A 230,686-nucleotide genomic window follows, 5' to 3' on the forward strand; every position below is an offset into this window, starting at 1 on the left:
GCTCATCGAGCACGGTTTCAGGTTATCCAGGCGGCCGGAATGCCAGGTTTACCAGTACGGGCCCTGTTTACGAACTTTTATCACATACCCATAAACGAATATGAATTCCGATATTGAAAAACTGCCGAAACTGCTGATTGAACGCGCCCTGATCTCCGTTTCCGATAAAACCGGAGTGGTGGAGTTCGCCCGCAAGCTCCACGGACTGGGCATTGAACTCATATCGACGGGAGGCACGGCCGCCGCCATGCGGGAGGCGGGGCTGCCGGTCACGGATGTGTCGGAGATCACCGGATTTCCCGAGTGCCTGGACGGGCGGGTCAAAACCCTGCATCCGATGATTCATGGCGGGATTCTGGCACGGCCCGGCATCAGCGAACACGCCGAAACGATCGCCGCTTTGGGTATCCGTCCGATCCAGCTTGTGGTTGTGAATTTATATCCGTTTCAGCAGGCGGTCGCCGCGCAGCCCGGTGATCTGGAGCACGCCGTCGAGAACATCGACATCGGTGGGCCGGCGATGGTCAGGGCCGCAGCCAAAAACTTCGAAAATGTCTGTATTGTGACCAACCCGGACCAGTACGGAAGTTTTGTCCAGCGGCTCGAATCCGGTTCCGGCCGGATCGACGGACCGCTTCGCGCTTCTCTTGCCCGCGACGCGTTCCGCATGACCGCCGAATATGACACCTTCATTGCCGCTCATCTGTCGGCTGCAACATCCCCTTCCGACTCCCTGTCGTCTGACACTTCGCACCCCGGCACTTCGCCCTCCGGCACGCCATCTTCAGAAACGACGGCCTCCGCCTCAGTCCCATCCGCAACGGCATCCACCGGCAAGGCACACTCCGATGCCGATGATTTGTCGCTTCACGAGCCCCTCCACCAGTCACTTCGCTACGGAGAAAACCCGCATCAGTCCGCCGGAGTTTATGGCACCCTGTCGGAATACATCGACTGTTTCCACGGCAAGGAACTGAGCTACAACAACTACCTGGACATTGACGCCGCGCTTCAGCTGGGCACCGATTTTCAGGACACCTCCGATTCCCTGTGCGCCATTTTCAAGCACAACCTGCCCTGCGGGGTCGCGCTGGCTTCCACCAGCCGTGAAGCGTGGGATAAGGCCTTCGCTACCGACACCGTCTCTCCGTTCGGCGGCATCGTGCTTTTCAACAAGTCCCTGGATCTCGACGCGGCCCAGGCCGTCGACGAAATCTTCACCGAGATCATCCTGGCTCCGGATTTTGATGATGATGCGCTGGCGTTGCTCACAAAAAAAGCCAATAGGAGGCTGATACGCGTCAAGCGCTGGGCCGACACATCCGCGGCGGTGATCCGCTCCATTACGGGGGGCTACCTCCGCCAGCAGTCCGATTTCGGCTTCGCGTCGGAAAAGCGGGACGTGGTAACCCGAAAGAAGCCGGATGAAGAGCAGCTCCAAACCCTGGAATTTGCCTGGCGCATCGTGAAACATGTAAAATCAAACGCCATCGTCTTCGCCAAAAACCGGCAGACCATCGGCATCGGAACCGGGCAGCCCAACCGGGTCACGTCTTCTCGGATTGCCGTTCAGAACGCGGAGCGATTCGGTCATTCGGTGGATGGCTCCGTGCTGGCTTCCGACGCCTTCTTCCCGTTCGCCGACGGTGTTGAGGAGGCCGGCAAAGCCGGAGCGTCGGCCATCATCCAGCCAGGCGGCAGTGTGCGGGATGAAGAGGTTATCCAGAAAGCGGACGAATACGGCATGGCGATGATCCTTACCGGAAGCCGGCATTTCCGTCACTGAAACGGCTCCGGCGCGGTACCAAAGCCGTGTCCGCACCATGTGATATCGACCTCCGAATACTTCCATCCACAGGTCAAATAGTTGGGCGGTACCACAGCCATTTCGGCACCATGTGCCATCGATCGGTGTTGTCCGGCGCACTCGGGTCCGCCGCCGGAACGGCATCCGTTGCTGTGGCCATGAAACGGGTACGAACTGCCCGCTTTTCACAGCCGCCGACATCCCCCGGCAAAGCCCGGAGCCGACCTCAAAAATAAATCAAAGAAATTCGCATTATGCGTCTCATTATCGTAACTTTGGACGTTAAAATGAATGTTCTTCACCCGCTAATATTCCTCGCCCATGCCGCAGACGTCCGAAGTGTCCGATATCAAAACTGCCTCTCGCCAAAACCACAAGGCCGGAATGTTCGACTGGCTCTACACCGACATCGCAATTGATCTTGGCACGGCCAATACGCTCATACATTCGAAATACAAGGGAATCGTTTTAAACGAACCCTCCATCGTAGCGCTCAATATGGAAGGGCAACCCGTAGCCATCGGACATGAGGCCCGGCTGATGCACGAAAAAACGCATAAAAAAATCCGGACAGTACGGCCGCTGCGCGACGGCGTTATCGCCGATTTCGAGGTTGCGGAGCACATGATCCGCGGGATGATCAAGAAGGTGAAAGTAAGCTGGTACTCCACCACGCGCAAGATGGTCGTTTGCGTACCGAGCGGCATCACCGAGGTGGAAAAACGTGCGGTGCGCGACAGCGCCGAGCATGCCGGTGCCAAGGAGGTCTTTCTTGTGGATGAACCCATGGCCGCGGCTATCGGCATCGGGCTGGATGTGCACGAACCGGTGGGTAACATGATTGTGGATATCGGCGGCGGCACTACGGAGATCGCGGTAATCGCCCTTTCCGGGATTGTGTACTCGCAGTCGGTCCGATTGGGCGGTGATGAGCTGAACGAGGACATCATCAACTACTTCCGCAGAAATCACAACCTGCTCATTGGTGAGCGTACGGCCGAGCAGGTGAAATGTGATATCGGCTCCGCCACCCCGCTGGATGAGGAGCTTGAGCTTACCGTAAAGGGCCGCGACCTCGTAAACGGCGTACCCCGTACGCGGGTGGTCACCTCCAACGATATTCGCGAAGCCATCTCCGAATCGGTTAACACCATCGTGGAATCGGTCACCAAGTCGCTTGAGCAGACCCCGCCCGAACTGTCCGCCGATATTCTGGATCGCGGAATCTTCCTTACCGGCGGTGGGGGCCTGCTGAAAAACCTGGACAAGCTGATTATTGAAACCACCGACCTGCCTGTTCATATTGCCGAAGACCCGCTGACGGCAGTCGTTCGCGGTACCGGAAAGATTCTGGAGGATCTGGATTACTACCGGGCTATTCTAACCTGATAGAATGACACGTGAATGCAATTTTCGCTTCGAAAGACCGAAGACATCCAGGATCATATTCTCACGGTAGCTTTTATCTTCCTGGCTTTTGTATTAATGGTGTTACGCCATGACGGCGGACTCCAGTCCGTTCGAAAGGTATCGGTTGTAGCCATCAGCTATATGGAACAGCCTCTGGCCCAGTTCCGTGTCTACCGTACCGCCCTCCAGACCAACGAAGAGCTGGGAAAGCAGAATATCATCCTGCAGGATGAATTGAGCAGGCTTCGCTCCGTTAGCGAAGAAAACCGGGCACTGCGCGCTATGATCGGCCTACAGGACACCCTGGAGCTGGATCTGCTTCCTGCCAAGATCGTTGCAAAGACACTGACCGGCATCAACAATTCGGTGACCGTAAACAAGGGCAGCAACGACGGCGTTTCCGAGGGGATGGCGCTCATTAATTTCGAAGGGCTGGTCGGGCAGGTCATCATTACCACTCCGGGCCATGCGCTGGTGATGCCTTTTTCCAATGCGCTTTTCCGGGCCAGTGCCCGAATTCAGGGTAACCGTGCGCACGGTATCGTTTCATGGAGCGCCGATCAGTCCGGAGAACTGGTCATGAACTACGTGCCTCAGACCATCGACGTTGTGCCGGGCGCGGTGGTCGAAACCTCCGGGTTCAGCAATCGCTTCCCTTCCGGGATTCCCATCGGAAGAGTGACGCGAACCCGGTCAGAGGACGGCCTTGACACGCAGCAGGTATTTGTGCGGCCTTTCGTTTCGCTGCATCAGATTGCCGAGGCCTTTGTGGTACGGTACGAACCGGAGCCGGAAGTGGAGGAACTGTTACTGCAATTCGAGGGGCTTTTCCAATGAAATCGGATGTGCTGAAATTCGGGCTCATCGGCCTTGCCGCCATTGTGCTTCAGGTCCTGGTCTTCAACCACCTGAGCTATCGCGCAATCCGGCCGGACATAACGCTGGTCGTCCTGATTTGGGTTATCGCCACCCAGAACCGAACCCTGTCCCTAATTTTCGCTGGATATATCGGACTGATGAACGATTTGTTTCACGATCTCTGGGGGCTTCATCTGCTATCGAAGACGCTTACGACCCTGCTGGTGTACCGGTTTGTGCCGCGCATTGAAGAGACAAAACTTTTTTTTACACAAGTTTTTCTTCTGTTGTTCGTGATAACCTTTGTGCACAATCTTTTCTTTCTGTTATCAGCACTCTTTACCCAGACCTACGCGACAGAACACATCATTATTGAACTCCTGATCGGCAGCAGCCTGCTTACCACCGCTGTGGGAAGTATCATCCATCTGCTCAGGGAAAATTAGTCATCCTGCCATGCTTCGTTCAAAGCAGCAAAAGCGAACCGCCGTATCGATCCGGATACTGCAGGTCACCATCCTGACGATCCTGCTTGTCATGGGGGGGCGGCTTTTTCAGCTTCAGATCATCGAGTTCGAAACCTACGGACCGTTAAGTCTGGCCAACAGCATCCGCCAGGAGAGCGTCAACCCGGCCAGGGGGCTCATCTTCGACCGATCCGGCCGGCTGCTGGTGGACAATCAGCCGATTTACACCATCACGGTAACCCCTGCCAGCTTTGAAAACGAAACCATACCGATGCTGGCCGAATTTCTGGATGTATCCCCCGAAATGGTTGAAAGCAGGGTTCAGGCCGCGCGCAGGTACTCCTGGCACCGGCCCTCCCGCCTGTTTACGGATATCAGCTTCCACAGCTTCTCACAGATCCAGGAGAACATCTGGCAGCTCCCTGGCATCGGCCATTTTGTTGAGTCCAAGCGGCACTATCCTGCAGAAGCAAAAGCTTCGCATATTCTGGGGTATCTGAGTGAGGTCACCCGAGAGGAATATAATCGCTCCAGGCGTTACAACATGGGAGATAAAGCCGGAAGAAGCGGCCTGGAATTTGTTTACGAGGAAGACCTCAGAGGCGAACTGGGAGCGCGCTACATGCGGGTCAACGCGCTCGGACAGACGCTTGGCCCCTATGAAGAGGGGCAGATGGGACGGAGTCCCGTCAAAGGCTCCGATATCTACACCCACATCGATCAGGACCTCCAGCTGCTCGCCGAAACCCTCATGGCCGGCAAGATCGGCGGCCTGGTGGCGATGGATCCCAATACCGGGGCCATCCTGGCCATGGTAAGCTCACCCCTGTTTGATGTCGACCGCCTTTCCGGAAGAATCGACATGGACTACTGGATTTCGCTGCAATCCGACACCACCAACCCGCTGTTCAACCGGGCCATATCGACCATGCAGCCTCCGGGTTCCACCGTCAAACCGTTGATGGGACTCATCGGCCTTGATTTCGGCATGATCACTCCCGAAACCGAAATCACCTGCCGCGGCAGCTTCATCCGCGGACGCGAATACAAGTGCACCCGTGCCCACGGACGCCAAAATTTGGTGCAGGCCATCAAAAACTCCTGCAACACCTATTTCTTCTCACTGATGGCCCGGACCATGGAGCAGCACGGACTCAACGCGTGGCACCGGCACGCGGCCTCCTTCGGACTGGGCCAGATTAGCGGAATCGACCTCCCCAATGAACGGCCGGGGATCTTGCCCGACAGCGCCTACTACAACCGCCATTTCGGCGGGCCACGCGACTGGGGTATCGGAGACCTCATCAGCGTCGGTGTCGGCCAGGGTACTTTTTCGACATCCCCGCTGCATATGGCTACACTCACCTCCGAACTGGCTAACGGAGGATACCGGATCCGGCCGCACGTCGTCGACCGGATCGTCAAACCCGATGGTACGATTTTGGCCACCCAACCGGAAAGAGAACGTATCCCGTGGATTCGCGAAGATCATCTCGCAATCGTTCATGAGGGCATGCGAAGAGCCGTAAGCGAAGGCTCCGGGCGCTTTTATGCGGACATCCGCGGTGTGGAGGTGGCCGGGAAGACCGGAACCGCGCAGAATCCTCACGGTAATAACCACGGGTGGTTCATCTCCTATGCCCCGTATGATGAACCGGAAATCGCCATAGCCGTACTCGTTGAAAATGCCGGATTCGGCTCCGTTTCGGCCGCACCCATCGCCGGACTGATGATGGAGCAGTATTTCCATGGACGGATTCTGCGAAACTGGGTATACGATTATGTGATCAATTTTGAGCCGGAACCGTACGACGAAGACGAGGAAGAGGTGTTGTGATGAGCTGGTACAGAGAATTAGACTGGTTGCTGATCCTCTGCTGGGTTCTGCTGTTTTCGGCAGGCCTGGTTGCCATTTACAGCGCCACACTCGGTCCGGTTTCGCAGTTTCTGCCCTCCTACATCCAGAATAATTTCTTCAATCAGATTGTCTGGATCGGCATATCGGTAGCCGCGCTGGTCACCATCCAGTTCATGACCCCGCGATCGTTTCAGCAGATCTCCTATATCCTGTACGGCGTGTGCCTGATTCTGGCCGTCGCCACAATCTTCTGGGGAGTCGAGGCCGGCGGAGCGAAACGCTGGCTGGTTATCGGAGGCGTTCGGTTTCAGATCAGTGAGATGCTGAAACTGGCGACCATCCTGGTTGTGGCCAACTACCTGACCAGCAGAAGGGATATCACCACAGAACATATCGGCTCGGCCCTTATCGCGGTAGTACTCATGCTGATACCGAGTGTCATCATCATCCTGCAAAACGATACGGGAACCGCCCTGGTGCTGCTTTCAATTATCCCGGTGATGCTGTTCTGGTCGGGGCTGCCTTACGGAATTTCGCTGTTCCTGATTTCGCCGGCCATCATCGCCTATTTCTCGGTGATCGACTGGAGGCTTGGGGTGGTTGTCACTATTCTTCTCACCATCGCCATTTTCTTCATCCAAAAAAGAGTCTGGCTTACCAGTTCTGCGGTGATCACCGGACTGTTGACGGTTACCGGCGTTCAGGTGGCGCTGTACCATGTGCTCAGGCCCCACCAGCAGGCCCGTATCGAGGCGTTTATCAACCCCGCTCTCGATCCTCAGGGGGCCGGGTGGAACGTGCTTCAAGCGAAAACAGCAATCGGCTCCGGGGGTTTGTGGGGCAAGGGATTTCTTGAAGGCACCCAGACACAGCTCCGTTTCCTTCCGGAGCAGTGGACCGACTTTATCTTCCCGGTAATCGCCGAGGAGTTCGGGTTCATCGGGGCCGGCTCGCTGCTGATTGTTTTCGGAATCCTGCTGCTTAGGCTGCTGATCATCGCCGGCGAACACAAACATCCGTTTGCCCAGCTCGTGATTGTCGGTGTCACCACCATCTTTTTTGTGCACCTGGTGATCAACCTGGGGAGCGCCATGGGGCTGCTGCCGGTGATTGGTCTGCCTCTGCCTTTTGTCAGTTATGGAGGCTCCGCGTTCCTCTCCTATACCATCATGCTGGCCATCTGTCTGAATTTCCACCTGTATAAACGAGAGTTCAGTATTTACTCGTGACGATGGCTTTTTCCGTGCGAAGACGAAACGAACGCCGGTGATAGCGGGTGTAGCCGAACTCCTGCAGCGCTTTGTAGTGATGTGCCGTGGGATATCCGACATTGCGGTCCCATCCAAACTGCGGATACTCTTCGTGAAGCCCGGCCATGAGTCTGTCGCGATGTACTTTGGCGACGATAGATGCGGCTCCGATACTGGCGCTTCGGCCGTCTCCCTTTACGATGGTTTGGGAACGGATCAACAGGCTGTCGATCCCTTTGTTGCCATCAATAAGCAGAAAATCGGGTGGGGGGTTCGACCGCTCGGCACACTGTGCCATGGCCAGCAGGGAAGCCTTCAGGATATTGATTCTGTCGATCTCTTCCGGGCCGCACACCGCTACCGTGCAGCTGATGGCGTGTTTCCGGATCTGTTCGGCGACGAACTCCCTTTTGTCGGCTTTCAGCAGTTTGCTGTCGGCTATGCCGGTAATCAGATGGGCTGTTGAGGGGTCGAGAATAACTCCTGCGGCGACAACGGGTCCGGCCAGGCAACCGCGCCCGACCTCGTCCAGACCCATGATATGGCGAAACCCCTCTTGCCAGAGCCCGGACTCGAATTCGTAGAGATCAGTTTTGGGAGGAGCAGATGGCATCTGAAAATGCCGGTAATGGTATTTCGAGCCTGCACCGAAAACAGATGCGGAGTCCCGGAATCCGGAGCAGGCAGTGAGACGAGTTCATGGATCGTTTTGCGGATCCGGAAAAAACAGGCAGAGCCGGCTGCACAGAAACCGGTAATTACATCAAGTCCAGCTGCTGCATTACGGCATCGGTGATATCGTAATTCTGCCGGGCTTCTTCGGAAGCATACAGGATGATGAAATCACCGTCGTTGGTCATGGTGTTGAGCACAAAGGTCAGATTGCGCTCACTGGCTACCGCATCGATGGCATTCTGGATTTTGTCCAACAGAGGCTCAAGCAAGGTCATTTGCCGTTCCTGGATTTCCTGCTGGAAGTTCTGCTGGAACTCCTGAAGCTCGAGGTTCAGTTCGGCGAGGCGCTCTTCCTCCTGCCGCATCGCCTCCTCGGAAATGACTGCCATTTTCTGCTGATACTCTTCCACTTCCCGGCGGAAGGTGGCTTCTTTTTCGGCAAACTCCTGACGCTTGCGCTCCACGAAGTTCTGCAGCCTGCGCTCAATGGCTGCCATTTCGGGCATACTTCTCATAATCGTCTGTGGATCTACATAGCCGATCCTGAGATCGTCTTGCGCCTGAACCTTTTGCGCTGGAAGTGCGCCGAATGCCAGCAGGAAAACAAATCCGAATACGATAAATGCTTTTTTCATTTTTTTATTCTGTTGATTTAGTAAGATCACAAATTGGAGGGGCGTTGCGGGCTTTCCGGCAAATCCGGTATTCTGACTTTCCGGCCTCGCACGCCACCGTTAACGATTGAAACTCAGTTTGTCATTCTGGCAATGACCTGCTGGGTGAGGTCAAGTTCATCTTTGCCCTGCTGGGATACATACAAAAGAAGCAGTTCACCCTGGCTCGTTGCTTCGTTGATCACATAATCGAGCTGCTTTTCCGTTGCCAGCTGCTCAATAATCCGGTTCATTTCCTGCAGAACGGGGCTGAGCAGTTCCGACTGCCGCTGTTCGAGTTCACGCTGTATCCGCTGCTGAAATTCACTAAGCTCCTGGTCCAGTACCTGAAGCTCCTGCTGGCGCCGGCGGGTTTCCGCTTCCGACAGATCCGGTGCTTCCTGCTGAAAACGGGCCAGCATATTTTGAAATTCAATCGCCCGCTCTTCAAACTCCTGTTCCCTTTGGTCGATGAATCGATTAAGCTGCCTCTCAATGGCGTTTCTTTCCGGCAGGTTGTCCAGAACCTCCTGGGGATTCATATATCCGATTCTTGGTTGCGCGACAAGCGATCCCGCTATCAGGAGCGTCGCAAATACGGTCAATAGAAATGGCTTCATAGAAATACTGTAGATCAGTTGATCTGAAAATTTTTGGAAGATAAGACTTTTCGTGCAGCGATTGCAAAAGATCATATGGAAATACGTGCGGGCGTACTCAATAATTGTGTGAATGCTTAGAAATTATCCTCGATAAAGATACCCATTTCATTCAGCACGTCACGGCTAAGGTCATGGCGCTGTCGGGAATAAAGAAACAGGTAGTCACCGGCCCGGTCGTAGACGTGATCATATCCGTCCCTTTCGGCAACGGTGACCACCGCATCCAGGATGCGTTGTTGGAGGGGTTCGAGCAGTTCCTGCTGCTGCCGGAAGTAGTCGCCGTCCGGACCGAACCGCCGCTCGATCAGCTGTTCCCTTTCACGAATTTTCTGGTCGATTTCCTGTTGCCGTTGTCGTCTCACATCCGGCGTAAACAGAATTTCCCGCGCTTCAAACTCCTGCTGCAGCTGTTCGATCTCCACCTGCTGATCGTTTATCTCCTCCCGCCAGTTGGAAGCGAGTGTTTCCAGGCGTTGCTGGATACCGGTGTATTCGGGAATATGCTCCATCATGAAATCGGTATCCACATAACCGATTCTCTGCTGCGCGGTGGCCTGGACGGCAAGCCCAGCCAGAATTATGCCCGCAAACAAGACTGATAACCAGAGTTTGTTCGTCATCAAAACGGTGCTCCGATATTAAACAGGAATTGCCATTCGCCGGCATTCACACCGGGCGCTTCGAGTCCGTCGAACCGGTAACCGTAACTCAGATCCACCAGGCCAAGGATGGGCATGAAAATGCGCGCACCGAATCCGGCGGCCCGTTTGACATTAAACGGGTCGAACTCCTTATAACCGAGAAACGAATTTCCGGCCTCCACAAAGGTATAGGGGATGAATTGAATCTGTTCGCTGCTTATGAGCGGGTATCGCATTTCGGCAAAATACTTGTTATAGACGGTACCGCCGATCTCCTGTCCATCCCGGTACGGGGAGATGGAACCTTCAAACCCTCCCGGGTATCCTCTCATGTCGATGTTGTCCCGGGTGAATACCTGCTGCTGCTGCAGTGCCGTTCCACCGAGATAAAAACGTTGGAACTGGCTTCGGTCGGAACTGCTGAACCAGCTCATATAGCCGTACTCGGCCCCGTAAGAGGAGACCAGTTTGCCCACGATGGGAATATGGTACTGCCAGGAGAGGCCGGTCTTGAAATACTGCGAAAAGCCGGGCATGGGCGGGGCTGCTTCGAAACTGAGCCGGAGCCTGGACCCTGCGCTGGGCGAAAGCGGGTTATCGATGGAGTTTCGCTCAATAATCTGTTCCAGTGAAAGGATGTTGGCCTGTCCGCCGAGCAGAGCCACATAGCTGTCGACATCAAAATACTGATATCGGAGACGGGTAATATGGCGGAAGTAGTCATCCGGCCAGCTGAGGCGGCGTCCATAGGAGACCGATCCCATGAACATCTCCTGCCGGGCCGAGCTCTGTGTGAATCCGGTGCTGCTGCGGCCGCTGAACAGGCTGTAGGACAGGTTGATTCCGAACGAGTTCGGCCGCCCGAGGAACCAGGGCTCCTGAAAACCGAAGCTGAAGTTTTGATAGCCGCTTCCGGTCACCTGAACGCCGAGCGAGAGTCTTTGACCGTCGCCGCTGGGCAGTGGCCGCCAGGCGGATGAATTAAACAGGTTTCTGGCGGAGAAATTGTTGAAGTTAACCCGTGCCGAGAGAATGAGCCCGAACTGGCGCCCGCCATATCCGCCAGAAAACTCGAAGTTATCCGTTCCCTGGGTTTCATCCAGCATGTAAATGATATCCACTTCCTTGGCCTCATAATCGACATCGAGATCGGGCTGGATCGATTCGGGGTTGAAATAGCCAAGCTGGGACAATTCGCGGATGGAGCGCATGATAGCCGACCGGCTGTAGCGCGCTCCGGGGATGTTCCTGAGATTTCGGCGGACGACGTTGTCGTGGGTCTTGGTGTTACCGGAAAACTCAACCCTGCGAATGGTTGCGATTTCATCTTCAATAATGAACAGGGAGATGTCCAGTGAGTCGCCCTCCACCCTGTTGAATTCAGGCTGCACCTGGAAAAAGAGATAGCCGACATCGTTGTACATGCTGGTAACATCGGTGTTGTCGCGGTTCATCCTCAGGTTCTCTTCGAACCGCTGTTCGTTGAACACATCCCCGCTGCTCATGTCAAGCGCGTCGGTCAGCTGTTGATCTGTATAGACGGTATTGCCGTCCCAATCGATATTTCTGACATGGTACTGCGGACCTTCAACCACCCTCAGGAAGATTCCGATCGCTTCCTTGTCCCTTCTTCGGGAATAGACATAGACCGAATCCTCAATGATGCGGGCATCCATAAAGCCGTTCCGGCGGTAGTACTGGAGCATCTCTTCCTTGCCCTCATCGAACTCGTCCCTGCTGAAGGTTTGCCTGGTGAAAATCCGCCACCAGCGGTCCCGTTTCACATCACCCAGATTTCTTCGGAGCCTGCGGTCGGAAAACGCATCGTTTCCTTCAAAAGTGATGGACCGGATCTGAATACGCTCGCCCCGGTCGATATCGAAGAGCAGCGACACCCGGTTGCGCAGCGTATCGGTATCGGTCACAATTACATCAACAGCGGTATTGCGGTATCCCTGTTCTTCGTAGTACCGTTTGATGGTATTGACCGACTGGGCTTTGGCGGATTCTGTAACGGCAAAACCGGTGGACAGAGGCAGCTTTTCACGCAGGTCGCGCCGATGCGAACGGCGGGCTCCCTCGAAGCTGAAATCCTCGAGGCGGGGCTGTTCCTGCACAACAATCTCAATATTTATCGCACCCGGCTCAACCTCCTCCTTGAAGATCCTGACATCGGAAAAGAGTCCGGTGTTGTGGAGCCTCCGAATAGCCTGCGGTATATCCTCCCCCGGAATACGGATGTTGGAACCGACCCGGAGATTGGATGTGGATACGATAAATGTTTCGCTGTAAAACTGGCTTCCCGTAGCGGTAATTTCGAGAATCTCGTAGAGACGCGGCTGCTCGTCGAAAGGGTTTGTCGGGCGGAATTCGGCCTCGCCCGCAGTTGTACCGGTGACATTTTGTGCCGTTGATGGCATTGCGGCAAGAAGCCCTGAAATAATGACCGCCGCTGGAATTAATATTTTCTTCAAACTATAAAACACGGTTATGGAACGCCCTGGAAATTTGAATTAGTATAAAAAAGTTCGCTGTTGGTTATCGAAAAGCTGCTGTGGATTCCTGCACCTCTGCCCCGTGAAGAACTTTACCAAACCGGCGTTCGCGTTTCTGAAAGGATGCAATGGCTTTGTACAGCTCGTTACGCCGGAAGTCGGGCCAGAATGTGTCGGTTACATAGAGCTCGGAGTAAGCCGATTGCCAGAGTAAAAAGTTGCTGAGCCTGAGCTCTCCGCTGGTACGGATGATGAGCTCCGGATCGGGCATTCGGGCCGTCGCGAGATGGTCGCTGATCATTTCGTCGGAAACATCGGCGGCATCAAGCAGTCCATCCCTCACTTTTTCTGAAATAGCCGCCATTGCCTGTCGGATGTCCCAACGGCCGGAATAACTCAACGCGAGGCAGAGCTCCATGCGGCTGTTGTTCTCGGTAAGGGCCATGGCGTCTTCGAGTTCACGGCGGCACGACGGCGGCAGCCGGTCGGTTTCCCCGATGGTGGTGAGCCGTATGTCGTTATCATCCAGTTTGCGGGTTTCGTTCCGGAGCGACTGAACCAGCAGTTTCATGAGGGCACTCACTTCGCTTTTGGGCCGGTCCCAGTTTTCGGTGGAAAACGCGTACAGTGTAAGATGTTTAACCCCGACCTGGGCACACGCTTCCGTTGTGTCTCTGACCGACTCGACCCCTGCTTTATGGCCGAAAATACGCATACTGCCCCTGCTTTTGGCCCATCGGCCGTTTCCATCCATAATCACGGCAATATGCCGGGGGATGGGCCCCTGTTCCTGAAGCAGTGTCTGTTTTTCCCGATCTTCTGCCGATATGTCGTTATTTGAAAATCCTGCGGTATTCAATAATTTCTGCTTTTAGTGTTCATCATTTAGCATCCCAAAACCATACATGCCCTTACAGGCTGTCGATTTTGCCGTAAAGCGAAATCATTTCGAGGACGGTCATCGCCGCTTCACCACCTTTGTTGCCGGCTTTTGTTCCGGCCCTTTCTATGGCCTGTTCAATTGAATCGGTTGTGAGTACTCCAAACCCAACGGGTATTTTGTATTGCAGCATGACGTCCGATATTCCCCGGGTGGCCGAACCCGCAACAAAATCGAAATGTGGTGTTGAACCACGAATGACCACACCCAGACAAATGAGTGCATCGTACTTGCCGCTTTCCGCCAGCCTGGCCGTGACCAGCGGTATTTCAAATGAACCGGGGCAATATACCGCATCAATACGGGATTCTTCAACCCCGTGCCGTTTGAGCGTATCGACAGCCCCTTCGAGCAATCGCTCGGTGATGAAGCTGTTCCATCGGGATACCACAATACCGATTCTGGCATTGGTAACGTTGAACGATCCTTCTATCTTGTTCACTTGCATATAATTTCCGGATAAGTTTGAGTTGTTTCGGATTGCCTGGCCTCCTGCCCGTTAAGCAGGGGGCTGTCCGGTTCGAGCGTGCAATATACGACCCCGAGGTGGTAATAGTCTGCAACGGAGCCGTGAAAGTCCGATCCGCCGGTGGCCATAAGTCCGGTGGTGTTGCAATACTCCAGATATCGCCGCTGGTGGGCGCTGTTATGGGACGGATGATAGCATTCGATGCCATCCATTCCGTACTCCTTGAGTTGCTTGAGCTGCAAAAAGTTGTAATGGTTTCCAGGATGGGCCAATACGGCCAGGCCGCCGCTTTGGTGTACCATTTCGATGGCGTCCACAATTTCGGGATAATCAATTTTGTGGTATGCGGAGGCCTGATTTCCCAAATAACGGAAGAACGCTTCCTGGGTGTTCGCGGCATATCCCTTGCTGATCATGACGCGGGCAATATGCGGCCTGCCGATGGATGCCCGGCCCGCCTCACCCAGCACTTCGTCAAATGAGATATCAAATCCGAGCCGGTTGAGCTTTTCAATGATTCGCCTGGCACGGGAAATCCGGCGTTTTTTCTGATCCGCAAAAAGCTGCTGCATAACAGATTCATCCTCAAAGGCATAGGCGAGCAAATGGCACTCGCTGTCCTCAAAGAGCGTACTCACCTCGGCTCCCCGAACCACGCACAACTCTTCCTCCCGGGCCGCCTGCCGGGCCTCTTTCACACCGGAGTCGGTATCGTGATCGGTGATGGCGATCACGTCCAGCTTACGCTCTACGGCCTGGGCAACAATCTGCGCGGGTGTCAGCTTGCCGTCGGAACGGATGGTATGGATATGCAGATCGGCTCTTGGCAAAATCAGGGTTTCAGAATGGTTGCGTACCCGACGGAGTCCTGCAGCAGCTCAACGGCGCCGAGGGCGACAGGGTCGGTTTTCAGTGACTCTCTGATACGGCCGCTGTGGCCCTCAAAACGGGATAGCAGTTCCAGGTAGAGTTCACGGCGGATGGTTTCGGCGTCCTGTTCGAGCTGATGTTCCTTCTTCAGCGCGATCAGCTCCTCCATGTCGGCGATGCGGCCGGAAACATCCTCCCCGAGCGCTTCTTCAAGCGATTCCAGAACATGTTTCAGGTGTCTTTCGGCCCTGGTGGTATAGCTGAAATCCTGCTCGTCGAGATACGTCAAAAAGTCGGAATACACCTCGTTAAGATCAAGGCCGGGAGGCAGCGAGTCGTGGTCGGCGGTATATTCGCTGGCGAAAAAGAAGTAGTGGCTGTTTTGAAGCAGGGCGATCTCGAGCATGCTCTGGCGGGGCATGGAAATCGACACATCGGGTTCGATTCCGATGCCCTCGTACACGGTACGCCCCGAACGCGTGGTAAAGGGTGTTCGCAGCGAATCCGGAACTACATCCATCCCGGCAAGCTCCTCTTCGGTGACAAACGGGGACGACTGGATCGACCGGCCGCTCGGCATATAATATTTTGAGGTGGTGATTTTAAGCGAGGTGTTGTAGGACAGCTCCCGAACAATCTGCACCAGGCCTTTGCCGAAGCTCCGCTCTCCGACAACTACGGCGCGGTCCAGGTCCTGAAGCGCCCCGCTGACGATCTCCGAAGCGCTGGCGCTGCCGTTGTTCTGAAGGACGATCAGGGGTCTGTCGGGAAACACCGGAGTTTCGGATGTTTCATAGGTCTGGTTGGCCCGCGGAAGGCGCCCTTCGGTCCAGACTACCCGTTCGCCGGCGGGCACAAATTTGTCGATGATCCTCACCGACTCCTCCAGCAATCCGCCCGGGTTATTTCGCAGATCAAGTACCAGAGCCTCCAGCGGCTCCTCTTCTTGCAGCTCCAGGATGGCATCCCTGACCTCTTCGGCGGCGTTTTGCGCGAAACGGCTCAGATGGATGTAGCCGATACGCGGCTCGGTATCGAGCAGGCCGGCGTAGGAGACATTGCGAACCTCAATAATCTCGCGAGTCAGTTCAAAATCGAGTAGTTCCTCGATGCCTGTGCGCCGGATGGTCAGGATCACGGTGGTGCCGGGGTCGCCGCGCAGCAGACTCTGTAAATCTTCGGGACTCATCCGCTCAACATCAATTCCATCGGCTTTTACGATCACATCGCCGGCGCGGACGCCCCTTCGCTCGGCCGAGTAGCCTTCGGTCGGGGCAATTACCACCAACCGGCCGCCCCTGGCGCCGACCTCGAGGCCCACTCCGGCATATTGACCTGTGGTGACCATGTCCATGCGTCGGCTTTCACTTTCATCAATTAGCACCGTATAGGGATCCAGCTCTTCGAGCATGGCATCGATTCCCCGTCGTATGAGACGGTCCGGGTCCACTTCATCCACATAAATATTGGCCACGCTTTCATAGACCTCACTGAAGATGGTGAAGTTTTTCTTGATGAGGAAATAGGAGTCGGAAGACCGCAGGATGAAGCCGGCACTCGTCAGGCCAAGTATCAGCACAAAAACCAGTAAAAAACGAGGTGAATTTCGCATATGCGATGGGTTAGGGAGACGATCACTCCGAAGTGAAGCGGTAACTCAGTTGGGAATGCGTAACGTCTGACCCGGATAAATTCGTGTTGTCTGCAGGTTGTTGGCGCTCTGAATCGCTCCCACTGTGGTATTGAACGAGCGCGCGATATTGGAGAGGTTGTCGTTGCGCTGAACGGTATACACCCGATGACCGCCTTCGTCACTTGCCAGGCGGGTGGTGGCTGACCCTACGGAGAAATTATCGCGTTGCGCTCTGGTCATATCGTTCAGCTGCGCGTACTGGTCGCGAAGGTTTGCCGGCACATAGAGCGTCAGACGCTGACCGGGGCGAATCAGGTTTCCGATATTATTCCAGGAACGGACCCGCCACGCCTGTGTGTCGAACCACTCCGCTATGTGTCCGACGGTATCGCCGGATTTGACCACGTAGGTAACCGCAGCCGAATTGGCCGGCCGGTTCGGACTCGGAGCCTGGGACGCGGTACGCTGCCGTGCCGTCTGCGCCCGTGACGGTTCTTCGGCGCGAATGGCAACATTGCCTCCATCCGGTACGGGAATCACCAGATCCTGGCCGGGGTGGATGATGCTGGACAACCCCTCATTGGCCTGATAGAGCGACCGGACGGTGGTTCCGTACCGGTTGGCGATCAGCCCGAGGGTCTCGCCCCGCTTTACGGTGTGGATGACCAGATTGTTGATTCGCTTCTCTTCCGGTATCTCACGGTACGCCTCCATGAACGCATCGGTGGTTCCGGCTGGTATTTTAAGCGGATAAGGGTTATCGCCGGGCGGTGTCGCCCACCGCAGCAGCTCGGGATTGAGGTTGCGCAGCTCCTGGGTGGTAATTCCGGCGGCTTCCGCCAGTACACTTAACTCTACCGAACCCTCGATATCCACGACATCAAAGGAGTAGGGGACAACATCATCGTGGGATGCATCAAAACCAAAATCCTCGGGATTCATGGCGATGAGGGTTGCGGCTATGTAACCCGGCACATATCCGCGTGTTTCGCGCGGCAGAAACGGGTAGATCTCCCAGTAATTCCGCTCTCCCCCCGCGAGGCGCACCGAACTGAGCATGCGCCGGGTGCTCACGTTATAATTGGCCAGAGCCAGATGCCAGTCGCCGTTCCAGTACTCGTGCAAATCGCGCAGATGGCGCGCCGCGGCACGGGTCGATTTCACCGGGTCACGCCGCTCGTCAATCCACCAGTTTCTCTCGAGGCCGTAAACCGAGCCCGTGGCGTAGATAAACTGCCAGAGGCCCACGGCGCGGGCGCTTGAACTGGCCGTGGGAACCAGGCCGCTCTCGATCATGGAGAGGTGTATCAGCTCTTCGGGAACTCCCTCATCCTGGAAAATTTCTCGCATCATCGGAAAATAGTAGGCGGATCGTTCGAGCCACCGTTCCATGATCTCCGGCCTGCGCACGGTCAGATACGCGATGTGGTTGTTGACCTGTTGGTTTCGGATGAGCGGAACCTGTGTCTGGTTGGTCTCCAGATCTTCGGGCAGCAAAAAGCGCTGATGGCTGAACCAGTCGTCTTCCTCGGCCTGCATCATATCCCGATGTACCTGAAAGATTTCCCCCTTTTCACTGACGATGGTGTCGGTGATACCGTAGAACTCCTGGTACTCGGTCATGACCGTCCGGTACAATTCGGCAAACTGCCGGCTGTTCTGAATTTCGGGATGCTCATCCATCAGGGTCTGCAGCGCAAGCAGTCCGTCGGTGATATACTCCTCGGCGCTGACCAGGTCGTCGCTGACCTGCGCCTCGAGTGAGAGCAGGTGTACGCGATAGATATACGCCAGTCGCTGCAGCATCTCCCGGTCCAGCGTCCGTGACGGCTCTTCAGGTGTTTTGACGGTTTCCTCACGATAGCCGTAACCGCCGAGCCGGTCGATATCCGGCAGCTCCAGAAGACGCGCCCGGTTGACATGCAGGGTGCGAGGCTCAATGGTCTGGTAGCCTACGCCGCGATCCCGGTCAAGGGCCGGAAGCCCGGCCGGGATAAAGAACAGGACACAAACCGACATCAGAAAAAACTTCTTCATAACTGCAACCTGCAAACTCTAAAAAATGGGGAGGGTTGATCTCAATATATTACACTATTCCGCGTGTGTAATAACTCAGGAAATTACGTTAAAAGTGCGAGAAATAAAAAGCTGGCACGGCTTAATCCTGTTTCATTTCGGTCCATCGCTGGACGATCGGCAGCCGTCGGCCTGATCCGAAGGCCTTGGAGCTAACACGCAGCCCCGGGGCGGCCTGTCTGCGCTTGTATTCGTTACGGTCTACCAGCCGGATCACTTCTCTGACCACTTCGGGAGGATGTCCGGCAGCAACAATCTCTTCCGCAGGCAACTGCTGCTCGATATAGGCCTTGAGAACGGCGTCCAGCACATCGTATCCGGGCAGCGAATCGGTGTCCTTTTGGTCGGGCCGGAGTTCCGCACTCGGCGGTTTTTCGATGGTGGAACCGGGGATGACTTCCCGCCCGTAAAAACTCCGGTTGAGCCAGCGCGAAATGGCATAGACTTCGGTCTTGTAGACATCCGAAAGGACCGAAAGCCCCCCGGCCATATCGCCGTAGAGCGTGCAATAACCGACGGCCAGCTCCGACTTGTTGCCGGTATTGAGTAGCATATGTCCAAATTTATTGGATATTCCCATGAGGATGGCACCTCGTGACCGGCTCTGCAGATTCTCTTCCGCCACCCCGAACGGGGTATCTCCAAACACCGGGGCCAGAGTCTTCAGAAACTGGTCGTAAATGTCACGGATCGGGAGTTCGTGCAGTGTAATACCCAGGTTTTCAGCGAGCAGTTCGGAGTCGCTCACGCTCCCTGTGGACGAATACCGGGAGGGCATGGTCACACCCAGTACATTTTCGGCACCGAGAGCCTCCGCGGCGATGGCGGCCGTCAGGGCGGAGTCGATCCCACCGCTTAAACCGAGCACGACCCGACCGGGCATGCCGCTTTTACCGACATAGTCGCGCAGGCCCAGAACCAGCGCCTGGAAAAGCCGTTCTTCGGGGCCGGGCACCGGCTTGACCGTGATTCCAGCGCCGGGAACGCTGACCGGATTCCTTTCCTCCCATCGCACATCGGCGTAGTCCTCCTGCAGTGTTGCCAGTTTGGCGATCCGGTTTCCGCTGGAATCGATCACCGAGCCGGCACCGTCGAATATCAGCTCGGTGTTGGCGCCGACCTGATTGCAGTAGATCAGAGGCATGTCCAGACGGGATGCATGGCGGGACAGCATGGCGTCCCGCAGTTCTGGCTTGCTCCGGGTAAACGGTGACGCCGAGATATTGACAAGTATTTCGGCACCGGCCGCTTTCAGTTCGGCTGCCGGCTCTTTGTCGTAACTGTGATAGTTGTACTCGTTCTGGTTGTTCCAGATATCTTCACAAATCGTGACCCCCCACTTCCTTCCGGCCCATTCGGTTACATGTACCGACCGGTTGGGCTCAAAATACCGGAACTCATCGAATACATCGTAGGTGGGGAGCAATGTCTTATGGATTTCATCCACCAGATTGCCCTGATGCGCCAGCAGTGCGGCGTTAAAAACGGGGCGGCCGGAAGATGTGGTATTGGGGCGGATGGTCCCGAAAAGGAGTGCGGTTTTGCCGGTTGCCCGGATGATGCGTTCATTGCAGTCGAATACCGCCTTCAGAAACGCCCGGCGCTCAACGAGATCCATAGGCGGGTATCCGCAGACCACCAGCTCGGGCAACACAAGCAGATCAACTCCGCCTGCTTCGGCCTCCCGCAGCGCCTTCAGGATGGCATCGGTGTTTCCGCCGATATCACCGACGATCACATTGAGTTGCTGAATTCGAATTTGCATACGGATGAGCCGATGTTTAAAAATTTCGATTAAATGCCGGATATGTTACATTGGACGAAGTTTCGCCGGCTTCAGCTGTCGGTTCGGTAATTTCTTGTATCAGCTCGCCTCCGGCACAGGAAAAAACCGTCCCGCCGACACCGGTAGCCGGTTGCCCGCCGAAAACCTGGCCGGCATGAGGGAAACCGCCCGGCTGTCCTTTTCATTAAAAGATACCGCTGTAAGCAAAAGCGTCAAAATCGTTGCTGGAAAAACCCGCTGACCATATTGTAATTGAACGGGGTGGACTGAAGTACCTGGACGAAGTGCGGAATCTGAACCGCTTCGTTTTCGGGGAAAACCGGCTGATTAACCGCCTGGATCACGACCCGTTGATCTTCCTGACCGCCCATATTCAGGGACAGTTTGCCGGTTTCAAGATAGGCTACGCCCTTGACCAGCTCTGTTTCTATTCAGCCAAAAGCGCGACTCACCCCCTTTTCCGGAGAAATGGTGTCGCCGAAAAGCTTCTGTTTGCCATGATGGCGGATGCCGCAGAGCTTGGATTCAGGGAGCTTTGTTTCGACACCTTCCCCAAACACTTTCCCGGAATGATGCTCATCGGACTAAAGCACAGCTTTCGTTTGGAGCACCTCGAATGGAATGATGATTACCGGGACTTCAAGACCCGAATGGCCCGGCCGATCCGGATTAAACCGAAATAAACCGGGGAAGTACGGCGCTTTCATTTTCGAAGTCTCCGGCAAAACCACTGCGCAGGTATTCCGGATGGATGTCGGGGCGGACGAGTTCATCGATGGGGATAAATGCGGCATCGCGGATTATCTGCTGATCTGTGCCGTATTCGGGATCCCTGCCGGTCTCAAGCGATCCGCCGCGGAGGCTGCACCGAAAATAGAACTCCACCGCATGGATTCCGGGCGAGTGAATTTCATTGAGATACCAGAGCGGCCCCACATCCACAACCAGGTTGGTCTCTTCGAGGATTTCCCGTTTTGCGGCGGCCTGCAACGTCTCCCCGAACTTCACGCCTCCGCCCGGCGGCATCCAGATAAGCCGGTTGGCCACCGGTGACATTAATTGCACCATCAATAGCGCCCGATCCAATACAACCAGACCGTTCACACGAATTCGAACATCCTCTGAATGATCTGTCTGCCGATGCTCGTCTGCGGCCCTGCCTGCCATTATTCCGACTGAGCTTTGTCTACCGTCCCGACCGCTTCCACCGCGCCATTGTTGCCGGCGTATTCGAGTGCCGCTTCAACAAAACTGACAAACAGCCGGTGCGGCCTGGCAACGGTGCTTTTCAGTTCCGGATGAAACTGCACACCCACAAACCAGGGATGTCCGGGGATTTCGATGATTTCAACAAGGTTTCGCTCCGGGTTGATACCCGCAACGGAGAGTCCGTGATTCTTGAACTCCTTCAGATACGCATTGTTCAGCTCGTATCGATGGCGATGGCGTTCCCGGATGGACGGTTCCCCGTATGCCTCACGTGAGCGGGATCCCTTTTCCAGGGCACAGTCGTACGCACCCAGCCTCATGGTGCCCCCCTTGTCGTCGATACTTTTCTGCTCCAGCATCAAATCCACAACCGGGTGTGTGGTATCCTGATCAAATTCGGTGCTGTTGGCATCCTCCCAGCCGCATACATTGCGGGAATACTCAATAAGTGCACACTGCATCCCCAGGCAGATTCCGAAAAACGGGATGTTCTTTTCCCGCGCGTACCGGATGGCGACCAGCTTTCCATCGATGCCCCTTCCACCGAAACCGGGGGCAACGAGAATGCCTGAGACCCCGTCAAAATGTGACTCCAGGTCACGTTCCTTCAGGTGATCAGATGAGACCCAGACGATTTCAACTTCGCAGTTATTCACTGCGCCGGCATGTTTAAAAGCCTCCACTATGGAGAGATAGGCGTCCTGATGGTCCACATACTTGCCGACCAGCGCGACGCGAATAGCCCGTTCAGGATTGGATACCGCTTTTACAAAACGGCACCAGCTGCCGAGGTCCGGTTCTCCCGTCTCGAGCTTCAGCTTTCGGATGACGCGGCGGTCCAGCCCCTCCTCTTTCATCAACAGGGGGACCTCGTAGATCGATTTGGCATCCAGGGAGGCGATGACATCCTCATTCTCCACATTGCAAAACTGCGCGATTTTGCGGCGGATGGAGTGGTCGAGCGGCACTTCGGCCCGGCACACCAGGATATCCGGCTGCATGCCGAGTTCGTAGATGGTTTTGACCGAATGCTGGGTGGGCTTGGTCTTGAGCTCTCCCGCCGCCTTGAGATAGGGAACCAGTGTAAGGTGGATGGAGGTGGTGTTCTCCTTGCCGACATCGTACCGCAGCTGCCGCATGGCCTCGATGTAGGGCAGCCCTTCGATATCGCCGACGGTACCGCCGATTTCCACAATGATTATGTCGTATTTGCCGGATTCGCCGATGGCTTTGACGCGCGACTTGATTTCGTCGGTGATGTGCGGAATGACCTGCACGGTCTGCCCGAGGTATTCGCCCTTGCGTTCCTTGTTGATGACGTCGTAGTAAATGCGCCCGGTTGTGACATTATTTTCCTGGGAGGTAGGTACTCCCAAAAAGCGCTCGTAATGCCCGAGATCCAGGTCTGTTTCTGCTCCGTCGTCGGTTACGTACACCTCCCCGTGTTCATAGGGGTTCATGGTTCCGGGATCGACGTTAATATAGGGATCGAGTTTCTGGATGGTGACTTTGAGGCCCCGGGTGGCGAGAAGGAGTCCGAGGGATGAACAAATTATCCCCTTGCCGAGAGAAGACGTAACTCCCCCGGTCACAAAAATATATTTCGGTTCCATTGGATGCGAACGGATCAGGTGAAAGGTTGCAGAAAAATAGCGGTATTCACTGCAGGGTTCAAATCGGATTTCCACTTTTTCGAACCGGAACGGAAAACGGCGGGGTGCAACGGCAATACGGCGTGTTACCCGGGCTGAAACAAGCCGGCGTCCGTGCCTGTAAGCGGAGCGTAAAGTCAACTGCCGGACGAGACCGGCCTCCTTGGCGGGGGGGGATGCTTCATTTACTCAAACGGTTCCTGATTGTCCCTTGGGCTCTTCCGCAGGATGGTTATCTTGTCGGGTGTCTTGGTAAGAAATCAACCACAATCGACGGGAGCAGAATGAGTACCGAAAACTACATATACGGCCGGAATGCAGTGATGGAGTTTCTTGACAGCCGGCCGGAGCATGTCACCAAACTCTACATCAAGCAACAGATGCAGGGGAGGACGGCACGCGAGCTGGAGCAGCTCGCTTCGGCAGGAAGGGTTCCCGTGCAGCGTGTTCCGGGCAAAAAGCTTTTTGAGCTGGTGGGGGCCGTGAACGATCAGGGGGTCGTTGCCGCAATCAGCGAAGCGGGTTATGTGGAACTGGACGATTGGCTGGCTTCGGTGGAGCCGGGCACCAACCCGGTGCTGCTGGCGCTGGATGAAATCGACGATCCGCATAATTTCGGAGCCATCATCCGAAGTGCGGCCGCGGCAGGTGCCGCCGGGGTGATGGTGCCGAAGCATCGCCAGGCGCCCCTGACCGGCGCGGTGATGAAGGCTTCTGCCGGTGCGGTTCTGCGCCTGCCCGTGATACGGGTGGGCAATACCAATCAGGCCCTTGAAAAGCTGAAGGATGCCGGTTTCTGGGTATGCGGAACCGCCATGGACGCTCCCGCGACTCTTTGGGAGCAGCGGTATGACATGCCTCTGGTGGTCATGATCGGCAGCGAAGACAAGGGCATTCGAAAGAAAACACGTGAGCACTGCGACATGCTGGTGCGCATTCCCATGGCCTCCGGCATTGAGTCGCTCAACGCCTCGGTGAGCGCATCGCTGCTCTGCTATGAAATATTACGTCAGAGGCAGCCGAAACCAGAATGATCGGGGCCGGGTCTCCTCATCATCCACACCGGTGGCGCCCCCGATATACCGGAGTGCCAGATTGACGAATATCAGATTGTAGCCACCCGGTTTCAGCACTCCCTGTTCCGGGGCCATGCGGTCCCGGATGCGAATGTCCGATGAAAAGACATCTACAAGTTTCGGATGAAAGGCGGCGTCCGGAGCCAGAAACCGAAAAAGGATTCCATTTTCATCATCAGTAACATCCACATGGATGGCCGCACCATTACGGCCCATGGTGATGAACAGGGTCAGCAGATTATCAAAGACCAGCTTGATCAGCTCCTGATCGGTGTGGTAGACTTCTGTTGCAGATGCGTAGTCGAAACTCACCTGAAGCGACTTGCCCTTGATAAACAGCTGGTTTGCTTTGATTGCACCCTCCAGCATATCCTTCAGGTTGACAGCCGTCTCATCGATCTGAAACACGTTATCCTCGATCTGGAACGAATAGCCCCAGCTCTGGATAGCGTTGATCAGCTTGGATGAAGATAGATGGATGTTTTTGCAGTAGTGCTCGAGAGGCAGAAGATGGTCGCCGAGTTCCGGATGTTCCTCTAAAAGCGTACGGATATCTTCGGCCATCAGTTCGGCATACATCATGGCGTTGCCGACCGGAGTTTTGAGGTCGTGTGACATTTTGGCCACAAAATCAGCTGGAATTCGTTCCATATGATCGCATTTTCCCTGGAGGTGGACAGTTACAGAACATTCCAGATTACAAAATAATCCGGTTAACTGCAGGGACAATTATCCCGTCTTTTGTCACACAACACCATGCCCCTCATCAGACTGCTGAAGCTGCCGGCCAGTTGCCGCTGAAACAGCCAGTTACGGAACCTGCTTCGCACTTCCTCACACCTCATAAACTGCCGGAAAAGCCGGCCCTTTCGCCACTTTGATTCCCGTTTCGGAATTAGCTTCACCTCAGTACGCAATTCAAACGAACCCGGATTAATGCTACTTTGCCGGAGAGTTCACCGGTTTCGGCGGAATGCGGGCCGGCGGGAAGACACCGGACGACCTGCCGCTATTGCTGGTTGGATACAACTTCCTGTTCGGTAAAGAAAAAGGCTCCTTCCCTTTTCCCGTTCTCCACGGAATCCGAACCATGAACAACGTTTACTTTCGTACTTTCTGCGAATGCCTTACGGATGGTACCCTCCTCGGCTTCCTCCGGATTGGTCGCGCCAATCAAAGCTCTGAAATCGGAAACGGCGTTCTCTTTCTCAAGCAGCAGAGGAACGCATGGGCCGCTGGTCATGAATTCGACAAGCATGTCAAAAAATGGACGCCCTTCGTGAACGGCATAAAATATGCTTGCTGTTTCTTTGGTGAACCGTGTCATCTTCATCGCCTTTATGGTAAATCCGGCATCCTGAATACGTTTTATCACTTCACCGGTCAGGTTTTTCTTCACACAATCCGGTTTCAGGATCGCAAGAGTTTGTTCTTTCGCCATTCTAATCTGTTTAACTGTTAGCTGTTGTTTTCATATGTTTTTCTGTTTCAAAGGCCTGGTGCCAAAGTGCACCAAATATAAAGTGTTTAATGCAGAACAACATTTTTTCTTTCACTAAAATTCATATTATTTTTATATGGAAAATGGATCCCGTTCCAAAAGCTCTGAACCCGAAATCCGGATTGTTACCGGAGAGGAACTTCGTCCCCATCTGGAAACCCTGGCGCACCTGAGGATTTCGGTATTCCGGGCTTTCCCCTATCTGTATGACGGGGATATGGCCTACGAGCAGAAGTACCTCTCCACTTACATGGACAATCCCGCCGCGATTACGGTGCTGGTGCTCGATAACGGCCATGCGGTCGGAGCCTCCACCGCCCTGCCGCTGAGTGACGAAACCGATGAGGTAAAAGCTCCCTTCCTGGAAAAGGGATTGAATCCGGACGAGTACTTCTATTTCGGGGAATCCGTGCTGGAACCCTCCTGGCGTGGCCGCGGACTCGGAGTCCGGTTCTTTCTGGAAAGAGAGGCTTTCGCACGCAAGAATCCACAGTTTCGGTATTTGACCTTCTGCGCGGTTGACAGGCCGGAAAACCATCCGCTCCGCCCCGAAAACTACGTGCCGCTTGACCGTTTCTGGGAAAAACGCGGATTCCGCAAAATACCGGAGATGAAGACCACCTTCCACTGGAAAGACGTCGGTCACACCAAAGAAACCGGCAAGAGCATGACGTTCTGGATCAAAGAGCTCTAGCCGCGAACGGCGCCTCAAAAAGAAAACGGCCCGCCGCTTTGTTGCGACAGGCCGCTGTTCCCAGATCGGAGCGCCTTACTTGTCGGTCAGGCTGCTGATGCCCGGGAGCACCTTTCCTTCCAGATACTCCAGGCTGGCGCCGCCGCCGGTCGAGACGTGCGAGACCTTCTCCTCCAGCCCCGCTTTTTTAATCGCGGATGCCGAATCGCCCCCGCCGATGATGGTGATGCCGCCGTTTTCGGTTGCCGTACTCATAGCCCCGGCCACCGCGAACGTGCCCTTGGCAAACGCCTCCATCTCAAAAACGCCCATCGGACCGTTCCAGATCACTGTTTTGGCTTTCTTGATTTCATCGCCAAACAGTTCGGCAGATTTCGGCCCGATATCCAGAGCCAGCCAGCCCTCTTCGATACCGTCTTCGGCCACGGTTTTGGTTTCGGTATCCTCCTTGAATTCCCGGCCCACGACCGAATCAATCGGCAGCAGGATTTCCACGTTATTGGCTTTCGCCTTCTCCAAAAGGGATCCCGCAAGTTCGACTTTATCCTCTTCCAGCAGGGAATTGCCGATGGGCAGGCCTTTGGCCTTGTAGAAGGTATAGGTCATACCGCCGCCAATAATAATGGTATCCACTTTGGTGATCAGGTTTTCAATGACACCGATTTTGTCGGATACTTTGGCGCCGCCCAGTACTGCCACAAAAGGACGCTTCGGGTTTTCAACACTGTTCTGGAGGTACTCGATCTCCTTCATCAGCAGATAGCCGGAAGCGGCCGGCTGCAGATGCTCGGTAATACCCGCGACGGAACTGTGTGCACGGTGGCTGCTGCCGAAAGCATCATTCACAAACACATCGCCGTGTGCGGCCAGCTTTTTGGAGAATTCAGGATCGTTTTTGGTCTCTTCCGGATGGAAGCGCACGTTTTCCAGCAGTACAATGTCGCCGGCCGATGCCTGATCCACTGCGGCTTTCGCCTTGTCACCGATACAGTCCTCCCCGAAAAACACCTCCCCCGGGACCAGCGTTTTCAGATGCTCCGCAACCGGCTTGAGGCTGAATTCCGGTTTGGGCTCGCCCTTCGGGCGCCCGAGATGGCTCAGGAGCACCAGCCTGGCACCGCCTTCAATAACATGGGTAATACTCGGCAGGGCCTGACGAATCCGGTTGTCGTCCCCGATGACACCATCTTTCAACGGAACGTTGAAGTCTACTCGCATCACAACCGTTTTGCCTTTCAGATCCAGATCTTTCAGTGATAGTTTTGCCATTGGTAATGATTCCTTTTGAATTAAGCGTTATTTTATGTGGATGCGCTTCAAACTGCGCACTCCTTCTTTTTTAAAAATCGTTTATCTCGTGGCCAAAGATACGATTTTCGGAAACCAAAATTAAGCAGATGCCCACAGTTTACTTCGACCATGCCGCAACAACACCACTGGATCCCAGGGTTCTGGACGCCATGCTTCCATTCTTGAAGGACGATTACGGCAACCCCTCCTCGATTCATCACATGGGTAGAAAACCCAACGTTTATGTGGAAACCTTCCGGGGCAGGATAGCGCGCGCCATTGGAGCGGAGCCTGCCGAAATCATTTTTACCAGTGGTGGAACGGAAGGGAACAACGCCGCCATTTTCGGCACATTGAAGAACCGGAACGGAAAGCATATCGTCACTGCCCGTACCGAACACAACGCAGTGCTTCACCCGGTCGAAGAAGCGGTTACGATCGGGTATACAGTCACTTATGCCGGGCTGGACGAAACAGGGATGGTGACTCCCGAGGCGCTGGAAGAAGCGATTACGCCGGAAACCGCCCTGGTGAGCCTGATGCATGTCAATAACGAGACCGGCACCGTGAATCCGGTTGCCGACCTGGCGGCAGTCTGCAGCCGGCACGGCATACCGTTTCACTGCGACACGGTCCAGTCGATCGGAAAGATTCCCGTGAACGTCGACCGGCTCGGTGTCGACATGCTAACGATGAGCGCTCACAAATTCAACGGCCCGAACGGCGCAGGTGCACTGTACGTCCGCGGGGGAACCCCCTGGTCAACCTGGATGCACGGCGGATCACAGGAGCGCGCACGGCGGGGAGGAACACTCAATGCCCCAGGAATCGCGGGCATGGGCCGTGCCCTGGAGCTCGCCCTGGAGGAAATGGAGGAGAATACCCGACACATCGCCAGGTTAAAACGGCGCATGGTCGACGGACTCCGGGCCGCGTTCGGTGATACCATCCGGTTCAACGGTGATCCGGATAACGGGATGCATCATATTGTAAGCGTCACTGTGACCGACAACCGGGGGGAGCCTCTCGACGGAGAAATGCTGCTGCTGAACCTTGATATGGAGGGGATTTGCTGCTCGAACGGCTCGGCTTGCACTTCCGGAACCGTCAAACCGTCGCATGTCATGCTGGCGCTTGGCTATAATGAGGCCCTGGCCAAATCCACACTGCGCTTCAGTATCGGGAAAACCAACACCGCTGCGGAAGTGGATCAGCTTGTGGATGCGCTGAAACGTATCGTGGACCGCCACTCCGTGCCCGCCTGACCGGCCCACGCAGTGCCTCTTTATCCGGGTTATCGCGCCCCCGGTTACCCATACCGGAGATCTATTCTGAAGAGCCGGATTCGACCGTGCGCGCCTCTTCCTCGTATCGCTCATGACAATCGCGGATAATCTCCCTGGCCTTGTCGAGTCCGTACCAGCCGTCGGTGCCGGTTTTCTTGTCCTCAAGATCCTTGTAAACCTGGAAAAAATGCTCGATCTCGTGAAGCATGTGAGGGGCCAGTTCATCCAGCGATGTGATATGGTTCCAAAGGGGGTCTCTGACCGGAACACACAGAATTTTTTCATCCGGGCCCTTCTCATCCCACATCTTGAACAGCCCAATGGGTTTGGCCTCAATGAGGCAGCCGGGGAAGGTCGGTTCCGTGACCAGCACCAGCGCATCCAGCGCGTCTCCGTCCAGTGCCAGAGTATTGGGGATGAAACCGTAATCACTCGGATAGTGGACTGCAGAAAAAAGCATTCTGTCAAACCTGATCTGGCCGGTGTCTTTGTCGAATTCGTATTTATTTCTGCTCCCTTTCGGTATCTCGATGATGACTGTCAGGCTGTCCATGGATTCTGTCATGCGGTTACTTTTTTTTGATGATGAATTACGGTTTCACAGGCATTTATTCTTAACAAAATGTACCTTATACAATTTAAGGAATGATTATCGTTATATCATAATTCCAATTTTTTCAACCGCATCCCCACAATTATGGCAACCCCGGCAGGCGAGGAGTTAATCAGCGAAGTCAAGGAAATTTTCCGTAACTATCTGATGGAGAAGAAGCACCGTCAGACCCCGGAGCGCTTTATGGTTCTGGAGGAGATTTACCGGGCGGACGGGCACTTCGATGCCGACGACATGTATTTCCGGATGAAGAATATCGGGTATCGCGTATCGCGAGCAACCGTGTACAATACGCTGGATCTGCTTCTTGAATCCGGGCTGGTTCAGCGCCACCAGTTCGGGAAAAACCAGTCGATCTACGAAAGGGCGTACGCCTTTCGGCAACACGATCACATGATCTGCAAGAACTGCGGAAAGGTGATTGAGTTTTGCGACCCCCGGCTTCAGGAAATAAAAAGCATGCTGGAAAAAATTCATGACTTTTCGATTGACGGCCATTCGCTTCATTTTTACGGAACCTGCAGCGATCCGGAGAATTGCACCAACGAACCGGAAAAAAAACCGAGAGAGAAGGCTTCGAAAACCGACTGACAGGTTTCGCCGCACACATCATCCCGACTTATCCTGCGGAAGCAGCCCCGCAAAAGGCAAATCGTCACATCCCGGGGCTGCCTGTTCCTTCCCGTTTGCACGTACACCGCAAGACGCAGCAGAGAGCAGAACCTGTTGCCCCACGCTCAAACGCACCCGTTTGCCAATCCGTGCCGCTGACCGGCACTGTCACCCCGCGTCCTGACTCAGCCGATGGCGGTCTTGCTGATGAATTTGCGGGTCGCCCACCTGCTGCCCCAAAGTCCCATGACCAGCGAGAGGGCCAGCATACCTCCGGTGAGGTAGTACCACCGGTCAAGTGGCCAGGCAAGCACACCGAATTGGGGGATGTAGTAGGGTATAATCAGCTGAAACAGCAGCCAGTGCAGTCCGATGGCTATGGCCGCTCCCAGAACGCCCTGTATCAGGCCCTCAAGCAGAAAGGGCCGGCGGATGAATCCGTTGGTAGCACCTACCAGTTTCATGGTCCGGATGATATCGCGCTTGGCATAGATGGTTAGCCGTATGGTATTGAAAACCAGTACTACAGCGGTGAACAGTATAAACAGGCCGATTCCCGCTCCGGCCAGGGCAAGCATTTCCAGCCGTTCTTCCAGGGTTTCGAGAAGCTGCTGGTTGAAGACGACCTCATCCACCCCCTGAAACCTTTCAATTTCCTCGACCATGCTGAGGATTTCGCCGGATGTGGCATCGGGCGCCAGGGAGAGTTTGAAGGAGGCCGGCAAGAAATTGAGGTCGGCCAGCAGGTCTCCTTCGGTACCGAATTCGCGCCTGAAAATCTCTTCCGCGTCCTCTTTGCTGATATAATCAACACCGATAACCTGGGGATATTCTACGAGTTCGGAGGCGATGCGGTTGGTTCGCTGCTCGTTGATATCAAGCAGAAACACCTCCACATCGATCGACTGCTTCATGGTCTGAACCACCTGGAATCCGTTGTAGCCGAAACGGACCAGCAGCCCGATGAGCAGGGTGGCGATAACCAGGGCGATAACAGAGGTTGTACTGGCAAGCCGGGTGCGGCGGAATCCTGAAAATCCCTCTTTTATCACATAGGAGACACTCATAACCGGCTATATATTATTCTGTTTCGGGACGGTTTGTTCCGTTGCGTTTCTTTCCGCCGGGAACATGGTTCAGTTGCGCAGCACCCATCGCACGCCGAATCTCAGGCGACGGGCCGGCATGGGCTGGTAGGCCGTCTCAAAATAGCCTTGCTGCAGCCAATTATCCAGAGCGTTTTCCATCCGCAATAAAAAAATTGCCGAACGCACGCGAGCGGTGAGTTCAAGATCCAGCCTTGCAAATTCCGGAATGGCCTGCGACTCGATTCTGCCGGCGCCCGGATTTGGGTGCAGGGAGTTGGGATCCCAGTAGTCGATCTCCGGGTAGTAGCGCGCCGACCGGTAGGCGATTGGCGAAACTTGCAGATAGAAACCGGTTTTCATGAAGGCAGCGCTGTTGTAGATATAATTTTTATAGTAGAAGGAGAAACGGGTCCATGCGCGTTGCCCGCTTTGGTCAAGCAGACGGTTCTCTGTGCGGGAATCGTCCGACAGATACTGGTGAAATGTGCCGGATAGCGAGAACTCAAATCGGGTACCGTCGTAGGAGATCCAACCGGCGGCGCCTGCGGAGGTGTAGGAACCGGCCTGGGTGAAGGTCGAATCCAGGCCCGCAAGCACCGGATTGTCGATTCGCGAGGCAAACGCTTCGGCACCCAGCTGCCAGGAACGGCTGTTAATCTGCGCTCCCGTTTCGGCACGCTGGATGATCTCGTTGCGCAGATCCGGATTGCCGCGCATGGGTCCGCCCCGCCAGTAAAGCTGTCCGGGCTGCGGCATCTGCTCTCCCCTGGCATAGGATGCATACACCATCAGGCCGCGAGCAAGCCGCCACTCCGCACGCGTTCCCAGTTCATAATCGGTGAACCCGTCGGTTCGCCAGGCTGTTTGCAGCCAGGAATGCAGGGCGGAGCGGTTGGGCAGCGGCAGCCGTACAACGCCCTTTGCCCGATTGTATGCCCAGGAGTCCTTGTCCATGGTCTGGTGACGGTCCCGGTCGATGGCCGACCACTCCGACTCCAGCTCCGCCTGAAGCTCCAGCGGACCAACATCACGGATATGCCTGCCGGAGAATCCGGTGGTGAACGTTCGTACGGATGAGCTGTCGACACTTCCGTAGTGCAACCGGCGGTAGCGGTCGTGATATACCGTGAGGCGGGTGGTCGCCGGCAGGTCGGGCTGCTCGCGGTGGTAGGCGGTTAGCCGGTAAACCGAATTGCGCATGGATGACCGGGCCTGTGACTCGATCGGAAACACATTGAACCGATTGAACGCGAAACCGGCCATATCCGCAATATCGTATCCGTGCGGCTCACCGAACTGCAGACCGCTGAACCGGTAGCCGCCCTCGAGAATCCAGGATTCGGTCAGATAGTGATAGGCGGTGACGGATGCGTTCCGGCCGCCCATGAAGTTATTACGGTATCCCTCATCTTCGTTCTTGCCCCAGTAGGCGATAGAGAGATTGGTTCCGGGCCGGATGTTTCGGGTAAGATAGCCTTCGGTACTACGGTAGTTGAATGCCGTTTGCTCATAGTTGATGAGGGTAAGCGGACGCGCCACATGGTATCGTACGGTCGTAACATCGGTGCGATGGCGGATCGGAGCCGAAAACGTGTGCACCGACGCGATCCGGCCGTAATGCGGCAGGCGTTTGTGGTTGGCGGATCCGAATATCCGCTCGTTCACGCGAACACCGTCACTGTACAGAAGCTGATGCCGGTTTTCGTGGGCACGAAACAGAAACCCGTCGTTGCGCCCCTGTCCGTCGAGCTGCGAAGAGATCACTCCCGGCCTGCGGCTCACCCACTCCCCGAGATCCGACCACAACTGCCAGCGCAAAAGGCTGTCGGTAGTCTCCTCACGAAATTGCGAGGGAGTGCGAACTTCGAGCAATTCTACGGGCTCAAGCTCCACGGGTTCCGTGGGATCGGGGATGGTATCGGCAGGTACATCAGAAATGCGATCAGGGTCTGAGTCGATATCACCAGGAATACGGGTGGTGTCGGCAGGCGCTTCAGATGGTTGATCGGAACCCGGGGTGATTTCGCCGGGAACTCGGGCGGTGTCGGCAGGTACCTCGGATGGTTGACCGGAGCCCGGGAGGATTGCGCCAGGCATGCGAATGGTGTCGGCGGGAATCGCGTCATTAACCGTACTGCCGAAGGCGAGATCCTCGGCCGGCAAACCGGTGATCGCGGATTCTGAGAAAACGCGGCCGGTTGAATCGGGCGGATCGACAAAGGAATGGCCGGGCGGGGTCAGATCCCATGTCCACAAAACCGCTATGATCACTAACCTGATCATGGGCGCACGACTTCGGGGTTATGGGCAAAATCGGGGATACCGCACAGATGGCGGCGCAGCAGGTCCATGGCCACGGCAAAACTTCGCTCCTTGTTGACCAGCCGCTCCGGCGTGAGCTGGTAGCGGCAGGCAAAATGGGTGCCGGAGCGGGCCCAGAAGCCTACCCAGACGGTACCGACGGGTTTCTGCGCGGTACCACCGCCGGGCCCGGCCACTCCGGTGGTGGCGATGCCGAAATCGGCATTCATCCGTTCACCTACGCCTGCGGCCATCTCGAGCGCTACAGGAGCACTGACGGCGCCATGTTTGTCAAGCAGCCGCTCCCTGACTCCCAGATAGACTACCTTGATACGGTTTTCATAAGCCACTACCCCACCCCGAAAACAGGCGCTGCTGCCGGGAACATCGGTAAGCGCATCCGCCAGATACCCTCCGGTGCAGCTCTCCGCCACGGCGAGGGTCTTTTTTTCCTGCGACAGCAGCCGGATGATATGGTGCGCCAGGGAGTCACCGTAATTCTCCGAAAACAGGTACTCTCCGGTTGCGTTCCGGATCCATCCGGTCAGTTCGTCGAACACCGTACCGGAACTGCCGTTTATCTCGGTTACCCGGATATCAACGCCCTGAGGGTGCGGAAGAAAGGCCACATCCACGGATGCCGGAATGCGAGAATCCAGTCCGTAGAGCACCTTTTCGCCCAATTCGCTCTCTCCGATACCCGTCGTGCGAAAATAGCACTGACGCACAAGCCGCTCCGACTCATGCCATCGTTTCTCCAGCTCCGGTATCAGGCGTTTGCTTAGCAGGTACTCCATTTCGTATGGGACGCCGGGCAGCACGGCCAGCAGTTTTTCACTCTCGTCATACAAAAACCCCGGAGCGGTGCCCAGGTCATTGAAGAGCACAGACGCCCGGGAGGGCACATCCGCCTGGCCGCGGTTCTGGTCGCTGATCGTCCTGCCTTTTTGTCTGAAATAATCGGTCACGTGGGTCAGCACGTGTTCATCCCTGACCAGCGTGTCGTCAAAAAAGGTGAGCAGGGCGTTTTTGGTGACATCATCACGAGTGGGACCGAGTCCGCCGGTGACAATCACCAGGTCGTGGCGGTTCCACCCAAAGCGCAGGGCATTGAGGATATCATCCTGCCGGTCGGCCACCGAAAGCATGGTTCGGCAGGGTACGCCGATTCGCCGCAGGGCGTGCGCGATCCGGGATGCATTCGTGTTGATCACATCCCCGTTCAGAAGTTCATCGCCAATCGTCAGCACACAGGCCGAATGAGTTATCATAGTACACCGGATTATTAACAGCAGCAGGATTCGGCATGGTTAAAATATCAGCCCGCCGGCAGGAGAGCAAGACAGGGTGGAGCCGGCGCGTAGAACTACAGAGCCGGAACCCCGCAGGCCGGAATGCCGACACAGGAGAATACCTGACGGTCCAAGATAGTGAAAAAGTGTGAACCGGACTGTTTTCTGCCGCCAGGCCGGGCACCGCATCCGGAAGCACAATTCTGCTTTTAGAGTGGCGCAACTTTTTTATCTTTGACATGTGAAACGAATCCCCAATATATTGAGTCTGCTGCGGATCCTGCTGGCCCCGCTTTTTGTTTACCTCTATCTGCAAGATGCCTTCTTCTGGGCCGCCCTTGGCATGGTGGTGTTCATTGTCGCTGCGATCACCGACTACCTGGACGGCTACCTGGCCCGCCGCCTCAAGGTCAGTTCCAGCCTGGGCATGTTTCTGGATCCGCTTGCCGACAAGATACTCACCTTTGCAGGCTTTATCTGCCTGCCGCTGATTGATCCGGCGCAGTTTCCCTGGTGGATAATCGCTGTGATCGTTGTTCGGGATATCGCCATAACCTCGCTGCGGGTCTGGGCCGATTACCGGGGTGTGGTTATGGAGACCCGAAGCCTGGCAAAAGCCAAAACGATGGTTCAGATGATCTTTCTCTACACCGCCCTGCTCACCGCCCTGCTTGCCAAGGCCGGCGGATTTGTCGGAGATACGGCAACATATTTTCTTAATTTGGGATTATTGGGATGGTTGTTCATCTTTGTGATGGTTTTCACGGTATACACCGCTTTGGAATACCTCTACATCAACCGCAAACTTTTCCGTCGTGCAACCACAAAAATTTAGCTGGTCCATCCTTGCGGGAACAGCAGGATATATCGGATACCTGCCGAAGTTTCCCGGTACCTGGGGAAGCATTGCGGCACTGCCGCTGATCTACTTCGCGTCGGTCTATATCCATCCGCTGCTTGGCCCTCTGCTGGTTGCCGCCGTTTTTTCCGGGCTCACCCTGCTGGCCGCGAACGGCATGGAAAAAGCGTACGGTCCTGATCCGGCCGAATGCGTTACGGATGAAATCGCCGGCCAGGCGGTGGTATTCCTGTTCATCCCCATCTACACCAGTTGGGAATACAACCTGCTGGTATTTCTGTTCGGGTTTATCCTGTTCCGCATATTCGATATCCTGAAGCCGCTGGGCATCGGCGCGCTGCAGAATACGGATGGCGGCTGGGGTATTCTTCTGGATGATATCGTCGCCGGCATGTATGCACAAATGTGCCTGTTATTTGTTATATTTGTGGTTATATAATTTTTTCCGTCCTGGCACTCCGGCAAGGCTCATACAGCCCCTGACGAATTCGGTCGGGGCGGATCGCAGATTCGAATTTATGAGCTATGATTTACGATAAAACTTTTGCCCGAGAACTTGCGGGTACCCTTCTGGATATCAATGCGGTACTGTTGCGTCCTGACAACCCGTTCGTCTGGTCGTCGGGATGGAATTCTCCGATATACTGCGACAATCGCCTGACCATCCTCTACCCCGATATACGCAGCCGAATCGCCGACACTTTTACCGAGCTGATCAAAGAGAAATTCGCCGGCATTGATGTCGTTACCGGTACCGCCACCGCCGGTATCCCCCATGCCGCCTGGGTGGCGGAGCGACTCAATCTGCCGATGGCCTATGTAAGAGCCAAAGCCAAGGCCTACGGCATGGGCAACCAGATCGAGGGCGGGGTCCGCAAGGGGGAATCGACCGTGGTTATTGAGGATTTGATCTCCACCGGAGCCTCCGCGCTATCGGTACTTGAGGCGCTTCAGTTCATCGGTGCCCGGGTAAACGGACTGGCCACCATATTCACCTACGGCTTTGATGTCTCCAACAATTTGATTTCGGAGCAGAACATCCCGTTCTATTCACTGACCGACTACGAAACGCTTGTGGATGTGGCTCTGGAGAAGGGCAAAATCCGCCACAGTGATGTCGATTTTCTGAATGAGTGGCGCCGGCATCCGGAAACCTGGCCGGTTGCACCATAATCGTCACCTTGATACGTTTGCCCTCTTTTATCACCAAACTGCGCCTGTTTTGACCCAGCAAAAATTTTATATCGAGACCTACGGATGCCAGATGAATTTTGCCGATTCCGAAATCGTCAATTCCATTATGGTAGAGCGGGGCATGAGTCCGTGCGACACCCCCGAGGAGGCGTCCGTCGTCTTTATCAACACCTGCTCCATCCGGGACAATGCCGAGCAGAAAGTCTGGAACCGCCTGAACGACTTCCGCAAAATGAAGCGACAGCGCAACGGCGACATGGTCGTGGGCATTCTGGGCTGTATGGCCGAGCGGTTGCGTGAGAAATTTCTGGAACGGGAGAAACTGGTGGACCTGGTCGTGGGCCCGGACGCCTACCGCGATCTTCCGCATCTGCTTTCGGAGGTGGAAGACGGCCGGAAGGCGGTTAACGTTATCCTCTCGCAGGAGGAAACGTATGCAGACATTACGCCGGTACGCACCACGGGCAACGGCGTCTCGGCCTTCGTGTCGGTGATGCGCGGGTGCGATAACATGTGCTCGTTCTGCGTGGTGCCGTTTACCCGCGGACGCGAGCGGAGCCGGGCGGTCGAAAGCGTGCTCAACGAAATCCGCATGCTCAGTGACCAGGGGTACCGGGAAGTCACCCTGCTCGGACAAAATGTCAATTCCTACAACCACCAGGGCCGCAACTTCGCGGAGCTGATGTACCAGTGCAGCCTGATCGACCCGGAGATGCGCATCCGGTTCTCAACCTCCCATCCCAAGGATTTTCCCGACGAATTTCTCCATGTGATCAGGGAGCGGCACAATGTATGCAACTATATTCACATACCCGTGCAATCCGGCAACAGCGAGGTGCTGGAGCGCATGCGCCGGACCTACACCCGTGAGGAGTACCTGGCGCTGATCGACAAGATGCGCGCCATGATCCCCGGAGTCTCGCTTTCGACCGACATCATCGCCGGCTTCTGCGGCGAGACCGAGCAGCAGCACCGGGACACCCTCGACCTGATGAAACAGGTGCAGTACGACCTGGCCTACATGTTTGCCTATTCGGAGCGGGAACGGACCCTGGCCCACCGCAAGTTTACCGATGACGTGCCGGAAGAGGTCAAAAAACGGCGGCTGTCCGAAATTATTCAGCTTCAGCAGGAAATCGCCTCCGGGCGGAACCGCCTTGAAATCGGCAAACGCCATGTTGTTCTGGTGGAAGGCCGGAGCAAACGGTCGGAGGATCAGCTTTCCGGCCGTACCGATACCAACAAAATGACCATTTTCGACAAGGGGGCCCTGCAGCCCGGAGACTATGCCGAGGTGGAGATACACGATGCCACATCCGCTACGTTAAAGGGGAGTGTAGTGAGAAAAGTATCCCTGTCGGAAACGGCAGAAGAACCCGTCACCGCATAAATCATACCAGCGTCCGGTGGACAGAACCCAGCTTCAAAACAAATACGGTATCATTGGGGAGTCGCAGGCACTGAAACATGCTCTCGACAAGGTGCTTCAGGTGGCTCCGACCGAGATCACTGTATTGGTCAACGGCGAGACCGGGGTCGGCAAGGATGTAACCGCCCGGGCAATCCACGATTTGAGTCCGCGCAGCTCCGGCAATCTGGTCATTGTCAACTGCGGCGCTATCCCCGAAGGTATCATTGAAAGCGAACTGTTCGGTCATGAGAAAGGTGCGTACACCGGGGCTCATGAATCACGCATGGGCTACTTCGAGCAGGCCGACGGCGGGACGATCTTTCTGGACGAAGTGGTCGACACCCCGAAGAACGTGCAGGTCAAGTTGCTGCGCATACTCGAATCGGGAGAGTTTTTCCGGGTCGGATCCAGCAAGCTGCGTTCCGTGAATGTCAGGGTGATCGCCGCCTCCAACAAGGATATGTGGAAAAGCGTTGAAAAGGGGGATTTCCGCGAGGACTTATACTACCGGCTGAGCACCATCAACATCAACATCCCCCCTCTTCGGGAGCGCAACGGCGACATCCTGCTCATCTTCCACAAGTTTGTCACCGAATTCGCCCGGAAGTACGATTCGGTGTTCCGGGGCATGTCGGACGAAGCCCGGAAGCTGCTGCTATCCTACCGCTGGCCCGGCAATATCAGGGAACTGCGTAACGTGGCGGAGCAGCTCGTAATCCTGGAAAAGTCACAGTATGTGGATGAAGAGGTATTGCGCAAATATCTTGGAGGGCGGCAGAAAATGGGATCAGCCGACAATCTGCCCATGCTGTTCGGGCACGATGAAGGCCATCACGAACCTCAGGACAGCGCCCGTACCCGGGAGCTGCAGTTGATTTACCGCGCCATGCTCGACATGAGAAACGACATGAGCGACATGAAGCGGATGTTGGGCACCCTGTTCTATAACTCGTTCCGGGACGGAAATTTCCCGAAGTCTCTTCCCCCCTCTTCCCGATATGACTTCAAAAACCCGCCCGATACCGACAAAACAGGGCTTCACGACCCGGATATGACGGTGGGGATGGCGCCTTATTCCGATGTGGAGTTTGACGATGACCAGACCGAGGAAGCCGGTGATTCGCCATCAGGCTTCGCCGCACACGGGTTTGAAGGCGGCCGGAGCACGGGCGCCCACCCGAATTCCGGGCATACACATGGGAGTCAGGCAGAACCCGCCTCCGGCTCTCCCGACCGTGCCGGATCCGCCCGCGGGCACGACGCCGCTCACAGGCCCGGTGCCGGAGCAAGTGCCGGAAACCGCCAGCATCTGTCCGAAGAGCAGCAAAAGGTTCTCGATCTGTTTGATACCGATGAACTGCCTTCGCTCGAAGAGGTTGAGCGGTTCATGATTACACAGGCACTGGAAAAATATGGCGGCAACCGGCGCAAGGCGGCCAGGGTGCTGGGCATGAGCGAACGGACACTTTATCGAAAAATCGACCAGTATGAACTCCTGTAGTTCCAGAGCAGATCGCCGGCCTGCGCCCTCACTTCCCGCCGGACAGTTTCAGCCTGCGCAGCAGTATTTTACGGCCGGGAAGCCTGTAGTGAATGCGCAAGATCGGGACCTGGGAAACAGCGGGAATGCCCGTCGGCGGGCAAACCGGATAGCGTGCCTGCAGTCGGGGCCCTTTGCAGCGCTGTTACTGGTGCTGTTTCTGGCGGGCAGCCTTGGCGGTTGCCTGCGATACAGCTTTACGGGAGTGAGCATCCCCTCGGATGTCCGGACCATCTACATCCCCTTCTTCCCGGATGAATCCGGCAGCGGCCTGGGTGACCTGAGCGACCTGCTCAATGACGCGCTCATCAACCGGTTTGTCAACGAAACCCGCCTTACGCTCACAAGCTCACAGGAGGATGCGGATGTGGTGCTCCAGGGGCGGATCACCTCCTACTCCAACCGTCCGTTCAGTGTGGCCGGTGACCAGCGCGCTTCTCTCAACCGGGTTCAGATCGGCGTCCGTGCTTCCTACACCTACAGCCGGGATGACGAACCCAAATGGGATAAGAACTTTTCCGGCACCTTCGAATTCGACCCGAGCGGTGACGCCATCGACGGGGAGAACGAAGCCGCGTTCGAGGCGCTTACCCGAATCGCCGATAACATGTTCAACGACGCGATGGGCGATTGGTGACCATCCACCAGACACTTCGCTTTTTTAAATGAAGCCAGGTTTCTATATTGGTGGCACAACTTAGAACCATGTCCGGCCATGCAAGGATTACCATTCGACATTCCCCGGAGCCTTAGCTCCTACCTGACACAGTTTGAAAGCGACCCGGAGAAGGGAATCGCCAATCTGGAATCCCACCTGAAAAAGCGGGGAATGGATGCGGTAGGCTATTTTCTGCTGTCGTGGCTGTATCACAACAATCAGCAGCAGAAAGAGGCGATCCATTACGCCCTGAAGGCGAAATGCTGCGCGCCGGGCAGTCCGCTTTTTGAGCATCTCCACTATTTTCTGGTGCATCCCCAGCGGTTTGACGCCTGGAAACCGTTTCAGGAGACGGATCCCGTGCATGACGGAAGGGAGCCGGGAGATGCGCCATCCGGACACACCCTGGACCTGGACCGGCTGATCGAGCAGCTCTCCTTTGCCGAGAACAAGAAAATCACCATTTCTCCGGACATTACAGATGACCGGAACCTGTCGGTAAAATCGGAGAAGGTCGGTGATATCGCCTCCGAAACGCTGGCCAAGATCTATGAAAAACAGGGCCGCTACAGCGAAGCCGTGAATACGCTGAAAATGCTGCGCGTGGTAAAGCCGGCAAAAGCCTCCGTGTACGACGACAAGATCAGCCAGATTGAGCGTCTCATGGAGAGCGGAAAATAGCGGCCGAGCAGCCGCTCACGGCCTATCCCTGGCGAATGAATGCGTTGTTCGCCTTTTCGTAGCCGATGGTGGTGTGGGTTCCGTGGCCGGGCCAGACCACCGTCTCGTCGGGCAGTGTATAGAGCTCTTCGCGAATACTTTTCTCGAGCAGGTCGTAGTCACCGCCATACAGGTCGGTGCGGCCGATGCTTCCGGCGAACAGGGCATCGCCGACGATCACCCATCCCTCCTGCTTGCGGTGAAACGCGAGGTGCCCGGGTGAGTGGCCGGGGGTAAAGCGCACGTCATAGGTCAGCGATTGAATGGTCAGGGCGGGCGATGCGTCAATGAACTCGGGCCGGACGGTTATGGGCTCGGCCTCCAGCCCGAACATCATGGCCTGTTCGGGATACTTTTCGATAAACACAAAACTGTCGCGATGCATGTAAACGGGCACATTGAACAACTGAAGCGCCTTTTGCAGGCCCATGATGTGATCGACATGAGCATGAGTGAGGACAATCGCCTCAACGTTCAGCTTCTGATCCTTGAGTTTTCGCAGCAGTATCTCCCACTCCTGACTGTTGGAAAAGCCGGGATCAAACAGATGGGCAATTTTGTTATCATGAACCAGAAAGGCATTTTCCTGAAAGGGATTGAGCCCTTCAAAGGCTTCGAGTTGTACTTGCATGGTCATTCCCCGTCGTTTATTTCGATGGTTCCAAATCCGCCGGCGGCAGTTGATGTTTGGTGCGATGGTTTCGCGGCCACGGGCAGATAGCCGTACGCGCGCAGTGGAGTGATCGGCTCTGGCGCCGCAGCTCTGAACCGACATATACGCCCATCGCGTGCCGCTAGCGGCGACCCGTTTTCCGACAACAAGATAACGAATTCCCTTTAAGATGTGTACGATAACCTACCTTCCCACCGGACCCGGCTCTTTTCTGCTTGCTTCCAACCGGGATGAGCAAAAAACCAGGGAAGGCGCGCTTCCTCCCAAAAAAAATGGCTCCGGGAAGGTCAGGGCGCTTTGGCCGGTGGACGGCAAAGCCGGGGGAACCTGGATCGGTTTGGCCGAAACCGGCTGCGCATTTGCCCTGATGAACGACTACCAGAGCAACCGGGAAGCCTCTGCGCCGGTAAGCCGTGGTATTATCATCCCGGAAGTCATTGACTGCCGGTCGGCGATGGAGGTCACACAACGGCTTGAGAAGTTGCATGAGCGGTCGTTTTCTCCGTATCGGCTGGTGATGGCCACCCCGAACGGAGTTCATCTGTGGCATTTCGACGGGAAGGAGCTGAGGGATGCTGCACAGGGCCGGGGTGCGGGCCTCTGGGTTTCCGCCGGAAAGGAGGAGGAGCGGGTCCGACAGGCGCGAAGTCGGGTGTTTGAAGCGTATCTGAAAGGGGGGTACAGCGATGATCTGAAGCGCATCCAAAACCTGCATACCCACCGGGATCAGGGGCCGGGGGCCTTTGCGTTTGAGATCAGCCGGGGCGGTATCGCCATTCAAACGGTATCGGCCACAGTCGCGGAATTTCGGGAGGATGGGCCGATCCGGATGCATTACATGGCAGGCCTTCCCGACCGGCAAAAAAAATGGCAGACCCACACGCTGGAAAGCATATGAACCTGCCACTAAAACCGGTGATCAAGCCGGGATCCGCTAAACGATCAGGACAAATGGTTACTTCTTGCCGTAACGACGCTTGAACTGATCTACCCGTCCGGCAGCGGACATCATCTTCTGGCTGCCGATATAAAACGGATGGTTTTTGGAATCCACTTCCGCCTTGTACACGCCTTCTTTGGTCTTCATCGTGCTTCGTGTAACGATTTCCGACCCGTCGCTCATTACGACTGTAATTTCCTTGTATTCGGGATGAATGCCTTTTTTCATCTGTAGCTCAAATTTTAAATTTGCTAATTAGAACCGTTAAGATATCACTTTTACACGGCTCGTTCAAGCAGGGGCAATCTTTTTTTAATGAACGGTCACTGTGTGCGCCGGGCGGCATCGGTAGCGGTCACCGCGCGTTTTGATTGGCAGCGGCATCGGTCACCGCGTGTTTTTACCGGCATCGGTCAACGCTCTGGACTTGAGCCATGACTCTTCCCACTCCTCGGCGGGATCCGAATCGGCGGTAATGGCTCCGCCGACGGAATAGAACAGCCGGCCGTTCTTAATGATGGCGGTTCGGATAACCACATTGAAGTCGAATTCGCCTTTGGGGGTGATGTAGCCGATCGCCCCGGAGTAGAGCCCTCTGCGATAGGATTCGAGCTCTTCAATGATCTGCATGGTACGGATTTTCGGAGCGCCGGTCATGGAACCCATCGGAAAACAGGCCCTGATCATATCCACCGGAGAAAGACCCTTTTTCGGGACGGCGGATATGGTGGATACAAGCTGATGGACGGTCGCGAAGGTCTGCACTTCCAGCAGCGCGTCGGTACGTACGGTTCCCGTTTTTGCGATACGTCCGAGGTCGTGCCTGACCAGGTCCACAATCATTACATTTTCGGCACGGTTTTTCTCCCTGTGCAATATTTCGGAGACGATCCGCTCATCGTCGCTTCGGGTTTCGCCACGTGGCGAGGTTCCCTTGATCGGCTGAGACCGGATCACTCCGTCTTTGAGCTGGAGGAAACGTTCCGGCGAGGCGCAGCATATTTCGGTATCCTCATCGCAGTGGATCCAGGCGCCAAAGGGCACCGGACCCGATTCCCTCATGGCGTCGAACAGGTCGAGCGAATCGCCGTGAAAGTCAGATTGCAGCTGGTGCGTGAGGTTGACTTCGTAGGTGTCCCCCCTGGCGATGTATGCAATGACGCGGCTCACTTTATCCCGGTAGGCTTCCCATCCGTCGCCGGATTTCAGCGGCCCAGTTACAAAGGGTCCACCGGTGTTGCCGGTTGGCGATGCTTCATGAAAGCGGGATTCGTGCTGCGGGACCGGATCGCGGCGGCCGGCCGGGTCCTGGAAAACGGCGGAGTTCTGGTACCCGGTCGCATTCTGGCGGCTGTTTTCGTCCTGGCGAACGGCCGGATCATCGACACAGAACAACTCACTCCGGCCGCCCTTGAGAACCGTCACGGTGAGCTGGGCCCGATTCACCGCGATAACAACCGCCGGTACAAAAAAGAACAGATCGGGCAGGCCGATGGGGTCCGGGTTGGACGATCGGAGCTCTTCAAGATCGTTTTTCAAATCATACCCAAGCCAGCCGAACAGCCAGTCGCGCTGATCCTGCCGGTACGCCTCCAGCTCATCCCAGAGGTTCCGGCTCGTTGACTCATCGGTACGGCCGCGGATGACACTTTGCGGATCGGAGGCGATGTATCCGATTTCGGAGGCGGCATGCCCCTCGAGCTGGGAATCCAGAAAAACCACAGGCCCCTTCCTTCGCTTCCTTTGCAGATAGGCGCGTATCCATTGGTTCATGGCCGTTTTGTCCGGAAACCGGCGGTTCATCTCCGCAGCCTCCCGGCCGGTACCCGCCCCCCCATCCTGATTCACATCAACACACATGGACCAGCTCTTCGGTTTTTTGCTTTTCAAACAATGCATGGCAGGAGTCCCAGGCGGTTTCATCAAATCCCAGCGGTTCACCGTCCAGTTCTCGCACAGGGTACCACTCCCTCACCGAATTGCAGGCCCAAACCACATCGGCCTCCCTCAGGTGATGCGGCAGGAAGTTTCCGGTGCACACTTTCCAGCCGGCCTGTTTCATGGCGGAAATCAGCAGGCCGCGTGTAATACCCGGCAGCAGGTCGCAGCATCTGGCCGGTGTAAACACCGTATCCCCCCGTTTCCAGAAGATGTTCGCGATGGTGGTTTCGCTGAGGTGGCCGTCCTGTGTTAGCATCAGGGCGTCGTCGGCGCCGGCTTGTTCCGCCTCGCGTGCGGCGAGTATATAGTTGATGCCATTGGACCATTTCACATCGGGAGGCAGTGAGGCAGCGGGAATCCTGCGGACCCTGCTGGTGATAAGCGATACAAAAGGTGACGTGGGTGCAGAAACCGAACTCCCGGTGATTATGTATCGGCAGGTGCGGTTACCCGGCCGGTATCCCGTGGTATGGTCATCCGCCCAAACCTGGATTCGAAGCCTCACATCCATTCGAAGCGCATCGTTGACTTCCAGAAAGCGGTGCAGCAGTTTCCGGAACGATTCGGCGGATTGCAGGGCGGGTGGCAGTGCAAGGCCAAGATGAGTCATTCCCGACTTCAGGCGATGCAAATGTTCATTCGGTCGCAGCGCGTAGCCGCTGTACAGGCGCACGGTATCGAAGCAGCCCTCCCCGTAGGCGGCAAGCCGGGAGAACGGGCTCAGCACAGCCTCATCCGCTGGATGCACATCTCCATCCAAAATGATATTGCGGAGGTTATTATGTGATTGCATAAGCTGATTCTCGGACGGTATTCGGGCGGTCACAAGGCGGTTTCGGAAGAGTGCAGCTGGTCGCGAGTCGAAAGTTTCTGCCATATCGGCACACTGGAGGAACCGACTTCGGTCGCCACGACCCGGCCCTGACTGTCCAGGATGATGGCCGATGGCACCCCGGGCACCCGCAGGTCCTGATAGGCAGGTGTCCCGTTTACCAGCATGAACCGCTCTTTGCTTTCCCGGTTATGTGCCAGCGCGAACTCCGGGGCGTCCTTCACAAATGCGGCGATTACTTCGAACTGTGGATAGGAGTCGTGCCATTGATACAGTTCATACAGGCTTTCCAGCGAGCGCCCCGACCAGGTAGCCCAGAACAGGATAACGGTGGTTCGCTCCGGGTCGAGTTGAAGCGTGTCACCGTCCATCGTCAGGAAATGGAGCTCCGATGCCGGTGTTTGCTCCATCCTGTCCATGAAACGCTGTTCCTGCCTGTCGACATAGCGGTAGCTGGCCAGGGCAATAGCGGCGATACAAAATACCGCCACCACCACCATAAACTGGTTGAAATATTTGGGGTCAATGCGCATGCCGGAAAGATACGAACAAGGGTTGCGGGAAACCACCGGCCTGTGCCATGAAGCTTTGAAACGGCCGGGCTCCACTGCCGTGACATTTCCTCCGTCCCCTTAAAAAACGGCATCCGGGAATTACAGCCGCAGAGCAATTTTCACTCCCCCGATATCACTCCTCCCTGGTCAGCGGAATCAGTACGGCGCCGCTTTCCGGCGGAAGCGACAATTCCAGGCGGTTGTCATGCAGCCGGTATTCGGTTGTCGTGATGCGGTCCACAAACCGCCGGCCTTCATGATCCGGCAGAGTAGCAGTCGCCAGGCCAGAGGATTTCAGATCCAGTTCCAGATGATGCGGTTCATCGCTGCGATTCAGGACGACGAGCGCCAGGTCATCGGCCGTATGACGCGCAAAGGCCAGGAGGCCGGAATCGTCGTCGGCAAGCAGCAGAGTGAAGGCCCCGGAGCGGAGCGCCTCGCTTTCAGTTCGGATTCGTGCCAGCAATCGGTACCGTGCATGCAGATCATGGTCGAAGGCAACGGCATCGCGCGGACGCCGGCGGGAGTAGGGATGGTTGATTTCATCGTCGAAATCGAGATCGGGCCAGACCATCGGCTTGCGGTCGTCGGGGTCGTCGGCACCCCACATCCCGGCCTCAGTCCCGTAGTAAACCATCGGGGCACCGGGTCCGGTGAACTGAAACAGCGCAACGAGTTCATGGATCCTGCGCTCCTGTTCATCCGGAGCGCGGACATCGTATGTATTGTCGATATCCCGGATCTTGCTCTGTTCTTCGTCATCCATCCCACCTTTGTAGCCGTACTCGTTATTGACGATCATGGATGCAAGACGCTCGGTATCGTGGCCATCCAGCAGGTTCATCATGGCCAGGTTGGTGCGCTCGGGAAAATCGCCGAGCAGATCCGCCAGGCGGCCGGCGAATTCGGAGGGGGATTTGGATTGCCGGACCAGAAACGCGTGGGTGGCGAAGGCCCACCGGTAGTTCATCACTACGCCAAACAGGTCGTCGGCGACATAATCGCGGGCGCGATCGTCCCAGATTTCGGCGACAGTCAGCGCTTCGGGATTGAGCTCGTACACCAGGTTGTGCCATTCGCGCCAGAATCCGTGTCCGACCTCCTCAACCATATCGAGCCGCCATCCGGCGATGCCGCGGGCGGTGTCGCCATCCGGCGCCATCCAGCGCTCGGTAACCGCGAGGATGTGGTCCCGGACCTCCGGATGCAGATTGTCATCGTCTTCGGTAAACTCGGGCAGGCCTTTATATCCCCACCATCCCTGGTAGTCGAACCCGTCCTCGTATTCATCGCTGAATTCGGTGATTTTAAACCAATCGGCATAGCGGGATGCCGCTCCGTGCTCAAGCACATCCCGAAACGCCCAGAAATCGCGGCCCACATGGTTCCATACGCCGTCGAGCACAATACGGATGCCACGGGCGCGGGCCTCATCCACCAGTTCCAGAAACAGTTTGTCGGCGGAAGTCCATTGCCAGGTATCGGGATCGGCCGGATCTTCCTGTGCCATGATTTCGATGTCGCCCTCGGGGTCGGGTCCGAAGTGCCGATCGATGTGGTGGAAGTGGCTGGCGTCGTATTTATGCAGGGAGACGGCGTCGAAGACCGGGTTGAGGTAGATGACGGTGATGCCGAGATCGCTCAGGTAATCGAGCTTGTCGATCACTCCCTGCAGATCGCCGCCGTAGCGACGGGTAAAAACGAAATCGTAGAAATCGGGTCCGACGCGCTGCTCCCAGTCGGCGCGCTGGTACCAGTCGCCGGTCCATGGTGAGATTTCCCATCCATCCGGGGCGCCCAGACCCCAGGAGTGCGGATCGCCGATGCGTTCGGGCACCGGGTCGTTGGACGGATCCGCGTTTCGGAATCGCTCGGGAAAGATCTGATACCAGACGGCGTCGACCGCCCAGTCGGGGATATTGGCGCCGGTCACATCCTCCCCGGATATCTCAACACCTGGGGTTATGGATCCGGGAGGGGATTCGACAGTTGTTCCCCTGTCTGCCTGATCGGCAGCGGCGGATCCGGAATCCGGGTGCATGTCAGCGGACTGTGTGGCTGCATAGGACCCGGCATCCATTTGCGTGGAGGTGCAACCGGATGCAACGGTTGCGGTCAGCATCAGAGTAACAGCTAAAACAAGCCGTTTTAAAACAAAATGGGTCATGGACTGTGAGCTTTTGCGCCGTGTTTCCGGTGTGCCTGGAAGGGCCTGGCCGGTGTGTGCGAGTTGAGGGTTTTGGTCCTGCAATTCATTCAAGCTAAATAAAATGCGGGAATCCCGCTGATGTAAGTACATGTAAATGTTGCTGCATCTCACAGCTTTGTTTCAGAATTGCTTACATACCCTTGCCCCATATGTTACAAGAACCGAAGAACCCGTTTGCAAGTCATATTCCGTTTTCACAAATTGCCTGCATGGTATAACGGTAAAAAATTGGAGGGTAATGGAATGAGAGAATTATTATCAGGTTGCAGGGGCAGATTCCAAAATGGAATCCGACTATTTGTATTAGTGCCATTATTATTTGTTCATCCGGCGGTATTTGCCGGCAGCATGACCGAAGATCGTCCGGTTGAAGTGGTCATCAATGCTTCGGAAACGCATGCTCCGATATCTCAACATCTCTACGGGCAATTCATTGAGCACATCAGGGATATCATCAACAAGGACATTTGGGCCGAGATGATCGCCGACCGGAAGTTCTATTTTGCCATTTCAGAGATACCGATTCTCGGCCGGGACCCTCAGCCACAGGATCCATTTTGGGTGGAAATCGGATCGGCGGATGCGATCGGGATGGATCGTGAACGCGCATTTACCGGCGAGCAGAGTCCTGTTATCACGCTGGACCGCCTGGAGCCCAGAGGCATACGCCAAACCGGGCTGATCCTTGCCGAAGGGCGCGAATACACCGGACGTATCATACTGGCTGCGGATGATGATGCCCGGGTGGCGTTGCGGCTTGTCTGGAACGACTCGGAAGATGGCTACCAAACCGTTACGCTGGATGTTCCCCAGGGCGACTATGTCACCCATGAGTTTGAGTTCGTCGCGGGGGCCGCAACCGACGATGCCGCGCTCGAAATTACGGCCACCGGAACAGGATCGGTGTGGATCGGAGCGTTATCGATGATGCCGGCGGATAATATGGAGGGGTACCGCAGAGAGGTGATCACCAAGCTGCAATCTATTGATGCCGGGGTCTATCGCTTTCCCGGCGGCAACTTCGTCTCCGCCCATGAATGGCAGAAAGCGGTCGGCGATATCGACAAGCGCCCACCCGTGATCGACGTTCACTGGGGTGCGCTTCAGCCCAACGACGTGGGTACCGACGAATTTATTACACTTACCCGCCTGCTGGATGTGGAACCGTATATCACGGTCAATGCCGGATTTGGGGACGCCTGGAGCGCGGCGAAGTTGGTGGAATATGCCAATGGCAGCACAGACACTCCCATGGGCAAATGGCGCGCGGATAACGGCCATCCCGAACCATATGGCATAAAATACTGGGGTGTCGGCAATGAGGCCTGGGGATCCTGGCAGATGGGCGCCATGGCACTGGATCAGTTCGTGCACAAGCACAATCAGTTTGCCGACGCCATGCTGGCGGCCGACCCGTCCATCATTCTGATCGGAAGCGGGGCCATGCCGGATGCCATGACCTGTTCCGGCGAATCGGAGCAGCGCACCGGCCAGATCCTCACGGAATATTTGGGCCCAGCCGACTGGACCGGCGGACTGTTTCAGCACTCTCTCCACAACATGGATATGATCAGTGAGCATTTTTACGCCTATGCCGACCGGCGGTTCGATATTGAAACCGGCGAAAGCGTTGCCCGCAACACTGACGAACCCCTGGTTGAATGGATGCGCCGACCGGCAAACCATGTCAAGACAAAGGTGGATGCGTACCACGACTATCTTGAACTGATTCCCGAGCTGCAGGAGAAGAGAATACCGATTGCTCTCGCCGAGTGGGCATATGCCGGGGTGCCGTCCACCAGTTATCGGGTCGTTCCGGCTAATGCCTGGGTGTTTCATGAGCTGTTCCGTCATTCGGATCTGTTCACGATGGCAAACTTCACCTTTGCCAACTCCCTGTTGAGCATGAACCGAACCGAAGCGGCTTTGAGTCCGACCGGACTGCTGTTCAAGTTGTACAGCAACCACTATGGACACATACCGGTAACCGTATCCGGCAACCGTCCTCAAACCGAACCGGTGTACGGGCCAGGTGGTCAGGATCCGCGCATCAATGCGGGCAGTCCGACCTTCCCGCTGGATGTGGCCGCCGCGCTTACGGAGGATGGCAGCGCCCTTACCATCGCCGTCATCAACCCAACCGAGCAGGAGGAGTCTATTAACCTGGAGGTTCGGGGAGTTCGCCTTGCGGACAGCGGAACCTTGTGGCGGATGGCGCCGGACAATCTCGATGCGCAAATTCTGCCGGGACAGAAGCCGGAGGTTGAAATTGAAGAGCTGGAATTTTCCGGCGGCTTACCCGGGCAACCCGCATTTGCTCCATTCAGTGTGAGCCTGTACCGGATTGAGATTGACGGCACCGTTGAGTGAGCAGGGTTCCTCGATTCATCCTTCGCCGGATGCCAGATCCCTGGTGCGGAGGATGTGATAGCGGTGTGCGACAAATACCAGGATGGTGAGGATGAGCAGAATCAGGGCAAGTGTCTGATGCGTCTCTATGATTCGCAGCAGCGGCTGGCCGGCAAAATAACCGACCGATATCCAGAACAGCGACCAAACCAGGCATCCGATGCCTGAATAGAGAATATAGGTCGACAGCGGCATATTCGAAAAACCTGCCGGTATGGATATCACGGACCGGATATTGGGAATAAAGCGGCCATACAGCACAAACAGCTGGTCGTATTTATGGAAGTCACTGCGGGCTTTCTGGATAAGATAGTTGACATACCGGAACCGGCTGGTCTGCAAAAAGTTGGTGATCCAGGTCGAATAGCGCCGGCTTATTTTGAAGAGGATGACGCAACCGACCATGTTTCCGGCGGTAGTGACAAGCAGAGCGGGAAAAAACAGCCACTCATGCAATGTGGCATACAGGCCGATGGCTGCAAGTGACAGCTCACTGGGTGGTGTCAGGAAGATGCCATGCAGGAGGAGCAGAAAAAAACCGATTGTCAATGCGGCAGGCCAGGATATGGACTCAAAGATCATGAATATGAATTCGGTCATGAATCAGTCCCGGTCTTGCGTCAGCGTTTGGATATTTAAATGGCGGCAAGCAAAGGAGATTTTGAGAGAGGTGGTTTTTTCCTGCGGTTCTCCGTCGATCTGCCAGTAAAAAGGATCGTTATGCTCGACCTGGTATTCATCGGAAGTAACGGGTGCACAGCTGATACTCCACGGGATGAACCGGGTTCCCGGCAGGTAGAGGAACTTGTACTGCCCAATGGTATCCCTGATATTGGAAAAAATGGAAAACGCGCTTTTGGATGCATTGCCGCCTGTCCGCATCCAGGCACGTGATGTGGGATAGTCGATTTTCCTTCCGTAGGTGATAATTTTCAACTGAATGAGCAGGAAGAAGAACATGTGGGTGATGATACCGCCGAAGACCCGGTAAATGACGGAGCCCGGCAAGGTATGCCTGAACTTTTCAACCACCGCCACCGTATCTGCCGTCGATCCCACCGATACCACATTCAAAAAGAAACGGTCGTTGGCTTTGCCCACCTTGACATCTTTTTTGCCCGCCCGGCCTTCACCGGCCAGGAAATCCTCAAGAGAGGATGTACTCTGAAGCGCTTTGGCGATGAGGTTCCCGTATCCACTGGGAATAACCCCGATCTTGATCTCTTCCAAATAGGCATCCAGATCGTTCACACTCCGGTTGATGGTGCCGTCACCACCACAAATGATTACATGACTGATTTTCTGCGCTTCAAATATCCCGACGGCTTCGGCCCTTGAAAACCGGCTTTTTTCAACGGTGCGATAGGCGGCACCCATCCGATCCAGCGCCACGCAAAGGTCCTCGATGATTTTCCGGGCAGTACCCTTGCCCGCAGAGTTGTTGTAGATGATTAAAAGCATTTCCTATAAAAGAGAGCAGAATAAATTCAGCCTGGCTTCACACAATCGCTCGTTTCGGCAGTTTCTTTTCGGTTACTCAGCAAATCAAGGTTAGAAAATACTTTTTTTTACGGTAAAATGGGCTCTTTTTTGACATATCGTCCCTTTTTTTGGCGATGAGGCCGTGGAATGGGGCTGATGCCTCAATCGCCGCGTATTACCGTGCACATGGATCAATTTCGATACCTGTACAGCTGCCAATCCCCAGCACATTGAACTAATGTGCAAGTTTATGTTATTTACAGGCTATCGCTAATTCAAGTACAAACAGAGTTTCGACATGCCTATTCTGGATAAAAGCAGCCAACATATCCCCAAGCTGAACAAGCTTTTCAAAAAGGAGTTCTTGATCCTGCTTGGCCTTTTTATACTCTTGTTGATTATACGGGGCGGGATCGAAATCCGGGATCTGTTCTTCGTTGAACGTGCGATGCAGTTTGACAACTGGGCTTTGAGTATTGCCCGGAATCCTGATCATCCCGAACTGCTCCGCGGTCCGCACTGGATTGATGAAGCCGTACGGGACCTGACCGCTCTCGGCGGAGCGACGGTACTGACCCTCACCGTTATTTTTGTCACCGGGTACCTGGTTCTCAAAGGCAGTTACCGGTCAGCGGCACTGGTAGTAGTAGCAACCGTCGGCGGCCTGTTCATTAGCCTGGTTCTGAAAGACTTTTTCCTCAGGGAACGACCGGATATTGTCCCGGCACTGATGGTGGAAACCAGTCCCAGTTTTCCGAGCGGACATTCCATGCTCTCCGCGGTGGTCTATCTGACACTCGGATCGCTGCTCTCGCGTTTGGAAGCAAGCCCGCGCATCCGGTTATACACCATCAGCATCCCAATTCTGGCGACGCTGATCATCGGAATTACCAGAGTACTGCTCGGAGTTCACTACCCAACCGATGTACTGTTCGGATGGACGGTCGGCTTTTTCTGGGCCTCCCTGTGCTGGTTCGTCATGATCGTTCTCCAGGAACAGAAAGTCGTGGAACCCGTTTTTGAAGAACCGGTTGCGATTGAGGATGAGTCAGAGCCGGAGCTTGAGTCTGGCCCTGAGCTTGACTCTGGTTCGAAACATGACTCTGACCCGAACCCGAAGTCGTGACCAGGGTCCGGGCACAGCTTCCATTCGCTTCCCCCGCTACTCCTCCCCGGATTTCATGAAAATGGCCGCAGATGTGGGTGGCATGGTAACTCTCAGACCATCATCGGAACGGTGTCGGGCGATATTCTGCAGATTGAGCACTTCATTCCAGTGCTGGGGATCTTCCAGCGGGATCGTCAATTCCGCCGACTCCTGTTCATGGTTATTGAACAGGATAATCGCACGGGGACTGCCCGTCGGATCCGGGTTTCCAGCGCCATCAGTGCCTGAACCGGCGCCTGCCACCCTGTCGCCAAAACTGCGCTCGTAGATCAGGACATTACGTTCGTCATCAGCCATCAGCACATTCAGCTCACCCCATGAAAAAACCGGGTTCTCACGCCGCAGATGGATCAGATGGCGGTAGTAGTTCCACAGCTCGAGATCGGCCCTGACCTCATCTCGGGGCCGTTCGCGGTCGAACGGATGCGTGGTTTCGTCTTCGAACTCCAGGTCCGGCCAGATCAGCGGCTTGCGGTTATCGGGATCGTCGGCGCCCCACATTCCAAACTCGTCACCCATCCAGACATGCGGTGCACCCGGCCAGGTAAATTGTTGGGCCAGAATAAGACGCACATCCCGCCAGGTCCGCTCGTCCGGCCGATGGATTTTGTAATCGGGGGTTTCCCGCGGATTGACCCGGTATTTATACTGACGCTGATTGTAAATGGAAGTGGAGAAACGGGGGCTGTCATGGCTGGCCGTCAGATTCATATTCGCGCGCAGCACCTCCTCCCGCACTCCCGCCGATACCGAGTCAAGATGATGGATGTATTCGGAGGGGTTGGTCAGCTCGGGCACTGCTCTGCCAAGCCATTGCCGGGTTGGCATGTACCAGCGGTAGTTCATGATTGCATCGAAGATATCGCCCTGAAGCCAGTCGGTGGGATCCATCATTTCTTCCGGCCAGTCGGCCCACCACAATTCGCCTATCAATACGGCATCCGGGTTGATGCTCCGCACAAATTTGCGATAATCCCGCCAGAAGTCGACGGGAATCAGTTCGGCGACATCCAGCCGGAACCCGTCCACACCGCGATCCACATCGCCGTCGGGAGCCATCCAGCGCCGGGTGACGGCAAAAATATGACGCTTCAGGTCGGGATGAAGGTCGCCGGGAATCATCTCCCCATGCTCGAAATCATCCACTGAATCGTACCGGCGGAATTGCGGCAACTCAGGTACCCCCGCCCATCCGGAGTACTCAAACTCGTTCTCATCGGTTTCCGGATCATCAAACCGTTCGATTTGATACCAATCTGAATACGGCGAATCTTCCTGATGCTCCAAAATGTGCTGCCAGGCCCAGAAAGTGACACCTGTGTGATTCCAGGAGTAGTCCATGATCACGCGAATGTCACGCCGGTGCGCCTCCTCGATCACCTTCAGGAACATTTTGTCGGCGGCAGTCCAGACCCACGTATCGGGATCGGCCGGATCTTCCTGCGCCATCAGCTCGCGGTCACCCTCGGGGTCGGGCCCGAAATTCACATCGATATGCCGGAAATTTCTTGCGTCATATTTATGCATGGATGGCGCGTCGTTCAGCGGGTTGAAATAGATCGCCGTGATTCCGAGGTCTTCCAGATAGTCGAGCTGATCCAGCACGCCCTGCAAATCTCCGCCATACCGGCGCATGTGAATCCACTCATAGATGTCCAGATCCGTATCGGCGACCCAATCATCATGAGTGTACCAGTCATGGCCCCACGGAGTCGGCTCCCAGCTATCCGGTTGGTCGTGCGGCCACGAGCCATCAATACTCACCAAATCGGGCTGGTTGTCCGGATCGCCGTCCCGGAATCGCTCGACAAAAATCTGATACCAGATCGCGTCCTGTGTCCATTCCGGCACCGATGTCAGGTCTTCATCCGGCACATGGTCCGGAACGGCATAGGGATCCTCCGGCGAACCGCATCCAAAAAGCAATAACGCGAGAAAGAGCAACGCCATGATCAGGCCGGACGGGCACCATCCGGCATTCCAGGATTTGTAACAACGGCCGCCAGGATAACCTGTGCTACTGGTTTCCGAATGGGAGTGATCTGCCTTTCCGGTAAAATCACACTGCGAAGACAAACGATTTTTCATTTGAGTAACATCATTTTTCGGGTGAAGGTATGCTGGCCGGCCTGCATTCGGATCAAATAGGTACCGCTGCTGAGGCCGGATGCGTCGAAGTTAACTGTGTGTGCCCCCGGTTCCTGCCGGTTATTGACCAGAGTCGCTGCCCTCCTGCCGAGCATATCAAAAACCGCAATTTCGACATGAACCGCTTCCGGTAACTCGTAGGCTATTGTGGTCGCAGGATTGAACGGGTTTGGATAGTTTTGGTGCAAGGAATAGCGTTCCGGAAGCTCATCAGTCATGGAAGAGGTCGGATCACCGAGCCGTTCATATACCCGATATCCCCAGGCCGGCAATGTGACCGTCTCCTGGCCATGATAGTTGGATACACTTCCGGTAAAAATTTCACGATACTGTCCGGAGTATCCGTCATTGGACTCCAAAGTCACCGTTTGTTCAGAGTCCGACAGGTTATACATCACAAACACCTGATCCTCATCCACAGACCGCGTGAATGCATATACATCCTGATCGTTGGAAGTGCCGACCCGTTGCGGCTGACCTCCCAAATCGCCGTTCCAGAGAGCCTGGTTTTCCCTCTTCAGTTGCAGAAGAGACGTGTACATATCCTTTTTCGGATGCTCCTGCCAGTTGATCTGGTCTTTCTCGAAAAAGGCGAGCCTTTCGTCCAGACCCGCTTCCTGCCCGCTGTAAATCAGCGGCATACCAGATATCGTATGTGTCAGCACGGCAAAAACTTCTGCAGCGTCCCCGAACAATTCGGCGGTCGTCCCTACCCACGAATTTTCGTCATGATTGGAGGTAAAATACATCCGGTAGGCTTCCGGTGGAAACCGATTGATTTCATCCTGCATGTAATTGTGCAGATCTCCGGCATCGTCATCTCCGTCGGCAATTCGTCTTAAGACACCGTGACCGAAGCCGTAAAGCCCCCATCCGAATGACATATCAAAACCCAGGTCATGCCATTTTGGCTCATGATGTTCGGCGAGCAAAAAAATATCGGGCCTGGCATCCTTCAACGCCTGGTTGAGATCATCCAGAAAATCATCTTCCAGCACATGGGATACGGCATCATAGCGGAAGCCGTCGACGTTGTACTCTTCTACCCAAAAAAGCATCGCATCGATCATGTAGTCCAGCAAATCGGGATTGGAGTGGTCCAGTTGTATCACATCAGACCAACCTGTGCCGGGTGGAGGGATAAACTCTCCCCCTTCGGTGATGTACCACTCCGGGTGTTCTTCTGTCAAATAGTTATCCCACGATGTGTGATTGGGAACCCAGTCAAGCATCACATACATCCCTCGTTCATGTATCTCCCGGACCAGATCTTCAAAATCTTCCAGTGTTCCGAATTCGGGATTGATATCTTTGTAATCCCTGACCGAGTAGTAGCTGCCCAGCGACCCAAGCCTGTTCTCCAGGCCGATCGGATGGATGGGCATCAGCCATAAAATACCGACACCCATTTCCTCAAGACGGTCAAGATGTTCCGCAAACGCTGAAAATGTTCCTTCTTCGGTATACTGGCGGATATTTACTTCGTACATGCCCAGGTTATAGGTCCAGTCCTGGTGACTTTGTGCAAATACCACCACCGGGGTCAATGTCACAAATATGGCACTCAGCAGTACATTTCGCATATGGCAGGCAAATTTATGGAGAAACGTGTGACTCCAGGCAAATTCTACGCTAGCTTTATCCCAGAATAACGGAGAATATGCCCGGGTGTCACGCACCTCTCATTATTTCAACAACATCATTTTTCGGGTGAAGGTATGCTGGCCGGCCTGCATCCGGATCAGATAGGTACCGCTGCTCAGGCCGGATGCGTCAAAGGTAACCGTATGAGCACCTGCAGACTGAGGGGTATTCACCAGTGTCGCGACCCGGCGTCCGAGTATGTCGTAAACATGGAGATCGACATGAGCATCATGAGCCAGCTCATACGAAATCGTGGTTGCCGGATTGAACGGATTCGGGTAATTCGGGTTCAGGGCAAAACGCTCCGGCCGCTCTGCGTACCCATCCTCCGGATCCGCTGATGTCGGCGCTATACCCTGTGGCGGTGTCTCCAGCGGCTCTGTCGTATAGATGCGGAATACGCCGGGCGGGACTTCAACAGACCAGTTATCACCGAGCATATCGCCGGTTACCTCAATCGACTCGCCGGAGAAGTATTCATACCAGGTGCCGGTTTCGGTAAATCGCGGCCGGATTTCCATGAATTCGACATCAAAATTACCGGCTATCACCGCGTCCATCGTTTCGTGCTGCAGCGTGATGGTTTTGATGGATGTGTTCATGCCATAGAAATTGACCTCGGTATCGGTATCGTGGAACACCGGGTTTTCCTGACGCATTTTGAGCAGCCACTGCCAGGTCTGATACACCGCGTAGCGATCCGGATCGTCGTAATAATCCCATCGCACGGGTTTGCGATCGGTTCGTCCGGGATCGCCGGGTTCACAATCCCCATTGGTGCCGTCGCCGGGTTTGAGGCATTCGTCCGGTCCGCCGCCATACCCAAGCTCACCGAACTGCCAGAGCATCTTGGGTCCGGGGATAGTCAGGAAAAACGCGCCGGCCAGTTTTTGCCGGTTCAGAGCGTTGGTGAGTCGGGTGATATCGTATCGATCGCCGCTGTTTCCATAATTCAGATTCTTGAACATCAGCCACTGCTCGTCGTGGCTCTCCATGTAGCCGATCAGGTTTGGATGCTCCCAGTCACGGTTCCGGTAATAGACCCCGGAAAAATTGGACTTGTTGCTGTCGTGCCAACCCATGGAGGCTTCGCTGTAGTTGTAGTTGTGATTGCCCCAGAGCAGCATGCCGTTATAGCCCTCATCCGTTCGGTATGCGGCCAGCTCTTTTTCCTCTTCGTTGGCGGCAAAATGTTCGAGGATGATGTAGGAATCCGGGTCCACGCTCCACATCTCATCCGCCATGCGCTTCAGATTTGCGATACGCTCGGGATTGTAGCCGTCCAGCATCCCGCCCTCCTGCACATTAGTGGCGAACCCTTTGGTCAGGTCGAACCGGAATCCGTCCACATTAAACTCTTCCAGCCAGTAGCGATTGGCCCGGTCCATCCAGTACTTGATGAAAGGATGGTCGTGATTGAGGTGGTTGAATACATTATAGGCGTGTCCGGGACCGATGAGTGGGTTGGTATTCCGGTTTTCGCCGTACAGGCGGATGAGCGGTGACTGGCCCGTCGCGTGGTTGTAGACCACATCCAGAATAACGGCCATATCCCGTTTGTGCGCCTCGTCCACCAGCCGGCGGAATTCGTCGGCCGGACCGTAGGCTTTGTCCAGGGCAAGGTGGAAATTGGGATTGTAGCCCCAGCTGTCGTTACCGTCGAAGTTGCTCACCGGCATCAGCTCGATGGCGTTGACCCCCAGCCGGTGGAGGTAGTCGAGTGTATCGGCGAGGTTGGCGTAGGTTCCGTTATCCAGAAAATCGCGTATCAGCAACTCGTATATCACCAGTTCGGACGGGTCGGGCCGCTGATAGTCCGTTGCCTGCCACTGGTACGGCTGCCGTCCTGTTTCCAGTATACTGACCATGTGCTCGGTCATGCCGTGGGGATATTCCTTCAGGCCGGGATAGACGGCACTGGAGATATGCCGGTCCTTCCACGGGGAGAGGACCTTGTGTGAAAACGGATCACCCATGCGGATGTCGCCGTCAATCAGGTACTGGAAGCCATACTCCAAACCGGGCTCGAGTCCGTCGAGAGTGAGCCAGAACAGAACACTGTCGGCCGAGGCGGTTTCACGCGCCATGAAATAGTCGGTATCGGCCTGCCAGTCGTTGAAGTCACCGATCACATAGACAAACTCCTTTTCGGGGGCCCAGAGCACCAGGGTGGCTTTGCTGTCGTCTCCTTCGTGGTAGTTGATGCCATGTTCCATTCCATCCGGAACCGGTATTTCCGTGATACCGGGATTGATGATGACTTCAAACGATGCTTCGGCTGTATTTCCTCCATCATCCTCGGCCACAATGCGGACATGGGTCTCGCCGGAATCCTGCGGTGTGAAGTCGTAGCTTAGAGTAGGGCCGGATTCCTGTGCGACCGAGTTTTCATTGATAAAGAGCTCCAGGGTGACGGTAGCCACTCCGGTCACGTGCGCGGAAGCTTCAATGGTAATCACTTCCGATGGATTGACGATCAGCGGGCCCATGGAGGGCAGCCGGGGCAGGTCAAACCTGACGATCAGTTCCTCGCCGTAGATATCCACGAAAAAGTCCTCTGTCTGCGGACTCCCTCCTTCCCCGCGAAATACCATGGCAAGCTGGTGAATTTCCCCGGTACTCTGTGGAAGTCCGTAGAAGTCGCGGATATCTTCAATATGAAGTTCCCAGATATCACCACCCGTGTTATCGAGCTGAGGCTGGTTGTTGTCGTTGCCCCAGTCGCCGATGACATAGCTCCAGTCGCCCCCCTCATTAAGTATGACACCGGTATGGGTGTACACATCACCTCCATAGCCGGCCAGGTCGGTTTCGGAAGCATCGAAAATGATGGTTACCGGTGAATCAAGAACAGGAAACGCAGGTTCTGTGCGCACTGTCTGCGCAATCGTGCTTTGCGCAGCGAAAAGCAGGATCAGTAGTGTGAGAACCGCGAATGCGAGGACTTTTGACCCATTTGATGGCGATTTCTTTTTTTCGGATCCGGCGCGGGGGTTGTTTTGATGAGTTTCCGGCCGATTCGGGAAAAAGCTGCAACGTGAAAAACCTGATGCAGGTATCCGAAGTGAAAGATCATTCAAAAGCGGTAATTGTGATAAGCGGATCATAGTCGGAGAAGTGATGAGAGGTCTGGAGTGAATTCAGGATGGTCTTCAGGCAGGCCTTATCCCGATGGCCGAAATGACCTGGCCTTCAGGGCTGAAAGCGGACTTGCCGGAATTGTCGGCACCCGCATACAGCCGGGATACTGTGAATGGGGGGATGGCTGCAAACGGCCGGTTCAGGATACAATGGCCGTTACATTACGTAGGTGAGCCGCTTTGAGCCGGCTTAACCTTTTCGGGTGCCATACCGGCATATCTGGGCGAGGAGTTGCGCAGGACCAGATCGGGTGAAAAAACGGTGTGAGTGATGTCTGTTTCTTTGTTATCTATGCGGCTGATTATTTTGTCAATCGACAAGACCCCCATGTCGTACATGGGCTGCCTCATGGTTGAAAGTCCGAAGTATTCGGAAAACTGGAGGTCATCGAATCCGATAATGGACATATGCTTCCCATAATCGCGCATTGCTTTGACGGCACCCAGCGCCTGGATATCGGAAGCGCAGAAACAGGCTTCCGGCGGCTGTTTCATTTCAAGGAGTTTCGACATGGCCTCATACCCGTTCACCTCGGTGAATCCGTCGCGTTCCATATTATCACCGGTAACGATCATATCGGGGTTGACGAGGTGGCCGGCGTCTTCCATGGCCCGTCTGTAGCCCAGAACACGCTCATAGCTGGGTTTTGACTCCTGCATGGCACAAATCATACCGATTGAGCGGTATCCTTCTTCGATGAGGTGGTTTGTAGCGGTATATGCGCCTTCGATGCTATCCACGCTGATGGTATCGAATCCATGAAAATACTCATCGATAAGTACCACGGGAACCCCATAGCGGCGCAATTTTTCCCACTCGCTGTCAGCGAGGTGCACGGAGATCACAATATAGCCTTCACCCCAGCCACGTTTCATGATATCGTTCGCCTGGCCGAGCAGGTCATCGGCCATTTTGACATTAAAAATCTGCAGGTCGTAATCGTAGTCGGCAATCTTGTCCTGCATACCGGCCAATACCTCCATAAAGAAGTAGTTGGAGATTACCGGAACGATCACAGTGATTATGCCCGTCTTTTTACGAGCAAGGCTTTGCGCGAGAGCCCTCGGGTGATACCCGATTTTCTCGGCGACGGCCAGCACTTTGTCCCTGGTTTTGGCGGTAACGCTACTGCTGTTGTTGAAGACCCTGGAAACGGTGGCGATACTTACGCCCGCCTCCTTCGCGATATCATAGATTGTTGAGCTCAAATTCCGGGAATAAAAAAATAAGTGGTATCCGCCTGTCCGGTGGACAAGCGGATACCAGGTGTTACGGATTAGTTCATGATCACATCGTAGGTATAGATGGGGCCGGACAGGTCCAGAATGACGGTATAGTTTCCGGCGGCGTCAATCGGAATATCTGCGCCACCTTCGCTCAATTCACCATCCAGGCCGTCATCGCCGTAGTTCAGGGCCCAGTCGTCATTGGCTCTGAACTTCATGTGTCCCTCGGTCAGATCCAGGGTGATCGTCCAGACATGCTCATCGGGATCATAGGTCATGTCCTGGTCGGCATCCCATCCGTCCGGTGTGGCGTCACCGATAAGCCCCCAATGAGTGTTGAGAGTCTCGTAGGTGAGCGCATCCAGATCCACGTTGATCTTGTAGTACCCGGCGTCGCGTTCGATGTTGGCACCGTCTGTTTGAAGTGTACCGTCGGCACCGTCATCCCCCCAGTTGACATCCCAGGAAGCGCCCTGGGTGAACTTGAACTCGCTTCCATCCTCTGCGACATAGACATAGCCTTCGTACTGATTGTCGTTGTCAATGGAATAGAGGCGCGCGATGTTGGGATCATCGGGACTCCAGTTGCTACCGTAATTGCTGGATTCCTGATGGCTGCCCGGAACCTGGAGTTCGGGGTACTCAATCACCACTTCGTACGGTGAAAATGCCATTCCGATGGGTTCGGAAACCAGCATTTCATCCATTCTGGCGCCATCAAGTTCGGAAAGGATACGGAACTGGACGCTTGCCTGGTCCCCTTCCTGGAATCCCATTGAAATAAGGGCGCTGTTTATTTGTCCCACGCTAAACGTATGGGATGTTTCATGCGTCTGGGTAAGGCGGGTGAAGTTTTCGAAATTATCCCCTGCCGGACTCATCTGCACCGAGTAGACGATGGCTGCGTCATATCCATAATCGGCAGCCGACCACTCCAGTGTAAACAGCTCTTCATCGGCCTGATCTTCGGTGAGCACAAAGCTCTGGTTCGGCTCCGGCGATGTGATAGAGGCGGAACCCGGCGAAGAGCTCATTACCGGTCCTGAATCTTTGTCGCAGGAATAGAACGCAAAGACCAGAACCATCGAGATCGTAAACAAGCTAAATCGTTTCATTGTTCTGTAATTAAATGTTAAAAACGGATTAGTAATTCGGGTTCTGAGTCAAGTTCGGATTGGCGTTGATATCCGATGACGGGATCGGATAAATATTCAGGTGATCCGAAGTTGAGAATCCCTCCTGGCTACCGCCTTTCCACGACCAGACATAATCTGCGGTTGTGAATTTTCCGTGTCGGACAAGGTCTGTACGCCGGTGGCCTTCCCAGTAAAGTTCCCGCGCCCGTTCATCGAGGATGAAGTCGAGGGTGAGGTCACCAGCCGAGATATTGCCGGAATCATCCCCGAAAGCGCGTTGGCGGAGCTGGTTGACCAGGTCCACAGCGGTAGCGGTGTTTCCGCCCTGTCCGCCGCGAAGTGTGGCTTCAGCGTACATCAGATAGGCGTCGGCCAGCCTGAACATCGGGAAGTCGGTGTCGACATAAGCCGTACGCGACCCGTCTGCACCGGTTGAAGTCTTATTTTTCCATTTTGTGACGGCGTATCCGTGGTTGAAGTCGGTGATATCTTCAATTTCCAGCGACTGCCCGTCGGTATGGAACATGGCGCGGCCGTCATTGTCCAGGTCGAATTTCTCGACAAATTGCGGGGTAACCCGGTGGCCTCCCCATCCGCCGGCAACACCAAATTCAGAGGCATCCATGGAACCGCCGATTGCGGCGTGCACGATAAAGTTGGTCCCACCGTAGGTCTGCGTCATGTTCCCGTCAAACGGGATAGCGAAAATCACGCCTTCGGCCTGGTCGTTATCGGCCAGAAACAGGTGCTGGTAGGTGTGATGCAGAGAATACCCCCCATCCTGAATCACCCGGTTGGAGAAGGTAACGGCATCGCCCCAGCGGGCTTCACCGATATAGACTTCGGCGTTCAGATAGAGTTTCGCCAGGGTCATCCAGACAGCGGCACGGTCGGCGCGGCCATAGTCATTGGCACGGGGTGCGGGCATATCATTTTCAATTGCCAGCAGCTCGCTTTCAATGAACTCGAACAGCGCCTGGCTGCCAACGGGTTGGGGTTCGAACGCGCCAATCGGGTCGTCGTCGGTGACAAAAGGAACGCCGCCGCCGAACAGGTCAAGCGCATGCCAGTAGCTCAATGCCCTCAGGAAGCGCGCCTCGGCCATATACTGCTGGATCTGCGCGTCGCTTTCATCCCGGGCGTTGCGGATGAACTCGTTGGCAAGGGTGATCTGATAGAAGATTCGGCTGTACATACCCATTACGAAGTCATTGCTGGCACCCCAGGATTGGGTATTGAAAGAGGGAAGTCCGGGGTCGGACCATCCCACGACGGCTTCATCGGTCGGGATCTCCTGGTGCACCCAGTACTGGCGCAGATAGCTGGAAAATCCTTCGTCAATTCCGTCGATGTCGGGCATTCCGGCAGGTCCTTCCTGTCCGGTGACCGCAAACCCCGCATAGAGCTTCGCCAGCACCTTGCGGAAATTCTCGGGGCTGTCGTAGACCATGTCGGATGTGATCTCACTGTCGTCAATCGGCGTTGTCGACAGATCACCGGTGCATGATGTCCACAGAGGCACCATGGCGACAATCACGGCAATCAGTAGTAATTTCAAATTGAGTTTTTGCATAATCTCGGAGAATTAAAGTGTTCCGTTAGAAATTGATATTCACGCCCATGACAAAGGTACGCGGCCTGGGGAAGAGCACCTGATCGATACCTCCGAACACTTCGGGATCCAGCCCGCTGTAGTTGGTGATAACAAACACGTTGCTCACCGTACCGGAGAGCCTCATGGTGGTGCCCAGGTCAAAGAGGTTGTCGAAGGTGTACCCTACGGAGACATTGTCCAGGCGGAAGAAAGAGGCGTTTTCCACGTAATGGTCGGAGTGGAAACGCGAATTCACGAAGTTGGTCTCCAGTACGGATGCCGGGGAATTCCTCAGGTATCCGTTATAGTACATGTCGGCGTAGAATCCGTATTCGGAAGCGATGTTGTTGTACACGTAGTTTCCGATCTGGGCTCTGGCCGAGAAGGAGGCATCCCAGTTGCGATGGCGGAACCGTGATGAAAAGCCGAAGGTTACGTCGGGATCCGGACTTTCAAACCGGTATTTGTCGGCATCGGTGATGCGTCCGTCGCCATTGCGATCGACATAGGCGCCCTCAACAGGATTTCCGTCCTCATCATACACCTGCTCGAACACATAGAAAGAATTGCGCGCGTGACCCACCGTGTGAATTTGAATGTTATTGCCGACACCTCCCGCAATACCACCGGTTTCCACTCCGATGTAGGAAGGGTCGTCTACGGTCGTCAGTTTGGTGATTTCATTAACGTTGTGACTCACGTTGAACCCAATTTCCCAGTAGGTATCTTCGGTGGCGATGAGCGCTCCGGTCAGGTCGAATTCGATACCCTGCACTTCCAGCGAACCGATATTGGAGATAATCCGGTTAGTGAAGTTGGATCCTGCGGGGACAGGAATCACATTCAGCAGGTCTTTGGTTTCCCTGTGATACACTTCGACGGAACCGCGAATCCGGTCGTTGTAGAATCCGTAGTCCAGCGCGAGGTTGTATGTTGTGGTCTCTTCCCACTTCAGCTCTTCGTTGTACCCTTCCGGTCGGAGGGTCTGGACGAATTCATTACCGAACCGGTAGTAGGCGGTGGGTTCACTGAAGGTATAGCGGGCGAGATATGGGTAGTTGCCCTGGAAGATTTCCTGCTGGCCGGTAACCCCGTATCCGATCCGGAGCCTCAGGTCGGAAAGATTGTTAAATCCACGCATGAAGGGCTCCTGGTCCAGGCTCCAGGCAAATGCCATGGAGGGGAAGTAGCCCCAGCGGTTATCTTCGGAAAATCTGGAAGAACCATCGGCCCGCAGGGTGGCGGTCAGGCGGTATCGATCCATGAACGCGTAGTTGACCCGCCCGAAGAACGAGACCAGATAGTTCTCGGTTTTGTAATCGGTATCCGAATAGACGACGAGGGTATCGGCCCTGTTGAAGTTGGTGGTGTAGCTGGAGCCTTCTTCGTAGTTATGCTGCCAGGAGTACCCCAATGTGGCGTCAAGGCGGCTGTTGATATTGCGAAACTCCTCTTCGTAATTCAGATAGATGTCCAGAAGCTGGTTTTCCCTGCGCTGGTCGTAATCGGTTCGGTTTCCGGAAAGCCTGCGCTCTCCCTCGAAATCAAATGCGGCGAGGTCGGAAACCACTACACTTCCGTCACCGACATCCGAATAGTCAAACGCGGCATTCACGGTTGCCGTCACCTGCCTCATGAAGGGCAAGGTGTAATCCATCTGCAATTTTCCGGAGTAGCGGTACACCGTGGATTCATCCCTGCGTTGTTCCAGCAATGCAACAGGGTTGGTCGTTGAGATCGGAATCGGATTGTCGGAGCCATCCAGCCAGGCGAAATAGCCGCCAAAGCGGTCATCATCCACCCTTACGGGTTGGGTGGGGTCCATGGCCACAGCGGCTCCGAGCGCTCCCTGGTCGGCAAAGCGGTTTTCGACGCGCGCGCCTCTGAGGTTCATATCCACCCGGAGATCTCCATCCAGGAAACTGGGCGAAAGCGATAGTGAACCGGTGAGACGGTCGTTGGAGGAAGTCCTCAGCAACCCTTCATCACCGGAAAAGCCGATGGAAAGGTGGTAAGGAAGATTCCAGTCTGCGTAGTGGCCGGAAACACTCACATCGTGCTCATGGCTTACCACATTGCTATAAATCTCATCCTGCCAGTCGGTATTATGATCACCGAGCAGGTGTGTCTGATTGGGAAAACGCTCCTCGATGGTCTGACGAAACTGTTCGGTCGAAAGCATTTCGAGGGTTTCCCCCTGGGTTTTGTAGGAAAACTTACCGCTATATGAGAATGAGGGAGGCTGGCCTTCTCTTCCCCGTTTTGTGGTGATGACAATCACACCATTGGAGGCCCTTGAGCCGTAAATGGCGGTAGCGGACGCGTCCTTCAAAACGGTAACCGACTCGATATCATTGGGATTAAGCGCGTTAAGCGGATCCCTCATACCTGATATCCCGCCCGGGGCGACCGGTACGCCGTCGATCACATACAGAGGATCATTACTCGCGGACAGCGAAGAACCGCCCCGAATCCGGATGGGTGACCCGCTGCCGGGGGCACCATCACTGGTGGTGACCTCCACGCCCGGAATCCTGCCCTGAAACAATTCACCGATCGAGGGCCGGCCGGCCTGGTTGAAGTTCTCTGATGACACCGTCCGGATGGATCCGGTATTGTCTTCCACCCGTCTTACGCCATATCCGACAAAGACGACCTCATCGCCGAATATGGCCTCGGACATCAGTTCAACGGTGAGGGACGTCCGGCCTTCAAGCGGCACCTCACGAACCTGATAGCCTACATAGGAAAAAACCAGCGTATCATTCTCGGCGGCTCTCAAAGAGAAGTTCCCGTCAAGGTCGCTGGTCGTTCCTCTTGTTGTGCCCTTGATTACAATATTTACGCCAATCAATTCTTCATTGGTGTTGGCATCAACTACCTGCCCTTGTACCTCTATTTCCTGCGCCAAAGCCGTCCCGCCTCCATAAATCATTGGCGAAAAGGCAAACAGCAGGAACAGAAATACCTGTAGTCCGTTTCGTTTTTTTAACATATGTAATGTTCTCTTTAGTGTTCAGTTTGACAAAGGAAAAAGAATGTTGTGCTGATGGAATATCATCTTGCACTGCCCGTAGTACTGACCGGCTTTCTGCTATCCGGTAACAAGCGTGTTCACAGCGATATCTGCCGCCTGTATTGCTTCAAGGTAATGATAGCGCTTACAATTTCAAAGCAATCAGGGAGAATTTTTTATTTTTGTGAGCGCTTACATCTTTTTCCCCGTGACAAAAAACCGCTTTTTACAAAAAAGCGGTTTTACCCGTCAAACCCCTGAAACACAACGTTTGGCCGTTTACATAGCCATTATGCGGATATCAAGCTATTGGGTCCGCGTGTTCGTCGGACAACTGTCAGTCTACCCTGGGTGTTTACATTGCAATTATGCAGGGATCAGGCTATTCGGACGTGGCCATCTCCTTTTTCCTGCCATACCGGCTGACGACATAATCGTCCAGCATCTTGCGGAAGGTTTCGCCGATACGGTCGCCGGTGAGGGTGGAGTGATGCTCTCCGTCGATATAGACCGGCGCTTTGGGTTCCTCGAATGTTCCCGGAAGAGAAATACCGATGTTTGCGTGTTTGGATTCGCCCGGTCCGTTGACTACGCACCCCATGACCGCCACGTTCATATCTTCAACGCCGGGGTACACCTTACGCCAGACAGGCATCATCTCAACGATGTAGTTGTGGATTTCATCTGCAAGCTCCTGGAAGTAGGTGCTTTTTGTTCGGCCGCAACCCGGACACGCGGCCACTTGCGGGATGAAATTTCGAATGCCCAGCGACTGAAGAATCTGCTGGCTCACCCGAACCTCCTCGGCGCGGTCTCCGTTCGGCATCGGTGTCAGTGAAACGCGGATGGTCTCTCCGATACCCTGCTGCAGCAGAATCGACAGAGCCGCCGTACTGGCAACCACGCCCTTGTTCCCCATCCCCGCTTCGGTGAGTCCGAGATGCAGCGGGTACTCGCACAGATCCGAAAGGCGGGTATACGCTTCGATCAGATCCTGAACTCCGGACAGCTTGCAGCTCACTATGATTTTCTCGGCGGGCAGCCCCACCTCTTCGGCCAGGGCCGTGGAACGCATGGCGCTCTCGATCATGGTATCCATCATCACATCCCGGGCTGATTTCGGTTCCGGGAGTTCGTTGTTTCGGTCCATGCGTTCGGCCAGCAGTTGCTGGTCGAGCGATCCCCAGTTGACACCGATTCGTACCGGCTTATCCCATTTGATCGCCTGCTCGATAATAGTCACAAAGTTCTGGTCACGTGTGCGTGTTCCGGTGTTTCCGGGATTGATCCGGTACTTGGCCAGCAACCGGGCGCATTCCGGATACTCTGTGAGCAAAATGTGCCCGTTATAGTGAAAATCTCCGATGAGCGGCACTTTTACGCCCCGTTTATCGAGACCTTCCACAATAGCGGGCACCGCCTCGGCGGCTTCCTTGTTATTCACGGTAATACGTACCAGCTCGGAGCCGGCGGCCGCAAGCCGGTGAACCTGTTCAATGGTTTCGGGGATATCCGCCGTGTCGGTATTGGTCATCGACTGAACGACTACGGGTGCATTGCCGCCCACCTGTACGCCGCCCACAAATACCGGGATTGATTTTCTTCGCTGCATCTGTCTCATAGCCTGAATCCTTCTGATAGCGCGCTAAAAATAAAAAGTTCGGAATTACTCACGGAAATTCGGTTTGAAATGGCGAATCGGTGCTGAATCCGGCCTGCTTGTGCCGGAGATCCGGGCCGTACCGACGTTCCCGAATAAGCAAAACCTCATTTCTTCTTGCTTAGTTCGAACAGCAGACGTTTTTCTTCGGCTGTCAGCCCTTCGTAGCCGGATTTGGAAATCTTGTCCAGAATACGGTCCAGTTCGTCCTGATTGTGCTCTTCAACAATTTCGGCATCGGTTACGATGTGCATCCTGCCCCTGTTTTGGGTGGATGTGACCGGCCTGGATTTGGGTTTGGGCCTGGTCTTTGTGCGGAATCGCTGTTTCAGCTGTTCCACCCACAGGTCATAATTGTAGCCGCGGAAATAGAGCTTGACCAGGACATAGCCCCAGAATGCGCCGCCAAGATGGACGATCCGCGCAACATTATCGCTTGCGGAAGAGATCAGAAGCAGGTCGATGGCAATGAGGCCGGCCACCACAAACCGCGCCTCGATCGGCGGCAGAAACAGCAGCATGATGGGGATCCGCGGGAAAAGCATGGCAAAGGCGACCATCATGCCAAAAACGGCACCTGACGCGCCGATCGTCAGCGTTGTCCCGAAGATGGGATTCAGCACCAGGTTGATGAGTGCGCCGCCGATCCCCGATCCGAAATAAATCACCAGAAAATTTCGTGAGCCGAGCTGTTGCTCGACCGGACGCCCCATCCACCAGAGCCAAAGCATGTTGAAGGCCAGGTGGAGGATGCTGCCATGCAGGAAGAGGTAGGTGATCAGGCGCCACGGCTGGGTGAGGCTGATTCCCCATTCGGGAATAAAGCCGAATACGCGTGTGATACCCACGGCGATGGATGATCCTCCGAATGCGATCAGCACCATCTGAAGGAGAAAAACGGCGACATTTATCGCCAGGATGGTACGAAGCGCAACCGGAAGTCCGAGATACCCCCGCTTCAGTGCTGTGCCAAAACTATCGCCGTACATGGACATGTTCTGTTCCCCGGGCTACTCGTAGTTACCTCTGATGCCCCATATGCGGATGAGGATATAGCCGACCACCATCCCCCCGAGGTGGGCAAAATGGGCGATTCCGGTCTGAAGGCTGCTGACTCCGTTAAAAAGCTCGAGTGCGCCGAAAATCATGACAAAATACTTGGCCTTGATCGGAATGGGCAGAAAGATCAGGAAGATGGGGCGGTTGGGGAACATCATGGCAAACGCCAGAAGGATTCCGTAAACCGCGCCGGACGCCCCGACCATCGGCACATCGGCTCCGGTAATGGCGATATGCAGCAGTGCCGCGCCGATACCGGTGATAAAATAGTACATGACAAAGCGCCGGGTGCCCCACAGATTTTCGATACTCTGCCCGAACATCCAGAGGGCAAACAGGTTGAAAAAGATATGGGCAAATCCACCGTGGAGAAACATGTAGGAGACAAACTGCCAGGGCATGAAATTCGGGTGATTCAGCGGCCAGAGCGCACCGAGTCCGAATACAAGGTTACTCAGCCCGGGAGTCATCAATGCCAGAAAAAAAAGCAGGTTGATGATCAGCAGGTGCTTAACGGCGGGTGGAAACAGGGAAAAACTGGAGGATGGTTGGTAAGGGTCTCCTTGGTAGCTCAAATCACTCGGGGGTTTGTTGTAGCAAATCCTTGTTCGGGTACATTTCAAAACCCAAATATAGGATTATTTCATGGAAAATGCCTGTATCTGATCATTCCGGGAGCAAGCCGCAGGCACCCTGGATACTCAAAGGCGCCGTTCGGCACCGGACGGGCGGTATCAGGCGTGGGCGGCGGCCTTTGCCAGTACGGGCTGGTCAACCATGGCATCGGTTTCGATCATCCCGTCCCTGAGCTGGATGATCCTGCGGCTGTGCTGCGCCACTTCCTGTTCGTGAGTTACCACAATGATGGTGTGTCCGGCATCATAGAGATCCTCAAACAGCCGCATGATCTCTTCGCCCGTTTTAGAATCCAGGTTACCGGTGGGCTCGTCGGCCAGCAGAATGGAGGGGTTGTTGACCAGTGCACGGGCGATGGCTACGCGCTGTCTTTGTCCGCCGGAAAGCTCGTTGGGCTTGTGATCCACACGGTCGGAAAGCCCTACGCGGTCAAGCACCTCCAGTGCCCTTTTCTTCCGCTCCGAAGCACGCATGCCGGCATAGATAAGGGGAAGTTCCACATTTCCGAGGCAATCGGATCGCGGCAGGAGGTTGAATGTCTGGAACACAAAACCGATTTCCCGGTTCCTGACTTCGGCCAGCTCGTTGTCGCTCAGATGGCTCACATCCTGTCCGTTCAGGTGGTAGCTGCCTGCCGTGGGGGTATCCAGGCAACCGATGATATTCATGAGGGTGGACTTGCCGGATCCGGACGGCCCCATTATGGAGACATATTCATTTTTTCGGATATCGAAATCTACTCCCTGAAGGGCATTCACCTGCTGGGTACCCATTTTGTAGATCTTTTCGAGTTCTCGGATGGTTATTATGGCCTGTTGGTTCATGACAATTACTCATCGGTTGAAGGTATCGGATGCCGGTGGAAAATCAGGCATCCCCTGTTTCTCCGTTTCTTCGGATTTTGCCGGCGGAAGTTTCAGTTGCGACACAAAAAATTATCGCCCGGCAACGGTGCTTCCCGGCCGGCGGGTCACCATTATGGCATCTCCGTCTTCAAGTACCCTGGACAGGATTCGGTAATTACCCGAAACAATCTCCTCGCCTACCTGGAGGCCGGAGGTGATATGAATAAACCGATCGTCGCTTATACCGGTTTCGACTTCCACCATTTCGGCGGTTCCGTTATTGACACGGAACACCACCCGGCGCAGGTCTTCCCGCTCAACGCCGGCGGTATCCGCCCGTTGCAGGCTGAAGTCACGCATGGTCACCGCCTGCAGCGGAATGGAGGGCACCTCTTCCTCCCGGAGTGTTTCCACATCAACAGTGGCTGTCATACCCGGCTTGAAGTGTGCTATTTGTTGGGGCACCATCACTTCCGTATCCTGCAGCCTGACCGGCTCTGTGGGCCGGCCGGTTTCGTTTTGAATATTATGCGGACTCAAAATCCGGATTTTGACCGGATATTCCGTAATCTGGTCGGCGGTGCCGCCTCCCCTGGTAACGGCGGAGTTGGCGATCTCAGTTACCGTCCCGATAAACTGGCGGCCGGGATAGGCATCCACTTCGATCCGCGCGGTATCATTTTCAGAAACATAGACGATATCATTTTCATTGACATTCACCTGAACCTCCATCTGCTCCATACGGGCAATGCGAAGCATTTCTGTACCGGCCATTTGGATACTCCCGACTACCCGTTCGCCACGCTCCACATCCAGGCGGCTCACTGTTCCGGTCATCGGCGCACGAATGGTGGTCTGGCGCAGTTCCTCCTCGATCCTTCGCAGTTGGGCCCGGGCGTTTTCCACCTGGTACCGGCTGGCATGAAACGCGGCCTCTTCGGCCTGATAGCTTCGCTGCGCGTTTTCAAATTCAAGCTGGGAGGCCATGCCCCGGTCAAAGAGGGTCCGCTGCTGTTCAAATTCATTTTTAGCACGAAGCATGGCGGCGCGGCTTCGCTCCATCTGCGATTTCTGGCTGAGCAGCGATGCGTTAACCTCTTCAAGACGCGCCTGGATGATATCCGGCCGGATCCGCAGCAGCAGATCGCCTTCCTGTACGAAGTCACCTTCCCTGACATTCAGCTCCACAATTTCACCGGACACATCGGGCGCTATTTTTACCTCAACTTCAGGCTGAATACGCCCGGTAGCAGTTACTATCCTGGTGATGTTTCGTTCACTCACGGTGGAGGTTTCCACAGGATGACCTACGCCCTCACCCCCGATCCATCCGGCCGCACGGCCGATAACTATGAGCAGGACAAAGCAGGCGAATACGGCCGAGATGATCAGCCAGGTTTTCTTTTTTGATTTTTTTGTGGATGCGGTTGAGGCCATAACGTAACTCATTTCAAATTTATAAACCCGTTGTTTCGAGCGGGCATACCCTTCACCCGCCCCATGCGTCCCATGTACCTGTCCGGAAGTGCCCCCCGGACAGGGTCGGGGTACATCATGCATCTGTTACGTAACCTTTATCACAAGGTTGCAAAAAATGAAGCCGGCCAGGTGGCATTCCTCTGGTCTCCATCTCCCATTCACGCACCCTACATCACCCGTTGCCGTTCCCTTCCGGAGGCTGCCGGAAAAATGATCGGCACCTGTTTTAATCGGACAGTGCGTTGATCGCCACATCTTCGGTAATTCGGCCAAGATAGAAATCAAGCACCTTTTCCTGGAATACGAACTGGTACATCACCTGAATCCGGTTTGAACTGGCACGGATAAACTCGTTGTTGGCGTTGGTCAGTTCGATAAGCGTGGCACTTCCCACATTATACCGCTCCTGTTCGGTCTCGTAGGCTCTTTCGGCGGCAATCAACGCCTTTTCGGTCGCCTCCAGTTCTTTGGCCAGGCCGGTATAGTCGTTGTAGGCTTGCTGAAGCTCAAGAAACACCTCCTGCTGCAAATCTTCCAGCTGGAGTTCGGCATTGCGGAAGTCGATCTGTCGCTGCTGAATCTGGTTACGGGTCTGCCGGCGGTTATAGATAGGAATACTCACATTGAAAGAGAGGCCTCTGTTGATGTTGGTATCAAAAAACTGGTCGCTGAACGGCATGACATCATCGGTAGGCATACCGGTATTTGGATCGCGTGACATTTGCTGATCGCGGTATGCCGAAGAAAGGGATGCGGACAGACTCACTTCCGGAAGCCTTCCCGCTTCGCTGATGCGCATGGCGTATCTTGCCTGTTCCAGCTCGAGCCGGGAAGCACGGTAGTCGCGGCGGTTGGCCATGGCGATGGAAATCATCTCCCTCAGGTTGTAGTCCTGAACGGTGATATCCTCTTCCCTGATGCCGGGCGTGATGAAATCATACTCCTGCAGCGGGTCCAGCTGCAACAGTCGGGAAAGCCGGAGTTTGTTCAAGTTCAAAGCATTCTGAGCCTGAATGACACTCAATTCGTTGTTTGCAACCACCGATTCCTGGCTATATTGATCCACAATGGGGCGCATGCCCACTTCAACCTGGGCTTCCACCTGTTCCAGCTGTTTCTGACTTGCCTCCAGGTTTTCGCGTTCGATTTCCAGCAATTCCTGGGAGAGCATCACATCCAGAAAGCGAGCTGCGGCTTCAAAAATTATCGTTTCGCGAGTTCGCTGATAACGCTCCTCGGCGCTCTCTCTTCCGCTTCGCGCGCTTCGCAATTCGTTGATGTTCCGAAACCCGTTGAAGATGGTCACACTGGTGCTGATACTGGCATTCAGGTTGTTTGTGGTTAAATCTTCAAAGGCAATGGCCGCCTGGTCAAACTGCTGTCCCACCCTGCGCTGACCGCTGACCGTCGCGTTGAGGTTCGGTAAAAAGTCGGCGCGTTGGCGCTCATATTCGCTTTCTGCCCGCTCTATGGCACTTTTGCTGATCTGCACATCTACGTTTTTCTCCAGTGCGATCTCGATTGCCTCTTCCAGTGTGATGCTTTGTACTTGCTGGGCCTGTGCGGCCAACGGCGAAATGGCCAGGAACAACGTCGCAAAAACGGTAATATATTTCATGATGGGATTATTCTGTTGTTTATTTGATTTCCTGCGGCGGATATAAATGGCCGCTACGGGCTCAGATCAGGTATTATTGGTATGCCGCCAAATATAGTACCGGTTCCAGGCCCGTTCGTTGTTTTACTTAGACGTTGATTTGCAAGGCAGGTTGCAAAAAAAAATCACAGCTTTTCCTTGTTCCTCTCATCGATGGCTTCCTCGATTCTCTGCATCACATAGCGCACGATCCGCTGAGTTGCCAGTTTGCGAAGCTCATCAGCAAGCAAGCTTGTAAAGAGACCGCTTGACGCGGTTTTTGATTTCACTTTTCCTGCACCGGTTTTTCTGGCAAAAACAAATCCCGCGATGAGCGCCGAGCCGGCCAGATGAAGCGGATATCGATTCACCCAGTAGCGGAATTTCATGCGATCTGCCACATTCTCCCTGACTACATTCAGCGATGATTCAATCTCGGACTGAATCTCATCCATCTCCTTGCGCAGCGCCTTTTTACGGGCCTGAAGCTCTCTGATATCGGCAGATGTTGATCGTTTTCTTTCCATTCGAATTCCGGTTACGCTTTTTGTGATCCCCTGTTTCCTGTATTCTTTCCCTCATCCTCCGCTCCCTCTTCAGCTTCTGCGGCGCGATCATTGGAACGGGATTTGGCCCGGCTGCCGGAGGTGCCGGAAGAGGTGTCATCCCCATCCATCCCGTCTATATTGGAAAGCTGTTCGGATAGGTCCTTCATAAACTGGGCGAGCATTTTGTCACGTGTGGCGGTAACCATGGAACGGGGGCGCCTGAGAAACAGCAACAGCCCGATGAGCAGCATCGGCGCAGCAACCACAATAAAGCCCAGGCCTTCGCTCTCCAGCAACTCACCCACAAAGTTGGCCGCCGCAAAAAGTATCAATATCAGTCCCAGGGCCAGGAACACAATACCGGTGACGCGATAAACCGCATGAGCGATCACTCCGGAGATACGCTCTCCCACTTCGAGCGTAAAAAGCTCAATTCGCTTTTCTACAAGCATCTTGAACTCTCCGGGAAGCTTTTTCAAATTTTGCAGAAGTGTCTCGTATTCAGCGGGACTCATTCTTTTTTCCCTCTTTGGGTGAGTTTTCCAATGAGAAATCCTGCAGCAAGGGCAACACCTACCGACCCGACCGGGTTTTTGCGGATCATTTCGGCTAGACGGGCTTTGGCATCGCGAATCTTCTGCTGGGTCGCCTCATCTTCCCAGGTTTCCTGTGCCTGCCGCACAAGATGTTCCAGTGTATCGATCAAAGGGTGCATGGCCATACTTGTGATTAGATGTTCTTTCCGGATAATCGGAACATACAAAATACAGAGATAAAAGCTAAATGCGAAGGAGTCTGCAAGAGGCCGAAAGGAGTCCGGCGACCCAGGCAAGTGATGCAATCGCCTCATTTGTGTCTGTTTCCGTGCGGGTCACCCATCTACACTGCCGGGCGAGTCCTGCAGAATGAAATCTGGCCGGGATTATTCGAAACGAAGGCTCTCGATGGGGTCCAGTTTGGCGGCTTTCCAGGCCGGGTACACTCCGAACACGATACCGATGACCGTCATTCCCACGATACCGGCAACAATGGCCGCTACCGGCAGCACAAAGGTGGTGTCCATCATAATCACCAGAATATTTCCGGCGGCGATTCCCAGGAACATTCCGATCAGCCCTCCCAGCTGGCAGACGATGACGGCTTCGGTCAGAAACTGCTGAACAATCACTTTCCGGTTCGCGCCGACCGCTTTCCGGATTCCGATCTCCCTGGTGCGTTCGGTCACCGAGACCAGCATGATGTTCATCACTCCGATACCCGCACCAAACAGGGCGATACCGCCAACCACAAATCCAAACAGATAGAGGATTCCGGTAAAATCGTCGAAGATGCCGCGAAGCGATTCGTTGGTGGCGATTTCAAAATCGTTATCAGACCCCGGCGGGACCTGCCGGATGGTGCGAAGCAGGCCGGTGGCTTCATCCACCGTCTCGTTGATCATCAGCACCGATGGAGCCCTGATTTGCAGCGTGATATTGCGATCCCGGCCATAGACGGCAATTAATCGGGTATAGGGGATCACCACAAGATTGTCGAGCGACTGTCCGAACGCCGTTCCTTTGGCTTCAAGCACACCCACTACGGTATAATACTGCCCGTCGATCCTGACTCGCTGCCCCAGAGCATCCCGCTCTCCAAACAGCTCCCGCCTGATATCATACCCGAGTATGACAAACGAGCGGGCATCAAACACATCATCACGGGTCAGGTCGCGCCCTTCGGCAATCTCATAGGCGTTGTTGCGGGTGGAATGCTCGTTGCCGCCCCTGACCTGCACGTTCGGTTCTGTGGAATTATCCTCAAAATAGATTCGGGTATTCCTGAAGGTGACACTGGGCGAAATGGCCCGGGACAGCTCGGCCAACTCCTGAAACCGTTCGAACTGCCGGAAGGTGATCGGTTCGCGTGATCTCCAGGACTGATCGTTGCCGACCTGCACCGCCGGCTGGGTCGACACATTGATCACATCACTGCCCAACAGGGTCATGGTATTCTGGAAGTAGTTGTCGATAACACGTACCGCTGTTGAAGCGCTGATCACAGCAAAAACGCCCACAACAATGGCGAGCAGTGTCAGAAATGCCCTGGTTTTGTTGGAGCTCAGAGCTCCGAATGCCATTTTAATTGTTGCCCAAAGATTCATGGAAACACCTCAGGAATAGCGAAGGGACTCTATCGGATCGGATTTGGCTGCGCGATTGGCCGGCAGAAACCCGAATATGAGTCCGGTGAGGGTGGTGATTAAAAAAGCGAGCAGAATGGTGTTCAACCCCAAATGAGCCACAAAGTACTGATTGATCAAGAACACAACAAGGCCGGAAAAAGCGATACCAATCACCCCGCCTATTCCGCAAATCACGACCGCCTCCACCATGAACTGCAGCAGGATTTCCCGGTACCGGGCCCCTACCGCCTTGCGGATCCCGATTTCCCGGGTCCGTTCCTTAACCGAAACATACATGATGTTCATCACCCCGATGCCGCCGACGAACAGCGAAAGCGCCGTCAGAAATATTCCGACACCGTAGATGGCCCCGGTCATTGCCCGGTACTGCTCTTCGAACATATCCAGCCGGTTGATGGCGAAATCGTTCTCTTCGGCGGGTCCAAGCCGCCGGATCTGGCGCATGATCCCCTCTATCTCATACTGGCCGTCCCTGAGCGCCTCCTCCCCGGAAAACTGGACCCGAATCGAGATCCCGCTCCGCAGGCCATACAAATACCGAAAACTGTTTATGGGGATGATGGCCATGTTGTCGAAGCTTTCAAGTCCCAGAAAACTTCCCTGCCGTTCCAGGACCCCGATCACTTCAAACCGCTGCCCTCCTATACGCACGCGTCGTCCGACCGGGTCTCTCCAGCTGAACAGGGCTTCCGCCAATTCAGACCCGAGCACCACCACGTTTCGAGCGGCGTGGTTCTCCTCATCGGTGAAGAACCGGCCGTCCTCGACCTCCACAGCCGAGGTGAACAGGTAGCTCGGCGTGACTCCCTGAAGCTCCACCTGTTCGGCTACATTATCCTCAAAGGTAACCGTTCCCCTCCGTTGAGCTTCTGCCGATACCGCCGTTGCCAGGAGGCTGCGTTCGGCGATCGCCTCTGCGTATTCCACCTCCATTTCGCGACGGTTGATATAGTCCCACCAGCGGTACTCCCCGCCGAACCCCCAGGGCCATTTCTGCACAAAAATTACATCCTGCCCAAGCATTGCCATACTGGATTCGAACGACCGGTTGATCCCATCGATCACCGTGACCATGGTAGTCACCATCACAATACCGATGACAATGCCGAACGTGGTGAGTGCCGACCGTGTTTTATTGCTCCAAATTGCGAACAGCGACAGCCGGAACCCCTCAATTATGCTTCGAAAGATCATGTTGCGGGATAATTAATAGCGGTTTAACCTGTATCTTACGAATTGTTGTGCATTTCGTTTCAAAAAAAACAGAACTTTCCCGCACCTGCTAATCCTGTTAAAAACAAGCCTTTTTCAACCATGAAACTTGATCTCCTGGCCATTGCCGCTCATCCCGATGATGTTGAACTATGTTGTGCCGGTACCCTGGCCGCCCTGGCCCGATCGGGGAAAAAGTGCGGTATCCTCGATCTTACCCGCGGCGAGATGGGAACGCGCGGAACACCGGAAGTCCGGCTGGAGGAAGCGCGCAAAGCCGCTGAGGTTATGGGTTTGGCGATGAGGGATAATGCGGGGCTCCCCGACTGCGGACTTGACAACACCCCCGAGTACCGGGAAGCCATCATACGCCGGGTTCGCGCTTTCAGACCCGAGGTGTGCCTGATCAACGCCAGGGAAGATCGCCACCCCGACCACCGGAATGCCGCCGCACTTTCGCTTGATGCGCTTTTCTACTCCGGCCTGGCCAAACTGCCCACCTTCAGCGACGACGGAACGCCCCAGAAACCATGGCGCCCGAAGCACATCATGCATTTCATGCAGCACTGGCCGTTCAAGCCCACTTTTGTGTTTGATATCACCGATACCATCGACATCAAGGAACGGGCGATTCGCGCCTTCGCCTCCCAGTTCAATGTAGGTGACGGGGACAACGGACCGAAAACCTATGTGTCAAGTCCGCGGTTTTTTGAGGCTCTGCGCGGAAGGGCGCAGGAATACGGGCAGCATATCGGCGTCGAATTCGGCGAACCGTATTTGTACTACGGCGGACCTGTACCGCTTACCACTTTTGATGTGCTGTTTTCGGCCCGGCCCGAGCGCTAGCGCTGTAGATATGCTCGAAGCAGCTCATGACCGGTATTTGATGCATTATCCCGGCCCGGCCCGAGTGCCGGCGCTGATGCCGAACCCCATCCACCCCGGCTTCGCGATGTTATGTTGCAGCCCTGACCCCGGCTTCGGAACGTTCGTTTCAGTCCCGATCCCGGTACCGGTTATCCCGGTTTCTCTGGCTCCCGGTGTCGCCTTCCCGGCCCTGACGCCAGCGGTCATCGCGGGGAGTGAACATTTCCTGCCATGTCTCCCACTGCTCTTCGGTCAGTATTTCGGAGAGTTCCTCTTCAAGTTCGACTTTCATTTCGCGGAACACCTCCGACATTCTTTCCCGCTTTCCCTCCATCTCCTCCCGTATGGCCTGGCGATGCTCTCTCAAAACTTCAAAAAGTTCATCTGCCGTCTCATCAGAGAGTCCGAGTTCCGTTTTGAGCCGGTTTCTGAAACGGGAGTAATCCGGGCGTTCGCCGTTATCATCGCTCCGCCATCGCGGGTCCCCGTTACCGGGTTGGCTGTCACCGTCACGCCTGTCACGGTCGATTTGTTCACCGGATTGATATCTTTCCTGCCGTTCTCGTTGTTCAACGGGCCGATCGCCGTTGCGGTGCATGCGGTCACCGTTGTACTCGCGACTACGTCGCTCCTCGGGAGGTTCGGGTGCCAAACGGCCGCGCCGCACATCCCCTTCGCCTCTTTCGGCGGCATCAGGGCCATATTCCGCGGCAATGCGGTCGGAGGTGTCGATTCTTTCCGGAACATGCTGCAGGCCACCCCGCAGCAGATACCCGGCGCCCATGCCCAACAAAAAAGTCAGCAGAAACGCCAGTGCTATGGTTACTTTCGGATTTTTGCTCATAATAATCTTGCTCCTGCCAATGATGTGATTTGCAGATAATGTTATGTTTCTTCCTGTGGATGCTGCCTGAATGCTCTTTTATGCAACCAGCGGTTGATACCTGCAATGATTAACCGCGTTCCGCTTCAACAGAACTGCGGCTGCAGCCATCGGCCGATGGTGTTGCAATCCATTTCGATGTTCACGTGTCGGTTGCCACAGTTGCCGTCGAAGCCTGATGCGGTACAGGCCGGTGCGGCATTATTGCAGGTCTTCATAAATCCAGTGATTCAGTTCCGGAAAATCCTGATGACTCAATTCCAGCTGCTGGTCCCATCCCATAAACTGTTCCAGCTGCTGCTGCGCGCTGGCTTGGGTGACCCCCGGACGGATAGTCTGCCATCCGGTCAACAGCAAGATCATCAGTATGCCGGTGGTGAGCACATAGCGCCGGAACCAGTTCCAGACGACAGGCTCCAGATCGGCACCGGCAGTCTGACCGGCTTCCAGCCTGCGATAAAAACGGGAAACAGCGCCGTCATCCGGGCCATCCCGGTGTAACTCCGACAGCTCGTTGAAAAGGCCGCCCGGTTTCTCCTGCTCCATCATCCAGAGATAGTCATCCCACAGAGATGGATCGTGGTTCATCACTTCCTGCCGGAGCCGTTCGAGTTCATCGTCATTCAACTGACCTTCGCGGGCATCCAGCAGTGCCTGTTTCAGTTTTCGGGTTCGTGTGTCGCCCATATTTCTGTACCTGCTTTCCGGATTACAACTACTGTTACGTTTCTTCACTTTGCGGCCCGCTCCCGACTCCCAGTTCCGTCAGTTTTTTTCTAAGCCGCTGGCGGGCGGTAAATATTCTACTTTTTATTGTGCCGACCGCCACATTCTCAACCTCGGCGATCTCATCATACGAGAGCCCTTCGAGATCGCGCATGGTAATCATCAGTCGATCCTGTTCCGCAATATCTCCCAGTGCCTTGTACAGCAGGCGCCTGCGTTCACGGCGATCCAGCGTTTCATCTCCTTCCTCGGCTGCGTAAAACATCTCCGGGTCAACATCCGACTCATCCCACCAAAATATTCGGCGGCGCAGTTTGTGTTTCCGGAGTTCATCCAGTACGGTATTCTTCGCAATCTGATAAGCCCAGGTGTAGAGGCTGCTTTTGCCGTTGTAAAGGTGGCGCTTGTTATACAGTTTCAAAAAGCTGTCCTGGGTGATGTCTTCGGCATCAAGTCCGGTCCCATATACCATCGTTCGTACCATTCGGAAAATCCGCGGGTAAAAATCCGGCAGGTGCCGGTTCAACTCGTGTTCTGTTAACGGGGTGGATGACATTCGTTGATGTAAATGCGATCTGCCGCTCACACATCATCTGTGCCGACAGCTTTCAATGTGTTATACGCGCAGAAGATTAATCGGTTCATCAGGTCGGACAAGTGGCCCGGACTGCAGCACCCGGGCGGGGACAGCGTTTTGAAGTTTTCAGATCTTCCAGAATTTTTTGGGGATGATTTCCTGGATGCGCTCCAGTTGATACCGGTAGATCGAGGGGTTTCCCGTAACGATGCGCTTGCCGAAAAGCCAGTCGTCATTGCCGGTCCAGTCGCCCACCATACCACCGGCTTCGCGGATGATCAGGCTGCCGGCGGCCACATCCCAGGCCGACAGGCCGTACTCAAAAAAGCCGTCACAACGTCCGGCCGCTACCAGGCAGAGGTCAAACGCGGCGCTGCCCGGCCTTCTCACTCCCTGGGTTTCGTGCATGAACGCGCGGAACAGCTGGAGATAGGCATCAATCAGTTCCAGATCGCGGTAGGGGAAGCCTGTCGCCAGCAGCGACTCTTCTGCTTTCTCTATGGCAGACACCGAGATCGGCTCACCATTGAGTCGGGCTCCTTTGCCCGCTTCGGCCGTAAACCACTCATCGCGGCACACTTCCAGAATGAGTGCTGTTTGTGGCTGACGGTTCTCCCACATGGCGATAGAGACACAATACACCGGAAGGCCGTGTGCAAAGTTGGTGGTGCCGTCGATCGGGTCAACGATCCAGGTACGGCGATCCGTCAGGCTGGTTTCACTGGCCGACTCCTCGGCGAGGATGTCGTCATCGGGCCAGTCTTCCCTGATGATGCGGATGATTTCCTTCTCAACGTCTTCATCGGCCCGGGTTATCAGGTCGTTTTTTCCCTTGAGGCCGATCTCCAGTTTCGACCGGTTTTCATTGTAATAGGTGATGATCTCTTTGGCTTTGGCCGCCGCTTTCCGGGCGGTGGCAAGGTTTGCAGATTCCTTCATGCGATAACTGTCTGTTTGAGGCTGTGTGGACTTCCGCTGTCCGTTATTTTCAGCCCGGTGAGTAATTTCGTTCGACGGATGTGTTATTCTGATGTCTCTTCGGAGTTTTCATAGTCCGGAAACAGGGAGGCCGGCGGCTCCCGGTAGTACCGGTTTCGTTCCAGGGTGAATTTCCGGATCTCCTCCTGAAGGGACGCCTTTTTATCTGCGGCAGCCTGCCGGAACTCCTCCTGAAGCCTGTCGAGATACCGCTCCAGAAAACGGATCTTCAGAGCTTTCAGGGCTCCGCGCGCCGTATGTATCGGCCGGGCATCCTTCTCGATGACGACGCCCCGTTTTTTCATGCCCAATTTACTGATTTCGTAGCGATCCATCACAATCTCCCCGATCAGTTCGGGATACGGATGCTCGCGCCGGTTGTACTCCTCCACCGAAACCGGCTCCCCCCGCTGATATCGCTCCACCATATCCAAATACATTTTTTTCAGGTCGGGATCCTCGAAATGGTGCTCGTTACAGTGGCTTCCGATGAATACAATCAGCTTCTCTCCATAGGTGAGCATCAGCCGGAGCAGCTCTTTCTCATACCCTGGCCGCCGCCGCGGTGAAACAGGCGAAGAGCCTTCCGGATAGTGACCCGCAGCGACCCCTGTACGCCCCTCCGGAGCACGCAGACCCCTTTCCCGTGTTCCCGCAGATGCCGGAACCCCGCTATCGGCGGCCTGCCCGGGCGCATTCCGCCCTGCACCGCCGCTACCCTTCAGAGGTCCACCGCCCCCTCCCGAAGAAGTGGGACCCGAACCGGAACTTCCGGCAGCACTTCCGGACGGACGGCGCGAGTTGCCTTGCTGATCGCCGTATTCCCTGCCCGGCCTGGCGCTCCTGGACTGCGCTTTCTTCAGAAGCCGCGAACGGACCAGCCCCAGCTCTTTCATCAGGGTACGGTCTCCGATACCGGTCAGTTTGCTGAGCTCCTGGACATAATCCTCGCGGGTCCGGTCAGACGGGATGGTCGCGATGGTCTCGAGCAAATCACCCACTACCCGCTGACGTTCCACGGGGTCCTTCCAGCGCCCCTCCCGGCCGGCCATATCCACCAAAAACCGGAGAAAGTCGCGCGTCTCCTTTCTTTTATATTCGGTAAATCCCTCCTCGCCGAACTGTCGCACAAACGAATCAGGGTCCTCACCATCGGGCAGCGACAGGACGCGCACCCCCATCCCTTCCTCCAGAGCTACGGAAATACCGCGAACAGCGGCATTCAATCCGGCCGTATCAGCATCGAAAATCATGAGCATCACATCGCCGTACCGTTTCATGATGCGGATCTGGCCGGAGGTAAGGGATGTGCCGCTGGTCGACACCACATTGCCGATTCCCGACTGATGCATGGAAATCACATCCGTATACCCTTCAACCAGAACAATTTCCCCCGCTTTCCGGATTTCATTTTTCGCGACCTGGATACCATAGAGGACTTCGCTTTTGTTGTAGACCGGTGTCTGGGGGGAGTTGATGTATTTGGGGATGCTTTTGCTTTCGGAGAGGGTGCGTCCGCCGAAGGCGATCACCTTGCCGCCGGGATTGAAGATGGGAAACATGAGTCGCCCGCGAAACGTGTCGTAAAATCCGTTGCCCTTCTCGCGGGGTTTGACAAGTCCCGACTCCCGGAGATATTCCATGTTGATGCCGGCCTTGTCCGCGGCCTTGAGCAGTCCGTCGAACCGGTCGGGGGCATAGCCCAGTCCGTATTTGCGCACTGTCTTCCAGGGGTAGCCCCGCTTGTTGAGATAGTTGCGCGCCGCTTCGGCCTCATCCGACTCCGCCAGGGTCTGGTGGAAAAAATGACCCGCAAACCGCAATGTGTGGTAAATGCCGTCTTTGAGATGCTGTCGCGGATCATAGACTTCCTGTTCCCTTTCGGGGATGGTGATGTGATATCGGTCGGCCAGTGTGCGCACCGCCTCTTCGAAACCGACGCCGTCGACCTTCATCACAAAATTGAAAACATCGCCTCCTTCCCCGCATCCGAAACACTTGAAAATTCCCAGCTTCGGGGAAACGCTGAAAGAGGGCGTTTTTTCGTTGTGAAACGGGCACAGGCCGGTGAAGTTGCTGCCGGACCGGCGCAATTTGACATGATCCGACACCACATCCACGATGTCGGCGGCCTGGCGTACCTCTTCTTTTTTATCGTCGGGAATCATCCTCCTAAATTGCGCCTTTGGCAGCTCCGTATCAAGGTGCGATTCGTTTTTGCGGCATGAGGTCGCTCGGCACACACCACCCTCACAAACAAAGAACATTCGCACTTTAATTATTAAATCAAATTGATTATTGTATTACATAATGAATGCGCAAAACCGAACATCGGGCATAAAGATTTATTTAACAAAGACTTACAACAAGTTTTCCAATCCGTCCCGGCACCTGGTTTTCCGCCATGGAATCCGTTTTACTCCGGAAACAGGGACGATCAACTGGGGGGATCATCGCATTTTCCGAACAATCAAACCGATCATTTCCGTATTTGAGGAGAACAACGCATGAGATTTGGACACTTTGACGACGAAAGCCGCGAGTATGTTATCACCGACCCTAAAACGCCTCTGCCCTGGATCAATTTTCTTGGCACAAAGGAGTTTTTCAGTCTGATTTCAAACACTTCAGGGGGATATTCGTTTTACAAGGATCCTCTCTACAGGCGCATCAGCCGCTATCGTTACAACAATCTGCCCATGGACAGCGGCGGAAAGTATTTTTACATCAACGACGGCGGAACGATCTGGTCGCCGGCCTGGAAACCGGCGCAGACGGAGCTGGACGAATACGAATGCCGGCACGGCCTCAGCTACACCTCCATCCGCGGCGTCAAAAACGGTCTCTCCTGCACGCAGCTCAATTTTGTTCCGGTGGATGCCGACTGCGAAGTGCAGCTTATCACTCTTCGAAACAACTCCGATTCCCAAAAGGAGTTCTCCCTCGTCTCCTTTCTGGAGTGGTGTCTCTGGAATGCCCACGACGACATGAACAACCTGCAGCGCAATCTCTCCATCGGAGAGGTGGAGATTCACGACGGCACCATATATCACAAAACGGAGTACCGCGAACGGCGCAACCATCTGGCTTTTTATCACTGCAACCGCAAGCCCGAAGGGTTCGATACCGACCGGGAGGCCTTTTTCGGTATGTATAACGGATTCCGTGACCCGCAGGTTATTGTTGAAAATACCCCCCGCAACTCGGTGGCCGATGGGTGGTCACCGGTCGCCAGCCATTTTCACCGCCTCACCCTGGCGCCCGGCGAAACCGCGCAGCTCGTCTTCCTGCTCGGCTATGTGGAGAATCCCGACCAAGAAAAATGGATTGCCCCCGGCCGTATCAATACCACCCGCGCGGAGCAGCTGATCGAACGTTATGACAGCCCGGAGAAAGCGGCCCATGCCCACAATGCATTGCGCGAGTACTGGGAAGAGCTGCTCTCCGGATTCCAGCTTGAGCATGGCGACGGCCGGCTCGAACGGATGGTCAATACCTGGAACCAGTATCAGTGTATGGTGACCTACAACTTCGGCCGCAGCGCCAGCTATTACGAAACCGGCATCGGGCGCGGACTGGGATTCCGTGACACCAACCAGGACCTGCTCGGATTTGTCCACCTGGTTCCGGAACGGGCCAAGGAGCGTATTCTGGATGTGGCCGCCACCCAGATGGCCGACGGCAGCTGCTTTCACCAGTATCAGCCCCTGACCAAGCGCGGGAACGACGCCATCGGCGGTGATTTCAATGACGACCCGGTATGGCTGATCGCCAGTGTGGCCGCCTACATCAGGGAAACCGACGACTGGAGTATTCTGGAGGAGGTGGTCCCGTTCGAAAACAACCCGGATGACACCGGAACGTTGTTCGACCACCTCACAAAATCTATGGACCACGTGCTGAACAACCGGGGGCCGCACGGACTCCCGCTCATCGGCCGGGCCGACTGGAACGACTGCCTGAACCTGAACAGCTTCAGCACCAACCCCGACGAATCCTTCCAGACTGCCGACTCTAAAAACGGACGTACCGCCGAAAGCGTGCTCATTGCCGCCCTGTTCATCTACTACGGCCGCGATTATGCGGAGCTGGCCCGGCGTTCCGGTCACCCGGGAAAAGCGGAGGCCGCCGAGAAGGCGATATCCGAAATGGAACAGGCCGTCCAGAAACACGGCTGGGATGGTGAGTGGTATCTGAGAGCCTACGACGACAGTGGAAAAAAAGTGGGCAGCAACGAGAACGAGGAGGGCAAAATCTTCATCGAAAGTCAGGGTTTCTGCTCCATGGCGGGAATCGGCCGCGACAATGGGATGCCGCTGCAAGCGCTGGATTCCGTGGAAAAGCACCTGGCTACCAAATACGGCATCGTGCTCCATCAGCCCGCATTTTCGAAATACTATCTGAATCTCGGTGAAATCAGCTCCTACCCGCAGGGGTACAAGGAAAACGCCGGGATTTTCTGCCACAACAATCCATGGGTGATGATCGGCGAGACGATGGTCGGCCGCGGTGACAAGGCGTACGACTACTACACCCGGATCGCGCCCACATTTACGGAGGAGATCAGCGAGCTGCACCGGACCGAACCCTATGTCTATTCGCAAATGATCGCCGGCAAGGATGCACCCAGGCACGGCGAAGCCAAAAACTCATGGCTCACCGGCACCGCCGCCTGGAATTACGTCGCCATAACGCAATACATCCTCGGTATCCGGCCCGAATTTGACGGCCTGACGATCGACCCCTGCATCCCGGCAGACTGGGACGGCTTTACCGTGAGGCGAACTTTCCGCGGAGCAAAGTACACCATTACCGTCCGGAACCCCAACGGAGTGATGAAAGGCCCGGCGGAAGTGAAACTGAACGGCACCGTACTGGAGGGGAACCGGATTCCGCCCCAGGAAGCCGGAACAGACAACCGGGTGGATGTGACCCTGTGAGCCTGCCAACCTCAACGCCCGTCGGGTGTTCGCCCAAAATACGAGCGGCGAAAATACAGGCGGCGGATGTGCCCTTGCGAGCAGCCAAGCCCGAAAAGCGTGCAGGCCAAACCGGCAGTCGGGCCGGCCTCCGGGTTGGCAACTGAGCCCGAGGGTGGGTATATTCCGATCGGCGAGCCGCCACCGTGGACGACACTCTGTGCAGCCGCTGACATTTTCACCATCCAAAAAAAACGGCATGAGCGTATTAGTAGGAAAAGACACCCGCCTTGTAGTTCAGGGATTTACGGGCAAGGAAGGCACCTTTCACGCGGAACAGATGATCGCTTACGGAACCCGCGTCATCGGAGGGGTTACCCCCGGAAAGGGAGGCACCACTCACCTTGACCGGCCCGTCTTCAATACCGTTTCCGATGCGGTGAAGGAGGAAGAAGCCAATACTTCGGTCATTTTTGTGCCCCCGGCCTTTGCAGCCGATGCCATCTCCGAAGCCGCTCTTGCCGGCATCAAAACCATCGTCTGTATCACCGAAGGAATTCCGGTAAAGGATATGATTGCCGCGCGGGAGATTGTACGGCGTCATGACGCGGTACTGATCGGCCCTAATTGCCCGGGCGTGATTACCCCCGGTGAGGCGAAAGTGGGTATTATGCCGGGCAATGTGTTTGCACCGGGGCGCGTCGGTGTCATTTCCAGGTCGGGGACCCTCACCTACGAGGCGGTCGATCAGCTAACCAAGGCGGGTCTCGGGCAGAGCACGGCCATCGGCATCGGGGGCGATCCCGTTATCGGAACCAAGCACCGGGATGCCCTGGCACTGTTCAACGACGACCCCGATACCGACGCCATCGTACTGATCGGTGAGATCGGCGGAACGGATGAAGAGGACGCGGCCGCATGGATCAGCGAGCATGTTCAAAAGCCCGTGGTGGCTTTCATCGCCGGGCGAACCGCGCCTCCGGGCCGCCGAATGGGTCACGCCGGAGCGATCGTTTCCGGCGGAAAGGGGACGGCGGATGACAAGATAGCGGCACTGAAAGCAGCCGGCATCACCGTTTGCGAAAGTCCGGCTGTGATCGGCGACACTGTGAAGCAGCTGCTCGGCTGACTTCCCGGTCATCGGCCCTGATTCTCAGGCCATCGTTCTACTATCCCTGATTCTCCAACCATCGTTCCACTGTCCCTGAAGCTCCCGCCGAACGGTACACATCCGGTTTACGGATCTGGCCGAATCTCCTGTGCAAATCATCTCCCAAGTCCGGGCATATGAAGGCAACCCGATTTTCCATGACGCTCTACATCTCGCTGCCGGTACTGGCATCGGCCTGTTCGATCGTCATGATTGCCCATTTCGTACTTCTTGCCGAAGAACGAATCGTCGCCGATGGCTTGTACGGCGACCTCTACACCTACATCGCCCTGGCGGAACGTTTTGATTTCTTCAACGAGGATATCCACTCCTTCCGAATGCTGATGCCCCTGATAAGCGGATCCATTGCCGCATTGTTCAGCCTCACGGGCACGGAATCCCTCGGACTGCTCACCGGCTCGCTCAATTTTCTCTACATGCTCATCGGGTTCGGGGTGATGTACTACCTGTCGATGAAGGAGCGCTCGATCAACGCCCTCCAGGTGGCCCTCCCCCCCTTTCTGGTGCTTGCGCTTCCGGGTTTCTGGCAAGGCGTCTTTCTGCCGGTACCCGATGCGCTGATGTTCTGCATGTCGGGTCTCATTCTCGCCGGCATCCTTCTGCGGAGCCATGCCATACTGATTCCGGCAGCCATTGCCGGCGTCTGGGTTTCCGAATGGCTGTTTCTCACGTTTTTTCTGATGCCGTTGATCGACGTGCTCCGTGGACGCAGATGGTCCGGCGGCTACGCGGCATTTGCATCAGCAGCGCTGATATACCTGGCCGCACCGGTGGTGGCCGGTATTCCCGACGGACACCTGATCTACCAATTCAGCGACTGGCTGAACAACACCAGGGAACAATGGGCCGATCGGGAGTTCTCCACTGCAAGAGTCTTCTGGCGCAGCTTCACATTCGCTCTGCCTTTCTTCGCGTACCGTATATATGTATCGGGCCGGAACCGGGTGACGCTAACCCTGACCGCATGGTTCGTCATCATGTTCGGGCTTTCCCTCCTGATGGCCGGGGATACGGCGAACCGGGTTATGTTCCTGCTGATGCCCGCGCTGGTGCTCTGGCAGTATGAGTCCGACACCTTCTGCACCATGGAAAGACCGATTGAGCGGGAGCGCGATGAAGCCCCTTCATCAGAAATACAAACAGAAGAGACAGTCGCATAAATCAGAAAACGGATCGTAGCATTGAGGTGTTACATTACTTGCTTCAAACAATCACAACCACAGCTATCCAGATACTATGGATTACAAACTGACCGACCAGCATGTAATCGTAACAGGATGCAGTTCCGGGTTCGGCAAGGCCATTGCCCATGCTCTTTGCCGGGAAGGGGCGAATGTGACCGGCATAGCACGCCGGCAGGATCCGCTCGCCCGCCTGCATCATCGGTGGCCCGAACGTTTCACTCCGATTCAGGGCGACCTTGAAAGTGAGGAAACCCTCATCCGCCTTGAGATGGCAACAGCCGGGAAACCGCTGCACGGACTGGTACTCAACGCCGGAGGGCCTCCCGCCAAAACGGCATCCGAAACAACCGTTACCGAGTGGGATCGCGCCTACCGGCAGGTCTTCCGATGGAAAGCGGACCTGACCCTACGGCTGCTGCCCCGAATGAGAAACGCCGGTTACGGACGCATTCTCTTCATCGAGAGTCAGTCTGTCAAGCAGCCGATCCCCGCCCTCGCCCTCAGCAACGCCATGCGGGCCGGCATCGTCGGTTTCGCAAAGTCGCTTTCGCTGGATGTGGCCGCCGGTGGGATCACCGTTAATGTGCTGGCTCCGGGTCCGCATGACACTCCCGCCATCGAAAGAGTGATCGCCTACCGCTCCGAAAAAACTGGCCAGTCGATCCAGGAAGCCAGAAAATCAATGGAAGCGGGCATTCCGGCAGGCCGGTTCGGAACCGCCGACGAACTGGCGGGACTTGCGCTGTGGCTTCTCTCCTCACAGTCCAGCTACGTCACGGGTCAGACCATCAGTCACGCCGGCGGCAATATCCAGGGTTTGTTCGGCTGATGGAGCACCCGCCGTACTTCATCACCCGAAAACTGCCGGACCCGCCAAACGTTGTATTCAAACAGACACCTGATCACAAAAATATAACCACCATGTCACCTATCTGGCACCAGCAAACATTTCAACTCAGGTCGCGCCCGCGCGGATTTCATCTCGTAACCGATGAAATCACCTCGCAGCTTGAAAAACTCTCCGAACTGCGAATCGGGCTGGCGCACATCCACATCCTGCACACCAGCGCCTCCCTGACCATCAATGAAAACGCCGACCCGACCGTCCGGGACGATTTTGAGATGCATTTTACCCGGACCGTTCCGGAAGATACTTCCATGTACCGGCACACCCTGGAGGGGCCGGACGATATGACGTCCCATATCAAAGCTTCACTGCTCGGCAGCTCTCTTGCCATACCGGTTTCCAATGGGCGCTTTGCACTGGGCACCTGGCAAGGCATTTACCTCTGTGAACACCGGAATCGCGGTGGGAGCCGCTCTGTTATCGTTACACTGAACGGAACCACTTGACCGGAGCCGTTTGATCGGAGCCTCTTGACCGGAGCCACTTGATCGGAGCCGCTTGATCGGAACCGCTTGACCCCTGCCGGGAACACCATCAACACCCGGCCGCACTTTTAGCATCCCCGGCCGGGTATTCCTTCGCTTTCCAACGCCATTTCCTGCGTTCTACCGCCCGGTTGCATTATCTGCATTCCACTGCCCGACTGATTTTTCTGAACCCTCACCAGTGACCGCATCGCTGCCCGGCTGCACTTTTTAGCATCCCCGGCAAAATTTCTCCGATGCATTTGTCCCGGAATTTATTTAGATTTAATCTTAATAAATCAAGCTTGCAACGTACTCAAAAAATAATTTCACATCAGCCTGGCAATGCAAAAAACTATTATTGATTTGAATCCGGAAGAATCGGCGGAGGTCATCTGCTTTCAGGGCTGCCAAACCCAGGGCAAGCGGCTTGAGGAGATGGGCATCCGTGAAGGAAAAATCATTTCCCGTGTCAGTTCCCAGTTCATCGGCGGACCGGTAATCGTCTCTGTTGATGGCCGGCAAACAGCAATGGGCAGAAAAATGGCTGCGAAAATCCTGGTAGAGCCTGTCGCAGTTTTTCAGTCAGCAGCTGCGCTTTAGCGCCAATCGAGGTTGATTCATGCGTATTCTGTTGATGGGCAATCCCAACGTTGGGAAAAGCGCCATTTTTTCACATCTGACCGGTACTCATGTCAGTGTTTCCAACTACTCGGGAACAACGGTGGAATACGCTTCCGGCACGCTGGCGCTCGAACAGGGTACTGCGGAGCTGATTGATACCCCCGGTACATTTTCCATGAATCCGGCCAACAAAGCCGAAGAGGCCGCGGTAGCCATGCTCGGTGATGCCGATGTGATCATCAACGTCACCGATGCCGGAAACCTGGAGCGCAACCTGTATTTAACACTGCAGCTCCTGCAAACCGGCAAGCCGGTAATGGTTGTTCTGAATATGTGGGATGAGGCGCGGAAGAAGCGGATCAAAACCGACACCGAAAAGCTGGAGAAGAGGCTGGGAGTTCCGGTAATACCCACCAGCGCCATCAGCGGAGAGGGTATCGCGATGCTGAAAAGCCGGCTGCCCGAGGCCCGTCCAGGAACCTCCTCCACACTGCCCGGCAAAGATTTATGGAAAACCTCCGAGCAAATCCTCCGGGATACGCAACAATCGCCACCGGAAAGCACATCGGCACGCATGAAACTGGACCACAGCACGGTACACCCGGTCTGGGGACCCGCCTGGGCTGCCCTGGTGATGCTGCTCAGCTTCCTGATCGTTGCCGTGGCCGGTGACGCCTTGCATGACCTCCTGGGTGACCTGTTCGAATTTCTCTGGCTGCCGGTTGCCACCCTTGGCTCGAATCTGCTGGGCGGCTCCGGAATAGTGCATAACATCATCATCGGGGAGCTCATCGACGGCAAAATCGACTTTGATGAGTCGTTCGGCCTCATCACCACCGGACTGTACATCCCGCTTGCCGTGGTATTGCCGTTTATTTTCAGCTTTTACGTTGTATTGAGCATTCTTGAAGATGTCGGATATCTGCCGCGTCTCGGAGTGGTGGTTGATAATCTCATGCAGCGAATGGGAATACAGGGAGCTTCCGTAGTTCCAATGATGCTTGGCATCGGCTGCAATGTGCCGGGCGTGATGGCGGGCCGCATGCTGGAAACCCGCAGGGAACGCCTGATCGTTGCCACGCTCATCGCAATTGTGGTGCCTTGCGTGGCGCAGCAGGCCATGGTAATCGGCCTTCTCGGAAAAGCCGGGGCAATCGGCCTCGTCATCGTATATGCTACTCTGTTCCTCCTCTGGATCCTCCTTGGGTGGATGATGAACCTGTTTCTGAAGGGCGAGCCCAACGAACTGCTCATTGACCTGCCGCCCTACCGACTACCCTACTGGCCCTCCCTGGTAAAAAAAAACTACATGAGAATGAGCGGATTCGTCCGTGGCGCGCTGCCTTATGTGCTGCTCGGAGTACTTGTGGTGAACCTGTTTTACACCCTGGGCCTGATCTCCTATATCAGTGACGCGTTCGCGCCGGTCATAACCGGCCTGTTCGGACTGCCCGGTGAAGCCGGTGCCGCACTCATCGTTGGTTTTCTGCGCAAGGATGTCGCCGTAGGCATGCTGGCGCCGCTCGGAATGGAGCTGCAGCAGCTGATCGTCGCCAGCGTCGTACTGATGGTCTATTTCCCCTGCGTGGCCACATTCGTGGTGCTTTTCAAGGAACTGGGCCTGCGTGACCTGCTGGTCCTCATCGGTATCATGGTCGTTATTGTATTGATTACCGGCGGCGGACTAAACCTGCTGCTGCACTACTCAGGAATCTGAATAAAACCGCATACAGAATGAAAACCGCAAACTTGCTGTTTGATACACCGACCGACGCAAAAGTCATCTTCCCAAACGCTAACAACATGGTACGAAAACTTCTCTCAACAAAAATACTTCTGCTGGCGGCCGTCCTGCTGGTTGTTCCCGCTCTGTTACCTGCTCAATCCCTCACCATCTATTCCGGCCGCAGCAAGGCTCTGGTCGAACCGTTGATTCAAAAATTTGAGCAAGAGCACGGAGTACGTGTGAATGTGCGCTATGGAGGCTCCACACAGCTCGCCGTGGCCCTGCTGGAAGAGGGTCGCCGGACCCCGGCCGACATTTTCTGGGCACAGGATGCGGGCGCTCTGGGCGCGGTTCACAGGGGTGAGATGTTTCAACAGCTCCCGGAGGAATTGCTCAACCTGTTGCCCGAACAGCTCCACAACTCCCGGGGCACCTGGTTGGCAACCAGCGGCCGCGCCAGAGTGATGGCCTATTCCAGCGCCAGGGTCGACACTGCCGCACTGCCCAATTCGGTGTTCGGCCTCACCGACGACAGATGGCAGAACCGGGTGGGATGGGCACCCAGCAACGGGTCGTTTCAGTCGTTCCTGACTTCCATGCGACTGCTGGAAGGGGATGAGACCACCCTGCAATGGCTTCGTGACATGAGGGATAACGGCGCTCAGAGCTACATCAACAACAGCGCCCTGCTGCAGGCCATCGCGGCCGGCGAAATCGACATCGCCCTCACCAACCACTACTACCTGTTCCGCTTTCGCGAAAGCAACCCGCGGTTTCCGGTGGATCAAACCTACTTCGCCCCCAACGACCCGGGGAATCTGGTGAATGTCGCAGGTATCGGGATATTGAACACCGCCAGCAACCGGGAGACCGCCCTGGCATTCATCCATTTTCTTTTGGAGGTAGAAAATCAGCAGTGGGTCACCGACGAGGTTTTTGAGTATCCGGTGCGGGAAGATATCAGTGCGGTTCCGGGGCAGACCACATTGCAGGACATCCGCGAGCTGAGTCCGGTTCTCGATCTGGATGAGCTGAGTGATCTCAACCAGACATTGAATCTGCTTCGCAGAGCCGGATTGTTGTAAAATCCGGGTGGATGAAGCCCTTGACCGGCAAACGAATCAAACTACAGTGTACATGTCGCTTCAGGATCAGGGCGGAAGAGGCTCCCGGGTTTCTCCGTCAATGCGTCGTTTGATTCGATTGCTTGTCCCGCAGAACCTTTCCTCAGCGGCATCTGTTTTTTATGGCGTTACAAACAAGATCAATCCCTATTTTATACCGCCTTCCGGTTTTGTTCCCGATGGTTATTCCACCGGACGAGCGTTATCACCGGTTCCGACAGCAGGAATGTCGCTGCCGGACTGCCGGGAACCCGACATCGTAACAAGCTCCTACAACATCCCTTGATTTCCAGATTCTCAGGCATTTTCAAAATCGATAACCTGCCCCGATGGTACTTCCTGGCACCTTCCGTACTGGTTGGTCTGTCGGTGTTGATACCACTCCTGTATCTGGTAGTACGAGCCCTGGATGCCGATCCGGAGCTGTCCATGGAGCTGGTGTTCCGGTATCGCAATCTCGAGCTGCTGTTCAACACGCTTCTGCTCGCGGTCTCGACACTGGTTGCGGGCACGCTCATAGCCCTGCCGCTTGCCTGGATTACCACACGCACCGACATAGCAGGCCGAAAACTTCTCACCCTGCTGGGAGTGCTGCCCCTGGCCATCCCCGGTTATGTGATGGCCTACGCCCTGCTTGGCTTTTCCGGCGCCAACGGGACGCTTGCCGTCCTGTTCGGCATCGAGCTGCCCCGGCTTAGCGGCTTCAGCGGAGCACTGGCGGCCATCAGCCTCTACACCTTCCCCTATCTTTACCTGAATTTCCGATCGGCACTCGCCGGGCTGGACCCATCCCTTGAAGAAGCCTCCCGATCACTGGGCTACCGTCCCTTTGAAGTGTTTCTTCGGGTCATTCTCCCCCAGCTTCGTCCCGCTTACTATGCGGGAACGCTGATCATCTTCCTCTATGTGCTCGGCGACTTCGGAGCGGTTTCGCTGATGCGCTTTGAAACCTTCAGCTACGCCATTTTCCTGCAATATGCCGGTTCGTACGACAGGGTTTATGCCGCCTGGCTGGCGCTGATGCTGCTGGCACTGACCTCAACGGCGCTTATTGTGGAATACCGTCTGCTTCGCGGCCTGTTTTTTCATCGCATCGGCACCGGAAGCGAGAAAAAATCGGGACTGGTGGCACTGGGGCACTGGAAATGGCCGGCTTATATTTTTGTGACGGTCCTGGTGCTGGCATCGATCGTGCTTCCCGTAAGCACCATCGCGTACTGGATGATTGAGGCCTTTGATCCCGGCCAGCTCACCGGCCTGCGCCGGGCACTGACCGGCTCTGCGATGGCTTCGGCTCCCGCCGCGCTGCTGGCTACCGCATTGGCGATCCCACTGGCATACAACGGTGTACGCCATCCTTCGCGCCTGACCCGCGGCCTCGAACGAATCGCCTATCTGGGCTACGCCACCCCGCCCCTGGCGTTCGCCCTCGCGCTTATTTTCTTCACCCTGAACGCCACGCCGGTACTCTATCAGACCCTTACCCTGCTGATTGTCGCCTATGCGCTTCACTTTCTGGCCGAAGCTATCGGACCGGTTCGCAGCTCCCTGTACCAGGCTTCTCCGCGACTTGAAGAGGCCGCCCGCTCTCTGGGTTACGGCCGCCTGAAGGCGTTCTTTTTCGCCACATTCCCGGTAATGCGCAACGGTCTGGTCGTATCCGCCGCATTCGTATTCATGTCGGCAATGAAAGAACTGCCGATAACGTTTCTCCTGGCACCGGTCGGTTTCGAGACACTGGCCGTGAATGTCTGGAGTTACACGGCCGAAGCCATGTTTGCGCAAGCCGCTCCCTATGCTCTTGTTATTTTATTATTTTCTGCTCTTTTTGTTGGACTGCTGTTCACCCGGGAATGGACAGCCCGCCGATAGCCGTTACTAAAGTCACCTATATCCGAATACCCGAACCGGTACCATTTCATCCATGAACACACTGCTCCAGACAAGCGGACTCACCAAGGCCTTTACCGCGCAGGAAAACGTGGTCAACGATGTCTCTTTTTCGGCGAATCGTCACGAGATCTTTGCGCTTCTTGGTCCGAGCGGATGCGGTAAAACCACAACACTTCGCATGATTGCCGGTTTCGAACGTCCGGATCGCGGAGAGGTGATACTGAACAACCGCACCCTTGTCGGCGGATCCACTTTCGTGGAACCGGAAGAGCGGGGGATCGGATTCGTTTTTCAGGATTACGCGCTCTTTCCTCACCTTCCTGTAATAAGGAATGTGATGTTCGGACTCAAGAACGTGCCCCGCAAACACCGTGAAGAGCGGGCGCTGGAGATACTATGCATGATGGGCCTGCGCGAATTCCGCGACAGGAGTCCCTTTGAGCTATCCGGAGGCCAGCAGCAACGGGTGGCACTGGCCCGGGCCATTGCTCCGACACCCGAACTGATACTGCTGGATGAACCTTTTTCCAATCTGGACGCCGTTCTGCGGCAATCCACGCGCGATGAAGTTCGCGCATTGCTCAAGAAAGCCGGAATGAGTGCGCTGCTGGTGACCCATGACCAGGAAGAGGCGCTCTCTTTCGCCGATCGAATCGCCGTAATGAACGAAGGCCGGATCGAACAGATCGGTACCCCGGAAGAGGTCTATTACCGGCCGCGTACCCGTTTCGTGGCCCAGTTTCTGGGAACGACCAATCTTATCAGCGCGGATGCCATCGGAGCCACGGCGCTCACCGAGTTCGGCAGGGTCAACCTCGATCAGCCGGCCAGCGGAAGAGTGACCCTCTCCATACGCCCGGAACACCTAACCATCGAAAAGCCGGATCGCAATCGCGACAACCACCTGGGCGAAGTGATCACAAAAGACTTCAAGGGTCACGATATCACCTACCGGGTGCGCATCAAGGCGCGAGAATGCCTGGTTCACACCGACAACCGGGTCAATTTCCATCCCGGCGACCGGGTCCATGTCAGGCCGCTGGAAACGGCGGTGGTTCTTGAAGAGCCGATCGACCCGGAACCGTTTATGGATCGATCAAAACCGCAGCGTAGTCATCGATCTTCCGCTCATACTCCTCCTGAAGCAGCGGGGAAGATATCATAAAGTCGGCAGATGAGCGGTTATTGGCCACCGGGATATTATAGACCACTGCAAGTCTGAGCAGCGCCTTCACATCAACATCGTGAGGCTGGGCCGACATGGGATCCCAGAAAAAAATCATCAGGTCGATTTCTCCGTCGGAAATCCTTGAACCCACCTGCTGGTCACCTCCCAGCGGACCGCTTTTGAACAGATGCACATCCAGCCCCAACTCTTTGGATATGATGCCGCCGGTGGTACCGGTCCCGAACAACTGGTGCCGGCCCAGCAGCTTCTTGTTCCAGCGGGCCCATTCCAGCATCTGGGCCTTTCGGTTATCGTGGGCAATCAGCACAATACGCTTGCGCTTCGCCATCATAATGCTGCTCTGAAGCCGGGGCTTCACATTCGGTGTATCCGGTGTACTTTTCTCAGTGCCCATTATCAACTCCCTTGCGGTTATGTCGTATCGATTTCATGGTGATAACCGGCACAATATATCCCTCTTTCTCAATCCGATCCAGTTATCAATGAAAACGGATAACCAACCGGCTGTTCGGTGAACGACGATGTGAACTGAATCTATCCGGTTATCATTGAAAAACGGATAACTGCAGGGCTAGAATCGAAGCCGCATGTGTCTTTATGGCGCAGATTTTCGCCGGCCTGGTCCGGTTACAGGTTACATGGACTGCTTCCGGTGCGTGTGCCTCTTGCCTAAAAATCGTCCAGATCGTCATCATCAAACGGGATGATGTTCTCCGGCTTCCCGTTTTTTGATTTGCCGTTGCCGGAATGGGCATATTCGGAATGACCGTTGCCGGAATGCGAACGTTTGTGCCCTGATTTTGCGGTATGGCCGTTGCCGTTACCGTTGCCATTGGTGACCCCGGCACCGGCAGGAATAGCGCCGCGACGCAAAGCCGTGCTGCTTCTTCCGTTACCGTTGCCCTGGAATTTTGATATGGCGGGCCCGCGATCGCGAGTGGTCGAGGCCTTATTCTCATCCTGGCTGCGACCGACAAGTACCAGCAGGTCCGTGATCATATGGTTCAGCTCCTGAGCCTGGGAAGAGAGCTCCTGGGCCGTGCTGGCCGACTCTTCCGAACTGGACGCGTTTTGCTGGACCACCTTGTCCATTTCATTCATCACCATGTTCAGTTCGCTGATTCCCGTGGCTTGTTCTTTGGAGGCCGCCGAAATTTCCACCACCAGCGTGCTCACATCCGAAATACTGTTCTTGATCTTGTCCAGGTTTTCCGAAACCTCGGTGGCTACTTTCGTGCCGCTTTCGGTACTGCTCTGTGATTTTTGGATCAGATCCGAGGTGGTTCTTGCCGCTTCGGCGCTGCGTTGCGCCAGGCTGCGCACCTCCTCGGCTACCACGGCAAATCCTTTCCCGGCTTCTCCCGCCCTGGCCGCCTCAACGGCCGCGTTCAACGCCAGCAGATTGGTCTGGAAAGCGATATCATCGATGGTTTTGATAATTTTTGAGGTTTCATCGGAAGAGCTGTGGATTTCCTGCATCGCCTGGTTCATCCTCTGCATTGCATCCACTCCGCTGGCTATGAGCGGATCCACATTGCGGACGGCGCGCTCGGCAAGGCTCGCATTTTCCGCCGTCTGATTGGTCTGTGAAGACATCTCCTCCAGTGATGAAGTCGTCTCTTCGATTCCCGCGGCCTGCTCATTGGCGCGTTCGGACAGCTCCTGGCTGGATCCCGACAGCTCATTCGAGGAAGCGTTCACCTGATCGGCCCCGCTTCTCAACCCGTCTATAATCCGATTCAACACCTGGTTGATGCCGTTGCTGAAATACCACGCTCCCGCCGCTCCTACTGAAATAACTACAATCATTATGAGCGTGAGAAATCCGACCAGGCTCCTTCTGGCACTGGCGGCTTCGGTCATCGGTATTCCTGCAAACAGCACACCGATCACTTCATTTCGCTCACCAACCACCGGTTTGTAGATGGTCAGGTAGCGCTCGCCGAGTATGTGCGCCCGTCCGATGAATGTGGACCGCTGCATAACTGCAGCATGCGCTTCACCTGACGGATCCAGCCGGGTTCCGACTGCGCGCTGCCCGTTTTCGCGGATACTGGTTGCGATTCTTGTAAAATTTTCTCCGTCACGCTCAAATACCGTGGCATCCATGTTCAGCATCCGGGATATATCATCGATGACATCATTTCTGCCGGCTACCCGATTGCCTTCCTGATCAACCAGGCGTCCCTCCGCCTGGGCAAGCCGGCCAAATCGCAACTGAAGCTGTGATTCCATGGCCTGTGCTTTGGCCTCCAGGGTATAGGTAACCATATTGGTGGCACTTCGCCCTCCCACATATCCCGCCACAATGATATAAATGGCACCGGTGAATACCAGCAAACCCATAGTCATGACCAGCATACGGGTCTTGATAGTCCACGTGTCCGTCTTGTTCCAACTCGTTTTTGTTTTCATAGCAACTTTGTAATAAGTGTTTTGGCATACCGGGTTGGATATCAAAGGGGAGACCTTGCCGTATGCAACTTTGCCTCTAACCGCCCGCTTTACAAACCGATCCAATGGAACACCCGGCCGATACGCCCCCTGACAATACTACTGTTATCGCACGTGAGGCTGCAATCTTAAGCGGTACACTATTACAAATAACTATGAAACCCGCCTACACAAAATCCCCGCTTTCAATAAGCGCGGCATGCAGGCGCTTGACGGCCACCTCGCCGCTGCCCTCATCCACCAGAAAACAGAAATTGTGCTTGCTGGCACCCTGTCCGATCATCCTCACATTCATATCCGAAAGTGCCTTGAACACTACGCGGGCCAGTCCGGCGGTGTGATTGATGTTGTTTCCGATGACCGAAACCAGCTCAAAACTCTTCTCGATATTCAGCTGGCCCAGCTTCTCGAGATCACCCAGCATCTTGCGATCGTCCAGGGTGGCGTCGTCAACGGTCATGGCCACACTGATTTCACTGGTGGTGATACTGTCGACACTGACCTTGTGATCGTTGAAAACCTTGAATACCCGGTAAAGGAACCCATAGGTATTGAGCATGTCGGGGGTGGTGATTGTCAAAAGGCTTTGTTTCCGGCGTATCGTGAGCGCGCGAATGAGAGGCGCCTGCCCCACATTGCGGTAGATCCACGTACCGCCTTCGTCGGGGTTGATGCTGCTCCCCACATAGACGGGAATGTCGCGCCAAATGGCGGGGATCAGGGTGGACGGATGGAGAATCTTGGCGCCGAAGGTAGCCATCTCGGCTGCTTCCTGAAAACTAAGCTCACTGATGGGTTTTGCATTGGGTGCGATACGCGGATCGGTGGTCGCCACTCCCCCCACATCGGTCCATATTTCCAATACGTCTGCATTCAGAGCCCAGGCGAAAATCGCTGCGCTGTAGTCGCTTCCTCCGCGTCCGAGCGTCGTTCGGATACCCGATTCGGTGCTTCCGATAAAGCCTTGCGTAACGATCGTCGGCCGCTCATCACCGGCAATAAGCGGTTCGAGGTGGGCGCCGGCAAGTGGTTCAATCGCGCTGAAGTCGGGAGTCGCCCGTGAAAACCTGTTATCGGTACGCAGGATGGTAGCCGCGTCAAAATAGCCGGCAGTGACACCAATAGAGCTCAGGCACTCCGTAAACAGTCGGCTCGACATCCGCTCACCGATGCCGAAAAGCGAATCCTGCAGTTCGAGAATTTTCTCACGATCCGGGTTATCGCCCGACTCCTCATCGGAATAGGGTTTCCTGGATGGGTCGGATCCCGAACCCGGAAGCATCTCCCCGGCCGCCCGGCTTTTGCTGACCAGCAGCTCCAGCAACGTTCCCAGTTCCTCGTACAAGGCTTCCAGATCTTTTCGGGCTTCGTTTGAAATCTTCAGGTCGGCGGCTATGGCATTGTGTTTCTCAACAATCTGATCAATGATCGGGCGAATGACAGAAAAATCGCCCCCGCCAGATTTTTCGGCGGCTTCCACCAGCAGGTTGGTGGTTCCGTATGTAGCTGAGACCACAACCACGGAACTGTTTTGTTTGGCTACGATGGCGGCACTTCGGTGCATGGCTTCGGCATCGGCCATGGAGCTGCCCCCGAACTTGGAAACGATCCTTTTGGATGAACTCATGGATTTTCAACTTGTGGATTTGCCTGGAAAAGAAAAAAGCGGGACACCATATCGAAAATGATGCCCCGCTTTTCGCGGAGAGAGTGGGATTCGAACCCACGGAGCCCCGTGAAGGGCTCAACACCTTAGCAGGGTGCCGCTTTCGACCACTCAGCCATCTCTCCGTTGTTCCAGAACTATTCTGCGAAATGACTTTTTGGAGTGGGTAAAGATACGGCATTCACAACCGGATTTCAATGCCTTCGGGAAAGATATTCTGCCCGCTGTAACCGCCGGGGAGAAACTTCCATAGCCGCTTGAGCCACTACCGGTTCATCTCTTTCGAGGTGGGTAAACGAACAGCGAAGTATGCTTCTAAGTCTATGGCTGTGCCGCCAGATTCAACTCCTCCGAGACGCGTAACCAGGCCCGGCATGGTGCGGCAAGCCGCCACCCTTACAAATCCTCAAAGTTGCCTGTCGGTTCACCTCAGGTTATTCGACAGTTTTCCAGCCTGTTGTTCAGACTGACGATTGTCACTTTTGTTTTCAGCTGAATCCGTCGACCGGTCCGTGTATCGGTCATCGGAGACCACAGCCTCCAGATTGCCGATTCTGCGTTCCAGCAACGCTACTTTTTCCTGCAACACTTCCGTGGCCCTGTGCCCGGATTCAGCGCGTTCTATCGTTTTTGCCTTGGTGCGGGATTGGACTATTTCCACAATCCCCCACACAATTACGGCAATGGTCACAAACATCCAGAGATTGAAATCCATTGGTCAATTATTACCGTTAGTCATATGGCCGTAAGGTATTGCCCCACTCCGGGGACGGCCGCGATTTTCTCTATTACTGGCGTATAATCCACTTTTTTTTCGTATTCAGCAATTGTTCACTTAATCAATCAAATTCGGTCTTGCAAATGGCTGATCCTGTTCCAGTTGCTTTCACATGCCAACGCTTTCATACGTCATCGGCCAACAAAAGGTTTCTCGCATCCGGTTTTCCCCGGATGCTCCGCCGCAACGAACCCGTTCACTCTCTTCCTGGCACCCTGCCCCTCATACTCAGAAGCCATGCCGGAAGAAATAGGCCATTAGTCCGGCGCTGTTCTTCACCCCGGCCTTGTGGAGGATGTTCTTCCGATGGGTATTGACCGTCTGAATGGAAATAAACAGTTTTTTTGCGATCGCTTCACTGCTCAACCCTTCACCCATAAGTGCGACAATCTCTCTCTCCCTCCTGGTGAAATGGGCTCCGGATGGGATCGGGCCATTAGAAAAATTGAAGTTCGGGATACCGGGCCCGGTCATATAAGCCCGGACCTCATCGGATCCGTGAAGCAAACTCACATCGGTAAAAATTCCAAAAGACGAAACAATGGCATGGTTGGCGTCGTGGGTCAGCATCCCCGTCTGCAACTGAACACGAATGTACCGCCCGTCCTGTCTCCGCAGCCGGTAGACGATATGAAAAACATGTTTCAGGGGCTCGAGACGGATATTACCGCAAAAAACACTCAGAAACCGGATCGTAAGCGCCTTGACCGCTTCAAGGTCATCAGGATGCGTAATATCATAGAAAAAAGAGAGGTCATCCACTTCATCGACATCATATCCCAGCATCTCTGAAATACCGTCCGAGATATATGGTATCCGGCATTCATCATAATTCACCGCAAACACAAACTGATTACCGACCGGAAAGAAGCTTTTTATCCGTTCCTCCGTTTCCTTCCGTTCCATTTCCGGATCACCCACGGAAAAACGGTGCTGTTTGATGCCATCAATACTGTCATATAACCAATCCATAAAAAATACCCATAAATAGGGATGTCATGTAACTTAATAAATAACAATACTTGTGCGCAAGGTGCGGCATTTATTCAACATAGACACTCAAATGCTGTATCACATCAAGGTTGGCAGCTTTTCCGAACTGATTCATGTCACTGCTGCTGGTTTTTCATCCCAAAAAAAGCCATCAGATAACGATACTTAAAAAAGTCAGGTTATGAAAGAAAACTATCTTAATAAATACAGGTGTGTTCTGTTCACAGCGACAATCCTGTTTACAGGCATCATACTTAGCGCAGACAGTTCCCATGCAGTGGATAGAAAGTTTGCCGTTGGTGTGCATGCGGGTACGGCCGGAATCGGCCTGGATGCCTCCGGTACAGTTATCCGGAATCTGAATGCCAGGGTGAATGTATCCATGTTCTCCTACTCAACAAACGGCACGTATGAGGACGATGAGCCCAATCTCGACTATTCCGTCGATGGAAGTACGGCTTCCGGCTCTCTGGTATTCGACTACTTTCCTACAGGCCGAATTTTCAAGCTGTCTGCCGGTCTGTACTATATGGATTTTTCTGTGGATGGATTCGCCACCCCGAATGAGGCCTACGAATTGAACAACAAGGTCTTTCAGCCTGAAAGAATGGGCAGCCTCGCGGCCAAGGTCGATTACGGTTCCAAAATCATGCCCTATGCCGGACTCGGTTTCGGCAATCCGCTGTCCCCCGGCAGCCGCCTGACTTTCAATTTTGACCTGGGGGTCCTCTACGCGGGCTCTCCCCGTTTTCGTATGGAAGGAGAAGGGCTGATCTCAGCAACTGCCCGGCAGGACCGCAATATTCAAAACGGTCTGAGTGCTTTCAATTTCTATCCAATCCTGAGAACCGGGTTCACCTACCGGATCAATTGAACACCACCCCCGATCTATGCCCCCATCTGAACACCTCATTCATCCATCCTGACCAATTGCACATATATGAAACGTTCTACAAAAAAAACTTTTTTTACCGCCGTATTGGCTGCAATGTTTTTAGTTTCCTGCGATCTGAGCGATCTGAATGATGCCTTCGACGATTTTGGAGTCATCGTTCAGCTCGATGCGATCGAAACCACCAACTCCATCCTTCTTCTGGACAGCTCCACCGGCCAACTTATCACCGAGGAGCTGGAAATCCAGTTCACCGGACCCAATGCCGATGACGTGATCGACATGTACAGTGATCCTGTCAGCAGCGCGAGAGTAAGGAGCGGCATCCTCAACCTGAACCTATCCAATGACCTGAGTCCGACCGATGACGATCCGGCCGTTGTCACCCTGGTGCTTCGCAACCCGAACTATCTCACAACTACCCGTACGGTGACCATTAATGAAACCGGCTTCGGCTCCAATGTAATTCGGGTCATGAGAAGGGATGCCGAGGTTTCCGGAGTATATTCAGCCGTTGACAACTCTGGTGTTTCGGATGCCCAGGGTTCTGTAAGCACACCTATCGGTGTGCAAAGTTCGGATAATCCGGATGAAGCATATGCTGCCAGATTTTCTGTATCCGAAGGCACCGTGATTGCGGATGCATCCGGCAATCCGCTTACCGGGCAGATCAGCACCGAGCTGACCTATTTCAGTCCGGATGATCCGGATGCGCTTAATGCTCTTCCGATAGATAATCTCACTTTGAACGGGGATATTCTGGTTAGTGCCGGGCTTGTTACTTTATCAATGCGAGACCAGAACAACCGGGAAGCGGCCACGTTGTCCGGAGATGATGGAGGTGCACTTTTAGAGTTAACGATTGACGATAATTTCGAACATCCTGGATCTGGAGAACCCCTTAGGGCTGGTGATGAACTGATCATTGCAGTGCTCAATGAGCAGAACGAGATAGCCGGATATGAAACCATTACTATCGGTGAGGCTGCCGGCAAACAAAAGGCTAACAAGCAGCCCGGATATGAATCCGCGGGGTTGCCAATCTCGGTCCCTCGGATCATATTCAGTGGGTTCAGTGGTCCAACAGGCATTACTCCTTTAGGCAATATGCTTATAGTTGTTACCGCTGCATCTATTCCCACCACTATGCAAGTCGGCATAAACCGAAATGGTAATACCGGCAGCATTTTGGTGAACCTGCGCCGTACCGGATTTAATCGCGATGTCACGATACCGGCAGGTAATTCAAGTCATACCGTACCACGAATACCTTGCGGGACGTATACGTATACGGCCGAACTTCCCGGAGGCACTGTAATCGGGACGTTCAATCCGTGCGACAACAGCTCGATCAACATCACGCTCCCGCCCCCGCCCGCGAACCTTATCGATGCCAATGTAAACGTGACCTTGCAGTGCCGAAACGCAGGTGACAAGCTCCGGGTCACCGACATACCCGGCTCCAGTGTCTCCTTCCGGAAAGCCGACGGTAGCGGCTCATGGAGAACGACCCGTCCCACATGGAATTTTGATGAAGACAATAACGAGCTGATCGGCGGATCCGCACTGGTCGCAGGTGTAGAGAGTGGTGAAGATTACACTTTCAGCATCAATTATGATGACGATCAGTACACAAGTACCATAAACATGTCAGGAATCTCAGTGGAGCATACTGAAATCATCGACGATGACGTGTGCAACTAACAGAGAACCGTTGTTCAGGCTCAGGCATTGGGAAACCGGAAGGAGTAGTTTTGCAGTTTTGCGCTCCAAAAGCGGGAAAAATCCCGCATTCGGTGTTCGGTTTTTGAAGCAAGTCATGTGCAGGCAACAAGCGGCGTGGTTGGCGTCGGATCGGTAACGGCCGCACATTCAGTGGTATGACAGGCCCGGATACTCCATCCGGGTCTGTTTTACCGTTAATGCAATCCCAATCCGGAAAGGTGCCTACCCGTTCTCTTCTCCGGCTTCTTCATCAATCACGTAAATTTGAGCCAGGTTTCGGCCTTCCTGGGCGTAATCCATCCCATAACCCAGAACAAAAAGAGTGGGAATCTGAAACCCGACATACTCCACATCCACATAGTGGCGGGTCGCGTCGGGTTTGTGCAGGAGGGTCATCACCTTGACCGATGCCGGATTCTTCTCAAGGATGCGATCCACCATATACTTCATGGAGAGTCCGGTATCCACAATATCCTCAATCAAGACGATATGGCGGCCTTCGACATCGGCATCCAGATCTTTTCTCTCGGTGACATGGCCCGATGAAACTTTTTCATCGCCGTAGCTGCTCAGCTTGAAAAAGTCGACCTCGCAGGGAACACTTACATGCCTCATCAAATCGGCAAGAAAAATAAATGCGCCGTTCAGAATTCCGATAAAAATCGGCTTCTTATCCTTGTAATCCCTGTTGATTTCTTCGCCCAGTTCGGCAATCCGTTTGTCTATTTGCTCCTTGCTGATAAAAAGTCGAAATAGCGATCCGTTGCAGACAACGGTTTCCGGTTCATAAAAACTCATGAAGGATGATCCTGTTTTTGGATTAAGAGGACATGTTCTCCCTCAGTGTGACACCGGGCGTGCTCTGCTATGGTACCCACTTCACCACTTTTCAGGGATTGTGGGAATATAACGGCATGAACTGTTTCATCAAAAGAAACCAGGACCAAAGTTTCGTTTTTTTGGGTGGATGGGATCTTGCGATTGACAAGATGGTCGGAGATCAACTGACTGCCGTTCATTCCAAGCGGCTGCAGCCGGTCACCTGCCCTCCATCGCCGCAGAATGAGTGTTTCCGGAAGTGAATCCAGCCGCAACTGCAGCCTGAAGGCATGGTGATCCGGACGATAGCGGCCGGCGGATATAACACATCCGCAGATAGTGAGCGGCTGTTGGACAAGCTCCCGCGAACGCAGTTCATATCCGGCATTCTCCTTTTGAACGGCCTCTTGAGCGGATTCGGAACCGGAAGCAGTGGAAGTCTCCGCATCCGTCCTGCGACCGGCTCGTTGAAGTGTGCTGCCCTCGGCTGTACCGGAAAATCGGCCGGCAGCTTCATCCGCCTTGGGGACTATCACTTCCGGTTCCACTAGAACAAAGCAGTCCCTGTCGCGGATAATGTGCAGCCGTTCTGTGACAGAAATTCGGGCCCCGGTCTGAATCTGTCCCAGGTCGGACAGACGGTCTACCAGGCCATGGCTCCACCCTGTGAAGCCGGCAGCTTCCCGGACCCAGTGACGCGCAACCGGCAGACGAAGCGGTTCCGGCAGGGCAAACCATTGCTTACGATTCAGGCGCATGGATCTGTAGTGCGCACTCCCGGAATCTGCCCCTCCGCCGGCGTTCCCGCCGCAAACCACACCGGACAGGAGGTAATCCAGCATTTCCCGGTGCAGCGATCCGAATCCGGCAATACGTTCCAGATTGGACCTCCACCCTGGAAAATGGTTTTCCAGCTCGGGGAACACACGATTCCGCAGCAGATTGCGGGCATAATCCGAAGTCAGGTTGGTGCGATCAATTCGATAGGGAACGCGGTGATGCTCCGCATAGGCCAACAGATCGCTCCTCGAAAACCCAAGCAGCGGTCGAAGCCAGGGGGGATCATATCCACGCATCCCGGCCCAGTGTTCCGGAGCGGACCCCCGAAGAATCTTTTGAAAAACGGTCTCCATCTGATCGTCGCTGTGGTGGGCCATGGCAACCGCAGCGGCAGAATGCCGTTTCATCACATCAAGAAAAAAAGTCCGTCTGACCCTGCGGGCATAATCCTGAAAATTTCCGGCCGGTGCCTCGCATTGCTTAGACTCCTCCACCTGATATTCTTCGGACTTGTGAGCTTCCGCCGTTATCCGTTCGCCGATGTCGTGAACCCGCACATCCTTAATCTCCAGAGGGACGTTCCATTGGCGGCAACTTTCCGCAACCAGGTGCTGGTCGCTATCCGACTCGGCGCCTCGCTTTCCGTAATTGACATGGGCTGCAACCAGTGATCGACCGTATGACCGGGCCAGCACATGAAGCAGAGCCATGGAATCGGGTCCACCGCTCACACCCACAACCAGCTTCTCTTCGCCTGCAAAGCCGATGCGTTCGAGAAACTCATGAACATGTTGAGAAATATGGGCTTCGATATGCATTACACGAGATTACTCTGCTGAAGAACCGGTTTCAAAACGCACCTGCTGATGGGTGTAGGTTTTGACATCATCATTGGCCGTAAGCACAAGCAGGTATCCGAATTCATTGATGCCAAGCACCTTGACCGGAGTCTGCTCACGAACGCCATCCACATGGACGGATACCCACTGACCATATCCCCGAATATTCCGGTTTATGGCTCGCAGAAGATCACGATCGCCGTCCAGTGCCGCTGACAGATACGGTTCCAGACGGTTGAAAAATGCAGCCAGCAGCAGAGACCTGTCAATTGTCCCGCCTCCCGCCTGAAGCCTGAGCGATGTCGCCTTGCTGTTCAGTTCTCCAGAAAAAGTCGTTCGATTGACATTAATGCCGAGTCCCATTGCCACCCGATCCAGATTCCGTCCGTTAAACCGGCACTCTGTCAACATGCCGGCGACTTTCTTTCCGGTAATCAGGAGGTCATTCGGCCATTTGATTTCGGCCTTGCAGCCGGTCACACTCTCGCAGGTTTTACTCAATACCAGCATCGCGGTGAGTGTAACCAACTGAATGGGAATATTGGACCGGGGTTTCAGGACCAGGGTAAAGGCGAGGTCCTGCCCGTCGGAATGGTCCCAGGTTCGGCCGAACTGGCCTTTTCCGGCAGTCTGATGTTCAGTCAGGCAGACGAGACCGTCGGTCAGGCGATAACCGGCCAGATCCTGGACATACCGGTTGGTCGATTCCAGGCTTCGGAAATACCAAAATCTTCGGCCAAGCCTGCCTGTCTGCAGCCATTTAATATAGGAGGAGATATCAAACAATGCCGTCGCGTGCTTTGTGTCAACACCTCCATTATACAAAAAAGGCCTCAATAATGAGGCCTTTGTCGTACTGCTTTTGCCGGATTTTCGGTTACCGTCAGTTTCCAATAACCAGCAGGGAGTCTTCGGTTCCGTAAGGATTGGACGCGTATCCGTCTGCCGAGTCGTCATTGGCCCAACGCTCACCGTCCAGCAGATAGCGGAATCGGTACTCGGTGCCCGGAGTCAGTCTCAGGGTTGTTTCCCATGAGCCGTTTTTGGCTTCAAGCTTGTTGGCTTCGGTGTCCCATTCGTTAAAATCTCCAACTACCGAAACCTCTTTGCCTGCCCAGTCTTCCGGAACCCGGAACGTGACTTTGCATATCGTTCTTTTTGGGGTGAATTTTTTCTCAATCATGTCTCTACCGTTGTTTTGGGTGTATTATGAATGCAAAAGATACCAACTAACAGACATACTTTCCAATACCGGTGTTAAAAATATTTACTTGAAATATTCTAATAATTAATTATTTAATGCAAATACGATTAGTTGTATTAATAATTTAGCTTTTTTACCGTTTTTGCTCATTTATAGCGTCTGACCCCGAACTGCAGTTAAATAGATTTGTTCTTATATGCTCTATTTTATAGAGTTTTATTATAAACGTTTTTTACTGGTTAGTAACTGAGTTTTTTCGGTCAGAATCAGGATCCCGGCCGGGTTCGTTCTTTCTTGAGTTTTTGCTGGTAGCTTTTCTTCCAATCCGCCTTAAGCTGCCGGGATTGCTCCAACGTGGACGCGTTCTGCATGGCCTTCGCCAGCTCCTTCATCTCATCCATTGAATGCAATCGAACGGCCTGCTTAACCGAAGGAATCAGCCGTGGAGTCATACTCAGCTCATTCACACCAAGTCCGATAAGCACAAGCGCAGCAAACGGATCCGAAGAAAGCTCACCGCATACAGCCACTGGCTTGTCGTGTTTAGTTCCGGCTTCCACGCTCATGGCAATGAAGGTAAGCACCGCCGGATGAAGCGGCTGGTAAAGCGAGGAAATAAGGTTGTTTCCACGGTCAACAGCAAGCGTATACTGGGTCAGGTCGTTGGTACCGATGCTCAGAAAATCGGCGTGTTGGGCGAACAGATCGGCAAGCAGCGCCACACTCGGAACCTCCACCATCACCCCGAGCTGTATGTGATTGTCGACAGGCACTCCCTTCTTCTGCACCCGCTCCTGGGTTTCGTCCAGAACGTGTTTCACTTCGAGAAACTCATCCAGTGTCGAAATCATGGGCACAAGAATACGCGTCCGACCCGGATACTGTCCGGCCACCCGGCAGATAGCCTCCAGCTGACTCCGCAGCAGCTCTTTGCGATCCAGCAGAATACGAATTCCACGCCAACCCAGAAAAGGATTGGCCTCCCTGGTCTTGATATCAAGAACCTTGTCTCCACCCACATCCAGCAGGCGAATGGTAACCGGCGACGAGCCGCTGCCCGAATAGGCGGTCTGGCAAAACTCTTCCTGCCGCTTCCGGTCCATGGTAACGGGTCCTGCGTTCATCAGCAGTGTGTCGGTGCGAAGCAGTCCGATTCCTTCGGCCCGGTACTTCTCGATATTCAGCACCTCATCTTCGAAATCGATATTGGCCTGCAGGGTCACTTTATGTCCACATAGGGTTTCCGCCGGCTTGTCGACAACGTGCCGAAGCTGCTTTTCCTCCTCCTTGTGACGCTTGATCGCCCGGATGTAGAGGCCGGCCGTCTCCTCATCCGGCCTCAGGATGGCATTTTTGTTATATCCATCGAGAATAACCGTGTCGCCGTCCCGGATCTGTCGGGTTGCCGTTTTCGTATCAATGAGCATGGGGATGCCCATGGCGTTGGCGATAATCGAGGCATGCGATGTGAGTCCGCCTGCATTGCAGATAATCCCTTTCACTCCGTTCCGGGCGAAGGTCACCACTTCCAGCGGCGTCACTTCCGCCGTTACCATCACCGTATCCTTTCCGAAGCTGGCGATAACGGCAAGCTGCTGAATATTGCGCACCAGCCGGTCGCGGACATCCCGCAAATCCGAGAGGCGTGAAACCAGAAACGATTTGTCAGATGACTTGATCAGGTCGATGTATTGCTGAAAAGAGTCATAGACCGCTTTTTCGGCCCTCATATTCTGGTTATCTATCAGACCGTTGACAGAAGTGATCAGGTCGGGATCCTGTAAAATCTGAAGTTGCGCATTGAGGATGTCCCTGGTCTGCTGATCCTCCCGCGAATCCGCAAAATCCGTGAGGCGTTTCACCTCGACCGAAACGCTCTGTCTGGCCTGTTCAAACTTGCGAATTTCTTCGGGCTTCTGATCCTCCTCAATCGGCTCGGCGTCAATATTAATATTCCCCTTGGAATAGAGCCTGGCAACTCCCATCACCAGACCCGAAACTGCCGTAAGCCCGTTTATTTTTTCGTTGGATTCATAAGATCGTTGATCTTCCATAGCGTCCGCTTTGCGGTTCACGGTTTCTATTCTTCAACCTTGAAGCCATTGTTAAACAAGGTAACCATCGCCTCCATCGCCTGCTCTTCATCGGGGCCGTCCATCTCCAGTTCCAGTTCGGCACCCTGCTCTGCCGCGAGTGTCAGTAACCCCAAAATACTTTTGCCGTTAATACGATATCCATACATATGTATGTGAAAATCCGACTTGAACCGGGTAATTTCCTGAACTATGACCGATGCCGGACGTGCGTGTATACCCGCCGGATTTTTCACCGTTACCGTTTTTTTTATCATTTATTACATTCTGCCTTGCCGTGTTATTGTTTCTGCATCCCCGGGGATGCGCTCAAAGTTACACTTTGCCTGCACTTTTTGTAACTTCGAATTCTGTAATCAATAAACAAAAAAAAAATTATCAATATGTCTGTTTCTCTGGATGATGTTAAATATATGGCAAATCTTGCCCGACTTCAGCTTTCAGATTCTGAAGCCCGTTCCCTGTTGAAGGACATGAACGATATTCTGGGGTATATGGATCACCTGGGCAAAATCGACTCCTCCGATGTTCCCCCGCTGGAACACGTCACAGACGAAAAAACCGGCTTCCGGCCCGACCGGGCTCTGCCGCCCCTGGATCACGAACTGGCACTCAAAAATGCACCCGATGCCGACACGGACCACTTTCGTGTACCCAAGGTGATCGATTGAGAATTGTTCGCACGAAGCCGAGAGGCTTGTCCGCTGCTGACGGTGCAGCCATCTGACCCACCTGTTCGGTGCCTTAAAGGTGGTGCCCGTTGGATGCAAGCTGCCGCATCGGCGCCTTCAGCCATCAACCCTTCTCCCTGTTTCCAATTCACGCAGATCCCTCCAACCCACCTCAGCCTCAAATGACCCAGAAAAGTCGCGAGCCAAAGCCGGATAAAAAAGCCTCCCGCCGATCACGCAGAAATCTGAAACCTGCCGAAAGCATCCACGATTACTGGGAATCGCTCCCCCTGAAATACCGGCACCTGATTGTGCTGCTGTTTCTGTTCATCGCACCCTCGTTCCTGTTCAGCGAAGTCTATTTCGGCGGCCGGCAGTTCGTCGCCCACGATATCGAACAGTTCCGCGCCACGGCCCAGTCCGTTATCGAGTACCGCGAGGAAACCGGCGAAAACGCCCTTTGGGCCACCAATATCTTCAGCGGAATGCCCTCCTACACCGTCATCGGCACCAAGGCGGTCTATCACATCGACACCCTGCTCAGACGGACCTTCAACTCCCTGTTCATCCCCGTTTTCCCGTTTATGATCTGTGCCGGAGGGGTCTATTTCTTTTTCTGGCTGATGGGGTACCGGCCGCTGCCCTCGGCACTCGCCGCCCTGGCGATTACGCTGACAACCTACATCCCCATCATTGTGGGGGCAGGCCACAACTCCAAACTGATCGCCTATTCCTTTATTCCATGGGTGATGGCCGGTTACTGGATGCTGTCACGAAGTGACCGAAAACTGGCCGGGCTCTTCCTCTTTGCCATCGCGCTCAATTTCACGCTGCGTGCGGAACATGTCCAGGTGCTGTACTATTTCCTGTTTGTCCTGCTCATCTGGTTTGTATACGACGGATTCACTGCATGGAAAGAGCAGGTCTGGCCGGCCTGGCTTCGTCGCGCTTCCCTGATGGTACTCGGAGGCCTGCTCGCCCTGGCCGCCAACATCCAGCCGTACTGGAGCCTGTACGAGTATTCCGCGCACAGCATCCGGGGCGGTTCGGAGATGCGAAGCGAGATGGCTGGCCGTGACGGTCTCGATGTCGACTATGCTTTCGCCTGGTCGCAGGGCCGGGGCGAGTTGCTTACCCTCATCATACCGGCAAGTTACGGAGGATCCTCGGCGGAAGGCACGTACTGGGGACCAAAATCGTTTACCAGCGGTCCGCATTACCTCGGCGCCATCGTCTTTCTGATGTTTCTGGTTGGACTGATGAGAGCTCCCGGACGACTCAAATATGTTTTTCTGGGCTCCGGAGGCCTCGCGCTGCTTTTCTCTCTCGGCGAGAACCTGTACCGCTTTAACTATCTGGCGTTTCAATACCTGCCCTTTTTCGACAAATTTCGCACCCCGGAAATGTGGCTGATTGTGACGGTCTTCAGCTTTGCCGTCATAGCCGCCATGGGCATGAAATGGTTTCACGACTCCTGGAAAGACGGCTCTCTTACCCTCAAACAGCTCTATCTGCCCGCAGGGACGGCCCTGGTCATCGCACTCTTCTTTACCGCTTTTTCCGGAACCATCCTCAATTTCGAAAAACCGGGCGAGCACCGCCAGCTGGCACAGCAGGTCGCCTCACAGCAAAATGTCTCCCCGGACGATCCCCAGGTCCGCCAGTTTGTCAACCGCTACATCGACCAGGAAATCAAGCCCGAACGCCGGGAGATGGCGGCCTCCGACAGCCGGCGCCTGCTGCTGTACCTCGTGCTGGCATCCGGGCTGCTTGCCGCCACCGCGCGTTTCAACCTGCCGGCCAACTATGCGCTTGCAGGTCTCGTACTACTCACAGCCGTTGACCTGGTGCAGGTCGGCGGCCGATATGCCGACAAAAGCGGCCTCGTCCCTTCCGACATGTCGGCCTATGACGTAATCAACAACAAGGTGCGTTCCGTGGACCGGTTCATTGAGGAGAACAAGCAAGTGGATCAGGCCTGGCCGTGGCGGACACTCCCGCTCTCCGACAATCCGTTCAACAACGCCGTACCGGCGGCTTTTGTCTATCCCTCCATCGGCGGCTATTCGGGGGCGAAACTGAGCATTTATCAGGATGTGCTGGACCACGCCCTGTATACTGGTCAGGCCGGACTGAACACCGAGCTGCTCAACATGCTCAACACCCGCTTCCTGATCTTCTCCAACCCCATCTCCCTGCCGGGCTGGGAGGTCGCATACGAAGGACGTGAGGGGGTGGTCATGGAGAACCGGAACGCCCTGCCCAAAGCCTGGTTCGTCGATGAGCTGCTCACCGAAGACCGGCCGGAGGATGTGATGGCGCAACTCAATCGCTTTGACGCCTCCTCTACTGCCATACTTCTGGCCGATGGCCGCTCCGGCGCGGATGCCGTCCCCGACATCACCCCTATCGATAACCGAAGCGCCGAGGTAACCGAATACGGTCCGCGGCAGATCCGGCTGCACGTCGAAACCGATGCCCCGTCGTTTCTGGTGATGAGCGAGATCTACTACCCGGCCGGGTGGTATGCAACGCTGAACGATGAGCCTGTCACAATTCGTCGCACCAACTACATCCTGCGCGGATTTGAAATCCCGCCGGGGCAGCATGAGCTTGAGCTTCGCTTCGAGCCCCGCTCCCACATCCTGGGAAGCCGCCTCTCCTGGGTCTTCAACATCGCTATTCTGCTGATCGGTGTCGCCGCACTCGGCCTTTGGTACCGGAAATCATGACCCCGGCCAAGGACATATCACCACCTACCCATCCACAAAAACAGGAGACGTCCCCCGACGTACTGATTATCACATACTACTGGCCGCCCAGCGGGGGAGCAGGTGTTCAGCGTTTTTTGAAATTCGTGAAATACTTCCGGGAATTCGGCGTCAACCCGATCGTCCTCACCTGCGCCAACCCGACCTATCCGATCACGGATCACACTTTGGCCGACGATATTCCGGAGGATGTTGCGGTCTTCCGGGCCCGGTCGATTGAGCCTTTCCGGATCTACAGCCTGTTCACCGGCACCACACCGGAGAAAGCGGCCAATCCATCCACCGTACTCGGCTCCGGCAAACTCGGACCGGCCTCCAGGCTGGTACGCTGGATCCGGGCCAATGTGTTCGTTCCCGATGCCCGGCTCGGATGGCTTCCCTTCGCCAAGCGCCGGGCGCTCCGGCTTGTAAAAGAATACGACATCACTACTGTCATCACCACGGGGCCGCCCCACTCCACCCATTTTGCAGGAAAATGGCTTCGCCGGAAGGCCGGGGTTCGCTGGATCGCCGATTTCCGGGATCCATGGACCGACATTCACTATAACCGGATGCTGCCAAGAACCGCCTGGATCCGAAGCCGGGACGAACGGCTGGAACGCTCCGTCTTAAACAGCGCGGATGAAGTAACCGTGACCGCTCCAGGCACTGCCCGCTATTTTCAGCAGAAAGTGAGCCGTACCTATCACACCATCACCAATGGTTTTGATCCCGATGACTTTGCGGACGCTCCCGCTGAAAAAGGTGCACCCCGGCCTGTCCGCCAGGACTCCGCCGCATCCGCCGCATCCGCCGCGTCCGCCGCGTCCGCCGCGTCCGATAAACAGACCGTCGCGGATCCGTTTGTGATACGGCATGTCGGCACCATATCGGAATCATCCGTTCCTTCCCGCCTGCTGGAGGCGCTCGCACAACTGCCCGCAACCCCATACCGGATGGAATTTATCGGACCGGTACATGCCGAGCTTGAAAGGCAGATCGCCGATCTCGGGCTGGATGACCGGGTCGCCATCCTCCCTCATGTTCCGCACAGGGAAGCCACGGCACTGATGCAGCACGCCGACCTGAATGTGGTAGTGGTGCAGCGATCGGATGACAGCCGGATTCTGATTCCCGGAAAACTGTACGATTATCTCGCGGCAGGCAAACCCGTCCTGGCCATCGGTCCGGTGGACGGCGATACCGCCTCGATCATCCGGGATTGCCGGATCGGGAAAACCTTCGATTATGACGATGCGGACGGGCCCGGGCAATGGATCCGCACACTGCAGCAGGAAAAACAAAACCCGGGAAGGAACCCTTCGTTTAGCCCGGATGAGCATGCCATCGCACGGTACTCACGAAAGGAGCTCACCCGCGCGCTTTGCAACATCATCCATCCACCAAAAAACGTCCAATCATAACCGGCCAAACCCGAATCAAACATCATCACCCGCCTGTGACACTCACTGAAATTTCGTGTAGTTCATCGGCAATTTGTTATGACTTATTCTGTACCCGCCATTGTATTTCCCGTTCTTTTTCTGATCGGCAGCTCTGCAGCCACGTTCGCGTCCGATACGATACCTCCGAACGGGCCGAATCACCCCGAAAAAAATCGGCAGACCGAATCCCCACCGCTTTTCCTCAATGAGATCATGGCCTCCAACGGTTCTTCCATTGAGGATGAAGACGGCGACAGCTCCGACTGGATCGAACTGTACTACGACGGGGAGGAACCTCTCTCCCTGCACTATGTCGGCCTCACCGACGACCCCTCCAAACGATTTCAGTGGATGTTCCCGGACACCGTCATCCACCCGGGAGAATACCTGCTTGTTTGGGCTTCCGGCAAGGACCGTGCGACTCCGGGCGAACCCCTGCACACCAATTTCAGAATCGCGCAGGATGGGGAGGATATCATGCTTTCCCACCCGGTCGAAGGGTTGCTGGATCATTTCGAGGCTCGGAGAATCCCGACCGATATTTCGGCCGGCAGAGTGCCCGACGGCTACGGGGACTGGTTCTTTTTCAATCTGCCCACCCCCGGACGCAGCAACGAAACCCCTGCCTTCGAAGGCATCACCGAACCCGCACTCTTCTCCCACGAAGCCGGATTCTACACAGAAGATTTTCAGCTGGAGGTGGTCCCCAGGGACACAAACAGCACTATCCATTTTACACTGGACGGCTCCCGCCCAACCAGCAACTCACCGGTTTTTGACGGTCCGCTGACCGTCCACGACCGATCCGGCGAAGCCAATGTTTTTTCCACCATTCGCACCAGTGCCAGAACGTTCGACTGGCGGCAATGGCACGAGCCCGACGGTCCCGTTGCCAAGGCTACCATAATCAGAACCGTCACCCTCAGGGAAAACCACCTGCCGGTTTATGACAAGCGAACCTACTTTGTGATGAGTGAGGGCGCGGACCGTTATGAGGTGCCGGTAATCTCCATCACCACCGACAGCCTGAATCTGTTCGACTACCGTACGGGCATCTACATCCCGGGCATTCACCGCTCGGGGGGCGGTACGGGCAATGAGTTTCAGCGCGGAAGCGCATGGGAGCGCGAAGCGACTATGGAGTACTTCGATGAAACCGGGGAGCGTGTCCTTCACCAGGATATCGGAATCCGGATACACGGCGGCTTTTCCCGCGAACTGGCCCAGAAAAGCCTCCGGCTCTATGCGCGTAACGAATATGGCGACAACCGTTTCCGTCATCGCTTCTTCCCCGACCTGGAAGACAGCGTCTTCAACCGGCTGATTCTTCGCAATGCGGGCAATACCTGGGGCGAGGATATGTTCATGGACGCCGCGGCCCAGTCGCTGGTCAGGCACTTCAACATGGATACCCAGGCATACCAGCCGGCCGTGCTTTTCCTGAACGGGGAATACTGGGGAATACACAACATCCGCGAACGCTACGACAAACACTACCTGGAGCGGGTTTACGGGATCGATCCGGAGAATATCGATCTGCTGACAAGAGACTGGCAGGTCAAGGAAGGTGACTCGCTCCACTATGTTCAGATGCTGGATTTTGTGCGATCCGCCGATTTGGGTGATGACGAGGCGATGGCGAAGCTCTCGACCATGATCGACCTGGATAACCTGCTCGATTATTACAGTGCACAGATCTATTTCGGAAACAATGACTGGCCCCACAACAACATCGACTTCTGGAGGTCACGCGTGGCCTATGACCCCGATGCGGATCCCGGGCACGACGGACGCTGGCGCTGGCTGATGTTCGACGTGGACCGTTCGCTGGGGCATGCTACCGGTCCGGAGTTCGACATGATCGCCTGGATGATGCAGCCCGTCATCCGGGAGGAAACCTGGCCCACCGAGCTTTTTTTGAATCTGATGGAGAACGAGCAGTTCGTCGGAGATTTCATCAACCGGATTGCGGATCATCTCAATACCGCATTCCGCTGCGAACGTGTGGAGCAGGTCATAGACAGTCTGAAATCCCCCGTAGCCGGCCTCATCGGCGAACATATCCATCGATGGAGCCTTCCCGAGAGTGTCCATGCATGGGAAGGATACGTCCAGGAGATGTATCGTTACGCCTGCCAACGTCCCGCCTACCTCCGGGATCACCTCAGGGAACATTTCGATATTCCGGATATGCACGTGCTGCGCCTGGAGAATTTGGATAGCGGTCATGGCCATATCATCGTAAACAGCATTCCGGTTGCCGGCGATATCCCGGGAATTGCCGATGATCCGGAGGAATGGGCCGGTATCTATTTTGACGGCATCCCCATAGAGGTTGCCGCGAGCCCCCGGGACGGGATGCTGTTTGAGGGATGGGTGATCAACGGCGAGTTATCCCCGGTCACCGACACCCTCATCACCCTTCTCCCGGAAGAGGATCTGCACATTGAGGCGCTGTTTTCGGAACCGACTTCCGCCGACCCCGGCCCGCAGCCCAATCAGATCGCACTGCACCAAAACTATCCGAACCCGTTCAACCCTTCCACGACAATCTCTTACGAGCTTTCGGAAAGCAGCGAAGTCCAGCTTGAGGTGTACGACATTCTCGGGCAAAGGGTGGCGCTGCTGACCGACGAAATACGCAGCGCAGGGACGCATTCCGTCAACTGGGACGCCTCCGGCCTTGCCAGCGGTGTTTACATCATGCAGCTCACCGTTTCGGGAGTAGAAGGCGCCGCTGAAGAACAGCACACCGGAAAAATGACGCTGGTCAGATAACCGCAACCTGCAGATAACCCGCCTGCCCCATGAAGGTTCATATCATTCTTGACGATTCGGCCCGATGGAACCACGAAACAGGTCAACAGCCGCAAAGCCGGGTCTGGTGCCGGTCGGAAGGCGGGCGCGATTCCGGCCTGACCGGAAAAGTCCGTCGGATTGCGGATGATGACGAGGCAGCGGACCTGTGCAATGGGCTGAAGGGACGATTTGCCTGGATCCGGGAGATGCAGGATATCCAGCATCCGGGCGCAAAGGCACAAGTGCGCATTGCCGTCGACTTTCATCGTTCCATTCCCCTTTTCTACGCTATCAACGGCCGGGATGTCTACATTGGCGATCAGCCCGACCTCATCCGCCGAAGCCTTCCGGGTTCGGAACCTGACCGTGGGACGGCATCGGAATATCTGGTCCTTGGGTACCTGACCGGATCGGACACCTTGTTCCGGGGGATCAAACAGGTGGAAGCCGGATCCATCGTGACCATAACAGACGGGGATGATGGGCCGGCAGCCGAAACCACCGGCTATTTCACATACCGACACCATTACCGGAATGCGGACCGGAACACCTTGCTCAAGGATCTCGATGATGTGGCTTTACAAACGATGCAGCGGTCCATTGACCATGCGGACGGCAGGCCGGTCATTCTCCCCCTCAGCGGCGGCCATGATTCCCGCCTGATCGCCCTTCTGCTTCACCGGCTCAACTACCGGGATGTCATCTGCTATTCCTATGGCAAGCAGGGGAGTCCGGAAATGAAGCTGAGCCGGGAGATTGCGGAGGCCCTGGGTTACCGGTGGATCGGCGTACCCTATACCCGGAAAAAATGGCGTGACTGGTTCAACCGGCCGGAACGCAAGAGATATTACAAGAAAGCGGCGCGGCCGGCCGGTATCCCGAATATCCAGGAATGGGTTGCCGTCGGTGAGCTGAGATCCGGCGGCACCGTACCCGACGACAGCCTGTTCATGTCGGGCCACTTTGGCGACGCCCTGGTCGGGGGCAAGGGGATCTACGACACCTACACCTATCGGGAACACCCTGAAACCCATCCGGATACGATTCTTCGCCACATCTTCCACTACCATTACTATCTCTGGGACTGGTCCGCTTACCGGGATGTTCTGGAGCCTTTTTTCCGGGATCGTATCCTCCGGTTGCTGCAGCCGATCGATGCCTATCCCGACAGCCCCAGCGCATGCGAAGCCTGGAATATCCGTGAACGGCAATCCAAGTTCATTATCAACAGCGGGCGTATCTACGATTTTTTCGGCTACGATTGGCTGATGCCCTACTGTGACCCGGACTACATGCGGTTCTGGCTGGAAATCCCGCTTGCCTTCCGACACGACAAAAACCTCTATACCAGCTACATCGACCGGCTTTCGCCCTTCAACACTCCCACCCACAACCCGGGCAAGGCGATCATCGCCGTGAGGGAGACTATCCGGAAAACCCCTCTTTTCCGGCCGTCGCGAGCCCTGTACAACAAATGGGCCGCCCGAAGGCGCCGTAAAAAAGAGTACGAAACCCATCCGATGGCCTGGTACGGAATGATGAGGGAAACCGATTTCAGAAAACTGTACACCGGCAGTGAAAACATCAATTCGTTTCAGTCACTGGAATTGCTGCGCACGATATTTGAAAACGGTTATCTTTCTGTGGATGACATCCTGCACCAAAGCTATAAAGCCCTTGCCAGGAGTCCTTTGAAGCAACCGGACGGTGAACGGCCGTCCGACGATTCCCGAATACCTTCATGAAATACCTCATTATCACACCGGCCTTCAATGAAGCCGGCAACATCGCCGGATTCATCCGGTCGGTTGCGGCTCAGACCCGCAAGCCGGTGGAGCTGGTTATCGTTAATGACAACTCGACGGACGACACCCTCGCCGTTGCCGAAGAAGCGGCCGGCGGGCACTCCTGGATCCGCGTGGTCAACCGCCGGTCGCGGCCGGAACATATCACCGGATCGAAAGTGGCCGAAGCTTTCCTCTACGGAATAGCGCAAATAACAGATCCTTTGCCTGATGTGATAGTGAAGCTGGACGCCGACCTGGTGCTGCCCCCCCATTATTTCGAAACTGTCCTGCGACAGTTTGAACAAAACCCCAAAACCGGCATTTGCGGCGGGGTCTGTGCCATCCGTAAGGGAGAGCTTCTCAAGCCGGAAATCCTGACCGACCGCTTTCATGTGCGGGGAGCGCTTAAGGCGTATCGAAGAGAATGTTACGAACAGATCGGCGGCATTCGTCCGGTGTACGGCTGGGATACCCTTGACGAGCTGCTGGCGGCCTGCCATGGTTGGGATACGGTGGTACTGCCCGATCTCTGTGTGGAGCACCGGGCGCCCACCGGTAACCGGACCCGCTCCCTGAAGCTCCATATGATGACCGGCGAGCTGTTCTACCGGCTCGGTTACGGACCGGTTATTTCGCTGCTCGCCTCGGCCAAGCGCTGCACCATGCACCCCTTCGGCATTTCAGCACTTATCAGCTGGATTGGTTACCTTTGGGCTTCACTCGGCAGGCCTTCCCGGTATGTTGACCGCTCACAGGCAAAATGTATCCGCCGGCTTCGGTACCGCCGCATTCTGAAAAAAATCACCGGTTCCACCCCAACGCACGGAAGCACGTAACCATACAATGGGCATCATCCTGCGACAAAGTTTCACCAACACCATCTACTCCTTCATTGGAGCCGCGATCGGTTTTGTCAATGTCATATGGCTGTTTCCCTTTGTGCTGGAAGCCGGGCAGTTCGGTCTCACGCGCATCCTCGTCTCCATCAGCATCATCGGCACCCAGGTGGCCAGCCTGGGGATGGGAAATATCACTTTGCGGTTTTTCCCGCAATTCCGCGACCAGGGCAGGCAGCACCACGGGTTCCTGCTGGTTGCCGTTACCGTGCCGCTGATCGGGTTTCTGCTGCTGTCGCTGGCCGGTTGGCTGTTTCAGTCGCCGATAATCCGGTTCTATGCCGACGACAGCGCCCTGTTCGGCGACTACTATTTTCTGCTCTTCCCGCTGCTTTTTTTCATGCTCTACTTTCACATCCTGGAGAGCTACATCCGCTCCCTGTACGACACGGTGGTGGCCACTTTTTTCCAGGACGTGCTGCTCCGTCTGCTTCAAACAGCGGCAGTACTCTTCTACTTCTTCAATCTGGTCAGTTTCGGGACCTTTATGTGGCTCTTTGTGCTAACCTACGCTCTTCAGGCGCTGTTGCTGCTCCTTTATACCGGCCTGCAAAGGCAGCTTTACCTCAAGCCCGATCTCCGGGCGTTCACCCGGGAGCGCATACGCAGCATGGGCAGCTATGGTGCCTATGCACTGCTGGGAAGTGTCGCCGCCATGGCTCTTGGTAACATCGACATGATAATGGTCGGCGGCATGACCACCCTGGCCGAGACCGCTGTCTATGCCGTGAGCTTCTATCTTGCCACACTTATAAAAATCCCTTCGCGGAACCTGCTCAAGATCTCGCAGCCCGTCATCGCAGAAGCGCATTACAATAACGACCTGGATACCATCTCGCAGATTTACAGAAAAAGCTCGATCAATCAGCTGCTGGTGGGCGGTACCCTCTTCCTCCTGATCTGGGCGAACATTGACCACATCTTCCGTTTTCTCCCGGACGAGTACCATGCCGGCATCCCCGTGTTCCTGTTTATCGGCCTGTCGAAAATGATAGATATGACCTCCGGGTTCAATGCCGCCATTATCCGAACCTCAAAATGGTACCGGTTCGATCTCTATGCGACCGTGCTTCTGGTGCTGCTAACCGTCATCACCAACCTGATTTTCATCCCGCTGTACGGAATCACCGGGGCGGCAATGGCAACCGTGCTTTCGGTATTTATTCATAACGCGACCTGCTTTCTGTACATACGATACCGCTTCGGCATTCAGCCCTTCAGCCGGAAAACCGCCGGTGCGCTTCTCCTGCTGCTTCTGGCCCTGGCAGCGGCTACCCTGCTGCCCGCTGCCGGGTTCTGGGTACTTGACTTCGCTATTCGCACACTCGTCACAACAGCGTTCATCCTGTTTGGAATCGTGCTGTTCCGTCTCTCTTCCGATCTTGAAGAGCTCATTCGTGCCGTCCATGCCCGAATTTTCAAAAAATAGCATTTGAGAAACCTGCCGCAGAAAGCATAACCGGAAGAAATCGGAGGCAAGATGGAAAACAGCCGGGATACTCTTATCTTTCCTGCCGGTTCCCCGGACGGGGTTTTGCGATCGTATTCACAATTTTCAGCTATCCATGAGCAAACAAACCTTCAGCACGCACCACGGAATGGCGGATCTGCTGCCCGGAGAAATCGAGCAGTGGCAGGCGCTTGAATCCATTATCAGGGAGACGGCCCGGCGATTTCACTTCCAGGAGATCCGTACACCGGTACTGGAGCAGACCGAACTGATTGCCAGGGGAGTGGGCCAGCTCACCGACATCGTCAGCAAGGAGATGTTCGCCTTCGACCGCGGTGAGGACCGGTACGTGCTTCGGCCGGAAGGGACTGCTCCGGTTGCCAGGGCCTATGTACAGCATCACCTCTCCCAGCGCGGCGGACCGCAGCGTCTGTTCTACATCGGACCCTTCTTCCGTGCCGAGCGTCCACAGAAAGGGCGTCAGCGCCAATTTCATCAATTCGGAGCCGAACTCATCGGTGCTTCCGGCGCCATCGCCGACGCGGAAGTTATCGCCTTCATGATGGCCATATACCGGCAGATCGGCATCCGAAATATCACCCTGAAACTGAATACCGTCGGTGACCCCGCCTCCCGCGATGCCTACCGCAAAGCGCTCGGCGACTACTTCCATCCGCTCCGCGACAAACTCAGTGACATTTCTGTGAAGCGGCTTGAGACCAACCCGATGCGCATCCTCGACTCCAAAGAGCCGGAAGACCAGCCGCTGAAAGCTGATGCGCCGAAAATCATCGATTATCTGAGCGAATCGTCACGGGCGCATTACGAGGCGGTCTGCGGCCATCTGAATCGCCTGGCCATTCCCTTTGAGCATGATCCGTTTCTGGTTCGCGGACTCGATTACTATACCGAAACCGCATTTGAACTGATCAGCCCCGACCTCGGTTCCCAGGACGCGCTCGGCGGCGGCGGACGCTATGATCTGCTGATTGAAGAGATCGGCGGACTTCCCACACCTTCCGTCGGTTTTGCCTGTGGAATTGAGCGTCTGATGATCGCCTGCGAGGCTTTGGATATCCGGCTCGGTGAACCAGCCATACCCGATCTCTATTTTGTGACCCGCGGGGAGGCCGCCGCACAATGGGCGTTGGAACAGATGCCGGCATTGCGTGAGAAAGGGATCGTTTGTACTATGGATTATTCCGGCCGCTCGCTGAAGGCGCAGATGAAAGACGCCAACCGCCAGCAGGCCCGGTTCGCCCTGATTGTCGGAGAGCAGGAGCTGGCGGATAACCGTTTCACCCTCCGCCATATGGCCGAAAGTACGGAACAAGCCGTTTCTCCCGAAAGTCTGGCCGATCACCTGATCTCCTGAATAATGCACGATCCGGCAGGCCACCTGCAATGCATTCAATGAGCTTCTGCTCTGAACCCAAGTACCAAGCACCCGGACCACATGAGAACCAAACTGATCCTCATTGCCGTTCTGCTCGCCGGCATGGTTGTTCTGGCCAACTGGCTGACCGGGCGTTATCTCGCATCCATCGTTGATGGCCATCTGCAGCATCTCGCTGATGCCAATGAACAGGCAGCGCTGGATTACGGATCACTGCGCATCAACCCGGCTCTCGGCTCTCTTACACTCCATAACCTCGCTTTCCGGAACGAACATGGCCTGCTTCAATCGGAAAAGATACGGGGATCGCTGCCCTATGCCGACATCTGGAGGGCGCTGCGACATGGTGGCTCCTCCCCGGAAGAGCAGATCCGTTCATTCCAGCTCAATATTGAGAACCTGTCATACCGTTCTGCCGGGTCGAATGAGGCTGGACGTGATACCACAGGCGAAACGGCAGGCAGCACAAATACAAGCGCGGCTCTTAAGATTGAAACCACTCCACTCACTGTGGATTTCGCAAGCATCGTCTACAACGGCCACCTGGAAGAGTTGTTCACCCTGTTTGCCACCAACACCCCTCCCCGATGGAACCACAGGATTACACTGAACTTCCGGCGAATTGACTCCGATGGCACCCTGCCTGCGGAAGCCCTGTTTCTGTCCGCGTTGTCCGGGTACCACCTGCCGCAGGAAATAGACCGCTTCGGTCTGCAGATCCGATATCTGGCCGGTGAACGTTCCGCGAATATCACCAATTTCCGGATTGCGGCACCGAAATTTTCTTTCCATGGCGTCGGTGACTTCAGCTACACAGACAATGGCTGGCCGGACGCACCCGCTTCTTTCAGTACACGCTACGAACTTAGCGCAGTGACCCAAGATCTTGCCCGTATTCCTCTCTCGGAAACTCTTGGCGGTTTTTCCATGGACTCGCTCTCCATCAGCAGCTCTGTTACCGTGGATGACGGCGACGCTGTAACCGGGCGACATCCGCTTGTATTGCCGGGAGAGACCTCTTTCCGGATGTCCGGCCTGTACTGGTATCCTTCGGAAGTGCTCACCGACCGGTACGGCATGCTTCTGGGGATGGTCGGTATCACAGATCAACGGCTGCCCGTGCGCGCGCTCTCGGCAGATTATCGCAACTACAGGGATACCCTGTTCGTGGATGAGGCGATGCTGATGACCGACCCGTTTGACGCGCTCTTGCAAGCGATCGTGGCCACCCCCGACGACGGCCGGCCGGATGTTACCCTGGGATCGGTCACCTTTGTGCGTACCAGTGCTGCGTTTAATGATTTCATTGACGGCATCGAAGGGCTGTTCCTAATTGAGCTTCCCCGACGTGACGGCCGCCTCCACCTGGAGTTTTCCGGAGATCCCCGCGCGCCTGATTTCGACCTGGAGCTGCCGGGCTGATAAACTCAGAACAGCATCGATATGCCCTGTTCAGATACGACATTGCCGGGCACGGATCCGCCGGGCTCCCATCTGCCCTTGCCCCTGCTCGAAAGATGGCACTCTGATCCACCACAAGACATAATTCTTCCCATCTGATCTTGCCCTTGCCACTGCCCCGGATTCCGGACACTGTTGGACTCCTTCCGGGTCTGCTGTTCAGCGAAACCTTGTCGACTCCGGTATGGGATTCCGGACACGGTCGGATTCATTTCGGGACTGTTTCAAACGCTTCAATCCACCGGAATACTCTTTTTTTTCACTTTGCCGGTGCTCACTCCGTGCGATTCAAGGAAAGAGACAAGTCCCTCATCACCCATATAACGTTTCAGGATATTCGGATCGGTTTTGGTCAGGTCAACCAGAATCAGCCCGTCCAGCACATCGCTGAACTCAGGATCCACATTAAAACCGAGCAACTTCCCGCCCAGTTTCAGGTACTGCTTGAGCAGAATCGGCACCCCCTTGTTATCGTCCTCGAACTCCGAAACCAGTTCGGAGACATCCTCCAGGCTTCGGATCATGGTCCGGTTTTTGGTATCCAGCCCTTTCATCCGCCGGCCCCGGTATGGTGTCTTTGGCCGTACCTTTCTGGCCATATCCGGCAGATAATTGTGCAGCTTCAGAAACGTGACCATCAGGTGCCGAGACATGGAGTGATATTCGCTGCTGATGCTTACCGGTCCGAACAGCACTTTGTACTTGGGATATTTCACAACATAATGGCCGATACCCTTCCAAAGCAGCATCAGCGGGGCGAAACTGCGCTGGTATTCCGGCCGGATGAACGAACGCCCCATCTCCAGCGCCGGACTGATCTGGTCAAACAGCGAGCTCTTTATGTTGAACAGTGTTGTGGTATAGAGCCCTTTCTTGCCGAACCGTTTGATGATGTTGTCGGTCCGTCCGATCCGGTAGGCTCCGACCAGTTCGCGCTTCTCCTTGTTCCAAACGAACAGGTGCACGTAATACTCATCGAATCCGTCCAGGTCAATCGCCTTGCCGGTCCCTTCGTGGGTTCCGCGGAACGTCACCTCCCGCAACCGGCCGATTTCACGCACAATATTCGGAATCTGCTTTTTAACCGCGTGGAAAACCTGAAACTCGCCGCTATCCAGCAGGCGCTGGGACGGTGCCAGGGCTCGAATTTCATCCTCAAGGTGTTCCACCGGAACAGGATCAATAATAGGTTCTACTTTCGACTCCGTTACCCGGACAGGTTCGGGAGTCTCGTCCTCCGTTTCACGTCCGCTGCGATTCTGCAGCATGGAGGTTCTTTGCCGCAGATAGTGGGTCATTTCCACATCACTCTCAAACGATTTGAGTTTGTTGTAGCTGATGACCTTCCCGATGCAAATGTCGATGTCGCGGTCTTTCTTGTTCACGAATTCGGTGGGCAGCATGGCGGTGCGAAGGCGCGGGTGGATGAGGCCCAGCATTTGAAACAGCGGTCCGTTTCTGCCGTCAAAAAAGACCGGCAATACCGGCGCTTCCGTTTTCCGGATGATACCTGCGATGGATTTACTCCACTGTGGTTCAACAATTTTTCGCTTGCTCATGGAGAAGTGCGCCACTTCACCGGCGGGAAAAACCCCCAGTACGTGATCGTCACGCAGCCACTGCATGGACTCCTTCATCGATTTGAGATTGGCCCTGGCGGCATCCCTTCCACCGAACGGATCCACAAAAAAGAACACTTCCCGCAATTCGGGAATACGTTCCAGAATGTAGTTGGCCATAATTTTGGAATCGCTGCGAACAGAGCGCAGCAGTGAGGCCAGAATCACCCCTTCAATTCCGCCGAACGGATGATTGGCCACAACGACAACTTTGCCCTCCTTCGGAATACGCTCCATATCCCTCGGTGAGACATGGTAGTTGACATTCATGCGTTCCAGAAGTCTGTCATAGAACGGCAGATTCGTGTCATATTCCAGGGCATCGTAGTAAATCCTGTTCAGTCCGCCGAAAGCGAGCATCGCTTCGAGCGGCTTTCGGGCAACCTTGAACAGACTGTTGCGCACCGGACCTTCGATTTCAAAATCAAGGTTGAAAATATTACTTTCGTTATCTTTAGTACCCATATATTTAAATAATTACATCACTATCATATCGCAGTGGAATATGCTTTTGTTTGAACATTGCGTTCATCGACCCCGATGGCGCGAAATATCGGGTGAAGACCGGTGACATCCATAACCGAAAATACGCGTTTTCACGGGAGTTGCAACACGGCACCTTAAGCCATAATTTTTACGTAACATTTGAGAACCTGGCTTCGGGCCCACTAAAACCCCGCATAACGCGTAATATACCAATCACCGAATTTTCAATCCATCCATGTCTGACACTGCATCCGATCATCAGACCAGGACTCGGAAAAAGTCCAAAACCGATCAAGACGAACCGCCGTTGTACAAGGTGTTGTTGATTAACGATGATTATACAACGTTTGATTTCGTCGTTAGCGTACTTACTGGAATATTTGGCAAATCGGTGCCTGAAGCAGTTCAGATCACCAATGACGTGCACCGTAAAGGATCCGGCCTCTGCGGTGTCTATACAAGAGACATCGCGGAAACCAAGGTCGACCTGGTGGCCCGAAGCAGCAAAAAGGCGGGATTTCCCCTTCGTTGCACGATGGAGCAAGCGTGAGTTTTTTTCAACCTCTATTTAACACAGTACAATGATCAGCAAAGCCCTGGACCAGGTTCTTAAAAATTCGTACCTGATAGCCAGACACATGCAGCACGAGATGGTCAGTCTGGAACATTTGTTGCACAGTTTAGCCGAAGATCCGGACGGTGCGCGCATCCTCCGCAACTCCGGAACGGATCTGAATCAGCTGAATGACGATCTGGAACAGTTTTATTCATCCATGCCGCAGCGCAGCAACCCTGACCAGGATCCCATCCACACTCTGGGTTTTCGGCGAACCCTCCAGCGCGCGCTTATGCACAGCCGGGCCGCCGAGCAGGAAGAGACCGATGTGGGCGATTTGCTGATCTCTCTGTTTGCCGAGGAGGAGAGCCATGCCCGTTACTTTTTGGAGAAACAGGATGTCAGCCGCCTCGATATTCTGAACTATGTATCCCACCGCATCTCCAAGCCCGGTTTTGAAGATCCCGATGACCTTGATGGCCACGATGATGACAATCCGTTTTCCGGTGAGGATCAGGATGCCCTGGATGCCGACAGTGAGGCGCAGGAAAACGAAGAGGGACTGAGACGGGAGACCGAAAGGAAGTCCGGCCGAAGTTCCGGCAAAACCGATCCGCTCTCCCTCTATACCGAAGAATGGACCGCCCGTGCGAGCGAGGGGAAATTTGACAAGGTAATCGGCCGGGATATGGAGATCGGCCGAAGTATCGAAATTCTCTGCCGACGTCAAAAAAACAACCCGATCTATGTCGGGGATCCCGGCGTGGGAAAAACGGCCATCACCCAGGGCCTGGCTCAGAAAATTGTGGCGGATGAAGTTCCCGAACGAATACGCGGCTTCAAAATTTACGCACTCGACCTCGGGGCGCTCCTGGCCGGCACCAAGTTCCGGGGCGATTTCGAGGCACGGCTCAAGGGAGTGCTCAAGGCGCTTCAGAACAGGAACGATGTAATTCTGTTTATTGATGAAATCCACAACATCATCGGGGCCGGCGCGGCGGGCTCAAGCACTCTGGACGCGTCCAATATGCTTAAACCCCTGCTGGCCGACGGACGCATCCGCTGTATCGGAGCCACCACTTTCGAGGAGTATAAAAACCACTTTGAAAAGGACCGGGCCCTCTCCCGTCGGTTTCAGAAGATCGAAATCGAAGAACCGGATGTGGACACTACCATTGACATCCTGAAGGGCTTGAAGGGGGTTTATGAAGAGTATCACGGACTCAAAATCACACCCGCCGCTCTGGAGTCGGCCGCCCGGCTGTCGGCCAAATACCTGAACGACCGGCGCCTGCCCGACAAGGCCATTGATGTGATTGATGAAGCCTGCTCCCAGGTCTCCCTGCAATCAGGAACCCGGAAGCAGCTCTCGCCGCGCGATGTGGAGAAACTCATCTCCAAAATGGCCCGTGTGCCGGTGCAACAGGTCGGCGGAGCGGAAAAAGAGGGCCTGCGTGACCTCGAGTCCGCGTTGAATCATAAAGTATATGGACAGGAACCGGCGGTCAAATCGCTGGTTACGGCCGTAAAACGAAGCCGCGCCGGCCTGGGCAACGAAACCCGGCCCATAGGCTCGTTCCTGTTTTCCGGTCCGACCGGCGTCGGAAAAACCGAGCTCTGCCGGCAGGTAGCCGAACAGCTTGGCATACCGCTGATTCGCTTCGACATGAGCGAGTACATGGAGAAACATACGGTTTCGCGATTGATCGGTGCCCCGGCAGGCTATGTCGGTTTTGAGCAGGGCGGACTGCTTACCGACGCGATCCGCCGGCAGCCCAACGCCGTACTGCTGCTCGACGAAATCGAGAAAGCTCACCCCGATATTTTCAACATCCTGCTGCAGATCATGGATTACGCCACGGCTACCGACAACACCGGACGCAAGGCGGATTTTCGCAATGTGCTGATGATAATGACCTCCAATGTGGGATCGCGCGAAATGGCCGGGAACGAGATCGGATTCGGCGGCGGATCGGGCAGCGGCCCCAAAGGCAATCCCCGCAAGGCGATCGAAAAACAGTTCAGCCCGGAGTTTCGGAACAGGCTCGACGATATCGTGATTTTCAGGCACCTCGACCGGAACGTGGTCGAAAGCATTGTCTACAAATTTGTCCGGGAACTGGAGGAACAGCTGCGCGGGAAAAAGGTGCGGATTCACCTCACCCGCAAAGCGGTCGATTGGCTGGCCGACAAGGGGTATGAACCCGCCTACGGAGCGCGGCCCATGGCCAGGGTGATTCAGGAGAATATCAAGGATCGGCTGGTGGATGAACTTCTGTTCGGAAAACTTCAGTCGGGCGGCGAGGTAACCCTCTCTGAAAAAGACGGGGAACTGACGTTCCGTTTTAAAACCGTCACATAAGCATTTGCAGCCGCGAACTGAACTGCCGCATGGCGGATGCCGCAACACTCCGCAATGCGTATGGGGCATCGGTCGGATGATACTCCCTGTCGAACCGACGGGATATGCCATTTCGTTTTGATGCGATTATTTCGGCAATAAGGCCGCATTTGTGGCCCGCCCGGCCGGACGCACCGCAACCCACCGCAATTCACCGGATCAGGCCGTACTTTTTGTACGGCCTGCCGGCAATGGCATCAGTCCGACTGGAAGTTGTCAGTTTTTCTCGGGGTATGGCGGAGGTTCGGGCAAGCCGGTTTCAACTTCCTCCATCCGCTCAAGCAGATGGTCGATTGCCGCGTTGAGCTGCTCATCAATACCCGCGTACTCTTTCGCCGGATCGTTATCTACATAAATATCCGGTTCCACGCCATGCCCTTCAATAATCCATTCGGTGCCTTCGGTATCATAAGAAGCAAATTCGGGCCGGTTCAGGTATCCGCCATCCACAAACGGCAGGGTTTGCCGGATGCCGACCACCCCTCCCCAGGTCCGTTTACCGATGAGCTTGCCGAGGCCGTGCTTGCGGAAGCGATAGGGAAACAGGTCACCGTCGGAAGCGGAAAACTCGTCGATGAGGGTTACCATGGGGCCCAGCATCATCGCGCTCGGGTCCGGCGACGGAACCGCGTTGCGGGGCTTGTCCACCATGGCCAGCTCCCGCCGCAGCCGCTCGATAATCATTGGAGACACATTCCCGCCGCCGTTGCCGCGCACATCAATTATCAACGCCTCCTTGCGCAGTTGCGGGTAGAAATGCTTGACGAACTCATTCAATCCGCCCGGACCCATATCGGGTATATGGATGTAGCCGACACTCCCGTCGGTCGCTTCGCTCACTTTGCGGATATTTTCCTGAACCCAGTTGTAATAGTAGAGCCCGGACTCATCCGCAATCGGCCTGACCACCACTTCCCGGGCTCCATCGAGCGACGGCTTATCGTTGATTGCAAGCAGCACCGGTTTTTCGGCTTTGTCGATCAGTGATTTATAGATATTGACCATATCCGCGGTGGAGGCGCCGTCCACGCGTACAATGTAGTTCCCTTCCCGAACAGCCAGGCCGACTTCCAGCAGGGGCGAGCGGCGGGAGTCCACCCAGTTTTCGCCCTTGAGGATACGGTCGATCCGGTAGAAGCCGGTGTCGGAGTCACGTGACAGTTCGGCGCCCAGCCTTCCCATGGGCACCCGTTCCGGCTGCGGCCGGTCACCGTCGCCCACATAGGCATGGCCCACATTCAGTTCGCCGATCATTTCACCGATGATGTAGGTGAGGTCATTGCGATGTGCCACGTGATCCACCAGCGGCCGGTAGCTCTCCCGCACCGCTTCCCAGTCGACCCCGTGCATATTCGGCGCATACAGAAAGTCTCGCATCTGCCGCCACGATTCATCAAAAATCTGAACCCATTCGGCGGTACGATCCAGCCGGATTTTCATATCCGAAAGATTCAGTTTCGGATCCATTTGGACCTCCCTGGAGGGCAGGTCCACAATCGCGTACTCGCCGGCCCTGGAGATCATCATCTTTTGTCCGTTGGCCGAAATCCTGTAGGAGGCGGCCGGACCCAGTTCCTGCTCCTCCTTCTCCTCCAGATCGTAGTAAAGCAGCACGGTCTGCCGGTCGGTCATGCCGTTCCGCTGATAGTACAGGCGATTGCCGACAGCCTGCAGGTTACCGTAGTTCGATGCCTGCACCGGCAGGGCCACGATACGGTTGGAGAGGCCTTCGGTATCCACGGGGATGCTTTCGGCGGGATCAAACGCGTCTTCATTCTCCCCTTCATCCTCGTCGTTCAGAGAAACCTCATCATTTCCAGGCTTGAATGGTGACGGCGTATCCGACTGGAGGGTTACGAAATAGATGCGCTGCATGTCGGTATACGCGTGATTCCACTCAGTCTGGCTGTAAATGGGATTGAAGTCGCGGTTGGAAACAAAAAACAAATATTTACCGTCGGGGCTGAACACCGCATTACCGGACGAGTACCACCCATCGGTGACCTTGAAGTGCTCATCGCGCTCAACAGAATAGAGCCAGACGCGGTTCATCGTTTCCACTTCCGGCAGGGTATAGGCGATCCACCGGCTGTCCGGCGACCAGATGTATTGCGACATTTCCCAGGCCTCGGCCTGACGTACCAGGGTGACCTCTCCGGATTCCACATCCACCATATTGAGCCGCAGTTTCTTGTCGGCCCAGAGGATTTTCTTGCTGTCGGGTGACCAGCTGATCCGGTACTTGTAGGTATCGGCGCCGGTGGTGATTTGACGCGGCTCTCCGGATCCGTCCTGGGGCATCACATAGATTTCATCCTCGCCGGACCGGTCGGATATGAACGCGATGGAGGCACCGTCCGGCGACCAGACCGGGTTGCGGTCATGCACCCCTGAAGAGCGGGTCAGGTTCCGGGTGATGCCGCTGCGGGCGGGCACGGAAAACACATCGCCGCGCGCGCCGAACAGGGCGCGGTTTCCGTCGGGTGAGACATCCCACGTGTGGATAAACTCACCGGCATCCACCAGCCCATCACGACCGGTGAGCCGGTCATCACGAATTTTTACCGGAACTCTGGTCAGTTCTTCATTCGCCAGATGGAAACGGTAGAGATATCCGCCGTTCTCAAAAACGATATGCCGGGTTCCGATGGAAGGAAACTTGATGTCGAACTCGGTAAAATCGGTCAGTTTCCTGGTTTCATCGGAATCAAGGTCATGGACATACAGGTTCATTCGGCCGTTCTCGTCCCTGTCGGAGATGAAAAAGATCCGGTTCTCATGCCACATGGGGATGATGTCCTGGGAGTTGCTGTCGGTAACCCGGATCGTCTCTTTGGTCTCAAAATCATAAATCCAGATATCATCGGCCATTCCGCCCCGGTACCGTTTCCAGGTTCGGAATTCCCGGAAAACCCGATTATAGGCAAGTTTGGAGCCGTCAGGTGAAAAAGAGGCGAATCCGCCCCTGGGCAAGGGAAGCTGCACGGGCTGGTCGCGGTCGGGATCGGTCAGGAAAAGATGTCCCTTGAAAGAGTTGAATTCACGCATGCGTGAGCGGAAGAGAACCTGTTCGCCATCCGGGGTCCAGCCCATCACCAGGTTGTTGGGTCCCATTCTGTCGGCTACATCATCCCGGCCAAGGGTGGGTGTGAATGTCATGCGTTCGGGTTCGCCGCCGGCGGACGGAATTCGGTACACTTCGGTATTGCCATCGTATTGTCCCGTAAATGCGATGTATTTTCCGTCAGGAGAGTATCTGGGAAAAATTTCATACCCGTTGTGTCCGGTAAGGCGCCGCGCCGTGCCGCCGTGAATCGGTACGGTATAGAGGTTTCCGGCGTAGGAAAAGACAATCCGGTTGTCATGAATATCCGGGAATCTCAGCAAGCGGGTTTCGTCGGCGGGTTGGGCGTTTGTGCTTTGGAAACCGAATACCAGCAGCGATATCAGCACAAGCAGGCTTGGCAGCCTCAAACGGGTAGCGTTCTTCGTAAATCGATTCAAACAAGGTAATGGTATCATGGCTTGGGACTATTGGTTTTGATTCAGAAAAAAACACCGCACGGCCTCCCCTCTGGTGCCGGCGACACCGGTTCACGTCCGACTACCGGCAGAAAGCCGATCATTTGGATAACAGAATATGGAAGATGCAAAAAAGCGGCGATTCTCTCCCAAAAAAAAATGCCGATCGGCGCAACCATGTACGGGGCCTGCGTTAACGTTAACATAAGGAGGGGAGAATTGGCGCAGCGGAAACGCAAAAAACCAAAGCCCCGGTTCATAATTGATCCTCTCAGTATCAGAAAGTGCCATGTAAAACAGGCTGTATTTCGGATTTATTTTATTTTTTTATTAGAAGTTATATTATTTTATTTGAAAATAGTTGCGCAGATTTTCTCTGAAGTACCTGCAGGGTATGTCGTATTTTGCTGAAGTCACATTACTCTATTTCAACCGGATCTCCTTTTCCGGACGTTGATCGATAATTACGGAACTTGCAGGATTTGCAGTGACAAAAAACATATCCAGAAAGCGCTTCCTTACTGTAAGCGACACGGGGAAACACTCAACCATGAGGGGATGAGCGCATTTTATCGGACACTAAATCAAATCAGATGAAAGTAACCCTTCGGGATATCGCGGAAGCTACAGGCTTCTCCATCTCAACAGTTTCCCGCGCTCTGCGGGGTGAGGGACGGATATCGGAAGAGCACCGTCACCAGATTCTGGCAAAAGCTCATGAAATGGGCTACGAACTTCCAACCGGCCGTCGTAACATACCGGCAAATCAGTTGCCCCATGTCGCGATTATCACTCAATTTGAAACCGGCGAGTTTTACGCCTCCTTTTTTGAAGGGTTCGCAAATGCCGCAATCCACAAGAAAGTACAGGTGAGTCTGTTCAGCGTTGCCAACGATTACAATCAGGTGGACACGCTCACCAACAATCTGCGGGCACTGGGTTATTCCGCCGCAGTCATCTTTGTGCCGGAACTCAAAGAGAAGCAGTATCGCCGGATACTTCACGCCATACCCAAGGATTTTCCGGTCATATCCTGTTCCAACATCAACAACCCTGTCCTCGACACCGTTACGTTCGATGCCTATCGAGGCGCTTCGCTTATTGCGGAACATTTCAAGCTTCAGGGCTACACCAGGCTCGGAATGATTGAAGGTCCCCAGGAAAAACCCGAAGCCCGTTTCCGTACGAACGGGTTTTCCGACATGACCAAGAACAATCCTGATGCCGAAATCGTCTGGACCTATGCCGGCGACTATACTCACGAATCGGGTATCAAGGCCTACGAGGATTTTAAAAAACAGAGAGAGCAGCCGCGCGCTGTTTTTGCCGCCAACGACGCAATGGCGTTCGGCTTCATGGAATCGGCGAGAGCCGACGGCTGGCGCTTTCCCGAGGATCTGGCCATCGCCGGTTATGACAACCTGCCGCTTTGCCGCTTCCATTACCCGCAACTGACCTCCGTCAATACCAACTATACACTGCTTGCCAAAAACACTCTGGACAACCTCCTGGCGCGACTTGGAAAAACCGTTTCCCACCAGGGTATTGTCAGCCTGGTCCCCATCAGTCTGAGTGTCCGGCTGTCCAGCATGAACAGCCAAAAGCAAGTGACACCGTCAGTACAGGATTCCCGGCCGGCAGCCGCAAGTGTTCCCGACTGAGCCACCCCTTTTCCCTCAGTTTTTTGCGCATCTGTTTCCCCCGCCTCCGGTGGCTGATTTTCTTCGGTCCTGAAAAGAGAGTGAATGCCCGGGATACTTTCAAATTTCCCTTGTTTTTTGAGAGAAGTTTGCCTTATTTCAAGGACACAATTTTTCCGGATATCGCGTGCCAAAAACCGCTTTTACGACAGGAAGTTTCCGCACCGAAATACCGTAAACCTGCGGCACTGTTCCTCTATCGGCAAACCCGCTTTTCTAAAAATTTGAATTTATTGTTATGGTTAACATTTCCAACAATTCCCCGGATAATCCTGTTTCATTTGCTCTGCCCGTACCCGGAAGAGCGATCCGTATAAGCGGCGCGATGGGCCGGATCATACCGGTGCTGATCATCCTTCTGACCCTGGGCTGCTCTACGTATAATAATGCGCAGTCACATCGTTCACATTCGGAAATTACCCCACCGGGAGAATCCATCGTAAAATTCTCACCTGAAAGCGGCTATTTCCCGTTGGCAGGCAACGGCACTCCGGTTTCGCTTCACATCAATGAATCGGACGATGCCGGAGTTATTCGGGCCATGGGTGACCTTCAGGCCGACCTGGAGCGGGTCACCGGAAACCTTCCTGAGCTGACTACCCGGACCCTTCCCCAGGCAGAACACATCCTCATCGCCGGAACCATCGGCAAGAATCCTCTCATCGACCAGCTGGTTGCCGACGGCCAGATCGACGGGGCTCAACTCGACGGGAAATGGGAGAAATTCATCATACAACGGATCGACAACCCTGTGGATGGAGTCGGATCCGCACTCGTTATCGCCGGCAGCGACCGCCGTGGCACCATCTTCGGTATTTATGAAATGTCCCGCCAGATCGGGGTCTCCCCATGGTACTGGTGGGCGGATGTCCCCGTAAAGCAACGAACCGATCTGTACGTCAATCCAGGTCCGTATACCAAAGGCGAGCCCGGAGTGCAATACCGCGGTATCTTCATCAACAATGAAAACCCGGGACTGCTGGGATGGGTCGTAACCCGCTACGGCTGGTTCACCCACGAGTTTTACGAGCACGTATTTGAGCTGATCCTCAGGATGCAGGGCAACTACCTCTGGCCGGCCATGTGGGGCAAGGCGTTCCATGACGACGACCCGATGAATCCCAAACTGGCGGATGAATACGGTGTCGTGATCGGCTATTCCCACCACGAACCGATGATGCGCTCCCACATCGAATGGAGTCGTTACGGTGAAGGTCCCTGGGACTATTCCCGGAACGAAGAGCGCCTGCGCGAATTCTGGACCGAAGGCATCGAGCGTATCCACGATTATGAAACCACGGTCACCCTCGGGATGCGCGGCGACGGCGACATGCCGCTCAGCGACGACCGCAATATTGAACTTTTGGAGCGTATCATCGCAGATCAGCGCGAGATGATTCGCGAACACGCGCAGGATACTTCCAAAATCATCGAGTACTGGGCGCTCTATAAGGAGGTACAGGAATATTACGAGATGGGCATGACCGTTCCGGATGATGTGATGATTCTTCTGGCCAATGACAACTGGGGCAACATCCGTCTGCTGCCCGATCCCGAAACCGCTCATGAGCGGGAAGGAGGATGGGGGATGTACTACCACTTCGACTATGTAGGCGGTCCACGTACCTACAAAACCCTCAACACCACCCAGATCGCCAGAATCTGGGAACAGATGGGCCTGACCTGGAACCATGGCGTCGACCGTCTGTGGCTGGTTAATGTAGGAGACATCAAACCACACGAATTCCCCATCTCCTTTTTCCTGGACTATGCCTGGAACCCTGATGAAATAACCCGGGAAGTCATGGATGCCTATCCGGTTACCTGGGCCAGCCAGCAATTTGGCCGGGAGTACGCCGAAGAGATCGGCCACATCCTCACCGAGTACACCCGCATCAACTCCCGTAGAAAACCGGAATTGCTGGATGAAAACACCTACAGCCTCCACCATTTCCGCGAAGCACAGCGGGTGATGGAAGAGTGGGAAGAGCTTCGCGAGATTACCGCAAAGGTGAAAGCCGGTCTGCCCGAAGCATACTACGACGCCTTTTATCAGCTGGTGGAATACAAGGTGGACGCGGGCTCAAGCCTCCATGAAATGTACCTGGCCACGGCCAAAAACCGTGCCTACGCCCGGCAGGTCCGCAATACTACCAATGAAATGGCCGGCCGTGTGCGGGAGCTTTTCGATCGCGCCGATGAAATCCGGGAGCAGTATCACAGTGTAGCCGACGGCAAATGGCGTCATCAGGCGGACCAGACCTACATCGGCTATACCTCATGGGCACAGCCGTATGCCGACCGCATGCCGTTCGTGCATATCATTCACACCCCTTACGATCGCGGTGTGATGGCCATATCGGCGGAAAACTCGTTGACTCCCTGGCCCGGACCGTTCTCCTATCCCGGTCCCACAGCCGCCGACATACCCAGGCTGCCGGTGTTCGACAAATACAATCAGCAGGAGTACTATTTCGAGGTATTCAACCAGGGCAGTGAGCCTTTTGAATATGATGTGGAGGTGAGTGCGCCGTGGGTGCAGCTCTCCGGTGTCACCGGCTCCATCGAAACCCAGGAAAAAGTATGGGTGAGTATCGACTGGGAGAATGTGCCATCCGGTACTCAGACGGCCACGATATCGGTCACCGGCCCGAACGCGGAGTGGGGCATGCACACGGCTGACATCGCCGTAGAGGTGTTCAATCCGGCATCCCCGTCGCGGGATGCGATTCAAGGTTTTGTGGAAAGCAACGGCTTCGTCTCCATCGAGGCCGAAAACTTCACGCGGAATATCACCAACGATGACGTGCAGTGGAAAAAGATCCCGCAGCTGGGGCGTACGAAATCGGCCATGTCACCCTGGCCCATGGTCGCCGAAGTTCAGGAACCGGGTCACCCCGATACGCCCCGCCTGGAATACGACATGCACATCTTCAACCCCGGAGAAGTGACCGTGCGCGTCTATCTGTCACCTACCAAGAACTACAGCAAAAACTTCCGTAATCTGGACGGCATCCGCTATGCGCTCTCGTTTAACGACGATGCGCCGGTGGTAGTGAACATGCACGACGAAATGCCCGAAGGCGGCGGCTTTAGCAACAACGTGTGGTATCAATGGACCAGCAACAACGCCATTATCAAGGAAACCACGCTGGAAATTTCCGAAGAGGGACTGAATACCCTGAAATTCTGGCTGGTGGATACCGGCGTGGTACTCCAGAAAATCGTTGTGGAGACCGACGACATCGGAGCGACCTACCTCGGTCCTCCGCAAAGTTATATTAACCATGACTGACCCGACATCTCTTCGCAAAGCCGCCGATACCTTTCCGGATCAGGCATCCCGCCCCGTAACAGCCGGGGAATCTGACAGGAAAACATCCGCCGGGAAGACAGGCCGACCGGGCTCCCGGCCAGCGGGATTGCTCATCGGCTTTCTTATGCTGTCCCTGACGGTTTCCGCCCTTACCTCCTGTGGTGATGGCGATCGCGAAGAGGCCGCTGACCATGATCAGCCGGTGGAAATCATCCTGGCACACGCCATGCACCTCACCCATCCGGTATCGGTGGCGATGGATCGAATGGCCGATAACGTTGAGGAGTATTCCGGCGGACAGGTAACTATGACCATCTATCCGGCAGGACAGCTCGGCGGCGAGCGCAAACTGCTGGAACTGATTCAAATCGGTGCCATCGGCATGACGAAAGTCTCCACCGCTACTCTGGAGAACATCGTTCCGGCCATGCGTGTATTCAGTATGCCCTATCTGTTCCGCGACAAGGAACACTCCTTCAACGTTTTGTTTGGACCACTGGGCGAAGAACTGCTGCTGGAAGGCGAGCGCTACCGGTTGCGGGGCGTAGGCTATTACGATGCCGGCAGCCGCAGCCTGTACACCACAAACCGGCCGGTACACACCCCCGAAGACCTTCAGGGGCAAAAAATCCGGGTCATGGAAAGCGTGATCGCCATGCAGCTTATGCGCACACTTGGCGGCTCGCCCACACCGCTCTCGTATGGCGAGCTCTATACCGCGTTTCAGGGGGGCATCGTCGATGGAGCGGAAAACAACCCTCCCAGCTTCTACACTTCACGCCACTATGAGGTGTGCAACTACTACACCCTGAATGAGCACACCACCATACCCGACATCCTTGTCATGGACAGCAGGCTTTGGGAGCGTCTGACCGATCAGCAACAGGAGTGGCTGCAGAGGGCGGTCGACGAGTCCATCGAATTTCAGATCGAACTGTGGCGGGAGTCGGAGGAGGAATCGATGCAGGCCTTCCGGGATGCCGGTGTGGAAATTATCCATCCCGACAAGGAACCTTTCCGGCAGGCGGTCCAGCCCCTGTATGACGATGTGCGCCGCCGCAATCCTGAATTGTACAACTGGGTGGAGCGAATCCGAAACGTGGAATAAACCGACGAACTATGCGGGAAAAAATCGATAAGGTAACGAGGGTGGTACTGGTTGTTCTGATGGCGCTGCTGGTGCTGGATGTGGTTTGGCAGGTATTCACCCGGTATGTGATCCAGTCACCCAGCACGTTCACTGATGAGCTTGCCCGGTTTCTGCTGATCTGGGTGAGCCTTCTCGGAGCCGCCTACTTCTCCGGACAGAACCTGCATGTGGCGATAGACATGTTCCCGAGAAGCCTGAATCCCCGGAACCGTTTCCGCCTCACCATTTTTATCAAAGTTCTGATAGCGCTTTTCGTGCTAATTGTTTTCGTTATCGGTGGAGGAATACTGGTATACACCACCTGGACCTACCTGCAGGTCACCCCGGCCCTTCAGATTCCCATGGCGCTGGTCTACCTGATCGGCCCGATCAGCGGACTGCTGATCATCTATTACAAAATAGATGATATCTACCGGTTAATTCGAAAGGGCCCCGATCACGATATCCGAACGGCAGATGCCGAACCATCTGCAACCGCATGAATCCCGTCATCCTGCCCATATCGACTCTTTTTCCGACCACCCTTGTGATCTGCTCCCAAATCTGCATCCATATCGCTTTCCTGTCCATGCAAACCCCGAAGCTGCCGAACAGAACACTCCCACGCGGCCCCGTGTCTCTGTAACGCTATTAACAGACTGACCCATGGAATTAACCGAAATTCTGATTCTTGTCTTCAGCTTTCTGATTTTACTCGCTATCGGCGTTCCGATTGGATGGACCCTCGGTATCGCGGCCCTGCTCACCCTGCTGATGAGCATGGAATCGATAACGGCGGTCACCACCCTCGCCCAGCAGTTCCTCACCAGCCTCGACAGCTTCACGCTTCTGGCAATCCCGTTTTTCATCCTGGCCGGCCAGATGATGAACAAAGGTGGCATCGCCACACGGCTCATCCGTTTTGCCAAAAACCTGGTTGGATCGCTTCCCGGCGGACTCGCTCACATAAACGTGGTGGCAGCCATGCTGTTCGGCGCCATCGCCGGATCCTCGGTTGCCGCAGCCTCCGCGATCGGAAGCATCCTGGGTCCGCGGATGGAGAAAGAGGGCTACTCCAGAGAGTTCGGCGCGGCGGTTAACGTCTCATCGGCATCCATCGGATTGGTAATCCCCCCTTCCAATGTTCTTATCGTCTATTCGCTGGCCAGCGGCGGAACCTCCATCGCCGCGCTGTTTATCGCCGGATATATTCCCGGCATCCTCACCGGCCTGATGCTGATGGGACTGGCCACTGTCTGGGCCATCCGCAAAAAATATCCCACCGGAGAAAGAACCTCCATGGGCGAGCTTGGCCGCTCGTTTGGAGCCGCCCTTCCCAGCCTGCTATTGCTGATTATCGTCATCGGCGGTATTGTTGTCGGCATCTTCACCGCCACCGAAGCGGCCGCCATCGCGGTAGTCTACACCCTGGTACTCGGCTTTATCTACCGCGAGATTACCATCACCTCCATCCCCGAAATCCTGATGGGGGCCATACGCACCACCTCTATCGTCATGCTGCTGATCGCCGCCTCTATCAGCCTCTCGTGGGTGATGTCGTTCGGCCATCTGCCCCAGTCGGTGAGCGAAGCCATGCTCTCGATCAGCGACAACAAAATCGTCATCCTCCTGATCATCAACTTGCTGCTGCTGTTTGTCGGAATGTTCATGGACATGACCCCGGCCGTGTTGATTTTCACCCCGATATTCCTGCCCGTGGTCGTAGAGCTGGGCATCGACCCGGTTCACTTCGGAATTATTATGGTGATGAACCTCAGCATCGGCATCTGTACCCCTCCGGTAGGTACCCTGCTTTTCGTGGGCATCAGCGTTGTCAACACCACGATCGAGAAAATCATCCGTCCGTTGCTGCCCATGTTTATCGCCATGATCGTGGCATTGCTGCTGGTGACATTCTGGGAGGATCTGAGCCTGTGGCTGCCGCGTCTGTTCGGACTGATGTGATCCGAAATAGCCCCTCCCGCCGCAAAAAAATTTACGATATTCTCAACGGTCAACCTTGAGACCTGCTCATCAGCATAACTATCCATACACCCATTAGCCCATGAATAAAGTTACACGATTCATCTCTGTCTGTTTGTTGTTTGGCGCCATTATTTTCAACAGCTGCTCCTCTGATACAATCCATGATACCACGCCCCTCGTTGAGACCACCTCCGGCACCATTGCCGGCTATATGGATGGAGGGGTTTTCGCCTTTAAAGGCATTCCGTATGCCAGAGCCGACAGATTCATGCCTCCGGAAGATCCCGAGCCCTGGGACGGTGTCCGAGAAAGCACCGAATTTGGCCCGACTGCCATGCAGGTTAACACCTGGTCGGATGAATCGGATATGGATGAAGACGAGCTGTTTACGGTAAATGTGTGGACACAGGGTGTGAACGACGACAAAAAAAGGCCGGTCATGTTCTGGCTGCATGGTGGCGGATTTCACGTCGGAGGCAGTGACGACCCGATCTCCGATGGCCACATGCTTGCCCTGACGGGCGACGTCGTCGTGGTTTCGGTAAATCACCGGCTCAATATTCTCGGGTTTCTTGATTTATCCGATTTTGGAGATGAATATGCCCATTCTGCTAATGTCGGCATGCTGGATGTGGTAGCCGCGCTCCAGTGGGTCAACAGAAACATTGAAAGATTTGGCGGCGACCCCGAGAATATCACCATATTCGGTGAATCGGGAGGCGGCGGAAAGGTGGCAACACTGATGTGCATGCCGGAAGCAGCGGGGCTGTTTCACAAAGCGATCATCCAGAGCGGCACGCTCGTCAACGTGATGGATAAAGAGAAATCAACGGCCATTGGCCGGGCCGTTGTGGAAAACCTCGGAATTAGCGGGGAACAGGTGAGTAGCCTGGATACCATCCCCTATAGCAGGCTTGTTGAAATCGGCAATCAGGCCCTGGAGCAAACCGTGGGTATGAGAACTCCCGGATCCAGAGAAATATTCGGGTTCGGGCCGGTTCCGGATGGGATCAATTTGCTTCAGCAGCCATTTACGCCGGGGTTTTCGGACATATCAAAGGATGTTCCATTGCTCATTGGAACAACGTTAAACGAGATGGAGCGCACCGCCTATGCCGATAAGGACCTTACCCCGGAAGAGGCGATAGCGCGATTGGAGGACCGGTACGGTGATAAAACAGACGAATATGTCGCGCTCTACGAGAAAGCCTATCCGGAATACACCCCACAGGATCTGCTATCCATCGATACCGTATTTCGACCATATACCATTATGGTGGCCGATGCCTGGTCGGAAACAAGCGAGGCGCCCGTCTATTCATACCTGCTAACGTGGAAAAGTCCCGTTGATGACGGGGCAAGGGGCTCGTTTCACGGCCTTGATATCCCGCTGGTGTTTAATAACATTGAATTGGGAAAGCATTGGACCGGCGACGAAGACGATGCCCGTCAGGTTGCGGATGTGATGAGCGCGTCCTGGATTCAATTTGCACGAACCGGCGATCCCAATGTTCCGAATCGGCTGCCCGACTGGAAACCCTATTCGCAGGAAAATGGCGAGACCATGATTTTTGACACGGAACCCGAAGTTGTCAATAACCACGACCGGGCATTGATGAACCTGATTTATCCGATACCGTAACGACACCCCGCAGGGCAACGTCGGTATCCGGCACAGATCCAGCTGTTTCGCGGGATCTGTGAAACTGTCCAAAAGTCCTGCCGGCCTAAATAAGAAACTGCAGGCCAAATAAATAAACATTTCAATGTTGCATCTATTGCGCTACTTGCGTAATTAAACGTCATAGAAACACTTAAATTCTTTGATGCAACTGTAACCAATTGTGGTTAAGTTATTTACAGGACAGAATCGATTGAGAATTGAGTCCGGTCTTGCGGCATCGGGTTTGTCTCATGATTGATCATGATCACTGAACCATCCGGTTGATTGAGCTTACCGATTGAATCTGCCCGGGGGAATCAATTTCCGTCTTCATAAAAAACTTCAACTCCATGAGATATTGTTATCGCAGCACACTTCACAAAAGCGTCACCTCAGCAGTCCTTTTTCCGGCGATTATATTCATACTGTTATTAATCGTCACACCGGTATCGGGTCAACAGCTTTATCTGAATGAAATCATGGCCTCCAACGGCGCAACGATTGCCGATGAGGACGGCGACAACGAAGACTGGGTCGAGATTTATTATGCCGGCGAGGAGCCGCTGAACCTCGAAGGCTTCGGGCTGTCCGACGACTACGACCGTCCCTTCCGCTGGGAATTCCCCGACATCACCATTCAGCCCGGCGAATTTCTGCTGGTATGGGCCTCGAACAAGGACCGCCGCGACCCCGACGGCGAACTGCACACCAATTTCGCGATCTCTTCTGCCGGCGAGGAGGTTATCCTCACCGCCCCCGACGGTCAGCGGCTGGATGAACTTCCGCCGACCGAAATCCCGACCGACATCAGTATCGGACGGTATCCCGACGGCATCGGTGACTGGTATTTCTATGCCCATCCGACTCCCGGCGAACCCAACGGCGACGACGGCTATCAGGAGATGCTCGAGCCGGTTTCGTATTCACACCAGGGCGGCTTTTATACCGGCGATTTCCAGCTCGAACTATCGCACCCCGATCCGGACGTCACCATCATCTACACACTGGACGGCTCCGAGCCCGATCCGAACAACCTGGACGGAACGACCTGGCTACATATGGATCGATATCGTACCTGGGGGCAGCAGTTGCTTGAACATACTTATGCTTCCCGCCAGTATAATCCATCGGCACCCATCGAAATCCGGAACCGTACAAGCGATCCGAATCACGTAACACACATGCAAACCCGCTTCGAGGACTCCCCGAACCCCGATTATTTCCCCAATAACCCCATATTCAAAGGAACGGTGGTTCGCGCAAAAGCGGTAAGAGACGGAGCCGTTTCAGATGGTGTTCAAACGCATTCCTACTTTGTGACACCCGACGGGCGGAACCGGTTTTCACTGCCGGTCATTTCTTTTGCTATTCAGGAAGATCACTTGTTCGATTATGAAACCGGTATTTACGTACCAGGCAAGTTATATGACGAGTATGGAAATAATGAAACCACGGGTCATGCTACGGCTAATTATACGCAACGCGGCATTGAGTGGGAACGTCCCGCGTCCATGGAACTGTTTGAGCCGGACTCCGACCGCGCCGGTCTTCAGCAGGATATGGGGGTGCGTCTTCACGGTGGATGGAGCCGCTCCTTTTCTTTGAAGTCGTTCCGTCTGTACGCCCGTAATCAATACGGAGACAACCGGTTCTACTACCGGATGTTTCCGGATCAGCCCTATGAGGAGTTTAACCGTCTGATGCTCCGGAGTTCAGGTAACGATTTTGAGCAGACCATGTTTCGGGATGCGATGATGCAGCGCGTGGTCGGCCACATGAACTTCGACACCCAGGCCTACCGGCCGTTCATCACCCTGATTAATGGGGAGTACTGGGGCATGCTGAACCTTCGGGAGCGGTATGACAAACACTACCTGGCCAGAGTTCACGGTGTGGATCCGGAAAACATCGACTTGCTGGAGCATGACGAGCAGGATCACGTGGTTGCCAAAGAGGGCTCTGCCGATCATTATCTTGCGATGATGAATTATATCGCCGACAATGATATCACACTTCAGGAGCATTATGACGAAGTGAATACCCGCATGGATATCGAAAATTATATCGACTATCAGGTAGCCCAGATTTTTGTCGGTAACGCCGACTGGCCGAACACCAATCTGGATATGTGGCGGCTTCGCACTGATGAGTATGCTCCGGACGCTCCTGCCCAGCACGACGGCCGCTGGCGATGGCTGGTTTATGACCTGGACTTCGGATTCTGGCTTTATAGCGAGGATCCGGATTATAATACGCTCCAACACGCCCTCTTTCTCATTGAGCATGCGCACGGGAACTCGGAATGGTCGACCGAACTGTTCCGGTCGTTGCTGGAGAATGAGCAGTTCCGAAACGATTTCATCAACCGGTTTCTGGATCAGTTGAACACCGCATTCAGAAGTTCCAGAGTTATCGAAATTATTAATGAAATGGCCGGTCATATCGAGCCTGATATCGCCGAACACATTCAGCGCTGGAACAGGCCGACAGGCGGTTGGGGCAGTTCCGGTTTTGACAACTGGCATAATATCATCAACAATGAACTCATTCCTTTCGCACTACAACGCCCCGGGAATGTCCGGAATCATTTGAGAGAACATTTCAATATTGATGGACAACTGAATCTGACTGTAGACATTTCTGATGAAGCTGCCGGACACATCCGAGTGAATACTATCGATATCACTCCGGAAACGGCCGGCGTCAACAACAATCCATATCCCTGGACCGGCTCTTATTTCCGGGGTGTTCCGGTAACCGTGAAGGCCAAACCGGCTCCCGGCTTCGCATTTGTCCGGTGGGAAGGCGTTCCTGATAGCCTGCAGTATGACCCGAACGTTGAACTGACACTCAGAACCAGTACCAGGGTTACCGCTGTTTTCGAGGAAGATATAGACTCCGACGCATTCCCGGAGGCCTTCCGCCTCCAGTCCGGTAGTGAGACTATCTCTTTTAGCCATTGGGCTCATGACGCTACCCCCGGTAGTTTTCCCAACCATATGGGCTTTGTCTATATGGACACCCGCGATCCCGGCCTCGAGGCCGATATTTCCGGATTTACCAGTGGCAGTTACTCACTCGAGAGCCGGACCCGTATTAACGGCTTTGGCGATGACGGCTTCGCTTTCATCAACACGGGTAACGAAGACGGCAACCCCGGTTATCCCGGTACCCGGCTCGGCGGAGCCATATTAGCCCTGGATACCCGCAACGCGCAAAACATGCAAATCAGCTGGGAAGGCATGACAGTCACACCGAATTCCAGAGTGTATCATCTCAGACTCCAGTTCCGATTCGGTGACCAGGGCCCGTTCACCGATCTGCTTGACAGCGAGGGGAATCCGGTCGAATACCGGCGCAATGAAGAAGCCGGACATACCGAGTGGATCGGACCGATAACCCTTCCCGAACAACTGGAGAACAGAGGCTATGTGCAGCTGCTTTGGCGCTACTACTTCACCGGCCAGCGGCTGGATGACGACAGCGGCGCGCGTGACCAGCTGTCGGTACGCAATATCGTGGTGGAAGCGGGGAATGTTGTCAGCACAGGTGAAGAGCCCCCGGACCTGCCCGCTTCATACGCCCTTGGACAAAACTACCCCAATCCGTTCAACCCGTCGACGTCAATCCGGTTCGACCTTCCGGAAAGCGGTGAAGTCAGACTGGAGGTGTACGACCTGACCGGCCGTCGCATCACTACCCTTGTGGAAGGAATCCGGCAGGCCGGTACCCACCATGTTCACTGGGATGCCACCGGCCACGCCTCCGGTATATATCTCTACCGTCTCGAAGCGGGTAACCATACCGAAACGCGCAAAATGACGTTGATTAAATAGATGATTTTGATATACTGATGTACATTACATGATGTGCATCACAAACGCGCTGCTTTCGTTGCGCCTGCCGGCTGATATTGCCGGTTGCTGTTTCGAGGCCGGGTGAATTGCTACATTTTCCGGCATGATCCTTGTGCGGTGTTCATACTCATAACACAAAATCGGACTTTCGGGTGGTGCCTATGGTTGCGGGCACAGACGAAACGCGTCGATAACAACCTTGCCATTTATCGGTCTTCGAGGCTGCGTCTTTTTCGCCTGTACTTCGAATCCGTCAATTACCGATCCGATCGCAAACATTCGGGGATATCCGACCTAACCAGACTTTCTGTATGGCTTTTTCTTCTCATTACCGCTTTCTCGCTCTGTTGACATTTCTCCTCATTCTCGCGGTGGCCGCACCGGTATCGGGTCAGCAGCTTTATCTGAATGAAATCATGGCCTCCAACGGCGCGACGATTGCCGATGAGGACGGCGACAATGAAGACTGGGTCGAAATTTATTATGCCGGCGAGGAGCCGCTGAACCTGGAAGGCTTCGGGCTGTCCGACGACTACGACCGCCCCTTCCGCTGGGAATTCCCCGACATCACCATCCAGCCCGGTGAATTTCTGCTGGTCTGGGCCTCGAACAAGGACCGTCGCGACCCCGCCGGCGAACTGCACACCAATTTCGCGATCTCTTCTGCAGGCGAAGAGGTGATCCTCACCGCTCCGGACGGCGAGCGGCTCGACGAGCTTCCGCCCACCGAGATCCCGACCGACATCAGTATCGGACGCTATCCCGACGGGATCGGCGACTGGTACTTCTACACCAACCCGACTCCCGGCGAACCCAACGGCGACGACGGCTACCAGGAGATGCTCGAGCCGGTTTCGTTTTCACACCAGGGCGGCTTTTATACCGGCGATTTCCAGCTAGAACTGTCGCACCCCGACCCGGACGTCACCATCATCTACACCCTGGATGGCTCCGAGCCCGATCCGAACAACCTGGACGGAACGACATACCAGCATATGGACCGGTATCGAACCTGGGAGCAGCAGTTGTTGGAAAAGACCTTCACTTCTCATGTGTACAATCCGTCACAACCGCTCACCATACGGGACCGCACTGACGAACCGAACTATTTCAGCCGTATGCAGACAGCGTTTGAGCAAACACCAACCCCTTATTACTTCCCGAATCATCCAATTTTTAAAGGAACGGTAGTCCGTGTCAAAGCATTAAAAGATGGCTCAATATCTGATGGCATCCAGACACAATCCTATTTTGTAACCGGGGAGGGACGTGATCGCTATACCCTTCCGGTTATCTCCTTCGCTATCCAGGAAGACCATCTGTTTAGCTATGACAACGGAATTTATGTTCCGGGCATGATATACGATCAGGACGGTGACCCAAGTACCGCCGGAAATGCTCCTGCCAACTACACCCAGCGTGGTATCGAATGGGAGCGGCCAGCTTCCATGGAGCTGTTTGAACCGGAATCCGCACATCCGAATTTTTCACAAAATATCGGAGTACGTATTCATGGTGGCTGGAGTCGAGCACATCCGCAGAAATCACTCCGGCTCTATGCCCGAAACCAGTACGGAGATAACCGGTTTTATTATCGGATGTTTCCGGACCAGCCTTATGGGGAGTTCAACCGGTTGATGTTACGGGCCTCCGGGAACGACTGGACCGAGACCATGTTGCGCGATGCCGCAATGCAGGCCATGATAGGCCACATGAAGTTCGACACCCAGGCTTATCGGCCGTTTATCACCTTCATTAACGGCGAATACTGGGGGCTGATCAACATGCGGGAGCGGTACGACAAGCATTATTTGGCTCGTGTACACGGCGTAGATCCGGAGAACATCGATTTACTTACATACAATGCCACTGTAAAAGAGGGAAGCAATGATCATTACCTGGCGATGATGGATTACATCGATGATAATGATATCCGTGACAGCGCACACTACGCCGAGATACAAACCCGCATGGATATCGAAAACTACATCGATTACCAGATCGGTCAGATCTTTGTCGGCAATACCGACTGGCCGGGCAACAACATCGACTTCTGGCGCTACCGAACTGACCAATATGAGCCGGATGCCCCGCCACAGCACGACGGACGCTGGCGCTGGCTTGCTTATGATCTTGATTTTGGGCTCTGGCTGTACGGACGCGGCCCGGATTACGATGTATTAAGGCATGCACTTGGTGAGAAAGATCATCCACATGGAAACCCATCGTGGTCCACAGTACTATTCAGCAGCCTCATAGAAAACGAGCAATTCCGGCAGGATTTCATCACCAGATATCTGGATCAACTGAACACGGCATTTCAAACTGACCGAACACGGCGCATCATCAACGAAATGGCTGCGCAAATAGAGCCGGAATTCAATGAACACAGAAACCGGTGGAGCCGTGGCAACTTTGGAATTATCAACAGTCAACTTATTCCCTATGTTGAACAAAGACCTGAATACGCCCGTCAGCATCTGCGCGATCGCTTCAATATCGCCGGTGAGCATAACCTGACCGTCGATCTCTCCGACAAGGCCGCCGGCTACGTTCGCGTGAACACCGTCGACATCCACGCCGAAACACCCGGTGTGAGCGCAGATCCGTGGCCCTGGACCGGTGTCTATTTCCAGGATATACCGGTGACGCTGAAAGCGCAGGCCCTTCCAGGTTTTGAATTTTCCCACTGGGAAGGTGTCGATGAAGCGGTTGCCGATGACAAGGAACTTGTGCTCCAGCTTAACAGTGACGCGTCCGTGACCGCCGTATTTAAGGAGGGGTCATTTGTTGACGCGCTTCCCGAACCATTTCGCATAACCAGCAACAATCGCATTGTTACGTTTGAATCGTGGCCCATGGATGCCGAAGCGGGCACCTTCCCCGATCACATGCGCTTCGTCTATATGGATGCAACCGATCCCGGGCTGGACGCCGATATAGCCGGATTCACCAGCGGCACGTACAACCTGGACAGCCGCACCCGTATTAACGGGCTTGGCGATGACGGCTTCGCATTCATCAACACGAGCAACGAAGACGGCAACCCCGGCTACCCCGGAACCCGGCTGGGCGGGGCCATATTAGCCCTGGATACCCGTAACGCGCAAGACATGCAAGTCAGCTGGGAAGGCATGACGGTCACGCCCAATTCAAGGACCTACCACTTGAGGCTCCAGTACCGGATCGGTGACCAGGGCCCGTTCACCGATGTGCTTGACGAAAACGGCGATCCGGTGGAGTATCTGCGCAGTGAAGAGGAAGGGCACCGCCAGTGGATCGGACCCGTGACACTGCCCGAATCCCTGAACAACCGGGGGTACGTGCAGCTCATGTGGCGCTATTACCACACCGGCGAACAACGCGATCATGACAGCGGCGCACGCGACCAGCTGGCAGTTCGAAATATCGTAATCGAGGGGCTGGATGTCGTGGATGCCGGACAGGACGCCCCGGACCGTCCCGACTCCTATCGCCTCCGGCAAAATTATCCCAACCCCTTCAACCCGTCAACGTCAATCCGTTATGACCTGCCGGAAAGCGGTGAGGTTCGTCTGGAAATTTTCGACCTGGTCGGCCGTCGGATTACCACACTGGTAGAATCACATCAGCAGGCCGGATCCCATCAGGTTCACTGGGATGCCAGCGGCCTCTCCTCCGGTGTGTACCTGTACCGCCTGGAAGCGGGAAACTATGTTGAAACACGCAAAATGACGTTGATCAAATAATAATAAAAACAGACCGGGCAACTACACTGCCAATTTTTCAGACCGATTGATTATTTGACGTTTTTGTTCAGAAATAGTGCGGTATCAATCGCTTCAGCTATCATCCGGTATCCGGTTTCATTGGGATGCAGATGGTCGCCGGTATCGGCTTTGGGGAGCAGTCGTGACGGGTTTTCAGGATCGCGCAACACCATGTCCAGATCAATGACCGCGTCATAAGCACCACTGCTGCGAATCCATTCATTTATCTGCCGGCGTACCGCCTCACGTTCCGGGGTGTCGTAAAATGATTCACCGAAAGGGGTAATGGTCGCGCCGTAAACCCGGATGCCATGCTCATGAGCCCGTTCGATCATGGTTTCGTACCCGTCAATGAGTGCGTCGGCAACCTCTTCGGCTTGCTGCGCATCCTGAATGCCGCCAATATCATTGACGCCGATGAATACGATCAGCCAGCGGATGCCCGGCTGTTCAAGCACGTCGCGGTCAAATCGCGTAAGGGCTGCCTGCCCGAGACAATGCCTCAACAGGCAATTTCCGCCGATACCCTGGTTTAAGACCGAGATATGCCGCGTTGCTTCATTGGCCTGCAGACGTCGTGCCAGCTCGTCAGGCCACCGGTTCTGCCGATCCGTGCCGGAGCCGCGGCCATCGGTAATCGAATTGCCAAGTGTGGCGACCGCGGCGAAGTGACCCGGGGCCATCACGTCGATGGCATCGATCAGGTACCAGCGTTCGGCTGAAGCGGCATCGGAAAGCTCGGCATCAGAAACGGCATTTCCAGTTGCGATATACGAGGTTGTTCGGGAGCCGGGATGGCCGGTGACTTCCGCCGAAACACTGTCCACATAGATGGAAATCGAAACATTGGTCAGTGCCTCCAGGGAAAAATCAAATGGATCAGACCGAACCGCTTCACCTGCGGGAATGACAACATCTCTTTGCCCTTCGAAATAAACGGGAGTGTCGGTACTGCTGTCTATGGCGCTTCCCCCATCGTGCAGTGCCATATTAACCGCATGCAGTGAAAGTGGTTCGGTCCCGAATTCGTTGGAAATCCGCAGACGTAAACGCTCTCCGCCAATGGTGGCATGAACCACCTGCCGAAGCGTATTGCCGCTGAGCCCGGGCTCGGGCGGCATATTGTGAGGCTCGACCAGTTGAATGGCCGTACTCCAGGTACCCACCCAGGCCGAATCGGCCGCAACGACATCGCTTCTTGAATCATCCGCCTGACCGGTCCGGGTTCCATCCCCCGAACAACCCCATACTGCTATAAGTGTGACAAATGCCCATAACAAAAATCTTCCGTTCATCTTATTCTCCGTTTCTGATTACTTCCTGAAAAAGCCATCTGCCGCTCTGATTAGAATTACCCTCGCTCCACCCGTGCACCTGAAAAAAACGCGCACAAAACGACAGCCAATATTTGCATACAGTATAGGCAAGTTGGAAATAATTAACTCAAAGAAAGCATGGCCTGTCACTTCGGGATGTTAACGTTAACCGCACGGGAGCACTTGAGGCGTTATTATTCTGATAAATCGGCTACTGTGTTCTGAAAAACCCCTTTTTTCAAGCAATTAGAGATTGTTTTTAACGGTTTATTATGATAAACTCCAGTCGCACATGAGTATGCAGAACAACTCCGGATTCGCACCATCCATTCAGTCGATAACAGGCCCGAATCCGGGCGATCAAACTTTGACCCTGTCGTTCACAAATATTCCAGCTGTTGCGGTTCCGGATGTTGGCAGCAAGGTGGGCAGAAGGGGCACGCTACCAAAAGTTTCAAGCCAGAGTATTATGAAATGAACATGACCGGGCCGGCATCAGGACACACAGGCGCATGATTAAAACCGGTCATGGAATTCTATCTGGCATTCTAAATCAAAAAAATTAAAAAACAGATGAACCGAAGGTCGCGAAGCGCTATGATCATGACCGGGCGGGCATCAGGACTAACAGGCGCATGATTAAAACCGGTCATGGAATTCTATCTGACATTAAAACCGAAGATCACGAAGCGCCCAGTGAAACGCGTAAGCGAATCGAAGATCACGAAGTGAAATCAAAAAATTTAAACAGATGAAAAAAACACGACAAAACAATTCTCCTGCGGCCGGCATGCCCTCCATGTCTGCCGTATCGCTTCTCTCCTGCCTGTTGCTGCTCACGTTTTGCAGCGGTGCCGGGGAGAGGGCTGCCACCGATGCGGAACAGAATATTCGGGAACGCATATCCATCAACGACGGCTGGCGCTTTATGAAGTACGAATCCGCCGATCAGGCAGATGACCTTATTTATGACGTGCGTCCGACCGACGACGACTATGTGGATGATGTCCCTGCCGACACCGAGCCAATGGAGCCTTTGCGTATCGAAACGGACAAGGATGTACTCAGAGACTGGATTTTGCCTTCCGGCAACAGGTTTATTAGCGATCCCGCCAAACGCCATGAACGGCCGGAGGGGAATCCCGGCAGTGATTTCGCATTTGTGCAGGGGGGTTTTGACGACAGTGCATGGGAAGCTGTCACGTTACCGCACGACTGGGCGATCGCCGGACCGTTTATGACCGGGCCGGATGCGGAGGTTACCGGAGGGATGGGCCGCCTGCCCAGTCCTGGTGTAGCCTGGTATCGCCGAACCCTGGACATCCCGGCCGAGGATGAAGGGAGAAAAATATTTTTGGATGTCGACGGCGCCATGTCGTATGCCATGGTATGGCTGAACGGCAACCTCGTCGGTGGATGGCCCTTCGGTTACGCATCCTGGCGGCTGGATTTGACCCCTTACGTTAATCCTGGTGGAGAAAATCAGCTGGCCATCCGCCTGGACAATCCTGCGGTTTCCTCCCGCTGGTATCCCGGTGGCGGTATTTATCGTAATGTTTGGCTTGTAAAAACCGAGCCGGTTCATGTTGCCCAATGGGGTACATTTGTGACGACGCCTGAGGTTTCGGAAAACTCGGCAACCATAAATCTCGAAGTTACGATTGACAATGGTTCAGAATCCACGGCTTTGGTAACCGCTGAAACAGAAATTTTTGAACTGGACAGGGAGGGCAACCGCACCGGACGCGCAGTCGCCGCTTTTGATCCCGTTGAAACAACAATTGCCGGGAGCGAAAGCAGTACCATATCCGGCTCACTCGTGCTTGATAATCCGCGTCTCTGGGGGCCCCCTCCAACACAAGAGCCAAATCTCTACGTAGCGGTTACAACCCTGACCCGGGACGGCAATCCCGTTGATCAATATGAAACCCGTTTTGGTATCCGTACCATAGAATTTGACAGTGACCGGGGTATCGTGGTGAATAGTGAACATATTTTCATCAAAGGTGTCAATCAGCACCATGACCTTGGCGCACTCGGCGGCGCTTTCCACACCCGCGCAGCCGAACGCCAACTGGAAATTCTTCGTGGAATCGGGGTCAACTCCGTCCGCATGGCACACAACCCTCCGGCACCCGAGTTGCTGGAACTCACCGACCGGATGGGCTTTCTGGTTGTGAATGAGAGTTTTGATGTCTGGGAGCGAAGAAAAACGCCTCATGATTTCCACCTGATCTTCCCCGACTGGTACGAGCAGGATATGCGCGCTTTGGTCCGTCGTGACAAAAACAGCCCCTCGGTTTACTTGTGGAGTACAGGTAACGAAGTGGGTGAACAATACACCGAAGACGCGGGCGCCGATATCGCACGCATGCTGAAGGCCATTGTCAATGACGAAGATCCGACCCGTCCGGTGACCGCCTCCATGAACTTTGCCAAACCGCCGATGGAGTTTCCGGATGTGAGTGATGTCATGATGCTCAACTATCAGGGCGAAGGAATCCGGTATGCGCCTGAATACCAGCACCTGACCGGAATCAGAACCGAACCGCTATACCCCTCCTTCCGGGAGACCTATCCCGACAGGGTGATCCTCAGCAGTGAAAACGCGGCTACGGTCAGCAAACGGGGTGTTTACATGTTCCCGGTGACCGACGCGATCAGTGCTCCTGCTGAAGACGGCCAGGGCGCCGATTCAGAAACAGGAAACGTCAGTGCCTATGAACTGTATACTACTCAATTCGGTTCGTCCCCGGATCGTGTATTCGCCGCAAAAGACCGGCATCCTTATGTCGGTGGCGGATATGTCTGGAGCGGGTTCGACTATTTGGGTGAGCCCACGCCTTTCTACGACAACCGCAGCTCCTATTTCGGCATCATTGACCTGGCCGGCTTCAGAAAAGACCGCGCGTATCTCTACAAGGCACGCTGGATGCCGGATGAGCCCATGGCACACATTCTTCCTCACTGGAACTGGCCGGACCGTTTGGGTGAAGTCACACCGGTTCATGTCTTTACTTCCGGTGATGAGGCCGAACTGTTTTTGAACGGTGAATCGCTTGGCCGCAAGCAGAAAGGCGAATTTGAATACCGTCTGCGCTGGGATGACGTGATCTATGAGCCTGGCGAGCTTCGCGTAGTCGCCTACAAGGACGGTGAAGAGTGGGCGGAAGCGTCGGTTCAGACCACCGGTGAGGCGGCCAGGCTGGAGGCATCGGCCGACCGGGCTGTCATTTCTGCCGACGGTTACGATCTTTCTTTCATCACCATTACACTGCATGACGAGGAGGGCAGATTCGTACGTAATGCCGATAATCAGATCAGCTTCAGTATCGATGGTGCTGGTGAAATCGTGGCCACCGACAACGGAGATCCCACCGATATGAACCCGTTCCCCTCGCATGAACGCCGTGCCCTGAGTGGCAAGGCTCTGGTGATTGTACGCGGACTGGATGGGGAGCCTGGAGAAATGACCATTACGGCAGAATCAGAGGGACTGGAAACCGCATCTGTCACGGTTCGCAGCTCTCTGGACTGATTCAGGTGAAAGCCCCCCTCTTATGATTTGAATGATATCGATCATGTAACCACTCAACATTTCTATCTCATACGGGCAGACCGGCATGAGATGACGGATTTGATCCGCTTACTGCCATGGAAAGGGAAAGCTGCATAATAAAAAAAGCCTGCCCCTGATATCAGAGACAGGCTTTTTTACATTGTCAGGTAACACTCAACTGACAAACAAATCCGGTCGGATTATTTCACCAGCATCATTCTCCGTACATCGCTGAACGATCCGGCCTGCAGGCGGTACAGGTAGACGCCGCTGGCCAGGTTGCTGCCGTCGAAGGTCACCGAATACTGCCCCGGAGCCTGCGCCGTGTTGTTTACCAGTGTCTGTACGAGACGGCCGGTAATATCGTAGACCTGCAGCGAGACATCCGCCTGCTCGGCAACTTCATACCGGATCTGCGTGGTCGGGTTGAACGGGTTGGGATAGTTTTGAGAGAGTTCGAATCTCACCGGAGTCGCATCGTCTCTCACATCGGTGGGGGCAGGCGGCACCCAGTTCTGCACATATTCGATCAGCCATTTCAGTGCCGGACGTTCCTCGCCGTTGGGATAAATCAGCTCGGCATCATCCATCCATATCCCGGGTCTCCATCCCCAGAAAGTGATGCCCTCCACGGCAGGATGCTCCCAGAACACCGGGAAAATGCGTTGCATGTTTTCAAGCTGAAGCTGGTCTGAAGCCTCCTGCGACAAGCTCGAGTTCCCCTGGATGTCCATTTCGGTGGCCTGAATGGGCAATCCGGTTTCGGCCAAATAGTCCAGAACGGAACGTATCTGATTTTGCGAGCCCGGGGTCGAGAAGGCATGGGCCTGAACGCCGATTACATCAATCAAGTCCCGTTCCATGAGGTCTTCGATGATTCGACGGTAGTTCCGGGCGTTCTGGGTGCCCCAGGTGTTGCTGCTCACGATGTTGTAGTCATTGATCATGAGCTTGCTGTTGGGGAATCGCTCACGGGCCATTTCAAAGGCGGTGATGATCCAGTCGTGACCGGTTTCACCGGTTCCGCCAAGAGCTTCAATATAGTTGGCATCGCCGCTTATACCGTCAGGCAGCTGGTGGTTGTTGGAACCTTCGTTCACCACCTCCACATACTCCATGTCCGGGTAGCGCACGGCCAGGGTGTCGTACCACTGGGTGATGGCTTCAAGCTGTTCTTCCGTGCTCAGGTCATTGATCCAGCCAGGCTGCTGTCCGCCCCAGGTAAGCACGTGAAATCGGTACGGGAATCCGTTATCCCTGGCGAGTTGGTAGCTGGCATCCAGATTGGTCCAGTTGTAGGTCCCTCGCGTACCTTCCACACTTCCCCATTTACCGGCGTTTTCGGCGGTTACCTGGTTCCAGTAATTGGCAAAATTGGCAATTTGGGGTGGTGACCAGATGTTGCCAATCCACTTGTCCTGCCCATCGGCAATGGGCGGACCGGGATGGATTTCGAAAGGATCATCCGGAAATTCGGAATAACCGGGGGTTACGTTATTCAAATTGGAAACCGTAAAGAACAGGTCGGAACGTCCGAACGCGAATTTGTGCAGGTGGGTTTCGTCTTCACGCGCACCGATCCAGAATGATACGGTAGTCGAGTCTTCAAACACATGGTAGGTAACCGACTCTTCATGGTAATTACCTTGTGAGATATTTATCCATCTCCAATCTCCAGATGCCGAACTTTCCCCGGTAACAACTTCATGCGGTTGAGAAGCTCCGACACCAACAAGTCCGTTGGCAACAATCCAACCATCTATACTTGCCGGATCCGGTTCGGTGAAAAGCGAATCCGGATAAAAGAAGCTGTCGGAGTCAAACTCAGCAACATCTGTCCTGACCCTTGCAAACAGATCGTATTCTCCTGCATAGGGGAAAAACACATCAAACTTGAGCAGGCGATCCTCGCTTCCTGGGATGTCAAGATTGTCGGTCACGGGATAGACATAGGTGATGGAATCTCCGTTATCTACCTCCTCGACGACTTCGAAGTCGGCACCTATCTCGGCATCGGCTACTTCCAGGACGATCGGTTTCCTGCGCGCAGGCGCTTCCTCGGTCTGCACGATTTGCAGGTTGTCGACATAAATGGTCTTGTCAACATTTTCCGGGAAGGAAAAATGAACGGGGACCCTGATGGGAAAACGCTGTTCGGCACTCTCAGGAACCGAAAAATCAAAGGTGTATTCCTGCCATTCATCGGTAGGCAATTGAAATCCTCCTCGCAGCGCGTTGAACTCGCCGTGATCTAAGTGCCAGACGGAGAATACCGCGATCGCACCGGGCTCTTCCGCTCGTGCCCACATGGAGAAGGTGTATGAGGCACCCGCTTCCACATACAGATCATAGCCGCTGACCTGAATATCCCAGGCATTATCTCCCAGTTCGTGCACGGTGAGCTTGACCGCACGTTCTCCGTGCTGTACCGGGTCGTCTACAATTTCAAACGTTGCGTCTCCACCATTTGCCAGATACAGCTCCCAAAACGGCAAATGATAATCTGCGGTATCAACGACTCCAAGCTCGGAGTCTTCAAAGCTGCCATTTTCATTGACGATTATTAAACCATTATCCGCATCGTTGTCATTATTGGCATTTGCAGTGCCAACGAGGAAAAGAAGCAGAATCAGAGACCAGGCAAGATGCCCCATCTTATTGCAAGCAGTAGTTTTATTTTCCATATCCTTGTATCAATTAGAGAATGACCAATCAATTGTGTATCAGGCTTTAAGCACTGATCGGCAGAAAAACAGCCTCTGCCGATTACATGCACAAACCGGAGGTGCTTGTTTCAAATCATCCGTCTTCCAACTTCAGAGTGGCAGTCGGGCACCCGGAATTACCCGCCACAGTTTCCGATCCGGGAGTGAACATTACGCTATACACACTTATGCTGAACTTTTCCAAAGCAGAGAAGGACTTATTATAAGTGTATCAAATACGTTTCTAAAATCCAATAAAAATCGCTTCCATAAATCGGCATATAGCTCCCGCAACACCGTAGTTGACAGGCTAACAATTACTTAATCAGAAAAAGAAAAAAATGTCTTTTTTTGGTTAAACGTCATACAAAACGATTGACATAGGCAGATATCATCCTGTCGCTGGAGCGGATTTTCCCGGAGCGCGTCATAAAAGAAGAGGAGGCGGTCGGCTCCGGGTCGGGGTCACTTACTCTTGAGTTACATTGCTCCAAAGATTTGGCAGAAACCGATAGTACAAAAGATGCCGCCAGGTTGACCAGTCATGACCTCCGTGTCCACCGACATAGTACTCGTGAGTAATTTCATGGGCATTCAAGGCTTCGTGCAGTGCCGCAACCCTGTGATTAAAAAAACTGTGGACTTCCTTTGTCCCCTGGCCCACAAACAGATAGTTTACTTTGTCATTAACCCCGGGATCTGTCAGAAAATGTTTCAAAGTGGTTTCCGCATGAACGTCACCGGCACTGAGTATGCCGAAACTGGCAAACAGATCCAGGGAGCGAAAACCGATGACCATGCTATGCCGTCCGCCCATGGATAATCCTGAAAGAGCCCGGCCTTCCGGGCTTCGAATTGTGCGGTACTCCTGGTCAACAAACGGGATCACATGGCTCCTGAGCTCTTTTTCAAACAAGTCAAAGGTCAGTTCGGCGTGTCGAGGGTGATTTCTGTGGATGATCTGGTTATTGGGGATCGCGATAATCATGGGCCTGGCATTATCTTCAGCCAGCAGGTTGTCCATGATAAAATTGACACGCCCGTCATAGACCCAGTTTGATGGCAATTCACCACTTCCACCCACAAGGTAAAGCACCGGATACGATTTGGTTTCATCATAACCCGGCGGGGTGTACACATACAACTCACGATGACCGTTGGTTACTTCAGAGTGATAGACATGGCGGGTTACACGTCCATGCGGAACATTTTTGGCATCATAGTAAGACGGGCCGTCTCCGTGCACTACCAACTGGCTGTATGGTGGCATTGCTGTAAACGCGGCACGGGTGTTGCCTGGGTCGGCCATCTGAATTCCGTCTACTACGATGTGATAGGCGTACATGTCGGGTTTAAGCGGACCAATGGTCAACTCCCAGATACCATCCTCTTTTTTCTGAAAGGGAATGGGCTCCTCCCCCAGCTCATTGGATGTGTGGATGGCACCTGCAGGCAGCTTCACACTGCGTGCCTCTGGAGCGTAGATCCTGAATGTTACCGTCTGATCATCATGGACCTCAGGCGAGTTTACCGGAGCGCTGAACGGGGTCAGTCCCTCCTTGTCCCTGTGCGGATCAAATTCCAGGTTAACATTGGCTTGCTGTGCCGTTAACATCGCCGGCATCAATAATAACAGTACTGTAAATATGGCTGTTTTCCATGTTTTTGCTGAATGAAGTATCGGGTTCAATATGTTTCCTCCGTTCATAATCAGTTGAGCTCAGATAAGTATGTTTTCATGATTCGCCAATCTGCCTGAGCAGGTGTTAGGCAATTCCGGGCAATGGCTTTTACCAGGCTTGGCATACATGTGCAGTTCCTCCCGACTCGAAATATAATTGCAAAATACCCTGCATATTCCATGAGGCCTGGAGTACCGCATCAATGATGCACAACAGTTAATCCAAATCCTGGAACAACAAGGGGGCAAGCTGATGCAAGCTGCGGCGCCAGGTATGGAATTCATGGGCGGTATCCTCCGATATGTATGAAACCGCGTTGAATCCCTGGTCCTGCAACTCCCCGGCTGCACTTTCTATCCGATCGGGTCTTTCTTTGCTGCCGCAACTGAGGAAAACAAGTTTGAGCCGGTCATGATCCGCAAGCTCTTCCGGCGTATAGGTACCGCCACTAAACAGCCCGTAGTAGGAGAACACATCCGGCCTGTTCAGAGTGACCAGTTTTGTTTCGAATGCTCCCATCGAAAGGCCGGCCATGGCGCGATGTGATTGTCGGCTTACCGTTCGAAAGTTTGAATCAATAAATGGTATCAGCTCATCAACAAGCACTGTTTGAAACGGTTTGATGTCAAAGTCCCGGATCCCGCCGAACGGGACATGGTTGATCATCCCATATGTCATAACGACAATAAACGGTCGGGCTTTGCCTTCCGCAATCAGGTTATCCATGATGAAATTGGCGCGGCCCTGATTCGGCCAGGATGTTTCGTTTTCACCATAGCCATGCTGCAGGTACAACACCGGATATCTTTTGGAAATATCATTTTCATAGCCGGGAGGAGTATAAACAAAAGCTCTTTTTGTTGTTCCCGTGCTCTCCGAGGGAAACAGCACTTCATGCACAAGTCCATGCGGAACATCTTTTGCTGCGAATATTTCCTCGTCATGTGCCGGCACTTCTACGCCACTGCCCCACCGGTGGGCACCAAAAAAATAGAGCGAACCCGGGTCAGGTACGGAGGCTCCGCCAATATTCAACTGGTAGTAATGAAACCCCTCATCCTGGGGTGATGATTCTCCGGTCCACACACCGTTTTCGTCTTTAGTCAGGTCATATTCTACTCCGCCGATGTCGAGCCGGACATATTCCGCATCAGGGGCGGATATCTGGACACGCACCCGTCCTTGAGCATTTACTTTCGGGTATTCGCTCCCTTGCTGATTAATGGAAGAAGGCCGGTAGTTCTCATCGTTGTCAAGAATGGTGCTACCGGATTGAGATGCCCCGAAGCAGCCTGATAGAATTACCGGGATTGCGATGATGAGTATAATTTTTTTCATAATATACTTTCCTGGAGGATAATTGCAGTAAACGGTCAACGGGCTTTAATCCCTGAATAGTAGTGGCGCAAACTGATACAGGCTTCTTCTCCAGGTTTGCCATTCATGACCTGTATCAGGCGACACATAGTAATGGGCGTTCATCCCCTGCTCTTTCAGAATTTCGACATTGCGTTTCGGCTGTGTTCCGAGATTAAATCGCCCGCTTTCAACTTCTTTACTGCCAAAGCTTATAAACAGGAGCTTATTATCCTCCAAAAAGGACGGGTTGTCTTCAATATCCTCAGGAGTGATACTGCCACCGCTAAACATGCCCACATGAGAAAAAACGTCGGAGTTGGCCAGTGAAATAATTCGTGTCTGCATCGCTCCCATGGACAGTCCTGCCAAAGCTCTGTTTTCCTGATTGTCCAGTGTCCGGAACCTGGTGTCAATCATGGGGATGATTTCTTTAATAAGGATATTCATGAACCCGTCGGCCCATCCTTGCGGAGGCCATGACCCGCGAGTCCGTTCTCTGCCTTCGGCACTTTCGGGCATTCGCCAGGTTCCATTATCCATCACAATGATAAACGGCCGGGCCTCGCCATCCGAAATTAGATTATCCATGATCAGGTTGGCCCTGCCCTGTGCCGACCAGCCGGTCTCATTTTCCCCGCCCCCGTGTTGCAAATACAACACCGGATAACGTGTATCGGGATTATCGGCGTAGCCCGGAGGTGTGTACACAAAGCAGCGGCGCATGCCATTGTCCAATTCAGAAAAATAGATGAGCTCACTGACCATGCCATGCGGCACATCCTTCAATGCGTAGAAATCCTGGTCATGGGCCGGTATTTCAACCCCGCTTCCCCACCGGCCTGCACCATAGAAGTAAAGTGAACCCGGATCAGGTACTGATGCGCCATCGATATTCAATTGATAGTAATGGAACCCTTCATCTTGGGGTGACGACTCCCCAATCCAAATTCCGTCATCATCTTTCGTTAAATCGTATTTCACTGCGCTGATATCGAGCTGAACCCTCTTGGCATCAGGAGCCGAAATTTTTACCCGTACCCTGCCTTCGGAATTCACTTTTGGGTAGTCCTGGCCGGGCTGATTTATGGATGATGGCTTGAAATCCTCAACGACCTGTCCGTAAGAAAGCAGGGGTAATAACCCTCCGGTAATTAATACCGTGATTGCTACACTCAGTATTTTGTTCTTCATATCTGGCACCATGTAATAATTATTTGATTATTTGCAGTCATAGCTGTTCTGCATAAAGCACGTAACTATAAACCTGTAACCTGAGGCAGGGTCTAAAATAATCTTGCCTGCCATTGTGTGTGTGCAATATGGATACAAGGTCATGTGACCCGGTTTATGCAACGGACTTATGCAACCCTCCTGCTACCTGTAACACTCCTCAGTGTGATTTACCATTTAACTGTTCTTCGATCGCTTTCAGGAAGAATAGCATACTATTCCGATGGCCTTCGCCACCATAGACTTCCGCCGAAGAACGACCACACATATCACAAGTGTACAAAATACATTTATTAAATCAAAAAAAGCGCTTCCACTTTTGGCCGGATTTACAACAAATTACAACAAAATGGTATGGCTGTGCGGTTTCGGCTTTCACCTGCCGGGAGCATATGCAACCAACAGGGGTTGTGTTCGGCAAGTTAATCAGGTATCAGAGCATACCTCGATCCTTGAGATTTTGAACCAGGTGTTCCTCATAAAACTTCGACTCATAATTATCCCGGATATCGGATATTACCCTCTCGTTGATGATATTTCGGTGGTGCTCCCGAAACCTGGTTTCAATGCGGTCCGACACTTCGTCAAAGCTAAGCTGCTTTTCCGGCAACACTCTGTTTGCCCAAACAAGGGCTGGGACAGCTCCCTTTTCGGGATGGTGAAACTCAACCGGGCCTATCACATCCCCCTGCTCAAGATCAATGACGACATGTTCTATTCCGGGTTGTGACCGTTGATTCCGAACATGCGTATTACCGTCACGATCCCGGTAAAAAACCCTAACCTGAATTCTGTGTGCCAGTTCTGAAAAGGGCGTTCCGGCCTCGTACTGTGATTTCATTTCTTCAATCCGGGATTCACTTTCGGCATCGATAATCCGTGTATGGACAGTTCTGAGCTGATAAAACAGGGAGTCCTTAACCTCTTCGTAAAAAGATATCAGTCTGTCTTCTGTCGATTCTGGAATCTGACTTTCTATCACATGATCATTAAAAGCGATCAGAATCTCATTTCTAATTACCCAGTTGCGTGTGGCTGGTGTGAATATCTCTTCCAGCAGGCCGGCCTCTCTTGCAAGCTCACCTACCTTTTTCTCTCTGAGGGCGGAAACAATAAAGTTCCTGAGCCTCTCTTCTGCAAATGCAGGCGAGTCGGTCGGGATTAAAATGTTATTAAGCAGGTATAGGTATTGTTCCAGGTCAACGGTATTGTCATTATATGTCAGTATCTCAAAATTGTTGCCGTGTTCCAGCTCTTCAGCGATAACGCTGCGGTAATGTCCTCCACTGAAAAAGTTTGGCTGTCTGGCCCACCTGTGAATAGTCTGAAATGCTTCGTCATTCCACTGCACTGATTCTTTCCCTACGAGGGATTCCAGGAAACGGTCATACTCTTCCATACTTTTACTCGTGTAGGCATCCCTGACACGCCGCCTTACCTCTTCTTCCATTTCCTCAAAGGGATCAATACTTCTTTGGATGCGATCTGTGGCTTCCACGATGTAATACGCATTTTCATGTTGGATCACCTCCACATCTCCCACTTCCAATTCAAACACAACCGAATCAACGGGGAACATGACGCTTCTTCTCCATGTGGCCGGTTCGGCATATCCACCGGTTCGGGCGGACGCTTCATCCTGGGAATAGGCTTGAACGAGATCTGCAAAATTATCACCCGATTCTATTCTTTCAACAATCCCGGCGGCTTTCTCCTCCAGCGTCTCCTGCCGCTCTGATGCCTCATAGTGGTCTTCAAACAGTACAATCTGTCTGTACCTGACCTCATGTTTCATGTTTTCATGGGCATCTCGAAGATAGGCCTCCGTGAGATACTCACCCAAAAACTCCTGTTCGAAGTATGCAGCCACCAGTTCTTCGTTGATATGTCTCTGCATGGGAAGAAGAAGCTCCTCTCTCTCATTCAGGTTTTCATCAAAAAAGCCAAATCGTTTATACTGATTGCCCACCATTTCGTTCATTACATTTTTATACCCCTCGAGCGCATCATCGTAGCGAACATGAGCCAACAAGTTTTGCGCATATGCATGCAGATCACCAAACGTCAGTTTATATGAGTCACCAATCGTATAAATAACATCTGACCCTACATCATGGTCTTCATTTCTTTCAGCATCCTGACAACCAGCTGCAAATACAAGTAATAGTAAAACAATCGAAAGTTTCTGATGATACCGATGCATATAGTTTAATTTATCGTAAGACATTCCATTACCAGGGTATAATATCTATAAAAGCCCTGACTAAAAAATTAGCCAGGGCTTTTTATAGAATACGTGCTATAAGAGTCTGAGTTAGCGCAGATTCTTATTTAATCAGTGTCATTGTACGTGCTTGTACCTGATCACCGACCGTCAGACGGTATACATATACACCACTGCTGACGGACATTCCTGATTGTGTTTCGGCATTCCAGGTCACCGTATGGGAACCGGCATTCATGGAGTCGTTAATCAGGGTGGTAACAAGCTTGCCGGTAACATCAAATACTTCAAGTTTTACATCAGCGTTGTTCTGCAGTGTAAAGCGGATTTGAGTTGCCGGGTTGAACGGGTTCGGATAGTTCTGTGCCAGTTCAAAGCTGGTCGGGCTTTGCGGCATTCTATCCGGATTTTCAACAGAAACAGTTCCGAACTGAGGATCACGGCCTTCGTTAAGTGCGCTTTCCAGTTCAGCGTACAGGGCTTCCTTGTCTGCTTCGAATTGAGCCTTGCTGTCAGCAAACCAGTTGAGGTCACCAAGCGGCATGCCGCCAAGTCCGGCAGTCAGGTATGCACTGTTGCTGTAGGAAAGGTCAACCGGAATTGGCCAGTCCGGATATGGCATCATACCATCATCGCCACCTCTTTCTGTTTGTCTTTCCGGATCGATTCTCCACTTGGGCAACACATAGGGCCCGTCATCTGCGGTATCGACACTGAAGAGAATCAGCTCTTCAACCATTTCTGTCATCAGGTTTTCCGGATTGACGAAATCGGGATTGCCTCCCATGACCCAGTTGCCTTCGTTGAAGAGCGGATAACGATCGTTGTCATCAAAGATCTCCTGGGTTCTGGAGTTCATGGTGATCATCTGTGTGACCCAGTCACTACGATCCTGAGCTTCATTTTCGTTCAACTGCTGGACGATCTGGTCGAGTCGCTCATCCCAGAATACTCCATTGTTGAAGACCAGAATTTTTCTGTCAGCATCGCCATAACCTTCAAACGCTTCATCTCCTTCCGGCAGATGATTCACGTTGATAATACCGTGAGGCAGTTCATCCTGATCCGTTTCCTCGATATCCAGACCGGGGAAATAACCCTGAACATTACTGTTCACGAACAGGTTGTTGGTAACTGTCAGGTTGGTATGATAGCCGAAGCTTGTGAAAAGCTGACCGGCAGCATTCACAAAGGTGTTGTGGTTGATAAACGCCCTTTCAAAATAGAAGCCGCGGAACTTGTACATCATACCCTGGGCCATCACATGCGTTGAGTTTTCAACAACAAGTTCACCGGTCGGGTGGGAAGTGTTGTCATAGACACCGCCATTTCTACGGCAAGCCTCACCGCTCATGTTCGCGAAGTAACTGTCACGGATATGCAGACTCGTATTGGGCACTGAGTTGGACTGAACAAAGATCCAGTTGTTATGCTCCAGGAGAACGTTATCAAATGTAAGCGTTTTTCCGGCTGTCTGAGCTTCAATAAGAGCCCATCCCTGGCTGTTATCCGTCGCACTTGCAGACGAAATCAGGTTTTTGAGGGTCAGGTCTTCACGGAACATGAAGAAACCTCCGTTCGTGGCAGCACCTTCCACTGTAGAGCCGTGGATGTTAGGAGGCATTTGCTCACTTTGGCTTTGCACCAAGCGAGTATTGTCTGCGCCAACAACACGTATATGCCGTTCCGGCGTTGTCATTTGTCTTGTAAACCAGTAAACTCCACCGGGTACAAGTTCATATACACGTCCTTCCGGTGCATCTTCATCCAACTCGATGGCGTCTGCAAGGGTGTTGTCCAAAAACGATCCCGACACAACCGCGTCAAGGACGACAACGGTATCACCGCGTGTTTCAATGATAACATCATCCCACTCCTGTGCCACTGTGGAATTCAATCCCACCAAACACATCAATGCGACGAGCAACGGTAGCATTCTTTTACTCATAATATTGAGCCTCCTGTTTATTTGTTTTATTGATTAGGGCAGGGAGCATAATGGGATATACTCCCTACCCTTTTTGGGTGAATCGTTTCAACTACTTTTTAGAAATCATATCGCAAGCCAATTTCAAACGAACGGGCATCGTAGCGAATTCTGGTAAGCTGGTTAGATGGTTGCTCATCGAGCTGTCCATCGGTGTAGCGACGGAAGTAGCGATAGGTATTGGTGGGATTGTGCGTAATGTTCACTCCACTTATCGACATGCTTAAGCCCTCCACGGGCAGCCGCTGCCGAATTGAGAAATCCCATCCATAGACATCTTCGTCAAACCAGTCAGCTTCCGGCCTTTGGCCAACCGAGGTGATCACATCACCCTGGAGCCTGAAAGAAACTCGTCCGGAGAAACCACGGTAATCTGCGCCAAGAGCCACGTTGATGATGTGGTCACCCTGAAAAAGCAGCCGCCCTGTACGGACAATTTCCTCTTCAACCAGAATCCTTCGCGGAGGAAATACCGTTTGATCCATAACTTCTTCGAATCGGATAAATCTGTAATCCATCTCGGAGAAGTTTCGGGTATAGTTCACATTCAAAACGGTGGAATTGAACGGAGCCGGCAAGTACCAGAAGTTGGTCTGCCAGTCAATTTCAAAGCCATGAACATGCGCCTTGTGAGGATTGTTCATGAATGTACTTACCTCATAACTGCCGGCCGGGGAACTGAAGCCCATAGCCTCCCATGTTTCGGCCTCCGGGAAGTTGATTCCTTCCGGAAGGGCCCTGTTCAGCCTGTTAATACCATAGAAGAAGTCTGTAAGCTCTTTGTAGAATACGCCCACGGTAAACAAGCCGATCTCGTTATTGTAGAGCGCGACGTTAAAATCGAAATTGTTCGAAATCGTCGGCTCCAGAAACGGGTTACCTGCCTGGCCGCTGCCTGCACCCCTGAAAACATTGGGAATGAGCATGCTGAAGTCAGGACGCGAAATGGTTTTGGTATAAGCCGCCCGAAGATCCATCCAGTCGGTAACGGAGAAACGTGCCTGAACATTCGGGAACAAATGGCCATAGTCTCTTTCGACTGTCGTGATCGAATCCGCCATTTGCAGCACATGGGGATCCCGGCGCTCAAGGTTTATGACATCACCATAGGCACCGTGGGTTTCGTACACAAAGTTGGCATCATAGTCCATGTTGAAGTGCTCATAGCGAACACCGGCCATCAGGGTCAGACGCGTTCCAATATCAAAGGTACCCATGAAGTAACCCGCGGTAATTCTTTCAGTCAACGAGAAATCGTTCCGCTGTGAATCGGACTCATGGATGGGCCAACCCGCCCCTTCAAGGGCCCGATAGAAGCTGTCCATCATATCCACGTCAATTACGCGATTCATTGGCCTTCTTCCATCAAAGAAATAGTCGCCACGGCCATCTCCGTAGCTGTGATCAATAAAGTCTTCAAATCGGAGTCTTCTGCTTGGATCAATACCCCGTTCAATGGCCCATTCCCTTGCCTCATCATAGTGATTAGGAATTTCAAGATCATGAGCTTTCAAACGGTCACGTTCGTTATCCCTGTTTGTGATCACCATTCGTCCACCGGTCTGGAACTCGACAGAAACACCCCCACCGAGATCCACGGGCAAGGTAAAGTCGAGATTACCGGTGTAGTTTCTTTGGGTAAAATCGATTTCTTCCAGGAAATGCGTTCCTTGCTGAATGGCGTTAGCCCAAGCTCCTTCGCGATACTCAATATCATAGAAATCGTCGAATCTTATTTCCAAACGATTCTGATCCGCGAAATCAGCTTCGGCATCACCACTGTTGGCGAAGTAGAACTCATCCCAGTTATCGCCGTATCTCAAGTTGGTTTCCTGCTTGCTTCGTGCATGAGAAACCCCAAAATTTACCTGAAGATCGGAGAAATTGTATTCTCCCTGCAGCGCGTTGATCAGAAGCTGACGATCTCTGTCGTTTCGATTTATCCGATATGACCGCCGGCTGGCACCAAGCTCCAGGAAGTCCCGGAATCCCACATAGTCAGAGTTTGTGTGCGCGATGGTATTTTGCAGAGAGATTTTTCCGTTGGGAAGGCGATAGTCCATGATCACACTTCCACCATACTCGGAAACGATATTAACTTCATCCATGAAGTTAATTTCATTCACTCGCATGACATGATCTCCATCAACAGCAGAATGGAACTCGTAGTTGGCCTGAATGATATCGGCACCGCCATCCCTTCTGTTGGCATTTGCCTGGACAAATACTCCCAGGCGATCATCAAAGAATCTGTCGCTCAAGCTTCCCCACATCTGATAATTCTCACCGGGGTAGGTACGATCCTGTGTATTGTAGCTTCCTTGAACAAGCGCGTCGAATTTGAGTCCGGAGGGAGCTTCTCGCAATCTCAGGTTAACGGCACCTCCTGTTGCGTTCGCTTCCATGTCGGGGGTAACCGCTTTGGTCACATCAATACCGTCCAGCATGTTTGAAGAGATGAATCCCAGGTTGGTGGACCGGTCGTTCTGATCCGTAGACGGCAACTGGATACCATTCACACTGACCGTGTTCAGTTTGGCCTGCATACCGCGAATCACAATCTTGTCACCATGCTGAAGCGAAACACCCGGCAACCGGCTCAAAGCGGTAGCCGCGCTGGCATCGGGGAGCTCCCGGATTCTTTCTGATGAGACAATATTCTGAATAGTCCGTGATCTGAGCTGCTCGTTGATGGCCGAGGTTTGCCCCCTTGCCTGGGCAGAAATAATTACTTCTTCTCCGGTGATACCACTCCAGTCCATCACGATGACAACTTCTGTTTCCTCACCGGCTTCAACTACGACATCCTGCCGTACACGATCGTATCCGATATAGGTAGCTACAAGAGTATATTCGCCCGGCTGTACATTGCGGATGGTAAATCTACCTTCCATATTGGTAGATGCTCCTCTGTTGGTGCCCTCAATCATTACGGTGGCCCCCAGCAGGGTTTCATCATTCGAACCGTCAATGAGAGTGCCAGTGATGGTTCCCGTGTTTTGAGCTAATGCGTTTGTAGCTACAACCAGCAGAAAGGCTACTGCAAAAGCGCTTGTCATTTTTTTAATCATAGTTTTGGTATTGCTTTTTAACGGATCCACTTTTTTAGTTATAAACCAGATGTGAAAAATTTTCAGCTCCGATGGCTGATTTGAAGAATATTTACTAACCGGGTTGGTTTACGGGCATCAGATGTCAAAAATCAACACTTGTACCCACGGATTCAATAGTTCACTGCACGATAATTATCTGTCTGTATCCCTGTATATCAACACGCAACTACAACCTTGCGCGGGCTTTGATTCCCTGTATCACGTTATCATCATAAGTACTTGTTATTCTGTACCTCACACATGCTTCAGGATGATTTTCATTGACAAGGGGAAGCGGCCCCAGGCAACTCACATAGCATAATCGTTAAATATACACCAAAAATAATAAAAAACACTTCCGGCGACAAAGAAACAAAAAGCGCTTTTCGATATTTCCGGTACAGTTTGTTCATCTTCTAGTCGCAATCGTTTTTCAAGCAACCTGTTGCGTGTTTTAATCTGTTCGGAATCTCTGCAATCATCCTCCGAACGTTGTCCTGGCGCCCGAGAAAGATCGGGCAAACATTCGAGCAAATTTCTCTCACACTTAAAGGATAATGATTTTTTTTTGTTCCTCCAATAACTAAATCGGTAAGACAAAAAAAAGTGACGGCCTATCTCCGCCTTCAGAAATTGCAGTGCCCGAACTCAAAGTCGACACTTCAGCCACCAGGCAGCTTCTTAACCAATATCCGTCTACTTATCATCACACCTTATGCTTACAAAAAATAACTTATACAGATCCAACGGAAATGGCAATAAGCATGGTAATGTTTATTTACTTATCGGGCGGGCAGATACCTTGATACTGTGGAAACAGAAATAAAACGGAGCCATCAAGTTTCCGCCCAACTCATGGGCAGTCTTCCAAGGTATCCGACACCCGAAGAGCCGCTCACGAGGCAGCTTCCAATGTTACCGGTCACGCCCCGTGGTTTATGCACATCAAAGCCTTTGACCCTTTTTCGCTACCTGATCAAGGTGAGGCTTCGAGACTGAACAAAATCTCCCGCCTTAATGCGGTAAATATAGACTCCACTGGCCAACCCGTCTCCATCAAAGTGATAGACATGTCGTCCGGCTTCCAGTGACCTGCCATCCAGCAACGATGCTACTCTTCTGCCGGTCACATCGTAAACTGCCAGGGAGACATCTGTTGCCTGGGGAAGTGTAAACCCGATGTTGGTGGACGGGTTAAACGGATTGGGATAATTTTGATCCAATGAAAACGCATAAGGCGTTTCAAGTGGATCATCGCCCGATGTGACATATTGATCGGAATGAAAGCGGAAACTTTGCAATCTTAAAAGCGATGTACCTTCATCACCCAAAAACCGCAAATATACGTCATGCCGACCGGTGACATCGTCTACCGGTACCGAAAATGTCTGATAGTTACTCCATGATCCGGTATTTTCGATCGGAACTTCCGCAATCAGCTCGCCCGTTTCAATGGCACCCAGCCACACCTCTGCGATGCCCCCGTCATTTGGGCTGGAAGCACGCATACTCACGGCATTGGTAGTATGCTGATAGCCGCCATCCATACTGTCATCACCAAACTCCACACCGGCATAGAGGGCCCAGTCTCCATTATGGATATCACCGAGATATCCCGGCCTTCGCTGTGCCCCCGACCTGTTTACTGCGTGCCTGCCCATAATGTCCGTATACGCATCTCTGTAGATATACAGGTTGAAAAATGCAAACCGGCCTTCGACATACAGGCCCTGCTGGTTGCCTGTGAACGCGTTGAAGTCGATATCGGGATGGGGCTGATCCATGGATACCACATTAATCGACTCCCCTATTTGCGTCCAGTCGGCACCATCAGCACTGTAGAAACCGGTAAGTGTATGTTCATTGCGAACCAACTTGAGCCAGACCTCCTGGCCGACCGTATTCGGAGTTTCGTACTCGATATCCTGAAAACTGAACGCCAAAACCCGCTGCCCTTCGTCGTTTCGGGAGCTGTACAATTTTGCAAAATGGGTTTCCGTGCCGTTGAAAATCCAGAGACCGGCTTCATGTGTCGGCTGCACCGGGTTGAAGTCAACTTTTGTGATCAGAGAGTATCCATGCTCTCCATCGTTCTTGATGACCGTGTTGTCGCCCTGATACGGCTCCATGTACAACCATCCGGGCCTTTCGTTCAATGAAATGGACGCCGGCCGGGTTTCTCCCAGTACGGACCATTCCGGATCCAGTTCGCTCCCGTTGAACATATCGGATTTGGGAACCATCCAGGGAACACCTCCGGACGGCAAATCCGGCGCCGTCTCGGCATTATCGGTCGGATACCGCATCAGCGGCCACCCCTCATCATCGTAAACAACCTCGTGCAACAGCCCCTGACGCCCCTGGGCATACCAGTTGCCAACATGGTAACTGTGGCCGATCGCCCAGCTTGTTCCGTCATCAAGAGTGACGGCAGGAGAGATATGATTGGGGCGATCAAATGAATGCCGGCTGCCGAAATACATGTTCCCCTGCATGATCTCCCAGTCATCCGGATCATCCGACAACACCTCGCTGCGCATCACATACTGCTCACCGACCAGATGCTCCGCAAAACTGTAATAATAGTACCCGTTGTATTTCCACATGACCGGCCCTTCCGCCCATCCGTAGGGGTGATCCGGCGCCGGGTTCAACCAGGACAAATCAAGCACCTCTCCCGTAGGCTGGCCATCCTCCCCCAGCTCTACCATGTGATTGACGGAGTGACCGGCTTTGGTAAGCAAAAACCAACGACCAGACTCTTCATCAATGAAAATGGAGTTGTCGACACCCAGGTTATGGACTCCGGGAGGAAGATCCATCACCGTCGGGCGGCTCCAGGGGCCTTCCGGATCATCCGCCGTTACAAAGTACATACGGCCGCCGCCACGTCCGAAATAGTGCCAATAAGTATCGTGGTGATAGACCATGTGGCCGCCCCAGATTCCGCCACCGGGATCATTCCCGTATACGCTCCAGTCAAACGGAACCGGCTGGGCGATAACCTCCCAATGCACCAGGTTACTTGACCTGTAAATTCTCGGGGTTACATTGAACGACGATCCAGACGAGTAGAAATAATCACCGATTTTGGTGAGCGTAGGATCAGGATGATCACCGGGGAAAACCGGATTCACAAATGTTTGATGAGAAGGTGGCAGCTGTCCAAAACTCATCGCAACAAGCAAGAACGTGTAAAGCAGTGTAGTAATCGCAAATCTCATAGAGTGCCTCGGTTTGTTTCGGAATATCGATCATACTGAAAGGAATCTCCTATATTCCTGGCATTTTGATATCCACTTCCTGAATAAATGTATCTAGTACACTTATAAGGTGCAAAGAAAATTATAAATCAGCAACAGGATACTAAAAAAGCGCTCACAAAAAATTCCGGCAAGTGAAGCAACCGGACTTTTCCCTGCTTTCAGAACAAAAAAACCGGATGATGAATTGATATATCCACCATCCGGCCTGATTTCGGATTACACACTATAAGGAGTCGGGCAAAACCCAACACAAACTTTTGGTCAGCGAACTTCCAGCACAATCAGCGATTTCGCCGGAAGATCGATATGGAGCTTCCCGCCTGAAATCCGAGCTCCGTCAAAATCCTGCGGACTCACCACACTCGGCCGGTCAAAGGTATTGTGCGCATTCATCCGGTCTGCCGTAAGGATACGTCCGGAAACCCGGCTCAGGTCGCCGCCGCGAATATCGATCTCAATGGATCGGTCCTGGTTCGGATCGAGGTTGGTCATGGTCACATGCATCCGGCCGTTGCTGTCGCGTGATGCGGTAGCCGTAACGGCAGGAATGGACTCTCCGTTATAGGTATACTCGCCGGCATCCATCTTGAATGTCAGATATTCGGCATCATGGTGCACGGTATAGAAATCGAATACATGATAGGTCGGTGTCAGCAGCATCTCATCGCCTTCGGTGAGGATCATCGCCTGCAGCACGTTGACGCTCTGAGCGATATTGGCCATTTTCACCCGGTCCAGATGGCGGTGAAAAATATCGAGAGACGCCGAGGCAGACAGCGCATCCCTGAGAGCGTTCTGCTGATGCAGAAAACCGGGATTGGTTCCTTCCATGGGTTCATGCCACGTACCCCATTCTCCGAGAATCAGCCAGATTCGTTTTTCAGGATCGTACTGATCCATGATGTTTTTGTGCCGGGTAATCAGTTCATCCCAGAACAGGGTCTCTTCCATCAGCTCGAACCATTCGGCTTCGGTAAAATCGATGGCATGCCCTTTTGTGTCTTCCCAGGAGCCGGTAATGGTGTAATGATGCAGATCCAGTCCGTCCATGTAATCGGCGGCGCGCTCCATCATCACGCGGGTCCATTCGTAGTCGTCACCGGCGGCGCCGGCGGCAATACGAAAAGGCTCGGCATCGCCCATCGGGTGCAAGAATGTGGCAAACTGACGGTAATCATCCGCATACTTCTCGGGACGCATGTTGCCGCCACATCCCCAGCTTTCGTTACCCACACCCCAGAACGTGACATTCCAGGGCTCGGCGCGGCCGTTCTGTTTACGCAGTTCGGCCATGGATCCAGGTCCGGGATGGTTGATGTACTCCCACCAGCGGGCCATTTGCTGCACGGTGCCGCTGCCGACATTTCCTACGATAATCGGTTCGGTGTCAAGCATCTCGGTCAGTTCCAGAAACTCGTGTGTGCCAACCGCGTTTTCATCAACCACCCCGCCCCAGAGCACGTTGATGATGGACGGTCGCTCTTCCTGCGGACCAATCCCATACTCCCAGAAGTAGTAGTCGGCAAAGCATCCACCCGGCCAGCGCAAATTGGGGATCTGAATTCTGCGCAGCGCTTCGACCACATCTTCCCGGATTTCGTACTCACCGTCACCAACCTCCTTCCAGATGCCGTCATAGATACCACGGCCGAGGTGTTCGGCGAAATGACCGTAGATATGCCGGCTAATGATGTCTTGCGGCTGATCGGCCTGGATGACCATTTGCTGGGTTGGTTGCCCCGTCACCGGCGCGTTGAAGGCAAATCCCGTGATCAGACAGCAAAAAGCGGTAACCAGAGTAACAAACCGCAATCTACTGTAGCTATTGCGGCTGTCCGCCAAAGCAGGTGATATACGGATTTTTTGCAGAAAAGAGTCGAAAAAACCAGTCACTGAAGACGATACAGCCTCCATGGTTGAATGATCCCTGAAAGATGATTTCATAGTATTATAAAATTTAAGCGCAACTGTTCCATCGAATAAACGGATCCTTCGCAGAAGCGCACGTTGCCTGTTAAAAAAAGCCCGGCTCGGCGGGAAAAGTCCACCCATACCATCCCCTCGCGGACAAAAGTGTTCCCGCCGGCCAGGTTGTAACGTTAGTTGTCAAGTTTCTCGTTGGCAAGATCGACAATCGAAAAGAACGCCGGTTTCGGCTGCCATTCCCTGTCAAAGACCAGCGGATAATTGGTGCGGCCCCGTACCGGCCAGTTGTTCTTCCAGGAGTCACCATCGGTAACCCCCCAGAAGGTGACGCGGGTGATATCATCGCGATGGCGCAGGTAAATCTCAAATATATCCCGGTACCGGTCGGCCAGCTCCTGCTGGACCTCAGCCGGCAATCCGTCGGGGTAGGGATTCAGCTCGTCGCGGAGCTCCACCTGCATATTGACATCCGCTCCCATGTAATCCATGGCCTGTGGCAGCACATCAATCTCAATTTCGGTGACCATCACATCGATGCCGAGGGCGGCGAAATCCACGACTGTCTGTTCAACCTGTTCCAGATCAGGCCATTCCAGGTCAAAGTGCCCCTGGGTTCCGATACCGGTTATCGGGGCACCGTTTTCCTGGAGATACTCTACAATCCAGACCGCTCCTTCCCGCTTCGACGGAATTTCCAGCGAGTAATCATTATAGTATAACTCGGCATCAGGATCCGCTTCACGGGCATACTTGAATGCCTTGACCAGGTAATCCTCCCCGATGATATTGTACCAGGGGGATTCTCTCAGCGATCCATCCTCATTCAATGCCTCGTTGACGACATCCCAGCCATGGACGCGGCCCTTGTATCGTCCGACGACGGTGTGGATGTGATTACGCATACGCTCCAGCAATGCTTCGCGACTTAGCGTATTGCCATCCTCATCCTCAAAAACCCATCGGGGTGTCTGGCTGTGCCAAACCAGGGTATGCCCGACAACAAACATGTCGTTCTCCTCCGCGTACTCAATGAACATGTCGGTCGCTTCGAAATCATACACACCCGGTTCCGGGTGGATGTTTTCCCACTTCATCTCGTTTTCGGATGTCACGGCGTTGAAGTGCACGCGAGCAAGTGCGGCACCCTCCGGGTCTGCACTGGAGATCTGCCGGTGATTCATGGCGGTACCGATCATGAACGCATCCTCGAAAACTTCATGCAGGGATGGAATTGGTGATTCCTCCGTCGGCGGAGGTGTCGTATCACAGGCTGCCAAAAGCAGCAGGGAAAGGGAGGTTACAGCAAATAATCTCATAGGTATATCAGTTTTGAAAGTTGAAATATTCAGTTGAAAAATCAGGATTCGTTCGCTTCGGAATCTTTTTTCCTGGCGAGCAGGTCCTCTTCAATTTTTACCATCATGGTATCTTTGAGCGGGTAGAAGAGCATGATTGCGCCGCCAATCAATCCGAAGATCGCCGGATAGAAGCTCATCAACATCCGGATGCCGATAATGGTATCGTCGGTTTGCTGGGCAAGCGGTACAAAGTTGTGCAATTCCAGAATCCATCCGACGAACGCACCGCCGAAAGTGAGGCCGAGCTTGAGCATAAACAGTGAAGCCGCCATGATCAGCGCGGTAGCCCGCCGGCCGAACTTCCACTCGCCATAATCGGCCGCATCCGTATAGAGTGCCCACTGAAGTACCGACACAGAACCGAAGAAGTACGATACGATGATGTTCAGGATAAATATAAGCAGCACATTTTCCGGTTGCAGGAAAAAGAAGAAACATGACGCAGCGGCACTCGTCAGCAGGAAGCCCGAATAGACATTCTTTTTGTCGATCCGCTTGGTGTAGAGCTTGGTCATGATCGCGCCGAGCAGCGTGGAGATCGAACCCAGGGTAAAAAACGAAGAGGTGAAGACTTCAAACCCGAGATTGATAGTGTATCCCAGCAACACCAGTTGCTGGTCCTCCACAAAGTACCGGAAGTAGTAGGCGGTGGCTGACCCCCGCATCACGATGTAGGTCAGCTGGAACAGGGTTGCGATTCCGATCAGTACCCACGCCTTGTTTTTCAGAAGGTCCTTGAGGTCGTGGCTCACTTTGTTCCGCACCACCTTTTTCGGTGTGACTCGCTCGCGAGTCATGAAAAACGTAAGCATCAGCAACAGAACGGCGAAGGCACCATAAGCCGCCATTGTCAGCTGCCAGCCAAGCTGCTCGTCCCCTGAACCAAGAAAACGGACAAGGCCGAGGGTAGCAAAACCGACGATCATCTGTCCGACAAACGCGGCTGCAAAGCGGTAGGATGACACTTCGGCTCTTTCGGCAGAATTCGGGGTAATAACACCCATAAGTGCGGAATAAGGCACGTTTACTGCCGTGTACAGCATCATCAAAGCCATGTAGGTCACATAGGCATATACGATTTTAGACGATCCGGCAAGTTCCGGAGTCGTGAAAGTCAGAATCCCGCCAAGTGCCAGAGGAATGGACAATGTGGCAATATAGGGCCTGAACTTACCCCAACGCGATTCGGTACGGTCGGCGATCATTCCCATAATGGGATCGGTAATCGCGTCCCATATCCGGGTCACCAGCATCATGGTACCCATGGCGGCGGCGGAGAGGCCGAATACATCGGTGTAAAAAATGGGCAGGAACAGGACAAAGGTCTGGAAATACAGGTTGGTGGCCATATCACCAAAACTGAATCCAACCTTCTCCTTGAAGGTTAGCCGCGGACGTTCAACTTCAATGTTATTGCCATTCGCGACTTCCGGAGTATCTTGATTTTGTGCCATATCGGTTTTTGGGTTAGGGGATAATCTGCACCGCTTTACTGATCGGAGCGCTGCAGATCCTCAAAGTGAAAGAATAAATTGTCAGAAAACAGTGAGGGTTACATGTGAAAGGTCTTTGTCACGTGAGGAACTGCCGACCATAATATCAAATTCGCCGGGTTCCACGACATATTGCAGGTCGATATTGTGGAAAGCAAGGGTTTCTCTGGTAATATTGATGGCAACTGTTTCGGTTTCTCCCGGATTGAGCCAAACTTTCCGAAAGCCTTTTAGTTCCTTCACCGGACGCGTTACCGAGCTGATTCTATCGCGTACATACATCTGAACCACCTCGCTGCCTTCGCGGCCGCCGGTGTTGGTGACATCCGCCAGAACCCGCGTCGAGCCATCTTTGCTGATGGTCCCATCTTCCAGCCGGACATTTTCGATTGCAAAGTTTGTATAGCTCAGTCCATATCCAAAGGGATACAGCGCAGATACATCGTCATGCAGGTAACCGCGGCGTGCCGACGGTTTGTGATTGTAGAACGACGGTATGTGTCCCACGGAACGAGGGATCGAAATCGGAAGCTTGCCTCCGGGGCTGTAATCCCCGAACAGCACATCAGCCACCGCACCACCGGTCTCCTGACCGATATACCAGCACTCGAAAATACCGGCAACGGAATCGTTAAGCTCGGTTATCGACAACGGCCGACCGTTAAACAAAAAAACTACTACCGGCTTTCCGGTTGCCACAATGGCGCGGACCAGCTCGTTCTGCCTGCCGAACAGCTCCAGGCTGGTGCGGTCGCCCATATGGTTGAGCGCCCAGGACTCTCGCGAGGTCTGCTCGTTGCCGCCGATAGCCAGCACTACTACATCCGATTGTTCAGCGACTCGAACCGCCTCCCGGATCATCCTGCGATCCTCTTCGGGATCAGGCAGATCTACTTCGTCTTTGTTCCAGTCGCCGTCGACCGTTATTTCGCACCCTTTGCTGTATATCACCTCTATATCGTCACCCACACGCTCACGGATTCCTTCATAAACGGTGGTTTCGTATTTCGGAACTCCCATATAGCCCCCGAGCAGGCTGCGATCGGCATTCGGACCAATTACCGCGATAGTTTTGAGCTTTTTGGGATCCAGCGGCAACAGGTTGCCTTCGTTCTTGAGCAGTGTAATACTTTCGCGAGCAGCCCGAAGCGCGATGTCCCGGTTGCCTTCACAGCCGGAAATTTTCTCGGCTTCCTCCGGATCGACATACGGATCATCAAACAGGCCCATTTTGAACTTCCAGTAGAGCAGGGGTTCCACCAGCTCATCCAGCTGCGACTCTTTGATCCGGCCCTCTTTCACGAGATCCACCAGACTCAGGTAGCAATCCGGCTCCGGAAGTTCCACATTCACACCGGCGTTGACCGCCAGCTCGGCCGCATCTTTCTTCTCTGCCGCCACAAAATGGCCATGCGTATCGGGGCGATAGGTCATCTCCCAGATCGCATAATAATCGGACACGGCGAACCCCTTGAAGCCCCATTCATCACGCAGCACATCGCGCAGCAGCCACTTGTTGGCATGCGACGGGACGCCGTCGATTTCATTGTAAGAGGGCATGATGCTGATGGCGCCGGCTTTTTGAATCGCCTCCTTAAACGGATAAAGGAACACATCCCGGAGAACACGTTCGGAGACATTCACCGGAGCGCAGTTCATGCCGCCTTCGGGCTCTCCATGCGCGGCAAAATGCTTGAGTGTAGCCACGACGTGCTTTTTGTCGTTGAATGAGGCATCCCCCTGGAACCCTCTTACCGCGGCCTTCCCCATTTCCGCCACCAGCCAGGGATCTTCGCCGAAGGTCTCCTCGACCCGGCCCCAGCGCGGTTCACGCGCCACATCCACCACCGGAGTCAGTGCCTGATGCGTGCCCCGCACGCGCGCCTCTTCGGCGGCCATGGCATACAGCTGCTCCACCAGTTCGGTATTGAAAGTGCCTGCAAGCGCTATCGGCTGCGGAAAGCTGGTGCCGTCTTTGGCTGCCAGTCCGTGCAGACACTCTTCGTGGTAGAAGACCGGAATCCCGAGGCGGGTGTTTTCAAGGAAAAACTTTTGGATGGTGTTGGTCAGTTCCACTTGCTCCCGGGCGTTCTTCCCGCCACCGGCATCATTCGGCCGGCCAACCTGACCCAGCCCGTTTCCGTGTCCGTACGCCTTTTTCGCCTTCCCAAGGTCAAAATCCCCGTTCTCATCGACCAGTGTCTCGGCCTTGTCGTTCCAGACACCGATCATCTGAGCCGCTTTTTCCTCAACGGTCATTCTGGACAGCAGATCGCGGGTGCGTTCTTCCGGAGAAAGCGACGGGTTTTTGTACGGAGCATCGCGCAGGGATGCGTCATTTTTTGTGCTCATATCCAAAATGGATGTAGGTCCACCACAAGGAGTTTTTTCAGGTCCGCTCCCGGTTACTGAAACCGGAAGCTCAGAATATCAATTGTACCAGGGATCCGGCACGTGGATGATATTCTCCAATTCTATATAGTGCTGCAGATCGTGTTCCGGCTTTTCGTATCCGTCCGGAATCGGTCTGTTCGAGTAGGACTGGAAATAGAGCACACAGGAATTACGCCAGCGCACGGCATCCCGCTCCTGGATCTTCAGCAGGGCACGCACATGCTCAAACCGTTCGTGGTCAATGAGTCCTTCCAGGGTATTCCAGGTGTCCTGCATCCAGCGAACCTGCTCCACCCCCTTGTAATATTTGTGGACAAGCTCTTCCCAGAGTGTGCGCCCGGATTCCATTTTGTGATCCCAGCTCACATGATGGAACCAGAGCAGATAGTCTTCGGGAATACGATCGATATCGGCAAAAATTTCGGCAATGGGTGGGTGATATTGCTCAACCGCATTGGATCCGGTTTCGGTACGGTCAAATCCGATGCCGTATTCAGAGGCGCGATGGTAGTACACTGCTGTCCAGTCGGCCCGGGGCAGATCGGCGGTCCATGGCGCCGGTCCATAGTGGTGTCCCTGGGCATAGAGGTGTGTGAGGCCCAGCGGCGAGCGGTAGTTCACACCCGCTTCCCGCGACTCCATCATGATCTCCTTGACCGGTTCCAGTACGCGCGGGTCATTGGAAAAAGTCATTCGGGCCCATTCGTCGGCGATCTCCTCTGCGCCAAGAGTCCAGTCCCAGGCAAGGCGTCCGTATGCGTACCAACTGGACTGCACAAACGGGTGACCGGTCCAGTTACGGTCGGTGCCGGGATTGATGACACCGGCCATGCCGGTCATGTTGTATTCGAAGACGTTGCCTTCGATAATATCACCCACGGTCGAACGGCCGTCTTCAAGGGTGTAGGTTTCATCCCAAAGTACCTCTTCGTAGTAGGTGCCTTTGTAGGCGAGGTGCAGGTTGAACCCGAAGTACTCCTGGGTGATCTGCAGCTCGAGCATGGTGTTGGTCTCCGGAAGCGCGCCGAACAGCGGTGAGAACGGTTCGCGCGGCTGGAAATCGATCGGACCGTTTTTCACCTGGACGATCACATTATCGCGGAATTTGCCGTCAAGCGGCACAAACTCGTCATACGCTTCACGGAACCGGTCGTATTGTTCGGGGTCGTAGACGAACGCTCTCCAGATAACAATTCCACCATGGGGTTCAAGGGCATCGGCCAGTACATTGGCGCCTTCGGCGTGGTCGCGGCCGTAGCCATGCGGACCGGGTTGCCCCTCGGAATCCGCCTTCACCAGAAAACCACCGAAATCGGGAATATAGGAGTAGACCTTGTCCGCTTTATACTTCCAGAACTCCTGAACATCAGGATCGAGAGGATCGGCCGTATCGAGTCCGCCGATCACAACCGGCGAATCAAAAAAGATCGAAAGATAGACCTGGATACCGTACGGGCGGAAGATATCCGCGAGAACCGCCACTTTCTCCAGAAACTGGTCGGTCAGAATTTCCGGATCGGCGTTTACGTTGTTAATGGCCGTTCCGTTTATCCCCAGGGATGCATTGAACCGGGCGTAATCGGTGTAGCGGGGATGCTTGTATTCCGGAAGCGTGCCCCACTCCCACAGAGAGAGACCGGCGTAACCGCGCTCCACAAGGCGGTCCAGGTTGTCCCAATGATTAACCGTGCGATACTGGATCCTGGGAGCGCTTTTTACCGAAATATCAACCAGGCTGCTGTGCGTCTGGATCTTGCGCAGCAGGTGGAACACTCCGTAGAGCACGCCGATATCCTCATTGGCGGCAATCACAATCGACCGGTTGCCGTCCACTGCCTGCTGCCGAATCAGATATCCTTCGGGACCTACAGCGGCCAGCTCATCTTCCATGCCGAGACCGGCGACAAGATCGGAGTTGTCCGGGGTGCCGATGACCAGCGCTCCATGTCCGGTTACATCGGAAAAGAACACGGCGGGGCGACCGAGCAATCCGGCCAGGCCCTCTTTCAACTCCGCGCGCGCTGCCGCCATGGTCGGTGACTGGTCATCCTGCAGAACAATTTGGCGCATATGGCTGCGATACTCCTGCAGAAGGTCGGAATCCTGGACCAGGTCATATCGCAACCACATCCTGTAACCGTCTTCGGCCTGAGTTGAAACAGGACCGAGAACCAGGATGCCGGCCATCAAAAGAGTAAAAAAAACAGGTAAAGCCTTCATATGAATTAGCTCCCTTTAAAAATTAAAATTAAAACAACGGGTTCGGCTGCTATCCGAAAGCATCCCGGACGGCAACATGAAACCCGGCTGGAACTCATAACGGAGCCCGGAGACACACGAAGTCTGCGCCCGGATCCAAAAGATTACCATCAGAAAAATGCTCACGATTCGATGCGTCCATTTTCCACGGAGTCCAATCAGAAACCAATAGAGTTGCCGCCGTCAACCGGAAGGTTTACACCGGAGATAAAGCCCGAGGCATCGGACGCCAGAAACATTGCCGCATTGGCGATATCCTGCGGCACACCCAGTATTTGCATGGGGGTGCGTGCGATCACCTTGTTGCGCCGTTCCGGGTCGGATTCGAATGCCCGACGCGACATCGGCGTATCGATGAAGCCCGGCGCGATGGCGTTAACCCGGATGCCGCTCGGGGACAGATCCACCGCCATGGAGCGGGTAAGGCCGAGTATCGCCGACTTCGATGCCGTATAGGCAGCTACTCCTGGAATGCCGTATATAGACGCCATGGAGGTGATATTGATGATCGACCCTTTCTTGCGTTTGGTCATGAAGCGGGCTACCTCCCGTGTGAGGGCAAACGCGCCGTTGAGGTTGGTCTTGAGGATTCTCTGGAACTCCTCGTCCGTTACCTCCAGCATCGGTTTCTTCATGTTGATGCCGCAATTGTTGACCAGAACTTCAATCGGTCCTTTTTCGGACTCGATCTGTTCCACCAAACCCGGGAGCTGATCCAGTTCCGTGATGTCGTTGACGTACCAGGAAACATCGCCTTCGATATCGGCCACTACTTCCTTCAGTTTATCCTCAAACAGGTCGGTGATGATTACCCTGGCGCCATATTGAGCGAACGTCCGGGCCATGGATAGGCCCAGTCCGCTACCGCCCCCGGTTATCAGGATGCGTTTTCCTTTGATGTCGGAAAGTAAATCAGCCATGATTTAAAAAGATGTGTGTTGAAAAATCCGGTGACAAAAAAAAGCCCTCCGGTATGAAACCGGAGGGACACGCTCATCAGATATATCGGTTGATGATATTCTCGTACATCTCCTGCTTGCCGCTGATTCGATCGGGTTCGCCATTGGCTGCGGCGATATCGCGAAGATCCTCGAGCGTGAGTTTGCCCTCCTCAAACTCTTTTCCTTTGCCGGAGTCGAAGGATGCGTAACGCTCCTCGCGAAGTTTGCGATACGGGGATTTCGTAAGAATATCGTCTGTAATCAGCAGAGCCCGGGCGAAGACATCCATACCGCCGACATGGGCGTGGAACAGATCGTCCAGGTCGGTGGAATTACGGCGAAGTTTGGCGTCGAAATTGACACCACCGCCCTGGAGGCCACCGGACTCGAGTATCACCAGCATCGCCTCTACAACTTCGTAGAGATTCACAGGGAACTGATCGGTGTCCCAGCCGTTCTGATAATCACCGCGGTTGGCATCGATACTGCCGAGAAGGCCTGCATCGGCCGCTACCTGCAGCTCATGCTGGAAGGTGTGCTGAGCCAGGGTCGCGTGGTTGACTTCTATGTTGATTTTGAAGTCCTTATCGAGGCCGTGCTTCTGCAGGAATCCGATGACGGTTGCAGAGTCGTAGTCGTACTGGTGTTTGGTCGGCTCCGCAGGTTTGGGCTCCACAAAGAAATTGCCTTTGAAGCCATTTTTGCGGCCATAGTCCCTGGCTGTCTGAAGGAAGCGTGCCAAATGCTCGGTTTCCCGTTTCATGTCGGTATTGAGCAGCGACATGTAGCCTTCGCGACCTCCCCAGAACGTGTAGTTTTCACCTCCCAGTTCGATGGTGGCATCGATGGCGGCTTTGATCTGACTGGCGGCATATGCCAGTACATTAAAATCGGGATTGGTGGAGGCGCCGTTCATGTAGCGCGGATTGCTGAAAACATTGGCGGTGCCCCAAAGCAGTTTCATGCCAGACTCCTTCTGCTTCTGCTTGGCGTAGTCGACAATGGCCTGCATCCGTTTTTCGGTTTCGGCTACCGAGTCTCCCTCAGCGATCAAATCTACATCGTGGAAGCAGTAATAGGGAACACCCAGCTTGGTCATGAACTCAAAAGCGGCGTCCATCTTGTCTTTGGCGGCGCCTACCGGATCGGGATTACCGACCCAGGGAAATACACGCGGGCCCCAACCGAACGGATCGTTGCCGGTATCGCAGAAGGTGTGCCAGTAGGCAACGGCAAACTTGAAATGCTCCTTCATGGTTTTTCCTGCAACCACCTTGTTCTCATCATAATAGCGGAAAGCCAGCGGGTTGTCGGTGTCCGGGCCCTCAAAGGCAATTTTGCCGATTCCGGGAAAATATTCCTTGTCGCCGAGGGTCACGTTGGTCGCCCCTTGTTTTGTAGTACTCATAATAGTCGTTGTTTAAGTAATCAGTTGTTGTAGAAATTCTTTCCAACGGCCGTAGCTTTGCGCATAGGCCGAAGTGAGTTTCGGATCGGGTTTCTGATGATCCAGCAGTTCGAGATTGGAAAAGGCCTCTTCAACCGACGGATAGAGTCCTGCCCCGGCTGCCGCGCCACGGGCGGCTCCCTGGGCACCATCGGTATCGTAGAGTTTCAGTTCAGCTCCAGTGGTATTGATAAACACCTCCCGAAATACCGGGCTCAGGAACATGTTGGCACGTCCGGCCTTGATGGTATTCATTTCCATGCCCATGTTTTTCATAATTTCCATGCCATAGGCCAGTGCATAGACAATGCCCTCCTGTCCGGCGCGGAACAGATGCCGCTCGTTGTGGCGATTGAACGATACACCCCGGATCACCGCGCCCGGGTCGCGATTTTCCAGCACCCTTTCTGCGCCGTTGCCAAACGGAAACACCATAACGCCGTCGGCGCCCGGACCAATTTCGCCGGCCTGGTCATCCATCTCCTTGTAGGAGATTCCCCTGCCGCCAAACATCGTATTGCGCAGCCAGCTGTTCAGAATACCGGTTCCGTTTACGCAAAGCAGCACTCCGTACCGGGGAGTGTCGGCTTTATGGTTGACGTGGACAAACGTATTCACCCGGGAGGCCGGGTCATACGACGGATGATCCATCACTCCGTACACCACGCCACTGGTTCCGGCGGTGGCGGCCACTTCTCCGGGATGCAGCACATTCAGCGAAAAAGCGTTGTTGGGCTGGTCACCCGCACGGTAGGTTACGGGGATTCCGGCGGGAATGCCGAGTTCCTCGGACGCCTGGCGGCTGACTTCCGCCTGCGGCGAAAAAGAATCCTTCTGTTCCGGGATCAGATCCGGGTCAATTCCCCAGTGCTCCAGCAACTCGCCGGCAACACTGCTGTCTTTGAAGTTCCACAGAATCCCTTCCGACAAACCGGTAATCGTGGTTTGAATATCTCCGGAGAGCTTCATCACCACATAGTCGCCCGGCAGCATCATTTTATGGATGCGCTTGTAGATATCGGGCTCGTTTTCCTGTACCCAGCGCAGTTTGGACGCGGTAAAGTTGCCGGGGGAATTAAGGAAGCGGGACAGGCAAAACTCCTCTCCAAGCGCTCGAAACGCTTTTTCGCCGACTTCCACGGCACGGCTGTCACTCCAGATAATCGAAGGGCGTAGTACCTTCTGATCCCGGTCCACAAGCACCAGGCCATGCATCTGGTAGGTCACCCCGACCGCCTTGACGGCAGCCATCGCCTTCGGCTGTTTTTCTTTCAGTTTCGCGGAAGCCTGTCTGATATTCTCCCACCAGTCGGACGGGTTCTGTTCGGCCCATCCCGGCTTCGGGGAATTCATGGCCATCTCGGTTTCAGGCCAGGTAGCCGTGGCCACGGTTTTCCCGCTTTTCACATCCAGAAGTGCCGCCTTTACCGCGGAACTGCCGATATCGTATCCAATAGAAAACATAAATAATGTGGTTACCGTGAGGAGGAATGTAGAAATACAATCAAAGAATATAGTGATCAGAATGATAAGAAAAGCCACATAAAATTCCACCATCAAATCCTGTCATTCTCTCATATAGCATGGTCATTTGAGCAATTTCATGAACAATCTTTGCATATCGGAACACCGCGATCCATCAGCACTGACATTCTCCCCGCACCACAGGTTTCGATCCGGCACACCACACAGCCCTGCCCCTGTCATCATAAACAATTATATAACAACATATTAAGAAACCAAATACAGCAGGTTTCATCTATTTGACCATAACGTTTTACACCCGATGGCCTGCCACCAACATTGCCGAAAAGCACAATCCGGCCGACCTTGATTCGGCTCGTTTATGGGCACGTAATTCTTGCTTTGGTGAATATAATTATGGGGGGGACAGCCCGTGTTTGCTCTCATTTTGCACATGGCTTATAATGGTCAACTAAAAACACGATGTAACAGCGCCGATATATGCCGACTCGTGACATCTAATCCAGGCAGCCGCTTGTTAATGCCATGTAATCCGAACATTCGTTCGGAGATCCCAAGATGAAAATTGGTTTTTAACAGACTAACTGGCTGCGGGCTACCGATCAGCGTTTCGGTGTTCCGGAAAAGGAGCTGCGTTTCCTATGACCGACCAGCGCTTTCGTCCAGATACGAACAGGGAAAACCTCCGTCAATTTTATGAAGAACAAAAAGAAATTAGTTATTATCAGTATCAAACCGTAACTACCCACGTGGTGACGTTCGACAGCCGGGATCGCGCCGAAGAGCAACTGAAGCGATACCGTGACGGGACTGATTTTCACAATCTGGCCCCGGAAATGCTGGTCCGGGTGTACTATCGAGATGAAGATGGAGTCATCCGAACCCGACACAGCCTCGAAGAGCTGCCGCTGGGAGAAATCGCAATACAACTTGACACGGATGAAATCGCCGGCCCGCTATCCTACCAGCATTCGCAACAGGGAACCCGATACGCGCTTGTCAAGTGCGTCCGGATCCGGGAGGAGAAACAACTCTCCTTTGACATCTCTGTTCCCGGAGGCGGCGTCAATGAACAAACTGGATTATGAGTGTTTTTCGACTAATTGCTGTAAACCTGCTGCTGATATCGGCATGCGTTCTCTGTTTTGAAATAATCGCTACACGCATCTCTTCGGTCATTTTCGTGAATGACTACGCGTTTATGATCCTCTCGCTGTCTGTTTTGGGTCTGGGCGCCGGGGGGATTTTCTCCTATTACTTTTTGGGGGATGAAGCGTCCGAAGCAAAAGCCGGTACCACACCGGAAGGCCGAAGCCGGTCAAAGGCAGAGAAAGGGGGGCGACGGGAGTCGAAAAAGCATAGACGGGATGCACAGCGGAACAGCGGGGATGCCACTGCCGGCAGCGGGGGGCAGCCCACATCTTCGGGAAGAGATTCCGGGGGAGACTCCGAAACCCCGTTTATCACCGATCTGGCCCTCAAAACCGTCAGGCGAACCATCCCCGTCACCCTGATACTGCTTTCGGCCACCCTGCTGATCTTTCTGCTGGCGGTGACAACCAGTCCGGTCATCGAGAATCCGTTTTTCTTCCTGTTTCTGCTCATTCTCCCGTTTTTTCTGGCGGGCATTTTCTATTCGCTGATATTCCGGCACTTCGCCCGGCACAGCTTCCGGATTTACGCCGCGGACCTGGTGGGCGCCGCTTCCGGAGCGCTGCTCGCCATTGCCGCCATTTCGTATTTTACTCCACTGAATGCCGTACTTTTTATCGCTGTCGTTATCGGTTTGTCGGCCGTCAGCTTCCTGGCGCTGAACACTTCCCGTGGACGCATTCTGGTACCGGCCGTGGTACTGGGCCTGCTGACGCTGGGCCTCCTTCTCAACGGCTCGCGGCAGTTCCTGGGCGAAATCCCGATCGGCAACTTCCCGGAAAAGGATTTCCACCATGTCTATTCCGATCCGGGTATTCGGTCAGAAATCATCACGAGCAGATGGAGCATTACCGGGCGTTCCGACCTGGTGCGCCACAGCCATCAGGATATGGTCCGCCATCTGTTTGTGGATGGAGCGGCCGGCAGCCAGATGTACCGCTTTGACGGCAACCCGCAAAACCCGGACATGACCTTGCAGAATCTGCTCCTGGGTTTCTCCAGTACGATACCGCTGGTTTTTCTGGAAGAAGATGAACGTGAAACGATGCTGGTTATCGGTCCGGGTGGCGGGAAGGAAGTTCTGGCCGGACTCATTTCCGGGGTAGGGCACATCACAGGTGTGGAAATCAATCCCGATTTTGTCCGGATTGTCGAGGAGGAAAGTGATTTTACCGGTGGATTGTACACCGATTTCCCCAATGTGGATATCCTGATTGGCGAAGGGCGCCAGTACGTCAAGCAGCGCAACAACAGCTACGACATCATCAAGATGGTCCTCCCATCCACCCAGCAGGTTCAGCATATCGAGAATTATGCCCTCAGCGAGAACTACCTGCTCACGGTGGAAGCTCTGGAAGACTACCTCCGGATTCTTAGTCCGGAGGGCAGGTTGATTTTTACGGTTTACAACGAGTGGGAGCTCAAGCGATTGATTCTCACCGCGGTCAAGGCGTTCGAAGCCCGTGGCATTTCGCCGCAAAGCGTGCCTTCCCATTTCAAGGTCCTGGACGATCCGTTCGCCCCCACCATCGTAATAAAAAAAGAGGCGTACCGGCCGGATGAAATCAGCCAGCGCCTGGATATCATCGAACAGATACCCGACGGTTTCCCCCGGGTCACCTACTTGCCCTACCGGTGGGACATGCAGGAAGCCACTCCGGTCAATCGTTTTCTCGACCATATCCGAAACGGGGTGTATCCCTTGCCTGAGCTGATTGATTTGCAGCCTTTTGATGTCTCACCGGTCTATGACAACAGCCCCTTCTTCTATAAAATAGAGAGGGGTATACCGGATACCTTCCGGCAGCTGCTGCTCGCGATTCTGGCTGTAAATCTGCTGGTTATCGGGATTCCCTACGTGATGATCCGTAAATCGCGAAGTAAAAAAGAGAGAGCGCACCCGGTTCGATCCGATGTCAGAATGCCGGTCTGGATTTTCACCTGCCTGGGGCTGGGCTTCATGATGATCGAAATATCGCTATTTCAAAAAATGGTCCTCTATCTGGGTACCCCGACGGTCTCACTGTCCGTTCTGCTCAGTTCGCTGCTGGTAGGCATGGGTATCGGCAGCTACTTTGGCGGACGCATTCTCCCCGGCAACCATCATCAGCGGCTTCTGCTGGCAACCGGGCTGATTGTGCTGGCCGGTTTTCCGGCAATTTATTTCTACCCGTGGCTGTTGAACCAGATGCTGGTACTGGACCTGGTCTGGCGCGCCGTCACCACCTTCTTCCTTTTGCTGCCCCTGGGACTTTTACTCGGCGTACCGTTTCCCACCTCCATACGGATGGTCAAGGACAGCAACATCGACTCCATCATTCCCTGGATGTACGGCATCAACGGTACCATGTCGGTTCTGGGATCGGTACTGGCCGTTGTTTTGTCGATGCTGTTCGGTTTCACACAGGCATTCATGATCGGGCTGCTGTGCTATGCGGCCATTGCCCTGTCCATGCTTCCGCGAATAGCCAGCAAGCCGTTACCATCGTCATCCGGGAACACAAAAACGGCACCTGCCGGCTGAAAAATAGCGAAAATCCCGGATTTTAAGCCTCAAATATTTTATCATGAAGCAACACAACCAATCAGAAAAAAAGAACGGGAGTACTTATGGATCCATCCATTATAAAAGCGCTTTGCATTTTTTTAACAACCGGAGTTTTTACCATGGGTAACATAAACGATGCGAGGTCACAAGACCTCAAAGTAAACGAGCTGGACTATTTCGAAGCTCAGGGTGTTAATGTGATGGTTTTCAGCAATGCCCCCGGCGGCATGTTTTTCGATGCCAAAACCAGCGGTGTTGAAATCATCCATCACGGAATACGAACCGCCACCAACGGCGATGTGCGCATGCTCCATACACCCGGACAATGGGATGGTATGGGCGAGCTCGTCGACCGCACCATCAACAAGGAAGAAAACTGGATTGAAGCCGAACTGAAATATCCGGAGCATGACTTTTCTTACCGCGTTCGTGGTGTATCGGATGGAAACGGAGTGACTGTCACCGTGCACCTGGATGAAAAGCTCCCGGAATCACTCGTCGGACATGCCGGTTTCAATATGGAATTTCTGCCGGCTTCGTATTTCGGACGCAACTGGATGATGGACGACAAAACCGGCCTTTTTCCGCGACATCCCAGCGGCCTTATGCACGAGCGTGAGGATGGATTGAGAGAACCCAAACCCATCACCCGGGGAAGCACCTTTGTGCTGGCACCGGAAGACCCCGAGCTACGGGTAACCATACGTGAAGCCACCGGTGAAAACGAATTGATGCTGTTTGACGGCCGGAATCTGGCACAAAATGGCTGGTACGTTGTGCGCAGCATGATTCCCGAAGGCAAATCGGGTCAGGTGATCGAATGGCATCTGGAAATTAACGCGCTTCCTGACTGGATTCGCGATCCGGTCATTACCCATTCACAGGTGGGCTACCATCCCGATCAGGAAAAAAAGGCCATCATTGAGCTGGACAAAAACGACACCCCCGAATCGACGGCCCGCCTGGTACGCATCAACTCCGACGGCTCCACAACCGATGCGCTTGTAGCCGGTGTTGAAAAATGGGGACAGTATCTGCGCTATAACTACGTAACTTTCGATTTCACAGAGATAACCGAGCCCGGAATCTACAAGGTGCACTATGGCGATCAAAAAACGAAGGCTTTCCGGATTGACCCTGCCGTGCACGAAGACACCTGGCATCTGACGCTCGATGTCTTTTTCCCGGTCCAGATGGATCATGTCAAAGTCAGGGAAGCCTATCGCGTCTGGCACGGAGCATCTCACCTTGATGACGCCATCCAGGCTCCGCCCCATTATGAGCATTTCGACCTGTATCGCCACGAAGAGACCGATACCGATTTCGAGACCTTTGAACACATTCCGGGTCTGAACTACGGCGGATGGTACGATGCCGGTGACTACGACATTCGTACGCAGTCACAATATGGCACGGTACAACGACTGGTCCATGCCTGGGAAGATTTTGATATCTACCGGGACAACACCACGGTCAGCCAGGAAAAGAAGTATGTGGAGATCCACCGGCCGGATGGGCATAACGACATCATCCAACAGATCGAACATGGCACGCTTGGCCTGATAGCCCAGCATCGGGCTGTCGGACACGCGATTCCGGGAATTGTGGCCGGCCATCTTTACCAGTACACTCATCTGGGTGATGGCATTACCAAAACCAACAACATGATTTACGACCCCTCGATGGATCCGTTTGCTGACGAGCGCCATCCGGGTGACATGTACAAGCCCTCAACGGTAGCACCAGCCCCGGATGAGCGGGTGATGGAAAACGACGGAATCCGAAGCGGACACTTCGACAGCCGCTGGGCGTTTACAACCAATACTTCGGCTCTGAACTACGGTTCCGCCGCCGCACTCGCCGCTGCCAGCCGCGCTCTTCGCGGATATAATGACGAGCTGGCTGAAGAGTGCCTGGAAACCGCTTTGAATGTGTGGGAGTACGAGCAGGGCCGTGAGCCCAACCTCTTCCGCCATGGCAATACTACCGGCGGCCGATACGAAAATGAAAAGCTAAAAACGGCCGTAGAGCTGCTTATTACCACCGGTGAAGAGCGGTTTGCCGAAAAGATCCGCGAGCTGCTCCCGGATATTGAAGACCGTTTCGGTTCCAACATCCCCATGCTGATGGCCGCCATGCCCCACATGGATGACGCATATGTTGAAAAGATGAGGGAACTTGCCATCGAGTTTCGCGAGAACTACCGGGCCTTCGAAGAGGACAACCCGTTTGGTGTGCCGATCACCCGCGGCGGATGGGCCGGCTCCGGTACCGTGATGAGTTTCGGGATCAATAATTATCTGCTGCACAAGGCATTCCCGGATATCATCGAGGAAGAACTCGTATATCGCGCACTCAATTTCATTTTCGGAACGCACCCCGGCTCCAACTACTCGTTTGTATCGGCGGTCGGTGCCGATTCCCAGCTGATCGCTTACGGCATGAACCGGGCCGACTTCTCGTTCATTCCGGGTGGAATCGTGCCGGGTGTTCTGGTGCTTCCTCCCGATTTCCCGGAAAACAAGGACGACTGGCCGTTCTTCTGGGGACAGAACGAGTACGTGATCCCGATGGGCTCCTCGTACATCTACCTGGTCCACGCGGCCAATGATTTGCTGAACAACCGCTGATCGTTTGGGCGGCTCGGATGAGCGGCACAAATGTGGTGCCTTCAGCACATAACCAAGTCAACCGGATTCACGGGACACCCCCTGTGGATCCGGTTTTTTTTAATCCGAATGTACAATCAAAACAGCATCTGTCACATGCAGAACAACCGACGATCCGCCCGCTCCCTTTTTCTGTTTCTCCTCCTTCCCTTTATTATCTCCGCCACCTCCGGCGATGTGGATTACCGGGATGCCTCCCTGCCCCCGGAAGTGCGCACGGAAGCTCTTCTGGAGCTTATGACGCTTGAGGAGAAAGTCGCCCAGGTTCAGACGATATGGGCCCAAAGGGAGCGCATGGCCGATGCCAACGGCGATTTCCATCCCGACTCTTTCGATGTCCATTTCCCCCACAGTGTCGGACAACTCGCCCGGCCCAGCGAAAATCCGTTTGCGCACACCCGGCCCCATCTCGGTGTCCGGGAAACCGTTGAGTGGATCAACGATGTCCAGCGCCACGCGATGGAAAATACCCGCCTCGGTATCCCGATACTGATGCACGAGGAGTCGCTTCACGGCCTGATGGCCATAGACGCGACCAGTTTCCCACAGGCCATCGCGCTGGCGGGCACCTGGGACCGTGAGCTGGTGGAAGAGGTATACCGCATTGCCGCCAGTGAAATCCGGGCGCGTGGCGCCAACCTGGCCCTCACTCCCGTGCTGGATGTGGCCCGCGACGCGCGCTGGGGCCGTGTCGAGGAGACCTACGGAGAGGATCCCTACCTTGCCGCCGAAATGGGCCTCGCCGCCGTATTCGGATTTCAGGGCCGTGAAGAGCGCATTCCGGACGACCGGGTGGCATCGGTGGTCAAGCACTTTGCCGCCCATGGCCAGCCCGAGAGCGGCATCAACGCGGGACCGATTAATATTTCGAAACGGGAGCTTCGTGAAATCCACATGGAACCGTTCCGGGTCGCGATCCAGAAGGGCCGGGTGCGCGGGGTGATGCCGGCTTATCACGAAATCGACGGTGTTCCCACCCATGGCGACATCCACCTTATGCAGAACATTCTGCGCGATGAGTGGGGGTTTGAGGGCGTCACGGTTGCCGACTACGGCGCCATCATGCAGATGCATACCATGCACCGCGTAGCCAATGACCGGGAAGAGGCCGCTCTTATGGCGATGAAAGCCGGTGTCGACAGTGAAATGCCCGATCGGCAGACCTATCACCTGCTAACCGGCCTTGTAAAAGACGGACGGCTGGATGAGTCCCTGATCGACCGGTCGGTGCGCCGCATCCTCCATCTGAAATTTGAGCTCGGCCTGTTTGAAGACCCTTATGCCGATGTGGATAAAGCGCTGGAAATCACCGGACATCCCGATCACATCGCGTTCGCGCGCGAAGTAGCCGAACAAAGCATGGTGCTGCTGCAAAACAGAAACGATCTGGCTCCGCTTTCAGTGTCGGATTATCCCACGATTGCCGTGATCGGCCCGAATGCCGCTGATACCCTGCTCGGCTCATACAGCGGTGTTCCGAAGACCTATTACACGGTGCTCGACGGTATCACATCGTATGTCGGTGACCATGCAAATGTGGTCTATGCGCAGGGACCCATAATCACCAAACCCGGACACCGGGAAGACAACGAAGTATTTCCGCCGGATCCCGAAAACGACCGGAAACGGCTCGCCGAGGCGATCTCAGTCGCTGAGAAGGCAGACCTTGTTATCCTCGCGATCGGTGGCAACGAGCTGACGGGACGCGAAGCCTGGGCGGCGCATCATCCCGGAGACCGCCCGGATCTCACACTGCTCGGGTTGCAGGAAGACCTTGTCGACGCTGTCGGCGAGATGGGCGTTCCTTCCGTCGCGTTGATTTTCGGTGCACGGCCGTTGGATCTCGGCAATGTCGCCGAAAAGATCGATGTAGTATTTCAAAACTGGTATCTGGGACAGGAAACCGGCCATGCCGTCGCCAACGTGCTGTTTGGTGAGGTTTCGCCCTCCGCCAAACTTCCGATCAGCTTCCCGCGAACCGCCGGACACATCCCGGCATACTACAATTACAAGCCCTCGGCACGGCGGGTCTACCTCTTTGATGATGTAACCCCGCGATATCATTTCGGATACGGCCTCAGCTATACCACCTTCGAATATGGAAAGCCGGTGTTATCGGACACGCTGCTGGCCGACGGCGGTGAAGTCACCCTCACCATAGACGTAACCAATACCGGTGAGCGCAGCGGTGCGGAAATCGTGCAATTGTACATCAATCAGCAATACCGGTCTGTGACCCGGCCGGTCAAAGAACTCAGGGGCTTCGACAAAGTGTACCTTGAACCGGGCGAAACAGCCGAGGTCTCCTTCACCATCACACCGGAGATGTTCAAATTCTGGAATATCGACATGGAGTTTACCACCGAACCCGGCATGGTAAATGTGATGGTCGGTTCCTCCAGCCGGAATGAAGACCTGCAGGTCACGGAAATGTACCTGCAGTAAATATTACCCTTACCCCGGCGAAAACCCGACGGTAGATGTGGAGCTATGTTGCAGTTGTGAAGCTGTGCTGTGGATACCCGGACGAACGACTGCGAATTCCATCAAACCAAAAAGGGACGTGCTCCGAATCCCGAAACACGTCCCTTTTCATTTAGACCCATTGCTGCCGTCTAAAGGGGGTCAGCCTAAAGAGGTCAGATACCCGATTATCGGGTTCGCTCCGCTCCCAGCTCGTATACAGCTTGAAAAGCGGGTTTTGCCTGGTTGTCACGGTCAAAAAGCACAGGATGGTTGACCCGTTCGTAGGGCAGATAATTAAGCCAGTGGCTGTGATCCATGTGGCCCCAGAAGGTGACGCGTGTAATGACATCACTGTGATCCAGATAAACTTCGAACAATTCCCGGTAGCGCTGCGCCTGTTCTTCCGCCACTTCCTGCGGAAGTCCGTCCACATACGGATCCGGATTTTCGCTACGCGGCGAGGGTAGCACGGTAATATCCAGCTCTGTAACCGCGACATCAATACCAAGTTCGGCGAAATCGATAATCGTCTGCCTCACGTCCTCCAGATCCGGGAAGTCCAGCAGGTTCAGGTGGCTTTGTGAACCGATACCGTGAACCGGTGCTCCGCTATCCATGACATACTGAACCAGGTCGATGGCGCCCTGACGCTTCACGGGATTGGTCTCCATATTGTAGTCATTGTAGAAGAGCCGTGCCTCGGGATCCGCTTCATGGGCAAATCTAAAGGCTTTGACCAGGTACTCCTCCCCGATGATCTCATACCATCTGGATTCACGCAGGGTTCCGTCTTCACTCACCGCCTCGTTAACCACATCCCATGAATGTACGCGTCCGGCGTAACGGCCGGCTACCGTGTGGATGTGATCGCGCATCCGCTCGATTAACGCATCGCGGCTGATAGGGTCACCGTTTTCATCTTCAAACACCCAGTTGGGAGTCTGGCTGTGCCAGACCAGGGTGTGGCCCGTGATGTGCATGCCGGCGGCTTCGGCCAGGTCCACCAGGCGATCGGCGGCATCAAAATCATAGACCCCCGGTTCGGGATGGATCTCCTCCCATTTCATAACATTTTCAGCGGTCACCTGGTTGAAGTGATGCACACCCAGTTCCAGGCCTTCATGTTGAGGAATGATTTGTCCTTCAATAAAATAGCCGCGCCGAGCCTTGCGGACGGTATCTGTCGGTATCTCGCCGCCATCGGCGTAAATCTGCGCGCGATTCAGAATGGTTCCGAGGAGAAACGCATCTTCATAGACTTCATACAAGGGCGGATCCAGTACAAGATCTGCGTTGCCGGTTTGTTCTGTTTGGCATGCTGTTGCCAGAAATAATGAGAGGGCTAAAAATGGTAATAGTTGTTTGTGCATATATCTGTACCTGTTTTTATAATTAGAGCCTCCAAGGGCCTTGTAAAAAAAGCCCGACAGCCATGGCTGCCGGGCCGAATGTAACATTCCAATGATTTTTTCAGGTGTTCGAAAACACGTCGATACCTGGTTCTACTTCACCAGCATCATGCGCTGAACATCACTGAATGATCCCGCCTGCAGGCGATACAGATAGACGCCACTGGCCAGGTTGCTGCCGTCGAAGGTCACGCTGTACTGACCCGGTGTCTGTGTGGTATTACTGACCAGCGTCTGCACAAGGCGTCCGGTAATGTCATACACCTTCAGCGATACGTTCGCCTGATCGGAGATCTCGTAGCGAATCTGTGTAGTCGGGTTGAACGGGTTCGGATAGTTGCCGTGCAAGCGGAACTGTGTCGGCTGCTCATCTGCATACAAATCGGCATCCGTAGGCATATGCCGGTACTCATCCATGTATTCGATCAGCCATTTCAACGCAGGACGTTCCTCTCCGTTGGCACGAACGAGGTTCATCTGACGACCTGGGCGCCAGCCGCCCAATCTCCATCCCCAAAGCGTAACACCCTCGACACCCGGATGCTCCCAGATAACCGGGAAGGTACGCTGATACACCTCCAGCTGATTCGCATCGGATTCATCCTGCGGGAAATCCGGATCATTAACATTTTCATCACCCGTTGGCCTTCCTGCAGCGTCATACTCGGTTACAGTGATCGGTAATCCCGTTGCTGCAAGTTGATTCAGGCTGCTTGTCAGTGTTGAACGGGTAATATTTTGCATCGTGAAATGATGCCCCTGAACACCGATCGCGTCAATCAGATCCCGCTCCTGCAACAGTTCAATGATATTGAGATGCTGATGCAGGTTGCTACCGCCGCTGAGAATACCAAAATGGTTGATCATCAGCTTGGTATGGGAGGGGAAGATATCACGTGCCATTTCAAAAGCGGTGATGATCCAGTCCCACCCGGTTTCGCCCGAACCGCCAAGCGCATCCATATACGGTGGATTTGCAAAACCGGGCTCGTTGACCACTTCCAGGTGGTCGATATCCGGATAGCGTTCCGCAACGGCCCTGAACCAGTCTTCGACAGCCTGCAGTTGCTCTTCCTCGGACAGATCATCAATCCAGGCGGGTTGTTGCGAGCCCCAGACCAGAACATGGAACCGGAACGGCCAGCCATTGTCCTTGGCAAGGTTGTAAGCCGCATCCAGGTTGGTCCAGTTGTATTCTCCGCGGGTTCTCTCGACACTGCCCCATTTTCCGGCATTTTCCGGCGCAACCTGGTTCCAGTAATTTTCAAAGTTCTCAAGCTGCGGAGGTTCCCAGATGTTTCCAAGGAACTTGTCAAGGCCATCGGCAAGCGGCGGTCCAGGATGAATTTCGATCGGATCATCCGGAATCTCGGAAACACCGGGCTGCACGTTGTTCAGCATATTGACCGTGTAAAACAGGTCGGCACGCCCGAAGGCAATACGATGCATATCGAAGTCGGTTTCGCGGCCACCGATCTGGAAGACGATGGTGGTATCGTCGCTGTCGACATGGTAGGTCACACCGTCATTGTGGTAGTTGCCATCGGAAATATTCAGCCACTTCCAGATTCCCACGCCCGCAGCGCCACCATCGGTCACCCATTCACCGGGCTCGCTATAGCCGGCCACATCAATTTGGTTGGCAAACAGCCATGTGGTATCCTCTGCGGCCATTTCACCCCTCAGGCTATCGGGATAGAAAAAGCTGTCGTCGTCGGCTGCACCGGGACCAACACGGCCGCGCATGTAAAGCTTGTATTCACCGGCATAGGGAAAGGTTACCTCAAGGGTAACAATATGATCTTCACTGATCGGACTTGCCCAGATATCCGACCAATCGGGATCAGCCGGATCGGCGATATCCCAGCCATCCTGGGTTATGGTGATATATTCAAAGCTGTCGTCTCCATCCTCTTCGGTCGAAACTTCAAAAAAGCTGCCGACCTGGCCTTCCGCAAGGTCAACCACAACAGGCATTCTTCGAGCGGGAGCCTCTTGCGTGAGAACGATCTGCAGGTTATCCACATAAATCACATTACCGACGTTATCGCCAAAACTGAAATGGAGCGGTGCCCGGATTTCCGTCTCCTGATCGGTCACGGTAAAATCCAGTTCGTAAAGAGTCCACTCACCGGCTACCAGGTTCTGGCTGGAACGGCCGTACTCATTGAAATCATAATTACCAATGGTGACATCGACCGGACCGTCGTTTTCCGCCTTCATCCACACACTCATAAGGTAGGATGCACCGGGCTCTACCGGGATGCCGTCACCGATAACCTGAATATTCCAGGCGTTGGCACCAACTGCATTGACGGTAGTCCGGAGCGACTTTTCACCATCCTGGGCATCATAGTCGACGATTTCGAAATCGGCATCGGCATCTCCACCCAGTTCAAGCACCCAGCCCGGAATACCCGTAAGGTCTTCAACCGGACCCAGCTCCGCGTCCTCGAAACTACCATTGACATTAACCGGAACCGGTCCGGTTTCTCCGTTAGGATCTCCATTGCCATTTCCGTTCTCTTCCGCCAGGACACTTCCGGTGGCAAACAGAAACAGGAAAGCACTGACGAACACTCCAAAAAGCGCGCGTTTTTTCAGTATCGATTTCATGTCATTACTCCTGTGTTAATTGATTGATTGATTGATTGATTGATTGAAAAAGGCAATATTCATCGTTGCAACAAAACTGGTGGATGATGCCGTGACCAGGCGGGAATGAGTCCGAGCTGCAGCGGCCTAACCCTAATTTTCGGAATACGAGTACATACCAAAAAATGAGCCGATAAAGCCACCTGCCCTCTCGGTACTCAAGACCTTTCCATCGGCGCCTTCATACAGCAATTCCCAGCGGTTTTCAGTTAGACTGTAGTAAAAGTCGTACTCGTCTTCACGGGCCTCGATTCGAAGATAAACGGGAGAATCAGTGTCATACTCCAGCGGTTTTGAAGCCAGAATGACAGTGGTTCCGCCGGAAGTATCGCCGGATCGTTTTTCCAGCTGGATAACCGGTTGTTCGGCGCCTTCTTCAAGCGTAACTCCCAGAAAGAAATAGTTGTTTTCGCGTTGAAAGGCAACCATCCCTGCGGCATCGCCCGGAGCCGAGGGCCGGTAGGTCATGGCGGTCGACGCAATCGCCCGTGCATGCTGCAGACGTCGGCCGATGAAGGACGGATTGCCACCGTCGCTGATGTGCACCGGCCTGGGCTGAATCTTCAGCATGCCATTGTCGAGCTCATACCACTTCTCCGTTGGTGTCCGGATAAAACTCCAGTAGAGTGCCAGCTCATCCTCCTCAAAGGTATCCAGAAGCGTGAAGTTTCCGGTCAGCGGAATTTCGGGCGTATCCTGCAAAGGCAAATCGGGGCGGGGATGGGTATACGGTACCGTTTCATCGCCTTTCAGAATAATCGGCCAGCCGTCGTCGGTCCACTCCACCGGGAGCATGAATGTTTCCCTTCCGGTATTGAAATAGGTTCCCTCATAGGGGCGCACACCCAGAAATACCGCCCACCACTCACCGTTCTGGGTTTCCACAATATCGGCATGACCGGTATTATCTACCGGGAACGGCCGGTCACGGTCAAGATGACGCTGGGTGAGAATCGGATTCCCCTCGTAGGGTACATAGGGGCCGGTAGGCGAGTCCGCCCGAAAGGCCACTTGGGAGTGCTGATGCCCGGTTCCACCTTCGGCGGCAATCAGCAGATACTGGCCGTCAATTTTCTTCAAATGGGGGGCTTCGATCCAGATCGGCTCCTGGGTGATGTCCACGCCGCCGTCGACAATCACCTGGTCGGGACCGGTGGTCTGGGTTTCCGGATCATACTCCTGGATCCACAGTGCCCGGTGCCCTTCATAAAGCGGTTCGCCTTCGGGAGGTCCGTTATTTAAAATGTAGATGGTACCGTCATCGTCAAAAAATATGGACGGATCGATTCCCTGCACATCCGTTAGCCACACCGGCTCCGACCAGGATCCCGGCACGGATGGGTCTTCCGAGGTGACCAGGAAGTTACCGCCACCGTTGACGACCGTAGAGAGGACATAGAAGGTACCATCATGGTAGTTGATGGTCGGAGCAAAGACACCATAAGACATTTCCAGGCCTTCCAGGTCCAGCTGCGAAGGTCGGTCAAGCACATGCCCGATCTGGGTCCAGTTCACAAGGTCCCTGCTGTGGAAAAGCGGAATACCCGGATAGACCGAAAAAGTGGAGTGTACCATGAAATAGTCCGCCCCGTGGCGAATAATGCTGGGGTCGGGGTAGAACCCCGCAATCAAAGGATTCTGGTACTCATCTTCTCCCGGAACGAACTGTTCAAATACGGTATCCTGACCGGTGTACTCAAACCAGTGGAATGCCGGCACACCGGCTTCCGGAGCTGCCCGATAATCGGAATCGGGGCCACAGCCCGGCAAAACAGACAATACCGCCACTGCCAGGCCGGCCAGCAACGGTAAACAAACATGACCCTGTGAATTCATACTTTTGATAAGTTTATTCTTTTACGAAATGGCAAGAGACAGAAACCGCTAATGCACCACATCATTCATCAACTGGCGCAAATCCTTTGTTGCCAATGTGCCCATCTGTCGGCAAGCGCTTCCACAAACAAGTGAATTATTACGATCTTGCCCAAAAAATTGTTCACATTGACGCAAATATCCCGCTAAAAAAAGTACTCTTTTTGGGTACCAAGCGCAAGCTGCCGGAATGAAAAACAGCCGAATATCGCCGGATAAAAAACCTTTATTTTATCCGTATTTTCCTTAAATTTGACCCAAATTTGCTTTATCTGAAGGAACACAAAACCAAACCGAATAACAGGCATTATCAGGTAGTCAATATGGAAAATATTTCAAAAAAAGCAGCAGATAATATTCGCATTTTGTCGGCGGCCATGGTGGAAAAAGCCGGCTCGGGTCATCCGGGCGGTGCCATGGGCGGTGCCGATTTCGTCCACGTCCTGTTCAGTGAATTTATGGTATACGACCCGAAGGATCCGGAATGGGCGTTTCGTGACCGTTTTTTCCTGGATCCCGGACATATGTCGCCCATGCTCTACTCCGCGCTTGCGCTTACGGGTGATTACACCATGGACGATATTCGCAACTTCCGGCAGTGGGGCAGCATCACCCCCGGACACCCGGAACTGGATGTCAAGCGCCGGGTCGAAAACACCTCCGGACCGCTGGGACAGGGGCACGCCAACGCACTGGGCGCCGCTATAGCCGAGCGTTTTCTGGCGGATCGTTTCGGTGAGTGGCTCAAGCACAAGACCTACGCTTTCATATCCGATGGCGGCATCCAGGAAGAGATTTCACAGGGCGTCGGACGTATCGCCGGTTACCTTGGGCTTTCGAATCTCATCATGTTTTTTGATTCCAATGATATTCAGCTCTCCTCCACTACCGACGATGTAACGCATGAAGATACAGCGAAGAAATATGAGGCGTGGGGATGGAAGACAGTAACCATCGACGGCCACGACCACGACGCCATCCGCAAAGCGCTCAGCGATGCCAATGCGGAGACCGAGCGGCCTACGCTGATCATCGGCAAGACGATCATGGGCAAGGGTGCTGTCGATGCCGACGGCAACAACATGGAGAGACTCAACTCCACACATGGCCAGCCGCTCAGCGGTGCCGGATGTTCGTTTGAGAAGACTATCGAGAACCTCGGGGGCGATCCTTCAGATCCGTTCCAGATCAGAGACGATGTCAGGGAATACTACAATGAGGTGAACCGCAAGAAGTCCGAGGAAGTCAGCCGCCGCAGAGAAGAGCAGAAAAAGTGGGAAGCGGAGAACAGCGAGCTTGCCGCCAAACTGAAGTTATTCCTGTCCAATGAAATCCCGGATATAGACTTCAGCCAGATCAAGCAGAAGGAAGGTGTGGCCACACGCGGAGCTTCCGGAGCCGTGCTGGCGTATCTGGCCGACCATGTCGAGAACATGATTGTGGCTTCGGCAGATCTCTCCAACAGCGATAAAACCGATGGTTTCCTGAAGAAGACCACCAGTTTCAAAAAAGGTGATTTCTCCGGCGCGTTTCTCCAGGTCGGCGTATCGGAACTCACCATGGCGGCCATCGCCAGCGGTATGGCCCTGCATGGCGGCGTGATTCCGGTATGCGCGACCTTCTTCGCGTTTTCCGATTTCATGAAACCCGCGGTCAGGCTCGCCGCCCTGATGGAGCTTCCGGTCATCTATGTATGGACTCACGACTCCTTCCGTGTCGGTGAAGACGGCCCAACTCATCAGCCTGTTGAGCAGGAGGCGCAAATCCGCCTGCTGGAACACCTCAAAAACCACTCCGGCAAAAACGGCCTGCTGGCCCTGAGGCCTGCCGATGCTGTGGAAACGACCATAGCCTGGGAAATGGCGCTCAAGAACCGTGCAACCCCCACCGCACTGATCCTCACCCGTCAGAACATCCCGCCGGTGTGGACCAACGGCCGTGACCGTGCCACATCGGCACAGGAAGCAGCCAAAGGCGCCTATATTGTTAACGACGGTGCGGAAAATCCTGATATCACACTGGTAGCCAACGGATCGGAAGTTTCCACCGTGGCCGCGGTTGGCGAATCACTTGCGAAAGAAGGCGTTAACGTCCGCGTGGTCTCCGCCATTTCCGAAGGCCTGTTCCGCACCCAGCCGGAATCCTACCAGAAGGAGATCATCCCGCAGGACGGACCGGTTTTCGCACTTACTGCCGGACTGCCCGTGACCATGCAGGGATTGATTCCTCCTCAGGGAGTGAGTGTTGGTCTCGATCATTTCGGTTACTCGGCTCCCGCCGGAGTACTGGACGAGAAGTTCGGATATACCCCGGAAACGGCCGGACCCAAAATCCGGGCCTACCTCAAGGAGCAGCAGAAATAGAAATCGGTTATTGGAGACAGGCGTGCGGATACCCGGTGTGTCCGCCGCCGCCTTCCACCTCCGGATTTCAGAAATAAAAAAACCCGTCTCTCTTAAATGAGGACGGGTTTTTTTGTTACCGATTCGGGATTTCCCGCGAACTGACTGGACTCGCAAAGTAAACCAGTCCGACATCCACGCAATATGGATAAGATACTTGCCGGCACCAAGACAGTACTGCAGAAGCAACGCATTTCGAAAAGGCACCTCGCCAAAATCCGGTACTCTTCGCGGAGTACGGTCAGAACGCGCAACCCTCCCCGCCGAATAGCAGGGAGAATCCTTTACGGCCAGGTCACGCTAATGGAACCGCGATATCAGCCTTTGAGGGATGCCTGAAGCTTGTCCCAGTCGGCCAGAAAGTTTTTAAGGCCGATATCGGTCAGCGGATGCTTGATCAGCTTCTCAATTACGCCGAACGGCATGGTTGCAACATGTGCGCCCATCCGGGCCGAATCCACAAGGTGCATCGGGTGGCGGATACTGGCCACCAGCACTTCGGTATCCAGGGCGTAGTTGTCGTAGATTTCGACAATCTCCTGGATCAGCTGCATGCCGTCGGTCGAGATATCATCCAGACGGCCGACAAACGGAGAGATGTAGGTAGCGCCGGCCTTGGCGGCAACCAGTGCCTGGGTCGGGGAAAAGCAAAGCGTACAGTTGGTGTCGATACCCTCTTCGGTGAGCGTCTTGATCGCCTTGATACCGTCCTTGATCAGGGGGATCTTTACCACGACATGCTCGGAAATTTTGGCGACGCGGTGCGCCTCCTCCATCATCCCCTTGTAGTCGGTGGATACCACCTCGGCGGAAACAGGGCCCTGAACCAGATCACAAATCTCGCCGATAAATGCGTCGAAATCGGAAATCCCCTCTTTGGCGCAAAGTGACGGATTGGTAGTTACACCATCCAGCACGCCCATATCATGCGCTTCACGGATTTCCTTGAGGTTAGCGGTGTCGATAAAAAATTTCATCTTGCTGTAATGTTTAGAGTTGAACGAATTTGTCGTTTTCTGATATTGAATTCTAAAATACGTATGTTATTCTCAATATTATAAAATACGCTTTTTTACCACCGTATAAAAAGGATAATTATCCTGCGTTTTCAGGATAATTTCGCTCCTCCTCAATACGTACTATTCCATTTTATCTGCAGCAAGCTGCTATAACCATGACCAAAAACCGTACCTCTGCACCCGCCTCAGGGATCCGGCCGTTCGGCCGCGCCCCGGGCAGCGAAACCGTCTTCCTGATCACCTTGAAGAACAAACGGAATACGACCGTCTCAATTACCAATTACGGCGGGATTGTGACTTCCATCCGGGTACCCGACCGGGACGGAGCGTTTGCCAACGTGGTGCTGGGATTTGATGATTTCGATTCATACTTGCAGCCTCACCCCTTCTTCGGGGCGCTGATCGGACGCTATGCCAACCGTATCTCCGACAGCTCCTTCACCCTGAACGGACAGCGCTATGAACTTACCCCCAGCGAAGGGCCCAATCAGCTGCACGGCGGACCGGCAGGGTTCGACAAGGTCATCTGGGAATTTGATAATCCCGACTCGAATACCCTCATACTCACCTATGACAGCCCGGATGGTGAAGAGGGATTTCCCGGCAACCTGCAGGTTACCGTTACCTATACCCTCACCGACGATAACGAGCTCAAAATCGACTACCGGGCCCGGTCCGACCGGGACACGCATGTCAACCTCACCAACCACTCCTATTTCAACCTCACCGGTAACCCGGAGCTTTCGGTTCTGGACCATCAGCTGCTGATCAAGGCCAAAGCCTATACGCCCGTAGACCAGGCCTCCATTCCCACCGGAGAGATCACACCGGTGGCGGGAACACCCTTTGACTTCAACGTAGCGAAAGCCATAGGCCGTGACATCAACGCCCTGGAAAACGGCTATGATCACAACTATGTGCTTGGAGATGAAATCACTGATTTTCCCAAGAGAGTCGCCGTTGCAACCGACCCGTCAACCGGGCGAAAACTGGAAACCTTCACCGACAAACCGGGCATGCAGCTCTATACCGGCGGCGGCCTGTCCGGTGACATCGGAGGTCCGGGTACTCCTGCTTTCCGAAAATTTGGCGGATTCTGCCTGGAAACCCAGTTTTTCCCGGATTCGCCCAACAACGACCATTTTCCGTCCTCTGTACTGAAGGCGGGCGACGAGTACCGGACCACTACCATATACCGGTTTTCCACACAATAATTATTACATTTTTTATGTCCTTTTCTTTTGGTGTCCTTTTTGATATGGACGGCGTTCTGGTTGACAGCAACCCGGTCCACAAGAAGGCTATTCAAATGTTTTGCGCCAGGCATGGCAAGGAACTGACCGAATCGTTCCTGCAGGAACATATCTACGGCCGTACCAACAAGGAGTGGATTCCCGCGCTGTTCGACGGGATTACCGCTGAGGAGACCGACGCGCTCGGGGACGAAAAAGAGGCGCTGTTCCGCAGCATTTTTTCACCTCGCGACGCTGTCATCAAAGGCCTGTTGCCGTTTCTGGATAGTTTGCGGGACAGTCGGATTCCCATGGCTGTGGCCACCTCCGCTCCCATGGAAAACGCCCGTTTTATCCTGGAAGGGCTCGGCATCACCGATATCTTCAATGCCGTTCTTAGCTCCTCGGATGTTGAAATCGGAAAACCCCACCCCGACATCTACCTGAAAGCCGCGCACAGGATCAGCATGGCTCCGGCCGGGTGTGTTGTGATCGAGGATTCCATTGCCGGCATGGAGTCGGGATTGAGGGCCGGAGCGACCGTGATCGGAATCACCAGCACACACTCTCGACGGGAGCTGTCGGACTGCCACCTGGTTGTCGACTCCTTTGATGAACTGTCTCTATCCGCACTTGAAAATCTGACGGGGCGGTAGCGTCACAACATCGGGCATACGGTTTGCCGTTCAGGAATCCGCCAGAAGGATATCTTCGAATTCTATGGTGAAAGTTGTCCCGCTCTCCCTTTCGACACTCACTTTTCCTTTCAACTGGCTAACAAGCATATGCACCAGCCGCAATCCGAAGCTTTCGCTGTTTTCGATAGATACTGATTCCGGCAATCCTTTGCCGTTATCCCCGCAGATAAAAGTGACCGTGTCCCCTTCCTTTCGGGTCGATATTCGGATTTCCGGCTTTTCCACACCCTCAAAGGCATACTTCATCGAGTTGGTAATCAGTTCATTCAGAATGATACCCAGTAAAGCCGCGCTTTGGGTACTCAAATCAAAAGTGTCGGTTCCGGTATTAGCAACAACGTTTTCGGAGTAATTGAAAAAACTGTTCATCTGATCCACCAGCCCCCCCAAATACTGTTGGATATTAATCCGCTGATGCCGGTCCGACTGATTCAGCGTTTCGTAAAGAGCCTTCATACTCAATATCCTTGCGGCTGCATCCTCAAGTACCTGCTTCCCGTTTTCCGTTGTTGCTTCAAAAGATTCCAGCGAAAGCAGACTGTGCAGAATACCGAGGTTGTTTTTGACACGATGATTGATCTCCCTGAACTGCAGATCCTTGTCCGACAACAGTTTCTGAAGACCTTCCTCCACCTTCTTACGATGTGTGACATCACGAATAATGCTCATGACGGCCGGTTTCCCTTGCCAAGTGATAAACGAGGCGCTCAGTTCTACGGGTATTCTGGTACCGTCTTTGGCAATGTGGCATGTATCCAGAATTCTGTCGGGGATGGTTCCACCCAGATTGTTGACGCTTGCCTTTCCGATTGCAGGATCCACAAGGGGCAAACCATCCGGAATCAGTTCATTCCTTGAGTACCCCAGCTGTTCAATAACGGCATCATTTACTTTCAGCACTTTGCCGGCGTAATCGATGATCCAGACCGGGTCGTATATCCGGTTGATCAGCTCGGTAATATCGTAATCATCAACAATTCGCTGTTCTTCTTTCTGTATACGATCGGTAATGATTTCAGAATAGAGTATCAGGCCGCCGACACCACCATGCTGGTCGCGCCAGGGTCTGGCTTCCCACCGCAGCCAGTCAAGCGTACCGTCCTCCCTCACGTAAGCATCCCGGTCGGAACTCAGTGATTCCCCGGCAAGCACCCTGCTGTGCATTTCACCCCATTTGCTGTGCAGATTGGGAAACACCTCATCGTGATGTTTTCCGGTTATGGGTTCAAGGGATTGGCAAAAATTCTCCCGGTACGCCTTATTCGCAAAAAGATAGAACCTGTTTGAATCGAGGATAGCCACGGCATAATGACTTTGCTCCATGGCATCTTTCACCAGTTGGTCTACCTGCCTCTTGTGCTTCAGTTCTTCCCCGGCAGCTTTCCGGTCATGATGCGCCTTCAACATCATCCGCAATGCCGCACCGACGATATCGTGGCCCGATTCCCGAACAAGAAACCCCTCACACCCTGATTCCGGGATTTTCTGAAGCGCGGCAGTTTGATCCTGTGAAACCAGCAGGAGAACCGGCAGACTGCATGCATTCCGGATTTTTTCGGCGCTTTCCAGATCCTCCGTTTCCGTTTCCGGGCGGATGGTGACAACCACCAGGTCAATGCCCGGCATCAAAGTCAGGATTTCAATAGCCCGTCCCGCCGTAGCTGCCGGGATGACATTGTACCCGAGTTTTTCAAATAGTGACTTGTCTTCATTGCCGGTTTGCCGGTTCGGACAGGCAAACAGCATGGACTTCTGGTAGTTACCGGTCATTCATGTTAATAAGGATCCTGGATAGGCCCGAAAAGCTAATTGAAGGCGCCGCTTTTCAGGATAAAAAAAATAATTTTATTTCACCGGTCAGTACCGGCCCAACACAAAAAATAAGTCTGCCGTCCGGCTAAAGCTCAGCGATTACCCGGCCACACTCAAGGTTTTCAGGGCCGTGGTAGGGATTGGCTACCCGGTCGGAGTCGTTCAGCCATACAACATCCTCATCCCCATAATCACCACAGACAAAGACGTAAAGTGTTTCACCCGGATTCCCAAACTCCTCGAGCATTGCTATCATCTCCTCGGAGAACTCATGAAGTGCCTGCCGCTGGCCATTGATGTCTTCGGCATCAACAATATTACCGGCGAGAGACATCATCACTTGCTGGTATCCTTCCCAGGTAGAAACGACATCCTCCTCAAATATTTCGTGCGGAGTTGTTGCGATAGTGGTTTCCAGGCGTTCGGCCCACGCGGCCGACAGATCGTCGCGGTTGTGAACCAGCCCGTTTTTGGTGTTCATGTATTGCTCAATGATCCGGTTGATCCGTTCATTGACTTCCTGGGCCGACTGTGCAGTAGCCGGAACCGTCGCAGTCAGAAAGACTAGCGATATCAATACAAAGCAATAGTATCTCATCATATACCTCTCTTTCGTTGAAGTTCAGGTAACATTCAGACAGCTTCTGTTATCAAGATGTACATATTTAAGTGAAAAGAAAAGCGCTTTTTGAATCATTTGCCTGCATTAGTCCTCTATCGGTCGTTTTAAAAATCTTTCATATGCCCGGATCTATCACTACTTTCAAAAACGGCTGGTGCTGCTTTTTTTGAGTCATGCCAGATACTTGAACAGATAATTCCAAAACGGAAATTTCGTCCCATTATGGTCCCTCTAACTCCTTTTCCGTCAATGGAACAATCGGGCACATCTCTGATCCGGTGGGTGACCGATCTTCTGCCGGAATCATGGCACTTTTCCGGCATCGAAACGCTGATCGGGATACTCCTGCTGTTGGTACTGGTTGCCTTTCTCCACCTGATCGTAAGAGGCTGGCTGCTGAAGCTGTTCCAGAAGCTCAGCCGCACCGCCCGAAACCCGTGGTACGATGCGCTTTTGCAAAACCGGCTGCCGCAGCGAGCCCTGTTTCTGCTACCCCTGCTGATCTTTTACATAGGCTTCGAATGGGTCTCCGACCTGCCGGAAGAGCTTCTTGAGTTCTTTATGCGGATGATCAATGCGGTAATGATACTGGTCATCGCCAGAAGCAGTGACAGTTTTCTGTCGGCCATTCACACCCTGCACCTGCAAAAAGAGGAGTCACATCGGCGCCCCATCAAAAGCTACATTCAGCTCGGCAAGGTGCTGATTTACCTGATCTCCGCCATACTGATCATCGCTCAGCTCGCGGGACAGTCACCCTGGTACTTCCTGAGCGGAATCGGGGCCATGACAGCCATTTTTATGCTGGTTTTCCGGGACACACTGCTTTCACTGGTGGCCAGTGTGCAACTGACCAATAACGACCTGGTGCGTGTGGGCGACTGGATCGAGATGCAGCAGTTTGGTGCCGACGGTGACGTTATCGACATTGCGCTGAACAGCGTGCGCGTCCAGAACTGGGACAAAACCTACGCCATTATCCCCACCCACAAGTTTCTGGAGCACAGTTTTCGCAACTGGCGAGGCATGCAGGAGAGCGGCGGCCGGCGTATGATGCGCTCCCTGCTCATCGACATCGAAAGCATCCGGTTTCTCACCCTTCCTGAAGTGGAACGGCTGAAGGAGTCCTATCTACTGCGCAAGTATATCACCGACAAGCTGGAAGATGTCCACAAGTACAACCAGCAAAACCTGACCAGCCCCGGATCCATCACCAACGGACGCTGGCTCACCAATATCGGTACCTTTCGTGCATACGCCTTTGCATACCTGAAACACCATCCTCTGATCAACAAGGAGCTCTTTACCCTTGTCAGACAGCTCGAACCCACTCCAAACGGCCTGCCCCTTCAGCTCTACGGCTTCACGAAAAGCACCCAATGGGGAGATTACGAACAGGTTCAAGCCGATATCTTTGATCACATGCTGGCCATTATGCCCGAGTTCGGCCTGCGCCACTACCAGCACCCCTCCGGCTGGGATTTCGGCAAAATCCACAGCGGCAACCGGTCGGATGGCGCACACTGAAAAAAAACGCATGGCCATGCAGTGATTATTTTCATGCCGCAAGTGTAGATTGCACGTGTCCCGCCGTCCGGCGTAACTTGCTGTTTATTGTGCGTAATCAATTGAGGAGCCCGCCATGAAATCTCCCGCACTTGCCCGTCTCCCCGTATGTGACGTTCACGCGCTACGGCCCCTTCGTTTTCGTAATCCGGTTGCTGCCCCGCGACCTTTTCCGCTCCACCGGATGATATGCAGTTTGTGTGGACTGATCCTTCTTCTGGCCCTTCCACTGTTCGCACATTCCATGAATGCAGGAGCTTCCGGAGAGCCCGGTGGAAAGGGGGTCATCCAGCAAAGCAGCCAGCGGGTTTTGACGTTCCGTTCCGATGCCGACGGCATGCTGCTGGTGTCTCCGGACAGTAACGACATCCCAACCGCTCTTCCTTTCGGGAAAAAAATCATCCTTACCGGCAGCCATCACAGTCGTATCCGCACCCTGGAAATCCGGCAGTTTTTTGGCGATCATGAATCGGTGGTGCCGGTAAACCTCCAGGGGAGGCACTGGAGCGCCGTAACCGGTCCCTTTCCGCCCAACGAGGATGTCGTTTTTCTTTTCAGCCTTGCTACCGACCTGACCGCCTCCGACAAACAGACCATTCTGGATCAGTTCAGAAAATCCCTCGGTGAGTTTGTCGGGGAGCTGCGTGTTGACGGGCTGGATGACCGACAATTCCGCGACTCGATGAGGGTCTGGCTGGATGAGTATATGCCGCCGGAATTTGAGGACTATGCCGACCGTGACGGACGGACTCTTCGCAGTATTATTGTCGAAGCAGCACTGGACCGCGACCTCTCCGCGGTCAGAGACAGTCTCATCAACGCACAGCGAAACATGACCGGACTGCGTCCGGTAATTGAGCATTTAATGATAGAGACCGACAAACAGAAGCATCAGACACTGGATTCCCTCCGGCAACTGGCTCTGGAAGCACCTGATGACGATTCCCCGCAGCGGGAGGAGCTGGAAGAATCCCTGGGCAACTGGTTCCGCGACCTGAAAGAGCTGGGGCAATCGGTTCTGGATGCCCCCAACCTGCTATATGTATCCCGCCCGCTGCCTGCCGCTGAATATATCAGACGCTTCGATGACCTTTCCGAGCGTTTGAACCGGTTCGGATCGAAGCTCCGGGAATGGGGTGCAGACGATCCCCCCTTTCTCACAGCCATGCGCAATCATAAGCAGGGCCTTAAACTGGTATCCGAAAGTTACCTGAACTCGTTGCAGACCCTGCACACCGCGCACACCCGGATCGTAGCCGACGCAACGCAAGAAGTCGAGCAGGCCGAGCTGGTATCGGCGGCCTCCTTCTCCTCGGAAATCGGCACCAAGGATATTGAATCGTACGCGGGATTTGATGTGGGTCCGCTGGTAATCCCCGCCGCCGAAGCCTATGGCTACTTTTTCACCGTCAACATCTATCCCGGCAAGGTGGATGCCAACCGCGACCCGAGACACTGGTACAAGGACCGGCTCAGCCTTACGGCGGGAATCGGCCTTACTACCCCATATCTTGATGCCGACGGCCCCGTGTTTTATGCCGGTGCGGGATACCGAATCAACAGGGCTTTCCGGGTAACCGGAGGGGCCACGTTCTACCGGCCCGAAGGTGACGACAGCCTGAAATGGATGTTCGGTACCGGTGTAACCCTGCACTTCCGCTTTATCAACGACCTGCTGCACATTTTCAGCGGATCGACCACCGGGTTTTAATCCTTTTACCCGACAGTTACACGCAACCACGGTTTGAACCCATGATCCACTTCCTTTGCCCCATTACCCGTTTCCCGGGCCGCTTGTACCCGGCTTGTTCCCGGAGAACCGGGTTGTAACTCCGGTTGCCATTCATTGCAATCCGGCACACCACTATCTCCTCTTTCACATGCTCTAACCATTGATTTTTTCCCCAACCAGCACAATCATCCAACCTGACAAACCAATAAATTCCGGGAGTTTGACGTATGGCTTTAATAATTCTCAATCTTTCAACCACAACCGACAGCTCCGGCAAGTGTCTGGTAAGCATGGATGTCGGTGACACTCAAAACACCGGAAAAACCGGCCGGCTGAAACTGCATATTGGCGAGAGCCGGATCCTGGAGCAGGAAGTCACTCTGCGTTTCCCGATGCAAAACGTGACATTCGAGGTGCCTGGAGACGGACGTAATTACACCGTCAAGGCCGTCCTGATCTGCGGAGACGAAAAGCGGGAACTTGTCCAGGATCTGAAATTTTGCGGTTAATCCGGACCGCGATGAGGTCCCGAACGATATGCGCTCCCAATGCGTTAGCCCATTCAAACAAACACTAAAACGTCTGCTTTGTACCTAAATAGTTGATCAGTCAACTATTTTCTGCCGGTGGCCATCCACAGTCACATACAAACAAGGCGGCCAAAGAACCCACAAGCGTTTACACTCTAATGAGGAATTGACATGAAATCAAAAGACAAGGGCCTGCATCATATTACGATCATCGCCGGACCGGCGCAGGACAACTATGAGTTTTATACAAAAACGTTGGGACTCAGATTGGTGCTCAAGTCGGTCAACCAGGACGACCCTGGCACCTGGCACCTCTTCTATGCCAACGGAAGCGGCCAGCCGGGCTCCAGTATCACTTTCTTCCCGTTCCGCCTGGCGTCCCGTACCCCCGCAGGCACGGGCGAGGCCGTAGCCGTTTCATTTTCGGTGCCGGATCATTCCCGGGATTTCTGGGAAAATCACTTCCGGGAAAACCAGGTGGAAACTGGAGAAGCTTTTCGTCGCTTCGGTCTCGATGTACTGCCGTTCCGCGACCCAGACGGGCTGCAGCTTGAGCTGGTCTTCGACCCGGAAGTAAACGAACAGCCGGGCTGGGAAAACGGGCCGCTGCCCGCCGGGAACAGTATCCGCGGGTTCTGGGCTAGCACTCTGCTGATCACCGAAACGGAAACGACCGCACGCATTCTGGAAGAGGTCATGGACTTCGAACTGGCCGAAACGGAAGGCAACCGCAGCCTGTATCGCACAGCCAGTCCGATCGGCAATGCAATTATTCTGGAAAAAGCGGAAAAGGCCGACCCGAGGCATCCCGGCCGCGGTACCGTGCACCATGTCGCGTTTCGTGCCAACGACCGTGAGGATCTTGAGCGTATGCGGAGCCTGGTGGAAAACATGGGGCTTCAGCCGACACCGGTCATTGACCGGCATGTATTCCAGTCGGTTTACTTCCGGACACCCGCCGGTGTTCTGTTTGAAATGGCAACCGATCCTCCAGGATACAAATCGGTGGTAGAGCGTGAAGAGGATATGGGACGTGAGCTGTTCCTTCCCCCCTGGCTGGAGTCGCAGCGTAACAAAATCGAAGCCGCTCTGGATCCGCTGGAAGCCTGACCTTCAGGCTTCAATAGACATAGATCGGCACCGGCTCCGGCAGCTGAAACCGGACATTGGTAAAGCGGTCGCGGCGAATGTTTTCAAACCATTCCTCGTCACGTTCGATACCGGAATATTCCATAATCTGGCGTGCCAGTTTCATGGCTGTTTCGTTGCTTACGCGAATGGATCCGTGTGAGACCGCCTTGCCGATCGAGGAGGGATCGATGGTGCCGTGGATGGAACGGGGTGCATCGTAGACAAGCTGTGCCCGTCCCATCGGATTGTCCGGATCTCCGGGGGCCATGATCGCGAAGTTCCTTGCCCATTCCTGATCCGGGGGATGCCACCAGGGGTTCCAGACGACCTGGTGTATCCCCCATTGGCCCCTGCGGGTCGGCCACTCCGGTTTTCCAACGGCAACCGGATACGTAGCCACCACTTTATCCTCACTGACAACATACAGTTCCCGCATCCTGATGCTCACTTCTATCCGAAGATCGGTAAACTTCGGTTTCTCAATGGCAGGAAGCTCCACCGGGAAAAAAGGCAGATAGGAAGCCGTATCCGGGCTGCCGGGTGGCGTCTCACTGAGAGCATCCACCGAAACCCCCGTGGTCAGGGTGGTATCCACACCCCCATAGCCTGACGACGGCCACAAGAGCAGTAAAAGGAGCCCTGAAATAAAGGTTACAGACAGCAATCTCATCAACAGGGGAATTATTACAATTATTACCCGGGAGGTTAACCGGTCGAAGTACACAAAAAATTAAAAAAATCCACTTATGTTGCAATTATATGGGATCAAGCGGCATCATAACAACATTTCCCGCAAAAAAAGGAGGAGCCATGAATGTCTGTCTTCTTATACCGCTCATTCTGATGATATCCTGTGCTGTCAAGGACACCCATGAACCCGGCAATGGAGACGGGATACTGTCTCTCCCGGCCCCCGACACCCGCGGAGAGATCTCCGTTGAACAGACCCTGGAGCAGCGCCGGTCTGTGCGCGACTTTCCGGACACTCCCCTGAGCAAGGCGGAGATCGGTCAACTTGCCTGGGCCGCCCAGGGGATCACCGATGAGGCGAGAGGTTACCGGACCGCCCCATCGGCCGGTGCCACCTTTCCAGCCGAAATCTATCTGGCCGTGGCCGGCAGTCCGGACATTCCTACGGGGCTGTACCGGTACCACAGCAGCAATCACACACTTGAGTTGATTGACGGGGAGGATGTTCGTCCCGACCTGCACGCTGCGGCCCTTCATCAGGATGCCATCCTGAATGCACCGGTGGTGATGATCATAACCGGAGTCATGGAGCGCATCGAACCACGGTACGGGGATCGCGCACATCGCTTCATGCTTCAGGAATCGGGGCACATCGCTCAGAATGTTTATCTCCAGGGAGTGGCACGAAACATCGGCACGGTGGTTATCGGTGCCTTTGACGATGAGGGAATCAGGCGAGTGCTTGGTTTCGGACAGGGCGAATATCCGCTGTATATCATGCCCCTGGGAAAAATGGAATAATATTTCCGGCGGACAATACCCGAATCTGTTCCAACATATCAACTGCAGCACCGGAAGAGAGCCCGGAGCAGGCAGTGCGCTCATTATACGGGTTGCAAAGAAATAATTCTGATGTTTTGAAACGATTTGCGGCCAGAGTCCGGTTTATCAACCAGATGTCGGGACGGCCGCTCTTTGCAAAGGCTGCCCCCGAGAAACCCACAGCTGACTAACAGTCAAATTTACGGGTATAAACATGAAAATCGGACGAACTAAATCCATTACCGCGACATGCCTCTTCATGGCAGTTGTGGCTGCGACAGGAGCAACTATGACATCACACGCGCAAAACACCCCTCTCAATATCGGAGACCCCGCCCCGGAATTCCAGGGCACAAACCACGAAGGCGAAACATGGAAAAGCAGCGATCACAAGGGCGAGATTCTCGTGGTCTTCTTTTTTCCGGCGGCCATGACCGGCGGGTGCACCGCCCAGGCCTGCAGTTTCCGTGACAACCGTACCCGGCTCACCGAACTGGGGGCCGAAGTCGTGGGCATCAGTGGCGACCGGGTCGAAGGTCTGGAAATTTTCAGGCGTGCCCATAACCTTAACTTCCCCCTGGTTTCCGACTCGGAAGGCCGCATCGCAGGGGCGTTTGGCGTACCTGTGCGTGACGGCGGAACCTTCATCGCTGAAGTGGACGGCGAGCAAAAAGAGCTGGTTCGCGATTTGACCACCGCACGATGGACCTTCGTAATTGACAAAGACGGTAACATCGCTCACGTCGATACCGAGGTGGATGCCGAGGGCGACAGCGAAGCGGTGATCGCCGCCATCAGGAAGATGGAGAGCTGACGCCGGCGTGCTTCAGGCACAGCATGAGTACCAGGCCGTAGACAAGATGCATGATGAAGCCTGCCAGCAAGATACGTCCCGGAACCCATGTATCCGTGTAGAACAATCCAACGGTGTCGCCGGCGGCCAGGGCTACCAATGGCGAAAGTATCAGTCCCGCCACCACGGAAATAATTACTCCGTAAATCACTCCCTGAAAAAACCAGTGCAACGGTATGCGTTGATGCAAGTAGACCACCCATACCAATGCCATGAGTATGCCTCCCATGAAATAGGCGGCATTCCCCCACACGATGTTGTAGGGCTGATTCAGATGAACATGGTTAAAGCTGCCCTCAATAATATACCCGATGTCCAGGACGGGCAGGCCCAGCCCTCCAAGAAGAAAAGCGGTCATGGACATCACAAACGTGGCGATGAAACCGGAAACAATCGTACGGTAAAAAGTGCTTGAACTCATTATTCAGGAATCTATATGGTGGGTGGTTTTCTGGCATTCCCGACAGTGACACGCTTCGAAAGCCGTCGGCAATCAACTGCGCCGATTCTTTACTATACATTTCGGGCAAAAACAGCGGCCCGGGTCGGTTCTGAACATGCAATTCCCGTTCGGAACTGAGCCCTTATCTGATTATTTCCAACATGTTAGCCAATTCACAAGCTACTCCGATCCGGCCCAATAAAGCAAACGGTTTCTGCAGACATTGGAACCCGGGCACTGCTGCAATCTTTGTCTTCGCAGTGCGAAATCGGCAGTTGCATCCATGCCGGACATCTCCTAAAATTCGGTATGGAGCGGTTCGACACATCTAGATTTTATCACTACCTTGTCCATAACCGCCGGAGGTCACGGTATATAACAACGGGTTCATACGTAAAGGAATGTGGCCTGAAGGAAATAAGGCGGCAATACGATCAAGTTTCCATACCTTTTCCCCTGCCGGCACGTTGAGCACCTGAAAACAACTTACCCAAATGACATCTCCCGGATTTATGAAACACCTGCCACTTATTTTACTGGCCCTTGCCCTGGGGCTCACTTCCTGCCTGGACAACCCCTCGATGGATCTGGATAACGAAGACGATATCGCGTTTCTCGAGGAAAACGCTCAAAGAGAGGGGGTCACCGTAACTGACAGCGGACTTCAGTACCGGGTCATCGAGGAAGGCGAGGGGGAATCGCCAGAGCTGGGATCCGAAGTCAGAGTTCATTTTATCGGCACACTCATTGACGGCCAGGTATTCGACAGCACCTATGAAGACGATGAACCCATTCAGTTTTTTGTCCGTGAAACGATACCGGGATTTGCTGAAGGTCTTACGCTGATGAATGAGGGTGCCGTTTACGAACTGGTCATTCCCGCCGAACTGGCTTACGGAAATTTCCAGGTGGGCGTGATTCATCCCGGTGCCACCCTGATCGTCGAATTGGAACTCCTTGAAATCCTGTGACCCTTTCGGTGCAGATTCCCGATAAATAGAAACAAGTCAATACCGGGAGCCGAAAGTGCCATATACTGATGCCCGGTCTGCCGGTTATGGAAAGAGAAAAATCCGCTGAAAACAAACCTGCAAACGGTCGCACTGGGCTGGTTTTTCCTCATCAGCTTTTTGAAAACTCTCCCCTCCCTGACCGCTGCGAAACTCTGTATCTGATTGAGGAGCACCTGTTTTTCAACCAGTACCCGTTTCACAAGCAAAAAATCGCATTTCATCGGGCTAGCATGAAAGCCTACGAAGCCTGGCTGCATCAAAACGGTTATCAGACGGTGTATGTGGAGGCAATGCAAGCACAGGCGGATATCCGGAAGCTGATCGCAAAACTGCACGGCCGGGGGGTGTCCCACATTGAATATATCGACCCTGTCGACCAGTGGCTGGAACAGAGAATACAGGAAAGTGCCGACAGGGCAGAAATTAGTCTGCGGAAACATGAAAGTCCGCTTTTTTATAATACCGAATCGGAAATTCGGGAGTATTTCGCAGGCAAAAAAAGAATGTACCAGACCAGTTTCTACAAGGACCAGCGGCTGAAGCGCAACATCCTCATGGACAAGGATGGAAAGCCGTCAGGTGGCAGCTGGACCTACGACGCCCTGAACCGTCTCAAATATCCGAAATCCAGGAAGCCGCCGGAAGTTTCGGCCCCTCCCTGTAATGATTTTTACCAGGAAGCGGCATCATACACGGAATCGTATTTCGGGGATAATTACGGATCTCTCTCCTCCAGCTTCCGTTACCCCTGCACCTTCGAGGAGAGTAAGACATGGTTGCAGAATTTCCTGCAGGAGCGGTTCAGAGAGTTCGGCCCCTACGAAGATGCGATCGTAGCAGACGAGGTTTTCCTGCATCACAGCGTGCTGAGTCCATTGCTGAATACAGGTCTGCTTCATCCGGAGTACGTGATAACCCAGGCTCTCGCTCATGCGGAGGAGCATTCCATCCCGGTTGAATCGCTGGAGGGATTCATTCGCCAGGTGATTGGCTGGAGAGAGTTTATCAGGGCGGTTTACCTGTTGAAGGGAACCGGGGAGCGAACGAGAAACTTCTGGGGCTTCCGGCGAAAAATTCCAAATTCGTTCTGGACCGGGAAAACGGGTATTGAGCCGCTGGACCTGACCATAGGAAAGGTCCAGTCCTACGGATATGCCCACCATATCGAGCGGTTGATGGTGATCGGCAGTTTCATGCTGCTCTGTGAGTTCGATCCCGATGAAGTCTACCGCTGGTTTATGGAGATGTTCGTGGATTCCTACGATTGGGTGATGGTGCCCAATGTCTACGGTATGAGCCAGTTTGCCGATGGCGGATTGATGGCCACCAAACCCTACATCAGCGGCAGCAATTACCTGATGAAGATGAGCAACTTCAGGAAAGGTGAATGGCAGAAAACCTGGGACGGACTCTTCTGGAGATTTCTACATGTACACCGTGATGTTTTTCAAGCCAATCCGAGGCTGAAGATGCTGGTGACCACATTCGACAGAATGTCCCGCGAGAAACGCGATGCTCATCTTAAGAACGCGGAAGCGTATCTGCAATCATTGGATCAGTAACCTCCGGCGGATACCCCGGGTTTCCGAAAAAAGCTGTGCAGCGCCTCGGCGTATCGGTCATTATTCGGCAGATCGTTGTGTCCTCCTTCCGGAATTAAAACCTTGCGTTTTGAAGCAGAACCCGAAGCCTCGTAGAGTGCAGTTGCCATGCGGACGGGTGTAATCTCATCGCTCTCCCCGGCAATGATGAGCATGGGCGCACGGATACTCGCAACCCTTTGCATGTTGTCCTCCTGCGCCAAAACGGGATCGACATCAAACCTGATAAATGGTCTCAGTAAAAAGGGAACAAGTTTGCCGGTCCAGTCGGAAACATTAGAGATCGGGCTCTCCAGTACATAGCCGCTGACCTGCTTCCGCTCCGCTAACCAGCCCGCCAGCAGGGAACCCATAGAATGGCCGTGAATAAAGATCGGATACGCTTTTTTATGACGCATTCCATCGGTGGTATCAGTGACGGAATCACCGGTCACAGGCAAACGCTTATTCGCAGCAACCTCGAACGCGGCCAGGACATCCTTTTTCAACCCCTCTACCGACGGCGTTCCACTGCTCATTCCATAGCCCCTGTAGTCAAGCAGCATAAGGTTCACACCCGCCCTTGCATAAGCTTCGATTAGCGGCCGTGACTTCACCATTAGAAATCCGTTGCCACCCATATAGAGTACCGTGGCAGCGGCGTTCTCATGCTCCAGGAACCAGCTGTCGAGATGCTCTCCATCGCTGGTTATCAGGCTTTGTTCATGCAGTGTATATTCCGGCACATTAAAACGCTCGGGAGTGATGGTGCGGTGTGCATCGAAAGCACTCTCCTCCCTGATTTCGATGGTGTTGCAAGCCGACAGAAACACAGCCGCTATCACTGCGGCAACGGTGTACCAGTTGTTGTTTATCATAAGTGAGCAGGTTGTATTGTCAATGTGACGTCAAATGGTAAACGGTGTTTTATAAAACCGTGCCCGGCTCCTGCTGCCGGTACATCCGGTCAACGATCGCCATGTGCGGAAGTGTAAGTACACTGATCAGGATAAGCATGAGGGCGACAAACCTGTCATCCATCGCAAAAACGTGGACCACCCCGACAAGTACGCCCAGAGCTATAAAAGAGATGAGTGTGTGGGGAGTCGCCGCTTTGTAAAACGCCGGAAGCGGCATGGCCACCTTGTGCCTGTGGAGATACCGCTGCATCTCCATGATGTGCCCTGTCGAGTGCCATAGAGCAAAATAGACGGCAAATCCAACGATGGGGCCAGTCACAATAAAGACGACACCTACCAGCAGACTGTCATACAGGAAATGGCGTCTCCTCGCAAGCCGGCCGGTTGCGGCAGCGTACCCGAAAACAAGGGCGTATGCAGCAAAGAGCAGTGGAATAACCAGACCGGCCTCGGGAACAGCCGATGAAACAGACGCAGGCTCCAAACCTGTAGCTTGCGCGATAATCGCGAAACTGACACGGGTATCCGTAAAAACTATCAGTCCCACCACGAATAAACCACGCATGACATACCATAAGGAGTGGCGGGCTTCCGGTGAAAGAAAATCTTCCATGTCGGCCTGGCCAAAGTGGTAGACCGACATTATTAAAAAGAACATCAGCCCGGCAACCGGATGAATCAGCCAGACGGCCACCACAATGAGCATCAGGCCCAGGTACAGGGCATTAAACCAGAACTTGCGGCGCCAGGAATCGCTCAACCGGAACATTTTCCCGGCGATGATGTGATCAATGGCACCGTGTGGGATCCCGACCACCACGACCGCGAGCAAAAGAATCCAGTAACTCCAGGCCAGGGCCGTTTCGGGGAACAGGATTTCGAACAAAATGGCAGCTAAGCTGACTGAAAGGGTCAGACGAACAGCCGACGGGGATGAATGCCTCATGGAAATTTCAGGTGTGATGTGCCCGAAACAGTTGTACAGCTATTTCGAAGTCATCTATACCGAATTCACGCCAAAATCATTCCCGAATGCCTGGAATTATACTGCAGGGAACAGCGCCTTCACTCCTTGCCGGAAGAGGGTTTCTTTTTAAAAAAAAGGCCATGTCATTGCCGGGGAATTGAATGCAAAAAAACAGGCAACTGCCAAAAAAAAATTCATGTGGAAAACAAACTTTTTCCCCAAATCCTCGGTTTTGGGGCTCATCCAGAAGATCCATAACCTTAACATATACGGAGTTTACATGGAAAATCTTTACTCGCTGGGTAATGCCACCTTTGAAAACTACGTGGGCATTACTTCCGGCTATACCGAGATGGCTTACCAGATGTCGGCACATGTACTGACGGTTGGTTTTGCCATCATGCTTGCGGCATTGCTTTACTTTGTGCTGACCATGAAGACCGTAGCTCCGAAATACCGGATATCATCCGTTCTTTCTGTAGTGGTGATGGTCTCCGCGTTTCTGTTGCTCATGATTCAGCAGCAAAACTGGACCAATGCCTTTGTGTTCGACTCTGAAACCGGACGCTATTTTCTGGGATCGGAAACCGATCAGTTCAACAACGGGTACCGTTACCTTAACTGGCTTATTGATGTACCGATGCTGCTGTTCCAGATCCTTTTCGTCGTATCCCTGACGCGAAGTTCGTTCAGTTCAGTACGAAACCAGTTCTGGTTCTCCGGCACGCTGATGATTCTTACAGGCTATGTAGGCCAGTATTACGAGTACACCAACCCGACACTCTTCTTTATCTGGGGCTTTGTCTCCACAATTTTCTTTGTACACATTCTTTATGTCATGAAAAATGTGATAACCGAAGGAAAAGAGGGTGCCCCGCCCAAAGTGCAGCGTTATCTGGGGATTATCTGGGGACTCTTTCTGTTTTCCTGGATGCTCTATCCCGGAGCGTATCTGATGCCCTATCTGTTCAGTATGGGGCTGGAACCCTCGCTGAACGAAGCCGCCGTCGTTGGCCGTCATATCACATACACGATCGCAGATGTCAGTTCCAAGGTTATCTACGGAATCCTGCTCACTCTCACGGCCCAGGAGATGAGTAAGGCTGATGGATACGACTACGAGTCACTAACTACCACCAGTTAGGTTTTTCACCCTGTACGGGTGTTGAAACAGCATTAAGAGTAACATGTCCCGCGGAAAACCCCTGAGTTACGGTCTTCCGTGGGATTTTTTTTTGCCCGGATACTGTTGCCACAGGCGCTCATCGCCGACAAACTTCCTGGCGGAATCATAACTTTTTTGCCCGCGTACTTTCACTGCACCCCGGTTCCCGCCACCAAACCCCGGCACAAACACCCGATCCGGGCTTGACCCATTGCCCCCTGTGGCCGGGCCACCTTTTACCTTGCAAGAGATTCTGCGAGATATGCTTGACAATGCATATAGTTTTCTGCAAGGTACAATAAGGACGAGTTATCATTTGAAGGTAAGAGAGGATCTCAAAAAATTATTGGGGCTATGAAACCATCCAAATGCATTACTGCCATATTTCTGATTATTCTCGTTTCAAGTTCACTATCACAGGCTGCCGGGGACACAGGGGAATTTGAAGTGTCCGGCATTTTGCATGATGCCAGGGAAGCCGCTCCCATTGTCAACAAACCGGTGGCCCTCTACCATGATTCCGGCGAACAGCTGGCGGCGGCAGCAACTGACAGTGAAGGATCTTTTTCCCTGGTTTATGAGTATGAGGCCGTCTCTGCTGAACCGGGTGGCATCTCCGACATCCCGCCTGAATTTCGTCTGGGTTCATCTTATCCCAATCCCTTCAATCCCAAAACCACTTTCCCCCTTCGAGGCAACCGGTTCTTTGCAAGCCGACATTATACTCTACGACATTCTCGGACGGGAAGTCACCAGAACCTCTTCTGAATTCCAGGCGGGAAGGAATGAAATCCAGGTTACCCTTGGCAGTGGCCTGGCGCAGGGCCAGTACCTGCTGCATGTTCGGGCAAATGCGTTTTCAGAAACCCGGCCAATGACGTTTATCAGTACAGGCAGGGGCCAGAGCCACACTGCTATCAGGGTTGCTGCCGCCGGAACACCCTCCGGATCGGTCACCGGAAAAACAGATGGAACAAGTGACACATCACCAGAAGGTAGCGGAAAAATGCCCCTGGAAGATGACAATCTCCTGCTTGTAATCGAAGAGTGCGAACACTACCCGGGCAAAGAGCTGACTATCTCGGCCGGACTGGACCATGATGCCGGCACCATTGCACTCCCAAGAAAAAAAACATATTGGCAGGGCTGGATCAGCGGTCAGGGCAAAATGAGTATCGAAGGCGTAGCGGAGTTTACCTCAGAATTTTCGATGGATATCACCAATGCCGCGGTTAGTACCAATCCATGGTTTGAAGAGCAAAAGAGCTTTGACGGCTGGGCAACCGCATACTATCAGAAACCTGGCTATACGTTTATTGACCCGGATTTAGCGCAATTCACACGTCATTACGACGTCAAAACCCCCAGCAGGTCCGGTGAGATAGAGGGACGGTTACACTGGAGCGAGGTCTGGAGAGAACTGGATTCATACTGGGGTCTGAAGTATGCTGATGTGCGTCCTGTCATCACCCATTGGGCCTGTCACCCCATAATTGGATGCACCGATCCAAAAGGCGACTGGGAGAGCTCCATTCTGGCCTTCGATGGAGGGACTTTTTCACAGAATACGGTGGGATTCCCCTTCCAGGTAAGTGCAATGCCGCTTGACTTTATCATCGATGGTGACCGAATGCCGGTACAGCTGCCGGAAGAGTTCCACGAGGTCAGCGTGGATATCGAAAGCATACTGGATGCCGGTGATGTGCCGGAGCTATATCTGCCAATACTCTTGGAATTCGAGGATGAAAGTGTCGAGCTCTCCTACACGGTCGAGGGAAAGCTGTATCGTGTGCACTGGGAAACAGACGAAATGGAGCCCGGAAAAGTGATTGAAACCGATAAACATACCCGGAAAAAAATTGAACACGAAGTGGAAGATCCGGATGCCATGGACCCGATGGAACGATTCGAGCTGTTTCTGGACGCCCAGACAGAAATTGAAATGCTCACCAAAGGGCCCGAACCGGAGGCTACCCATCTGGAACTCTTCAGAGGCAAATTGAGAGCTAAAATATCCGATCATAAAGGTCCGTTTCGTGTCCTCACTCCAACTGCTGTATACGGTGTAAGAGGAACCGACTTCCTGGTGGAGGTGCATGGAGACAGTGCTACGACGGTCATCGTTTTGGATGGCGAGGTCGAAGTCTCAAGCAGCGACGGATCGGGGACGGTGATATTGGAAGCATACGAAAAGACGGTGGTAAAAAAAGGCGATCATCCGAATGAACCTGAAACCATCGATGAGATCCCGGCCATCCGAAGATGGTGGGAACAGGCTGATGTTTCTCACCGTTACAACTGATTAACGATTTTCAGCATTGAATCATAGTGAAATAGCCACCGCCATGACTATCCAGAGGAGCATGGTCCTGATAGAAAATGCTCCTGCATCACTACTAAAGTCATGAGCGCGGGAACACCCACCCGTAACCGTTTTGTTAAACGGCTCTCATGCGTTTTGCTGTCAGCCAACCACTTTTTGCCCGCTGATTTTATGAAAGAAAGTTGCACTTACTCTTTGATCCTCCGCGAAGATATTGTAATTTAGGAAGCGTAAACTGTCGGACTGTACCTCTTGCAAGGACGAATGAACCGAACACCGGACACTCATAAAACGCTTCTCGCCGCTTTAGCGATTGCCTTCGCGTCAACGGCATCGGCCGTGCACGTACATGATATCATTACGTGCGTGCATTCTACTCCCGCGGTAGTCCAGAGTATGCACGACATCCATGATTGTGCTTTCTGCTGGATGGTCTATCAGAATGTCACGGTGGATAAGGTAGTTACCGTGACCCCGCTCACCGTTTGGGACACATTGCACCAGGAGCGTCCGACCGCCCCCGTCACTCCTTACTCCGCACACCGATACGGCCGGGCACCGCCTGCTTCCGCCTGAAACCGGTGATCCCGGCTCTGCTTTCCGGCTCCACCCGTAATCGGTGAACTCATCCGGGCTGAAGTCTCGTGACACGTTCACATGCACTTCCTGCCCCGTATTTTCGGAATCCGCTGTAATCCCTCAACACCATTTCAGCCGGATTATCTGTTCCACGGCTCCTGCAGTTTCCATTCCCCGATTATCGATGGTAAAGGCCGGAAACCTGCCGGTACATCGGGCTGCAACTGCCCCTGCCGACGGTAACCGGAGACCCTGTTCGCAGCTGGTGACCGCTATTGGCTCGGCCGTTTTTTCATTCCGGATAATTCCGGATTGCAAAATCAATCCGGATGAAGCAGCCGATCACAAACCGGTCTCACATGCCAAATCACGCTACAGAATATTGGGCATGCCGCTGTTACAGACGAAAAACACTAAAGCTGACACCGGCCGGCCCGACCCGAATTTCAGAAGTAATCGTTGTAATCCTCATCATAAATAACGGATACCATGACTCACAAGATTTCTCTCTCCACCCTGATTTTGACTTTAACGACAACATTACTCTTGCTCAACGCCTGCAGTGACGGGCACGACCACCATTACGCTCCTATTGGTATCGTTCTGTCTGTCGACGGAGACATGCTCGCCTCCCAGGAACAGCACACCATCACCTATGCCGACGGCGAAGCCATCTCCATCCCGGCCGGTGCTACCACCGAAACCATAACCGTGCAGTTTTTGTCGGACGACAGCACTCCTTTTACCCCTGAGCATAGTGGCTATTCACTCCGATACGATATCGAAAACACCGACATCCTGGAGGTGGCTCATCCCGTGGACAATAACTCCTGGGCGCTTCGATTGACCGGAAGCCAGGCCGGAACCACCACCATTCAGTTTGAATTGTGGCACGACGGGCATTCCGATTTCACATCGGCAGCATTTCAGGTGGCCGTTCACGAAGAATAGAAGTGGCAACATAGCAAAACAGCATTAACTCCCGCCCGGCAGATTTCATCCAAAAAACATAAGCATATATCATCCACTTCATGCGCACAACTGCACTACTGATAGCGCTGCTCCTGCTTCCCTCACTGGCCTTCTCTTCGGCCCTGAAAGTGGTTTCCCTGAACGGGCGTGTCCTGGACGGTGAAACCGGGGAGCCGGTGGCTTATGTCTATCTTCACCTGGAGGAGATCAACCGCGTCGCCACATCGGGCCGCGACGGCCGGTTTCAGCTCAACAACATCCCGGAGGGGAGCTATACCCTGGCCCTGCACCGGATCGGATATTACGACCAGAAGCGCTCCATCACAGTGGATCCGGATGATACTTCCGAGCTGGATATAACCCTGCAGCCTGCAACGCTGAGCATCGGCTCCATAGAGATCACCGGACAGCCCGGAGAATACCGTGGCTCTCACCTGGAAAATGCCTCCATTACCGTACTGGGACTGGAGCTTCGCAAAAACCTCGGCAGCACGCTGTCCGAGACCCTGTCCGACCAGCCCGGCTTTGCCCAACGGGCGATGGGTGCGGCTCCGGCGCGACCCGTGCTGCGCGGCCTCGGCGATTCGCGAGTGCTCATCCTGCAGGATGGGGAACGGACCGGCGACATGTCTCATACTACCGCCGATCATGCCGTAACCATCGATCCGATTACGGCCAATGAAATCGAAATCGCGAGGGGCCCTGCGGCCCTGGCCTACGGTTCCAATGCCATCGGCGGAGTGATCAATGTTGTGCGCGACCAGATTCCCACATCCCGTCAGTCTTCACCTACCGGCGCCGCCTCTCTCATGGGTTCGAGCGTGAACAACGGGCTGACCGGCTCCGGCAACATCGCCCTGCCGGTGCATGATGACCTGATGCTAAACCTCGACCTGAACGCACGGTATGGCGAAGACTACCGCACTCCGGACGGCAAAGTGGACAACACCTTCAACCGGTCCACCAACAGTGCCGCAGCCCTAAGTTACATCCGGCCATGGGGATACAGCGGACTGGCGGTATCCACCTACCTGAGCCGGTACGGCATCCCGCCCGATCCCGGCGGCGGGCATCCGGATGGCGTGGAAATAGAAATGGCACGCCTGCAGGCCGAGTCACGGTCGGAGTTCGTTTTCGAAGACCGGTTTTTCAAATCCATGGAAAGCCGGGTATCCTACCGCTATTACAACCACAAAGAGTTTGAATCGGCGGATATCATAGGCACCGAATATACCGCCCATACCTTCAACGCCTCGGTCGTGGGGCGCCACAAGGGAATCGGCTTTCTTGACGACGGCACCATCGGAGCCTGGGGCGAGTTTCAGGACTACCTTGTCCTGGACCGTGGCACGCTTGATGCCAACGGCTTTTCCGGCGCCCTGTTCGCCATCCAGGGGACTCGTTTCGGGCCATGGAAAATCGACTTCGGACTCCGTTTCGACTTCCATCATGCGCGACCCACTCCCGAGCGAAACAGCCTGGTTATCGGTGAGATTCGCCGGCGCACTTTCGCGGCCCTGGCCTCATCCGCGTCCGTATCCTATGACCTCGGCCGGGGCTGGCAGACGGGCGCTTCGTTCCTCCACTCTTTCCGGGCACCCACCATGGACGAGCTCTACTCCCTCGGGCCCCATCTCGCCGTCTACTCCTTCGAGATCGGCAATCCGGAACTGGACGCCGAACGGGGCCTCGCCAGCGAACTGTTTGTCTCCCGGCGGGACAGCCGCTCGCGCCTCAAGGCATCCGTCTACCGGAATGACTTTTTCAACTATATCTACCCGCGCAACACCGGGAGGCCCAGCTATGTAAATCCGAACCTCATTGAGTACAAGTTTGAAGGGGTGGAAGCACTGATGTACGGAGCCGAGGCTGTCGCTGAAGTGAAACTGGCACAGAATTTCTCGATCGACGGCATGCTCAGCTATACGTTCGGAGAACGCCGGGTGGATGACGACGAAACGGAAATCACCGGCTTTGAAGGATCGACAGCTCCGTTACCGATGATACCGCCGCTGAGTGGCTCCATCGGTGTTACCTGGGCTCCCGGCAAGCTGACACTGGGCGGACGGCTTCGGCATTCCACAGC

General features: G+C 54.2%; 167 protein-coding genes and 1 tRNA gene (1 of these 168 running past the window's edge). 76 read left to right on the forward strand and 92 right to left on the reverse strand.

The features are described from left to right. The first annotated feature begins 100 nt into the window (after positions 1 to 100). The 6 genes from purH to rodA all read left to right on the forward strand — a co-directional run bounded on the left by purH (position 101) and on the right by rodA (position 7,629). On the forward strand, positions 101 to 1,786 hold the full coding sequence (gene purH, locus QA596_01325; protein MDG5766087.1) for a bifunctional phosphoribosylaminoimidazolecarboxamide formyltransferase/IMP cyclohydrolase: 1,686 nt from the start codon (positions 101 to 103) through the stop codon (positions 1,784 to 1,786). A gap of 342 nt (positions 1,787 to 2,128) precedes the next feature. Next, positions 2,129 to 3,196, forward strand: a complete 1,068-nt coding sequence (locus QA596_01330) for a rod shape-determining protein (GenBank protein ID MDG5766088.1) — start codon at positions 2,129 to 2,131, stop codon at positions 3,194 to 3,196. Between the two features lie 15 nt (positions 3,197 to 3,211). After that, on the forward strand, positions 3,212 to 4,054 hold the full coding sequence (mreC, locus tag QA596_01335; GenBank protein MDG5766089.1) for a rod shape-determining protein MreC: 843 nt from the start codon (positions 3,212 to 3,214) through the stop codon (positions 4,052 to 4,054). Continuing rightward, positions 4,051 to 4,521, forward strand: coding sequence for a rod shape-determining protein MreD (gene mreD, locus QA596_01340; GenBank protein ID MDG5766090.1), 471 nt, complete (start codon positions 4,051 to 4,053; stop codon positions 4,519 to 4,521). Before mreC ends, mreD begins: the two co-directional genes overlap by 4 nt. Before the next feature lie 10 nt (positions 4,522 to 4,531). After that, the gene (gene mrdA / locus QA596_01345) at positions 4,532 to 6,379 is read left to right on the forward strand and encodes a penicillin-binding protein 2 (protein ID MDG5766091.1); all 1,848 of its coding nucleotides are present in this window, start codon (positions 4,532 to 4,534) and stop codon (positions 6,377 to 6,379) included. Then, on the forward strand, positions 6,379 to 7,629 hold the full coding sequence (gene rodA, locus QA596_01350) for a rod shape-determining protein RodA (protein ID MDG5766092.1): 1,251 nt from the start codon (positions 6,379 to 6,381) through the stop codon (positions 7,627 to 7,629). The genes mrdA and rodA overlap by 1 nt, the downstream gene beginning before the upstream one ends. Here the strand turns inward: rodA and QA596_01355 are convergent. The 11 genes from QA596_01355 to QA596_01405 form a co-directional block, all read right to left on the reverse strand. After that, complete coding sequence (locus QA596_01355; protein ID MDG5766093.1) at positions 7,613 to 8,263, reverse strand: ribonuclease HII; 651 nt, start codon at positions 8,261 to 8,263, stop codon at positions 7,613 to 7,615. The genes rodA and QA596_01355 overlap by 17 nt on opposite strands. A 145-nt stretch (positions 8,264 to 8,408) precedes the next feature. Continuing rightward, the gene (locus tag QA596_01360; GenBank protein MDG5766094.1) at positions 8,409 to 8,960 is read right to left on the reverse strand and encodes an OmpH family outer membrane protein; all 552 of its coding nucleotides are present in this window, start codon (positions 8,958 to 8,960) and stop codon (positions 8,409 to 8,411) included. A 113-nt stretch (positions 8,961 to 9,073) separates the two neighbouring features. Then, on the reverse strand, positions 9,074 to 9,598 hold the full coding sequence (locus QA596_01365) for an OmpH family outer membrane protein (GenBank protein ID MDG5766095.1): 525 nt from the start codon (positions 9,596 to 9,598) through the stop codon (positions 9,074 to 9,076). Positions 9,599 to 9,714: 116 nt separating this feature from the next. After that, positions 9,715 to 10,260 carry an OmpH family outer membrane protein gene (locus QA596_01370; GenBank protein MDG5766096.1) on the reverse strand — a complete coding sequence of 182 codons (546 nt, stop codon included), beginning with the start codon at positions 10,258 to 10,260 and terminating at the stop codon, positions 9,715 to 9,717. Continuing rightward, positions 10,260 to 12,755 carry an outer membrane protein assembly factor BamA gene (gene bamA, locus QA596_01375; GenBank protein ID MDG5766097.1) on the reverse strand — a complete coding sequence of 832 codons (2,496 nt, stop codon included), beginning with the start codon at positions 12,753 to 12,755 and terminating at the stop codon, positions 10,260 to 10,262. The genes QA596_01370 and bamA overlap by 1 nt, the downstream gene beginning before the upstream one ends. Before the next feature lie 64 nt (positions 12,756 to 12,819). Then, the gene (locus QA596_01380; GenBank protein MDG5766098.1) at positions 12,820 to 13,635 is read right to left on the reverse strand and encodes an isoprenyl transferase; all 816 of its coding nucleotides are present in this window, start codon (positions 13,633 to 13,635) and stop codon (positions 12,820 to 12,822) included. A gap of 52 nt (positions 13,636 to 13,687) precedes the next feature. Further along, the gene (gene ribE / locus QA596_01385) at positions 13,688 to 14,164 is read right to left on the reverse strand and encodes a 6,7-dimethyl-8-ribityllumazine synthase (GenBank protein ID MDG5766099.1); all 477 of its coding nucleotides are present in this window, start codon (positions 14,162 to 14,164) and stop codon (positions 13,688 to 13,690) included. After that, positions 14,155 to 15,015 carry a PHP domain-containing protein gene (locus tag QA596_01390; protein ID MDG5766100.1) on the reverse strand — a complete coding sequence of 287 codons (861 nt, stop codon included), beginning with the start codon at positions 15,013 to 15,015 and terminating at the stop codon, positions 14,155 to 14,157. Before QA596_01390 ends, ribE begins: the two co-directional genes overlap by 10 nt. A gap of 2 nt (positions 15,016 to 15,017) precedes the next feature. After that, positions 15,018 to 16,667: a S41 family peptidase gene (locus QA596_01395; GenBank protein MDG5766101.1), complete on the reverse strand. Its 1,650-nt coding sequence runs from the start codon at positions 16,665 to 16,667 to the stop codon at positions 15,018 to 15,020. Positions 16,668 to 16,712: 45 nt separating this feature from the next. Next, a complete protein-coding gene (locus tag QA596_01400; GenBank protein MDG5766102.1) occupies positions 16,713 to 18,725 on the reverse strand; it encodes a LysM peptidoglycan-binding domain-containing protein in 2,013 nt (670 codons plus the stop codon). A 121-nt stretch (positions 18,726 to 18,846) separates the two neighbouring features. Further along, complete coding sequence (locus QA596_01405) at positions 18,847 to 20,529, reverse strand: NAD+ synthase (GenBank protein MDG5766103.1); 1,683 nt, start codon at positions 20,527 to 20,529, stop codon at positions 18,847 to 18,849. Positions 20,530 to 20,771: 242 nt separating this feature from the next. On the opposite strand from QA596_01405, the gene QA596_01410 reads away from it, so the two are divergent. Beyond that, positions 20,772 to 21,233 carry a hypothetical protein gene (locus QA596_01410; protein ID MDG5766104.1) on the forward strand — a complete coding sequence of 154 codons (462 nt, stop codon included), beginning with the start codon at positions 20,772 to 20,774 and terminating at the stop codon, positions 21,231 to 21,233. Here QA596_01410 and QA596_01415 read toward each other — a convergent pair. Continuing rightward, entirely contained in the window at positions 21,220 to 21,717 is a 498-nt protein-coding gene (locus QA596_01415; protein MDG5766105.1) for an NUDIX hydrolase, read from the reverse strand. The two genes, QA596_01410 and QA596_01415, sit on opposite strands and share 14 nt — an antisense overlap. After that, positions 21,717 to 23,372: a CTP synthase gene (locus QA596_01420; protein MDG5766106.1), complete on the reverse strand. Its 1,656-nt coding sequence runs from the start codon at positions 23,370 to 23,372 to the stop codon at positions 21,717 to 21,719. Before QA596_01420 ends, QA596_01415 begins: the two co-directional genes overlap by 1 nt. Before the next feature lie 323 nt (positions 23,373 to 23,695). Here QA596_01420 and rlmB point away from each other — a divergent pair, with 323 nt between their 5' ends. Further along, entirely contained in the window at positions 23,696 to 24,445 is a 750-nt protein-coding gene (gene rlmB / locus QA596_01425) for a 23S rRNA (guanosine(2251)-2'-O)-methyltransferase RlmB (protein ID MDG5766107.1), read from the forward strand. Here the strand turns inward: rlmB and QA596_01430 are convergent. Continuing rightward, positions 24,416 to 25,138 carry a hypothetical protein gene (locus tag QA596_01430; protein MDG5766108.1) on the reverse strand — a complete coding sequence of 241 codons (723 nt, stop codon included), beginning with the start codon at positions 25,136 to 25,138 and terminating at the stop codon, positions 24,416 to 24,418. The genes rlmB and QA596_01430 overlap by 30 nt on opposite strands. A 358-nt stretch (positions 25,139 to 25,496) precedes the next feature. Then, positions 25,497 to 25,928, reverse strand: coding sequence for a nucleoside-diphosphate kinase (ndk, locus tag QA596_01435; protein ID MDG5766109.1), 432 nt, complete (start codon positions 25,926 to 25,928; stop codon positions 25,497 to 25,499). A gap of 136 nt (positions 25,929 to 26,064) precedes the next feature. Between ndk and QA596_01440 the strand changes: the two genes are divergently transcribed. Then, positions 26,065 to 26,682, forward strand: a complete 618-nt coding sequence (locus QA596_01440; GenBank protein MDG5766110.1) for a hypothetical protein — start codon at positions 26,065 to 26,067, stop codon at positions 26,680 to 26,682. A gap of 75 nt (positions 26,683 to 26,757) precedes the next feature. Here the strand turns inward: QA596_01440 and QA596_01445 are convergent, their stop codons facing one another. Next, positions 26,758 to 27,951, reverse strand: a complete 1,194-nt coding sequence (locus QA596_01445) for a phosphoglycerate kinase (GenBank protein ID MDG5766111.1) — start codon at positions 27,949 to 27,951, stop codon at positions 26,758 to 26,760. 128 nt (positions 27,952 to 28,079) lie between these two features. Between QA596_01445 and QA596_01450 the strand changes: the two genes are divergently transcribed. Beyond that, on the forward strand, positions 28,080 to 29,237 hold the full coding sequence (locus tag QA596_01450) for a cysteine desulfurase family protein (protein ID MDG5766112.1): 1,158 nt from the start codon (positions 28,080 to 28,082) through the stop codon (positions 29,235 to 29,237). A gap of 61 nt (positions 29,238 to 29,298) precedes the next feature. Here the strand turns inward: QA596_01450 and QA596_01455 are convergent, their stop codons facing one another. Continuing rightward, entirely contained in the window at positions 29,299 to 29,823 is a 525-nt protein-coding gene (locus QA596_01455) for an inorganic diphosphatase (protein MDG5766113.1), read from the reverse strand. 132 nt (positions 29,824 to 29,955) lie between these two features. Between QA596_01455 and QA596_01460 the strand changes: the two genes are divergently transcribed. Beyond that, a complete protein-coding gene (locus QA596_01460; GenBank protein MDG5766114.1) occupies positions 29,956 to 30,462 on the forward strand; it encodes a transcriptional repressor in 507 nt (168 codons plus the stop codon). A gap of 206 nt (positions 30,463 to 30,668) precedes the next feature. Here the strand turns inward: QA596_01460 and QA596_01465 are convergent, their stop codons facing one another. The 3 genes from QA596_01465 to QA596_01475 form a co-directional block, all read right to left on the reverse strand. After that, on the reverse strand, positions 30,669 to 31,550 hold the full coding sequence (locus QA596_01465) for a permease-like cell division protein FtsX (GenBank protein ID MDG5766115.1): 882 nt from the start codon (positions 31,548 to 31,550) through the stop codon (positions 30,669 to 30,671). A 69-nt stretch (positions 31,551 to 31,619) separates the two neighbouring features. Further along, complete coding sequence (locus QA596_01470; GenBank protein MDG5766116.1) at positions 31,620 to 33,854, reverse strand: TonB-dependent receptor; 2,235 nt, start codon at positions 33,852 to 33,854, stop codon at positions 31,620 to 31,622. Continuing rightward, positions 33,851 to 35,143, reverse strand: a complete 1,293-nt coding sequence (locus QA596_01475) for a CinA family nicotinamide mononucleotide deamidase-related protein (GenBank protein ID MDG5766117.1) — start codon at positions 35,141 to 35,143, stop codon at positions 33,851 to 33,853. Before QA596_01475 ends, QA596_01470 begins: the two co-directional genes overlap by 4 nt. A gap of 262 nt (positions 35,144 to 35,405) precedes the next feature. On the opposite strand from QA596_01475, the gene pgsA reads away from it, so the two are divergent. The 7 genes from pgsA (at position 35,406) to QA596_01510 (ending at position 41,507) form a co-directional block, all read left to right on the forward strand. Next, positions 35,406 to 35,999, forward strand: coding sequence for a CDP-diacylglycerol--glycerol-3-phosphate 3-phosphatidyltransferase (gene pgsA, locus QA596_01480; protein MDG5766118.1), 594 nt, complete (start codon positions 35,406 to 35,408; stop codon positions 35,997 to 35,999). After that, on the forward strand, positions 35,980 to 36,462 hold the full coding sequence (locus tag QA596_01485) for a phosphatidylglycerophosphatase A (GenBank protein ID MDG5766119.1): 483 nt from the start codon (positions 35,980 to 35,982) through the stop codon (positions 36,460 to 36,462). Before pgsA ends, QA596_01485 begins: the two co-directional genes overlap by 20 nt. An 86-nt stretch (positions 36,463 to 36,548) precedes the next feature. Further along, the gene (gene pyrE, locus QA596_01490) at positions 36,549 to 37,196 is read left to right on the forward strand and encodes an orotate phosphoribosyltransferase (protein ID MDG5766120.1); all 648 of its coding nucleotides are present in this window, start codon (positions 36,549 to 36,551) and stop codon (positions 37,194 to 37,196) included. Between the two features lie 49 nt (positions 37,197 to 37,245). Further along, positions 37,246 to 38,607, forward strand: coding sequence for a tRNA (N6-isopentenyl adenosine(37)-C2)-methylthiotransferase MiaB (miaB, locus tag QA596_01495; protein MDG5766121.1), 1,362 nt, complete (start codon positions 37,246 to 37,248; stop codon positions 38,605 to 38,607). A gap of 16 nt (positions 38,608 to 38,623) precedes the next feature. Then, a complete protein-coding gene (locus QA596_01500; GenBank protein ID MDG5766122.1) occupies positions 38,624 to 40,129 on the forward strand; it encodes a sigma 54-interacting transcriptional regulator in 1,506 nt (501 codons plus the stop codon). Next, complete coding sequence (locus tag QA596_01505; protein ID MDG5766123.1) at positions 40,116 to 40,805, forward strand: LptE family protein; 690 nt, start codon at positions 40,116 to 40,118, stop codon at positions 40,803 to 40,805. The genes QA596_01500 and QA596_01505 overlap by 14 nt, the downstream gene beginning before the upstream one ends. Positions 40,806 to 40,883: 78 nt before the next feature. After that, entirely contained in the window at positions 40,884 to 41,507 is a 624-nt protein-coding gene (locus QA596_01510; GenBank protein ID MDG5766124.1) for a hypothetical protein, read from the forward strand. Positions 41,508 to 41,529: 22 nt separating this feature from the next. Here QA596_01510 and QA596_01515 read toward each other — a convergent pair whose 3' ends face one another. After that, a complete protein-coding gene (locus tag QA596_01515; protein ID MDG5766125.1) occupies positions 41,530 to 42,177 on the reverse strand; it encodes an MBL fold metallo-hydrolase in 648 nt (215 codons plus the stop codon). A gap of 211 nt (positions 42,178 to 42,388) precedes the next feature. Between QA596_01515 and QA596_01520 the strand changes: the two genes are divergently transcribed. Continuing rightward, positions 42,389 to 43,117, forward strand: coding sequence for an NRDE family protein (locus QA596_01520; protein MDG5766126.1), 729 nt, complete (start codon positions 42,389 to 42,391; stop codon positions 43,115 to 43,117). A 57-nt stretch (positions 43,118 to 43,174) separates the two neighbouring features. On the opposite strand, the gene rpmE is transcribed toward QA596_01520, so the two are convergent. From rpmE to QA596_01545, 5 genes are all read right to left on the reverse strand, one after another. After that, entirely contained in the window at positions 43,175 to 43,387 is a 213-nt protein-coding gene (gene rpmE / locus QA596_01525; protein ID MDG5766127.1) for a 50S ribosomal protein L31, read from the reverse strand. A gap of 159 nt (positions 43,388 to 43,546) precedes the next feature. Next, positions 43,547 to 45,049, reverse strand: a complete 1,503-nt coding sequence (gene pabB / locus QA596_01530; GenBank protein ID MDG5766128.1) for an aminodeoxychorismate synthase component I — start codon at positions 45,047 to 45,049, stop codon at positions 43,547 to 43,549. Next, a complete protein-coding gene (locus tag QA596_01535) occupies positions 45,009 to 45,893 on the reverse strand; it encodes an aminotransferase class IV (GenBank protein ID MDG5766129.1) in 885 nt (294 codons plus the stop codon). Before QA596_01535 ends, pabB begins: the two co-directional genes overlap by 41 nt. 29 nt (positions 45,894 to 45,922) lie before the next feature. Continuing rightward, the gene (locus QA596_01540) at positions 45,923 to 46,465 is read right to left on the reverse strand and encodes a hypothetical protein (protein MDG5766130.1); all 543 of its coding nucleotides are present in this window, start codon (positions 46,463 to 46,465) and stop codon (positions 45,923 to 45,925) included. A 154-nt stretch (positions 46,466 to 46,619) separates the two neighbouring features. Then, positions 46,620 to 48,653 (reverse strand): glycoside hydrolase family 13 protein, encoded by a 2,034-nt coding sequence (locus QA596_01545; protein MDG5766131.1) that lies wholly within the window; start codon positions 48,651 to 48,653, stop codon positions 46,620 to 46,622. A gap of 348 nt (positions 48,654 to 49,001) precedes the next feature. Between QA596_01545 and QA596_01550 the strand changes: the two genes are divergently transcribed. Further along, positions 49,002 to 51,065 carry a hypothetical protein gene (locus QA596_01550; GenBank protein ID MDG5766132.1) on the forward strand — a complete coding sequence of 688 codons (2,064 nt, stop codon included), beginning with the start codon at positions 49,002 to 49,004 and terminating at the stop codon, positions 51,063 to 51,065. A 15-nt stretch (positions 51,066 to 51,080) separates the two neighbouring features. Here the strand turns inward: QA596_01550 and QA596_01555 are convergent, their stop codons facing one another. Beyond that, positions 51,081 to 51,704 (reverse strand): DedA family protein, encoded by a 624-nt coding sequence (locus tag QA596_01555; protein MDG5766133.1) that lies wholly within the window; start codon positions 51,702 to 51,704, stop codon positions 51,081 to 51,083. A gap of 3 nt (positions 51,705 to 51,707) precedes the next feature. Further along, complete coding sequence (locus QA596_01560) at positions 51,708 to 52,565, reverse strand: diacylglycerol kinase family protein (protein ID MDG5766134.1); 858 nt, start codon at positions 52,563 to 52,565, stop codon at positions 51,708 to 51,710. A 319-nt stretch (positions 52,566 to 52,884) separates the two neighbouring features. Here QA596_01560 and QA596_01565 point away from each other — a divergent pair, with 319 nt between their 5' ends. Then, positions 52,885 to 53,712 (forward strand): phosphatase PAP2 family protein, encoded by an 828-nt coding sequence (locus QA596_01565; protein ID MDG5766135.1) that lies wholly within the window; start codon positions 52,885 to 52,887, stop codon positions 53,710 to 53,712. A 36-nt stretch (positions 53,713 to 53,748) separates the two neighbouring features. On the opposite strand, the gene QA596_01570 is transcribed toward QA596_01565, so the two are convergent. The 18 genes from QA596_01570 to QA596_01655 form a co-directional block, all read right to left on the reverse strand. Then, on the reverse strand, positions 53,749 to 55,704 hold the full coding sequence (locus tag QA596_01570) for an alpha-amylase family glycosyl hydrolase (GenBank protein ID MDG5766136.1): 1,956 nt from the start codon (positions 55,702 to 55,704) through the stop codon (positions 53,749 to 53,751). A gap of 134 nt (positions 55,705 to 55,838) precedes the next feature. Further along, positions 55,839 to 57,485: an alpha-amylase family glycosyl hydrolase gene (locus tag QA596_01575; protein MDG5766137.1), complete on the reverse strand. Its 1,647-nt coding sequence runs from the start codon at positions 57,483 to 57,485 to the stop codon at positions 55,839 to 55,841. 102 nt (positions 57,486 to 57,587) lie between these two features. After that, positions 57,588 to 60,422, reverse strand: a complete 2,835-nt coding sequence (locus tag QA596_01580; protein MDG5766138.1) for an alpha-amylase family glycosyl hydrolase — start codon at positions 60,420 to 60,422, stop codon at positions 57,588 to 57,590. 426 nt (positions 60,423 to 60,848) lie between these two features. Beyond that, positions 60,849 to 61,895: a LacI family DNA-binding transcriptional regulator gene (locus QA596_01585; protein ID MDG5766139.1), complete on the reverse strand. Its 1,047-nt coding sequence runs from the start codon at positions 61,893 to 61,895 to the stop codon at positions 60,849 to 60,851. A 68-nt stretch (positions 61,896 to 61,963) separates the two neighbouring features. Then, positions 61,964 to 63,028: a SusE domain-containing protein gene (locus QA596_01590; protein MDG5766140.1), complete on the reverse strand. Its 1,065-nt coding sequence runs from the start codon at positions 63,026 to 63,028 to the stop codon at positions 61,964 to 61,966. 28 nt (positions 63,029 to 63,056) lie between these two features. Further along, positions 63,057 to 64,622 (reverse strand): RagB/SusD family nutrient uptake outer membrane protein, encoded by a 1,566-nt coding sequence (locus QA596_01595; protein ID MDG5766141.1) that lies wholly within the window; start codon positions 64,620 to 64,622, stop codon positions 63,057 to 63,059. Between the two features lie 25 nt (positions 64,623 to 64,647). After that, complete coding sequence (locus QA596_01600) at positions 64,648 to 67,638, reverse strand: SusC/RagA family TonB-linked outer membrane protein (protein ID MDG5766142.1); 2,991 nt, start codon at positions 67,636 to 67,638, stop codon at positions 64,648 to 64,650. A gap of 403 nt (positions 67,639 to 68,041) precedes the next feature. Then, a complete protein-coding gene (gene ispG, locus QA596_01605; protein MDG5766143.1) occupies positions 68,042 to 69,280 on the reverse strand; it encodes a flavodoxin-dependent (E)-4-hydroxy-3-methylbut-2-enyl-diphosphate synthase in 1,239 nt (412 codons plus the stop codon). A gap of 146 nt (positions 69,281 to 69,426) precedes the next feature. Beyond that, entirely contained in the window at positions 69,427 to 70,308 is an 882-nt protein-coding gene (locus tag QA596_01610; GenBank protein ID MDG5766144.1) for a rhomboid family intramembrane serine protease, read from the reverse strand. 21 nt (positions 70,309 to 70,329) lie between these two features. Next, complete coding sequence (locus QA596_01615; protein ID MDG5766145.1) at positions 70,330 to 70,953, reverse strand: rhomboid family intramembrane serine protease; 624 nt, start codon at positions 70,951 to 70,953, stop codon at positions 70,330 to 70,332. Between the two features lie 159 nt (positions 70,954 to 71,112). Beyond that, positions 71,113 to 71,838, reverse strand: coding sequence for an ABC transporter ATP-binding protein (locus QA596_01620; protein ID MDG5766146.1), 726 nt, complete (start codon positions 71,836 to 71,838; stop codon positions 71,113 to 71,115). A 111-nt stretch (positions 71,839 to 71,949) separates the two neighbouring features. After that, positions 71,950 to 73,308, reverse strand: a complete 1,359-nt coding sequence (locus QA596_01625; GenBank protein ID MDG5766147.1) for an efflux RND transporter periplasmic adaptor subunit — start codon at positions 73,306 to 73,308, stop codon at positions 71,950 to 71,952. A gap of 256 nt (positions 73,309 to 73,564) precedes the next feature. Continuing rightward, a complete protein-coding gene (locus tag QA596_01630; GenBank protein ID MDG5766148.1) occupies positions 73,565 to 74,956 on the reverse strand; it encodes a TolC family protein in 1,392 nt (463 codons plus the stop codon). Positions 74,957 to 75,120: 164 nt separating this feature from the next. After that, positions 75,121 to 75,501: a hypothetical protein gene (locus tag QA596_01635; GenBank protein ID MDG5766149.1), complete on the reverse strand. Its 381-nt coding sequence runs from the start codon at positions 75,499 to 75,501 to the stop codon at positions 75,121 to 75,123. An 11-nt stretch (positions 75,502 to 75,512) separates the two neighbouring features. Then, positions 75,513 to 76,037: a phage holin family protein gene (locus QA596_01640; protein ID MDG5766150.1), complete on the reverse strand. Its 525-nt coding sequence runs from the start codon at positions 76,035 to 76,037 to the stop codon at positions 75,513 to 75,515. Next, the gene (locus QA596_01645; protein ID MDG5766151.1) at positions 76,034 to 76,237 is read right to left on the reverse strand and encodes a hypothetical protein; all 204 of its coding nucleotides are present in this window, start codon (positions 76,235 to 76,237) and stop codon (positions 76,034 to 76,036) included. Before QA596_01645 ends, QA596_01640 begins: the two co-directional genes overlap by 4 nt. 207 nt (positions 76,238 to 76,444) lie before the next feature. Further along, the gene (locus tag QA596_01650; GenBank protein MDG5766152.1) at positions 76,445 to 77,641 is read right to left on the reverse strand and encodes an ABC transporter permease; all 1,197 of its coding nucleotides are present in this window, start codon (positions 77,639 to 77,641) and stop codon (positions 76,445 to 76,447) included. A 33-nt stretch (positions 77,642 to 77,674) separates the two neighbouring features. Beyond that, complete coding sequence (locus QA596_01655; protein ID MDG5766153.1) at positions 77,675 to 78,901, reverse strand: ABC transporter permease; 1,227 nt, start codon at positions 78,899 to 78,901, stop codon at positions 77,675 to 77,677. Positions 78,902 to 79,021: 120 nt separating this feature from the next. On the opposite strand from QA596_01655, the gene bshB1 reads away from it, so the two are divergent. Then, a complete protein-coding gene (gene bshB1, locus QA596_01660; GenBank protein MDG5766154.1) occupies positions 79,022 to 79,765 on the forward strand; it encodes a bacillithiol biosynthesis deacetylase BshB1 in 744 nt (247 codons plus the stop codon). A 148-nt stretch (positions 79,766 to 79,913) separates the two neighbouring features. Here bshB1 and QA596_01665 read toward each other — a convergent pair whose 3' ends face one another. The 5 genes from QA596_01665 to dnaG all read right to left on the reverse strand — a co-directional run bounded on the left by QA596_01665 (position 79,914) and on the right by dnaG (position 85,118). Then, a complete protein-coding gene (locus QA596_01665; protein ID MDG5766155.1) occupies positions 79,914 to 80,630 on the reverse strand; it encodes a hypothetical protein in 717 nt (238 codons plus the stop codon). A 240-nt stretch (positions 80,631 to 80,870) separates the two neighbouring features. Next, complete coding sequence (locus QA596_01670) at positions 80,871 to 81,356, reverse strand: hypothetical protein (GenBank protein ID MDG5766156.1); 486 nt, start codon at positions 81,354 to 81,356, stop codon at positions 80,871 to 80,873. A gap of 34 nt (positions 81,357 to 81,390) precedes the next feature. Next, positions 81,391 to 81,951, reverse strand: coding sequence for a sigma-70 family RNA polymerase sigma factor (locus tag QA596_01675; protein MDG5766157.1), 561 nt, complete (start codon positions 81,949 to 81,951; stop codon positions 81,391 to 81,393). A gap of 147 nt (positions 81,952 to 82,098) precedes the next feature. After that, complete coding sequence (locus QA596_01680) at positions 82,099 to 82,911, reverse strand: inositol monophosphatase family protein (GenBank protein MDG5766158.1); 813 nt, start codon at positions 82,909 to 82,911, stop codon at positions 82,099 to 82,101. A gap of 83 nt (positions 82,912 to 82,994) precedes the next feature. After that, positions 82,995 to 85,118: a DNA primase gene (gene dnaG / locus QA596_01685; protein ID MDG5766159.1), complete on the reverse strand. Its 2,124-nt coding sequence runs from the start codon at positions 85,116 to 85,118 to the stop codon at positions 82,995 to 82,997. A gap of 339 nt (positions 85,119 to 85,457) precedes the next feature. Here dnaG and QA596_01690 point away from each other — a divergent pair, with 339 nt between their 5' ends. From QA596_01690 to QA596_01735, 10 genes are all read left to right on the forward strand, one after another. After that, entirely contained in the window at positions 85,458 to 87,890 is a 2,433-nt protein-coding gene (locus tag QA596_01690) for a hypothetical protein (protein ID MDG5766160.1), read from the forward strand. 238 nt (positions 87,891 to 88,128) lie between these two features. Then, complete coding sequence (sucD, locus tag QA596_01695) at positions 88,129 to 88,998, forward strand: succinate--CoA ligase subunit alpha (protein MDG5766161.1); 870 nt, start codon at positions 88,129 to 88,131, stop codon at positions 88,996 to 88,998. A gap of 158 nt (positions 88,999 to 89,156) precedes the next feature. After that, positions 89,157 to 90,200: a hypothetical protein gene (locus QA596_01700; protein ID MDG5766162.1), complete on the forward strand. Its 1,044-nt coding sequence runs from the start codon at positions 89,157 to 89,159 to the stop codon at positions 90,198 to 90,200. Between the two features lie 76 nt (positions 90,201 to 90,276). Beyond that, complete coding sequence (locus tag QA596_01705) at positions 90,277 to 91,053, forward strand: SDR family oxidoreductase (protein MDG5766163.1); 777 nt, start codon at positions 90,277 to 90,279, stop codon at positions 91,051 to 91,053. A 92-nt stretch (positions 91,054 to 91,145) separates the two neighbouring features. Beyond that, positions 91,146 to 91,577, forward strand: coding sequence for a secondary thiamine-phosphate synthase enzyme YjbQ (locus tag QA596_01710; GenBank protein MDG5766164.1), 432 nt, complete (start codon positions 91,146 to 91,148; stop codon positions 91,575 to 91,577). A gap of 363 nt (positions 91,578 to 91,940) precedes the next feature. Beyond that, positions 91,941 to 92,198 (forward strand): FeoA family protein, encoded by a 258-nt coding sequence (locus tag QA596_01715; GenBank protein MDG5766165.1) that lies wholly within the window; start codon positions 91,941 to 91,943, stop codon positions 92,196 to 92,198. Between the two features lie 19 nt (positions 92,199 to 92,217). After that, positions 92,218 to 93,936 (forward strand): ferrous iron transporter B, encoded by a 1,719-nt coding sequence (locus QA596_01720; protein MDG5766166.1) that lies wholly within the window; start codon positions 92,218 to 92,220, stop codon positions 93,934 to 93,936. A gap of 17 nt (positions 93,937 to 93,953) precedes the next feature. After that, a complete protein-coding gene (locus tag QA596_01725) occupies positions 93,954 to 95,030 on the forward strand; it encodes an iron ABC transporter substrate-binding protein (GenBank protein ID MDG5766167.1) in 1,077 nt (358 codons plus the stop codon). Between the two features lie 321 nt (positions 95,031 to 95,351). Next, positions 95,352 to 96,941 (forward strand): iron ABC transporter permease, encoded by a 1,590-nt coding sequence (locus tag QA596_01730; GenBank protein MDG5766168.1) that lies wholly within the window; start codon positions 95,352 to 95,354, stop codon positions 96,939 to 96,941. Between the two features lie 52 nt (positions 96,942 to 96,993). Beyond that, complete coding sequence (locus QA596_01735; protein ID MDG5766169.1) at positions 96,994 to 98,127, forward strand: ABC transporter ATP-binding protein; 1,134 nt, start codon at positions 96,994 to 96,996, stop codon at positions 98,125 to 98,127. Here QA596_01735 and QA596_01740 read toward each other — a convergent pair. The 6 genes from QA596_01740 to QA596_01765 all read right to left on the reverse strand — a co-directional run bounded on the left by QA596_01740 (position 98,048) and on the right by QA596_01765 (position 104,021). Continuing rightward, entirely contained in the window at positions 98,048 to 98,545 is a 498-nt protein-coding gene (locus tag QA596_01740; protein ID MDG5766170.1) for a methylglyoxal synthase, read from the reverse strand. The genes QA596_01735 and QA596_01740 overlap by 80 nt on opposite strands. 275 nt (positions 98,546 to 98,820) lie before the next feature. Next, positions 98,821 to 100,566 carry a methyl-accepting chemotaxis protein gene (locus tag QA596_01745; protein MDG5766171.1) on the reverse strand — a complete coding sequence of 582 codons (1,746 nt, stop codon included), beginning with the start codon at positions 100,564 to 100,566 and terminating at the stop codon, positions 98,821 to 98,823. A 205-nt stretch (positions 100,567 to 100,771) separates the two neighbouring features. Beyond that, a complete protein-coding gene (gene lysC / locus QA596_01750; protein ID MDG5766172.1) occupies positions 100,772 to 102,232 on the reverse strand; it encodes a lysine-sensitive aspartokinase 3 in 1,461 nt (486 codons plus the stop codon). Between the two features lie 75 nt (positions 102,233 to 102,307). Further along, positions 102,308 to 102,396 (reverse strand) — tRNA-Ser (locus tag QA596_01755). Between the two features lie 299 nt (positions 102,397 to 102,695). After that, positions 102,696 to 102,986: a hypothetical protein gene (locus QA596_01760; GenBank protein ID MDG5766173.1), complete on the reverse strand. Its 291-nt coding sequence runs from the start codon at positions 102,984 to 102,986 to the stop codon at positions 102,696 to 102,698. A 291-nt stretch (positions 102,987 to 103,277) separates the two neighbouring features. After that, positions 103,278 to 104,021, reverse strand: coding sequence for a LuxR C-terminal-related transcriptional regulator (locus QA596_01765; protein ID MDG5766174.1), 744 nt, complete (start codon positions 104,019 to 104,021; stop codon positions 103,278 to 103,280). 298 nt (positions 104,022 to 104,319) lie between these two features. Here QA596_01765 and QA596_01770 point away from each other — a divergent pair, with 298 nt between their 5' ends. Together QA596_01770 and QA596_01775 are read left to right on the forward strand one after the other, a co-directional pair. Then, the gene (locus tag QA596_01770; GenBank protein MDG5766175.1) at positions 104,320 to 104,916 is read left to right on the forward strand and encodes a hypothetical protein; all 597 of its coding nucleotides are present in this window, start codon (positions 104,320 to 104,322) and stop codon (positions 104,914 to 104,916) included. Between the two features lie 114 nt (positions 104,917 to 105,030). Next, a complete protein-coding gene (locus QA596_01775) occupies positions 105,031 to 106,638 on the forward strand; it encodes a hypothetical protein (GenBank protein MDG5766176.1) in 1,608 nt (535 codons plus the stop codon). Between the two features lie 243 nt (positions 106,639 to 106,881). On the opposite strand, the gene hpt is transcribed toward QA596_01775, so the two are convergent. From hpt to QA596_01805, 6 genes are all read right to left on the reverse strand, one after another. Continuing rightward, positions 106,882 to 107,457 carry a hypoxanthine phosphoribosyltransferase gene (gene hpt, locus QA596_01780; GenBank protein MDG5766177.1) on the reverse strand — a complete coding sequence of 192 codons (576 nt, stop codon included), beginning with the start codon at positions 107,455 to 107,457 and terminating at the stop codon, positions 106,882 to 106,884. Continuing rightward, a complete protein-coding gene (gene tilS, locus QA596_01785) occupies positions 107,454 to 109,076 on the reverse strand; it encodes a tRNA lysidine(34) synthetase TilS (protein ID MDG5766178.1) in 1,623 nt (540 codons plus the stop codon). The genes hpt and tilS overlap by 4 nt, the downstream gene beginning before the upstream one ends. 9 nt (positions 109,077 to 109,085) lie before the next feature. Beyond that, the gene (locus QA596_01790) at positions 109,086 to 109,883 is read right to left on the reverse strand and encodes a biotin--[acetyl-CoA-carboxylase] ligase (protein MDG5766179.1); all 798 of its coding nucleotides are present in this window, start codon (positions 109,881 to 109,883) and stop codon (positions 109,086 to 109,088) included. Positions 109,884 to 109,980: 97 nt separating this feature from the next. After that, a complete protein-coding gene (locus QA596_01795) occupies positions 109,981 to 110,280 on the reverse strand; it encodes an isoamylase early set domain-containing protein (protein MDG5766180.1) in 300 nt (99 codons plus the stop codon). Between the two features lie 287 nt (positions 110,281 to 110,567). Beyond that, complete coding sequence (ptsP, locus tag QA596_01800; protein ID MDG5766181.1) at positions 110,568 to 112,355, reverse strand: phosphoenolpyruvate--protein phosphotransferase; 1,788 nt, start codon at positions 112,353 to 112,355, stop codon at positions 110,568 to 110,570. Between the two features lie 26 nt (positions 112,356 to 112,381). Continuing rightward, on the reverse strand, positions 112,382 to 112,651 hold the full coding sequence (locus QA596_01805; GenBank protein MDG5766182.1) for an HPr family phosphocarrier protein: 270 nt from the start codon (positions 112,649 to 112,651) through the stop codon (positions 112,382 to 112,384). 126 nt (positions 112,652 to 112,777) lie between these two features. Here QA596_01805 and gatC point away from each other — a divergent pair, with 126 nt between their 5' ends. The 9 genes from gatC to QA596_01850 all read left to right on the forward strand — a co-directional run bounded on the left by gatC (position 112,778) and on the right by QA596_01850 (position 127,010). Next, complete coding sequence (gatC, locus tag QA596_01810) at positions 112,778 to 113,065, forward strand: Asp-tRNA(Asn)/Glu-tRNA(Gln) amidotransferase subunit GatC (GenBank protein ID MDG5766183.1); 288 nt, start codon at positions 112,778 to 112,780, stop codon at positions 113,063 to 113,065. A 182-nt stretch (positions 113,066 to 113,247) separates the two neighbouring features. Next, on the forward strand, positions 113,248 to 115,797 hold the full coding sequence (locus tag QA596_01815) for a YfhO family protein (GenBank protein ID MDG5766184.1): 2,550 nt from the start codon (positions 113,248 to 113,250) through the stop codon (positions 115,795 to 115,797). After that, positions 115,794 to 117,239, forward strand: coding sequence for a glycosyltransferase family 4 protein (locus QA596_01820; GenBank protein ID MDG5766185.1), 1,446 nt, complete (start codon positions 115,794 to 115,796; stop codon positions 117,237 to 117,239). Before QA596_01815 ends, QA596_01820 begins: the two co-directional genes overlap by 4 nt. 78 nt (positions 117,240 to 117,317) lie before the next feature. Continuing rightward, entirely contained in the window at positions 117,318 to 120,038 is a 2,721-nt protein-coding gene (locus QA596_01825; protein MDG5766186.1) for a CotH kinase family protein, read from the forward strand. A gap of 29 nt (positions 120,039 to 120,067) precedes the next feature. Further along, positions 120,068 to 121,804: an asparagine synthase C-terminal domain-containing protein gene (locus QA596_01830; GenBank protein MDG5766187.1), complete on the forward strand. Its 1,737-nt coding sequence runs from the start codon at positions 120,068 to 120,070 to the stop codon at positions 121,802 to 121,804. Next, a complete protein-coding gene (locus QA596_01835) occupies positions 121,801 to 122,682 on the forward strand; it encodes a glycosyltransferase family A protein (GenBank protein MDG5766188.1) in 882 nt (293 codons plus the stop codon). Before QA596_01830 ends, QA596_01835 begins: the two co-directional genes overlap by 4 nt. Positions 122,683 to 122,689: 7 nt before the next feature. After that, positions 122,690 to 124,171 carry an oligosaccharide flippase family protein gene (locus tag QA596_01840; protein ID MDG5766189.1) on the forward strand — a complete coding sequence of 494 codons (1,482 nt, stop codon included), beginning with the start codon at positions 122,690 to 122,692 and terminating at the stop codon, positions 124,169 to 124,171. Positions 124,172 to 124,307: 136 nt separating this feature from the next. Beyond that, positions 124,308 to 125,567, forward strand: coding sequence for a histidine--tRNA ligase (gene hisS / locus QA596_01845; protein MDG5766190.1), 1,260 nt, complete (start codon positions 124,308 to 124,310; stop codon positions 125,565 to 125,567). 81 nt (positions 125,568 to 125,648) lie between these two features. Then, positions 125,649 to 127,010 carry a hypothetical protein gene (locus QA596_01850; GenBank protein MDG5766191.1) on the forward strand — a complete coding sequence of 454 codons (1,362 nt, stop codon included), beginning with the start codon at positions 125,649 to 125,651 and terminating at the stop codon, positions 127,008 to 127,010. Between the two features lie 272 nt (positions 127,011 to 127,282). Here QA596_01850 and QA596_01855 read toward each other — a convergent pair whose 3' ends face one another. Further along, complete coding sequence (locus QA596_01855) at positions 127,283 to 129,133, reverse strand: GNAT family N-acyltransferase (GenBank protein ID MDG5766192.1); 1,851 nt, start codon at positions 129,131 to 129,133, stop codon at positions 127,283 to 127,285. Between the two features lie 256 nt (positions 129,134 to 129,389). Here QA596_01855 and QA596_01860 point away from each other — a divergent pair, with 256 nt between their 5' ends. Together QA596_01860 and clpA are read left to right on the forward strand one after the other, a co-directional pair. Continuing rightward, on the forward strand, positions 129,390 to 129,704 hold the full coding sequence (locus QA596_01860) for an ATP-dependent Clp protease adaptor ClpS (protein ID MDG5766193.1): 315 nt from the start codon (positions 129,390 to 129,392) through the stop codon (positions 129,702 to 129,704). A gap of 31 nt (positions 129,705 to 129,735) precedes the next feature. Continuing rightward, complete coding sequence (gene clpA, locus QA596_01865) at positions 129,736 to 132,072, forward strand: ATP-dependent Clp protease ATP-binding subunit ClpA (GenBank protein MDG5766194.1); 2,337 nt, start codon at positions 129,736 to 129,738, stop codon at positions 132,070 to 132,072. Positions 132,073 to 132,327: 255 nt separating this feature from the next. Here clpA and QA596_01870 read toward each other — a convergent pair whose 3' ends face one another. After that, on the reverse strand, positions 132,328 to 135,615 hold the full coding sequence (locus tag QA596_01870; protein MDG5766195.1) for a S41 family peptidase: 3,288 nt from the start codon (positions 135,613 to 135,615) through the stop codon (positions 132,328 to 132,330). Between the two features lie 21 nt (positions 135,616 to 135,636). On the opposite strand from QA596_01870, the gene QA596_01875 reads away from it, so the two are divergent. From QA596_01875 to QA596_01915, 9 genes are all read left to right on the forward strand, one after another. After that, entirely contained in the window at positions 135,637 to 136,044 is a 408-nt protein-coding gene (locus QA596_01875) for a hypothetical protein (GenBank protein MDG5766196.1), read from the forward strand. A 182-nt stretch (positions 136,045 to 136,226) separates the two neighbouring features. Next, positions 136,227 to 137,294: a LacI family DNA-binding transcriptional regulator gene (locus QA596_01880; GenBank protein ID MDG5766197.1), complete on the forward strand. Its 1,068-nt coding sequence runs from the start codon at positions 136,227 to 136,229 to the stop codon at positions 137,292 to 137,294. 277 nt (positions 137,295 to 137,571) lie between these two features. Beyond that, entirely contained in the window at positions 137,572 to 140,628 is a 3,057-nt protein-coding gene (locus QA596_01885; GenBank protein MDG5766198.1) for a glycosyl hydrolase 115 family protein, read from the forward strand. Next, positions 140,621 to 141,757, forward strand: a complete 1,137-nt coding sequence (locus QA596_01890) for a TRAP transporter substrate-binding protein (GenBank protein MDG5766199.1) — start codon at positions 140,621 to 140,623, stop codon at positions 141,755 to 141,757. The genes QA596_01885 and QA596_01890 overlap by 8 nt, the downstream gene beginning before the upstream one ends. Positions 141,758 to 141,768: 11 nt before the next feature. Continuing rightward, entirely contained in the window at positions 141,769 to 142,281 is a 513-nt protein-coding gene (locus QA596_01895) for a TRAP transporter small permease (protein MDG5766200.1), read from the forward strand. Positions 142,282 to 142,444: 163 nt separating this feature from the next. Then, entirely contained in the window at positions 142,445 to 143,743 is a 1,299-nt protein-coding gene (locus tag QA596_01900; GenBank protein ID MDG5766201.1) for a TRAP transporter large permease subunit, read from the forward strand. A 100-nt stretch (positions 143,744 to 143,843) separates the two neighbouring features. Next, on the forward strand, positions 143,844 to 145,406 hold the full coding sequence (locus QA596_01905) for a carboxylesterase/lipase family protein (GenBank protein ID MDG5766202.1): 1,563 nt from the start codon (positions 143,844 to 143,846) through the stop codon (positions 145,404 to 145,406). Positions 145,407 to 145,777: 371 nt separating this feature from the next. Further along, entirely contained in the window at positions 145,778 to 149,263 is a 3,486-nt protein-coding gene (locus tag QA596_01910; GenBank protein ID MDG5766203.1) for a CotH kinase family protein, read from the forward strand. 332 nt (positions 149,264 to 149,595) lie between these two features. After that, positions 149,596 to 153,012, forward strand: a complete 3,417-nt coding sequence (locus QA596_01915; GenBank protein ID MDG5766204.1) for a CotH kinase family protein — start codon at positions 149,596 to 149,598, stop codon at positions 153,010 to 153,012. 50 nt (positions 153,013 to 153,062) lie between these two features. On the opposite strand, the gene QA596_01920 is transcribed toward QA596_01915, so the two are convergent. Then, the gene (locus tag QA596_01920) at positions 153,063 to 154,328 is read right to left on the reverse strand and encodes an SGNH/GDSL hydrolase family protein (GenBank protein ID MDG5766205.1); all 1,266 of its coding nucleotides are present in this window, start codon (positions 154,326 to 154,328) and stop codon (positions 153,063 to 153,065) included. Between the two features lie 772 nt (positions 154,329 to 155,100). Between QA596_01920 and galB the strand changes: the two genes are divergently transcribed. Beyond that, complete coding sequence (galB, locus tag QA596_01925) at positions 155,101 to 157,887, forward strand: beta-galactosidase GalB (protein ID MDG5766206.1); 2,787 nt, start codon at positions 155,101 to 155,103, stop codon at positions 157,885 to 157,887. A 221-nt stretch (positions 157,888 to 158,108) separates the two neighbouring features. Here galB and QA596_01930 read toward each other — a convergent pair whose 3' ends face one another. The 16 genes from QA596_01930 to QA596_02005 form a co-directional block, all read right to left on the reverse strand. Further along, complete coding sequence (locus tag QA596_01930) at positions 158,109 to 160,562, reverse strand: endo-1,4-beta-xylanase (protein ID MDG5766207.1); 2,454 nt, start codon at positions 160,560 to 160,562, stop codon at positions 158,109 to 158,111. A 520-nt stretch (positions 160,563 to 161,082) separates the two neighbouring features. Next, entirely contained in the window at positions 161,083 to 162,237 is a 1,155-nt protein-coding gene (locus QA596_01935; protein ID MDG5766208.1) for an alpha/beta hydrolase-fold protein, read from the reverse strand. A 274-nt stretch (positions 162,238 to 162,511) separates the two neighbouring features. After that, on the reverse strand, positions 162,512 to 163,633 hold the full coding sequence (locus QA596_01940; GenBank protein ID MDG5766209.1) for an alpha/beta hydrolase-fold protein: 1,122 nt from the start codon (positions 163,631 to 163,633) through the stop codon (positions 162,512 to 162,514). 45 nt (positions 163,634 to 163,678) lie between these two features. Beyond that, positions 163,679 to 164,845 (reverse strand): alpha/beta hydrolase-fold protein, encoded by a 1,167-nt coding sequence (locus tag QA596_01945; protein ID MDG5766210.1) that lies wholly within the window; start codon positions 164,843 to 164,845, stop codon positions 163,679 to 163,681. A gap of 472 nt (positions 164,846 to 165,317) precedes the next feature. Further along, positions 165,318 to 166,916 (reverse strand): peptidylprolyl isomerase, encoded by a 1,599-nt coding sequence (locus tag QA596_01950; protein MDG5766211.1) that lies wholly within the window; start codon positions 166,914 to 166,916, stop codon positions 165,318 to 165,320. A gap of 295 nt (positions 166,917 to 167,211) precedes the next feature. After that, a complete protein-coding gene (locus QA596_01955; GenBank protein MDG5766212.1) occupies positions 167,212 to 169,056 on the reverse strand; it encodes a T9SS type A sorting domain-containing protein in 1,845 nt (614 codons plus the stop codon). Between the two features lie 98 nt (positions 169,057 to 169,154). Next, positions 169,155 to 172,166, reverse strand: coding sequence for a TonB-dependent receptor (locus QA596_01960; GenBank protein MDG5766213.1), 3,012 nt, complete (start codon positions 172,164 to 172,166; stop codon positions 169,155 to 169,157). A gap of 989 nt (positions 172,167 to 173,155) precedes the next feature. Then, positions 173,156 to 175,411, reverse strand: coding sequence for a family 43 glycosylhydrolase (locus tag QA596_01965; protein MDG5766214.1), 2,256 nt, complete (start codon positions 175,409 to 175,411; stop codon positions 173,156 to 173,158). A gap of 303 nt (positions 175,412 to 175,714) precedes the next feature. Beyond that, positions 175,715 to 177,175, reverse strand: coding sequence for an alpha-L-arabinofuranosidase C-terminal domain-containing protein (locus QA596_01970; GenBank protein MDG5766215.1), 1,461 nt, complete (start codon positions 177,173 to 177,175; stop codon positions 175,715 to 175,717). A gap of 377 nt (positions 177,176 to 177,552) precedes the next feature. Beyond that, on the reverse strand, positions 177,553 to 178,695 hold the full coding sequence (locus QA596_01975) for an endo-1,4-beta-xylanase (protein MDG5766216.1): 1,143 nt from the start codon (positions 178,693 to 178,695) through the stop codon (positions 177,553 to 177,555). A gap of 41 nt (positions 178,696 to 178,736) precedes the next feature. Next, on the reverse strand, positions 178,737 to 180,191 hold the full coding sequence (locus tag QA596_01980; GenBank protein MDG5766217.1) for an MFS transporter: 1,455 nt from the start codon (positions 180,189 to 180,191) through the stop codon (positions 178,737 to 178,739). An 81-nt stretch (positions 180,192 to 180,272) separates the two neighbouring features. Beyond that, on the reverse strand, positions 180,273 to 182,582 hold the full coding sequence (locus QA596_01985) for a glycoside hydrolase family 3 N-terminal domain-containing protein (GenBank protein MDG5766218.1): 2,310 nt from the start codon (positions 182,580 to 182,582) through the stop codon (positions 180,273 to 180,275). A gap of 78 nt (positions 182,583 to 182,660) precedes the next feature. Continuing rightward, positions 182,661 to 184,844 (reverse strand): alpha-glucuronidase family glycosyl hydrolase, encoded by a 2,184-nt coding sequence (locus tag QA596_01990; protein ID MDG5766219.1) that lies wholly within the window; start codon positions 184,842 to 184,844, stop codon positions 182,661 to 182,663. A gap of 197 nt (positions 184,845 to 185,041) precedes the next feature. Beyond that, the gene (locus QA596_01995; protein MDG5766220.1) at positions 185,042 to 185,803 is read right to left on the reverse strand and encodes a glucose 1-dehydrogenase; all 762 of its coding nucleotides are present in this window, start codon (positions 185,801 to 185,803) and stop codon (positions 185,042 to 185,044) included. Positions 185,804 to 185,879: 76 nt separating this feature from the next. Beyond that, a complete protein-coding gene (gene xylA / locus QA596_02000) occupies positions 185,880 to 187,232 on the reverse strand; it encodes a xylose isomerase (GenBank protein MDG5766221.1) in 1,353 nt (450 codons plus the stop codon). A 12-nt stretch (positions 187,233 to 187,244) separates the two neighbouring features. Then, positions 187,245 to 188,735, reverse strand: a complete 1,491-nt coding sequence (locus tag QA596_02005) for an FGGY family carbohydrate kinase (protein MDG5766222.1) — start codon at positions 188,733 to 188,735, stop codon at positions 187,245 to 187,247. 662 nt (positions 188,736 to 189,397) lie between these two features. Here QA596_02005 and QA596_02010 point away from each other — a divergent pair. The 4 genes from QA596_02010 (at position 189,398) to QA596_02025 (ending at position 197,570) form a co-directional block, all read left to right on the forward strand. Next, positions 189,398 to 189,844 (forward strand): peptidylprolyl isomerase, encoded by a 447-nt coding sequence (locus QA596_02010; GenBank protein MDG5766223.1) that lies wholly within the window; start codon positions 189,398 to 189,400, stop codon positions 189,842 to 189,844. Further along, the gene (locus tag QA596_02015) at positions 189,841 to 192,432 is read left to right on the forward strand and encodes a hypothetical protein (GenBank protein ID MDG5766224.1); all 2,592 of its coding nucleotides are present in this window, start codon (positions 189,841 to 189,843) and stop codon (positions 192,430 to 192,432) included. The genes QA596_02010 and QA596_02015 overlap by 4 nt, the downstream gene beginning before the upstream one ends. 143 nt (positions 192,433 to 192,575) lie before the next feature. Further along, entirely contained in the window at positions 192,576 to 195,086 is a 2,511-nt protein-coding gene (locus QA596_02020) for a glycoside hydrolase family 9 protein (GenBank protein ID MDG5766225.1), read from the forward strand. Positions 195,087 to 195,221: 135 nt separating this feature from the next. After that, entirely contained in the window at positions 195,222 to 197,570 is a 2,349-nt protein-coding gene (locus tag QA596_02025) for a glycoside hydrolase family 3 N-terminal domain-containing protein (protein ID MDG5766226.1), read from the forward strand. A 206-nt stretch (positions 197,571 to 197,776) separates the two neighbouring features. On the opposite strand, the gene QA596_02030 is transcribed toward QA596_02025, so the two are convergent. The 3 genes from QA596_02030 to QA596_02040 all read right to left on the reverse strand — a co-directional run bounded on the left by QA596_02030 (position 197,777) and on the right by QA596_02040 (position 203,491). Then, positions 197,777 to 198,961: an endo-1,4-beta-xylanase gene (locus QA596_02030; GenBank protein MDG5766227.1), complete on the reverse strand. Its 1,185-nt coding sequence runs from the start codon at positions 198,959 to 198,961 to the stop codon at positions 197,777 to 197,779. A gap of 132 nt (positions 198,962 to 199,093) precedes the next feature. After that, positions 199,094 to 201,616: an endo-1,4-beta-xylanase gene (locus QA596_02035; GenBank protein MDG5766228.1), complete on the reverse strand. Its 2,523-nt coding sequence runs from the start codon at positions 201,614 to 201,616 to the stop codon at positions 199,094 to 199,096. A 132-nt stretch (positions 201,617 to 201,748) separates the two neighbouring features. Then, positions 201,749 to 203,491 (reverse strand): glycoside hydrolase family 43 protein, encoded by a 1,743-nt coding sequence (locus QA596_02040; GenBank protein MDG5766229.1) that lies wholly within the window; start codon positions 203,489 to 203,491, stop codon positions 201,749 to 201,751. Positions 203,492 to 203,853: 362 nt separating this feature from the next. On the opposite strand from QA596_02040, the gene QA596_02045 reads away from it, so the two are divergent. Continuing rightward, positions 203,854 to 205,893, forward strand: coding sequence for a transketolase (locus QA596_02045; protein MDG5766230.1), 2,040 nt, complete (start codon positions 203,854 to 203,856; stop codon positions 205,891 to 205,893). Between the two features lie 356 nt (positions 205,894 to 206,249). Here the strand turns inward: QA596_02045 and fsa are convergent, their stop codons facing one another. Next, positions 206,250 to 206,909 (reverse strand): fructose-6-phosphate aldolase, encoded by a 660-nt coding sequence (fsa, locus tag QA596_02050; protein ID MDG5766231.1) that lies wholly within the window; start codon positions 206,907 to 206,909, stop codon positions 206,250 to 206,252. Between the two features lie 197 nt (positions 206,910 to 207,106). Between fsa and QA596_02055 the strand changes: the two genes are divergently transcribed. Continuing rightward, positions 207,107 to 208,165, forward strand: coding sequence for a galactose mutarotase (locus QA596_02055; protein MDG5766232.1), 1,059 nt, complete (start codon positions 207,107 to 207,109; stop codon positions 208,163 to 208,165). 14 nt (positions 208,166 to 208,179) lie between these two features. Then, positions 208,180 to 208,839 carry an HAD family phosphatase gene (locus tag QA596_02060; protein MDG5766233.1) on the forward strand — a complete coding sequence of 220 codons (660 nt, stop codon included), beginning with the start codon at positions 208,180 to 208,182 and terminating at the stop codon, positions 208,837 to 208,839. Between the two features lie 30 nt (positions 208,840 to 208,869). Here the strand turns inward: QA596_02060 and QA596_02065 are convergent, their stop codons facing one another. Both QA596_02065 and QA596_02070 read right to left on the reverse strand, forming a co-directional pair. Then, entirely contained in the window at positions 208,870 to 210,651 is a 1,782-nt protein-coding gene (locus QA596_02065; protein MDG5766234.1) for a PAS domain S-box protein, read from the reverse strand. A 127-nt stretch (positions 210,652 to 210,778) separates the two neighbouring features. Further along, positions 210,779 to 211,294 (reverse strand): DUF3347 domain-containing protein, encoded by a 516-nt coding sequence (locus QA596_02070; GenBank protein MDG5766235.1) that lies wholly within the window; start codon positions 211,292 to 211,294, stop codon positions 210,779 to 210,781. A gap of 270 nt (positions 211,295 to 211,564) precedes the next feature. On the opposite strand from QA596_02070, the gene QA596_02075 reads away from it, so the two are divergent. The 4 genes from QA596_02075 (at position 211,565) to QA596_02090 (ending at position 216,253) form a co-directional block, all read left to right on the forward strand. After that, positions 211,565 to 212,842 (forward strand): mechanosensitive ion channel family protein, encoded by a 1,278-nt coding sequence (locus tag QA596_02075; protein MDG5766236.1) that lies wholly within the window; start codon positions 211,565 to 211,567, stop codon positions 212,840 to 212,842. Between the two features lie 235 nt (positions 212,843 to 213,077). Next, positions 213,078 to 214,592, forward strand: a complete 1,515-nt coding sequence (locus QA596_02080; GenBank protein MDG5766237.1) for a hypothetical protein — start codon at positions 213,078 to 213,080, stop codon at positions 214,590 to 214,592. 248 nt (positions 214,593 to 214,840) lie between these two features. Next, positions 214,841 to 215,122, forward strand: coding sequence for a hypothetical protein (locus QA596_02085; GenBank protein MDG5766238.1), 282 nt, complete (start codon positions 214,841 to 214,843; stop codon positions 215,120 to 215,122). Positions 215,123 to 215,314: 192 nt separating this feature from the next. Further along, positions 215,315 to 216,253: a VOC family protein gene (locus QA596_02090; GenBank protein MDG5766239.1), complete on the forward strand. Its 939-nt coding sequence runs from the start codon at positions 215,315 to 215,317 to the stop codon at positions 216,251 to 216,253. A 10-nt stretch (positions 216,254 to 216,263) separates the two neighbouring features. Here the strand turns inward: QA596_02090 and QA596_02095 are convergent, their stop codons facing one another. Next, complete coding sequence (locus QA596_02095) at positions 216,264 to 216,944, reverse strand: L,D-transpeptidase (GenBank protein MDG5766240.1); 681 nt, start codon at positions 216,942 to 216,944, stop codon at positions 216,264 to 216,266. Between the two features lie 140 nt (positions 216,945 to 217,084). Between QA596_02095 and QA596_02100 the strand changes: the two genes are divergently transcribed. Beyond that, positions 217,085 to 217,765: a SagB/ThcOx family dehydrogenase gene (locus tag QA596_02100; protein ID MDG5766241.1), complete on the forward strand. Its 681-nt coding sequence runs from the start codon at positions 217,085 to 217,087 to the stop codon at positions 217,763 to 217,765. A 235-nt stretch (positions 217,766 to 218,000) separates the two neighbouring features. Continuing rightward, positions 218,001 to 218,600, forward strand: a complete 600-nt coding sequence (locus QA596_02105) for a peroxiredoxin (GenBank protein MDG5766242.1) — start codon at positions 218,001 to 218,003, stop codon at positions 218,598 to 218,600. Here QA596_02105 and QA596_02110 read toward each other — a convergent pair. After that, the gene (locus tag QA596_02110; GenBank protein MDG5766243.1) at positions 218,581 to 219,060 is read right to left on the reverse strand and encodes a hypothetical protein; all 480 of its coding nucleotides are present in this window, start codon (positions 219,058 to 219,060) and stop codon (positions 218,581 to 218,583) included. The genes QA596_02105 and QA596_02110 overlap by 20 nt on opposite strands. Before the next feature lie 533 nt (positions 219,061 to 219,593). Here QA596_02110 and QA596_02115 point away from each other — a divergent pair. Together QA596_02115 and QA596_02120 are read left to right on the forward strand one after the other, a co-directional pair. Continuing rightward, complete coding sequence (locus QA596_02115; protein ID MDG5766244.1) at positions 219,594 to 220,052, forward strand: FKBP-type peptidyl-prolyl cis-trans isomerase; 459 nt, start codon at positions 219,594 to 219,596, stop codon at positions 220,050 to 220,052. Between the two features lie 86 nt (positions 220,053 to 220,138). Further along, positions 220,139 to 221,656 carry a cryptochrome/photolyase family protein gene (locus QA596_02120; protein MDG5766245.1) on the forward strand — a complete coding sequence of 506 codons (1,518 nt, stop codon included), beginning with the start codon at positions 220,139 to 220,141 and terminating at the stop codon, positions 221,654 to 221,656. Here QA596_02120 and QA596_02125 read toward each other — a convergent pair. After that, complete coding sequence (locus tag QA596_02125; GenBank protein MDG5766246.1) at positions 221,650 to 222,552, reverse strand: alpha/beta fold hydrolase; 903 nt, start codon at positions 222,550 to 222,552, stop codon at positions 221,650 to 221,652. The genes QA596_02120 and QA596_02125 overlap by 7 nt on opposite strands. A gap of 49 nt (positions 222,553 to 222,601) precedes the next feature. Continuing rightward, positions 222,602 to 223,540, reverse strand: coding sequence for a Brp/Blh family beta-carotene 15,15'-dioxygenase (locus QA596_02130; protein MDG5766247.1), 939 nt, complete (start codon positions 223,538 to 223,540; stop codon positions 222,602 to 222,604). 301 nt (positions 223,541 to 223,841) lie between these two features. Between QA596_02130 and QA596_02135 the strand changes: the two genes are divergently transcribed. From QA596_02135 to QA596_02160, 6 genes are all read left to right on the forward strand, one after another. Next, entirely contained in the window at positions 223,842 to 224,705 is an 864-nt protein-coding gene (locus tag QA596_02135) for a bacteriorhodopsin (GenBank protein MDG5766248.1), read from the forward strand. Between the two features lie 375 nt (positions 224,706 to 225,080). Further along, on the forward strand, positions 225,081 to 225,494 hold the full coding sequence (locus QA596_02140; protein ID MDG5766249.1) for a hypothetical protein: 414 nt from the start codon (positions 225,081 to 225,083) through the stop codon (positions 225,492 to 225,494). Further along, positions 225,433 to 227,028: a FecR domain-containing protein gene (locus QA596_02145; protein MDG5766250.1), complete on the forward strand. Its 1,596-nt coding sequence runs from the start codon at positions 225,433 to 225,435 to the stop codon at positions 227,026 to 227,028. Before QA596_02140 ends, QA596_02145 begins: the two co-directional genes overlap by 62 nt. A gap of 285 nt (positions 227,029 to 227,313) precedes the next feature. Next, positions 227,314 to 227,625, forward strand: coding sequence for a hypothetical protein (locus QA596_02150; protein MDG5766251.1), 312 nt, complete (start codon positions 227,314 to 227,316; stop codon positions 227,623 to 227,625). 492 nt (positions 227,626 to 228,117) lie between these two features. Continuing rightward, on the forward strand, positions 228,118 to 228,579 hold the full coding sequence (locus QA596_02155) for a hypothetical protein (GenBank protein ID MDG5766252.1): 462 nt from the start codon (positions 228,118 to 228,120) through the stop codon (positions 228,577 to 228,579). An 80-nt stretch (positions 228,580 to 228,659) separates the two neighbouring features. Continuing rightward, positions 228,660 to 230,686, forward strand: partial view of a TonB-dependent receptor gene (locus QA596_02160; GenBank protein MDG5766253.1) — the 5' portion only. The gene runs 220 nt beyond the window's last position; 2,027 of the gene's 2,247 nt are visible here — the first part of the coding sequence; it begins with the start codon at positions 228,660 to 228,662; its stop codon lies off the right edge, out of view.

This window comes from Balneolales bacterium ANBcel1 (assembly GCA_029688905.1).
Taxonomy (GTDB): Bacteria; Bacteroidota; Rhodothermia; order Balneolales; family Natronogracilivirgulaceae; genus SLLW01.

Bases quoted from the DNA above. Each gene is read 5' to 3' on its own strand.
- purH (MDG5766087.1), top strand. From the start codon at position 101: ATGAATTCCGATATTGAAAAACTGCCGAAACTGCTGATTGAACGCGCC.
- QA596_01330 (MDG5766088.1), top strand. From the start codon at position 2,129: ATGCCGCAGACGTCCGAAGTGTCCGATATCAAAACTGCCTCTCGCCAA.
- mreC (MDG5766089.1), top strand. From the start codon at position 3,212: ATGCAATTTTCGCTTCGAAAGACCGAAGACATCCAGGATCATATTCTC.
- mreD (MDG5766090.1), top strand. From the start codon at position 4,051: ATGAAATCGGATGTGCTGAAATTCGGGCTCATCGGCCTTGCCGCCATT.
- mrdA (MDG5766091.1), top strand. From the start codon at position 4,532: ATGCTTCGTTCAAAGCAGCAAAAGCGAACCGCCGTATCGATCCGGATA.
- rodA (MDG5766092.1), top strand. From the start codon at position 6,379: ATGAGCTGGTACAGAGAATTAGACTGGTTGCTGATCCTCTGCTGGGTT.
- QA596_01355 (MDG5766093.1), bottom strand. From the start codon at position 8,263: ATGCCATCTGCTCCTCCCAAAACTGATCTCTACGAATTCGAGTCCGGG.
- QA596_01360 (MDG5766094.1), bottom strand. From the start codon at position 8,960: ATGAAAAAAGCATTTATCGTATTCGGATTTGTTTTCCTGCTGGCATTC.
- QA596_01365 (MDG5766095.1), bottom strand. From the start codon at position 9,598: ATGAAGCCATTTCTATTGACCGTATTTGCGACGCTCCTGATAGCGGGA.
- QA596_01370 (MDG5766096.1), bottom strand. From the start codon at position 10,260: ATGACGAACAAACTCTGGTTATCAGTCTTGTTTGCGGGCATAATTCTG.
- ribE (MDG5766099.1), bottom strand. From the start codon at position 14,164: ATGCAAGTGAACAAGATAGAAGGATCGTTCAACGTTACCAATGCCAGA.
- QA596_01395 (MDG5766101.1), bottom strand. From the start codon at position 16,667: ATGCGAAATTCACCTCGTTTTTTACTGGTTTTTGTGCTGATACTTGGC.
- QA596_01400 (MDG5766102.1), bottom strand. From the start codon at position 18,725: ATGAAGAAGTTTTTTCTGATGTCGGTTTGTGTCCTGTTCTTTATCCCG.
- QA596_01405 (MDG5766103.1), bottom strand. From the start codon at position 20,529: ATGCAAATTCGAATTCAGCAACTCAATGTGATCGTCGGTGATATCGGC.
- QA596_01415 (MDG5766105.1), bottom strand. From the start codon at position 21,717: ATGGCAGGCAGGGCCGCAGACGAGCATCGGCAGACAGATCATTCAGAG.
- QA596_01420 (MDG5766106.1), bottom strand. From the start codon at position 23,372: ATGGAACCGAAATATATTTTTGTGACCGGGGGAGTTACGTCTTCTCTC.
- rlmB (MDG5766107.1), top strand. From the start codon at position 23,696: ATGAGTACCGAAAACTACATATACGGCCGGAATGCAGTGATGGAGTTT.
- QA596_01430 (MDG5766108.1), bottom strand. From the start codon at position 25,138: ATGGAACGAATTCCAGCTGATTTTGTGGCCAAAATGTCACACGACCTC.
- ndk (MDG5766109.1), bottom strand. From the start codon at position 25,928: ATGGCGAAAGAACAAACTCTTGCGATCCTGAAACCGGATTGTGTGAAG.
- QA596_01440 (MDG5766110.1), top strand. From the start codon at position 26,065: ATGGAAAATGGATCCCGTTCCAAAAGCTCTGAACCCGAAATCCGGATT.
- QA596_01445 (MDG5766111.1), bottom strand. From the start codon at position 27,951: ATGGCAAAACTATCACTGAAAGATCTGGATCTGAAAGGCAAAACGGTT.
- QA596_01450 (MDG5766112.1), top strand. From the start codon at position 28,080: ATGCCCACAGTTTACTTCGACCATGCCGCAACAACACCACTGGATCCC.
- QA596_01455 (MDG5766113.1), bottom strand. From the start codon at position 29,823: ATGACAGAATCCATGGACAGCCTGACAGTCATCATCGAGATACCGAAA.
- QA596_01460 (MDG5766114.1), top strand. From the start codon at position 29,956: ATGGCAACCCCGGCAGGCGAGGAGTTAATCAGCGAAGTCAAGGAAATT.
- QA596_01465 (MDG5766115.1), bottom strand. From the start codon at position 31,550: ATGAGTGTCTCCTATGTGATAAAAGAGGGATTTTCAGGATTCCGCCGC.
- QA596_01470 (MDG5766116.1), bottom strand. From the start codon at position 33,854: ATGATCAGGTTAGTGATCATAGCGGTTTTGTGGACATGGGATCTGACC.
- QA596_01475 (MDG5766117.1), bottom strand. From the start codon at position 35,143: ATGATAACTCATTCGGCCTGTGTGCTGACGATTGGCGATGAACTTCTG.
- pyrE (MDG5766120.1), top strand. From the start codon at position 36,549: ATGATTTACGATAAAACTTTTGCCCGAGAACTTGCGGGTACCCTTCTG.
- QA596_01505 (MDG5766123.1), top strand. From the start codon at position 40,116: ATGAACTCCTGTAGTTCCAGAGCAGATCGCCGGCCTGCGCCCTCACTT.
- QA596_01510 (MDG5766124.1), top strand. From the start codon at position 40,884: ATGCAAGGATTACCATTCGACATTCCCCGGAGCCTTAGCTCCTACCTG.
- QA596_01515 (MDG5766125.1), bottom strand. From the start codon at position 42,177: ATGCAAGTACAACTCGAAGCCTTTGAAGGGCTCAATCCCTTTCAGGAA.
- QA596_01520 (MDG5766126.1), top strand. From the start codon at position 42,389: ATGTGTACGATAACCTACCTTCCCACCGGACCCGGCTCTTTTCTGCTT.
- rpmE (MDG5766127.1), bottom strand. From the start codon at position 43,387: ATGAAAAAAGGCATTCATCCCGAATACAAGGAAATTACAGTCGTAATG.
- QA596_01535 (MDG5766129.1), bottom strand. From the start codon at position 45,893: ATGCAATCACATAATAACCTCCGCAATATCATTTTGGATGGAGATGTG.
- QA596_01540 (MDG5766130.1), bottom strand. From the start codon at position 46,465: ATGCGCATTGACCCCAAATATTTCAACCAGTTTATGGTGGTGGTGGCG.
- QA596_01545 (MDG5766131.1), bottom strand. From the start codon at position 48,653: ATGACCCATTTTGTTTTAAAACGGCTTGTTTTAGCTGTTACTCTGATG.
- QA596_01555 (MDG5766133.1), bottom strand. From the start codon at position 51,704: ATGACCGAATTCATATTCATGATCTTTGAGTCCATATCCTGGCCTGCC.
- QA596_01560 (MDG5766134.1), bottom strand. From the start codon at position 52,565: ATGCTTTTAATCATCTACAACAACTCTGCGGGCAAGGGTACTGCCCGG.
- QA596_01565 (MDG5766135.1), top strand. From the start codon at position 52,885: ATGCCTATTCTGGATAAAAGCAGCCAACATATCCCCAAGCTGAACAAG.
- QA596_01570 (MDG5766136.1), bottom strand. From the start codon at position 55,704: ATGGCGTTGCTCTTTCTCGCGTTATTGCTTTTTGGATGCGGTTCGCCG.
- QA596_01575 (MDG5766137.1), bottom strand. From the start codon at position 57,485: ATGCGAAATGTACTGCTGAGTGCCATATTTGTGACATTGACCCCGGTG.
- QA596_01590 (MDG5766140.1), bottom strand. From the start codon at position 63,028: ATGAAACGATTTAGCTTGTTTACGATCTCGATGGTTCTGGTCTTTGCG.
- QA596_01595 (MDG5766141.1), bottom strand. From the start codon at position 64,622: ATGCAAAAACTCAATTTGAAATTACTACTGATTGCCGTGATTGTCGCC.
- QA596_01600 (MDG5766142.1), bottom strand. From the start codon at position 67,638: ATGTTAAAAAAACGAAACGGACTACAGGTATTTCTGTTCCTGCTGTTT.
- ispG (MDG5766143.1), bottom strand. From the start codon at position 69,280: ATGAGACAGATGCAGCGAAGAAAATCAATCCCGGTATTTGTGGGCGGC.
- QA596_01610 (MDG5766144.1), bottom strand. From the start codon at position 70,308: ATGTACGGCGATAGTTTTGGCACAGCACTGAAGCGGGGGTATCTCGGA.
- QA596_01620 (MDG5766146.1), bottom strand. From the start codon at position 71,838: ATGAACCAACAGGCCATAATAACCATCCGAGAACTCGAAAAGATCTAC.
- QA596_01625 (MDG5766147.1), bottom strand. From the start codon at position 73,308: ATGAGTTACGTTATGGCCTCAACCGCATCCACAAAAAAATCAAAAAAG.
- QA596_01630 (MDG5766148.1), bottom strand. From the start codon at position 74,956: ATGAAATATATTACCGTTTTTGCGACGTTGTTCCTGGCCATTTCGCCG.
- QA596_01635 (MDG5766149.1), bottom strand. From the start codon at position 75,501: ATGGAAAGAAAACGATCAACATCTGCCGATATCAGAGAGCTTCAGGCC.
- QA596_01640 (MDG5766150.1), bottom strand. From the start codon at position 76,037: ATGAGTCCCGCTGAATACGAGACACTTCTGCAAAATTTGAAAAAGCTT.
- QA596_01645 (MDG5766151.1), bottom strand. From the start codon at position 76,237: ATGCACCCTTTGATCGATACACTGGAACATCTTGTGCGGCAGGCACAG.
- QA596_01650 (MDG5766152.1), bottom strand. From the start codon at position 77,641: ATGGCATTCGGAGCTCTGAGCTCCAACAAAACCAGGGCATTTCTGACA.
- QA596_01655 (MDG5766153.1), bottom strand. From the start codon at position 78,901: ATGATCTTTCGAAGCATAATTGAGGGGTTCCGGCTGTCGCTGTTCGCA.
- bshB1 (MDG5766154.1), top strand. From the start codon at position 79,022: ATGAAACTTGATCTCCTGGCCATTGCCGCTCATCCCGATGATGTTGAA.
- QA596_01665 (MDG5766155.1), bottom strand. From the start codon at position 80,630: ATGAGCAAAAATCCGAAAGTAACCATAGCACTGGCGTTTCTGCTGACT.
- QA596_01670 (MDG5766156.1), bottom strand. From the start codon at position 81,356: ATGGGCGACACACGAACCCGAAAACTGAAACAGGCACTGCTGGATGCC.
- QA596_01675 (MDG5766157.1), bottom strand. From the start codon at position 81,951: ATGTCATCCACCCCGTTAACAGAACACGAGTTGAACCGGCACCTGCCG.
- QA596_01680 (MDG5766158.1), bottom strand. From the start codon at position 82,911: ATGAAGGAATCTGCAAACCTTGCCACCGCCCGGAAAGCGGCGGCCAAA.
- dnaG (MDG5766159.1), bottom strand. From the start codon at position 85,118: ATGATTCCCGACGATAAAAAAGAAGAGGTACGCCAGGCCGCCGACATC.
- QA596_01690 (MDG5766160.1), top strand. From the start codon at position 85,458: ATGAGATTTGGACACTTTGACGACGAAAGCCGCGAGTATGTTATCACC.
- sucD (MDG5766161.1), top strand. From the start codon at position 88,129: ATGAGCGTATTAGTAGGAAAAGACACCCGCCTTGTAGTTCAGGGATTT.
- QA596_01700 (MDG5766162.1), top strand. From the start codon at position 89,157: ATGAAGGCAACCCGATTTTCCATGACGCTCTACATCTCGCTGCCGGTA.
- QA596_01705 (MDG5766163.1), top strand. From the start codon at position 90,277: ATGGATTACAAACTGACCGACCAGCATGTAATCGTAACAGGATGCAGT.
- QA596_01710 (MDG5766164.1), top strand. From the start codon at position 91,146: ATGTCACCTATCTGGCACCAGCAAACATTTCAACTCAGGTCGCGCCCG.
- QA596_01715 (MDG5766165.1), top strand. From the start codon at position 91,941: ATGCAAAAAACTATTATTGATTTGAATCCGGAAGAATCGGCGGAGGTC.
- QA596_01720 (MDG5766166.1), top strand. From the start codon at position 92,218: ATGCGTATTCTGTTGATGGGCAATCCCAACGTTGGGAAAAGCGCCATT.
- QA596_01725 (MDG5766167.1), top strand. From the start codon at position 93,954: ATGAAAACCGCAAACTTGCTGTTTGATACACCGACCGACGCAAAAGTC.
- QA596_01735 (MDG5766169.1), top strand. From the start codon at position 96,994: ATGAACACACTGCTCCAGACAAGCGGACTCACCAAGGCCTTTACCGCG.
- QA596_01740 (MDG5766170.1), bottom strand. From the start codon at position 98,545: ATGGGCACTGAGAAAAGTACACCGGATACACCGAATGTGAAGCCCCGG.
- QA596_01745 (MDG5766171.1), bottom strand. From the start codon at position 100,566: ATGAAAACAAAAACGAGTTGGAACAAGACGGACACGTGGACTATCAAG.
- lysC (MDG5766172.1), bottom strand. From the start codon at position 102,232: ATGAGTTCATCCAAAAGGATCGTTTCCAAGTTCGGGGGCAGCTCCATG.
- QA596_01760 (MDG5766173.1), bottom strand. From the start codon at position 102,986: ATGGATTTCAATCTCTGGATGTTTGTGACCATTGCCGTAATTGTGTGG.
- QA596_01765 (MDG5766174.1), bottom strand. From the start codon at position 104,021: ATGGATTGGTTATATGACAGTATTGATGGCATCAAACAGCACCGTTTT.
- QA596_01775 (MDG5766176.1), top strand. From the start codon at position 105,031: ATGTTTTTAGTTTCCTGCGATCTGAGCGATCTGAATGATGCCTTCGAC.
- hpt (MDG5766177.1), bottom strand. From the start codon at position 107,457: ATGAGTTTTTATGAACCGGAAACCGTTGTCTGCAACGGATCGCTATTT.
- tilS (MDG5766178.1), bottom strand. From the start codon at position 109,076: ATGCATATCGAAGCCCATATTTCTCAACATGTTCATGAGTTTCTCGAA.
- QA596_01795 (MDG5766180.1), bottom strand. From the start codon at position 110,280: ATGATTGAGAAAAAATTCACCCCAAAAAGAACGATATGCAAAGTCACG.
- ptsP (MDG5766181.1), bottom strand. From the start codon at position 112,355: ATGGAAGATCAACGATCTTATGAATCCAACGAAAAAATAAACGGGCTT.
- QA596_01805 (MDG5766182.1), bottom strand. From the start codon at position 112,651: ATGATAAAAAAAACGGTAACGGTGAAAAATCCGGCGGGTATACACGCA.
- gatC (MDG5766183.1), top strand. From the start codon at position 112,778: ATGTCTGTTTCTCTGGATGATGTTAAATATATGGCAAATCTTGCCCGA.
- QA596_01815 (MDG5766184.1), top strand. From the start codon at position 113,248: ATGACCCAGAAAAGTCGCGAGCCAAAGCCGGATAAAAAAGCCTCCCGC.
- QA596_01820 (MDG5766185.1), top strand. From the start codon at position 115,794: ATGACCCCGGCCAAGGACATATCACCACCTACCCATCCACAAAAACAG.
- QA596_01825 (MDG5766186.1), top strand. From the start codon at position 117,318: ATGACTTATTCTGTACCCGCCATTGTATTTCCCGTTCTTTTTCTGATC.
- QA596_01830 (MDG5766187.1), top strand. From the start codon at position 120,068: ATGAAGGTTCATATCATTCTTGACGATTCGGCCCGATGGAACCACGAA.
- QA596_01835 (MDG5766188.1), top strand. From the start codon at position 121,801: ATGAAATACCTCATTATCACACCGGCCTTCAATGAAGCCGGCAACATC.
- QA596_01840 (MDG5766189.1), top strand. From the start codon at position 122,690: ATGGGCATCATCCTGCGACAAAGTTTCACCAACACCATCTACTCCTTC.
- hisS (MDG5766190.1), top strand. From the start codon at position 124,308: ATGAGCAAACAAACCTTCAGCACGCACCACGGAATGGCGGATCTGCTG.
- QA596_01850 (MDG5766191.1), top strand. From the start codon at position 125,649: ATGAGAACCAAACTGATCCTCATTGCCGTTCTGCTCGCCGGCATGGTT.
- QA596_01855 (MDG5766192.1), bottom strand. From the start codon at position 129,133: ATGGGTACTAAAGATAACGAAAGTAATATTTTCAACCTTGATTTTGAA.
- QA596_01860 (MDG5766193.1), top strand. From the start codon at position 129,390: ATGTCTGACACTGCATCCGATCATCAGACCAGGACTCGGAAAAAGTCC.
- clpA (MDG5766194.1), top strand. From the start codon at position 129,736: ATGATCAGCAAAGCCCTGGACCAGGTTCTTAAAAATTCGTACCTGATA.
- QA596_01880 (MDG5766197.1), top strand. From the start codon at position 136,227: ATGAAAGTAACCCTTCGGGATATCGCGGAAGCTACAGGCTTCTCCATC.
- QA596_01885 (MDG5766198.1), top strand. From the start codon at position 137,572: ATGGTTAACATTTCCAACAATTCCCCGGATAATCCTGTTTCATTTGCT.
- QA596_01890 (MDG5766199.1), top strand. From the start codon at position 140,621: ATGACTGACCCGACATCTCTTCGCAAAGCCGCCGATACCTTTCCGGAT.
- QA596_01895 (MDG5766200.1), top strand. From the start codon at position 141,769: ATGCGGGAAAAAATCGATAAGGTAACGAGGGTGGTACTGGTTGTTCTG.
- QA596_01900 (MDG5766201.1), top strand. From the start codon at position 142,445: ATGGAATTAACCGAAATTCTGATTCTTGTCTTCAGCTTTCTGATTTTA.
- QA596_01905 (MDG5766202.1), top strand. From the start codon at position 143,844: ATGAATAAAGTTACACGATTCATCTCTGTCTGTTTGTTGTTTGGCGCC.
- QA596_01910 (MDG5766203.1), top strand. From the start codon at position 145,778: ATGAGATATTGTTATCGCAGCACACTTCACAAAAGCGTCACCTCAGCA.
- QA596_01915 (MDG5766204.1), top strand. From the start codon at position 149,596: ATGGCTTTTTCTTCTCATTACCGCTTTCTCGCTCTGTTGACATTTCTC.
- QA596_01920 (MDG5766205.1), bottom strand. From the start codon at position 154,328: ATGAACGGAAGATTTTTGTTATGGGCATTTGTCACACTTATAGCAGTA.
- galB (MDG5766206.1), top strand. From the start codon at position 155,101: ATGAAAAAAACACGACAAAACAATTCTCCTGCGGCCGGCATGCCCTCC.
- QA596_01930 (MDG5766207.1), bottom strand. From the start codon at position 160,562: ATGGGGCATCTTGCCTGGTCTCTGATTCTGCTTCTTTTCCTCGTTGGC.
- QA596_01935 (MDG5766208.1), bottom strand. From the start codon at position 162,237: ATGCCGGCGATGTTAACGGCACAGCAAGCCAATGTTAACCTGGAATTT.
- QA596_01940 (MDG5766209.1), bottom strand. From the start codon at position 163,633: ATGAAAAAAATTATACTCATCATCGCAATCCCGGTAATTCTATCAGGC.
- QA596_01945 (MDG5766210.1), bottom strand. From the start codon at position 164,845: ATGAAGAACAAAATACTGAGTGTAGCAATCACGGTATTAATTACCGGA.
- QA596_01955 (MDG5766212.1), bottom strand. From the start codon at position 169,056: ATGAGTAAAAGAATGCTACCGTTGCTCGTCGCATTGATGTGTTTGGTG.
- QA596_01960 (MDG5766213.1), bottom strand. From the start codon at position 172,166: ATGATTAAAAAAATGACAAGCGCTTTTGCAGTAGCCTTTCTGCTGGTT.
- QA596_01965 (MDG5766214.1), bottom strand. From the start codon at position 175,411: ATGAGATTTGCGATTACTACACTGCTTTACACGTTCTTGCTTGTTGCG.
- QA596_01970 (MDG5766215.1), bottom strand. From the start codon at position 177,175: ATGGTCATCCAGGCCGATCAGCCGCAAGACATCATTAGCCGGCATATC.
- QA596_01975 (MDG5766216.1), bottom strand. From the start codon at position 178,695: ATGAGATTATTTGCTGTAACCTCCCTTTCCCTGCTGCTTTTGGCAGCC.
- QA596_01980 (MDG5766217.1), bottom strand. From the start codon at position 180,191: ATGGCACAAAATCAAGATACTCCGGAAGTCGCGAATGGCAATAACATT.
- QA596_01985 (MDG5766218.1), bottom strand. From the start codon at position 182,582: ATGAGCACAAAAAATGACGCATCCCTGCGCGATGCTCCGTACAAAAAC.
- QA596_01990 (MDG5766219.1), bottom strand. From the start codon at position 184,844: ATGAAGGCTTTACCTGTTTTTTTTACTCTTTTGATGGCCGGCATCCTG.
- QA596_01995 (MDG5766220.1), bottom strand. From the start codon at position 185,803: ATGGCTGATTTACTTTCCGACATCAAAGGAAAACGCATCCTGATAACC.
- xylA (MDG5766221.1), bottom strand. From the start codon at position 187,232: ATGAGTACTACAAAACAAGGGGCGACCAACGTGACCCTCGGCGACAAG.
- QA596_02005 (MDG5766222.1), bottom strand. From the start codon at position 188,735: ATGTTTTCTATTGGATACGATATCGGCAGTTCCGCGGTAAAGGCGGCA.
- QA596_02010 (MDG5766223.1), top strand. From the start codon at position 189,398: ATGACCGACCAGCGCTTTCGTCCAGATACGAACAGGGAAAACCTCCGT.
- QA596_02015 (MDG5766224.1), top strand. From the start codon at position 189,841: ATGAGTGTTTTTCGACTAATTGCTGTAAACCTGCTGCTGATATCGGCA.
- QA596_02020 (MDG5766225.1), top strand. From the start codon at position 192,576: ATGGGTAACATAAACGATGCGAGGTCACAAGACCTCAAAGTAAACGAG.
- QA596_02025 (MDG5766226.1), top strand. From the start codon at position 195,222: ATGCAGAACAACCGACGATCCGCCCGCTCCCTTTTTCTGTTTCTCCTC.
- QA596_02030 (MDG5766227.1), bottom strand. From the start codon at position 198,961: ATGCACAAACAACTATTACCATTTTTAGCCCTCTCATTATTTCTGGCA.
- QA596_02035 (MDG5766228.1), bottom strand. From the start codon at position 201,616: ATGAAATCGATACTGAAAAAACGCGCGCTTTTTGGAGTGTTCGTCAGT.
- QA596_02040 (MDG5766229.1), bottom strand. From the start codon at position 203,491: ATGAATTCACAGGGTCATGTTTGTTTACCGTTGCTGGCCGGCCTGGCA.
- QA596_02045 (MDG5766230.1), top strand. From the start codon at position 203,854: ATGGAAAATATTTCAAAAAAAGCAGCAGATAATATTCGCATTTTGTCG.
- fsa (MDG5766231.1), bottom strand. From the start codon at position 206,909: ATGAAATTTTTTATCGACACCGCTAACCTCAAGGAAATCCGTGAAGCG.
- QA596_02055 (MDG5766232.1), top strand. From the start codon at position 207,107: ATGACCAAAAACCGTACCTCTGCACCCGCCTCAGGGATCCGGCCGTTC.
- QA596_02060 (MDG5766233.1), top strand. From the start codon at position 208,180: ATGTCCTTTTCTTTTGGTGTCCTTTTTGATATGGACGGCGTTCTGGTT.
- QA596_02065 (MDG5766234.1), bottom strand. From the start codon at position 210,651: ATGACCGGTAACTACCAGAAGTCCATGCTGTTTGCCTGTCCGAACCGG.
- QA596_02070 (MDG5766235.1), bottom strand. From the start codon at position 211,294: ATGATGAGATACTATTGCTTTGTATTGATATCGCTAGTCTTTCTGACT.
- QA596_02075 (MDG5766236.1), top strand. From the start codon at position 211,565: ATGGAACAATCGGGCACATCTCTGATCCGGTGGGTGACCGATCTTCTG.
- QA596_02085 (MDG5766238.1), top strand. From the start codon at position 214,841: ATGGCTTTAATAATTCTCAATCTTTCAACCACAACCGACAGCTCCGGC.
- QA596_02090 (MDG5766239.1), top strand. From the start codon at position 215,315: ATGAAATCAAAAGACAAGGGCCTGCATCATATTACGATCATCGCCGGA.
- QA596_02095 (MDG5766240.1), bottom strand. From the start codon at position 216,944: ATGAGATTGCTGTCTGTAACCTTTATTTCAGGGCTCCTTTTACTGCTC.
- QA596_02100 (MDG5766241.1), top strand. From the start codon at position 217,085: ATGAATGTCTGTCTTCTTATACCGCTCATTCTGATGATATCCTGTGCT.
- QA596_02105 (MDG5766242.1), top strand. From the start codon at position 218,001: ATGAAAATCGGACGAACTAAATCCATTACCGCGACATGCCTCTTCATG.
- QA596_02110 (MDG5766243.1), bottom strand. From the start codon at position 219,060: ATGAGTTCAAGCACTTTTTACCGTACGATTGTTTCCGGTTTCATCGCC.
- QA596_02115 (MDG5766244.1), top strand. From the start codon at position 219,594: ATGAAACACCTGCCACTTATTTTACTGGCCCTTGCCCTGGGGCTCACT.
- QA596_02120 (MDG5766245.1), top strand. From the start codon at position 220,139: ATGGAAAGAGAAAAATCCGCTGAAAACAAACCTGCAAACGGTCGCACT.
- QA596_02125 (MDG5766246.1), bottom strand. From the start codon at position 222,552: ATGATAAACAACAACTGGTACACCGTTGCCGCAGTGATAGCGGCTGTG.
- QA596_02130 (MDG5766247.1), bottom strand. From the start codon at position 223,540: ATGAGGCATTCATCCCCGTCGGCTGTTCGTCTGACCCTTTCAGTCAGC.
- QA596_02135 (MDG5766248.1), top strand. From the start codon at position 223,842: ATGGAAAATCTTTACTCGCTGGGTAATGCCACCTTTGAAAACTACGTG.
- QA596_02140 (MDG5766249.1), top strand. From the start codon at position 225,081: ATGAAACCATCCAAATGCATTACTGCCATATTTCTGATTATTCTCGTT.
- QA596_02150 (MDG5766251.1), top strand. From the start codon at position 227,314: ATGAACCGAACACCGGACACTCATAAAACGCTTCTCGCCGCTTTAGCG.
- QA596_02155 (MDG5766252.1), top strand. From the start codon at position 228,118: ATGACTCACAAGATTTCTCTCTCCACCCTGATTTTGACTTTAACGACA.